This window comes from Macrococcus psychrotolerans (assembly GCF_038095555.1).
Taxonomy (GTDB): domain Bacteria; phylum Bacillota; class Bacilli; order Staphylococcales; family Staphylococcaceae; genus Macrococcoides; species Macrococcoides psychrotolerans.
On the sequence record NZ_CP124591.1, the window covers coordinates 1,384,118 to 1,614,803 of the forward strand.

Consider the following 230,686-nt stretch of genomic DNA (forward strand, 5'->3'; position numbering starts at 1 on the left):
GGTTTATTCTTGTATACCATCATATGGTGTGGACAGTTCATCGGGCGTAGTACAAGCGCTTCGTTGTCCATTTCCATCGGAGGGAACATATCTTCTTGATAATGATCCCAGTGACCACTCGTCTTATACAGATCAACCGATCCCATAATCGGTGTGTATACATGATCATAACCAAGTGCAACTTCTTTATCCACGATATAACGCTCTAATTCACGTCGAATTGTTGCACCATTTGGTAACCATAACGGTAAACCTGCACCTACAAGCTGATTTGTTGTAAAGAGCTCCAGCTCCTTACCGATTTTACGATGATCACGTTCTTTGCGTTCTTCAAGAATCTTCAGATGTGCTTTCAGCGCTTTTTTATCGAAGAATGCAGTACCATAAATACGCTGCAGCATCTTGTTATCTGCATCACCTCTCCAATACGCACCAGCAGTTGATAATAGCTTGAATTCTTTTATCTTAGCAGTTGAAGGCACATGCACACCTCGACAAAGATCTGTAAACTCTCCTTGCGAATAGATAGTGACATTCTCATCTTCAGGGATTGCATCGATTAGTTCCTGTTTGTATGGATCATCAGCGAAAATCTTCTTCGCTTCTTCACGACTGACAACACGTCTCTCAATCTTGATATTCTCTCCGACAATTTGTCGCATCGTCTTTTCAATTTCAGGTAGGTCTTCACTAGAGATCTTATGCTCTGTATCGATATCATAGTAGAAACCTTCTTCAATAACAGGACCTACACCGAAATGCACATTACCATACATACGCTTTAGCGCTTGAGCCATTAAATGGGCAGTTGAATGACGTAATACTTCAATACCTTCAGGAGACTCAGGCGTGATGATTTCGATGTCTCCATCTGTTTCAAGTGCTGTTGATAAATCAACCATTTGTCCATTAAATTTTCCTGCTAAAGCTTTCTTCTTTAAACCAGGACTGATTGAACCTGCAATATCTTCAGTTGTAACGCCAGCCTCAAAACTTTTTACATTACCATCTGGAAATTTAATATTAATTTCACTCATTCAAAACGCCTCACTTTTTTATTTTATTTTAAACAACAAAAAGACCCCATCCCAAAAGGGACGAAGTCTATTCGCGGTACCACCCTAATTACTGATTGCTCAGCAACTCTACATAAGATAACGGTCTTGAGCCGGATAGCGATTAACTATCATGAACATAAGGGAGTAACAAATGATCTTAAATGCTGATTCTCACCACCATCAGCTCTCTATAAATTAAGGAATCATCGTCTTATCCTTATGATGTTATTCATATAGACGAACATTTCTGTTGTTTGTTACCTAATATTATACACATATTGTCGGGATTTTCAAATTTTATTTTTCACGTCTATAGTTTTTACCTGATAACATATAAGCATCACTTAATGTCTCGATGCGCTCCATAATACGCATTGCTTTCGTCTGTTCAGCACCATGCTTTGTCATTGATAAATGATGAGATAATTCTTTGAAATCGAAATTTGAACTAAAGAATGTCGGCATATTGTTCATCATACGGTGGTTGAGAATAGGTCCAAGCACTTCATCACGTACCCATGGCGTCAAATCTTCTGCACCGATATCATCCAGCATAAGTACAGGCGTATTTTTCACACGGTTAAGCCGTTCGTTATATGTACCATCACTGAAGCCATTTTTAAGTTCTCGAATAAACTCAGGAAAATACAGGAGCGTCGTATAAATATAGCGTTCCTTCAGTTCGTTGGCAATCGCACCCAGTATAAACGACTTACCTGTGCCGAAAGGACCGTGAATATACATCCCTTTCGTATCATTACCTCTTGCGATATCACGACAAATGATGTTTGCTTGACGCACGATATCGATACGCGTTTTATCATCTAAATGTATCTGTGCAAGCTTTGCATTTAGTACGTCCTTCGGCATGTGGATTGCAGTAATAAACTGTTTCATCTTCTGAGCTTCATCATGAGCGAGTTTAGATGGACAAGGGAGGTGCTTAATCTTAATTTTATTGTTTTCAACATACAGTTCAGGCGTATGTCCTGGTACAAAGTTCTTACACTTACTGTAAGATTCGCATGCATCGCACATCTTTGAAGAATCTTTATATTCTTGTAGTACAGATAAATCATTATCGATCATCTTATCTGTTATGTGATTCTCTTTAATAAACTGCTTAATATCAGGTTCTTTAATCGTTTCTTCTTTTATTGCCTCAATACGTTTAAATATATCGCTGTTCGTATGCAGTATCGAACCCATATGTTTCATCATTTATCCTCCTCCCATGATTGATTTAATTCTTCTAATAACTTCTGTCTTTCCTTTTCCAGGTCAATATTATCTGTATCCTCTTTAACTGCTGGCTGTTGTTCTTCAAGCAGCCATTTCGGTGTCAGTTCTCTTTGCACCGTATTATTCTTTTTATAGTGATTTGCTTTATTATACAATTTCTCCTGCTTCTTCTGTTCAAATGACTTCACATACTTGTAGGCTGCTTCACTGTTCGATAGCTTCTGTTTCTTCCAGTTTGAAGCAATCTCTTCGATATAACTCTGCGGCAGTTTCATATCATTTGTAAACATGACATACTGCAATAATATATTCATTACACCAAATGGCAGTTGCTCGCGTTCTAATATTGATTCAATCATACGCTTTTGTTTAATTGTCGGTTCAGACTTACTAAATGAAGTAAGCATATCTATCGGACTTGTCGTGTCCATCAATTCAAACCAGGTCAGTTTCGTTTCTGGCGCGTCATCTTTTACCTGCTGAGGTGTTAACTGCGGTAATTGGCCGTCATGTTCAATCTGATAGAAGTCCCGGGCATTCTTACGTAAATCTTCATGTGAAATTTGCTGGTCACTCGTCAGTGATTTCAAAATGATGCCGCGCATATCATGTGCTGCGATATCGTACAGTGTCGCTAGCTGAACAATTAAGTTACGCGTCGCTTTCGGCAGTTGACTTTTCGTGATTAAATTCTGTGCGAGCAGCATCTCCAGTAAATCAAAATCAAACGTATACTTTGGTGAACGGGTATTCCGAGCGATTCATGCTGCTTTACCAGATATTCATTTCCTTCAAAAATAGCCTTTTCCGGAGATTTCGGTGTACCAAATACATCCATGTACTTACTTGACACATCTTGATAACCGTCCAGATTTAACGTTTCATTACAGAACCTTGACTTTAGCTGCTGATATCTCGGCTTACCTACTTGCTGGAACAAGAATACAGAGAGCATTGGATCATTAAAGAACTGAGATGGCATGACGGGTGCAATGAGTTTATAGACAAACTTCTGATTATCTTCAATACGCATATATGTTTTCAGTAGTCCAATTGCTTCTAAACGTTTACGTATTACTTCAAAGTGCGCTAAGTTCATCTTTAATTCACTTAAAATAACATAATGATTGATGACGTCGCTTGTCTGATCATAACCTGTGAGAAACTGACGCATAAACTGATAGACGCCAATACATTCAACTCCGATTAGGGGTGTATATAATGTAGTTAGTACATCTTCAGTAACTTGTGTTGCAACATAGTTGCTGATAACGATAAACTCATCGGTTCCATTCAATTCAGTAAAATAACGCTCCATCTTTGCACCTACTTTTTATTCTTTTCATTGAGTATATCACTCATCGTACGGAGCAACTGATCGACGTCTTTAAATTCTTTGTAGACAGAGGCAAAGCGTACGTAAGACACTTGATCCAGTTGCATCAGGTGCTCCATTACAATTTCACCGATATCGACAGATGAAATTTCAGACTGCCCTTTTTCTCTTAATGCATTCTCCACTGCATCCGTAATCTGTTCGAGAGATTCGTACGGAACAGGACGCTTTTCACATGCACGCACAAGACCATGTACAATTTTATCACGATTAAAGGCTTGTCTTGTTCCATCTTTTTTCACGACAATCAAAGGCTGTAGTTCTATGCGTTCAAACGTTGTGAAACGTGTACCACACTGTTCACATTCACGACGTCTTCTGATCGCATTCATATCGTCTGCATGTCTTGAATCAACGACCTTCGATTGATTAAAGCTGCATTTTGGACATTTCAAGACACTCACCTCATTTATATTTATTTCTCAATTATACATTATCATGTTTATTTACTAAACATTTAAGTTTACACTTGCTACAATTGGATAATCTACCAATAAACCAAAGAAAGGAATGAACAAATGAGACCTCATTATATTCATCTGTCAAAACGAGAAGAAGGAAACCCTGTAAATAAGCTGAGAGAAAGTTTCAACCACAGAAATGAAACGATTCTTTACCTTAAAGATCCGGTCGGCATTGTATTCATCGGAGATTCCATTACAGATTACTGGGACCTTGATAGCTATTTCGCGTTACATAATGGTAAACGTATTATTAACCGCGGTATCGGTAATGATCGTTCTCAGTGGGTACGCGAACGTTTTGTTGCGGATGCCATTCAGCTGAAACCTGACTGGATTGTATTAGCCATCGGTATCAATAACACGAAAGAACTTGATGATGATCAAACTGAAGCCAACCAGATACACATCAAGACACGTATTTTAGAAGATATTGAAGCAATGGTTATTATGGCTAAAGCCAAGAATATTAATATTGCTGTAGCAACACTCACTTCAACGAATCGTCCACAGCTCGACGGATTTATTACGCGTTCTAAACTTGTTAAGGCAATCAACCTGGAAATAGTTCGGCTGTGCATAAAACATGATGCACAATTTATTGATTACTACACAATGATGACTGAAACTAAAGAAGGTATCGACTACTTACGCAATGAACTTACTGATGACGGTCTCCACCCTCACGTACTCGGTTATGATAGGATGGCGGACACGCTCGTAAAGACATTGCCATATCCAATACAATTGAAAACTAATAAAAAGGAGAAATAGGTATCATACCTGTTTCTCCTTAATTTAATAATTTAAGTCCAATGGTACACCCTAGTATAATCGCGATACATAATATTCTAAGCGGATGTCTTGATTCATTGTAAAAGATAATGCCGAGCAATGTCCCGCCAACAGCACCGATACCAGTCCATATCGCGTATGCTGTACTCATCGTAATCCCTGCTAAAGATAAGGACAGGAAGTAAAGACTAATTCCAAACGTAATAACCAGCAATAAAATATAGAGACGCTTACCAGACTTACTGTACATATTCATCCATAATACGCCGAGCATCTCACACAATCCTGCAATGATAAGAAATATCCAGTACATCATACGCTCTCCTCCTCAGTAGCAACCTTTAAGCCGATAACACCTATGATAAGCATTGTAATCAGCACTACTTTCGGCCAGCCAAATGGCACTTCATACACCGCTACATCAACAATCGTGACAAGCGTCGCACCAAGTCCGACGAATATCGCATAAGCTGTGCCCACAGGTAAATATTTAGTTGCATTTAGCAATAAATAAAAACTGCATGTCACACTCACTAGAGTGAGTATCCATTCGACCGCACTGTCTGCGTGTGCAAGTCCTATAACCCATCCTGTCTCAAACAGTGCTGCAATTATTAATTTTATCCAGTTCATAAATACCTCCTTGATTCAACACCTACCTAACATAACATAAAACGCCGCCCAATTAAATTGGACGGCGTTATTCAAGGAAACTATTTATTTAACTGTTCACCCATTAATCCTGCAAGTTCTACAACGCGAGTAGAGTAACCCCATTCGTTGTCATACCATGATAATACTTTAACCTTTGAACCTTCCATAACGATCGTTGAGAGCCCATCTACGATAGAGCTATGTGGATTCGTATTGAAATCCACTGATACTAACGGCTCGTATGTTACATCTAAGATGCCTTTAAGTTCATTATCAGCTGCATCTTTAAATGCTTTATTTAATTCTTCGACTGTGACTTCTTTTTCTAAATCTACAACTAAGTCGACTAACGAAACATTCGTTGTTGGTACACGTAACGCCATTCCATGAAGTTTACCTTGTAGTTCCGGTAATACTAGAGACAATGCTTTTGCAGCCCCTGTAGAAGTTGGAATAATACTTTGGGCACATGCACGGGCACGACGTAAATCTTTATGTGGGTTATCTAAATTCTTCTGGTCATTCGTATATGCATGAACTGTCGTCATTAAACCATTCTTAATACCGAATTTATCATTCAATACTTTAGCAACTGGTGCTAGACAGTTTGTTGTACATGAAGCGTTCGAAATAACATCATATTTCTCAACATCTAACTGTGCACAGTTCACTCCACGCACGATGGTCTGAACATTACCTTTACCCGGAGCAGTAAGTAGTACTTTCTTAGCGCCAGCTTTAATATGTGCAGCAGCTTTCTCTGCATCGTTAAACTTACCAGTCGCTTCGATAACGATATCAATATTCATATCTTTCCATGGTAATAATTCCGGATTACGTTCAGATACGAGTTCAATCTTCTTACCATCCACAAGTAAACCATTTTCAGTTGGTTCAATATCAAGTTCAAACTTACCATGAGTAGTATCATATTTCGTTAAATGAGCTAATGTTTCAGGCGGGTAGCTCGCATTGATTGCTACTACCTCTAAATTATCATCTAATAATGCTGCACGAAATACCATTCTGCCAATTCTTCCTAGCCCATTAATCGCTACTCTTGTTTTCATTAAATAATCTCCCCTTCAAAGTGTTATACTAATACTTAGAAATAGTATAACACAATGAAAGCGCTTGTGAAGAGCATTTTCTGCAAATTAAAAAATTTGAATTTTTCGAAAATTTATATCTATTTATAGTGTTTGATTAACGTATCTAACTGTTGATATAGTGCCTCTAAATCACGACAATTATCAATGACGATATCCGCTTTATTTCGCTTTTCATCCATCGACATCTGACTACTGATACGTGCATCTGCTTCTGACTCTGAAAGTTCATTTCGTTTCATCAGACGCATTTTTTGTATATCGTATGACACATATACAACCCATACTTCATCGATAGTATGTTCCAGCTTATTTTCATATAAAAGTGGTATATCCATAACTACCACCTTGCCTTCGGAAAGTGCGGCAGCTTTCTCTTCATCCATCAGACGTCGTACGATTGGGTGAACAATTTGATTTAAATTATCACGCTGTGCCTTATCGTTAAAGATGATCGTACCTAGTGCTTTACGATTTAATGTCCCATCTTCATTCAGCACTCCTGGAAATGTTTCAGCAACTCTTCTTAATCCTTCGGTTCCTTTTTCTACAGCCTGCCTTGCCGCAATATCTGCATCAATTACAGCGAATCCATTCTCTTTCAGATAATTTGCTACTGTTGACTTACCACTGGCAATACCACCTGTTAAACCTATAACTGTCATAGCTCCTCCTATTTCTGGCAATGTGTACAATAATGTGTATTACGTGTAGCTATCACTTTCGTCTTAATTTCATTACCGCATGTTCCACAAATTTTTTTACCATAAACTTTAAACCTATTTTGCATCATTCCACTTTCACCTTGTGCATTTCGGTAATCTGAGATGGTCGAGCCCCCATATAGAATGCCTTCATTCAGCACATCGACAATATGTTCATACAGTAATGTACGTCTTTTTTCGCTTAATGATTTCACTTTTATATTCGGATTAATCCGTGCATTATGCAGTGCTTCACATGCATAGATATTTCCACATCCACTGACAACCGAATGCAGCATGATGACTTGCTTAATCGGTTTATCCTGATATTTCTGCAAGTGCAGTGCACTGATATAATGTGCTCGACCTTCTTCATTAAATGGTTCTGGTGCAATCGCTGCATCGAAGTGTGCAAACTGTGATTCATCTAACATTCTCAGTTCACCAAACCTTCTAATATCTGAATATACCAGCTTCATCGAACTGCTCAATGTAAAAGTGACATGCCAATGTTTTTTGTAGTTCGGTACCGTAATGTCATCGATAGACGGTACGACAAAGTATGCGCCGGTCATTCCAAGATGACCGACCATATAACGGTTCCCATCCTTTCCTTTTAACTTGAAGATAATATATTTACTGCGACGCATCACACTTTCGATATGAGTGTCAATACATCGTTCCTTAAATGCATCTAGGGAAAGCCCTTTAATAATCGTCTCTTTACCCTGTGTCTTTCCATTTAATACAGCATCTGAAAAGTGGACATCAATAATTTGTTCTCCTGTGATATGTGGTTCAATACCACGCTTCACATGTTCAACTTCTGGTAATTCCGGCATAACTCCTCCTACTTTGCTTCGTACCAGCTTTCACCTGAATCATATTCAACTTCAAGCGGTACTTTTAATTCCAATGCATTTTCCATTACATGTTTTACAAATAAGCTGAAAGCATCAAGCTCATCTTTTGGCACTTCAAAAATAAGCTCATCGTGTACTTGTAGTAACAATTTAGCTTTAAAGTCAGTTTCTTTCACTTGTTCGTTATAATGTACCATTGCGAGTTTAATGATATCTGCTGCACTTCCTTGAATCGGTGTATTCATCGCAGTACGTTCAGCAAATCCTCTTAAATTAAAGTTTCTGCTCGTAATATCTGGGATATAGCGACGTCGATTAAGCAATGTCGTAACGTAACCCTGCTGCTTAGCTTCCTGAATAATATCATGCATATACGCTTTAACTTCCGGAAAACTTTCAAGATAGTTATCAATAAATGCTTGTGCGTCTTTTCGAGTAATACCTAAACTTTGACTTAGTCCATAATCACTGATTCCATACACAATCCCGAAGTTTACAGCTTTTGCCTGACGCCTCATATCGCTTGTTACTTCTTCTTTTTCAACATTAAAGACTTTCATCGCAGTCTTCGTATGAATATCAATGCCTTGATTGAAAGCTTCAAGCATACCTTTATCTCCAGTAATATGTGCGAGTACTCGAAGTTCAATCTGAGAATAGTCTGCAGCAAATATTACAGAGTTCGGTTCACTTGGTACGAATGCTTTTCTTATTTTTCTACCTTCATCTAGTCTTACAGGAATGTTCTGCAAGTTAGGGTCAATAGATGACAGACGTCCAGTTTGAGCAATAACCTGGTTGAAGCGTGTATGGATCTTATCGTCGTCTCCAATCAACTTCTGCAATCCTTCTACATAAGTTGACTGCAGTTTAGATAGCGTTCTATAGAGTAATATATCTTCAATGATCGGATGTTTTCCTGCTAATGACTCAAGAACATCCACAGCTGTAGAATATCCTGTCTTCGTCTTTTTCTTCTTCGGTGAATCTAGCTTTAAATCTTCAAATAATACGACACCAAGCTGCTTTGGAGAATTGATATTAAATGTGCTGCCTGCATGTTCATGAATACGCGTGATCAGTTCATCTAAGCGGCTTTGAATTTCCTGCTGCATCTCCTGAAGTGTCTGCTTATTTACTTTAATTCCCTGCATCTCCATATCTGCGAGAACAAGTGAAAGTGGCAGTTCGAGCGTTGTTAACAGTTCAAGCTGCTTAAGTTCATTTAATTTTCTAATCTGAAGCGCTGATACCTCATGGATTGCATTTACTTCAGATGCAATATGTTTAAATAAATCCATGCGTTCAGGTATGTGCATCTTAGCACCTTTTCCGAAGATCATTTCATCTGATTCCACATAATTAATACCTTGCATTTGCGCACTTTGAGCAACATCTATTATTTTCAAAGCTGGATCGAGTAAATAAGATGCGAGCATCACACAGTGCTCAATCCCTTTAATCTCTATATCCAGTCTATTGAATAAAACTTTTGTTTCCTTTGCATCATAGACATATTTTTTTGTAGCTTCATTTTGCAGTGCATTGATGAATGTTTCATTTTGGGTGATTTCATCAGGGTGAATAACAAATGTATGTCCTTCTACCAATATCCCTACCCCAATAATTTCATTCTTTAAATAATTATCCTGAAAACATCGAATACGAATATCCATAGATTCAACATTCGAGAAATCAAATGTACTAAACTGATTGCTTATTTCAATTGTTTTCTCTTCAGTAATTTGAGTTTCAGCGTCAATATTATCTAACTTTTGCTTAAAGTCTAGCTCCTGAAATAGTGCGATCTTCTTACTGTCATCTTTTTCAGGGAGCAGTGTATCATTTAAATTTACTGCAATCGGTGCATCAGTATTAATCGTCGCCAGCTGCTTACTCATTAATGCGTCATCTTTATGATTTGTTAAGTTCTCATTTAATTTCTTACCTTTAATATGTTCCAGATTATCAAGCACCGCTTCAACCGTACCATATTCATGTAGTAATTTAAGTGCAGTCTTTTCTCCTACGCCAGGGACACCGGGAATGTTATCTGACTTATCCCCCATCAACCCTTTTAAATCGATTATTTTCTCTGGTTCAAATCCATATAGCTCCTGAATAAACTGCGGTGTATATTTATCAATATCTGTAACTCCTTTTTTTGTATAGTAGACTGTCACATAATCACTTGCAAGCTGCGTTAGATCTCGGTCCCCAGTAACGATGACTGTCTCTAACTTATTTTCTGTTGCTTGTTTTGCAAGCGTTCCGATAATATCGTCTGCTTCATACATATCCTGCTCATAATGCTTGATTTGATAAGCCTCTGCGAGTTTACGAATATAAGGAAACTGTTCACTTAATTCTGAAGGTGTCTTTTGACGTCCTCCTTTATAGTCTTTATACATCTCATGGCGAAACGTTGTCTTACCCGCATCAAATGCGATTAAAAAATGTGTAGGTTGTTCTTCCTTAATCAACTTATCTAAAATAAGCGTGAAACCATATATTGCATTCGTATGTAAATTGGATTGATTTTTTAATAGAGGTAAGGCATAGAATGCACGAAAAGCAATGCTGTTACCATCAATCAATATTAGTTTATCAGCCATAATATCCTCCTGAACTGTAGTAATCATAGTTTAACATAAATCACGCACAAAAACGCCCGACACATATGTACCAAGCGTTCAAGCTTCAAAATGAAAGCGTCTTTTTATATTATATGTGATAATAGTTAAACTAGAGTAAACAAAAATAAATCTTATATTAATAAATAAACTGCTTTAATTTTATTCTGAAAGTCGAACCTTTTCCAAGCTCGCTTTCTACATCGATTTCACCATTAAACACTTCAATGATATGTTTAACAATTGCAAGACCTAACCCTGTTCCGCCAGAGTCCCTGCTTCTTGCTTTATCTACGCGATAGAACCTCTCAAATATTCTTGTTATTTCCTCAGGTGCAATACCAATCCCCTGATCAATAATTTCAACGATACATTCATCCGCCTTGAGATATACCTTTACTGTAATTTCTGCATCCTCTGGCGAGTAATTGATTGCATTTGAAAGTAGATTGATCATAACCTGCTTAAGCTTGCTCGGTTCTGCCAGGACAAAAAGATTTTTTTCAAGCTCGAGATTAAATTTAATATTCTTCTTCTCAGCAAGCGGATATACAACTTCCACACTATTAAATACTTTCTGAGGTAAATTTACTTTCACCATATTAAAGTGATTTGCCTGCTCAATTTTAGACAGTTCGAGCAGCTCACTTACAAGCACCTGGATTCGATTAGATTCTTTCAGAATAATATCTAAAAACATCTCGAGCGTATTCTTATCTTCTTTTGCACCGTCTAGTAATGTCTCTGTAAATCCTTTTATACTCGTAATCGGTGTTTTTAGTTCATGCGAAACATTTGCAACGAAATCCTTCCTCATCTGTTCTAGTGTCTTTAACTGTGTAATATCATGCAGCACAATGACAATCCCTTCAATCCTTTTACGTTTCTTGGATAATACAGGCACAACTGCCGCGTCAAAATATTTTTTATGGACGTTCACATTATGTTCAATTGTTTCATTGATGGGTTTCTCTGTTGCAATCGCTTCTTTAATCATACGTTTTACATCTTTATGCTCTATTACAGTGTCATAATGAGCTTTCTTTATTTTATTACCACGATTAAAGAAATTTAAAAATGTTTCATTGGCTATAACAACTTCACCGTAGCTATTGACAAGCAAAGTAGCGGAAGGAATATTCTGTAATGTCGTCTCCAGACGATTACGCTGAAGCTTCTGTTCATTCATAAAGTCTTGCAATGTTCTAGCCAATATATTCATACTGATAAACAGGTCCTTAGTCTCAGTGACATTACTCTCTGGAACACGTACTTTGTAGTTTCCGCTTGCCAGTAATTTAGAAGCGTAAGTCACTTCTTTTATTGGTTGAATATAGCTTTTATTGATGTACCTCACGATAAAATAGAGAATAGGAAGCAACATCAATAACATTAACCCGATATATTTCCATATACTTCTGTTTAAAATGGTCAGAATTCGGTTTTCCTGTATTAAATAGATGACAGTATCTTTTGTTGTCGTTTTAAGGATGCTCTGTTTATCTTCAGAATCGTATCGAAACTCATTCGCTTCACTTTCACCTGTCGTATATCTCGATAGTGCAGCTTCAAAGTGGTCGGGAGAAAAACCTTGTGTAACATACAGCGGTTTATTACCTTGCATGACTAATATTTGATAACTTCGCTCGTCATCAAAAGTGGCTGCGATCATGTTGAAATCTTGATGTTCAGCCAAAGACTGTATTATTTTTGCATCTTGTGCCATCGTACGTTTCATCGATACTTTCATATCATTTGAGATAGAGGTCGTAATAAACATGCCGACTAAAAGAAAGCTTACAACAATCATTGTTGTAAGCATGATGAGTAACTTTCTTTGAAAACTAATCATTTCGTTTCGGGTAATCCAGTTTATAGCCTAGACCACGTACAGTTTTAATGTATTGTGGCTGCTTTGGATTTTCTTCTATTTTCTCTCTCAAATGACTGATATGAACATCAACGATACGTGAATCACCAGCAAATTCATAGTTCCATACTGAATTCAGCATATGTTCACGTGTAATCACACGCCCTTGTCGTTCTATCAAATAGATTAATAATTCGAATTCCTTTGGCGTCAGATCAATCAGTTCGCCATTACGATACGCTTCAAAATGTTCTGGCAATATTTTAAGCTTACCAATGATTATTTCTTTGTTTTCTTTTTCAGACTCGTGTTGTCTTAATGCCTGAGATCGTCTCAAAATTGCCTTTAACCTTGCTGTGACTTCCCTAGGAGAAAATGGTTTCGTCATATAATCATCCGCGCCAAGCTCTAAACCAAGTACCTTATCAAATTCATCATCCTTTGCTGTAAGCATCAGAATAGGCACTTGATTCTTTTCACTACGGACTGCTTTACAGACTTCTACACCGTCCATCTTAGGTAACATAAGATCAAGAACAACAATATCCGGATCTTCAGAAAATATTTTACTTAAACCTTCTTCCCCATCGAAAGCTGTTATCACTTCAAAACCTGATTGCTCAAGATTATATTGTAATAACATCACAATCGACTGTTCATCATCTACTACTAATACTTTCTGACTCATCCTATCCCTCCAAGACCATATATACAACTATATTATATATTACAGTAAATATATATGGCTACACCTGATCAACAAACTTCACAAACTCGTATAAAAGTTTACAATAAATTAATAAATCACTTCAAGACGCGCATGACATCTCTCACTGCCTCAGCAGACTGATGAAATGCGGACTGTTCTTCAGCAGTTAATTCAAACGTTACGATGCGTTCAACACCATTCTCCCCAAGTAATACAGGCACTCCGATATACACATCACTTTCATTGTACTCGCCGTTTAAATATGCAATCGCAGGCAGAATGCGTTTCTTATCAAGAATTATTGCCTCAGCCATTTCAACCATAGCAGCTGCAGGAGCATAATATGCTGAACCATCGCCTAAAAGCTGAACAATTTCAGCTCCTCCTTTGCGTGTTCTATCGACAATAGAATCAATTGTAACCTTATCCATAATTTCAGTAAGCGGAACTCCACCTGCATCAGCATGCTGTATTAAAGGAACCATCGTATCTCCGTGACCTCCGAGTACGACGCCATGCACGTCTTCTATTGAAATGTTAAGTTCAGAAGCAACAAATGTTCTGAATCTTGCAGTATCAAGGACACCAGACTGGCCTATGACACGTTCATGCGGAAAGCCAGTCACTTGTTGTACTGTGTAAGTCATCGCATCTACTGGATTTGTGAGCACGATAACAATTGCATTAGGGGCATATACTTTTATCTGCTCTCCAACCTCTGTCATCACCTGCTGATTAGTCTGTACAAGGTCATCACGTGTCATACCTGGCTTACGTGCGACCCCTGCAGTAACCATAATGATATCCGAGTCTTTAATATCTTCGTAATGACTTGTTGCAGAGACTGAAATACTACTGTTGAAAATGGCAGCTGACTGAAGTATATCTAGCGCTTTCCCTTTTCCTTTATCCAGATTACGTGCAAGATCTACAAGCATAACATCTGCAAATCCTTTTTGTGCTACGATAAATGCTGCTGTAGCTCCGGTGAATCCACTTCCAATTATGCTGATTTTCTTTCTCATATGATGTCCTCCTAAAAAAAGCAGTTAAATGAATAAATTCAAATAACTGCTTCTGTTGATTACATATTTTTAATCAGTTCGTCTGCAAAGGCACCACATTTAACTTCTGTTGCACCTTCCATTAATCGCGCAAAGTCATAAGTAACTACTTTAGAAGCAATCGTTTTCTCCATAGATTTCGTAATGAGGTCTCCTGCTTCTTTCCATCCTAAATGCTCAAGCATCAATACTCCGCTTAAAATCACAGACGATGGATTAACTTTATCTAATCCAGCATACTTAGGTGCTGTTCCGTGCGTAGCTTCAAATATTGCATGTCCTGATTCATAGTTAATATTCGCACCAGGTGCAATTCCGATACCACCTACTTGAGCAGCAAGCGCATCAGAAATATAATCACCGTTTAAGTTCATCGTTGCAACAACATCAAATTCCGCTGGGCGCGTTAAAATTTGTTGTAAGAAGATATCAGCGATAGAATCTTTAATTAATATTTTACCTGCATCTAAAGCCGCTTCCTGTGCTTTATCAGCCGCTTCTGTACCATCTGCTTCTTTAATCTTGTCATATTCAGACCAAGTAAATACTTTATCACCGAATTCACGCTCTGCTAAATCATAACCCCACTGTTTAAACGCACCTTCAGTAAATTTCATGATATTCCCTTTATGGACTAATGTTACAGACTTACGTCCTTCAGTAATTGCATAATTGATTGCAGCACGTACTAGACGTTCTGTACCTTCTTTAGAAACAGGTTTAATACCAATACCTGATGTTTCTGGGAAACGAATATTTTTCGCACCCATTTCATTTTGTAAGAAATCAATAACTTTCTTAACTTCTTCTGAACCTTCCTTGAATTCAATACCTGCATAGATATCTTCAGTGTTTTCACGGAAGATAACCATATCTGTATCTTCTGGACGCTTAACTGGTGAAGGTACACCTTCAAAGTAACGCACCGGACGAAGACAAGTGAAAAGATCAAGCTCTTGACGTAAAGCAACATTTAAAGAACGAATACCTCCGCCGATTGGCGTTGTTAAAGGCCCTTTAATTGCAATTAAGTACTCATCAATCACATCTAACGTTTCTTGTGGTAACCATTCACCCGTTGCATCAAATGCTTTTTGACCAGCAAGTACTTCTTTCCATTCAATCTTCTTTTCTCCGTTGTATGCTTTTTCAACTGCTGCATCTAACACGCGGCTCGCTGCATTCCATATATCTGGACCTGTTCCATCACCAATGATAAATGGAACTACAGGATGATTTGGTACGTTTAATACTCCATTAGAATTTGTAATTTTATCTGCCATTATATATTCCTCCATATTTGTATTTTATCGTTCCTCAACTGGTACATACTTACGGCCAACTTCACCGATATAGTTTGCACGCGGACGAATGATACGGTTATCATTATATTGCTCAAGAATATGAGCAATCCAGCCAGATGTACGACTTACTGCAAAGATTGGTGTAAATAGATCATGTTCGATACCCATTGAGTGATAAACCGTTGCTGAGTAGAAATCAACGTTTGGTAATAACCCTTTTTTCTCCTTTAATAAATCAGCAATTTTAACTGACATTTCGAAAAGTTCTTTATGCCCAGTTTCGTCTGTAATCTTACAAGACATCTCTTTTAAATATTTAGCACGTGGATCTCCGTTTTTATACACACGGTGACCAAATCCCATAATCTTTTCTTTATTCTCAATTTTTTTATTGATATAGTCTTCAACATTATCGATTGAACCGATTTCACTCAACATCTTCATAACTTGTTCGTTTGCACCACCGTGAAGCGGCCCCTTTAGTGCACCAGCTGCAGCAACGACACCTGAATACATATCAGATAATGTAGATACAGCGACACGTGCCGTAAACGTAGACGCATTCAGTTCATGATCGGCATGAAGAATCAATGCTTTGTTGAAGCCTTCCTCCTGAATTGCTGTTGGTTCCTCACCAAATAACATATAAAGGAAGTTCGCTGCATAGCTTAATTCTTTCTTTGGTTTAACCACTTCTTTTCCTTGACGAACTCGTGCAAATGCAGCAACAAGCGATGCTACTTTTGCCTGAATACGAATCGCTTTATCCATATGTGCATCTTCATTGAACTCATCAGCACGTGGATCGAAATGAGCAAGGTATGACAATGAAGTACGAAGTCCTGTCATTGGATGCACAGCATCCGCAGTATAATCTTCGAAATGACTATACATTCTTGGGTGTAGATTCATATATTCGATAAGCTGAGATTTTAAATTTTCTAGTTCTTCTTTATTCGGTAATCTGAAATTCCAAAGTAAGAAGATTACTTCTTCAAACGATGCATTTTCAGTTAAGTCATCAATTTCATAACCTGCATATGTCAGTTGATCCCCAACAATCGAACTCACTTTTGTGTTCGAAGCTATAATACCTTCAAGCCCTTTAACTAATTCTGCCATTTCTATTTCCCCTTTACAACAAAATTTTGCTATGCCCAATGTAACGGCTTTCACACTTCATATTATAGCTAATTGTCTTTATTTTGTGAATGATTATGAATTATAGTAGTTTATTATTGAGGGTCATAAGTTTTAGTTATAGATATATTTCAAAAAAAGTTTGAAGTTTTTGATAATTCATAACATAATAGAAAAATACTAAGGAAAGAAGGAAAAAATGTGAATACTCAATCAAATAGTAACAGTCAAAATGGTTTACAGCGTGCGCTTTCAAACAGACATATTCAGCTTATTGCAATTGGTGGAGCTATAGGTACCGGACTATTTTTAGGAGCTGGTAAATCTATCAATTTCGCAGGACCTTCGATATTATTGACATACCTCGTTATAGGATTGTTCTTATTCTTATTTATGCGAGGGCTTGGAGAATTATTATTATCCAATACGAATTATCATTCATTTACTGATATTGCAAGAGATTATCTTGGAGATTTCATGGGGTATATTACAGGCTGGACATATTGGTTCTGCTGGGTTGTAACTGGAATGGCAGAAGTGACTGCCGTTGCGAAGTACGTTCAATTTTGGTGGCCGGACTTCCCGACATGGGCATCTTCTTTAATCTGTATCGTTGTATTGATGGGACTGAATTTACTTACAGCCAAACTCTTCGGAGAACTTGAATTCTGGTTTGCTATCATTAAAGTAATTACAATCATCGCACTTATACTTGTTGGTATTATCCTAATTGTAATCGGGTTTGAAACGAAGTTTGGACATGCATCACTTACTAATCTATGGTCACATAACGGTTTTTTCCCGAATGGAATGAATGGTTTTCTGCTGAGCTTCCAGATGGCAATATTTAGTTTCGTAGGAATCGAGCTTATCGGTGTTACAGCGGGCGAAGCTCAAGATCCAGAGAAAACATTACCTCGTGCAATAAACAGTGTACCTATTCGTATCGTTTTATTTTATATTGGTTCTTTAATCATCATCATGAGTGTTACACCATGGGACAAAATCGATCCGAACGAAAGTCCATTCGTTAAGTTCTTTGGACTGATCGGTATCGGATTTGCAGCAAGTTTAATCAATTTTGTAGTTATCACATCCGCATCATCTTCATGTAACAGCGGAATCTTTTCAAACAGCCGTATGCTATTCGGATTAAGTAAAAACTTCTCAAAGGGAGATGACAGCTTCTTTCAAAGAACGAATAAAGCTGGCGTACCAGCGAATGCAGTTGTGTTCTCAAGTGTACTTCTATTAATATCCGTATTATTGAACTATATTATTCCGAATGCAAATGCTGTATTTACACTCGTAACTACAGTTGCTACTGTATTCTTTATCGTTGTATGGTCAATTATTATGTTCGCTTATTTGAAATATTTAAAAACACGACCAGAACTTCATGAACATAGTACTTATAAAATGCCTGGCGGAAAAATAGCAGCCTACATTGTACTTGCATTCTTTGCCTTTGTGTTCATGCTCTTATTTATAGCAGAAGACACACGTTTGGGATTATTCGTTTCACCATTATGGTTTATCCTATTAGCAGTTATGTATTATGTGCAGGGTGGATTTAAGAAAGACAACTTCGAAAAACATAATTATAGATAAAGAAAGTATCAAGGGCATTTAGCTTCAATTATAATCAAAAAAGTTTACAGAAATCAAAAATAAGGATGAGCAAATGCTCATCCTTATTTTAGTTTACTTTTGCGTGCCCGATATATACTTTATTATGCTGTGCATCTACTGTTACAAGTGTACCGTTTTCTAATGTATTCATCACATCCTGGACACCTACGATTGTCGGTTTACCGAGATTAAGCCCAACGACTGCCGCATGTGATGTTAATCCACCTTCTTCAGTTACAATCGCAACTGCCTGTTCAAGATAAGGTACCATATCTGCATCTGTCTGCGGTGATACGACAACTTTGTCCGTCATATCAATACCTTGTAGTTCTTCTGCACTATTTGCTTTAATGACCTTGCCGTGTGCTGCAGTTCTACCTATACCTGTTCCTGCTGCAATCACATCACCAATCAGATGAATCTTCATTAAGTTCGTAGTTCCTGCTTCACCTGTTGGGATACCTGCTGTAATAATGATTAAATCTCCATTTTCGACAGTTCCTATTTCAATTGCTGCCTGTACAGATTTATCTAATAATTCATCTGTTGTAGATTTACCAGTCTTCACTATAGGTATTACGCCCCATACTAAAGAAAGATGTCTCGCTGTTTCTTCATAAGGTGTTACTGCGATAATATGTGCATGTGGGCGATATTTAGAGATTATCTGTGCTGTTGTACCACTTTCAGTTGCAGCGACAATCGTCTGTACGTCTAAATTTAAAGCAGTATGAGCTACAGACACACCAATCGCATTTACCATAGATGGCTGATTTAATTTCGTACGGTCTGAAAGCATGCGCTTATAATCTTGTGCTTCTTCTGCAGCAAATGCAATATTGTGCATCGTCTTAACCGATTCTTCCGGATATAATCCTGCAGCCGTTTCACCTGATAACATCACTGCGTCACTTCCATCATAGATGGCGTTGGCAACGTCACTTGCTTCTGCACGTGTACAACGTGGGTTACGCTGCATAGAATCGAGCATCTGTGTGGCAGTGATTACAGGTTTTCCGAGAATATTACACTTCTGAATCAATTCTTTCTGTACTAGCGGTACTTGCTCAGCGGGTATTTCAACCCCCATATCTCCACGTGCAATCATCAGTCCATCAGAAACTTCCAGAATCTGATCGATATTCTCTATCCCTTCTTCATTTTCAATTTTAGGGATAATATGAATAAAGTCGCATTGATTTTTCTCTAATATTTCACGAATTTCTAATACATCACTCGCACGACGTACAAATGATGCCGCAATGAAGTCTACTTTCTGTTCGATACCGAATAGAATATCTGAAGCATCTTTATCTGTAATTCCAGGCAAGTTTACTTTGACACCAGGTAAATTTACACCTTTCTTATTCTTTAGTTCACCTGCATTGATGACGTCACATACAATCTTACCTTCGTCATGCAGGATATCTTTGACCTTAAGTTCGATCAATCCATCGTCTAACAAAATTGTAGAACCTATATGAATATCATTGATTAGTTCAGGATACGTGACCGAGAACTCTGCAGGCGTGCCCAATACTTGTTCCATATTGACTGTAACAGTTGAACCTTTGACAAGTTCAATCTTATCGTTTCCCATATTATGTGTTCTAATTTCAGGACCTTTCGTATCAAGCAAGATTGCTACCGTCTTATTTAAACGTTGCGCTACAGAGCGAATTGTCTCGATACGTGCCTGATGTTCCTCGTGTGAACCATGCGAGAAATTAAGTCGAGCAACGTTCATACCCGCATTCATCAATTTCTCTAACATTTCAGGAGATTCTGAAGCCGGTCCGATTGTACATACTATTTTAGTTTTTCTCATTTTATGAGCCTCCATTATATTTGTTGCGACACTTATTGCATTATATCGATAATTCATTAGATAAATCATACATCTTCTCATCTAAATGATGGACAGATGTGAAGATATCTTCAAACTTAGTCTTAGATAAACTATTATTCTGAATGCCAACTGCAAGACCAGTTTCATTATTCATCAGCAGTTCTACAGCATAGCCACCTAGACGACTTGCAAGTACTCTATCCATTCCAGAAGGTGAGCCTCCACGCTGCATATGACCAAGTACCGAGATACGAGTATCAACATTAATATATTTCTTTAGTTCCTGACCACATTCTTCACCGGTCATAACGCCTTCAGCAACAACGATGATAGAATGTTTCTTGCCACGTTCGATCCCTTGTTGAATTTTATCTGCAATGACCTTGACATCTTTACGGTGCTCTGGACACAATACTGTCTCAGCACCTCCTGCAAGACCAGACCATAGCGCTAAGTCTCCGGCATCTCTCCCCATGACTTCTACGATGAATGTACGTTCATGACTCGACGCTGTATCTCTAATCTTATCAATTGCTTCTACAATCGTATTTAAAGCCGTATCAAATCCTATCGTAAAGTCTGTGCCGTTGATATCATTATCGATTGTTCCTGGAATACCGATTGTCTTTATGCCTTCTTCATTCAGTCTTTGAGCACCACGATAACTTCCATCGCCACCAATAACCACTAGACCTTCGATACCAAGATTATTTAAATTGGCAATCGCCTGCTTACGTACTTCTGGATCTTTAAATTCTGGACAACGTGCCGACTGCAGAAACGTCCCCCCACGCTGTATCTTATCCCCTACAGTACCACGTTCCATCTTCTTAATATTATTATTGATTAATCCTTGATACCCTTGATATACGCCATAAACTTCTATGCCATAATACATTGCTTTACGCACAACAGCACGAACAGCAGCATTCATTCCAGGTGCATCGCCACCACTCGTTAATACAGCTATCTTTTTCATATCAATTCCTCACTTTGTGTATTCTTTATCTTTAAATTAACACATTACTTTCACATTATCCATCAATATCACATGTTCGTAACAATGAAAACGTTTTAAAAAAACATTCAAAAAAAAACGTCGCCAACTCATTATTTAGACAACGTTTTCAACTATCTTTTCATATTATGTTAATATCTTTTTATTTGATTTCACCGATTGCTCTAAACTTATCATAACGTTGCTGCACAATGTCCTCTGCAGAGCGTTGTGAAAGTTCACGAATATACGGAGTTAATGCTTTATTGATCAACTGACTTTGTTGTGCGATATCTCGATGTGCACCACCAGGTATTTCATGAATCACTTCATCTACGACGCCAAGTTCAAGTAAGTCAGGTGCAGTAATCTTCATCGTTTCTGCCGACAACTGGGCCAGTGTACTATCTTTCCACAGTAACGCTGCCGCACCTTCTGGAGAAATGACGGAATACGTTGCGTTTTCTAACATTAACAATGTATTACATACACCTAAACCAAGTGCTCCACCACTCCCACCTTCCCCGATGACAATCGAGATAACCGGTACTTTAAGTGCAGCCATCTCTACTAGATTGCGTGCAATCGATTCACTCTGCCCGCGTTCTTCAGCTGCTTTACCAGGATATGCTCCTTTCGTATCGATAAAGCATATAATCGGACGGTTGAACTTTTCAGCTTGCTTCATCAATCGCATCGCTTTACGATAACCTTCTGGATGCGCCATACCGAAATTTCTGTATATATTATCTTTCGTCTCTTTTCCTCTTTGGTGACCAATGACAGTAACAGGACGGCCTTGGAAAGAAGCAATACCTCCGACGATTGCAGGATCATCTCTAAAGTTTCTATCTCCATGAAATTCCATAAACTCATCAAATAGATGCGCAATATAATCTAAAGTTGTCGGTCTTTCACCTAGACGTGCAATCTGCACTCTTTGCCAAGGGGACAGATCGGCATAGATTGATTTAAATAGGTTTTCTTTCTTTGCCTTCAGTAATTCTACCTCATGTGTTAAATCAACATCAGATGCTTTCATATACTGCTCTATATCTTGAATTTTCTTTTCGATATCTCTAATAGGTTGTTCAAAATCCAGCACCATTAATTTTCACCCCTTTGATGTAATTTCAAGATTGTAGTAAGGACCTCTTTCATCTCATTACGATGGACAACTTTATCAAGCTGTCCATGATCCAGTAGAAATTCAGCGGTCTGGAAATCATCAGGTAATTTCTCATTAATCGTCTGTTCGATGATACGTCGTCCTGCAAATCCAATCAAACTTTCTGGTTCCGCAAGATTAATATCTCCGACAGATGCAAAACTTGCAGATACACCACCTGTCGTAGGATGTGTCATGAATGCAATGTATAATAACCCTGCTTCACGATGTCGGTTCAAAGCCACACTCACTTTGGCCATTTGCATCAGCGATAGTATTCCTTCCTGCATTCTCGCACCACCACTTGCTGTAAAGATAATAAAAGGCATCTGCTGTTTCGTCGCATATTCAATTACACGTGTAATCTTCTCTCCAACAACCGTTCCCATAGAGCCCATACGAAACCTTGAATCCATTACAGCGATACCCGTTTCATAGCCGTTGATAGTACCCCATCCGGTTACGACTGCTTCATCAATCTCCGTCTTCATTCTATCTTTCTCTATTTTCTCTTCATAATTCGGAAAGTTAAGCGGATTGACTGGTTCAACATGTTTATCCAGTTCCTTAAATGTATCTTTATCCATCAAAGCATCAATGCGGTCATAGGCGTTCATCGCCATGTGATGATCACAGTTAAAACAGACATTTAGATTTTCTTGCAGCTCTTTTGTATACATGATTTTTTGACATTTTGGACATTTCGCCATTATACCTTCAGGTACTTCTGTATCTGTCATATTTTTAACGGTTACATATTTTTTCTTCTTATTCTTTTTAAAGATATCCTTAAACATATGCTCACGCCTTCTCATCATAAGTCGCTTCATAGCGCTTTAATAATTTCCAAACTCTAAACATGATTGTGTTGCTTGTATTGATACATTCTTCAATCGTCTTGTTCTCTTCAATTGTTATACTGCTTTCAATCATATGTATAAAATCCTTTATTTCACCTGTTTGTGCCCTTGACGTGATCAAATATCCACCTATCAGCTCGAAGAACTGGTTATTATCCATATCAGATAAATAAGTTCCTTCGCCCCGTCTTGTCTCGATAACGCCAAGAATCTCAAGTGCGCGTAATGCTTCTCTTATGCTTGAGCGACTAATATTGAGTAATTCGCTCAAATGTCTTTCAGATGGAAGTTTATCACCAGACTTCAGTCCATCATTCTTTATCATACGGTCGATTTCATCTAAAACATGATTAAAACCTTTATGCGGGGTATTCACAGTTGCACCTCCAAAAGAATCCTTAGTGGTCTGACCACTAAGGATTAATATATCACATGTTTAATTTTTAATAAAGTTTATATTATGCGAATGTCTTCAGGATTGAAATATTCAACCAGTTCTTTAATTTTATCTTTGGACACTGTGCCAATTACATGTTGTGCACGATCAAAATAGATGACCTGTATCTCCCCTTCATCTAGAATAAAAGTCTCTGGCAACGGTTCGCGTATATAAATAAATCGAGCTTGCTCGTATATTCTTTTTATAAATGATTCGACAGTTTCAATCGTTTCAGCGATATAGTTATCTTTCCCTCTGTTATTATCAAATTTCCCATTGATCACAACCATTTGATGAGATTGAATCGCTGTCTCAAACTTACGATAAGTATCTGGAAAACATACGATATCGATATTATCTGTACCATCAAAGCCTTTGATAAATGCCATCGGTTGACCTTTCTTTGTTCTAATCCTTCTCACTTCATCAATGAATATCAGCATGTAATGCTGATTCAGTCGTTGCGCAATTTTATATAACGGCAAATATTGAAGTGCTTTAAAACGTGATTCGACCGGATGATTCGTTAAATAAAAGCCAAGATATGCTTTTTCATATTCTGCTTTTTTCATATCTGACATTTCTTCGTGAATGATATAATCTTTCTTCTTATTTAAACCAAGCGACTCTAGAAAGCTTCCTTCTCCTTCGTTTGTCCTTTCAACATCGATTATCATATCAAGTGATGCAAGTAATGTTGCGCGCGTGTGTCCAAAGGAATCAAAACTGCCGGCATGGATTAGAGCTTCTAATAAAGGTTTACTAACAATTCGTGAGGGGATACGTGCACAGAAATCATAGATATCTTTAAATGAACCTTGTTTTCTTGCATCAATAATATCCTGAACACTTTTGTAGCCGAGTCCTTTAATGACACCTAGAGCGTTTAATATACCGTCCTTATATGTGCGATAATACCAATGTGCCTTATTGATATCGGCAGCATATATCGGTATACCACGTTTCTTGACTTCATCGATAATCTCTTTAGTCTTGTGCTCACTGCCGATTTGATTACTCAGGATAGCTGTATAGAAGATATTTGGATAATGTACTTTCAGGTATAACATACAGTAAGCGATTTTCGCATATGCAACTGCATGCGCTTTCGGAAATCCATAGTTCGCGAACTTCAGTATTAATTCATATATCGCTTCTGCGGTTTGTTTATCATAACCTTTATTGACGCTTCCTAAAATAAAATGTTCTTTTTCCGTCAGTAGCACCGACATGTCCTTCTTGCTCATGGCTCGCCTTAATATATCCGCTTCTCCGTAACTGAATCCTGCAAATTGATTTGCAATCTGCATAATTTGTTCTTGATAAATGATGACACCAAATGTATCTTTCAATATCGCTTTTAGATCGTCATGAATATAATCTACAGATTGAGCACCGTGCCTTCTTTCAATATAGACTGGAATCTGTTCCATAGGGCCTGGTCGATAAAGTGCCAGCACGGCAACAATGTCGTTGAAATGACTGGGTTTCAGATTACGCAGTACATTTCGAATACCATCCGATTCGAGCTGGAATATACCAGTGGTGTCACCTTGCGCCAGTAATGCATAGACTTTAGGGTCATCAAGCGGCAATGTATTCAGGTCAAGCTGCTGATTAAACTGTATCTTAACCTGATCCATCACATTATGTATGATTGACAGATTCCTTAGTCCTAAAAAGTCGATTTTCAGTAAACCGATAGATTCAACTTCTGTCATCGTCCACTGCGTAAGTGACACTGAATCTCCTTCTATAATCGGCACGTAATCTGTCAGTAGCTGATCATGAATAATTACGCCAGCAGCATGTGTCGATGTGTTACGCGGGAGTCCTTCGAGCGCATAAGCAATGTCAAACCATTGCTTTCGACGATCACTCTTATTGATGAACCGCACAAAATCCTCATCCGTCTTCATATCATCAAGTGTGATACCGACACGTTTTGGAATCAAAGTACTGATTTCTTTTAATTCGGCATCTGAAAACTGTAATATACGCCCTGTATCACGCATTACAGCACGGGCATTTAAATGTCCGAATGTCACGATGCCACTGACATTGTATTTACCGTATTTGTCAACCGCATACTGAATCACCTGATCACGCTTCGTATCTTCAAAATCAATATCAATATCTGGCATCGTCACACGTTCTGGATTTAAGAACCGTTCGAAGAGCAGATTGTATTGAACAGGATCTACTTCAGTGATTCCAAGCACATAGCTGATTAGTGAGCCACCTGAAGAACCACGCCCCGGGCCAACAAGAATATCATTTTCCTTTGCATACTGAATTAAATCACCGACAATCAGAAAGTAATCGGCATACCCCATCTGCGTTATGACATCATATTCATAACGCAGACGTTGCTCATAGCGTTCATCAAAATGTGGAATCTCTTTCTTTTTATCTTGAAGCAGCTTCATTAGATATGCATCACTCGAATAACCATCGATAGGAAATTTCGGCATAGATGCATGATGCTTTGTAATATCTACATTACATTGTTCTGCAATTTCATGCGTGCGGTCTATATAGTCCTGCGGAATCTTCAAATCAACGAGTTGCGCTTCACCCTTCATATACGCTGTGCCCGCTTTGATTTGTACCATTTCTAATGGCAGCTTCTTATTCTCCTCTATCGCATTGAGTACTTCCAGATGCTGTACACCACTGGATTCTAGATAAAGTACATCTTCTATATATACTTTTTTTGCAGCAAGAGAACTGTTATGGCAAATATAATAAGATTCGATACCCTGTGTAAAATGTGATTCTGACTCCGTAATCGACTTGAAGATTACGATTAGTCCAGATTGATATTGTGTCAGCCATTTTAAAGGTGTGAGCGTTACACCTTTAAGCTGTATTCTCGATGAAAGTTTGATCAGGTTCACATATCCTGTATTGTTGCGTGCAAGACATACGGCATGAATTTGTTTCAGGCCATCCGTCACACGTATCTCCATTCCAATTATCGGTTTAATATCAGCAGCAATACATGCCTTATAAAATGATTGCACACCAAATAATACATTAAAGTCCGTCAGGGCAACTGCATGTTCTTTTAATTCTGTGACACGTGTCACTAACTTATCGATTTCAACTGTAGAATGTAAAAGATCATATGCCGAATGCACATTTAAATGAACAACCATTCGTTTCACCTACCCATTTACAAGTTTCTTTAGTTCACTTAACAACTGCTCGTATTCCGATATGCTATATACAGAAGCACCACTTGCCAATGGATGACCTCCGCCATTATATTTAGCAGCGAGCGTGTTAATCACAACTTCTTTACTTCTAAGTCTCACGCGAATAGCATCGCCTTCATCTACAGCATAAGCCCATGCTTTGATTCCTTTCATATCGGAAAAGGCATTGACAAATAACGAAGCCTCTGAAGCGGTAATATTAAATCTTTCTAGTATTTCCTTAGAAATGAAAATATTGCCGACTCCATTATCAAAGTTAAAGTTTTGCAGCACAAAGCCTTGAAACTTCATACTTGAAGCCTCTCGTTGCTGCATTTGATTAATCATCTTCGTATGATCTATATCAAACTTAAGTAGTTCAGCAGCAACTTCCATCGTTCGCGATGTTGTATTATTGAAGAGAAATCTTCCAGTATCTCCAACAATCCCGATATAAAGACACTTTGCTGCTGCGGTATCGATATAATCACTTCCATATCCTAGAGAAGTCAATATTTCATAGATGATTTCACTTGTTGACGATGCAGTCGTATCCACAATGTTAAGTTCTCCATATTGATTTTCAGGGGGATGATGATCGATTTTTATTACCTTATCACAAAGCGTGTATCTGCTATCATCAATACGCGGTGCATTTGCAGTATCCAAAACGAGCGCTAACGCCCTTTCAAACTGTTTATCAGTTAAAGTATCCATGTCACCGATAAACTTTAAATTTTCAACTTCAGTACCCACCGCATATACACGTTTATTGGGATATAAACGCTTAATTGCATGTTTTAATCCTATTTGTGAACCTAATGCATCTGGATCCGGTCGGACATGTCTAAAAATAATAATTGTCTCGTAAGCATTGATTTCATTAATCAGTGCATTTATTTCTTGTTTATTCATATATTCTCCTTTATTTACTAAAATTCATTTCGTTGATATAATCGATAAGACTGGAGGTTAATTCAAATGGAAGTTATTTTTCCTTATATTATATCAGCACTTGTTGCTGTTATGTTGTTTTCATTTATATTTACTATATTTAATATCGCTAAGTACTTCAGAACAGTGAAAGACGTTCGTCGCGCCTGGTATCGCGCTCGAGCACGTCAATGTTTCGCTATCTTTATGTTTGCCTTCGCTTTGAACCAGATGCTGTTATTTCCACAGTGGTTTACTTTTGTAGTATGCGCGATACTGATCGTCTTTGCAGTAGTTAACTATCAATATGCGATTAGAGCAAAGCATCATTTTGAGTCTCACTTTGCAGATGAAGACGCTGCATGGGCTGAACTTGAAAAGAAACAGCGCCAACGATAGCTTCATTAATAACAAAACCCGTACGCATATACACGTATGGGTTTTGTTATTTAATAGAAATGTTCAATCACCTGTACCGCACAAAGTGATTTGGCAACGGTTTGATTGCGGACAGATAACGCCACCTCTACTTTCGCTGCTTTTCTACCAAGATCGAGCAACGTAAATGTCACATTCACTTCACTGTCCATCTGTACGATCTTAATAAATATAATATCGATATTATCTATTAGTATATCGCCTTTAATATGCTTTTTCATTTCATGATTTATTGTCTCTTCTATAATCGCTAAATAAACAGATTTACTCAGCATGCCAAACTGATTGGACATTTGAGGTGAGATTTTCACTGAAATTTCACCTTCTTTAAATGTCATCTTCTTAAGCACCTGATCATTAATCGTATCACCAATATGAGGCTGACGATCGACAACCTGCATCGCCTTCAACACATCTTCTCGCGATACGATACCAAGTAGATTATTGTATCTAGAAACAACTGGCAGCAGTTCAATGCTTTCCCAGATCATAATATGCGCACAACTTGCGACAGTAGAATTTAAGTTCACTGATACGGGATTTTTCGTCATCACCTTTTTAATCTTCTCATTAGGATTCTTCCCTAGTACATCTTTACTTGTTACGATTCCACTCAGTTTATTATTATCATCCAGCACTGGAAATCTCGTGTGCTTCGATGATTCTGAAAGATGATTCCATTCACTGACAGTATCGTTTTCTCTTAAACAGATTGTATTCTCTATCTTTATCAATATATCTTGTGCTGTGAGCACTTCTTTTTTTATCAGCTGATCATAGATAGCGCGATTGATCATGTTTGCGACAGCAAAGGTATCAAAATTAGAAGAGATAATCGGCAATTCTAAGCTGTCTGCCATTTTTTTAACTTCCTCAGTAGTATCAAAACCACCTGTAACGAGTACGGCAGAGCCTTTTGACAAGGCAAGCTTCTGTACTTCTGAACGGTTACCGACAATAAGCAAGGTATTCTCACCGATATACTTCTCCACTTCGTTTAGTTCCATGGCACCAATTGCAAACTTGGTCAATGATTTATGCAGGCCCTCACGCCCACCAATAACATGACCGTCAATAATATTAACAATCTCTGCAAACGTCAGATTATCTATTGCATTGCGCTTCTTCTTTTCGATACGAATCGTTCCAACACGTTCAATCGTTGAAACGATACCATTATTCTCAGCCTCTTTAATTGCACGATATGCAGTACCTTCAGATACACGGAGTATCTTTGCGATTTGTCTTACAGATATCTTTGACCCCACGGGTAAATTGGTGATATGTTCTATGATTTGTTCATGTTTTGTCAATGTTCCACCCATTCTCTTACTTATTATTAAATTGAAACAGATTGACCGCTCTGCAATATTTTAACCTTCGTATGTACCTTATCAGCAAACGCATTCACATCAACTTCAATATACGGAAATGTATTGTAATGAATTGGAACAGCAATAGTCGGTTTGATCAATTCATTAATAGCATAAGCTGCATCGTCAATACCCATCGTAAAATTATCGCCGATCGGAACAAAGCAGACATCAGCAGGATGACGCTCTGCGATTAATTTCATATCAGAGAATAATCCAGTGTCACCACAATGGTAAATAACCTTTTCTCCTAGTGTAAAGACCAGACCGCAAGGCATACCTAAATAAATGATGTCACCCGCTTCAGTAATAGAATTACTATGGAATGCCTGCACATATTTTACCTTACCAAAATCAAATGCTACGTTCCCACCGATATTCATCGGATGTGTATTTTCAACACCTTTACCTGCTAAATAATCACAAAGTTCTGGTGTTCCAATTACCTTTGCTCCTGTGCGCTTTGCAATTGCTTCAGTATCTCCTAGATGGTCGCCATGTCCATGTGTAAGTACAATATAATCCACTTCAAGTGTTTCACTATCTAAGTCTGACAGATTATTCCCATTAATAAAAGGATCTACAATGACTTTCTTTCCATTATGTTCGAATGTAATACAAGATTGACCGTGAAAAAAGATTTCCATTATAACACCTCTCTCCTATTGTTAGGTTCTATTATACATGAATTAAAGTGTATTTAAAAAGCCGACACATGAAAATTGAATAATCAATTAATCTAATTTACACTAGTAGTACTATGAAAAAGGAGCAATGATATGAAAAATCTAGAAAAATTGACAGCTTATATGACTGAACAGAATATTACACATGCTTTTATTACAACACCAGAAAATATTAATTACTTCAGTGGCTTCCTTTCTGACCCACACGAACGACTTACGGCTTTATACGTAACGCAGCACGAAGCATCATTAATCGTGCCTGCAATGGAAGTGAACGATGCGATAAATGCGTCAAACTTAAATACAATTGGCTATTCAGATACAGAAGATGCCTTTCAAGTAGCGAAACATCAGCTTGAGATTCCAGATGGAGCTGTGATGTTTATCGAAGAGGAACATGTAACAGTAAAGCGTGAGAAAGCAATTCAGCTGCACTTCAAACCAAGTGCATTACAGTCAATCGATCAGATCATTAAAGACATGCGAAACATTAAATCAGAAGATGAGATCGCTTTATTAAAACAAGCTGCACGCTACGCAGACCAAGCAGTTGAAACCGGAGTAGCAGCATTAAAAATCGGTATTACTGAAGCGGAAGTTGTGCAGATTATTGAAAATGAAATGAAACGTATTGAAGGTATTTCTGATATGAGTTTCAGTACGATGGTACTCTTTGGTGATCACGCAGCAAGTCCACACGGCACACCTGGAGGAAGAACGTTGAATGAGGACGAATATGTACTCTTTGATCTTGGTGTTATATACAAAGGTTATTGTTCTGATATTACACGTACAGTAGCATTCGGTACGCCTCCTCAACTCCATCAAGATATTCACAGTATCGTTACAGAAGCAAATAAACGTGCGATAGCACTTGTAAAGCCCGGTGTACCTATTAAAGACATCGACGCAGCTGCACGTGATTATATCACCTCTAAAGGTTATGGAGACTATTTCCCACACCGTCTAGGTCACGGTCTCGGCATCAGTGTACATGAATTCCCAGATATCTCTTCATCAAATGAAAACACATTACAAGCTGGTATGGTATTTACAATCGAACCCGGTATTTACTATCCTGAAACAGTCGGCGTTCGCGTTGAAGACGATATTCTAGTAACAGAAGATGGATACGAAGTACTCACGAGCTATGTAAAATGACCACATATAATGTCGTCGAAACTTTCCATGATCTATACGAAGCAGTAAATCATGGAGGAACACATATTGTTATCAATCAGACCGGGATGACAGCAAGTTACGGATTCGCAAAAATAGCGATAGAATACTGCCATCCCCTAAACGTCAGAGTATACGCACTCATCAATCCATCATTCCAAAGTTATCGTTACACTTTATTTGATGTCGAAATCATGCGGGAAGATATTAGACAGTTGAATCGGTTGAAGATAGATGGCTTTATATTCGGTGCACTGGACTCTGATAATAACCTTGATATTCCAGTGATGCGGACATTAATTCAAGCTGCTGAATCAACACCAGTGATCATGCATTCTCAATTTGATAAGATTCCGCTCCGCACACAACTAAAAGCGATGGATGCATTAATTGAGATAAATGTATCAGCAATCATCACACATGGGGATGTTTCTTACTTGAAACCTATCGTTGATAATACGCAGCAGCTTGGTCGTCTGTTACGACATTCCAAAGGTAAAATTGAGATTATTCCGGAAGTAGCAGACAGCAATGAATTCACTGAGCTGAAAAAATGGATTCCATTTCAGCATGCATATGGCAGAGAAATCTATCATTAATATACAAAAATCGAGGCCCCCATCAATATGCGGGCCTCGATTTTATTCTTTCATTAATTATTCAACAATGATTTTGCATCAAAGTATTCTAAGCCTTGGTCCTGTGCTACAGCCTCAAAAGTAACATGTCCATCAAGCGTATTGAAACCTTTTAGGATTGCTTCGTTATCTAAAGCTGCTTGCTTATACCCTTTATTTGCAATCTGGATTGCATAAGGAATCGTTGCATTTGATAATGCCATCGTTGATGTGCGTGGTACAGCACCTGGCATATTCGCAACTGAATAATGCACAACATCATGTTTCACGAATGTTGGTTCATCATGCGTTGTGATACGGTCTGAAGTTTCGAAAATACCACCTTGGTCAATTGCAATATCAATGACTACTGAACCTGGGCTCATTGACTTGATCATTTCTTCAGTTACAAGTTTTGGAGCTTTCGCACCTGGAATTAATACTGCGCCAATCACAAGATCACTTTCACGTACACTGTCAGCAATGTTTAATGGTGTAGACATTAAAGTCTGAACTTGATTTCCGAATAAATCATCTAACTGCTGTAAACGTACTGGGCTTAAGTCTAAGATTGTAACTTCAGCACCTAGACCGACTGCCATTTTCGCAGCGTTTGTTCCAGCTTGTCCTCCACCGATAATTGTTACACGACCTTTTTGAACGCCGGGTACACCTGCTAATAAGATTCCTTTACCACCATGAATCTTCTGTAAGAACTGTGCACCGATTTGTGTTGCCATACGACCTGCAACCTCACTCATCGGAGATAATAATGGTAGCCCACCTGTCGGTAACTGAACTGTTTCATACGCTATCCCTACCACTTTATTATCTAATAAAGCTTTCGTTAATGCTGGTTCTGGAGCTAAATGTAAATATGTGAATAAAATTAAGCCTTCTTTAAAATATTTAAATTCAGGCGCTAAAGGTTCTTTAACCTTCATTACCATATCTACATTCCATGCTTCTTCAACTGAACCAATGCGTCCGCCTACTTCGATGTAATCCTCATCTGTGAAGTAAGAACCAAGTCCTGCACCTTTTTCGACGATAACCTCATGTCCGTTATCAACTAATGCATGAACCCCACCAGGTGTCAATGCGACACGATTCTCGTTGTTTTTAATTTCTTTTGGAATACCTATTAACATGTCATACACTCCCCTTAATTTATCCTTACAAGAATATAGTAACATTTACAAATGAAAACGCAATCATTTAATTTAGTAAGAGTATTCAGAATATATAAAATGTTTACAATTCTATTATTACATTCTAAACATTAGTGATATAATAAAAGTGTAATAAAGATCGTAAATGGAGGGATTTTTATGTTAGTGTATAAAAATATCTTAATCGCAGTCGATGGATCAAGTGAAGCGGAATGGGCCTTCAATAAGGCAGTCGAAGTTGCTAAGCGTAATAATGCAACACTCTCAATCATCAATGTTATCGATACAAGAAGCTATGCAAGCGTCGAAGCGTATGACCGCTCTATTTCAGAACGCGCAACACAGTTTGCAGAGTCATTGCTTGATGGCTACAAAAGAGTAGCACAAAGTCGTGGTGTATCAAACGTGGATACTTTAATTGAATACGGTTCACCTAAGACGATTATTCCTAAGAAAATCGCACAAAAATTAGGTGCAGACTTAATCATGTGTGGTTCAACTGGGCTTAATGCGGTTGAACGTTTCATCATCGGATCAGTATCAGAGGCCATCGTACGTCATGCAGAATGTGACGTATTAGTTGTCAGAACTGAAACAATGCCACATAACTTCCAGCCAGAAGTTGCTACGAAAGAACTGCTAGAAGAACATAAACAGTAGAGAAACCCGGGAGTTCATATCATACTCGATAAGGTAATTTATTATTGAAAAGGAAAAAGGTCAGAACAATAGTTCCGACCTTTTTTTCATATTATTTTAAGTTACCGAAAGTCATCGTATCACGTGCGATCATAACTTCTTCATCAGTTGGTATTACCATAACTTTAACTGGTGAATGTGGATAGTTGATAAATGCTTCTTTTCCACGAAGACCCGCATTTAATTTTGGATCCCAGTAAACGCCCATGAATTCTAATCCTTCTAATACACGTGCACGCACGACGTCAGAGTTTTCACCAACACCTGCAGTGAACACGATTGCATCCAGACCTTTCATACGTGTTGCATATGACCCGATGTATTTATGGATACGACTTGCAAATACATCTAGTGCTAAGATGGCACGTTCGTCACCTTCTTCAGCTTTTTGTTCAATGTCACGTAAGTCACTAGAAATCCCTGAAATTCCTAATAATCCAGATTCTTTATTTAATACATTAATAACTTCCTGAGCTGTCTTACCTGTCTTCTCCATCAGGAACGGAATGATTGCAGGATCAAGGTTACCTGAACGTGTTCCCATCGTAACACCAGCAAGTGGTGTGAACCCCATAGATGTATCTACAGATTTACCACCTTCTACTGCAGCGATTGAAGCCCCATTACCGATATGGCAAGTAATAATACGTAATTGTTCAATAGGACGATCTAATAATTCTGCAGCACGTTCTGCTACGAATTTATGGCTCGTACCGTGTGCACCATATTTACGAATACCATAATCTTGATAATATTTGTAAGGTAAGCTGTAAAGAAATGCTTCTTCAGGCATTGTTGTATGGAATGAAGTATCAAAGATTGCTACGTGCGGAATATTTGGTAGCATCTTACGGAATGCACGGATACCCATTAAGTTTGCAGGGTTATGTAATGGTGCTAACTCACATAATTCTTCAATTTGCTTTTCTACTTCATCTGTTACAAGCGCGCTTGTTTCAAAGATGTCTCCACCTTGTACGACACGGTGACCTGTACCATCTAAATCATTAATATCTTGGATGATACCGTGTTTTTTCATTTCATCAAGCATCATATCAACCGCTTGCTCATGATTTTTAATATCTAAAGTTTGAGTAATCTTCTCACCATTGACTGAAATTGTAAAGATTGAATTCGGTAATCCAATTCTTTCTACTAATCCTTTAGTCAATACTTTCTCTTCAGGCATTTCAAATAACTGAAATTTTAAAGATGAACTACCTGCATTAATTGCCATAATTTTTTTCATGGTCTTCCTCCTAAGTAATTGAATACTTATATTTAATCATTATTACAGATTATTATCAAGAATAATACAGAATTATTTGTTACGATTTTCTGAATGCCACACTTCTAATTCATCGATAAATGTCTTCATATTTCTCTCATCTTTGAAATCGGGAATATTTGCAAGTAAAACTTCAACTGCTTTGGATTTTGAACCATTTTTTCGCTCTAATACGAGTAAGCTTTTTCGACGTGCTTCAGTCTTGAACAAACTTGAAGGGAAATTCAAAAAGGCTTGCATTATTGTTTCTGTAGCAACAAATTTTTGTAACTGTTCCACATTGTCACCTTCAAAGAGTTGGGTCGGAACAATTAAAAATGCGAGACCTCCTGGCTTTAGGCTATTTATCGCTTGTTCAATTAATAAATGATGACTAAAACTATGTCCTTCTTTAAATCCGAGTTTCATTTCGTGACTTCTTACATCATTTGGATAGTAGCCTACCGGAAAATCACCAGTAACAACATCGAAATCGCCTTCTGGTAATGGCATAATTGCATCTTGAGGAAAGACATCAAAGGGTATCTCTAAAAAGTTTGCTAAATGGATGCTGAGTCTTGATAATACAGGATCGACTTCTACAAGTACATGGTCAAAAGTCTTGCCTGGATTCTGTTCATGTATTGTAGCCGAGAGATGTCCTGTACCACTCGTAAGATCTAATATCTTAAGCTGTTCATCTTGAACAAACAAATTCATTACATACGCAGTCATATATCCAATACTATCTGGTGTCATCTGGTGATTCGGCTGTATCATCTCTTCTTTCAATAAGCTTAAATAACTGAACTGGAATGCCTTTCTGCGATCAATACTCGTACTTCTTTCAAGTAGATCTCTTTGGTTGATATAAATATCTTCAAGACTTAATCCTAAATTCTCAATAAAACTATGTCCATTTTCTTTTTGGAGTGCTTTCGCCTTACTATCAATAACTTTAAATAATTCTTCTATCATATATGATCCTTTCAAATAAAAACTGCCCCAAATTAAGGGCAGTAGTTAATACGTGTAATTAAATTGATTTTAATGCTTCAATCGCTTTATCATAATCGGGATGATCTGTACCTTCTGGAACAACTTCAGTATAGACTACTTCGTTTGTATCGCTGAGAACAAATACCGAACGTGCAAGTAAACGTAGGTCTTCCATTACGACACCATAGTTCGTACCAAATGATAGGTCTTTATGATCACTTAAAGTAATCACGTTCTCTAATCCTTCTGCTGCACACCATTTTGCCTGAGCAAATGGTAAATCAGCAGAGATAGTTAGAACAACAGCATTATCAATACCTGCTGCTTCTTCATTAAATTTACGTGTTTGTGTACTACATACACCTGTATCAATAGATGGAACAACGCTGATTAATTTCTTCTTACCTTCGTAATCGGCTAATGTTCTTACCGTTAAATCATTTGCTAATACGGAAAAATCCGGAGCTGCCGTCCCAACTGTGACAGGCTCGCCTGATAATTTCATTGGATTGTTCTTAAATGTAACTTGTGCCATTATGATACCTCCTAAATTGTTTTACACTATTAATTTAACATGTTTATAAGAGAAAACGAATTAATTTGACTGATTAAATTCTGATTTCTTGCTTCACAAGCTTTTCTCTTAATAACGCACTCTCTTCCTTAACAACGAGTGTATCACTTAACAGATCATGTATACCACGCTTATTTGGATTAAATAGTATAACGAGATAAAGTAAATAAGCGAAGAAGTTAGAAATATATCGTCCAAAGAATTCTCGGGTAATAACCGTTCCTATAGAAAGTTTGCGGCCATCTTCATGAACTACTTTTAATTTTAAGATCATCTTACCAAGTGTTGCATTAAAGAAATACGTAAGTAAAATAAAATAGCCAAAGTAGATTAATGCACTAAGTACATTATAGACCGAAAAGAGCGGTGTCATAATATACATATCACTTAAACCGTATGATGCATCAAATGGATTTAATGCAATGTTTTTAATCGAACCAATAACGATTAAATCAATGATAAATGCTACAAACCGAATACCAAATCCAGCTTCTGTCGCATGAATTAACTGCTGTGTAAGTTTATCATTCACATTGTGCGAATTCATTGGAACAGCTAAGTCACTTTCAATATGTTGATCATATTTTTCTTCATACATTACATCCACCTACTCCCCATACAAGTACATTGGTTGAATGCCTTGACGTTTACTCAATAATTCTTTTATTGCAGCTACATCGTTCTTGCCCATTAAGTGACCTACAAAAGAATCTGCTGCAAAGAATTTAGAATTAAAGAAGTCATCTGTCACTGAAAATTCAATGACTTCAGCGTTTTTTGCTTTAATTTCTTTCTTCAGTGCATTCATCGCATCTGCCTCAGTGCCTATCTCATCTACAAGATCCAATTTTTGCGCTTGTTGACCCGAATAGATTCTACCGTCAGCAATCTTTTTCACTTGAGCTTTATCCATATGTCTTCCATTACTAATCACATTTACAAAACCTTCATAGCTTTCATCGACAAACTTTTGCAAGATTGCACGTTCTGTTTCATCCATCTCTTTTGTAGGGCTCATAATGTCTTTATGGGGTCCACTCTTAATTGTGTTGAATTTAACCCCGTACTTATCCGCAAGCTCTTTATAATTCATAGATTGCATGATTACGCCTAATGATCCCGTCAACGTTTCTTTAGAAGCATAAATTTTATCAGCTGGTGCTGAAATATAATAACCTCCAGAAGCCGCCGTATTTTTCATCGTTACAAAAACTTTTTTACCTGCTTTTTTGACCGCTTCAATCTTATCGTGAATTTCTGCACTCTCATAAACACCACCACCCGGCGAATTCACAACTAACATCAATGCTTTAATATTACCGTTGTCTTTCACCTCATCTAATGAATCCAGTATCAGCTGGTGATTGTAACTTTCACCCGAGAAGGGCGAAGGCGTCCCCGTGTCCATAATTGTTCCGTCTATTTCAATACGTGCAATTTGATTTGTCGTGTCGCTGCCATCAACAGTAGATGAAGTAAGTCCTTCTTCGTCTAGTGCCTTCATGCTTGAAGCGAAATCTGTAGATAACACGTTTGTGAAGAAGCTTAATGTAGACCCAACAATAAATAATCCTAAAGCCAATAATATTGCTATCACTCTTTTACTCATCGTATCTTCCTTTCAAATATAATAGTTAGACCTTATAATATATAGTATCAAAAATATCTATCAGTGAACAATAAGGAGGGGTAAGAAAATGGAAAAAAGAAATAAAATTTACTTTTTCACAAACAGAGAACCTGCTGGATTAAACTCTAAGGCACAAATTGAAACGTTAATTCAACATTATGACTTTGAAGTAACTGATAATCACCAAACTGCAAATATCATCGCTTCTATCGGTGGTGACGGGGAGTTTCTCCAAGCAGTACGTAAAACAAAATTTCGTCAAGATGCAATATATGTTGGCATTGCGACAGATAATAAGAAACACTTCTATACTGATTTCCATATTGATAATCCAGAACTGCTAAATAAAGCTTTAAATAGCGAGGATGATTCCATCGAAGTACGCAAATATCCTTTGTTAGATGTAAATATTAATAACGAGATGCGCTACTTATGTTTAAATGATTTCTATATTAAATCTTCAATTATTAAATCGATGTCTCTGGACGTATTAATCGATGATCAGAAATTCGAGACATTCCGCGGCGATGGTATGCTGATTTCTACACCAACCGGATCAACTGGATATAGCAAATCACTGGATGGCGCCATTATCGATCCGCTTACACGTTGCTTCCAGATGACTGAAATCGCATCTTTCAACAACAACAACTACAGAACTATTGGTAATGCGATTATTTTAAATGAAGGTCGTAAGCTTTCTTTAATACTAGATAAATTAGAAGACTATTATCCGATAATGGGACTAGATAACGAGGCATTATCCATACAGAATACAGATACAATCGATATTACATTAAGTAAACAGATCATTAAAACTGTCAAAGTGAAAGAAAACTCATTCTGGAATAAAGTTGAGCGCACATTTCTATAAGATATAAAGAACTGCACCGTATAACTACGGTGCAGTTCTTTTTCAGGTCATTTCACATATTTAAAATCATTTGATCGTTCAGACTATTTCATAAAATAATTCTGAACGTAGTCCACAATATTTTTTCCAATCAACAGCACCGTCACTACGATAAAGAGTATACGCACATATGATACACCATGCTTAATCGCAAATTGGCTACCAGTGTAACTTCCCGCTATCATTGCCGCTCCCATACTCAGCCCATACATATAATTTACTTGTCCGAGTGCCATGAATAAGAGCAGAGCTCCTAAGTTGCTTGCAAAGTTAAGAAATTTTGCATTACCTGCTGCTCTTAAGAAATCAAAACCGATGATAAGTAAGGTGAATAGCAGGAAACTTCCTGTCCCTCCCCCTAAGAACCCATCGTAAAAGCCGATAAATGTAATCGCAAAAATAAATAATGCCGACTTTTTCTTATCTAACTTCTTATAGGTCGAAATGCTTCCCCAGTCTTTCTTAAATAGCGTATACACAAGTACCAGACTCAGACAGATGATCGCAATAGGCTTCAGATATTCAGGCGGCATCTTCGTGGCAATAAATGCACCGAGAATCGAACCGAAAAATGATAACGGAAATAATTTACCAACAATATTTAAATCGACTTTCTTCGAACGTAAAAATGATAACGTTGATGTAAATGATCCGAAAGAAGAAGCAAGCTTATTCGTTCCAAGCGCGATGGATGGCGGCATACCAGTTGCAAGTAGAGCGGGAATACTGATGAGTCCGCCACCACCAACAACTGAATCTATAAATGCCGCTAAGAATCCGAAAAATATTAAAATGAGTAATATATTTAAATCCATGTTGCCCTCCTTATAAGTTGCTATGATACACTTTGTGGTGTCCTATAATTAGTTATTCAAATATTTCTCCGTTATCTATTCTAAACTGCTTACGAAGCAGATCAGGGAAATTTGTAAATGCTCCGTCAATACCTGCATTGATTAAGCGTTCCATATCCGCTTCTTTATTGAGCGTATATGGAAAGACTAAATATCCAAGGTCATGCATTCTGCTGATTAATGTTTCATCCAGATCGGCGATACTCGGTCCGACAGCATATACGAATGCATGAATCTGCTTTAAATCTTCATCCGGCATTTCACGCAGCACACCTTTTTTAGCGAGCAGTAAGAGCGGCATATCGGGAACGAGCTGATTCACTTTGATTAAACTTTCTAAACTAAATGACTGTATAACCGTCTGACGATTCTTTAGGCGCGTGTCACTGATCAGGCCGTATGCATCTAGCGTATCGATTAATATTGATTCCATCCCCGGATAGATGTCCGGGGATTTCGTTTCTATATAATAATTTGCATCTTTATAACGTTCAAATATGTCTTTCAGTGTCGGTACAATCTGTTCAGCATAATAGTCTGCCTTTAATTCAGGGAACTTTTCATTGAACCATTTCCCAATTGTCAGCTGTTTAATTTCTTGAAGGGTCATCTCTTTAATAATCCCTGGCGTCAGTGCAGTGCGTTCGATTGATTCATCATGCATGACAATGATTTCTCCATCTAATGTCATATGAACATCGAGCTCAATATAGTCTGCATGCATATCGTAATGACTTTTATCGTACGATGCAAAAGTATGTTCAGGCGCATAACCACTCGCTCCACGATGCGCTATAACGACATTTTTATCAAGCATAAGAACGCCTCCTATAACAGCTCGTCGAATTCTTGTTTCGTATCTGTATGCTTAGAAATTGTTAATGTCTCAATATTCGCGATTGCCTCTTCAATCATCGCATCAAAATCAGTGCCCGCTTCGAAGCTCTCAACCTTATCAAGTCTAGGATTGGTCTTTGGATTTTTCGGTGTGAAGATTGTGCAGCAGTCCTCAAACGGTTGAATCGACGTTTCAAATGTTCCGATTTCCTTTGCTTTAATAATAATCTCATCTTTGTCCAATGTTAGTAACGGACGTAATATTGGTAAATTTGTAACTGCATTTATCGCATACATGCTTCCAAGTGTCTGACTCGCAACTTGTCCTAAATTTTCTCCGTTGACAAGTGCTTTAGCATCAATTTGACGAGCAAATTTATCTGCAATCTTAAGCATCATTCGACGTGTCGACGTCATCGTTAAGTTTTCAGGCATTTTCTTATGAATCATCTTCTGGATGTCTGTAAACGGAACAAGATGCAGTTTAATCTCTCCAGTAGTTTCTGCCATAATCCTTGTGAGATCAATGACCTTCTGTTTCGCTTCTTCACTTGTAAAGGGTGGTGAATGGAAATGAATCGCTTCAATCGTAACCCCGCGCTTCATCACTTCAATTCCAGCGACAGGTGAATCAATACCACCTGATAGCATCAAGAGCGTCTTTCCTCCCGTTCCAACCGGTAGGCCTCCAGCGCCTTTAATCACGCGAGAATATAGATATGCTGCATCACTTCTAATTTCCACGAGCAATTTATAACCTGGTTTTTTAACGTCTACCGTTAAATGTTCGATATTCGATAAGATTTCTCCCCCGAGCTCTTGCTGTAAGGCGAATGTATCATAAGGGAATCCTTTATCCGAACGTTTCGCATCTACCTTAAATGTAACACCCGGTGCGTCAATATCACGCGCAAGCTTCACTGCACTCGATTTTATCTGGTCGATATCTTTCTCTACTTTCACTACCGGACTCACTGAATGTACACCGAATACTTTGCTAATTCGTTTCATAATCTCTTCTACATCAGCATCTTCAGTGACTTCTACGTACATTCTGTCTCTATTGGCATTTACTTTATAACCTGTTAGCGGAATTAGCGCGTATTTAATATTGGATTTAAGCTGATTTACAAATGTATTACGATTACCCGATTTTAATGTTAATTCTCCATATCTGACTAATATATGATCATACTGCATCTTTGATTAACTCCTTCATTTCACGATAGATTTGTTGTAGTACTGTGATGAATCGATTGATATCACTTTGTGTTGTATATTTATCAAATGATACTCTGACACTACCCGCTATGACAGTTTCAGGTACATGGAGCGCATTCAGTGCTTCATTGAACTTTGCTCGCTTTGACGAACAGGCACTCGTCGTCGAAACGCAGATATCTTCTTTCGAAAAGGCATTCACGATGACCTCCCCTTTTACGCCAGGGAAACCGATATTTACTATATGCGGCACACCCTCTTCAAGTGAATTCACATATAATCCCGGAAGTTGCTGCACTGCATGTTCTAGCTGTTCTTTAAAATGCTGCGTGCGTGAGTATAATTCTGTCCTCTCACTTTCGGCAATACGTACTGCGCGACTTAAAGCAACATCATTCGCAACATTCACCGTTCCGCTTCTAAATCCATACTCCTGACCCCCGCCAAATACAGTATGTGTGATGGTCTTCAGTTGATTGAAGACCAGTAAACCCTGACCTTTCAGACCATTGAACTTATGACCACTAAGTACAAAGCTATCCATCGCATCAACTGGAAGTTCGAGCTTCCCAAAAGATTGTACACAATCAACATGAAAATGCACTTTCGGATAATTCTTTAATACTTCTTTGATAGATGTGATCGGTAATATTGCACCCATGACATTATTCACATGCATTAAACAGACTAAAGTCACATCACTGTTTAATAGAGATTTAAAGTGTTCTAAATCTAATCGCCCGTCCTTAAACTCTACATACTTAACTGTGAATCCCTCACTTTCTAGCGCACGTACTGTTTCTAGTGCTGAAGGATGCTCTAGATGCGAAGTAATAATCGTCTGTCCGAACGGTTTCTTACTTCTTGCCATACCTGTAATAAGTAGGTTGTTCGATTCAGTGGCACCACTCGTAAAAATAATAGATTGATTCTTAAGCTTCAATATATCTCTTATCTGACTTCTCGCCTGTTCTAATAATTTATTTGTTTCAAGCCCTTTATGATGTGGACTTGATGGATTAAAATAATACTTTTCATTTACCGTATGAAATGTCTTTAACACTTCTGGATCCGGCTTTGTTGTTGCACAATTATCTAAATAGATCATTCTTTCACCTCAATAAGCAAAACCCGGCAAACTTCACATTGAAGTTGGCTCGGGTTTATCATTCGTTTCATTATACTCTATCTGCGCTTTGTATGAAGAATATTTTGCTCGATACGCTCAGTCACTCCTGGTTCTACACGTTCAATCGCCGCCTCAGCAACTTCTACTGCGCGTTTATATCTATTGTTACTAAACAGGCGTTCTGCTTCAATTAACTCTTTATTAACCTCTGAAGAATCTTTGCGATAACGGTTTCCATATTGTATCAGTTTTTCTGCATAAAGCGCATGCTCCAGTACTTCCATCGCTTCTGACTCAAATGTATTCATGGTTGTCAGTACTTTATTCACTTTATCTCTTACTTGCGTTACATTCATTGGACGCTTATTAAAAAGTTGATGCACTTCACGCATCTCAACATCAATTTCATTTTTCATAATAATAAAGCGTTCAGGTACACTTGACAGATTTGAAGCAAGCAGTTTTCTGTACACTTCTTCTTTCTTACATTGAATATGCAATACATTATGCTGCGCTTCCTGCTCATCTTCACGTAAATTCATCAAGTAGTTCTGTATCTTCTCTTGTTTTTCATTGATCACCTTAACATGGGATTCAATATATTTTAGATTGTCCTCAACCTCTGTATAACGAATGCTTGATTTCGCAGTTTCCATCAATATTTCATCATACACTGTTATCAAACTTTGAATCTCATTGTCGTAGCTACGCACATTCTGCACCGCTTCTTCATCAATATAATAGGTATCTTTAACATATTCTATCTCTGTACGAATTATATAGTTCGTATCTTTTGCGTGAAACAGATGATCTGTTATCTCTTCTTTTGTTAATTCTACATTGTTCTTCGCTTTCACTTCAAGTTCAACGAGTTCAACCATTTCATCGATAGCATCATTAATTTCATCGATAATCTCTTCTGCTTTGTCAAGTTCCAGTCTTGCAATCAAGGGCTCAACTAGGTTCAGCTTCCCTTTTAACGTCTGAAGCGTACTGTCTACTTTAACATGTTCAATGTTATAACCTTCAATCTTAAGGTCTCTGCATCCGAACTTAATATCCTGAAATTGTGCAGGTAATTCTTTTTGTACATCACGAATAAGTTCTGGAATTTCTTCCATATCTTCTTTCAGTAGCGACATTTCTTCATGTAAACTATTAATATGCGTATGTGCATCGTCATAATTCCCCTCATCAATGAGCGTCTGATATACATTAATTTGAGGTTCGTACGTTTCGATCTGTGCTTCAAGCGGCTCAGCCGATTCACCATACTGATGACGGTTAGCAAGAACGTCGCGCTTTGACTCTCTATAGATAACCTTACATGCATCATACTTGCGCTTATCATCTTCAGTCTTATTCATAAACGCTTTAATCTCTTCTACAGACTGTCCATACTTTTTCTCTATATGATCAAGCAAGTGGTCCGCTTCTTGAACCTTAGTTTCACTTTCTTTAAATTTAAATTTATCAAGCGCTTCATCCGCATCATTTATAATAAGCTCACAAGTCTTAATATCTTCATTTAATACAGTCTGCCACTCTTTCTTCCACTTCTCGAAGTGCAGCGCAGCCTGACCTTTTAAGTTTAATGATTTTACTTTTACAAGTTCATCTTGAAACGGTAAATGTTTCACTTCATTCTTTCTTGCTTCAATGCTTTCGATATGTGTGCGTCTTTGATTTCTCATATAAAACAGCACACCGACAGCAATCAATATCACTACAATGATTCCAACTATGATATATATCATTATGTAAATTCATTCCCTCCAAAGTACTACTCATCATTATAACGTAAAATGTACTTTTCAAAAACAATTTCTTGTTAATTCTTTATCAAATCAGTTAAACTATTTTTATTCATAAAAATTGATAACTACGGAGGGAATACTATGTTCGATCAAACACCGATTAAAGATTATACGATGCTCGCACAAATGCTGGACGGATTACTCACTGATGAACAGGATAATATCAGCAATCTTGCCAATGCAAGTGCACTTCTTAATACATTTCTACAGGAAGTAAACTGGGTTGGGTTCTATTTGATGAAAGATGGCCAATTACAGTTAGGACCTTTCCAGGGATTACCGGCATGTGTTCAAATTCCGGTTGGAAAAGGTGTATGCGGGAGTGCAGTCAGCGAGCGCAAAACGATGGTTGTCTCTGACGTACATCAGTTCCCTGGTCATATTGCATGTGATGCAAATTCTCAATCAGAAATTGTCGTACCTATTATTAAAGATGGAGAAATATTCGGTGTGCTCGATATCGATGCGCCGATTAAATCTAGATTTACAGAAGAAGATCAAGCAGGTATCGAACAATTCGTAAAGATTCTCGAAAAACATTTATATTAATATTGACTTCTTACACTAAAGTCACTATAATGAAATCTATGTGAATAAACGAAGATAGCAGATAAATATTAATACGCGCTATAGTATCCCCTATGTTGGCGTGTTGTGTAACTGAAGCTATAAGGCGAAGGCACGGAATGATACTATATCGTATTAGGCATTTATCATATTTTTGTTTTTTACATAAAAAACAAAAACAGAGGAGGAGTCACATTATGGCTCGTTTTACAGGTTCAACTTGGAAAAAATCTCGTCGTTTAGGAATTTCTTTAAGCGGCACTGGTAAAGAATTAGAAAGACGCCCTTACGCACCAGGACAACACGGTCCTAACCAACGTAAAAAATTATCTGAGTATGGTTTACAATTACAAGAGAAACAAAAATTACGTTATATGTACGGAATCAACGAACGTCAATTCCGCACAATCTTTGATCGTGCTGGTAAAATGAAAGGTATCCACGGTGCTAACTTCATGGCACTTTTAGCATCTCGTTTAGATGCAGTAGTATACCAATTAGGTTTAGCACGTACACGTCGTCAAGCACGTCAATTAGTTAACCACGGTCACATCATGGTAGATGGCGCTCGCGTAGACATCCCATCATACCAATTAAAACCTGGTCAAGTAATTTCAGTTCGTGAAAAATCACAAAAATTAAACATCATCGCTGAATCAGTTGAGTTATCAAACCACGTTCCTGAATACTTAACATTCGACGCTGAAAAATTAGAAGGTACATTTGTACGCGTTCCAGAACGTAGCGAATTATCTGCTGAAATTAACGAACAATTAATCGTTGAGTACTACTCACGTTAATAAGTGCTTTGAAAGACTTTCGTCTTTCTATTATTCCGAACACTTCAGAATCATTGTTTCTGAAGTGTTCGTTTTTTGTTTTATATGGATAGATAAGGAGAATATAAAATGAAACATACATTTAACTGTACTGCTAAATTTAACGGCGGCTATCACGGTGTGGGTACGATAGAAAACAGAAATCTTAAGACTGAAATATCAATACCGAAAGAAATGAATGGACCTGATATCGGTACCAATCCAGATGAGATGCTTTTATCATCTGCAGTTACATGCTTTACAATAACATTAAGTTCTATGTTTGAACGTAATAATATTCCGGTTGAAATAGATTATGTGCATGCTAGCGCGACGATCAATAGTGAAAAACAAGTATTAACATATGAAAGCATTACTTACAATGTCTATTTGATCAGCACAGCACAAATGGATGAGCAAAGAATAGTAAGATATGTTAATAAATCCGAAGAAACTTGTATGATTACACGTGCTCTAAAAGGTAATGTTGAAGTTTCAATTGAAAATATTTATTTAAATAATAATATAGTAATATAATAATTTACGTATAAAACTATTTCGGTAGCCGGAATAGTTTTTTATAGCATTTAATCTAAGATAAATTATATTAAACAAATAATATAATTTATGATATCGTTTACAGGTTTTTTCAAAAACATTGTCAAATGTATATGTACTCTACTTTCAGCGAATATCCTTAAAATTCACAGAGCACGCAATTACATCATTATTAAAACATAATGACTACTTAATTTTTCTGACAATTTGTAAATAATTAAATTGACAGACTTATCAATAACAAATAAAATACATGAGTACGAAAGAAAAGAGGTATGATATGAGTTCAGTTACAGAAATTAAAAAAACAAAAAAGAAAAAGTTTATAAGTTTACCGATGCAAATATTACTTGCATTAATATTAGGCGTTGTCGTCGGCGCCCTACTTAATGGTCAGAAAGAATACGTTAACTACTTTCAGCCACTAGGTGATGTCTTCTTACATCTTATTAAAATGATTGTTGTACCGATTGTATTCTGTTCACTCGTAATTTCTATTGCTGGTACAGGCGATATGAAAACTGTTGGCCGTTACGGCTGGAAGACGTTACTGTACTTTGAAATTATTACGACATTAGCCATTGGTCTCGGAATTATATTTGCAAATGTCTTTAAACCAGGTGCCGGTATCAACAAAGATCTATTACCTAAAGGTGATGTAACAAAGTATACGACAAATGCAGAAGCTGCTGCAGAGTCCACATATGGTAATCATATGATTGATACAATCGTTAATATTATTCCGACGAATATTATTGATTCTATGGCACAAGGTCAATTATTACCGGTTATCTTCTTCTCGGTATTCTTCGGTCTTGGGTTAGCTGCAATTGGTAAAAAAGGTGATCCAGTACGCGCTTTCTTTGACGGCTTCTTAGATGTTATCTTCTGGATGACGAATCAAATCATGAAATATGCACCAATTGGTGTATTTGCATTTATGGCAGTAACAATCATCAATTTAGGGTTAGGTGCATTGATTCCACTTGGGAAGTTAGCACTTGTTGTTGCAGGATCAATGGTATTCTTCATTATTGTCGTGCTCGGTGCTGTTGCAGCAATGTGTAAGATCAATATCTTCCACCTATTGCGCATATTAAAGGACGAGTTACTGCTTGCATTCTCAACGTCAAGTTCAGAGACTGTATTACCTACCATCATGGACAAGATGGAGAAATTTGGTGCACCGAAAGAAATCGTATCTTTTGTTATACCGACAGGTTATACATTCAACCTTGATGGTTCAGCATTGTATCAATCTATTGCAGCACTTACAATCGCTCAAATGTACGGTGTTCATTTATCGGTGACTGAGCAACTTGTATTATTATTAACATTGATGCTGACATCTAAAGGTATGGCTGCTGTACCAGGTACATCAATCGTCGTTTTGATTACGACTTTAACAGCAATGAATATTCACCCTGAGGGCCTAGCACTTATCATTGGTATTGACCGTATCTTAGATATGATGCGTACAGTTGTTAACGTAGTCGGCAACTCTTTATCAACACTTGTCATTGCAAGATGGGAAAATCGTCTTGATTATGAAAAAGGCCGTAAATATTACGAAACATATTTAAATAAATAAAGTCTAATTATATAAAAAATAGTTCAAGGTACTCTTGAACTATTTTTTATATGCTGATTGTTTCAAGTAATCGGACACGACTTTGATATCTTTATGGAACTGTCTATCTTCTGTTATCGATGGTACAAACTCTCGATATTCTTCGTATTTCTTCTTCGTTTTCGGTGATAGCTTGTCTACACCTTTTAATTCTACTGCCTGCAGTGCAATCACACATTCTATGGCAAGTACATTCCTGACATTCTCTACAATCTGATACCCATGGCGTGAAGCAATCGTACCCATTGACACATGATCCTCCTGATTGGCAGATGAAGGAATAGAATCTACACTTGCAGGATGCGCCAATGTCTTATTTTCAGAAACTAAACTTGCAGCAGCATATTGCATAATCATCGCACCACTCTGCAGACCTGGCTGTGGACTTAAAAATGCAGGAAGATCGCCATTTAACTGTGGATTAACAAGCCTTTCTATACGACGTTCTGATACATTTGAGAGCTCACTTACACCTATTTTCAAGAAATCTAGTGCAAATGCAACGGGCTGACCGTGGAAGTTCCCTCCTGAAATAACAAGCGTTTCATCACCTTTATCAAAGATGAGCGGATTATCATTCGCAGCATTCATTTCACATTCCAGCTTTTCTTTAGCATAGTTCAGTACTTGAAAACTCGCACCATGGATTTGAGGGATACACCTTAACGAATAGGCATCCTGGACTCTTAATTCGCCTTGACGCGTTGTTAATGATGAGCCTTCCAGCCAGTCTAGCATTCTATTTGCAACACCTAACTGTTCTTCTGAATTTCTAACGATATGCACGTGTTCATTATATGCATCGACAATGCCATTCAATGCTTGGTGCGTGAGAGCAGCAATCCATTCAGCATCATACGCTAATTGTTCCGCTTCAATATAACTAATCACGCCTTGGCTCGTCATCGCCTGTGTCCCATTAATCAGTGCAAGACCTTCTTTCGCTCGTAATGTATGCGGTGCACGATTCAATGATTGTAAGACTTTACTACTTTCTTGTCTTACCCCTTTATAGATTACTTCTCCTTCACCGACTAATGCTAATGCTAAATGTGATAAGGGGGCTAAGTCTCCCGAAGCTCCTAAAGAACCTTGTGCTGGTATAACTGGGATAATACGTTGATTGATGAAAAAGACAAGCTGTTCGACAAGTTCAGTGCTTACTCCGGAATGCCCTTTTAACATCGTATTTAATCTTAAGATCATCATCACGAGCGCTACGTCGTCATTAAACGGTTCCCCTACCCCACATGCATGTGACCGTATTAAATTTAGCTGTAAATCCTCGTATTTATCCTGATCAATAAGAACATCGCTAAACAATCCAAACCCCGTAGTAATACCATAGATCGTCTCTTCATTGGCAATAATATCATCAACAATTTTCCTGCTTTGTTTAACGCGTGATAACGCTTCTTCACAAATTTCAACATTCTGATTTCCAGCAATTAAAGCCTTAATTGATTCAATCGTTAGATTTCGGCCATTTAAAACTAAATTCATTACACCATCCCCTTTGTTATAATTTTCTAATAATTCTAACAAATGAATTATATCCAATAAACATTAGGAGCACAATAGATTTTCTGAAAGTTATGCTTAGGTATCAAGCTACCAATTTAATATGTTATCTCTTTAAATAAATAAAGTAACGACGCCAATTATATTTGAATACTCTAAAACATCTTTATTTATATGCAAAAGTATTATATAATGAATTAATATAAACAATGAGGGTGATTTTATGCAAATATTGCCACAACTTTTTAAAGGTAAATTAACTGCGTATCAGATTTCTACGGCAACAGATATTGATATTGCAACGATTGAATCCCTTTTTGAAGATGAAGCAGCTGTTTCATCATTGGATGAAGCCACATATCTTACATTAAAACAATTAGAAGATGAACTTTTCAATAACGACCATAGAACAGGAGAAACAACTGCATAGCTTGTTTCTTTTTTTGTTTGATTATTTTGTTTAACGGGTATGTTCTTATTATAGATACAAAAAGGAAGAAGGTGTGAATCATGGGAGTTATATTGCTTAAAACTTCTTATCCTGACACATCTCAAGAACATGCAGAATATAAAATAATCCAGAACGAGTGTGAGAAGGTTCGTTATATCAATCAAGCGAGAAATGAATTCTATAAACGAATGCATAGATCAGATGACGAACAGGTGATTAAGCTAGAATTTATTTATCCAGATGATGTTGAAACTTATTATTATAAAGCTTAGGTCGTAACACAAAAGCGGAATGATCTATAGATCATTCCGCTTTTGTGTTATTTCATTGTTGCTATAATCGATTTTGTGCTGTTTTCAAGTTGCTGAGTAATCTTTTCTATTGCTTCAGTTTTATTGTACTGGGATAAATATGTAGTGCTATCAATGGGTGCTCCAAACTTAATCCAGCACTTTCTTCTCTTAAATATAACATCACGAAATTTAAGTGGTCCTGTATAAGCCGCAGGAACAATCTTACTTTTTGATAGTACAGCAATCGTCGCCGCTCCTTTTTTCATCGGTGCTGCATTATTGCGTTGTCCACTCGGGAAGATACCAACAACCTTACCTTCTTTTATCAGCTTAACAGGTATCTTTAACGTAGATGGTCCTGGGTTTTCTCTATTCACAGGAAATGCATTAACTGATCTAAAAAATCGATTTAATAGCGGTGTCTTAAATAGTTCCTGCTTCGCCATATAATGAACTTCTAACGGATATAGACTCATCGCGAGCATTATAATCTCCACCATACTCTCATGGTTACATGTCACGATAAATGCTTCATCTTCAGGAAGATGATGTTTGTCTGAAACCTTTAACTTGTTTAATATTTTAACAAAGAAGAAGATGATACGAGAAATGAATTGATACATATGGCACTCCTTTTACATAGAATATTTATATTTTATCATAACCTAATATATTTTGAAGAGTGCATTTGCTTGAACTCTGATTTTAATGGGATTATACTTTTTGTATCGCAGCAAATGGAGGTAGCTATGGAACAAAATCATGAATATTACAATGAAAACTCTCATCTACAAACACAACACCCAAAGAAACAAAAAGCCGGCTTCTTAAAGATGGTGCTTGCTGGTGTCGTTGGATCTGTACTCACGCTTGGTGTGACTGAATTACCAGAGTATTTCTCACACGATGAAACAGAAACAATTTCTCCAGTCACAGTTGATAATACAACAACTTCCAAATCAACTTCAAATCTCTCTCAAATGCTGGAACAAGTTTCTCCTGCAATTGTCGGCGTTATCAATATGCAGCAGGCACCTAGCAGTATCTATGATATCCTATCAGGCAATCGATCTACCGATATTACACCTGCAGGAACAGGTTCAGGTGTAATATATCAAGTTGATGGGAACAATACATATATTGTTACAAACAACCACGTTGTTGAAGGCGCTAAAGAATTGAAGGTTAAATTATCAAACGGGAAAACGATAGATGCTGAACTAATGGGTACAGACGCTTTGACCGATATCGCTGTACTCAAAGTAACAGGTCAGCTAAATATTAAACCCGTGGCCTTTGCCGACTCTTCTAAGATTCGAATTGGCGAACCTGTCTATGCGATTGGTAATCCATTAGGTCTTGAACTTGCTGGTACAGTAACAGAAGGTATCGTGAGCTCAAAGGAACGTACAATGAAAGTAGAAACTTCTGCCGGTAACGCTAGCGTCAAAGTTATTCAGACGGATGCAGCAATTAATCCCGGGAATTCTGGTGGTGCTTTAATTAATACAAGTGGTCAGCTGATCGGTATCAACAGCATGAAGATATCTGCCAATCAAGTGGAAGGGATTGGATTTGCTATTCCATCAAATGACACTAAGACGATTATTGAACAGCTTGTTAAGAACGGTAAAGTTGAACGTCCATATATGGGGCTTGGACTGGTAGGAATCAATGATGTTCCAGCTGAGTATCTGAAAGAACTTAAAATAACACAAACTGAAGGTGTTGTTGTAGCACAAACTGACAGCGTTTCTCGTACAAAGTTCAATAAAGGCGATGTCATCACTGCTATCGATGGACATAAGGTTGAAAGTGATAGCGACGTTAGAAATTATATTTATACACATCATAAAGCAGGCGACAAAGTGAAATTTACTGTTTATAGAGAAGATAAGAAAACAGAAGTTACGATGACTTTAAGAAGTACAAATAGCAAATAAAAAAATCCGGAAATGTAGTGTATCCCTAAAGTTGAATTTTTTAGGGTTCATAACATTTCCGAATTTTTTATTTAGAAGTTTCGACCAGCGCCACCGCCGTCAAAACCGCCACCGCCAAATCCTCCGCCTGAGAAACCTCCACCAGAGAAGCCTCCAGATGAGAAACCTCCACCAGTCGGAAAGAAGATGACAGGGCCAGTGGATCGACGTCCACCGCCACCACCGCCACGTCCTCCACCACCGAAGAACATAGAGAGAATCAAGTATAAGAAGAATATTGCGATGATAATTTCAAACACACTGATATCACCAACACTATCGTCTTGTGTAGCAATGGGTGTATCACGTGTATACTTTTCACCATCAAAGCCGTAGCTCTTACTGATTTCATCAAATATTGCATTATAAAGTTTAGTCATCGCCTGCGCATAATAGCGTCGAGACGTTTCATTGCTAGCATCTGGGTCTGCCTGCATCGCTTTTTGAATATCAGGCATCGCATATGTATCAATCATACGTCCTACTTTAGCGTCGTTCAGCACACCTTGTAGGCCGGGGCCTACCATCACTTCTATACCACGATTGTTATTTTCATTATTATTGTCGAGATTCAGCAAAATAACGATACCATTATCTTTATCCTTATCTCCTACCCCATATTCACGACCTGCGCGTAGTGCATAATCTTCTTTAACTTCCTGTCCGATACTTGGCATTGTCATCAGCAAGATTTCAGCAGTCGTACCACTGTGAAGCGTCTCACCTTTTTGGTTTAATGCATCTTTTTCCTGCTGCTTAAAAATACCGATATGATCCTGCACGAACCTCGGCTGCTCAAGTTTCGGTAATGGTTCAGCTGCACTAACCGGAAGTGCTGTAAGAAAGATTATAAGACTCGCGAAAAATATCGTGAATCTCTTCATTACTCAGAATCCTTATCAGAATTAAAATCTACATTTGGTGCATCTTTTGCAGCACTATCAGCTTTAAAGAACTCTTTCTTTTCAAATCCAAATAATCCGGCAACGACACTACCTGGGAAACGTTTAACGACTTTGTTATATTCCGTAACAATATCATTATAGTCATTACGTGCTACTGCGATACGATTTTCTGTACCTGCAAGTTCATCACGAAGCCCTGTGAACTGTGTATCTGCTTTAAGTTCTGGATAGTTCTCCTGAATTGCGATTAGTCGACTTAAAGCTGAGCTTACTTGTGCGTTCGCTTCTGCTTTTTCTTCCATTGTATTTGCACCTGCTAATTTCGCACGTGCATCAGAGACATCTTTGAATACTTTTTCCTCATGTTTTGCGTAACCTTTAACTGTTTCAACTAAATTAGGAATTAAATCAAGACGACGTTGTAACTGCGTATCAATCTTCGCTTGAGATTTTTCAACTTCTGTATCTAAATCAACAAGTTTATTATAGGGACCGATCAACATACTACCGATTACTAATAATAATACGATGAGACCGATCACCGGTACTAATAACTTTTTCATTGCATTTCTCCTTTACCTTAAATTACTTAATTTTACCCTAAATACATGGACTGTAAACATAGTCAGTGTATTAGTGAATAATCATAAAGTATTTCTTTTTGCCACGTCTAATAATCGTAAACTCACCCTCAATCTTGTCAGTCGCTACGATTTCATACGCAACATCCTGAACCTTCTCTCCGTTAATCGATATCGCACCGTTTGTAATATCTTCTCTTGCCTGACGTTTACTTGGAGAGATGCCCGCTTCTATTAATAATTCAACGAGATTTGTTGTTGTAACTTTTGCCTGTGGCACATCTTTAAAGCTTGTGCGTAACTGATCCGCTGTTAAAGCCTTTAAATCCCCTTTGAATAAAGCGTTTGTAATATTAACTGCTTCTTCTAATGCAGATTCATCATGGACATATTTCGTTACCTCTTCGGCTAATCGTTTTTGTGCAAGACGCAAGTGCGGTTCGTTTTCAACGGATGCTTCTAAAGCATCTATCTCTTCTTTACTTAAGAAGGTAAAGTATTTTAAAAACTTGATAACATCGCTATCTGGTGTATTGATCCAGAACTGGTAGAACTCATAAGGTGTCGTCTTCGTGCGATCTAACCAAATGGCCCCTCCTTCCGATTTACCAAACTTCTTGCCGTCAGATTTTACAACTAAAGGAACTGTCATACCATAAGCTTCAACTTCGCCATACATACGTCGCATGAGTTCCATCCCACTTGTGATATTACCCCACTGGTCACTGCCACCGATCTGGAGCTTAACGTTCAATGTTTTATTTAAATGTCCAAAGTCAATGGCCTGCAGAATTGTATAAGTAAACTCTGTGAAAGAAATCCCTGTTTCAAGACGAGATGCGATACTGTCTTTATTTAATAAATAGTTTACACCGACATGCTTTCCGTAATCTCTTAAGAACGTCAACAGATCAATTTCACCAAGCCAGTCTTTATTGTCTACACGAATTGCACCATTTTCAGTACCGAAATCAAATAACTGCTCCATCTGTTTGCTGATACCGTCGACATTATGCTGAACTTGCGCTAATGTCTGCAGTGTACGCTCATCTGTTCTCCCAGATGGATCGCCAATCATTCCTGTAGCGCCCCCAATGAGAACGACAGGGCGATGTCCATGTGCCTGGAATCGTTTTAAAGTCATGAAAGGAAGGAGATGGCCGATATGCAGGCTATCTGCAGTCGGGTCCGTTCCACAGTATACGCTTACCGATTCCTTATTCAGCAAAGCTTCCATTTCTTCAGGATTCGTCTCCTGATAGATTAAACCTCTCCATCTTAAATCTTCTAATAATGCACTTGTCATATTAATTTCCTCCTCTTAATTAAAATAAAAAAGCCCCCCTACAAATGTAAGGGTGCTTGAATGCACGGTACCACCAAACTTATGATTACTCATCACTTTATTAATGAAAACGCTCATTATGACGTAGACTCCACATATCAGGTGTATTCATCAAAGAACATGCTTAGTTTTCACCACCCACTAAGTCTCTAAATTCAAGTTCAATCATTACTTGTCCCGAAAAGTCTTTATATTTAGTTTCAAATCAATTATGATACTAGTGTATAAAATTGGATGAGTGAAGTCAAGAACCTGAAATTATGATATACTAAAAAAATATTCAGGAGGAAAAAATATGGCAAACAAAACTTCATACAAAGATAAATTTAAGCGTCAGCTTATAGGCTATAAGGAAGGATTCAAAAACATTAAATTTACCCCCTACGTTATCTTTAATGGCCTTTATGAAACTGTTTCAAAAACACTGCTCTTTCTAATCACAGCAGGCATTTTATTCGCTACGCTCATGCTTGGGATCGGTAGCGGCTATTTCCTGGCACTAGTAAAAGATGAGCCGGTAAAGTCTAACAGTGAACTGAAGAAATCACTTTATGAGATGACACAAAGTACAACTGTATATTTCGGTTCGGGAGAATCACTTGGTAATTTAAACGCTGATACACAGCGACAAGTTATTAAGCTTAAAGATATGAGCCCTCATGTGAAAGATGCATTGATCGCTACTGAAGATGAAAGTTTCTATCGCCATAGAGGTATCGTACCGAAAGCTTTTATACGAGCAACTGCTCAAGAATTTCTTAACACTGGCGCGACGAGTGGCGGCAGTACTTTAACACAGCAGCTTATCAAGAATCAGCTGTTAACAAATGAAACTTCCTTCCAAAGAAAAGCCAAAGAAATGATGCTTTCTTTTAAAGTAGAAAAAGCACTGACGAAAGATGAAATTATTGAAGCTTATTTAAATGTCGTCAGTTTTGGTCGCAACACGAATGGTCAGAACATCGCTGGAATCGAAGCGGCTGCTCAAGGGATTTTCGGTGTTAAAGCAAACGAGCTTAACATCGCTCAAGCTGCATATATCGCAGGCCTTCCACAAAATCCTTATACATATACACCCTTTTTGCAGGACGGTTCAGTCAAGTCTAAAGATGATCTTGCATATGGGCTGACAAGACAGCAATATGTTCTGTCACGTATGTATCAGGAAAATAAGATCAGTAAAACAGAATATGATAAAGCAAAATCATTTAACATCGTTAAGTCATTTACGAAAGATGTAGAGACGCCAAACGAAAAATATCCTTTCCTGACCCAAGAAGTTGAAGATGAAGCTATAGATATTCTGAAATACCACTTTGCTTCAAAGGATAATGTTTCAAAGACAGAACTTGATGAAACACCCGTTCTTCAAGAAAAGTATAAGGGTATCGCAGAACGTGCTGTACGTAACGATGGGTATATCGTAGAAACTACAATTAATAAACCCATTTTCGATGCAATGAATGCAGTTAAAGATAATCCTAACTATTATTCTTATGACCGACAAGTAGAGGCAGGCGGAAAAACAAAGACATTGAGCCAAGAAGTCGGTGTCCTTTTAAAAGAAAATAAGACAGGTAAAATTATCGCGTTTATTGGTGGCCGAGATCACGATAAGTCACAAAATAACCACGCAATGAAAACGAAACGTTCTCCAGGATCTACAATCAAACCATTATTAACCTATGCTCCTGCAATGGAGTATGGCATTACGGCGCCAGAGACGATGCTGCTCGATAAAAAGTTTAATTACAATGGTTATGAACCAGAAAACTATGCTCGTATGGAATACGGGAATGTGACAACACGTTATGCGTTAGAGAATTCTTTAAACTTAAGTACTTTAAGACTATATTCTAGTATTCAGGATAAGAAGCCATGGGAATTATTAAACAAGATGGACTTTAATATTCCAGGATCTGAACAGGAAAACTTATCATTAGCACTCGGTGCGACAGATATCACGCTTAAAAATAATGTGGATGGTTTCTCGACTTTAGCCAATGGAGGAAACTATCAAGAAAGCTATATGATCGAACGTATTAAAGCTAAAGATGGCAAAGTCATCTATCAGCATGAAGCAAAACCAGAGCGTATTTATAGTGCATCTACCGCTTATATGACGACTGATATGTTACGTGGCGTACTCGATACTGGTAGTGCTTATTCATTGAAAGGTACCTTCCTATATAATCAGGACTGGGCCGGCAAGACAGGTACGACTCAAGATGCAAAAGACAGTCTGTTTGTTGCTTATAACCCTAAAGTAACAATGGGTATCTGGATGGGCTATGATGTTCCAACTACATTTGATGAAGAAAATCATTACCAGCTCAAGTTATGGCGTGATATCGCCAATCAGATTTCATCAATCGATCAATCCCAGATGGGTGTCGGTGAACGATTTAACCAGCCAAAGAGCGTAACAAAACAAAGCATCTGTCAATTTACGAATAGCACATCCGGCTGTGTATCTGGTGAATCTACAAAAGAAAGTCTCGTATCTGACAAAACTGATTTAACTCAGAAAACACTAGATACTCCTGATGTATTGAATAGACTTGGTATTAAGCTAGACCCTGCAACAAAAAGTAAGATCTTTACGAAATCGAAACAAAATACGCAAAAGAAAAAGAGAAACTAAAAAAGAACCGGTCGGTATAGAAACGTATTGCTTTCTATACTGATCGGTTCTTCTTATTATTTATCATCACTTGAGTAATATTCTATTAGAATAAACCTACTGCATTACCCTCTTTATCTACATCCATACGCAGTGCTGCCGGTTCTTTTGGAAGACCAGGCATGGTCATAATGTCCCCTGTTAATGCAACGATGAATCCTGCACCTGTCTTAGGAATTAATTCACGGATTGTAATTTCAAATCCAGATGGACGACCTAGTTTCTTAGGATCATCAGAGAATGAGTATTGCGTCTTCGCCATACATACTGGATATTCATTCCAGCCATTGTCAGCGATTGTTTTTAATTGTTTCTTCGCTTTATCAGTGAATACTACATCATCTGCACCGTAGATCTTTTGAACGATTGTACGGATTTTCTCTTCAACTGGTAACGATAGGTCATATAATGGTTTAAAGTTTTGTGGTTGTTCCAGCACTTCTAATACTAAGTTCGCCAAATCTTTACCACCTTCACCACCATGTTCCCATACTTCAGTTAATGCTAATTTCACACCATGTTCTTTTGCCCAGTTAATAACAAATTCACGTTCAGCATCTGTATCCGTAACGAAATTATTTAAAGCGATAACTGGTTCAACACCAAATTGATTTAAGTTTTCGATATGTTTCTCTAGGTTCTGAATACCGGATTTTAATGCTTCTACATTTTCAGCTCCAAGCTCATTCTTTGCAACTTCACCATGCATCTTAAGCGCACGGATAGTAGCAACTACAACGATTGCATCTGGTTGTATACCTGCTTTACGCGCTTTAATATCCATGAACTTCTCAGCACCTAAATCTGAACCAAATCCTGATTCAGTAACAACGATATCTGCTAATTTACGTGCAGTCTTCGTTGCGATGATTGAGTTACATCCGTGAGCAATATTAGCGAACGGTCCACCGTGAATAAGCGCAGGTGTACCTTCGATTGTTTGTACTAAGTTTGGTTTTAATGCATCTTTAAGGATTAATGCTAAGGCACCTTCTACTCCTAATTCTTTAACAGTAACTGGTTTGCGGTCATAAGTATAACCGATTGTCATTTTTCCTAGGTTTTCTTTTAGATCTTCAATATTGTTTGAAAGACAGAATACAGCCATGATTTCACTTGCTACCGTGATATCGAAACCATCTTCACGGGGTACTCCTTTGAAAGGACCACCAAGACCAACAACCACTTGACGTAATGCACGGTCATTCATATCGATGACACGCTTCCACTCAACGCGACGTGGATCAATATTTAATCTATTCCCTTGATAAATATGATTATCGATAAATGCTGCTAATGCATTATTTGCTGTTGTGATGGCGTGTAAATCTCCATTGAAGTGCAGATTAATTTCTTCCATCGGTAAGACTTGTGCACGACCCCCACCAGTCGCTCCACCTTTCATACCAAATACCGGACCTAAACTCGGCTCACGCAAAGCTACCATAACGTTCTTACCTAACGCTTTAAATGCATCTGAAATACCTACAGTGACTGTTGATTTACCTTCACCAGCCGGTGTTGGACTCATCGCAGTCACAAGTACTACTTTACCTTGCTTATCTGTAGTCACTTTAGAAGTGTCAATCTTTGCTTTATAATGCCCGTATTGCTCAACCGCATCATCAGGAATACCTGCAGCTTCAGCGATTTCAGCAATCGGTTTAATCGTTGCCTGATTAGCAATTTCTAAATCTGATAAATATTTCGTCATTTTAACATTCTCCTAATCATTTAAAGTGTCTTTACATCCTAATAATAAGATAACGCTTTCACATTGTCGAATGTTTTCTATTATTAATTCTTAAAATTATAATAAAATACCGCACGCGTTCTGTGTCTGTGTTACCACACTAAAAAAGGTCAGAACATCATCGTTCTGACCTTCAAATATTAATCTTCCATCGTACTTAAATCACCCGTCGGCAAATCTAGTTCCCATGCCTTAAGTACACGTCTCATAATCTTACCTGAACGTGTCTTCGGCAGCTTATCTTTAAACTCGATTTCTCTAGGTGCGGCATGTGCTGCAAGTCCTTCTTTTACAAACACGCGAATTTCTTCTTTCAGTTCATCTGTTGCTTCATACCCTTCACGAAGTGCAATAAATGCCTTAATGATTTCTCCGCGAACCGGATCCGGCTTTCCGATAACACCCGCCTCTTGTACCGCTGGATGTTCTACAAGCTTAGATTCTACTTCAAATGGGCCTACACGTTCTCCCGCCGTCATAATAACATCATCTACACGTCCCTGGAACCAGAAGTAGCCATCTTCATCCATATATGCAGAATCACCTGAAATATACCAGTCTCCTGGTAAGAAATATGATTTATACTTCGCTTCATTATTCCAAATTTCTTTCATCATCGATGGCCATCCTGATTTCATCGCTAAGTTTCCCATACGGTTTGGCGGAAGCTCGTTTCCTTCATTATCAACGATTGCTGCAATAACGCCAGGTAATGGTTTACCCATCGAACCAGATTTAATATCCATCGCAGGATAGTTCACAATCATATGACCTCCTGTTTCTGTCATCCACCACGTATCATGAATACGCAGTTTAAATACATTGTGCCCCCATTTAATTACTTCAGGATTCAAAGGTTCACCGACAGACAGTATATGACGTAAGCTCGAAAGGTCAAATTTGTTAATCACTTCATCCCCTGCACCCATTAACATACGGAATGCTGTCGGTGCAGAATACCACACTGTCACTTTAAATTGCTGTATCGTCTTATACCATCCTTCTGGAGAGAACCTTCCACCTGCGATTACATTTGTCACACCGTTCAACCATGGTGCAAATATACCGTAGCTCGTCCCTGTAACCCATCCTGGATCTGCTGTACACCAGTAGATGTCATCTTCTTTTAAGTCTAATACGTAGTATCCAGAAATATAGTGCTGGATCATTGCATTCTGTACATGAAGCACTCCTTTTGGCTGTCCAGTTGAACCAGAAGTATAATGAAGAATTAAACCATCATCCAGTGTCAGCCATTCAATTTCAAATTCATCTGATGCAGACTCAAACTTAGCATTGAAATCGATATATCCTTCCTCTACATCTTTATCTACTACAACAATATGTTTTAAGTGTGGTAATTCGTCTTTTGGTATACGCCCGAGTAGACTTTTCGTTGTAATGATGACACTCGCTTCACTATTCTCTAAGCGGTCACGTACTGCTTTCTCCATGAATGCTTCAAATAATGGCCCTACGATAGCACCAATCTTAAGAACGCCTAAAAAGGCAAAGTAAAGTTCGGGAGAGCGTGGCATAAAGATAAATACACGGTCTCCTTTTTTAACACCCGCTTCCTGAACGAGCACATTCGCAGCCTTATTTGAATTGCGCTGCATCTCTTCAAAAGTATATGATTCCTCGCGATTTGCATCTTTGTAGTGTAACGCTACTTTATCCCCTTTACCATTATCGACATGTTTATCAATGCATTCATAAGCCATATTAACTTTTCCTGTATTATGCCATGAGAAGTTCTTCTCAACTTCCTTCCAGTCAAAGTTGTTATACACTTCCTCGTAGTTAGATAGATTGTGATCACCTTGAACTGCTTCAAAAATTTCTGTCTTCATTTTAAAATCCCCCTATGTAATCGTTTTCATTATTACTCTTATATTATATAATAAAGTTGACTGATTTTTCAAAATATAAAATTATTTCTCAAGGAGTGACTATGGAGCATACTAAAACTTACTATAAACGCACAGTTGAAGCTAACGGAAAATCAATTATCGTCGAAGGCCCAATAGACAGTGATACCTTAAAGAAATATACATTTGATGAGGGTCTCGTTGCATTCAGAATTCCGAAAGAACAATTTGTAGCAATTCAGGAAATTGCAGACCTCGAGGAAGGACGTATCATTATATGCCGAGATGGTGACAATATTATCGGATATACAACTTATCTATATCCAGATCCATTAGAACGATGGAGTGATGGAAACTTACCTTATCTATTAGAGCTTGGCGCGATAGAAATTAGTGAACAGTATCGTGCAATGGGCCTTGGTAAGGCCATGCTTGAACTGTCAATGCAAGATGATGCGATGGAAGATTATATCATTATTACGACCGAATATTATTGGCATTGGGATTTAAAGAACAGTGGCCTGGATGTATTCGAATATAAAAAAATTATGCAGAAGATGATGGCTGCTGGTGGCATGGAAGTATTCTCTACAGATGATCCTGAAATTACAAGTCATCCGGCCAACTGCTTGATGGCAAGAATAGGCAAACGCATTACAAATGATCAGATACAGACATTCGATAATATTAGATTCCAGAATCGCTTTTTCTTATAGGAGGGTAATTATGTTAGTAGAACGCATTATGACATCACCATGTATTACATTCAATACAGAAGGTTCTATCGCTCAGGCCATCGCATTGATGAATGATAAGAACATTCGCCATTTACCGGTTGTAGACGATGAACAGCATTTGCAAGGTATTATTTCAGATCGTGAAATAAAAGAAGTATTGCCGTCACTATTAAAACATGATGAAGCAATTGATTATAATGTCCCGATTTCACAGATTATGAAAAAAAATGTGATTACATGCCACCCTCTTGATTTTGTGGCAGATATTGCAGTTGATTTTTATGATGCATCTATCGCCAGCATTCCAGTTGTACAAAACGAGAAAGTTGTGGGCATTGTAACCAGTAAAGATATGCTCAATACATTTATTGAGCTTACCGGTGTAACACGTCCAGGTACAACAATACAGATTAGCATTCCTGATGAACCGGGTATTATGCACGAAGTCACGGAAGTATTTCATAGACATAAGATCAGTATCGAGAGTATTCTCGTATTCCGGGATACAGCACAGGTCGGTAAGAAAATTGTGACGTTACGCATGCTTGCAATGAATCCAAATATTGCGATATTTGATCTGGAGAAGAAAGGATTCACAGTACTTGATCCTTTCGAAAGCGGCCTATGACAAAATTCGTCTACTCAAAGAACTTGCTGAAATACCGCTTTCGTGATGATCACCCGTTTAATCAGATGCGCCTGTTACTTACGAAATCACTGCTTGAAAGCTTATCACTGCTGCGCGCAGAAGATATCGTTGAGCCCCGTACTGCAACAGATGAAGAACTGATGCTCATTCATCAGCCAGAATACATTGAAGCTGTAAAAAAGGCAGGACGCGGAGAACTGAGTGCCGGTGATTGTGATAAATTTGGACTTAACTCAAATGATACACCGAACTTTAAAGATATGCATGAAATGAGCGCGTTGTTAGTAGGCGCAACGCTTACTGCATGCGATATTGTTATGACTGGTATCGATCATACCGCATGTAACTTTGGTGGTGGGCTCCATCACGGCTTCACTGGACGTGCTTCAGGATTTTGTATCTATAATGATTCTGCAGTCGCTATAGAATATATGAAACGTAAATATAAACAACGTGTGCTCTATATCGATACCGACGCACATCATGGTGATGGCGTACAGTTTGCTTTCTACAGCGATAATCAGGTGATGACCTACTCTATTCATGAGACAGGTCGGTACTTGTTCCCAGGAACTGGTGCCATTACTGAAAAAGGTGAAGGTGATGGTTATTTATACAGTATGAATATACCTGTTGATGCCTATACTGAAGATGATTCATTTCTAGAATGTTTTGAAGAAAGTTTACGCGCAGCATGTGAATTCTTTAAACCGGATATTATATTAAGTCAAAATGGTGCGGATGCACATTATCTTGATCCATTGACACACCTCTCTTGTACACACAGGACATATCAGCACATCCCACAAATCGTCCTTCGATTAGCAAATGAATATACAAATGGAAAGTGGATTGCTGTCGGAGGTGGCGGTTATAATATCTTTCAAGTCGCACCACTCGCCTGGGCACAAGTATATAATGCGATGCTCGGACGCAGTTATTTAGAAGGTGCAATACCAGATGACTGGATTACGATGTGGCAAAGTAAAACACAAGTAAAGATGCCAAAAACATGGAATGAAGATCTACAAGGGTATCGAGTCATACCTAGAAGACGCGATATCGAAGAAAAAAATAAAATGATGATGGCACGTATCGTACAGCATTACTAGGTGCTCGTGTTTTTATTTTACGAGCCACTTTACCAACCCATAAATTAAGGACCTCGCATACGCAAGGTCCTTAATTTCTATTTCGTCGTTCCACGATATTCTATTCTATAAGGTAGAACGACTTTCTGATCTTCAATCGGCTCATCGTTCATATATTTAGTCAAAAGACGCATCCCCACAGCACCAATATCATATAATGGCTGCATTACACTTGAAAGCTTCGGGCGTACCATTTTCACTAATCGAGTATTGTTAAAACTGATGACCTGTAAATCATCAGGTATAACTCTTCCGTCATCCTGTGCTGCATGTACGATACCAATCGCCTGCTCATCACTAATGCATAGTATAACTTCAGGATTCGTCTCTTTAATCACTCTATATGCCTTCTCACCATCTAAATATTGTTCAGCCCCTATATATTGAGCTGATTCCGGTAATTCAATCGCATGTTCGCCGAGCAATGATTTCATTCCACTTAATACATCGATCTGTGCTTTTTCAGAATATCCTCCACCAACAAATGCAAATCGTTTCACACCTGCTTCTATGAATTTATGGGTAATTTTTCTACTCGCATCCACATAATCGATATTCACTGAAGGTAAGCTTTCATCTTGATCGAGTGTCCCTGATAATACCACAGGTACACTCGATTTACGTATCATCTCTGCTGTCTTCTCAGAGAGTGTCCCCCCTAAGAATATGATGCCATCAACTTGCTTTGACAGTAAGTTATTAAAGATTTCTTGTTCTTTTAATGCATCATTATCAGAATTTGAAATGATTGTCTGATATTTATACATCTTAGCGATATCTTCTAATCCACGTGCAAGTTCTGAATAATACATATTAGAAATATCCGGGATGATTACCCCAACTGTTGTAGTCTTCTTGCTTGCTAGCCCACGTGCGACTGCATTTGGACGATAGTTCAGACGTTCAATCACTTCATTTACGCGATCTCTTGTCGCAGGCTTCACATTTGGATTGCCATTTACGACACGAGATACAGTGGCCATAGATACTTTCGCTTCGCGTGCTACGTCATATATTGTTACGGTCATTTTTTCCTCCTGAAAACGTTTTATTTATTATTCTAACACGTTTTCAAAGACTTTTCATTCTAAATGATTATTTTAAGCAAATTTTTTATTGTTAAAATTTACTTTTAAATTCATTTAACGCTTTATAGAAATTTTCGAACTCTTCAAAATCCATCTGCTGACCGGCATCACTTAATGCAACGGCTGGATTTGGATGTACTTCAGCCATCACCCCATCTGCACCAACTGCGAGTGCAGCACGAGCTACCGGCAGCATAATATCCTTACGTCCCGTTGAATGTGTAACATCTACCAATACAGGAAGGTGTGTACCTTGCTTTAATATTGGTACGGCAGAAATATCTAATGTATTTCTTGTTGCTTTTTCATACGTGCGAATACCACGCTCACATAAAATAATCTTTGAATTGCCTTGTGCATAGATGTATTCGGCTGCATAGACAAACTCTTCTATCGTTGCGCTCAGTCCACGCTTAAGAAGTACGGGTTTATTTGTACGTCCTGCTTCTTTAAGGAGTTCAAAGTTCTGCATATTTCGCGCACCGATCTGGAATACATCAACATACTGGTCTGCAAGTTCAAAATGCGCTGGATTGACAATTTCACTGACAACGTTGAGGTTATATTTCTTACCCGCATCGTGAAGAATTTGTAATCCTTCTTCTCCTAGTCCTTGGAAATCATACGGAGAAGTTCTTGGCTTAAATGCGCCACCACGAATAAATTTTTCACCTTTGTCATGGAGATTTTTAGCGACTGCTTCAACTTGTTCTGCAGATTCTACCGAACATGGTCCAAATACATATGACTTTGTACCTGCACCGATGATGCCCCCGTTATCGAATGTAACAATAGTATCTTCTTGTTTTAACTTACGTGAGACTAAAAGATGCTTCTCACTTTCAGACTTCTGTAATTCTGTTGAAGCTTTAAATATTTCCTTAAATAACTGCTTGATAACATTGTCATCAAATGGACCATCATTTAAATCCAGCAATTTATTAATCATTTGTTTTTCGCGTTCGGGATCATAGATTGCAGTGCCTTGCTTACGTTTTTCTTGTCCGATCTGCTTTGCAATTTCACCACGTTCGCTTAACAGCTTTAATATTTCAATGTTTAATGTTTCAATGTTTTCGCGTAATGCATTTAAATCGTTCATCGTTTGACCTCTTTTATTTTAAAATTAAAAAAATAGTAGACTTTAGGCCTACTATTTTATCATATTACAAAGATATTTTGTGATTATTTGTTTTTAGGGGATAGATTGTCAGCAATATGCTTAGTTTTTTTGTTTTCTAACAATGCTTCGTCCTTGTTTGGCGTTAATGCTTTATCCACAACTGCATCTGGCTGCTTCAAAGTATCATCGTTCACCTCAGCTTTAATCGCTCTCTTCTGAAGCTCTAGATCGCTTTGATTCTCCTTAGAAAGATCTGCGTTAAATGTAACAGCTTTCTCTTTAAAGCTTTCAGCATTTTTAATTTGATCAGTATATGATTGTATAGATTTTGATTTTAATACTTCTACCTTTTCTCCAAGTTCTTCTTGCAGTACTTTACCTGATTTTGGAGCAACGAGTAAACCGATAAATGACCCCACTGCAAGTCCTGCGACAAGTCCTAATGAAAAGTCACGTGCTGTTGTATCCTTTTTCACTTCGTATTCTTTAACTGTATGTGTATGTAAATCTCTATTATAAGTTTCCATCTTATTCCCTCCTAAAAAAAGAATGTACATAATGTACATTCCCTTAGCGGTTTACTTTAAACCTGCATTAATTTTATCCTGATCTAAATGATCACCTGTTGTATGTGTTTCATTAAAGTTATTTTGTGGTGTACGATAAATATCATCATTAAAATTTACAGTACCACGACGTTGCTTTCTCATCTGCCATTTATCAGCAACTTCCATTGCAACGTTTGACCACTGAACAACTTGAGAAATCTTATCTTCGTTCTGCGAGATGTTATGCGTAATTGATGATGTAACATTATTAACTGAACTGTTTAAGTTCTGTACTGAATCACCAATACCTTTCACTGCATCTACAACTGAATTTAAACGTTGAGATTTATCCTGAACATCTTCTGCTAAACGATTAGTTTTGTGAAGTAAATCTGTTGATTCACGAGTGATTCCTTGAATTTGTCCTTCAACACCATCTAAAGTTTTAGCTACATGATCTAAATTCTTCTTCACTGATAATAAAGTGATTCCGATGAATACACATAGAATTAAAAATGCAATCGCAGCGATTAGACCTGCAATCGGTAAAATCCATTCCATAAAAACGCCTCCTAAAATTATTAACTTGTTATACTCTAAATTACCCTTATACCTTATTAATAAACATCATATCATACTATTTTAAATTTTCATATGCGACTTGAATTTTCTGTATATCTCCTGCACCCATAAAGATAACCACTGCATCTTTATATTGTTTCAGCAGATTGACGTTGGATTCGTTTATCAGTTCAGCACCTGGAATCAATATTTGCAAGTCACCGATTGTCAGCTCCCCACTATCTTCACGTGCTGAACCGAAGATATCACAGAGATATACTTTATCTGCAAGCTTTAAACTATTTGCGAAATCTTCAAGAAATGCACTTGTACGTGAAAATGTATGCGGCTGAAATACTGCGATGACTTTACGCTCAGGATATTTCAGATGTGCAGATTGTAGCGTCGCTTTAATCTCAGTTGGATGATGTGCATAATCATCGATAAGAATCTGTTCGTCCTGTACCTTTTCACTAAAACGACGTTTAACGCCACCAAATGTGCTTAAAGCATGTTTTACAGCTGCGTTATCCAGTCCTTCTAGGTGACAGATTGTTATGACAGCAAGTGCATTCAGTACTTGATGATCTCCATACATTGGAGTAACAAACGTATCAAACAATTCTCCGTCAATATACACTTCAAACTGTGTCCCTTGTGGGGTCGTCTTCATATTCTTTGCAACGACTTTATTATCTTCTTTAAAGCCATAGTAATAAATCGGGATATCTGCTACGATATCTCTTAAATTCTCATCGTCACCACAAGCTACAATTGCTTTCTTAACCTTCTTCGTCATCTCCTGGAATGCATTGAACACATCGCTCATCGATGCAAAGTAGTCGGGATGATCAAAGTCGATATTTGTAATAATCGCATAATCCGGTGAATAGCTTAAGAAATGTCTGCGATATTCGCAGGCTTCAAATGCAAAATACTCACTACCAGGCATCCCCATCCCTGTACCATCACCAATAAGGTAAGAAGTCTTCTTGTCACCATTCATCACATGAGATAACAGTCCAGTTGTCGACGTCTTACCGTGAGAACCAGTAACTGCCACAGATGTATATTGACCCATGAAGTTGCCTAGAAAGTCATGATAACGAGTTACAGTAAGTCCAAGTTCATGTGCACGCACAATTTCTTCATGGTCATCATTAAATGCGTTACCGGCAATGATTGTCATACCTTCTTTAATATTCTCCTGATTAAATGGCAGTATTGTTATTCCTTTTTCTCTTAAAGATTTCTCTGTAAAAAATTCTTTCTCGATATCTGATCCTTGTACCGTTTCACCCATATCAAATAGTATTTGAGCTAACGCACTCATTCCTGAACCTTTAATACCAACAAAATGATATAAAGTCATAAATTCATCTCCTAATATTCTTCTTGTTTTTCTGTTATCAGCACATCTCTTGGTTTAGAGCCATTCTGACCACTGACATAACCCATTTCTTCCAGTTGATCGATAATTCGCGCTGCTCTATTATAGCCTATCTGGAAGCGTCTTTGTATTTGAGAAGTCGAAATATGCCCTTCTTCGACCATAAAGTTGCAAATATCATTGAACAGTTCATCTTTCGGCTGCTCTGATAACTTCTTCAGCAAAGTCTTCTCATGGAAGAGATAGTTTGGTTTCCCTTGAGACTTAATATAGCCTACAACTTCATCAATCTCACTATCGGAAATATAGCTTCCCTGTATTCGAATCGGCTTATTCATCCCATTCCCAAGATACAGCATATCACCGTTTCCTAACAATTTCTCAGCGCCACCAGAATCAAGTATTGTTCTGGAGTCAACAGAAGAAGATACCATAAATGCGATGCGTGTCGGCACATTCGCTTTGATTAATCCTGTGATTACGTTGACTGAAGGACGTTGTGTAGCAAGTATCAGATGAATACCTGCTGCACGTGCTTTTTGAGCAATTCGTGCAATGGAATGCTCCACATCTTGTGGCGCCATCATCATTAAGTCTGCTAATTCATCAATCACGACAACGATCTTCGGAATTCTCTCCTGATAGACTACTTTCTGGTTATAAGCAGTAATGTTACGTACATGGACATCTGCAAACATCTGATATCTGCGTTCCATCTCACCGACAACCCATTTTAAGCTCTCTGTAGCTGCTTTAACATCAGTAATAACAGGTGCAATTAAGTGCGGCAAATCATTATATGGCGCAAGCTCGACCATTTTAGGATCAATCAGTAATAATTTCAATTCATTAGGATTATTACGATATAGCAGTGAAATAAGAATTGAGTTGATACACACAGATTTACCAGAGCCTGTAGCACCGGCAATTAAACCATGCGGCATCTTCGCAAGATCCATAATCATCGGTTCGTTATTAATTCTAGCTCCGAGCGCGACAGACAGATTACTATCAGAGAATTTCATCTTCTTGCTGAAGACAATTTCACTTAAGTTGACGCTACGCGTTTCAACATTCGGCACTTCAACACCGACAAGCGAAGTACCAGGAATCGGTGCCTCTATTCGGATATCTTTGGCTGCTAACGCCATTTTAATATCGTCCTGAAGATTCGTGATGCGCGAAACCTTTACACCTTTCTCTACCGAAAGTTCAAATCGTGTAACCGAAGGACCGACGACGACATTCTCTACTTTTGCCGGCACATTAAAATGATAGAACGCATCATCAAGCTGCGCTTTATGTTCTTCAACCCATGATTCATCTCGTTCCATATTATCTGCAGGATTCAGTAAGCTGACAGGTGGAAGAAGATACTTTGGTCCTTTGCGCTTGAACTGTCTTAGCTTCCTTTCATCCTCAGCTTCCTGTAGCTCAGCAGGTGTCTCAGGATGCTCCTCTAGTACTTCTTCTAGCGGTTCATTGCTTTTGATTTTTACTTCTGCTGGCGATAATTTCGATTCTTCTCGTTGCTGCATTAAACGCTTCTTATCACTTGGTGTCATGACTACATTAAATGGAGTGACTTTCTCTTTCTTAGTGTCAGGTGATAGCACAGGTTCTAACGAAACAGGACCTTCATCCTCTTCTGATATTTCAACAGTTTCATCTGTTTCGCTATCGGTTTCATCTTCAACTTCAATCGTTTCAGTCATCTCATCTTCCGTCTCAAAAGATACATCGTCAAATACTTCCTCATCTACCTGTATAGTCTCTGCTGCCTCTTCAGTACTTTCAAAAGTAATATTTTCTTCCATGAAAGTCTCATCTTCACGTGAACTGAAAGTATACGATTCACCGGAGTTCAGTTTAACCTCTGTGTCCTCATCGCTGATATTCACTTTAATTGGCGTCTCACTAAGCGCTTGAACCTCAATATCAGTGACTAATGCTTCTTCAGATAACGTTATAACATCCTCTGATAATTGCACGACATCATCAACTGCAAGCACATTATCCTCTAAAACATTCTTCTCTTCAGCTTCTTGTTCAACCGTTTCGTGGTTAATCATAGATTTTAACGCTTCTTGCTGGTCAGCAAGTTTTCTACGCTCTTCCTGAAAATCTTTTTGACGCTGAATTTTCTTGTCACGCTCTTTTCTGATTTCAGCAACTATTTGAGAGGCATATACATTCTCAATATTGACCGTATTATCTTCTTTGCGATGTGTCGGTGTCGCAGGACGTGTAGCTGTACTTTTCTTAGGGACAATAGATGCTCGACCCTTTAACATTGAAGGATCTTTACGACTTTTTGTTCCATATATTGCCGAAGGTACTTCTGAAGCTTTAAACTTGGGCTGATGCACACGAGATGCTTTTTCTATTTGAGCATCATCTCCTTGTTTCTTTCCTAATGGAGAGGTTTCAACCTTATAGCCTGGGTGTTGGTTACGAGCTGCTTTTCTCTGTCTTCTAGAAACGTATGTTTCATCAAACGAAGTCTTTTGATGATCATACTGCGCTTGTACAGGGATAAAGGGGTCATCATTTTTTTCAAGTTTTGTCTTGCTCGTCTTATGATCACTATCTTTCGTCTTAACAGTGTCCACATCAACCGGAAAACGAAACTTTCCACGAGGGCGCCTATATACGTCATTTTCTGAGGTATCCAGTCTTTCTGTTCTGATATCTTCAGTATTTTCTTTTGATTCTCCGAATAATTTATCAAACCAGCTCATCTTATCACCCTACTTCTCTTTGAAGAAATCTTCGCCGATTGTATAGTGATCATCTAGCACTAGAATACCTTTTTTCTCTTCAGAGTCAGTCAGACCAAGTTCACGTTCAGAACATATCATTCCTTTTGATGGCACACCGCGTAACTCTGCATCTTTGATCATCATTCCACTCGGCATCACCGCACCTACTTTAGCTACTACTACCTTTTGCCCTTGTGCAATATTTTTTGCACCACAAACAATCTGTAATTTTTCTGTTCCAACATCCACTTTTGTAATGTTTAATTTATCTGCATCTGGATGCTTCTCACATGATTCTACATAGCCAACAACAAACTTCGGTGATAAATCAACTTCGAGTGGCGTTTCAAGCCCCTTCTCTCTAAGTAATGCGTTGATTTCATCTACAAGACTTTCTGTTAATTTAACCTCACCTTGAGATTTAAGGTTTAATGATTGTACACCCTTAACATTATATCCAACGACACGGTCGTCTTTTTTTATCGTGATAATATCCCCGTTTGTTTCATACGTAAACGGACCATCGATAGGTTCCAATGTGATAAATAAATAATCTCCAACAATTTCGTTATAAAATAGATTCATATGATTACTCCTTATTGTTTTTTTCTTGTTCAAATTTTTTGCGGTTTGCTTCAATACGCTGAATTGCTTCTTGATTACGCTTTGCATTATTCTTACCTAGTATAAACACAGGTGTTAAGTTACCTTCTTCATATTGGAACGATAAAGAAGTAATCGGTACAAGACCATTTGCGAAAAATTGCATCGTCAGCTGAGCGAGCACATCATACCCTGTCTCGTTCTGAATATCAGCAATAATCAAAACATCGCCATGTGGTACAGCGACAAGCATCTCCCCTGTAATCTTCTCACGAAACGACTTCAACAGTTGTTTATTTAACAGACGACTTGCATCATATCCATCATTTGAGTTAAAGAAATAATATGTATTGTCATTCACTACATCAGTTTTATAAGGGTTATTCAGACCATTTAAATTAAATAAAGCCTGCTCCTTAATATGCGCTTCAGATAGATTCAACGCTTCCTGTACTTCAGTATCAATTAGACGATAAGTGTTGCCGAGATCCACTGCGTAATAAATATTCGTCTCAGCAGTATGTTCTGTAATTAAAAAAGGAACTCCATTTTGTTCTTTCTGGAAACTCGTCGCACGAACAACAGGCATTATTATCGGTTGGCCATCAAAAGGTTGTGCATCCCCAAACGCTTGAATCGTCTCTTTGATATAATACAGTACTTCGTCAAGAATTTTCTCTTTCTTCTCTTTATATTTTGCTGCAACGGGTGCTAGCTTTATCGTTAACCCTTTATGATTATCATTTCGCTCAATCCTTAAAGTCTCTTCTTTACGATCGAAATGAAAGGTTACTGCTTCCTCTTTCATTGCATCTTTTAAGTAATCTCTAATTTCAAAAACATTCACTTGTAACACTCCTCACATAACTTTCATTGTACAATAAAACCACCGCATATAAAAGCAGTGGTTACTAAGGTTATATTAAAAGGTAATCAGTTTAGAGCTACGGACTAATAGATATTAAACTACAATCCTTTTATAAATGCGTTGATTTCATCTTTTGTCTTTCTGTCTTTTGATACGAATCTTCCAATTTCAGTACCTTTATCAAATGCGATAAAGCTTGGTATCCCCATCACATCATATTCTACAGCAAGGTCAATAAATTCATCTCTGTCGATGGAAACAAAATGATACGCTTCATTTTCACTTTCTATTTCCGGCAATAATGGTGCAATAAAATGACAGTCTGGGCACCATCCTGCAGTAAACATAGCTATCGTCGGCTGTTCGATACTTTCTCTAAACATTTCTACTGATGTGATTTCCTTCATCGTTCTCCTCCTGTCGAGATCTTCTGATCTCCTGGTTTAATGATATTCGCTCGTAACAACATCATATATATAATATAACTGATAATACCTGGTAATATGAAATGAAACACTCCAACTTGCAACCATGTTTCAAGCGAGGAACCCATCGTCTTAATTGTCATTATCTGCCCGACAAATCCACTTGTTCCCATACCTGCACCTGCTGCTACATTTTGCATTGGCCATAGTGTGGTCATTATCGGTGCGATAATGATACTCGCAATCACAGGCGGAATTAAGATCATTGGTCTTAACATATAGTTAGGAATCTGTATTTTACTAGTTCCAATACCATGGGCTACGAGACTTTGAATCCCATTATCACGATAAGCAGTGACAGCAAATCCAATCATATGACAGCAGCAGCCAATTGTTGCAGCAGCTGCCGCTGTTCCATCGATGTTAAGCATTAAAGCGAGCGCAGCACTAGAAACAGGGCTAGAAAGTGTCAAACCGAACACGAGTGACACGAGAACGCCCATCAATAACGGCTGCTGTCCTGTCGAAAATGAAATAAATTCTCCGAGCGATAGCATCAGCTGCTGTATCAACGGTCCTATAAGCTTTGCGATACTGCCGCCGATAAGTAGCGTTAGAAGCGGCGTCAGAATGATATCAATCTTCGTCTTCCCACTATAGAAACGTCCCGCTTCACTTGTTGCCAGACTCACAATATATGTACCTGCTGCGCCTCCAAGTTCATAACCATACATCCCAGTCACTGCACTAGCGAAGATGACCATCGGTTTAGCTCCAAGTCCATATGCTACCGCAACACCAACTGCTGCACCCGTACAATTCTTTGCAAGCTGGCCGATTTCAATGAGTAATGATGTATCGAAGAACGGTTTCAATTCTGTCCCCAGTGTTTCTAATATCAATCCGATAATCAATGAACAAAATAGTCCGAGTGCCATGTAACTCATGCCATCTATGAACCACCTCTTAAGTAGATTCTTCAATATACTATCCCCTTACCCTCTATTTATAATCCCACATATTACAATTATAATAGCATATTACTTATTACATAGACGTATTTTCATATAAAAATTTTCCGGATATATTTATCCGGAAAATTTATTACCTATTGATGCTATCGAATGATATAGTGCTTATAATTTATTCTGCAATCACATTCAAGAAGCGTCTTAAATGTTCTGATTGAGGTGCATTGAATAGTTGTTCTGGCGTTTCGATTTCCTCGATACGTCCATCATGAACAAAAGCGACTTTATCTGCAACATTGCGCGCAAAGTTCATCTCGTGTGTCACTATGACCATCGTCATGCCTTCATCACGCAGATCTTTAATAACACGTAGCACATCCTGTACAAGTTCTGGGTCAAGTGCAGATGTTGGTTCATCAAAGAGCATCACCTTTGGATTCATTGCAAGCGCACGTGCGATACCGACACGTTGCTGCTGTCCCCCACTTAATGATATCGGATACTGCTCCTTGACATGCGTTAAATCCACTTTTTCAAGCAGGTTCAATGCGGTTTCTCGCGCATCTGACTGTTTCATCTTCTTGACTTGTACAAGACCTTCCATCACATTTTCTAGCGCTGTCATATGCGGGAACAATTGAAAGTTCTGGAACACCATACCTGACTTTTTACGGACTTCAATCTGTGATTTGCGGTTGTTACTATCATATGTTAAACCGTCTACTGTTACCGTGCCTGATGTCGGCAGTTCCAATGCATTCATCATACGTAGCAGCGTCGTCTTACCTGAACCGCTTCGACCAATCAGTACGACCACTTCACCATCTTGCACTTCTAGATCTACATCTTTAAGCACTGTCTTATCGCCGAACTTCTTTACCACATTCTTCACTGAGATCATCGCTGATACTTCCTTTCTATACGAGACTCATACTGCCCTTGTACAACAGAGATAATGAAACATACAACCCAGTACATTAAGCCGACAAGCACGTAGATTGAAAGGAACTCATACGTTGTCGCAGCAACTTCCTGTGCCTTACGAAACATCTCTGCGACAAGAATGAACCCTAGCAGCGATGTATCTTTAATCAGACTTAAAAATGTATTACCAAGTGCAGGAATAGATACACGTATCGCCTGTGGTAAAACGATGCGTTTCATCGTCATCCATTCACTCATACCGATAGAATATGCAGCTTCTTTTTGACCCTCTGGAATCGATAGAATACCACCCCGAATAATTTCAGAGGCATAAGCTCCAACGTTTAAACTGAGTCCAATTATTGCAGCAACAACAGGTGCAATATTCAGCTTAATATCAGGATTTCCCGTAATAAGTCGTCCAACTTCTGGAATACCATAGAAGATAATGAACAACTGTACAAGCATAGGTGTACCACGAATAATCGAGACATAGATTCTGGAAATACTTCGCGCGAACTTGTTACGTGACACACGCATCAATGCAGTGATGATCGCTATGATTAGCCCGATTATAAACGTTGCAATAGTAATAGGGATTGAGTATTTTATCAATCCCCATAACATCGGTTCGAAAGCTTGTTTCGCTGCATCTAATGCGTGGAGCTGTTCTTCATTAAGCTTTAGAAACATCTTCACCAAACCATTTCTTACTTATTTTTGTTAATGTACCATCTTTATGCAATTCATCTAATGCTTTATTAACATCCTCTATTACTGTCTTATCTGTCTTCTTAGTGAATACAAATCCTGACTGGCTCTTCTCAGCATCACCCGTAATCAGCTTAATATCAGCTGTTTTCTTTTGTTGCTGATAATCAAGGACTGATAATTTATCATTGAAAGTTCCTTCCACACGATTTGATAATACCATTTCTATCGCCTGGTTAAATCCTTCTACTGAAGTAATTTCAGCGCCTTTATCTTTCGCTAGCTTACCGTAGTTTGAAGTCAACGTCTGAGCAAGTTTCTTTCCTTTAACGTCATCAAATGACTGGATTGAATCGTTATTTTTACGAACGACTAATACGCCCTCAGAATACGTATATGGTTTAGAGAAGTTGTATTTATCTTTACGTTCTGCATTGATTCCGACTTGGTTTGCTATCGTATCAAAACGCCCTGAATTTAATCCCGAGAACATTGAATCCCACTGTGTTTCAACGAACTTAACCTTATAACCCGCTTTTTTCGCTACTGCTTCAGTAACTTCTACATCATATCCCGTTAACTTTCCATCTTTGTCATGGTATGTAAATGGTGCATATGTTCCTTCAGTGCCCACTGTCAGTGTCTTACCATCTTTCTTTGAACCCTCTTCACTGCTGCCACATGCGGCAAGCACAAATAACAACGCCGTCAATACTATAAATAATTTTTTCATTTCCATCCTCCTATTCATATCAATTTACTCAGAATAAATTTTATTTTATACTATTTATAATTTAAGTCAACAAATAGCTACCGAACTACTCGGATTAATTCTGTTTTAAACACTGAATCGTTTCATCATCAAGTCTACTCAGTAGCGCAAGCATACCATCGCGCGCCGCTTCATAATCACGAATATCAAATATCGTATGATTGGAATGAATATAACGTGCAGGGACTCCTACTACCGCTGTCGGCACACCTTCATTCGAAATATGAATCTGACCCCCGTCTGTTCCACCCGGAGACTGATAATATTGGTAATTGATATTATGTGCTTCATATGTTTCTTGCATCAATGTCTTGAATGATGGCTTTAATATCATTGTGCGGTCGATGATTCTCAGTAACGTGCCAGCTCCAAGTCGTCCATTATCGCTGCTACTTCCAGCCATATCATTTGCGGGCGAACAGTCTACAACAAATGCAACATCCGGCTGAATCATATTTGCTGCAGGTCCTGCGCCACGTAAACCTACTTCTTCCTGCACATTCGCCCCGATATATAGATCAAAAGGAAGCGCAACGTCCTTCAACCGTTCCATCACATCTATAATTATGGTACATCCATAACGATTATCCCACGCTTTACATAAGAAACGGTGATCCGTTAACTGCTTAAATTCAACTTCAGGTACAATCGTATCCCCGGGCGCTATCCCCATTTCATTGACCATCTCTTTATTCTCAGCACCGATATCCAGCATCATATCTGAAATTTGTGGTGTCCCTTCATTTCCTGTTCTGAAGTGTTTCGGCAGGCTTCCAATGATTCCAGTATATTCTTTCCCATCTCGAGCTAATACTTTCATACGCTGTGCCTGCAGTACATCTTCAGGCCATCCGCCAAGCGGTGTGAACTTAAGCATGCCATTATCGGTAATATGTGTCACCATAAATCCAACTTCATCCATATGTGCAGCAATCATTACTTTCTTAGCATCTGGATTTGCACTCTTCTTTAAGAAATACACACCACCGAGCCCGTCCTGCAGTACTTCATCTGCATATGCTGTCAGTCTTTCCTTTAAATAGTCGCGCACTTGATATTCATGTCCAGGTGCCCCATGTAATTCTGTTAATGTTTTGATCGTTTCCATTATCTTTGTCATGATTGTTCTCCTTTATGTTAAAATATTTTATAAATGGAGGGATATTATGAAAAAACGTTATCTGCTTATCATTCCTGTAATCATCGCTTTACTTTATATGTCGAAAGATCGTATGACAATGAAGCATCCTAAAAAGGTACTCGACCAGACGAAACATGCATATAAGGATGTGACAGGTTCAGCAATCAACTATACCCCTGAAAAGATTCATAAGTTTGGATCTATCACACACGTCTATCGGGGGATGATCAATACGAAGACCACGACTTATGAATTTATCGCTGATTGTTATAGTGGTGAACTCATAGATGTGTTTGAAATTCAGTCGCTTTAATCTACAGCATTCTCCTTTAAATATGAGAATGCTTTTTCTATTGCTGCTAACCCCTGTTCAAGCTTCTCTTCGCTACACGCAACATTTAGTCTGAAGTGCGTGCTCTCGGTCAGTTCATAGGTGTTCCCGATACCTACAGCGATACGCCCGATATTCTGCAGCGCATCCTGAACGTCCATTTCACTGAACCCACTCGCTTCAAAGTTAATCCATGCAAGAAACGTACTATGTGGTCTACGGAATACAAGGACGTCACTCAATCGCTCGTTAATGAATGTCTCTACTTTAATCATATTTGATTCAATATGTTCATTAAGTGCATCTACCCACGGGCCACATTCCATATAAGCTGTACGAATTGCAGTGAGCCCTAGTATATTCGGAGAACTTATACCATAGACACTTCCTATCTTCGTCTGCAGCAATTCACGCATATAGCTGTCCTTCGTTATATAATAGGCATGAGGAATGCCTGAAATATTAAATGTCTTCCCGAGACACGTTGTAACAACCATCTTGTCATACTGAGACATATACTTAACCAGTGACTGATGTTTACCATGACGAACGAAGTCCATATGAATTTCGTCAGATATAATATAGACATTATGCTTCTCACAAATCTCGATGATCTTTAAAATCTCTTCTTCGGTAAACACCTTACCTGTCGGATTATGTGGATTACAGAACAGGAACACTTTGTTCTGAGGCATCTGACATAAATATTCAAACTGAACAAAATCCATCGAATATTGATCTTCATCATCATACAGATCACAGCCAACGATCATACGTTTATTTCCATTGATTAAATTTAAGAAGTTATTATATGAGGGGATGTTAACGATAACACCATCCCCTTCATTTGTTACACTGCGAATCACTTCAGTAACTGTGAATAACACGCTTGGGGCATATGCGAGATCCTGCTTTAATACATTGAGATCAAAACGTGTCTTGTACCAATGACGAACCGGCTGATAGAACTGATCGTTATTCCAGTTTGTATAGCCGTATATCGGATGACTTAATCGCTCCTGTAACGCATGTATTATTGTTTCTGGAACAGCAATATCCATATCCGCTATCCAAAACGGCATTAAATCTTTACGCTGATAAACTTTAGACAGCATTTCATGAGCAACTGCATTCGTTGTACTACGGTCAATCACTCTATTAAAATCCATAACATCTCCTCCTGTTAATTCGAATTCCTTAATAATAGTCTACATGAAATGTAACAATAAAAAAAGAAACATTAGTAAGATGCGCTATAAAGTCATCTTACTAATGCTTCTTAAAATCGAGCTTCTAATCGATTAATTCTAAATCCTTTATTCGAGAACTTATCTTCATATTCCGTACGAATATTATCAACAGGTTCATTATCATGCAGATTCAAATTAATATTTTTCAGCTTCATGCCGTAATGGCTCATACTCTCGATCGAATATTCAAATAACGCCTGATTATCAGTCTTGAAATGAATTTCACCATCTTTATTTAAAATAGTTTCATAAACTTTAAGAAAATTCTCATGCGTCAGTCTGCGCTTTGCGTGACGTACTTTAGGCCATGGATCTGAGAAGTTAAGATAGATTCTATCAATCTCACCCGCATTAAAGATTTCTGTCAGCTTTTCGGCATCTACTGTTAACAGGCGTAAGTTTCTAATATTTTGTTCCACTGCTTTTTCTACGATACGAATCATGACATTCTTATCACGTTCGATACCAATATAATTAATCTCCGGGTGCGCTTTAGCCATCTCCGTAATAAAACGGCCCATACCGCTTCCGACTTCGATATGTATCGGCTGCACTTGTTCAAACCAGTCAACGATGTGATCTTTTCGAGCAAGGTCGATACTTACAATATCCTCGTGCTGCAGAAGAAAATCTTCAGCCCACGGTTTATTTCTCATTCTCATAGTGCTACTCCTTTAAATAAAACGATTCAAATTTAATACATCATCTAAAAATTTCAGCCAGTCATTCAAATCATGATAGCGACTCTTCTCTTCGTACCATTCAATCATTGCAATCGCCTGAATGATGGTATACCACTTCATGCGCTTTTCCAGATCCAGTGTGTATTCAATACCATAAGTTGCAAGCCAAGATTGCCAGTCGATGGTATCACCATAAGTATAAAGAATCATACCGATATCTATCGCCGGATCTGCAATCATCGCACCTTCCCAGTCAACAAGAAAGAGTTCATCCTGATCTGATAAGAGCCAGTTATTATGATTGACATCCCCATGACATACTGTATAGAACTTGCGCTCTAGCTGCGGCATATGCTCTTCCAGATAGATCAGCGCTTTACGGACAGTATGATGTGTTAATACGTTGCGAGATAATGAGGAATTGATCTTATTAAGCAATAGCTCTGGATCCATCGGTTTCATCTCAAGTCGCTTGAGCATATTAAGTAATGGTTTCGAACGATGAATCTTCTTCAGCAGTAGTGCAACACGTTCGGATTTCATTTCCATGTGCGTCAGACTTCGCCCATTCTTCCAGTGCTGTGCTGTTACGACTTCACCTGTCTCTATTCTCTTCGTCCATACAAGTTTCGGTACGATACCTTCAGCAGAAAGTGCAGCAAGAAACGGAGAGGAGTTACGCTTTAAGAAAAGCTTTCTGCCGTCTTGTTCTGCCATGTATGCTTCTCCAGATGCGCCGCCAGCGGAATCTAATGTCCAACCTAGCTGATAGAAATGTTCCAACGTGTTTCACCTCCTGTTTCAAGAAAAAAGAAAAGGCACGAGAAAAAATCTCTTGCCTTATTCATTCCGATCAAATTAATGTCTTACTTAAATTTTATATCCTTTTCTCTATTAATTCAAGTATTACTTTAAGTCATATGATGAACTTTTACTTAAGCTGACTATGCCTCTTCTACACAAACTGAATGTATTGCTTCCAGATAAATTGCTGTAGCATCGAATAATTGCTTTTTAGTGATGTATTCATTTTTCTGGTGCATCAGATCTTCTGAATCTTTAAACATAGCACCAAACGCAACACCTTTTTCCATTGTACGGGCATACGTTCCGCCACCAATCGTATAAGGTTCTGTCATATCCCCTGTCTGATTGCGATAAGCTTGTAGTAGCTTCATTACAAATGGATCGTTTTTATCGACATAATGCGGTACTTGATGTTTTGTCACTTCAATTTCAAAGTATGGTGCCAATGTCTGTGAAAGTTTATCAATCTCTTGGTCGAATTCAAAACCATTAGGATAGCGTAAGTTGACACCATATACACCACCATCCACATCAGTATAGCTGATGATACCGATATTCGTTGTTAACTTCCCTAATTCTTCTGTCTCGATTGCAACATCCAGCTTTTCTCCAAAGTGAGAATCAAATAATTTATCATCACCTAATGCCACGAATGCTTTCGCTTTCTTATCCAGATCCAGCGTATTTAAGAAGTGGATTAAATACAATCCTGCATTGATACCTTTGAACGGCTCCATACCATGCACAGATTTCCCTTCTATTTCTAATTTCAGCTGACCATTATCTACATAATGCTTTCCTTCAAGGCTGTAGTCCTTTAGGAATCCTTCGAAGCTCTGTATAACATATGCCATCTGTTCATTGACACTTAACTGCGCCTCAGCATGATCAGGTACCATATTGTAACGTTCACCTGATTTTAAAGCTTTCAATACGACTTCTGGTGTCTTTTCACTTTCCTCATCACTTGTCTGAATGATATCAAATGATGAGAACCCTTTTTCACCATGGATTAACGGAAAGTCCGCGTCAGGTGCGATACCTAAATCAGGCATCGGCTCAGTTTCAAAATAGCGATCTGTACATTTCCACTCTGATTCTTCATCCGTACCGATAATGATATGTATACGTTTCTTCCAGTCTACTTGCATATCTTCTAAGATCTTCACTGCATAGTAAGCAGCAATTGTCGGTCCTTTATCATCTAAAGTTCCACGTGCAATGATTCGGTCTTCAGTAACCGTTGCATTAAATGGATCTGTATCCCAGCCACTGCCTTCAGGTACAACATCGACATGCCCTAAGATACCGAAGATTCTTTCTCCTTTACCCGCTTCAATACGTCCAGCGATATGATCAACATCATGCGTATTGAATCCATCGCGCTGTGCTAATTTGTACATGTAATCCAGCGCCTCACGTGGTCCCGGACCAACAGGATGCTCTTCATCTGCCAGACTATCATCGCGAACACTGCGAATATTGAGAAGTCCTGTTAAGTCTTCAATTATCTTGTCTTCATATTGTGCTACTTTTTCTCTCCACATAATAATTCCTCCTATCATATTAACAGTTCTATTATACAGAATATTGAAAAAAAGAACACATCACAAGTGATGTGTTCTCACAACAAAATTATTTTAGATCATTTTTGCTTACTGCATTAGGGTTTTGATCAGCGACATCTTTATCCGTTACGATATGGATATTGTTTGCGCCACCTTCGTCATCGAAGTTCTGCTTTTCTTCTTCGACGCTATCTTTTTTTGAAAGCTTATCAGCTAAAGGTGCTGCTTTTTCCTGAACTTTTTGTGTTAAGTTTGCTTTGTAGCTTTCTGGATCTTCTTTTACTTTGTTAATTTCTTCTTTCGCTACTTGCTGTAAGTTCGTTGCTTTTTCTTTGGCAGTATCTGCGTAACTTTTCGGGTCTTGCTTCGCTTTATTATACTCATCTAATAATTTGTCTCTATTTTCTTTCTTTGATAGGACTGCTGCTACTGCAGTTCCCCCGATAACTAATGCTGCTCTTAATAAACCTGCTTTATTGTTGTTAGCCATAATCATAACACCTCTTCGTTTAATTTGTACTTTATCTATACCCTAGCAGAAACATGTTAAACATATGACTTACATTTTCACGAAATTTATTTCTTCAAGTGTCAGTTTACGATATGCACCTGGCGCTAAACTTTCATCTAAAGGTAATCCGCCCATCTTAATACGCTTCAAATAGATTACGGTCATATCTACAGCTTTAAACATTCGTTTTACTTGATGAAACTTTCCCTCCTGAATGACAAGCTCGATTTCTGAAATCTCTCCTGCTCTTACAATCTGAAGTTCAGCAGGCATCGCTTTATAGCCATCGTCCAAGGTAACACCTGCTTTAAATAACTCTACGGTCTCATCTGTTACATAGCCGTCAACACGTGCAAAATACGTCTTATTCACATGCTTTCTAGGGCTCAGTACATCATGAGAAAATTGACCGTCATTCGTTAGTATCAATAAGCCTTCTGTATCTTTATCCAGCCTGCCGACCGGATGCAGATCGTAATGTTCCAATCCGTCAATGAGTTCAAGTACGGTTTCATCTTTGTAATCTTTCGTACTTGAAATATACCCTGCCGGCTTGTTCAGCATAATATAGACAAAAGGTTCATACACAACTGCTTCATCATAAACTGTAACAGTGTCATTCTCCGGTACAATTTTGATATCCGCCTTCTTGACTAAAACGTCATTTATCTTCACTGCACCACGTTTGACAAGTAGCTTCACTTCCTTACGTGTACCAAATCCATGGTTCCCGAGAAATTTATCTAATCTCATCGCCCGAACTTCTCTCTCAAAATTTGTATGCGTGAACCAAAGAACGCATCTGCTAAACGAGATTTCATCGATAGATATGCATAGACCATGCCACCGATCAGAGCACCGATAACCAAAATGATTAATGCATCAAATTTCTGGCTCACATCAAGAAATTGGATCATAATCAATACAGCAATCTCTACGATAACGACCATGATCAAGCTGTAAAGCAAGATCTGCAGCATCTGCTTATAAGTCGTTCTGAACTTAAATCCAGCATGTTTCTTAATGACATAGAAATTACATAATATATTGACCGTCAGTGCAATTGCAGTCGCAAGGACAGCACCCTCTGTATGGAACAGATAGATGAGCGGAAAATTGATGGCAAGCTTTACTAAGAGTGATGCAACAACGATATATACAGTCAACGCTTGTTTATCGATACCTTGAAGCATCGCAGATGACACACTGACCAATGCAAGCAGGATAGCAACAGGTGCATAATAGAACAGCAGATGACTCGCCACTACATTGTAGCTATAGAATACCGTGTATAACGGTGTTGCAAGAATCATGATACCTAGCGAAGCAGGCACTGTTAAAAACATCAGCACACCGAGAGAAGTCTTAATCTGATGATGCATCTCACGTATCTGTCCAGACGCATGCGTTCTCGTAATCGAAGGAACAAGACTAATTGCAAACCCTGCTGCAAGTGACGTCGGTATCATAACGAGCTTATTTGTCGTCGTATTAAGCATCGTTAACAGCATATCATGCGTTTCACCTGGCACACCAGCAGCTGTTAATGCACGGTTATGCGTAAACTGATCAATAATCTGGTAGAGCGGAATACAGAGACTGACGATAACAAACGGAATACTATATAGAAGAATCTCCTTATACATTGCTTTATATGATACATCTGTTTCTGTCGTATCGTTATTCACCATCTCAGAAATGAAAGGACGACGCTTTCTCCAATAATACCATAACGTTAAAATTGCACTGAATGCACCTACTGCTGCAGCAAATACAGCAATCTCATTTGCAAGCAGCACAGATTTATGCATAACATTTAATACAAGATAAGAGCCGATCAATAAGAATGCGATACGTGCAATCTGTTCTATTACTGTAGAAACAGCGGTCGGTCCCATGGAATCATATCCTTGAAAGATGCCGCGCCACGTCGCTAGAAATGGAATAAAGATGACCGCGAATGATACAACGCGGATAATCTCCGTAATCTGTTCCACACTCCACGTACCATCAGCCTTTGATACAGAAGCCTCAGCAATCAGCGGACTGATCATATACAATATTAAAAAACCAAGTAATCCGGTGATTCCCATCACGACAAGTGATGACTTATATAATTTATAGCTGACCTTATACGCCCCTACTGCATTATATTTTGATACATACTTCGCAACGGCTAGTGGCACCCCACCTGCTGAAATGACAAGCATTACCGTATATGGGGGGTATGCCATATTATATGGTGATAAGTTCGCTTCACCACCGATAATTGCATAGAACGGAATAATGTAAAGAATCCCTAAAATCTTCGTAATAAAAATGCTTGCTGTCAATATGAAAGTACTTCTGACAAGCGAATTCCCTTGTGACATATGTTCATCCCTATCTTTATATATTTTCTATTATTTGAATGTTTATTATCATAACACCATTCAAAAATATTAACTACTGAATTCATATATTTTACCATAAAATAAATGTATAATATTTAGAAATAGGAGGTCAAATATGTTTAATACCATAGTTATCGGAGGCGGACCAAGTGGCCTGATGGCTGCAATCAGCGCATCAGAAAATGGGAAATCCGTTCTTTTAATTGATAAGAAAGATAAATTAGGACGTAAACTCCAGATTTCTGGTGGCGGACGCTGTAACGTTACAAACCGCGTTTCTCACGAAGAGCTGATACAGCACTTACCAGGAAACGGAAAGTTTCTCTATAGTGCATTCAATACATTTGATAACTTCGCCATTATCGATTACTTTGAGAACCTCGGCGTCCACTTAAAGGAAGAAGATCACGGCCGCATGTTCCCAGTGTCTGATAATGCGAAGGACGTAGTTAACGCACTGAAACAACAGCTCGCCAAAAATAACGTCGATATCCGCACGAACCAGAAGGTCGCGTCTCTTCTCGTGCAGGACACGGTTAAAGGGGTCAGGCTTGAAGACGACACTGAAATCTATGCTGATAATGTTATTATCGCAACAGGAGGAAAAAGCGTACCGCATACGGGATCAACAGGAGACGGCTATGAATTTGCGAAACAGGCAGGACATACCATTACAGAACTCTTCCCTACTGAAGTACCCATAATTTCGAACGCGCCATTCATTAAAGCAAAGACGCTGCAAGGATTAAGCTTGCGTGATGTTGCACTCAGCGTCCTGCGTAAGAACGGCAAACCACGCATCACACATCAGATGGATATGATATTTACACATTTCGGTATCTCCGGTCCTGCGGCATTACGCTGCTCACAGTTTGTATATAAAGAACAAAAGAGCCAGAAGAAACAGGACATTACAATGATGATCGACTGTTTTCCACAAGAAAGTATCGGCACGCTGAAAAACAGAATTACAAAAATGATCGATACGAATAAAGATAAAGCTATTAAAAACAGCTTAAAAGGACTCGTATCTGAACGCTATTTATTATTCTTACTGGAACAAGCTGGACTGAACCTGGAAGATAACGGCCATCACTTAAAGAAAGAAGCGGTAGAACAGTTTTGCGAACTACTGAAAGGATTTAAGTTCCCAGTAAACGGTACACAATCAATAGAAAAAGCATTCGTCACAGGCGGCGGCGTATCCGTAAAAGAGGTCGGTCCTGCAACGATGCAGTCGAAGCTGCACGACAACCTGTATTTCTGCGGTGAAGTATTAGATATTCATGGATATACAGGCGGCTATAACATTACGAGCGCTCTCGTAACTGGGTATATCGCAGGATTGAGTTGCAGATAAGGTTGTCACATGTGTGTTTAGTCACGAGTAAAATCACGAAAAGATGCCTAAGAAACGTTCTTTGTTTCTGGCATCTTTTTGATTTTATCGAAGTGACTGTGCATGTGACACCGTCTATCAAGTTGTCACATGTGTGTTTAGTCTATTAATCGAAAGAAGCTAGAGACTTATGTCTCTAGCTTCTTTCGATTAATTGTTCTATTTCCGCCATGCCACCTTGAACATTCACCACTTTATAATTTTGTTCTGATAAATACTGTGTGACATGTTCACTTCTAACACCATGTGCACAGACGATATAATACGTTTTATCACTATCAAGTTCGTTCAGATGTTCAGGTATTGTATTCATCGGGATATGCAATGCACCTTCCAGCATTCCCATCTGTACTTCGAAGTCTTCTCGTATATCGATGATGTTCAGCGGCTCATGCTGCAGTTTGTCGATAAATGCTTTACTACTGATTTCTAGCATAGGTCCTCCTAGTTCGCCACGATATTGACAAGTTTATTTGGAACGGCGATTACTTTTCTTACTGTTTTGCCTTCAATCGCTGTCTGTACCGCTTCAAGTGATAACGCGAATGTCTCCATTTCTGCTTTATCCATATCTTTCGCGATTGTTGCTTTTTGTTTAAGCTTACCGTTCACTTGAATTACGATCTCAACTTCGCTGTCCACAAGCTTACTTTCGTCATATACCGGCCATGCTTCATACGTTATTGATTCCGTACCGCCAAGTTTTTCCCAAAGTTCTTCTGTGATGTGTGGTGCAATCGGATTCAATAACTTCACGAATCCACGGATATGGTCGATGTTTAATTGCTCTGCTTTGTATCCTTCATTGATAAATACCATCATCTGTGAGATTGCTGTATTGAAGCCTAATGTTTCATAGTCATCTGTCACTTTCTTCACAGTTTGATGATACACTTTATCCATAGCTTCTACTGGTTGTTCTGTAATCTTCTCAGTGAGTGTGCCATCTTCATTTACAAGCAGGCGATACACACGGTCTAAGAATCGTCTTGCACCGTCTAACCCATTTGTACTCCAGGCAATTGATGCATCTAGTGGTCCCATGAACATTTCGTATAGACGCAGTGTGTCTGCTCCGTGACTTGCAACGACGTCATCCGGATTCACGACATTTCCTTTTGATTTACTCATCTTCTCGTTTCCTTCACCGAGAATCATCCCTTGGTTGAATAGTTTCTGGAATGGTTCTTTCGTGTGTACAACGCCTAGATCGTACAACACCTTATGCCAGAAACGTGCATAGAGTAAATGAAGCACGGCGTGTTCTGCACCACCGATATATAAATCTACTGGCAACCATTTCTTAAGAAGCTCAGGATCTGCAATCATGTCAGAATTTTTCGGATCGATATAACGCAAGTAATACCAGCAGCTACCCGCCCATTGTGGCATCGTGTTCGTCTCACGGCGTCCTTTCATCCCTGTTACAGGATCTGTGACATTGACAAATTCATCAATATTGGCAAGTGGTGATTCCCCTGTCCCTGATGGCTTGATGTGTTCTGTCTTCGGCAGCATGAGTGGCAATTCTTCTTCAGGTACAGTCGTCATTGAACCATCTTCCCATGTAATTACAGGAATTGGTTCACCCCAGTAACGTTGACGAGAGAATAACCAGTCACGTAGTTTGTAAGATACTTTCTTTTCACCGATACCTTTAGCTTCTAATAGCTCGATTGCACGTCTGATTCCTTCCTCTTTGTTCAGGCCATCAAGTTCACCTGAGTTGATATGAACACCATCACCTGTGTAAGCTGACGTGTTATCGCCACCTTCAATCACTGGTTTAATGTCTAATCCGAACTGATTTGCAAACTCAAAGTCACGCTCATCGTGTGCGGGTACTGCCATAATAGCACCTGTTCCATATGATGCTAATACGTAATCAGAAATCCAGATTGGCATACGTTCACCGTTGAATGGATTGACTGCATAACGTCCTGTAAAGACCCCAGTCTTGTCTTTCGCAAGATCCGTACGTTCCAGGTCAGATTTTCTTGCTGCCTGTTCCTGATATGCTTTTACCGCTTCTGCTTGTTCTTCTGATGTAATTGCCGCAACTAATTCATGCTCAGGTGATAATACGGCATATGTCGCACCGTAAATTGTGTCTGGACGTGTTGTAAATACTTTAAATGTATGTTCTGAATCTTCAACTTCGAAAGCAACTTCGGCACCTTCTGAACGACCAATCCAATTACGCTGCATATCTTTTAGAGATTCCGGCCAGTCCAGCTCTTCTAGATCTTCTAGTAAGCGATCTGCATATTCAGTGATTTTAAGGACCCACTGACGCATCGGTTTACGAATAACAGGATGTCCACCACGCTCTGATACACCATCGATTACCTCTTCATTTGATAATACGGTACCGAGTGCAGGGCACCAGTTTACTGCTACTTCATCCACATATGCTAAACCTTTTTTATACAGCTGTATGAAGATCCACTGTGTCCATTTATAATATTCTGGGTCTGTCGTATTAATTTCACGCTCCCAGTCATAGCTGAAGCCAAGTTCTTGAATTTGACGTTTGAATGTCGCAATATTCTTCTCGGTGAATTCTGCCGGATCATTCCCTGTATCGATTGCATATTGCTCTGCTGGCAGTCCGAACGCGTCCCATCCCATTGGATGTAATACGTTATAACCTTGCATACGCTTAAAACGAGAAATGATATCCGTTGCTGTATAACCTTCAGGATGTCCAACGTGAAGACCAGCACCTGATGGATATGGGAACATATCCAATGCATAGAAATTCTTATCCTTGTCTTCAGTCGTTTTAAATGTATGGTTATCTAACCAGTACTTCTGCCATTTCTTCTCAATTGTTTGATGATTAAAGCTCATTATGATTCCTCCTTTAAAATAAAAAGACAGTCATCCCAAAAATAGGGACGACTGTCATATAGACAACCGCGGTACCACCCGCAATTCACTTTAATAGTGCAGCTTTAGTTGATTCAGTTTAAACCCCAGCAAGTTCACATTTCACGTTTACCAGTTCACAGCACCCACTGGCTTCCTTGAAAACGATTCACGTTACTACTCTAGTTAAATCTATAATAAGGGTTATTTTATATTTGCGCAACCCTTTCAGAAAAAGTTACATTTTTTAATTTCACACCATTATTTTGAATTATGCAAATATTTTAAAAAATCAGTGTATCTTTACTCTTATTCATAGAGATTGATCTTGCGGTCAAATACGAAGAGAAAGAAAAAGCCGATTGCGATAAAGAAGATCATCGCTGTAAACATAATATCCATATTATATGCATCGACTAAGAACCCACCAAGCAACGGCCCAATTGCACGACCTAATGTTGCAGTTGAATTGACGATGCCTTGATAGACGCCTGTTCGTCCTTTCGGTGCAAGCATATTCGCAATAGTCGGAACTGCCGGCCACACAAACATCTCACCGATTGTTAATATCACCATTCCAAGCATAAACATAAGAAATGTATCGGCAAAGCTTGTCACAATATACGATACGATAAAGATGACAAATCCAATAGCAATCTGCGTTTTTATACGTGTTGACAGTCGATTGATAATAGGAGCAATCAGTGGCTGGCCAGCAATAATCAGCACACCATTCATTGCCCATAATGAGCTATATGCTTTAAGCGGTATGCCTAAGTCCTGCGTATAACTTGAAATCGTCGACTGCCATTGCACGTATCCAATCCAGCACAAACAGTAGGCTGTACAGACCATTAACAGTGCGTTGAATTTAGTTTTGTCTTTAATGTTTCCGACGTCACGCATCACATTGCTACCCGCGGCAATCGGTTCAGCTGAACGATAACCGAAGAATGCGATAAAGAAGAAGACCGCATACATCAAGAAGTTCAGAATGAAGATATACGTGAAACTAAGGTCAGCGATAAATCCACCTAATGCCGCTCCAAGCGCCACACCAAGGTTTTGAGAGATATAGATTGCATTAAATGTTTTGCGCCCCCCTTCAGGCCATGCGCTACCTGCCATCGCATAGATGGAAGGAAAGACGATACCTGAGCCAAAGCCAAGTATAACGAGCCATACCGCGTACCAAGGCCAGCCATGTAAGAATATAATGCCGAGAAGGCTGATTGCTGAAATAACGATACCAATCAAGATTGAGCGGTATCCTCCTATCTTATCGAACAATGTGCCCCCTAATAAATTACCAAGAACGGATGCACCAGAATTAAGCATCAAGACAAATCCTGCAAGACTTAAGCTTTTACCGAGTTCATTATGTAGATAAATTGTATTCAGTGGCCAGATTAAGCTTGCTCCTGTAACGTTCACGGCCATACCGATAACAAGCAGCCACACAATTTTTGGCATTTTCATTAATTTACCTCACCTTCTATATTAATTTATCCCAAACAACTCTATTATATGTTAAAATCCATATATTAAGAAAGAGGGAAGATTATGAAACCATTTAAATATGCATTTGATGAAAAAAGATACCATACATGGAACTACCATCTCCGCAATAAATTTGGCAAGAAAATATTTAAAGTTGCGCTGGAAGGTGGCTTTGACTGTCCGAATAGAGACGGCACTGTCGCATTTGGCGGTTGTACGTTCTGCTCTGCTGCTGGAAGCGGTGATTTTGCTGGAGATCGCGTAGATCCAATTCCAGTTCAGTTTGAAAAGATTAAGAATAAGATGCACGAGAAATGGCAGGATGGTGAATATATCGCTTACTTCCAGGCATTTACCAATACACACGCACCACTTGAAGTGTTAAAGGAAAAATACGAAGCAGCGCTTGCAATTCCCGGTGTTGTCGGCTTGTCAATCGCTACACGACCAGACTGCCTGCCGGATGATGTTGTTGAATATTTAGCAGAACTGAATGAGCGTACTTACCTTTGGGTCGAACTTGGACTGCAGACCGTTCATGAGAAGACTTCTAATATTATCAATCGCGCCCACGATATGCAATGTTACTATGACGGCGTCGCTAAACTACGTAAACATAATATTAACATTTGTACGCACATTATTAACGGTCTGCCGCTTGAAGATTATGATATGATGATGGAAACGGCACGCGTTGTTTCACAGATGGATGTTCAAGGTATTAAGATTCACCTGCTTCATCTATTAAAAGGGACGCCGATGGTCAAGCAGTATGAAAAAGGAATGCTTGAATTTATGGATCAGGAAACATACGTAAAACTCGTTGCGGATCAGCTTGAAATACTCCCAGAGGAAATGATTATCCATCGCATAACAGGGGATGGGCCAATCGATTTAATGATTGGACCAATGTGGAGCGTAAACAAGTGGGAAGTGTTAAACGGCATTGATGACGAACTGAAAAAACGTGACAGTTATCAAGGTAAATATTTTGGGATTGAACAATGAAAGCACTCGGCATCCTTCCATTTGCAAGAAAACTTATCGACACATATATCGAACAAGGCGCAACAGTAATCGATGCGACGTGCGGTAATGGCAACGATACGCTCTATCTAGCACAGCAGCTCCAGGGCACTGGCGTTATCCATGCATTTGATATACAGCAGTCAGCGATTAATAATACAAAGGATAAAACAGCAGCATTCAATAATATTGAATACCACTTGGATGGTCATCAAAACGTTCTGGATTACGTCGATTCTCCTGTGCGTCTTTCAATCTTCAACTTAGGCTACCTACCTAAAGGAGATAAATCGATCGTAACATTGCCACAGACAACAATTCAGGCCATTGAGCGCATATTTTCTATACTGGAAAAAGAAGGCATCATCATATTAGTCATATATCCAGGGCATGCTGAAGGTCAGATTGAAAAAGAGGTTGTATTAAACTATCTGCAACAATTCAATCAAGAAGATGCTCATATCTTTAAGTATGAATTTATTAATCAGAAAAACAATCCGCCATTTATATGCGCAATAGAAAAACGCTGATCTTCTGATCAGCGTTTTTTTATCCGCATATTTCCATAATTGCATCAAAGTGTGCCTTCATCTGTTCTTTTTTTCCTTTAAGAGACTCACACGCACAGTTGACAATCTCTTCCTTTATCGGAAGTTTTTCTTCGTTATAATAAATCATGACCGTACGTTCATCGTCTGCTGGACGCACCTTTTTTATCCAGCCATTTTCAACTAACGTATTATAAAAGCGCGTGCGTTTATAGGGTTTAATATTTAAGTATTCATCCAGAGCCTTCATCGGCATTGGACCTTTCTCCCATAATGTAACCATAACAATATATTCTTCTTTCGATAAATTAAAATTATCACTGATGAGATCAAATATTTCATCAATCTCCTGCTGAAGTTCGTTCAGTAATACCATATCACTCACTTCATGTTTATATTTAGACATATTCCCACCTCACATCAAACATATCTTACTGTATACCCGAATCTTCTGTAATCAATCCTACATAATTCATCCTGTTATTCATAAATGATTCGACATAGTATAAGACGTTATCACGTTCTGGTTCGTTATGCAGTTCATGGTATAGCGTACGCCAGTTTTTAATGTAGATTTCTGATGTCTTAACCTCTTTAGTAAACAATTTAATTTGATCAACATCTGCAACCCTATCTGCATCACTGAACATAATCATCAACGGTACATCCCCGATCTTATGAATATGTTCCATTGTTGCTTTCATAGATTCGATAATCGATTTATATAGATTAAAGCTTACTTTCTGTACCATTAATGTATCTTTTTTCAGTTCATCAATATTCGCCTGTACACGCGTCAAGTCCTCAAGCGGGATATTCATATCGAACTTTGCTTCCTTCGAAATTGAACTCAGACCAGATACCAGGAAATTCTTACGTGTCGTCACTGTATTTTGAAAGCCAAATAATGGAGATAATAATACTACGCCTTCTAATTTTAAATCAACGTTCTCCAGAAGATTTGTTACGATGAGTCCGCCTAAACCCACACCTATCAAGAACACCGGCATATGATATTCTTCTGCGACCTCTATCCATTCCAATACTTTTTCACCATAAACATCGAACGATTCGATATGCCCACGGTTCACACGCGATGTCTGTCCCTGGCCAGGAAGGTCTCCCATAATCACATGATACCCATCTCTACGCAACCTCGTTATAAACCATGCGTAACGTCCATGATGTTCAAGTAAATTATGTACGATGACGACAACCCCTTTTGGTGTTCCCTCTGTTTCCCACTTCCACATAATGATGCTCCTTTATATTTCATACTACTTGTTATTAATGATAAAATTATTATACCAAATAATTTTATTTCATGGAGGGAAATGTATGTTATATGAATATGATGGTAAGCTTCCTCAACTCGATGACTCAGCGTTTGTAGCTCCAAATGCTGTAGTTACAGGAGATGTTACAGTCGGGCGTGACGCTACAATATGGTATGGCACAGTAATTCGAGGAGATGTAGCACCTGTATCTATCGGTAACGGAACAAATGTACAGGATTTATGTTGTTTACACCAGTCAGGTGGAAAACCACTTATTATCGAAGACAACGTAACAATCGGTCACCGCGTCACTCTTCATTCACCAATTATTCGTAAAAATGCATTGATCGGGATGGACTCTACCATTCTTGATGGGGCTGAAATTGGCGAAAACGCATTTATTGGTGCTGGTTCTCTTGTTCCGCCCGGGAAGAAGATTCCACCGAATACATTAGCATTCGGACGCCCGGCTAAAGTCATTCGAGAGCTGACAGAAGAAGATAAAGCGGAAATGGCCGCGAATATTGAACGTTATATCTCCAAAGGAAAACAGTACAAAAAGATGCATGAACAATAAAAATGGGCGAGAGAAATATCTCTCACCCATTTTTATTATGCGATTCCGAACCTTTTATGCATAAACGGTAAGCCCGCAATAATAAAGCTTAATAGAAATTCATAGAACATCGAGAAGAAGTTCATAAAGAAGAATGTTACATTATGATATAAAATCGAACCGATACCTTCAGCACCATACAAGTAATTCACATCGATTGCATTGTCGATAATGTTCAGCACAATAATAACAAGCGCCATCGTCCATGCTTTCTTTGTAATTATTGCAGCAATTAAAGCGATAATCGTGATGACAATCGGCTCAAACACGAACAATTGAAAAAATGGGTCAAGTGTACCACCGAAAATATAAAACGCCATATCTCTAAACATATAGACACCTCTTCATTAATAAATCTAAGACATCTATATCTTAACATCAATATACGCAGTGCGATGTTAAGATTTCTTAAAGATTGACGTATTTATTTACATTAAATTAACAATTAAAAACGACTAACTACATCATCGTATGGACGACGTGCTTTCGGACGTTTTGGACCTTGTGCACGATAACCGAAAGCCACCATAACTGAGATCCCCTCTTCTTCAGGGTTCATCACGCCATGTTTAGCTAATATATCGTTAACCGCTTCATAGTTAAATCCTTCAATCGGACATGAATCGATACCGATTTCTGCTGCTGCTGTCATCATATTACCTAATGCGATATATGTCTGTTTACCTGCCCAGTCAAATAATGTACGTTCATCATTTGCAACATCAATATCTGTCGTCTGGAAACTTTCGTAAATGCGGATCATCTTCTGTAGGATCTCATCATTGTTTACACGTGGCCCGAAATGATTTTTAAACAGTTCTGAATCATATCGTGCATTACGTTTCGCCAAAATTAAAACAAAGTGACTTGCAGTATCTAACTGACCTTTCGCTGCGCCCCAGCCCACCTGTTTAATCTCTTCTTTCACCGCTTCATTTTCTAGAATTACGAAGCGCCACGGCTCTAATCCGATAGAAGATGGACTTAATCGACCCACTTCTAAGATAAATTTCATATCACTTTCGTCAACAGGTTTATCCTTATCGAATACTTTCGTAGCGAAGCGAAAGTTATGCGCTTCTAAAATCTGTGCTTTTAATTGTTCTTTATTCATATTATCCCTTCTTTCAATTAGATAATAGGGAATATAGTGCTTGATGTAAAGCAGAATGAACTCGAGGATGAAGTTTAAGTTTGTATGAGTGACCGCTATGTGGACATTCACAAACTACAGTAATTTAAAGATATAGATTCATCAATACAGCATCTTTATATTCATCATTCACTTTAGAATAATTCTTAAAATAACCGATTTCTTTAAAACCGAACTTCTGATACAAGTTTATCGCTGATTCATTGGCATGATAAACTTCAAGTGTAATAACTTCGATTGACCTTTCTTTTGCAAAATCAATCAATGACTGCATTATTCGACTTCCAACGCCTTGTCCCCAGTAATCTTTACGCACCGATATTGCAAGTCGTGCTTGATGTTCTATTCTCATACGACCATTTCCCATTATATTTCCAATACCTACAACGTTATCCTCATCCATTGCAACAAGCATAATATCCTTCTCTTTCGCTGCAATATTCGCTATAATCGTACGTTCTGTTTCAACCGAGAAACCTAGTCCTTCACTGCCGAACAATAGATTATCTGTTTCCCCGCCAACAATCTTGCAATACTCAAGAATCCCTTCAGCATCATTAATATTGACACTTCTAATCTCAAACATCGCTATCTCCCCTTATAAGATACTCTTAATTTCTTCTAATTCTTCAATGCGATACGTGGCATCTACTTGTTTTACGCCATAGTAGCAGCTATCTATCCCGAATTGATGTGCCCCGATGATATCTGACGTATATGTATCTCCAATCATCAGAACTTCCGATAAATCTCTGACTTCAAGTGTTTCGATACAATGTTTAAAGAAATTGTGATGAGGCTTTTCATAGCCAATCTCCTCAGATATAAAGTGATGCGTGAAATATTCCAGAATACCAGCATCTTTCATGCGCTTCATCTGGGTATAGAACACCCCATTAGTTGCAGTACAAAGGATGTAGCCCTTACGCTTCAAATAATCCAGAAACTGCAATGCGCCATCCACAAGATCATGGCTGTTATTAATATGCTCTCTAAAAATCTGTTCCTTCACTGCACCGTCCACATCAATACCAAGCGTCTTAAAGAAAACTTTAAAGCGATGTGTCAGTACATGACGCTTATCAACTCTACCCGCTTCAAGCTCACGCCAAAGCCCGACATTAATATCATGATAACGTGCGTATAATTCATCAGAAAAAGTCACACCTTCCGACTCAAACACACGCCTAATCGCAGTTTCTTCACCTTTTTTGAAATCGAGGATCGTATTATCTAAATCACATAAAATATATTTGTACATTGTAAACTCCTGATTGACTTTATTGTGAGATAACGTTCATAATCTCTTGAAATTTTACTTTTAATGATTTACCTTTTGAAAATAAAATATTAAGAATTTCCAACTGTTTTGGATTATTAATGATCTGCATTCTTTTTCTCCTTGTCGAATATTATCTTGAAATATAAAATTGCGATCGTTCCAATAAAGATGTTCAAAATAGTAAACGTAATTGTTGATATTGTAACATATTCGTATACCTTATTTCTCTTCACGGTCCGGCGAACTTTCTTAAGGTTCGTAATAACTTATATGATATTCCTGTCATCTTGGCTCATGTTTATTTTTTATGAGCCAACTTGAAGTGCTTCCTGCTCCTCCCACTGCCATCTTGGCCCATGTTTATTTTTTATGAGCCAACTTGAAGTGCTTCCTGCTCCTCCCACTGCCATCTTGGCTCATGTTTATTTTTTATGAGCCAACTTGAAGTGCTTCCTGCTCCTCCCACTGCCATCTTGGCTCATGTTTATTTTTTATGAGCCAACTTGAAGTGCTTCCTGCTCCTCCCACTGCCATCTTGGCTCATGTTTATTTTTTATGAGCCAACTTGAAGTGCTTCCTGCTCCTCATACTGCCATCTTGGCTCATGTTTATTTTTTACGAGCCATCTTGAAGTGCATCCTACTCCTCATACTGCCATCTTGGCTCATGTTTATTTTTTATGAGCCAACTTGAAGTGCTTCCTGCTCCTCCCACTGCCATCTTGGCTCATGTTTATTTTTTATGAGCCAACTCACTCAAATTCCCAGCAAAATAAAAAAACCGGCATCTGTGTAGTGAACCCAAAAAGTTGAACTTTTTATTAAGCTACTTTCATTAAAGCAAGATTTCTGTATTCTACAGGAGTCTTGCTTTTTAATTTTCTCTTCTTTCTGACTAAATTATAATACTCCATATAGTCAATAATCTCCTCTTCTAGTTCATCATAAGAATCAAATGTTTCTCCATAAAACATTTCTTGTTTTAAAATACCAAAGAAATTCTCCATCGGAGAATTATCAAGACAATTACCTTTTCTAGACATGCTTTGAATAATTCTATTCTTTTTCAAAGATTGTACCCAAGATTTATGCTGATATTGCCACCCTTGATCGGAATGGATTGTAGTTCTATAGGGAAGGTCTCGAATTACATTAATTGCTTTTAACAATGATTCCATAACGAATTCCAATGTTGGACGCTTACTAATTGAATAAGAAATAATCTCTTTCGAACATACATCAAAAATTGTTGACAGATATAGCTTAGTTCCATTTTTAATGTTGAATTGTGTTACATCAGTAAGTAATTTTTGATATGGGCGATTAGTTACGAATCTGCGATTCAATTTATTCTTAGCTGTTTTGCCAACTTTCCCTTTGTACGACTTATATGTTCTATTTCTATGCTTAAACTTTGTACAAAGTAAATTATTTTCTCTCATTATTCTAAGAACTTTTTTATGGTTAACTACAAAACCTAACTCTCTTAGTTCGTCGGTTACTGTACGATAACCTATCCTATTTTTATGTTTGTTAATGATTTCTTTAATCAAAGTAATTAAATAATTGTCTTTATGTTTAGTGACACTAAGTCGTAATTTCCAATAATGGTATACACTTTTCGCTATCATAGCTACTGATAATATTTCTTTTAACTTATAGTTAGATTCATTCCTTAACTCAATAATAGCAGCTACTATTTCTTTGTTTGATTTTTTCGAGCTAAGGATTGTAACTTTTTTTCGAGAGCAATTGCGATTTCTAATCTCCTGTTTTCCTCACGTAAGCGTATTAATTCTTGTCGTTCACTTTCGTTTAAACTAGTGTTATCAACCTTTTTATTTTTCATAGTTTTAGACGCACGACCCTTCGGTTTTGATTCTAAACCTAGGATACCATATTGATTGTATTTCATCTGCCACTGAGCTATTAAAGTAGGATTAGTAATATCAAAGATTCTAGCAGTTTCTTTATATGAAAGTTGATTAGTAATTCTATACTGAATGATTCTTAATTTTTCATCTGTTGAATATTTCTTTCTGGTCATACTGGATATAAGACCGTCAATACCGAAGGTATCAAATTGGTAAGTCCATGTTTTTAGTTGTGAAAGATCGATATCATATTTGTTACTTAATGAATCATAACCAATATTTCCTTCTTTATATTCTTTGATTAGTTTTAATTTAAAATCAAGATCATGCTTTTTATTTAAAATAAACACCCCTAAAGTTGAATTTTAAGGTTCAACTTTAGGGGTGCACTTCAAAAGAAGGCACTCTCTTCGGGTTTTCGGTCTGTACTGAAATCAAGGTATTATTGGGAATCCCAGCTTAAATCATAGATACCGTAAGGGATTTTATTCTTTATTTAAAACTTTGCAACAGAACCTTTTTGTTTATATTATTTTATTTTTAAATTTGCTATTATTAAATGGAATTTAAAAACTCCAGGTAGAGAAGTAGAGGATGTTGTTATTTCTGGTACTGTTGAAAATACTACAGATTCTAAAGAGCTTTTAGAAGCGATCATTGTTGCTGTCGGTGGTAAAGATAATATTGAAAAAGTAGATGCTTGTTTTACACGTTTGAGAATAACTTTAAAAGAGCCAAGTAAAATTGAATCAAGTACTCATTTCACGGAAAAACTAGGGGCAAATGGTGTTGTTAATGTTCCATCTGGTATTCAAATTATTTATGGTAATAAAGCAGCAGTCTATAAGACAGAAATGAGAGAATTACTAGAAATGGAGTAATTGTTTCTTTGAAGGGAAGATAAAGTGTGAATTTATTTTAAAAATTTAAAAAGAAGACGAACCAATTAACCCTACATAGCATAAATACAGGGGTATTTGTTCCAATTACAGAGGTGAAAGATGATGTGTTTTCTCAGAAAATGTTAGGGGATGGTTTTGCTATTAGACCTAATATAAAAGAGGTATATTCACCGATTAGTGGTAGAAGCATTTAGAGGGTCAGGATACCCTGATATGCCAGAGTTAGAACTGGCTCCTCATTTAGATTGGTATAAAGATGTAGATATACGTAAAGAATACAATTGAGTTATATAATATCTGTAGAATCGAATAAACTAAAACGCATTTTAAGACTGTTTCGTGGAGAGTCATCCACTCGGAGATTCGAAACTGCCTTAAAATGCTTTTTTTTTTTACTATTTTAAATATCGATAGAGTGTAGCTTTACTAATACCAGTCATTTCCGTAATTTCTTTTACACTATATTCCTGACTGTCATATAGTTTCACTGCTCTTTCAATATCTCGTTGATTAACGCGTGGGCGACCACCTTTTCTACCTCTAGCCCGCGCGCTTTTTAAACCTTCTTTCGTACGCTCTACAATCAAATCACGCTCAAACTGACTGAATGCTTGGAAAACGGTCATCATTAAGCGTCCTTGGGGTGTACTAGTATCGAAGTTTTCTTTCAGACTTACAAGCTTCACTTTATGCTCTTCAAAGTAAGTAACGAGATCAATTAAATCTTTAGTACTACGACCTAGACGCGAGAAACTTTCCACTATAACTGTGTCTCCAGGGCGTATCTTATCTTTTAGTCGGTTCAGCTGAGGCCGATCGGATTTTGTTCCAGTCATTTTTTCAGTAAGGATCTCATTGCAATTTTGTTCATTGAGTAAATCTAGTTGTCGGTTTAACTCTTGTGATCGTGTACTCACTCTAGCATAGCCATATATATATCCATTCATAAAACTCATCCTTTTTTTGATTTTATTGTATCATAAATGGTGGTTAAAGATTCATACATAAAGAAAAAAGTTTTGATACTGAAAAGGACTACTTTTTTAGTAAAAAAACAGTCCTTAAAAATCGTATCATAATCGATTATTTTTGAGACAAAGTAATTTATAAAAAATATGCCTCTAACGTTTTTAGAACGTTAAAGGCATATTAACTTCAGACAGTTATTACTATACCCTAGCTTTATGGGTTTTGATAGAATTAATTAGATTTTAATAAACGAAGTCCATTCAGAATAACGACCAACGTACTTCCTTCATGAAGGAAGACACTAATTGCAATATCCGTCAAACCTAAGAAACTAGCAATAATTAAAAAGACAACAACGGCCATTGAGAAAAAAATATTTTGCCAAATGACACGATTCATTTTGGTTGCAATATTATGAGATTGTACCAATTTGGATAAATTATTCTGCATTAAAACCAAATCAGACACTTCTACTGCTACATCTGTTCCTTCCCCCATGGCAATACCTACATCTGCATTAACAAGGGCAGGGGCATCATTTACACCATCACCCACCATTGCTGTTACGCCGTATTTCTCTTTTTGCTCGTCAATAATTCGAGATTTATCTTCTGGCATGACATTCGCGATTACTTCATCTATTCCTAATTGTTCTGCAACTGCTTTTCCTGTCATTTCTGAGTCACCAGTAATTAAAGTGGTGTGTATGCCGTGTTCTTTAAAGTAATTAATAGTTTCTTTTGCATGTTCACTTGGAATGTCCATGAGAGCTATAAGTCCAATGACATTCTCATCTTCTGCTACGTATACGACTGTCTTACCTTCTGATGCCCATTCCTTATTTAAACGAATATATTCATTTTCAACATTGTCAAACGAAGTTGGTTTTCCAATCCGATAATTTCTTCCGTTATAATCTCCCGTCAACCCTTTACCAATCTGATTTTCTACTTCAATGGTAAGCTTATTTTTTTGTTCAAACTTTCTTAGAATGGCATCTGCTAAAGGGTGATTGGATTCTTTTTCAAGAGCTACTACGATATCAATAATATTTTCTTCATTCACAGAATCGGCAAAATAATAATTGGTTACTTCTGGTTTTCCTTTGGTCAAAGTTCCCGTCTTATCAAACGCAATTGCTTGAGTATCAGCTAATTGAGACAGATAAGAACTACCTTTTGAAAGGACACCTTTTTTGGCCAGGTTAGAGGTTGTTGATAAGGTTACCGATACGGTAGCTGCTGCTAAAGCACAGGGTGAAGCTGCAACTAAAAGAACCAATCCCCTATAAATACTTTGTGACCATGTCCAATCAAGTAGAACAGGAGCCAATAACACGAACAGGGGAATGGCAATTAAAACAACTGTGACGTATTTCGGTTCGAATTTTTGGATAATACTCGCAGCTTTTGTTTGATTATCTTGGTTCTGGTTCACTAATTGTAAAATTTTTGAAAATACTGTATCTTCGTTTTCTTTGGTGACTTCCATTGTAAACGTGCCTGTCCCATTAATCGTACTCCCAAAAACGGTATCTCCTTTTGTTTTTTCATTGGGTATACTTTCACCATTAATAGACGATTCATCAATGGAAGTAGAGCCAGATAAAATGACTCCATCAATGGGTACTTGGTCACCGTTTAGTACTTGAAGTTGGTCCCCAACTGTTAATTCACTGACGTCAACAATCTTTGTATTCCCATCAGGCAAAATTAACCGAGCAGTTGTTGGGTTCATTTCGAGTAATTTCGTTATTTCTCGTCTACTTCTTCCTTCAGCGTAATCTTCCAGGAAATGTGCGCCTGAAAAAATGAGAATCAACAACGTTCCTTCCCAAAAATTCCCTATCGCTGAAGCTCCTATAGCCGCTAATCCCATTAAAATATGAGAATTAGGCGTAAACTTATTATTTGCTTTTGTATTCTCAATTGTCTCTCCAAGACCTTCCAGAACAATGACATGATAGCCCGCACTAATTGTGGCGAGTGAGAACATGATGTTTTTAATTAATTGATATTCTCCACTTAAGAACAATGCAACAATTGCCAATGCCAAACCAATAAAGTATAGAATAATAGGCATCTTCCCGTGATTGTGATCATGGTCGTGGTTATGTTTCTCTTTTTCCTGTGAATGTTGCTCTTTGGTAGTTTCCATTTCTATCACCTTTCTATTAAATTTCTTTGATTTTTGTTGACTTTTTTGTGCCTTGCAAATTCTGAGCTCGTTTGTTTGCTTAAGTAAGGCAAGGATTCATATGGTTTGGGCTTATCCAGTCTCCATCTCCTTTCATTTGTAAATCGGAATGATTATGATAAAGATATGAAGTTACATTCATATGTTTACAAAATCATATTAACTCACTGTATGAGTTTTGTCAAGACAAGATGCTTCTTATTCAAATGGACTACTATTGCTGATACAAAAGTCTTAATTTTGTCTATAAACAAAAAACTAGCATCGTTTTACTCATGTGGTATTATATATATATGAATGGAAAATCATGTGAGAGGAATAAGATCATATGGATACATCAACAACTTCGCCAATCAATAAAGAGAAGATCCAATCAATAAGCAAAGTATTCAAAGTGATTAGTGACCCTACACGCTTGTCAATTCTCTTTCTTTTACAGAAAGAAGAGCTCAGTGTTGGAAACATTGTGCTTGCATTGGATATGGAACAGTCCGCGATTTCACACCAACTAAAAATATTGAAAGATTCACGTTTAGTGAAGGCAAGAAGAGAAGGGAAAAGCATGGTTTACAGTCTTGATGATCTTCATGTTTTCAGTATTCTCGAACAAGTCTTAACTCATATCAATGAACAAGAACAATAAAAGCTAATAAGGTATAAAAGGTTCTGTTGCAAAGTTTTAAATAAAGAATAAAATCCCTTACGGTATCTATGATTTAAGCTGGGATTCCCAATAATACCTTGATTTCAGTACAGACCGAAAACCCGAAGAGAGTGCCTTCTTTTGTAGTGAACCCAAAAAGTTGAACTTTTTATTAAGCTACTTTCATTAAAGCAAGATTTCTGTATTCTACAGGAGTCTTGCTTTTTAATTTTCTCTTCTTTCTGACTAAATTATAATACTCCATATAGTCAATAATCTCCTCTTCTAGTTCATCATAAGAATCAAATGTTTCTCCATAAAACATTTCTTGTTTTAAAATACCAAAGAAATTCTCCATCGGAGAATTATCAAGACAATTACCTTTTCTAGACATGCTTTGAATAATTCTATTCTTTTTCAAAGATTGTACCCAAGATTTATGCTGATATTGCCACCCTTGATCGGAATGGATTGTAGTTCTATAGGGAAGGTCTGGAATTACATTAATTGCTTTTAACAATGATTCCATAACGAATTCCAATGTTGGACGCTTACTAATTGAATAAGAAATAATCTCTTTCGAACATACATCAAAAATTGTTGACAGATATAGCTTAGTTCCATTTTTAATGTTGAATTGTGTTACATCAGTAAGTAATTTTTGATATGGGCGATTAGTTACGAATCTGCGATTCAATTTATTCTTAGCTGTTTTGCCAACTTTCCCTTTGTACGACTTATATGTTCTATTTCTATGCTTAAACTTTGTACAAAGTAAATTATTTTCTCTCATTATTCTAAGAACTTTTTTATGGTTAACTACAAAACCTAACTCTCTTAGTTCGTCGGTTACTGTACGATAACCTATCCTATTTTTATGTTTGTTAATGATTTCTTTAATCAAAGTAATTAAATAATTGTCTTTATGTTTAGTGACACTAAGTCGTAATTTCCAATAATGGTATACACTTTTCGCTATCATAGCTACTGATAATATTTCTTTTAACTTATAGTTAGATTCATTCCTTAACTCAATAATAGCAGCTACTATTTCTTTGTTTGATTTTTTCGAGCTAAGGATTGTAACTTTTTTTCGAGAGCAATTGCGATTTCTAATCTCCTGTTTTCCTCACGTAAGCGTATTAATTCTTGTCGTTCACTTTCGTTTAAACTAGTGTTATCAACCTTTTTATTTTTCATAGTTTTAGACGCACGACCCTTCGGTTTTGATTCTAAACCTAGGATACCATATTGATTGTATTTCATCTGCCACTGAGCTATTAAAGTAGGATTAGTAATATCAAAGATTCTAGCAGTTTCTTTATATGAAAGTTGATTAGTAATTCTATACTGAATGATTCTTAATTTTTCATCTGTTGAATATTTCTTTCTGGTCATACTGGATATAAGACCGTCAATACCGAAGGTATCAAATTGGTAAGTCCATGTTTTTAGTTGTGAAGGATCGATATCATATTTGTTACTTAATGAATCATAACCAATATTTCCTTCTTTATATTCTTTGATTAGTTTTAATTTAAAATCAAGATCATGCTTTTTATTCAAAATAAACACCCCTAAAGTTGAATTTTAAGGTTCAACTTTAGGGGTGCACTTCACTGCCGGTTTCATTTTTAAGATACAACATGAATGTTCTGTAATTTTTTCCAGTTGTAATATCCATACACACTGTTAATTAATGAAGCAAGCCACATAACTGCCATAGTTACACTCGTTGCATCTACTTCACCATTTAACATCATTGCTCTAACCCATAATGAAATAGATACTACATTAACTGCCATCCAGAAGAACCATTGCTCTTTAAATCTTAATGTCATCAATGTTTGTCCAATAATGTTTAAACTTACATTCAGACTATCTAAATATGGCTGTTTTGCATGTATCATCGTTAACACTGTTGATATTGCTGCATACAATATTACTGTAAAAATTGCTGTTGATATCCATCCTTTAGAATCAAGTCCTTTAGTATCGACATCCATTACTTCCGGATCGTCGGTAATGTGATCTGAGTGTCTATTTTTAACCCAAGTTGCGAAACCTAAGAATTGAAACACAATAAAGACAACTTGTAATCCAACTTCTCCATATAGACCATGTTGGTAACTAATCCATCCATACAAAGAGACACTGATTAAACCATATACGAATGTTGATAATCTTCCTTTTGCGCTCATGATAAGACATAGTACCAATGTCACACTCGCTACTACATTCAGCCAGTCTGTCGTACCATCTACGATTCTGAAGTAAACCAGTATCGCTACTTGTACGAGCATGAATAAACCGAAGAACACTTTCTCATAAGTTGTGAAACCTCTAAAGTCCTTAACTAAAAACATATCCCATCTCCTTAGTTATCTTTGCCATCTGCAAGTATTGCGTCAACAAGACAGTGTGCTTCTTCGTACTTCTCCTGGAAACTGTCCCCTTTTAATACGACCATCTTATCTTCCAGACCATGATATTTAATTTCATCCAGAAACATTTGATGCATATCAAGGCGTGCCTTTTCGTCTGCCATCGACATATCTCTGAAACCGTCATCTACATAATTCGTTGTTGGTGGTAATACGATAATGAGCGCCCATGTCTGAAGTGAGATATAGTAATCAAATACGGGTGCAATCTTCTCATAATCTTCTTTAGGTGCATAGAGTTTCGTATAAAGCTTCGTCGTCATCACATCTGTATCTGCGAAGAATACTTTACGCGTTCCTGGAGAATGAATGTGTTTACGATTCAACTCAAACTGACCAATTCCAATTGTGTGTAAGTCCTTTATATCCAGTTCATCATCGCGGACTTGTCTTGTTGTCTGATACTCTCTTGAATATTCCAAAGAATATGAGGTTGAATAGCGTCTTGCTAAGTCTCTCACGAGCGTTGTCTTTCCTGTACTTGCCGTTCCGATTATCAATATATTTTTAACGAAGAATCTTCGGAAAGGGCGTGTTACAAAATCCCAGTTTAAAATCGGATTCTCACGTATCGACGTTCCGCTGATACCGGTAATTCTGCGATCTACCTTTGTAATTTGTATCTCACTTTCTAGAAACGCTTCCGTGAAATATGTATCCAGTGGTTCAATATACTCCTCTTCTCCCACATAAAACGTTACAGATTCCATCGGTAAATCCAGGCTTACTGCTTGTGACTGAATCTTATCTCGTAATAAATCAAGCCATGGTGCCCATCCAGCCGGATACCTTGGAATATTCGTTTCATCGAGTGTGACCACGGTTACATTTTCATCGTCCTTTAGCAGTTCACGCATTGCCTTCACACGATTCATCAAGCTCATTCCTACTTTATCTCCTCTGTCATCATCATAACCAGAAACGATGACAAGTGCATTTTTATTCTCACGTTTTGCGCGAATAATCTGTTCAAGATGTCCTACATGACATGGTGCAAATGTTCCGAAATATACCCCTAGATCTCTCATCCCAATACTCCTTTAATTTATTTCTACTTATTATAACAATTTCACTTTAGATTGTACTCAATAAAGAAGATTTACAATCCTATACAATAAATTAATCTTTCTTTTAACGGATATTTACAATATTTCGCTACAATTAAATTAATTTAAGAGGGGGCTCATGATGAAACTACTGAAAAAGGTTGTTATCGCATTTTTAACAATTATCTCATTACCATTCTTTATAGAAATAAGCTCTGAACCTGTCCAATCTGATTTTATCACGGAACATAAAAAAGCTCCGTCCGAAGACTAGAGCTTAATATTTGTTATAATTTGCCACACTAAATAATCTCGGGGCTACAGTGAACAGGATTACCAGAATAATAATACATGTGATACCGTTAATAAGTGCAATTTGTCCGTTATAGAGCAATGAATACAACCATGCCGGCTGCCCTTTTGGCGCATAAGCTCCAAAATATACCCATCCCGACAAGAAATGAATGAAGTAGCGCGCGAAAACTGCAAGTGCCGTAAAGATTACAATCTTCATTTTATTGACTGGCTGTCCAGCAAGTCCTGCGAGTCCAATCAATGTAAATGCGAACGCATAATCAAGAAAGCCCTGTAGGGGATGTACGATACTACCTGCTGCATCTCCAACTGCAATCTGCAGTAATCCCCATAAGAATCCTGCCGTCATCCCTGCTTTAACACCTCTTCTGAATGACAGTAATAACACGGGTACCATCGAGAAGCTCAAGCTTAACCCGAAGAATATCCCTTTAATCTGTGAATCAATAAAGTCCAGCACCATTGCAAATGCTGCCATCATGGCAATTTCTAGCAATATGACCGTTCTCTCTCTGTTCATAACCAATCTCCTTTCATTGCTTATGAACCAGAAGCCACATTCCTGCGCAAGCATTACCTTACAGGTTCAAGCGTATCATCTCAGCACAATAGGCACCGCTTGTGGTTCATAGCAATACTCATTTTACACGAGTTAATAATATTTTCAATAATTCACAATATTTATTAAAGGAATTTTTACACAAATTAATAAATAATCCACAAAATTCTTTTGACCTTTTAAAGCGTTTTCATTATTATTAAAATAATGAAAGACTACAAGGAGGATGTAAAATGGGTTTAACAAGAGATTTTTTCATCAAACTAAGTGAGAACGAAACATTGAATACAGCAGCTAAGAAATATGGTTTAGCATTAGGGGCACATAAAGTTGTTGCCGGAACAGATATTGAGACGACAATCGAATCTATCCGCGCATTAAACGCAAAAAATATCTCTGCTACGGTGGATAACTTAGGAGAATTCGTCTTCTCAAAAGAAGAAGCGACAGCTGCTAAGAATAATATTCTAGAAATGATCCAGGCGATTTATGACACAGGTGTTGATGCACATATGTCGATTAAGTTAACACAGATTGGATTGGATGTTGACCCTGAGTTCTGCTATGAAAACGTTCGTGAGATCTTAATGAAAGCTTATGAATGCGGCAATATGCATGTGAATATGGACACTGAAGATTACAGTCACACTGTACAGACATTCGAAATGTTAGATCGTTTAAAAGGTGAATTTAAAAATGTCGGTACTGTCATTCAGGCTTACCTTTTCCGTGCTTCTGAAGAAATTGATAAATATCAGGACGTACGTCTACGCCTTGTAAAAGGTGCATATAAAGAAGATGCATCAATAGCATACCAATCAAAAGAAGAGATCGATGCGAACTATATCAAGATCATCGAGCAACGTCTATTAAATGCGAAAGCAATGACTTCAATCGCAACACATGATCATAACATTATCGATCACGTGAAGAAATTTATTGCACAGCATAACTTAAACAAAGACTTAATCGAATTCCAGATGCTGTATGGTTTCCGCTCTGAGCTTCAAGTAGAGATAGCAAATTCAGGATATAATTTCTGTACATACGTACCTTACGGACAAGACTGGTACGGTTACTTCATGCGTCGCTTAGCTGAGCGTCCGCAAAACTTACAGCTTGTGTACAAATCCGTCGCAACACCTGAAGTGAAGAAGAATGCTGGTATTGCAGCAGGTGCTGCAGTTGGTATCATCGCATTATCGAAATTATTAAAAAGAAAATAAAATAGACCCCATGTGAAATATCACATGGGGTTCGTTTTATAATTCATCCATCATCTTATTCAAGTTTGCCATTTCAATCGCACTGATTGCAGCATCTCCACCTTTATTCCCTGCTTTTGTTCCTGCTCTTTCAATCGCCTGTTCAATACTTTCAGTTGTTACTACTCCGAAGATGACCGGTGTACCGTATTCTCCGGCTTTTGCAATACCTTTTGCCGCTTCATTACATACATAATCATAATGTGTCGTTGCCCCGCGTATAACACAACCTAACGTTATAACTGCATCGTACTTTTTCTTTTGTGCAAGCTTAGACGCTACAAAAGGAAGTTCAAAGGCACCTGGCACTAAAAATGTATCGATATCCTCTTTAACTACACCGTGTCGTTCTAAAGTATCGATTGCACCTTCAGTCAGGCGGTCTGTAATAAAATGATTAAAACGTGATGTAATGACTGCAATCTTTAAACCTTCACCTGTTAACTTTGCACTATAGTTCATATTAAATTCTCCTTTAGTAAATGTCCTAGTTTTTGTTTTTTTGTTTCTAGATAATCTTTATTTTCATCAACACTTTGAAATTGATGGGGAATACGTTCAATCACTTCAATGCCATAGCGTTTTAATCCATCAATTTTGCGTGGATTATTCGTCAGTAACTCCACTTTATGAACACCGAGATCACGTAACATTGATGCTGCAACTGCATAGTCGCGCAAGTCGCTCCCAAATCCTAGCGCGTGATTTGCTTCTACCGTATCCATGCCCGCTTCTATTTTTTCATATGCTTTCAATTTATTAATAAGTCCGATACCGCGGCCTTCCTGTCTTAAATAAAGTAGTATACCGCCGTGCTTATCAATATGCTGCATCGCTTCTTCAAGCTGCTTGCCGCAATCACAACGTTTACTATGGAAGACATCACCTGTTAAGCATTCTGAATGGATGCGTATATGAGGGATGCCTTTGTAAGGTTTCACATAAGCGACATGTTCTTTATCCGAGTAAATTTCTTTATAGCCATACATCTGAAATGTACCGAAATCTGTCGGCATACGTACTTTCGCTTCTCGTGTGACAAGTGGCTTCGTTGACTTAATATAGTCAATGATGGCATCGATTGTAATCATCTTCAGGTCATGATTTTCTTTGTAAATGACTAAGTCATCACGTCTTGCCATCGTCCCATCATCTTTAATAATTTCACAGATGACGCCCGTCTCGCTTGCACCAGAGAGCTTTGCCAGATCCACACAAGCTTCTGTATGACCTTTTCGTTTAAGTACGCCACCTTGCTGTGCAATGAGCGGGAAGATATGACCCGGCTGGTTAAATTGAGCTAACGTGACATTATTATCTGCCAGTGCTTTCACTGTCATAAAACGTTCCTTCGCACTGATACCTGTCGTCGTATCTTTATGATCGATACTGATTGTGAATGCCGTCTTATTCGGATCCTGGTTGTTCATGGTCATCGGTAGCAGTCCTAGTGTGTCGTTAAGTGCGTGAGAAATCGGCGCACAGACAAGACCTCTCGCATGTGTGATCATAAAGTTAATCGTCTCTTCAGACATAAAGTCTGTGATTGCAATCAAATCCCCTTCGTTTTCACGGTCTTCATCGTCAACTACGATTATAGGTTTACCAAGTTTCAAATCTTGCAGTGCTTCTTCAATGGAATCAAACATTACATCATCATCTCCAGTTTAGATAAAGTGAGTGTATCACTCGACTTCGTCTGATTTAGAATATATTTGCCAAGCATATCAAATTCGATATGCACTTTATCGCCAGTCTTAAGTGTATTAAGCATCGTGCTGCGTACCGTTTCAGGAATAATATTTAATGTGATTGAATTCGTCAGTTCAAAGATCGTGAGTGAAACGCCGTTCACTGCAATAGAACCTTTCGGAATGACGTTGTTCTTAAACTGTGGTGGTAGTTCCAGTTCGATAATATATGTCTTTTCATTATGCTGGATACGTTTTACTGAGACACTAGTGTCGATATGTCCACTGACGAAGTGGCCACCAAGACGCGTCGTCGGCAGTAATGCACGTTCAAGATTTACTTGAGTGCCGGCTTTCATCGTATGAAAAAGCGTAATCGCACTAGTTCCACGCACGATGTCTACGGTAAACGATTGCGCATTAAATGACGTTACCGTTAAACATACACCGTTCACGCTGATTGAATCACCGATATGTATATCGGATAATATTTCCTGACAGTTAATCATCATCACTGTCGTATCACTTTGCTGCTTTATCTGAGAAATTGTACCGACTTCTTCTACGATACCTGTAAACAAGAGATCACGCCTTTCTGTAAATAAGGAGTACGTCGTCGTCGAACTGATTTACAGAGACAAGATTAAAATGCGTCATATCACGCATTGAGGAAAGAGTATCAGTCGTTAAAAACTGATGTTTTGAAGTTCCACCTAACAGTTTCGGGGCAATGTAGTGGTGTATTTCGTTATAACACTTTGCTTCTATAAATGTGCGGATGGTCTGCATTCCGCCTTCAATTAATAAATTACGGATGCGCTCATTATAAAGCGCTTTTAATATATCTTCTGGACTTAAGCGCGGGACATGGATGACCGTAATACCATCGATATGCTGATCGATGGCTGAAACGATGATTAAACGCGACCTATCATAATCGTTATCGTCTTGTGTATTTAATACAAACGGACCATTTGTAACGATGACTTTTTTAATGCGTTTATCTTTGTAAAGTCTCGCATCAAGGGTCGGCGTATCCTTTTTATATGTATTGTACCCAACCATAATCGCATCCATCCCGTAGCGCACTTGATGCGCATGTGCACGAGATTTATCGTTCGTAATCCATTTGCTTATACTTTCATCATCGGCAGTTTTACCATCAATCGTTGTTGCCATCTTAATTGTGACATATGGTAGTGAAGATGTTTTACTCGTGAAAAATGGCGCGTAAAACGCAGCGATTGCGTCATCTTCTACCTTTTCAACTTCAATGCCTTTAGACTGCATATAGCTTACACCTGATGATAGAGTTACATCTGACGCTGCATAGACAACCTTGCTTATGCCAGCAGCGACGATCTTTTCAGTACAAGGTGGCGTCTTCCCATGATGACTGCACGGCTCAAGCGTGCAATAAAGTGTCGCACCTTGCGCATGAGTCCCTGCCATATGAATCGCATTCACTTCAGCATGTGCCTCACCTTCAGTCAGATGCGCACCGATGCCAACAATGCGATCATCTTTCACGATGACACAGCCGACTGTCGGATTCATACCTGTCTGTCCTTCTGTCCATTTCACTAATTCAAATGCTTTGTTAATATACATCTGTTCCTCCTATAAAAAAATCTCCCGAACAAAATATGCTCGGGAGATTGGAAATTTAGGTTCAACAAATAAGACCATAAAATGGATATCGTCGAGTTTTAAGTTATCAACAAATAAACCATCGATTAATGGTATCCTTATTCTTTCTCCCATCCAGACTTTAACTGTCGGCCTCTGATTTTCAAAGAGTCAGCCTTATGCAGTGCATAAGGGTCGCGGGCTATCACCGCCGGTTGGGAATTTCACCCTGCCCCGAAAGAATGTTATTAACTTGTCTGTCAATTACGACAAGTTAATCGTATCGAAGTTTGACCGAAAAATCAATGGAAAGATTTCGGATGTTTTAGGTGGCGATGCTGAGGTGTGATAGCTGAGAAGTGTCCTTGATACGCAGTGAACGTCATCTTGGCTCATGTTTATTTTTTATGAGCCAACTTGGCGGTTCTCTATACGCGGTGAACGTCATCTTGGCTCATGTTTATTTTTTATGAGCCAACTTGGTGGTTCTCTATACGCAGTGAACGTCATCTTGGCTCATGTTTATTTTTTATGAGCCAACTTGGTGGTTCTCTATACGCAGTGAACGTCATCTTGGCTCATGTTTATTTTTTATGAGCCAACTTGGCGGTTCTCTATACGCGGTGAACGTCATCTTGGCTCATGTTTATTTTTTATGAGCCAACTTGGTGGTTCTCTATACGCAGTGAACGTCATCTTGGCTCATGTTTATTTTTTATGAGCCAACTTGGTGGTTCTCTATACGCAGTGAGCAGCATCTTGGCTCATGTTTATTTTTTGTGAGCCAACTTGGTGGTTCTCTATACGCAGTGAGCAGCATCTTGGCTCATGTTTATTTTTTATGAGCCAACTTGGCGGTTCTCTATACGCGGTGAACGTCATCTTGGCTCATGTTTATTTTTTGTGAGCCAACTTGGTGGTTCTCTATACGCAGTGAGCAGCATCTTGGCTCATGTTTATTTTTTGTGAGCCAACTCAATTCGCTCCCCTATCCGATACTCCCTATAAAAAAATCACCCTCAACTTAAAATTGAGGGTGATACATCGTACTATTTCAACTTAAATTCATTCTCAACAATGACTTTCCCTTTATGAATCACTTTCTCGGCATGGTTAACACCATATTGATATGGTATATACTCATGGTTCTTCGCATGCCACACCACTATATTCGCTTCATCACCTACATCGATTGTTCCAGCGTCTAACCCAATAGCTTTCGCAGCATTGACTGTAACGGCATTCCAGATTTCTTTCGGTGATAACTTGAGTTTCAGTGCAGCAATGCTCATCACCATCTGTAAGTTACTCGTTACGCAGCTTCCTGGATTGTAGTCCGTCGCAATTGCAATGGCACCGTTATTGTCTAACATACCACGTGCGTCTGCGTATTCATTTTTATCGAGGTAGAACGTTGTTCCCGGTAATAATACTGCGACTGTATCGCTATCTTTTAGCATCTCTTTTCCTTTTTCACTTGCTGCTACTAAGTGGTCCGCACTGATGGCATTCTCTTCGATAGCAAGTTCTAATCCACCAAGCGGGTCGATTTCATCGGCATGGATTTTCACTGGTAAGCCATGCTCTTTCGCTGCCTGCATGTATTCACGAGACTGATCGATTGTGAACACGCCTGTTTCACAGAAGATATCCGCAAAGTCTGCTAAATCGTTCACTTGCTCTAAATCATTGATACATTCTTTAATAAACACGTCGCTGTCTTTATCTTTCGGTACAGCGTGTGGTCCAAGGTACGTATGTTTCATGTTGATGCCGTACTTTTCCTGTAATCTTTTTGAAACGCGTAACTGTTTTAACTCATGCTCTAAACTTAAACCATATCCACTTTTACTTTCAACACTGAGTACACCGTGATGAATCATGCGCAGTAATTCATGCTCTGCTTTTTCGAACAACTCATCTTCACTCGCTTCACGTGTTGCTTTCACTGTAGAGTGAATGCCCCCACCTTGCTCAAGAATTTCAAGATATGACACACCTTGGCGTTTCAAGCTCATTTCGTGTTCACGTGAGCCGCCGTGCACTAAATGTGTATGCGCATCGACGAGTGCTGGTGATACTGTCTTTCCTTTCGCATCAATCGTTTCACTTGCTACATACTCATCATTAAATTCTCCGGCATAAACAATCTTGCCATCTTTAATAACGACCGTTCCGTTCTCTATAATTTTAAGGTCTGCAAGTTCCGCACCCTTCAAAGGTTTGTCTGTCTTCTTCGGTAAGATTAGTTCACTAATGTTCTGAATTATTAAATCATTCATCATAACCATCCCCATCTATTATTTGTCAAGCATTGGTACATTGATGCCTTTTTCTTTCGCAACATTAACCGCAATATCATATCCCGCGTCAACATGACGCACTACACCCATACCTGGGTCCGTTGTGAGCACACGTTGTAATCGTTCTTCAGCGTTTTTCGTGCCATCTGCTACAACAACCATGCCAGCATGTAATGAATATCCCATACCTACGCCGCCACCGTGGTGAAATGAAATCCATGATCCACCAGCTGCAGTGTTGATCAGTGCGTTCAATACTGCCCAGTCTCCCACTGCATCACTGCCATCTTGCATGCTTTCTGTTTCACGGTTCGGACTTGCAACACTTCCTGCATCTAAGTGATCACGACCGATAACGATAGGCGCAGAAATCTCTCCAGTTTCAACAAGTTTATTTAGTGCTAACCCCATCTTAGCGCGTTCACCGTATCCGAGCCAAGCGATACGAGATGGTAATCCCTGGAATGCAATCTTCTCACTTGCTAAGTCTAACCAGCGCATTAATTTCTTATTATCAGGGAATAATTTACGCATCTCTTCATCTGCGCGTTCAATATCTTTTGGATCCCCGCTTAATGCTGCAAAGCGGAACGGTCCTTTTCCTTCGCAGAATAGCGGACGAATGTATGCTGGTACGAATCCTGGGAAGCTGAATGCATCTGTAACACCTTCGTCAAATGCAACTTGACGGATATTATTTCCGTAATCGAATGCAACTGCGCCACGTTTTTTGTACTCAAGCATGTATTCAACGTGTTTCGCCATCGATTTCTTCGCTAGACGAACAACTTCTTCAGGATTTTCCTTACGCATCCTCACTGTTTCTTCGAACGTGTATTCAACTGGTACATAACCGTTTAATGGGTCATGGGCACTTGTCTGATCTGTTACGATATCAACTTTAAAGTCTTTATCTAATAGTTCTTTATAGACATCGACAGCATTACCAACAAGTCCGATTGATAATGCCTCCTTCTTGTCTTTCGCTTCAGTCGCCAGGCGAATCGCTTCGTCTACACTATGCGTCTTCACATCACAGTAACACGTTTCAATACGTTTATCGATACGGCTTTCATCGACATCTATACCGATAACTACCCCACCATTCATCGTGACAGCAAGCGGTTGAGCTCCGCCCATACCACCAAGTCCTGCAGTTAATGTAATCGTACCTGCTAAGTCTCCATTGAAATGCTGATTTGCAAGTTCTCCGAATGTTTCGTACGTTCCTTGCACAATCCCTTGGGAACCGATATAGATCCAGCTTCCTGCAGTCATCTGCCCGTACATCATCAAGCCTTTTTTATCTAATTCATTGAAATGCTCCCAGTTTGCCCATTTCGGAACTAATACAGAGTTAGATAATAATACACGTGGTGCCTGGTCGTGCGTCTTAAACACTGCGACGGGTTTACCAGACTGAACAAGTAACGTTTCATCCTTTTCTAAATTACGCAAGCTTTCAACAATCGCATCGAAGCTTTCCCAGTTACGTGCTGCTTTACCGATACCCCCATAGACAACTAAGTCTTCAGGGTGCTCTGCAACTTCTGGATCTAGGTTGTTATAGAGCATACGTAATACCGCTTCTTGCTCCCAGCCTTTACATTCGATTTCTAAACCTTTCTTTGCTCTAATATTTCTCATTATAATCGCCTCCATTTATTTAAATTTTCAGTTTATTGTACTCGTTACTTATTATAATCTGCTATTATATAGTTATCTAATATAAATAAACTAATTATTAATAGAATTTAACTATAAAAGGAGCGTGAACTGTGAAAATTCTACATTTCGAATATTATATTGCGGTTGTTGAACATCAAAGTTTCACGAAAGCGAGTGCGTATCTGCATATTAGTCAGCCATCGTTAACGGCTGCAATCAAGAAGCTGGAAGCGGAAATAGGATACAAGCTATTGACGAGAAGTACGAAGGAAATCAAGATTACGGAGCGTGGTATTCTGTTCTATCAGTATGCAAAAGATATTGTACATAAATATCAGCAGACGGTCGAACAGATGTATGACTTAAATTACAGCAATAACCCTAAAATTAAAATCGGTATATTAGAGTCTGCAAGTAAATGGGTAAGCACTGTTATCGCGCAGCATAAAGAGCATGATACAGATCAGCATTATATGATCAGAGAAATATTGACGACAGATGCGATCACACAGGCCATCACCAATTATGATGTCCATATCGCATTATCAAATGAACAGCTTATCCATGATGACATTATTTCACTGCCGTTATATTCAGAGGACTATATCCTCACTGCACCAAACGATACATTTAATAATAAAAGAAGCGTCAATCTAGGCGATCTGCCGCTGATTCTGCCGAATGACTCCTTTCAAGTCCGTAAACATCTAAATGATTATTTCTTAAGGCATAATATCAGGCCCCATATCGTGCTTGAAGTGGATCGTTTTGAAACGGCGCTTAACTATGTGCATGAGCGTATCGGTTATGCAGTCATCCCTAAAATATACTATCAGTCTCATAATGCATCTCATCTTAATGCGATTACGATTCGTCCGAACATCAGTCGCACAATCTATATCAATTACCACAAAAAAAGAAAGCACTCCACGAGAGTACTTTCTTTAATAGATGGCTTTATAAAATATTGGGATTTCGGTGCACTGCAAAAAACATGATGTTGCCGACAAGCTTTGCAGTGCGGCCATCTATATCATATTCTGGATTCATCTCAGCAATGCTTAGGTGACGCGTCTTGCCATATGAGAGTATTTCTCTTATAAGACGCTCTACTTGCTGAGGTGTAAGTCCGAAGCTGCACGGTGCACTGACACCTGGTGCATATGCACTGTCAATCACATCGAGACATAGCGTCAGCATAATAATGTCATACTGCTCGATAAATGACTGGATGATTTCATCTGTCGTATCATAGTCGATATCTTCAGCGAGCACATATTTCACGTCATACTGTTCCGCCACTTCAAATAAATGCTGTGTGTTCCCCGCTTCCTGCAGCCCAAGCACGAGGTAGCCGGCATCTGCATCTTCATCAAGTATCTGTTTAAATCCTGTACCGCTCGTTGCACTTTCACTATCGCGCAGATCGAAATGCGCATCAATATTGATGACACCGATTGACTGCTCCGGATATAAAGCTTTCAATCCTTTAAAATGCGCATAAGAAATATCGTGTCCTCCACCGATTAACAGGTGGAACTTAGCATAGTCATTCGTCTTATCAATGAGTTCAGCATATTCATGCTGCACATTCTCAACAAACTTCTCTTCAGTCGTCACATTCCCGAAGTCAGCAATTGATAAATCATGTATCAGTGGCAGGTTACCAAACTTTGTACGTATCGCATCAGGCCCTTGCTTCGTACCCACCCTGCCTTGATTCAGATAGACACCACGATCAACCGCATACCCGAGTATACCAACATCAAATCGTTCTGTAAGCTCACCTTCTGCATCTACTACTTGTGCTACTTGAAAATTTCTAAAATGTGCACGATTATCATTATCATCTATTCTGCCACTCCATAATGCAGCATCTGCTTTACTATACATCCAATCCCTCCTCTTCAGCTAGAGCTTTAACTGTTCGTTTTGCTTCATCAATCAGTTCCATTATACCGTTATCTAAGTAGTTGACACCAGATGTCTTCTGTCCAAGCATAAAGAAGCGTGACATGACACCATCTCTCATAATAACCTGATTGCGGATCGGCGTTACATAGAAACCTCCATCTGGATGCTCAATCAGCAAGTCCTGATTCACAAGGTTTTCAATCAAAGGATTAGGTTCAGTTGCATCCTTGTAAGCTTTTGCTGGGCCTGTCGCATTAAACACATAATGTACACGTAGCTCTTTATCCTTTGTGTGAATGCGGAACTTATTATATTTATACTCAATGTCTGTTATTCCGCTATAGATCTCTACGCGTCCACTAGAAAGGGCATCGAGCAGTTCCTCTGCCGTTCCTTCAGGCATTGGATTCGCATAATCATCTAGTATCGGTGCATAGTGTTTGCGATATGCTGCTTTATCTTCTCGTGTCATAAATGGCCATATATACGATGCGATATGGACTATTTCAAGGACGAATGACTGCATCAGCCCGACCTCTTCTGGATGACTCAAGTCAAATTTTAATGCTCGTACTGGATTTGAACGATTAATACGTAGCTTCTCTACATCTAAGCCGAGTCCATCAAGCTCTTTTTTGAACCTTTCTACTAATTCCTCCAATGGAATATAACCATGATGCGCCATTTTAATTTTCTCAAGTTTCTTATGCGTTATATATTTAAACTTGACCTTCTGCATCTTACCACGGACCGACTGTACCTTACCATCACGGCTGATAAGTGCTAACTTGTTCGTGCTATGTGCGATAAAGTAACGCACAATATCGAGACTCGAAAGGCCTGTCCCAATAACCGCATAATCTTTGTTCGCTTCAATGCTCTTCTCATGCAGTGGATACGGCCATTTATAATAGCCCGTTGTTCCTTCAAGCTGATAAGGATCCATCGGTCCAAACTGGCCTGGAGATAAAAATATAGCATCAAAATAATATTTCTCATGCTGAGTGGAAACGACATATTCCTGACTAATAAACTCAACATTTCGTGCATGGTCTGTTATAATAGATACGTTCTTCTTGTTCGCAAATTTCTCAAAGTGTTCTTGCATGTATTTACCGAATAATTGTCGAGAATAATAACGATTGGCTGAAGTGTTCTCCGCTTCATCGAGATGAATCTCTTTGTTAACATCGCTTTTTTGAATCCAGTCGATGAAGTCTTGTTGCTTATTAGGTTTCATACTGATGAGATTTCCAGGATAATTCATCAGCAGTTCGGGGTCGTCGTACTGAAATGCACGTCCACTCCCCATATACTTCTTATCATCAAAAACTGTAATCTCAGCTTTCAGTTTTTTTTCTTTATGCAGATACTTCAACACAGATATGCCACCAACGCCTGCACCTATAATTGCAATTCTCATTATATCCACTCCCTTACCTATATATTATCAAAAAATTGGGTAAACAAACTTATAGTATATAATTTTTATATTTATATAAGACTTATTCACAAAAAATATTTTATGAGGTGAAGACATGTTAGAAATGAATAACGTCTCGAAAGTTTATAAAGGCGGTAAAAAAGCAGTATCAGATTTAAATATTTCAATCAAGCAAGGAGAGTTTATCGCGTTCATCGGTACGAGCGGCTCTGGTAAGACAACTGCGATGCGTATGATCAACCGTATGATTGAGCCAACTAGCGGGACGATCACTCTGGACGGGAAGAATATCAAAGAACTGAACCCCGTACAGCTTCGCCGTAAAATCGGCTACGTCATCCAGCAGATTGGATTACTGCCTCATATGACGATTCGTGACAACATCACGCTTGTACCGAAATTGCTGAAATGGTCAGAAGTGGACAAGAACAAGAAAGCTGAAGAACTGATTCAGCTCGTCGATCTTCCATTATCCTATCTTGACCTCTATCCCTCTCAGCTCTCAGGTGGACAACAGCAACGTATCGGTGTCGTACGTGCACTTGCTGCAGATCAGGATATCATTCTGATGGACGAACCTTTTGGTGCACTGGATCCACTTACACGTGATACTTTGCAGGATCTAGTGAAAGAGCTACAGGTCAAATTCAATAAGACTTTCATCATGGTCACGCATGATATGGACGAGGCTATCAAATTAGCAGATCGCATCGTCATTATGAGTAATGGTGAAGTCGTACAGCTTGATACACCGAACAATATATTAAGACGTCCAGCAAATGATTTTGTGCGCGACTTCATCGGCGAAAACCGTCTGATCCAGACGACGCCTAACGTTAAAACAGTTGATGAAGCAATGGTCAAACCCATCTCTGTTACAGCTGAGAAGTCAATAGGTGAAGCGATACAGATTATGCGTGAGCGTCGTGTAGATACATTGCTCATCACAGACAATGATAATGTCTTAGTCGGCTACGTCGACATTGAAGACTTATCTGAAGCAGCAAAGAAATCATTAAGCCTGTCTCGCATCATGAACCATAATGTCTATTTCGTGCGTTCTGGTGTGTATCTTCAAGATACAGTGCGTACCATCCTTAAGCGTAATATTCGTCTTATCCCAGTGCTTGATAAGCACGATAGACTGCTCGGCGTCATTACTCGTGCCAACTTAGTAGATATCGTCTATGACACTATCTGGGGCGAAGAGTTAGAGGAGGTATAATATGTTAGCATTCTTACAGGAAAACCAGGCCGAACTACTCGAGAAGACGTGGGAGCATATCTCCATTTCACTGCTCAGCCTACTTGCAGCAATCATCGTTGCAGTACCGCTCGGCATTGTGCTGACAAAATCTGATAAGCTAGCAAAGGTTGTACTCTCTATAACGAGCGTGCTACAAACCGTACCTTCGCTAGCGATACTTGCGATGATGATCCCCTTCTTTGGGATAGGTACACTACCCGCTGTTATCGCACTGTTTCTCTATGTGCTGCTTCCGATACTCAATAACACTTATCTCGGCATACAGTCTGTTAACAAAAATGCACGAGAAGCAGGTCGTGCAATGGGCATGACTCAGAACCAGCTATTACGTATGGTTGAGCTACCGCTTGCAGTCCCGGTCATTATGAGCGGTATCAGACTTTCTGCTGTCTATGCCATTAGCTGGGCGACGCTTGCTTCATATATTGGCGCCGGGGGACTTGGAGACTTTATCTTTAATGGGCTCAATCTCTACCAGCCGAAACTGATTATCGCGGGTGCTGTCGTTGTAACACTTCTCGCGCTCGTTACAGACTTCGCATTAGCATATATAGAAAAGATTACGACCCCACGTGGATTAGTTGTGTCGAAGGGGGAAAAATAAATGAAGAAATTACTCATACTATTATCCTGTCTACTCGTGCTTAGCGGCTGTGGACAGAACACCCAAAAAGAAACTGTCAAGATCGCCTCAGTATATACGACCGAAAGTCAGATCCTTGCGAACATGATCAAGCTTCTTATAGAAAAAGAGACTGATCATCCTGTAGAACTGATCAATAACCTCGGTTCAGGAACAGTAGTACACCAGGCGATGATGCGTGGCGATGCAAACGTCTCTTCTGCCCGTTATACCGGCACAGATTTAACAGGTCCACTCGGTAAAGAGCCGATCACAGATCCAGACAAAGCAAGAAGTGTTGTCGTCAAAGGGTTTGAAGAAATGTTTGACCAGCACTACTTTGATTCTTACGGCTTCGAGAATACATACGCTTTCATGGTGACAAAAGAGACAGCGAAGAAGTATAACCTGAAGACGGTCAGTGATATGAAAAAAGTTGCACAAAACTTACGTGCTGGCGTAGATTCATCGTGGATGAAACGTAAAGGTGATGGGTTTGATGCATTCAAAAAAACTTATGGCTTTGACTTTAAAGACACTAAGCCGATGCAGATTGGACTTGTCTATGAGGCAGTGAATGCAGGCAAGATGGACGTCGTCCTTGGATATACAACGGATGGACGTATCCAGAGTTATAACCTTGTCGTACTAAAAGATGACCTGCAGTTCTTCCCGCCTTATGATGCGAATCCAGTGGCGACTAATGAACTGCTTAAGAAAGATCCAAAGATTAAAAAGCTGCTAGAATCGATGAAAGATCAGATTTCAACAGAACAAATGCAAAAGCTCAACTATGAAGTTGATAATAACCTGAAAGAACCTGCAGTAGTAGCAGAAGCCTACTTAAAATCACATAATTACTTCAAAGGAGGTGCGAAATAATGGAGAATCTTAATACATTCGAACAGTTCATCCATTACTTCCAGGATAATGCAGGATACGTCTTCCAGCTTTTTCTTGGGCACTTTCTAATCAGTATATACGGTGTACTGTTAGCAGCCATAGTAGGTATACCAATCGGTATATGGATCGCCAGACATAGACGTCTTGTAACACCTGTAATCTCGATTGCGAATATCATACAAACAATTCCTGCCATCGCTTTACTTGCACTACTCATGCTGGCGATGGGGCTTGGTAAGAAGACTGTGATTATGGCCGTATTCCTCTATGCCTTATTGCCTATTATTAAGAACACATATACAGGTCTCAAAGCGGTTGACGAACATATCGTCGATGCTGGCCGTGGCATGGGGATGACAAAACGCCAACTGCTGACCATGGTAGAGTTACCCCTCAGCCTCTCAGTCATCATCGCAGGTATCCGTATCGCGCTCGTTATCGCAATCGGAGTCACTGCTATCGGCTCATTTATCGGGGCACAAAGCTTAGGTGACATCATCATCCGCGGAACAAACGCCACAGATGGTACATCAATCATCCTAGCCGGTGCGTTACCGACTGCGCTGATGGCTGTGCTTGCAGACATTATACTGGGTCTTATCGAACGTAGACTGGACCCGACAAAACGCAAGAAATTAAGTCAGACTGCACCGAGTGCAGAGAACGAGTAGTTATTATGAACCCCAATATAATTATGGTACTCTAAGGTTAATTAAATCAATCGGAGGAATTTTATGAAATCTAAACAGTTATTATCACTATTACTCGGTTCTACCTTGATCTTTACTGCTTGCGGACAAGATACAAAGAAAACAGAAGATACTAAATCTGAAGAAAAGAAAGCTGAAACCTCTACTGAATCTAAATCTTCTGAAACAGCATCTGAAAATAAAGCACCCGAAGTTAAAGATGCAGAAGCATTAGTTGTAAAGGCTCAGGAAAAAGGGAAAACTATAAAAAGTTATCATGCAAACCTTGATACACAGTTAAAATCAGGTAGTGATACAAGCAATGTAAAGATGGAAATGTCTGTAGATGATGCAAACAAGACTAAGATCAGTACAGATATGCAGAATCGATCGATGGATATGTATATATTCGACAAGAAAGTCATTATTACGCAAGATGGTCAGAACTATATCGATGCTACGAGTGTAATGGAAGATCAAGTAAAGAATCAGCTTGATCAGCTAGATTATAACTCAGCGCTTAAAACACTAGACGCCTATAAAGATGGTGAGTTCAAATCAGTAGACAGTGGCTACGAAATCACTAAGTCATTTAAAGGTCTAGATGAATATAAAAAACTCAGTGAAGCAACGGATTCAGAGGATGCCGTTAAAGCACTTGAAGGTCAGTTAAAGGATATTGATGGGAAAGCAACTATCACATTTGATAGAGACTTGATGATGACTAAGACAATTACTGATATTAATATGACAGTGAAAGATAAGAAGATGAACACGAAGACAACAGCAACATATGATAAGTACAATCAAGTAAAAGCAATTGAAATTCCAGAAGGTGCGAAGAATGCACAATCTATCGAAGAACTACAGAAATCTGAAGAAACTTCAACTGAAAAAGCATCATAAAGATAATCCAGACGATTAATCGTCTGGATTATTCTTTATATTCATAAGTTGTAAAGTATTTTCCTTTAAGCTTCAGCTTCTTATAATCGTCTGCAATGCTGCGTGCATTATGATGTGCCCATCTGACGTCTGTTGCATACTGGTGATGTCCTGGATTTACAGGGTTAAAGCGCATACCATATAATGTGGCCTGTGCTTCATCATTTAAGAACTCTGTCTTGATAAACTTTGCCCCACCGACTATTGCTTTTTCTGGTGTGTCCCAACCATGTCTAAATGCATATTTAGCTGCTTCATTCACAGGATCATGGTCGTAGGCTCCGATACCAAAGAAATTATAATATCTCTTATTCCCTTTACCAACCCTTCCTTTGGCGTCAACAGCGACACCTTTGGCAAGCTTACTCTTACCCTTACCTGTTTCCAGTAGTGCATGGTTGATCAGATAGATTTCGTTAACATCATGCAGCCTGGAAGCTCTTGCGAAACTTGTTCCTTCGTTATTAAGAATCTCCTTGCCTTTTAACAGCTTATCCAATGTGGCGGGATGAATCTTCTGCGTCTTACTCAGATTTAAGAACTGATATTGCTGGGCGCTGTCGTCTGTTAATTTATCGATATTCATATACGTGTCAATCTGTTTACGTGTAGCAGCTTTCCATACGACTCCATTTGAATACATCGCCTGTGCTTTCATCTGTTTATCAAGTGCTTCTTTATAAGTATGCGACACATCAATGTGACAATTTTTAAGTGCATTGTCTTCTGTCTTCTCACTGATCATAAGCGCGATAAACCCTAAAATAATCGTAGCGCATAACCCCAGTCCAACTAATGATTTATTCTTATCATTCATCTATTTATAACCATCAGCAAGTAGCGGCTTCCCGTCTTTGTCGACCAATACTGTCATACCACCACTGTATCCCATCGCCGAAAATAGATATTGTACACCTGTTTGTTCATCGACGACAATATAATTAGACATCATCTTAGATGGTTTACCAGATGCAGCGTTATAGTTAGTAAATCGTTTTTCCTCTTTATTCCCAAACATATAAATCACCCTTTAATATTTAATTACTTTAGATTACCCTCTTAAAGGATAGAATAACATTTAACAGCGACACTGTAGCTATAAAATCTCTTATGTGATTACAAAATTACAAATTTACTTCTTCCTTTCTGTTAATGTATAATCATAAAAAAGAAGGAGGGATGTCAATTGCCAGAACTTCAGCTCGTAAAACCGTCAATTGAATACAAGACAGATATCATGCGATATCGTGCAGATTTCGTAGTAAATAATGAGAGCATTCATGGTTCATCGTCACTTCATAATTTTGATACCTTTGATCACTGGTTTGAACGTATTCAAGATGAGGAGATTCTAGATCGACTCCCAGAAGGATTTGTACCTTCTACACAATTTCTATGTATCAATGAAGATCAGAAGATTGTGGGTATGATTCATATCAGACATTATTTAAATGACTATTTAAATAATGTCGGCGGGCATATCGGTTATTCAGTAAGACCTGATGAAAGACGACAAGGTATTGCAAAATGGATGTTGCATCAAGCACTCCTATTCCTTGAAATTAAAGGTGCGAAGAAGGCCCTTGTAACTTGTGATTATAATAATATCGCCAGTAAGAACACCATTCTAGCTTGTGGTGGCATCTACATCAATAGCATACATGATACGCATGATGATATTGATGTAGACCGTTACTGGATCAATATACAAAAACTTTAGCATTCATTAATATAACCCACAAAAAAGAATCCATGCACTCCTGTAATCACTTCGTCAGCTTCAAGTTCACTTTCTTATTACAGTCCTCCTACAATGAAAAAGGTAGATAACTCAAAGTTATCTACCTTATATACTTATCTGTTCCTTAATCGAAAGTATATTAAATCTTTTTTATTTTGTTTTACGTTTGATCAAGAATAAACCAAGAATCATCATTAATAGTGATAAAAACTCTTTTTTATAATCTTGATTTTCACCTGTTAAAGGTAGCGCTTTAGTCTCATTATCCTTAGCAACAGAATCTGTATTGATAATAAGGTCTTTCTTTTGTCCAGTAATGCTCACACCCAGAGCAGGTTCAGGATTAAATACAAGAAACTTCTGATCAACAGACGGTTTTACTTGCTCTGCCGTCTCCTCTTTCGGTGTTACAATTTCTTCTGGTACAAGAGGTTCATCAGGTTCGATTACTGATGCTATGTCCTCCTCAGGAACAGGAATTTGTGGAATCTGATTATCAGTATCTATATCCTCTTTCGGTGTTAAAACTTTTTCTGGTACAAGAGGTTCATCAGGTTCAATTACTGATGCTGTGTCCTCTTCAGGAACAGGAATTTGTGGAATCTGATTATCATTTGTCGGTGCTTCCGTTGTCGGTGCTTCCGTTGTTGGTGCTTCGGTTGTCGGCGCTTCGGTTGTCGGCGCTTCCGTTGTCGGTGCTTCCGTTGTTGGTGCTTCTGTTGTCGGTGCTTCCGTTGTTGGTGCTTCCGTTGTCGGTGCTTCGGTTGTCGGCGCTTCTGTCGTTGGTACTTCGGTTGTCGGTGCTTCGGTTGTCGGCGCTTCTGTCGTTGGTGCTTCTGTCGTTGGTGCTTCTGTTGTCGGCGCTTCGGTTGTCGGCGCTTCTGTCGTTGGTGCTTCTGTCGTTGGTGCTTCCGTTGTCGGCGCTTCCGTTGTCGGCGCTTCCGTTGTTGGTACTTCTGTTGTCGGCGCTTCTGTCGTTGGTGCTTCCGTTGTTGGTTCTTCTGTTGTTGGCGCTTCTGTCGTTGGTGCTTCCGTTGTTGGTTCTTCTGTTGTTGGTGATTCTGTTGTCGGCGCTTCTGTTGTCGGCGCTTCCGTTATCGGCGCTTCGGTTGTCGGCGCTTCTGTTGTCGGTGCTTCTGTCGTTGGTGCTTCCGTTGTTGGTTCTTCTGTTGTTGGTTCTTCTGTTGTTGGTTCTAGTTCTTCTTTAATATTTGTAATCTCATGTATAACTTCTTTTTGATTCTTGAAGTCGAGCACAATTTCCTGCGTATCCCCACTTACGTCTGCTTTATATCCATCTGGAAATACAATCTCTTTAACTGAATATGTGCCACCTTTAATTTCGTTAAACGAGAGTTGTCCGTTGTCATCCGTCGTACCTTCGGCAACAACCTCCTCTGCTTTGTTCGTAAGCGAGAACTTTGCACCTGCTAAGGGAGTCTTATTGCCTTCTTTATCTACTCCAACTTTGTTGATCGTCAGCTTACCATTATATTTCGCTAGCTCTCCTTCAATATTTCCTCCGGCGCTAATATTTTTAACAGTGGCATGACTTGCTTCATTTTGTGATACGTCATTCTTATCGATGTAATCAGTTGTAGCCTCATTTTTGAATTCTGCCAGTGCGCTATCAACAATCTTTGTATTGTAATATACCATCAGCTGCGTGTAATTCGGCTGATTGAAGCGAATATTGAAGCTATCTTTATTGATATACACTTCTCCGTATTGAGCCTCAAATTCTGCTTTTGTCAAAGAGATAGTTGACTGACCCTTCGTGGTTACTGTGAACTGAAACGAATCTACATCATATGCCTGACCTTCGCCTAACTTATCTGATATCATGGCGGGATCCCCTTGACGGAAATAATCCTGCTTATTGTTGAAGCGAATCGCCCAGCTCACTTGATTAGGAGCATCGGGTAGGATCTGGCCGCCTTTATAGAAAGTTTCGTTGGATACGCCTGCTTCTCCATATACTGGATTGTCAACTGTGATTGACTTTGTAATTGCAGTGTTACCAAAGTTTAAGTTCTTTTGTTTCGTGCCTTGCTCATCATCATTAAATTCAGCCGTGAAATAGACCTGACCTTTAATGTTTGTGAGATCCTTTACGTTTTCATTGAATTTGCATGTAATATTGTTTGTAGTGACATTACAATTTCCTAGAACTTTACCATCAGCGTTTGAAAGGTTCATACTCGTTTCAAATCCTTTCAGTTCATCCGGCAACTGAACAAGCATCACATCTCCTTGTTCAATCGTTCTACCTGACGCATCAAAATCCACTGTAATTTTAACATGATCTCGATTTGTGTATGTAGTTTTGTCGTTTTCTATCTTGATATCTTTTATTATATTTTGAGTTAAATCTTGAGCTAATGTTACATTTGGAGTTGCCAAAGATATAATCATGGACAATACAACAAAAATAAACAATATTTTTTCATTTTAAATCTTCCCCTACTCATTTTTTTGAACACTATTTGAATTATACAAAAAAATAAATAAAAACAAGAAAAAATTCACAAAATATAGAAATATACTTTACCTATTTTTAATCATTACAAAAAGGAAGTTATTATATAATAAAACTTCAAACTCTTTAAAATCTAATAAAACTCTTTAATAAGGGTTTATAATAGGTTTTTTACATATATTTTTGTTATATTCACATAATAAAAATATATGTAATTATACCCTAAATTTCTTTCTATTTTGTGACATAAATCACTGTATTTTGTAAATTTTTATAATGAAATGAGAGCATATTTCCTTTTTTATTCTCCAATATACATTGTAAAAATAGAATAATTACACTTATAACACATTTCTTCTATATAGCAGCCGAAGTCATGAATAATTGACCAAACTCAAAACGTCTTACAGATTCCTGTAAGACGTAGTTTATTAGTATTGTTATAAAACAAAGATATGGCGCGCAGCGTCTACGACCTACTAAAAAAAGCGGAATAATTTCCTGTAGTAGCCCACACTCTCCAACATGCTTCAATTCCTATTGCACAAAAAAAGCAATCCACTCAGGATTGCTTTTAGTTATTCTTCATCCATGGCTGGTATGCTACGTTTGATGCTTCACAAGCGAGCTTGTCATTATCACGATCATGTTTCTTGTTATAAGAGATATGATGAATTGTCACGCCATATGGATAGTATTTTTTCATTGCCGTACAATTTTTAAATGTCTTCGGTGCACCTTTACGGTATTTTGAAGTTGGATAGCCAGCTTTTGTTGCAGGCTGTTTCGCAACTGGTTTTGCAGCTGGCTTAGCTGCTGGTTTTGGTGCTTGTTTAACGACGGGCTTCTTCGGATTATAGATAAATCCTTCACCACGTGTATTCACATACCCAGGAATCGACCAGATACGAAGTTTCTTAGCCTTCGCAACCGACTCGGTTTTCTTAAGTGCATTTAGATAATACTTCTGAGAATAGACGTAGCCTATACGTGCATATCCTGAACGTACCATTTCATCATTGACTAAACGATTGTTGGCATATAGATATACAAGATGACGGCCATAACGGTCTGTCTTTTGATTGTTATCATACTGCATCGAAAGATTCGCATAACGTAAGTAGCTATCCAAATATTTCCCCGCTTCTACCGCATATGGCTGAACAGGTTTCTTTGGATCCTTCGATTCAGGTGTATCAATAAGCAACAAACGAAGTGTGATTGCTTTGTTACCTTGCTTAACGCGTACAGTATCACCATCAACTACTGATACAAACTTCACCGGAATTTTCTTTGAAATGGCGTGTGATTGAGTAGCTGGGTAAAAAGAAAACAATAATAATAAAATAGTAAAGATTTTAATACGCTTCATTTTTTCCTCCAGAATAATTTATTTTACTATTATTATAATCAACTTGTACGAAAAAGATAGACTATAATTTAATATTTTTTATTTTTTTGTTAAAATATAGAAAATAGTGTTAGGAGTCTTCATAATGGTGATTAAAGTCTTATTCTTATTCAACTTTATAATCATACCTATCGTTTGGGTCGCTGGCAGCTTGATATTTGCAGCGATAGGAAATAGAAGTTTATCAGAAGCATATGTCGATGGCCTCGGTGTATGTGCATTTTACTACTTCTTCTTAAGCGTGTTTGTATATATATTCTATATTAGAAAGAAGGTTCCGGAATGATTGAAGAGCAAAAGAAAAATAAAATTGAAATGGTACAAAATATATTCCTAGGGTTATTAGGACTTGGTTTAATAATTAAAATATTTATCCCTGTGTTTGAATATGTTATGGACATTGCAGCAGTTGGTTTAGTGACTACACTGCTTTATAAAGCAACGCTGGAAAAACATACAGGTAAAGCCTTTTTATATTCATTGCTGTTACTTTTAATATTTATATTAATATTTACACAACGTATGAATTAAAATAACCATCCCATAAATTATTTATGGGATGGTTATTTTTCACATATATCCACGCAATAATGCCAGACACGATATAGAGTACAATTATACTCTATGCGATTATAATTTTAATTGTCTTATTCGTTACTTACCATACCACTCTGCTTCCGATATCACTTCATTTATATCGAAGTCGTGTGCATATTCTCGTTCAAACTCACGCTTGATCCATTCAATGACTGATGTATCTTCAGAGATGATATCAATATAGAATGGACTGAGTCTAATGAAAGTCTGCTCGTTATACAAATAACTGATAAATGGATGGTTTTCTTTAACTTTCGTATATTTGATATAGTTTACCGCATCTGATTGACTCAGATGATTAATATTCGCCATCATCACTACTAGATCATAGTGATTCTGTTCTATCTTATATTCCTGATAATTTGAAATATTCAATACCGTCCATAATCTGAAATTACATTTATTGTAGGCACTTGATAAATATAATAAATTAACATCTCCACCAAAGATATGACCCACTAATCTTCGATATTTAAAATACGTTAAACGCGATTCGTAAAACCTCACGCGATGTTGATTCTTAAACTGCATGAATGGCGACAACTGTTTATTTAAAATATCATATCCAGCACTAATAATAGATGACATGGTGTCACTCCTTCCACTATAATCCATATTTTAATAATATATATAATTTTCAACTTTAGCAAAGTATGTTATAATAAATATACAAAAAAATAGCTCGTATCTTATTTAGAGTAGGTGGAGGGACTTGGCCCTATGAAACCTCAGCAGCAGGCTTATGCACTGTGCTAATTCCAACAAGATGTAATCTTGAAAGATAAGAAGTTCTTAACAAAGCTCTTCTTACTTTAAGATGAGCTTATTTTTATTGTAATCATTTTATAAGGAGTGTTTTGTATGAGAACAAGAGCAGATGTATTAGCAGAATTGTATGAGGTAAGAAAGAGAAAGCCGAATTCCTATGCTTCTAATATGCATAAGGTCGGCAAGATCAATGAGCTGGAACGTGAACTTAGAGAAATCGAAACAGAGCACCAGCTTCCTTCCGTCAGTAAAGAACGAGAGAAGAAAATAGAGTTTGTCGTAGAGGGCCTGAAGATTACGATAGAGCATATATAGAAAAAGGAAATCTCAGTGATTGATCATCACTGAGATTTCCTTCTATATTTAAACGCTTGCTATCATCTATTCAGGCTTAAGTATAACTTTGATATTGTTGTCTTTCTTCTTATCGAATACTTTATAAGCTTCATCAGCTTTTTCTAGTGGGAAAGTATGGGTGATGATCTCTGTAGGATCAAATACTTCGTCTTTAATCATCTGATAGAGTTTAGGCATTAAGTGAATTACAGGTGCTTGTCCACTTGTCACCCTAACGTTACGGTTAAAGATCAGATCAAGCGGGAAATTATCTGCAGGAGTACCGTAGATTCCCGTAAGCTGGATTGTACCAAATTTTCTTACAGATTCAGCAGCTGTAATGATCGGGCTAATTGTGCCACGTTGCTGAGAACGTCTTGATAACTTCGGTTCTGGACTTGATTGTTGCCCGTCCATACCTACACAGTCAATGACAACATCTGCGCCACCTTGTGTCTTTTCTTTAAGCAACTTTCCAATTTCTTTCTCTTCATCAAAGTTATACACTTCAGCACCGTTATACTTTTTCGCATGATCAAGACGGTGTTGTACATTATCGATTGCAATAACTCTTTCAGCACCTTTTAATTTTGCGAACTTCTGTGCCATTAATCCAATAGGACCACAACCTAACACAATTACAGTGTCTCCTGGTTTAACGCCTGCATGTTCTACACTCCAGTATGCAGTAGGTGCAACGTCTGATAAGAATAATACCTGCTCATCCTTTAAGTTATTATCTGGCACCTTAAATGAAGAGAAGTCAGCATGTGGTACTCTTAAATACTCTGCCTGTCCACCCCAATGATTGCCATGAAGGTTACCGAAACCAAATAATCCGCCGTTATCTAACTTCCAGTTAGCAGGCGTCTCATTAGAATTATCACATTGAGATTCCATGTCATGCTGACAGTAGAAACATTCACCACAGCCAATATTAAAAGGAATAACGACACGATCACCCTTCTTCAGGTTCTTTACATCCTTACCTACTTCTTCGACAATCCCCATAGGTTCATGTCCGATAACAAAACCAGGTTCCATGAATAAGTCACCTTGGTGATATAAATGTAAATCTGATCCACAAATACCTGAAGCTGTTATCTTAATAATCGCATCAGTGGATTCGATAATCTTAGCATCTTCGACTTCTTTCGTTACCATCTTCTTGTGTCCTTGATAAGTTACTGCTTTCATATATAGAAACCCCCATCTAGTACAAATTTTGAATCTGTTACTATATACCTCTTTTACATATTTCAAAACATGTATTTTATGAAAGTGTATGCCTAAGCAAGCATACAATAGAAGAGAGACGGTGGCGGAGTAAGTAAGAAAATTTAAAAGTAAGGATTACTGTTACTATCATAATATCTTTATTTCTTTAAATTCCTAGCATCATTAAAATCCGCTCCACCAAAGGCCGCTTTTTCATAAGTTTCGTCTTCTCTCCCCTTTAGACCCGGTGCATCAAAATCAGTATTACCCGTGCGGCCAGCAGGATTATGTTCACCATGGTGCTTTGGTGGCCAGTTATTATTTCTCTCGGTCATAATATTTTCTCCTTTGCATTTAAAATTTAAATTTCATATATTGTATTGAAAGTAAAAATTAAAACACAAATTGTAACTATCCTATATTTATTACATTAAAATAAATTTCATATTATACGATAATTTTCAATCTACAACAATGATTTATCAGCCATTTGTACAGTCCACCTAAATAGATAGTCCCATAAAAATATTCCCGCTTTCGATATCACATATATAATTTTTTATCGAAAAACAATAAATTTATTGTTTTTCGATAAATATAATGTTATATTTTTATTGATAAACGATAAAGGAGAGATTTTAATGAATAAAAGTATCACATCTTTAAAGTTCACAAAGTACTTTGTAATTTTAGCATTTATTGTCACACTACTTACTTCTATAGTGACGATTTCAGAATTCTTCTCAAATTCAATTAGTAATGATCTATGGCATTTTTCAAATCGAGGTTTATATTACTTTGGAATCTATATTATTCAATGCATAATTTTATTAATGATTTTAATATTCACTTTTCAACTTATGCAAAAAGTGGATATTGCAGATTATTTTAATACAATCAATCATGATAAATTAATGCTCATTGCGATATTAACGATTGGCTATGGAGGTCTTAACTTAGCTAAGAAATATCTTAATGCATCTGTAGAATATTCAACATTATTAAATACTACAGTAGAAACAAATCTGTTATTATTTATTTTAGGTATAGTAATTCTTTCTTCACTATTTATATACGAAGAATCAAAAAAAATTAAAGAAGAAAACGACTTAACAATATAGGTGTATACTATGATCAAAATAAAGTTAGATGAAGTATTAAAAGAGCGAGGTGTTTCTTTAACTGAATTATCAAAGGCGGTTGATGTTACAATCGCAAATCTATCCATATTAAAGACTGGAAAAGCAAAGGCAGTTCGTTTTAGCACTTTAGAAGCAATATGCGACTATCTTGATTGTCAGCCTGGTGATATTATTGTCAATGAAAAGAAGGTATCTGAGTAATTTTCAGATACCTTCTTTTCATTTCTTATATATGACAACGCCCCGATCATCATAGGGGTAGTAAAATATATCTTCATCTAAATTTGTAATTATTGTTAAAACAGATGCTTTTCTAAAGGTTTGAGATTCATACGCAAAATCTTGATAACAAATATCTTTAACTAATTTTTGTAAATTCAAATCACGTTTGTTAATAATATATGCATATTGATGACAATTATCACTTAGTTCATTATGATAGAGACTAAAATTAAATCGTTCAAATTGCTTAAAATACTTTATTAAATTTAAACGATAATACCTATCTTTATATGCAACACAAAATATTATCTTTATCTGTTCAACATCTTTGAATAAAACATGAAAATAATCCGCCATTTCAAATCTTACCTGTTCAAATACAGCGTGATTGAGTTTATCATTATCTATAAAACGACTTTGATTTTTTACGAGTTCAATATGTTCGAAATCTAAATTTTGTTCGATAATATCTCTGGACATAAGTTGATAGTAATCCATAAAGCCTCCAATGCCTGTTATGTTATTACATATATATTAATTTGAATCAATTTTAAGTTGGAGATTTCCTATGCGCAAACTAGAGGTTGTCCCGTATAATTCTGACGAGACATAATATCCTAGAATAAAAGTAAAACTATTATATATACTATATGCATTAGCTAATGAATTAAACTTTTCTATCGATTTATTTTCCTAACATTATATTCTTTAATAATAATTAAAACTATTATGAAAAACACTAAAAAGGGAATAACATTATTAGATATTTCATACCATTCCCACACATTTCCTGTAGTTAAATAGCTCATTAAAAATTGAATGAGTATAATACTGAAAAATCCTCCTAAACCAGTGTAAACAACATCTTTATTTGTTTTCATACTTAATAAACATTCCTTTATATTTTTATATATAATTATAAACACATTTGTTAAAATATCACAATTTTATTTTTTGAATATTAACTCCTCTTACATTACTTCTCTATGTTCTATAAAAGCTTCTGCCAATGCCTATATATGTTCCTTATACTTTAAACTTCTATCCTCCCTATACAATGTAAAAATTTGAATAGAAGCTAAATTACAATTATCATCTAATTTATCATTTTTATTAAAATACACTGGAATTAGAAAGTGCAGGCGATTCACGGGGATGAGTTATTAGTTGAATTTAAAAAACTTATATGTTTAAATGTAACTATTAAAGTTACATTTAAACAATGGATTATCATCAAAATATTTATTTTTGATTTACATGAACTTACTTATTGACGGAGGGATAAAATGAAAAATTATGATTTATTAATTTTAGGTTTTGGTAAAGGTGGTAAAACACTCGCAAAAGCAGCTTCATCTCTAGGAAAAAAAGTGGCAGTTGTTGAGCAGTCAAAAAAAATGTATGGTGGCACATGTATCAATATCGGATGTATACCATCTAAAACATTGGTACACGAAGGTTTACATCATAAATCATTCAATCAGGCATTTGAGCGCAAGGACGAAGTTGTATCTGCTCTTAATGAAAAAAATTATCATAATTTAGCAGATGATGAAAATATAACAATATTAGATTATACGGCTAAATTTAAATCTAATACTGAAGTATATTTATTAGATAATCAAGGTAACGTTGTAGATACATTAACAGCAGACAAGATTGTCATAAATACTGGTGCAACTCCTGTTATTCCTGATATTCAGGGGATTAAAGAATCGAAATACTTATATGATTCCACAGGAATTATGAATCTAAGCAAACAACCGAAACGACTAATCATTATCGGTGGCGGCTATATTTCATTGGAATTTGCTTCTATGTTTTCTAATTTCGGCACAGAAGTTACCGTGTTAGAAGCTAGTGACAAACTAATGGTAAAAGAAGATGAGGAAATCGTATCACATGTAATTAAAGATTTAGAGGATAAGGGTATAAAATTCGAGCTTAGTGTTCAAACCACAAAATTTGAAGATAAAGATAATTATACAGTCGTCAAAACAAACAAAGGAGACTTTGAAGCTGATGCGGTACTGATTGCAGTTGGCAGAACACCAAACACAGATTTAAATTTAGAAAATACAGATATTACATTAGGAGAACGCGGAGAAATAAAAGTTAACAGTCAGTTACAAACATCTGTTGAAGATATCTATGCTATTGGAGATGTTAAAGGTGGAATGCAATTCACTTATATTTCACTAGATGATTTTAGAATTGTTAAAGATAAATTATACGGTACAGGTACCCGTACTACTGAAAATAGAGGTGCTGTACCTTATACTGTATTTATAGATCCACCTCTATCTCGTGTGGGATTAACTGCTAAAGAAGCAAAGGATAAAGGCTATAATATTAAAGTAGGCAGACTTCCAGTAAATAGTATACCGCGCCATAAAGTTAACGATGATGCTAGAGGTTTATTCAAAGTTGTGATAGATGAAACAACTAATAAAATACTTGGCGCTACATTATATGGTTCTCAATCCGAGGAGATCATTAATATAATAAAGTTAGCAATTGATCAAAACATTGATTATTCAGTTTTAAGAGATAATATATATACTCACCCAACCATTATTGAGTCGTTTAATGATCTATTTAATGTTTAATTTATAATTGATTATCAAATCAATAGCATCAAAAATTTCCATTTCCTGAACAAGTGTTATGATGAATCCTCTACGCTTAATCACAGGATTTTCCCGTGGAAATATATTATTTAAATGTAGATAGCGTTAAATGAAAAAAAGAGGTGGCTTTTATCAATCAACAGTTTAATATAGCTATTCATGTATTAGTATTTCTAGGTAAACATAGTAATGAACAGTTCTCGAGCCTGGAGCTATGTGAATCAGTCTGTGTACACCCTGTTCAGTTACGTAAAGTTATGCGTTTATTAAGTTCTAACAAATTAGTAGAAACAAGATACGGTAAAAAAGGTGGGTATAGAGCTATAGATGATTGTTTAAATATATCCTTAGCTAAATTATTCATGATATTTAGAGATGTAGATAATGACACTCGTATTTTTACTGGAAAAGAAGATAGTGACTGTAAGATATCAAGAAGTATGAGAAAAACAATGTATAATTTTTCTGTAAAAGAATACGATCTATTAAAAGAATATTACAAAGATATTTATATAGGAGATATATTAGCAGATATCAATGAGGGCAATACTAATGAAAAAAAGAATTTAATCCATAGTTAATTGACTAAATTCTATAGAGTTAACCCCATTGATTTTGGAGTTTGTCATATAATATAATTTTAGTGTGATATAAACACACTAAAATTATGAATAAAAATTACACAAAAACTCTTGACCTTTTTTGACCAATTTGATATAAATATAAGTGTAAGATATATAGTTTGTTTAGGAGGCGATTATATGACATTAAATCTTAATCAAATTAATCATCAAGGCGGTGCACAAACGCACAAACGGTGTTAGTTTTAAACATGCATTGAATGATCCTATGAATTTTATTGAGTTTGAAACACATAATAGCTGGAATGAGTACCTCAAATCTTTGGAACTGATTAAATCAATTAATTTAAAAGCAAAATAAAAAATTACAAGGAGTGGTTTTCTATGGCTTATGAATTAAATCGTTTTAATAACAGTTTATTAGATATGACACCAAGCTCATTATTCAGAGATTTTAGCAAGCAATTCTTTAATACTCTACCAGATATGCAAAGTATGAAGACTGACATCGAAGAAAGAGATGATCAATATGAAATGACAGTTGAATTACCTGGTTACACAAAGGACTCACTTGATATTTCGTATAATAATGGTTATCTAACAATCAAAGCAGAAAATAACATCATAAATGAATCAACAGATGAAGAAGGTAAGATGATCCAACAAGAAAGATCGTACAGCAACATGCAACGTGCGTATGCACTAAGTAACGTCGATAGCGACAATATCCAAGCTTCCTTTAAAGACGGTGTTTTAAAAATAACATTACCTAAGATAGAAAAGACTATTAAAAAGTCAATTGAAATTAAAGAAGGATAGTTTTTAAAGGTAGTTTAGTTAAAATAACATGTAAACATCACTGAGAACATAATTCTCGGTGATGTTTTTTTTGTATACAATTTCTAGATAACTGCATTCCTCTTGTGGCTATAGTTAAGGATAAATAATAACTTCTGCTTATCGAATGCACTTAGTCTCCTACCCTGCTTAAAACTAAACCGCACCATCCAGGAAAGCAGTGACAAACAGCTCCCCTTTGCGCGTAACAGAGATGCGCATAGACGGAGATAGTTCTGTACCGATGAAATAATCGATGTGCAGTTCGATCATACACAGTTCAACAAGGAGACTAATAAGCTCAATATCCATCTGTGCGTTGAAGTAATTACGGTGTACGTTGGATTTCATTTCAATTAATAGCATATGTATGTGATGCAGCGTATCGTCCATGGATGTCCTCCCTATGCTGTGGTGTAATTTTATAATATTTCGGTTGTTGAAATATAAGTAAGAAGTTGCGAATTTGGAAAGTTTTCACTAAATCATCTGTATGCACGATATAATGATTTATTGTGATTAAAAACATACACATAATAAACCTTATATTATATAACAAATGAAATGTATTGCGTCATTTATTGCCAACATCGCAACTATCCCCAAACACATAACAAATATTGATACTTTCACGTAAAGTGAAGGTGATCAGATGGACAATATTACAGTTGCTGAGGCACTGAGATGGCATAGAGAGAATCTGGATTATAGTGCGAAGGAAGTTGCCGCGCATATCAATGTGACCCCGTCGATCTATTCGAAGATTGAAAGTGGCAATCGCCTCGTGACGGTCCCAGAGTTTAAGCGTATAGCAGAATTGTTTGACATGACGATGGATGAACTATGTGTAATACCAAGCCGAAAGAGCAGATAAAGCTTCAGGTGTATTTGCAGATTACAGAAAAGTAAACCCTGCTTATATTTCAGGAAAACATGTACAAGCAAATGGTGCCCTCGCCATCCCCCCTTCTCCACAAGGACAACCGGTGATCTTCCACTCTGGAGGATCACCAGACAGCATTGCTTTTGCTGGTAGATATGCAAGGGCAATGATTGGTGAAGTGTGGACAATCGAGCAAGTTGTGGCAACGCGCAATGCGCTAAGACAAGCGGCGATAGATGCCGGAAGAAAGCCAGATGAAATTAAATTCATCGCAGGTCTCATGCCCGTCATCGCAGACTCTAGACGTGAGGCACTGGATAGACACGCTAGCTTCATGGATGAAAATATCGTGCAGCAACGTGCTTACCATATCGGAATGGTGTTAGGAATCAGATTAACACCAGCTGACCTAGAAAGACCAATCCCTAAAGAACTATTAGACACAGTTGTGATCGATAGCTACTCTGACCCACGTATCGAGAACGTACTGAAAGTCGCACGAGAAGGATGGACATTACGCGATATCATCTATCATTCCGTTATCGACTATCATCCAGCAACGCTAGGCGATGCTAAAGAGACAGCTGACTTCTTAACTGAATGGTTTGAATCAGGCGCAGCAGATGGCTTCTGGATACTACCTGATGCCTATGAGACAGACTTCAAACGATTCGTAGACGAAGTCGTACCAATCCTCCAAGCACGTGGCGTCTTCCATAAAGACTATGAAGGCACGACATTACGCGAGAACATGGGCATCCCGTATCAATATGGATTAGATGAAAGATTGAGATAGAAATTAAGAAGAGACAGTCTTAGGATTAGGACTGTCTCTTCTTTACTTTCTCGATGATTAAAATTGTGAAGTCAATGAGGTGGAAGAAAAATGTGGCGAGTAGATTGAACAATTCTAGCCCTCCTATTTTTTCATATACTTGTTATTCATTAACAATCATCTCATATAATGCTTCCAACGTTTCTTCTCTTTCTAACGGTTTAAGACCACATTCCCACACTACTATAACGCGTATACCAAGTTCTGTTAATTCTTCGATATTACGCTCATCTCTTGAAACGTTTCTATTAAATTTCTTCTCCCAGAACTCCTGGTTGCTCTTAGGCATAACAAACAAGTCACAGTTATGTACATGCCAAAAACAACCATTTACAAAAACTGCTGTTTTATATTTAGGAATATAGATATCTGGAGTTCCTGGAAATCTTTTATCATTTTTTCTGTATCTGATACCTTTGGAGTATAAGTATTTACGAACGATATCTTCAGGTTTACTTTTCTTCTTAGAATTAGCTACCATCGTTTTATTAAGAGTATGTTCTTCCATAACAAACACCACCCCTTCATAATTATATATACCCACATCTTTCGAATAAAATGTAAAGCTACATACTTTACAATACGAACGATCGTTCGTATAATTAAGATGGTAATAAATTCGATATATCAATCAATCCGGATCTTTGATAAAATATAAAAGTTAATCATAATTTATAAGGAGGCCCACTATGGAAAAGATAAAAGTAGCGGAAATGTTTGCAGGTGTCGGTGGTTTTCGTATCGGTTTAGAAAACACTAACAATAATATGTTTGAAGTTACTTGGGCAAACCAATGGGAACCTTCTAGAAAAGTTCAGCATGCTTTTGATTGTTATTCACGAAACTTCAAAACAGGCATTCATAGTAATGAGGATATTACAGAAGTTCCAAATGCTGAACTTGCTGCGACGAATGTCGACATGATTGTTGGTGGTTTTCCTTGCCAAGATTATTCTGTAGCACGCTCATTAAATGGCGAACTCGGCATGCAAGGAAAGAAAGGTGTACTATTCTGGGAGATTACGCGGTTCATACAAAACGTTGCACCAAAGTACATCTTACTTGAAAATGTCGATCGTTTACTAAAATCTCCTTCTAAACAAAGAGGAAGAGATTTCGGAGTAATGCTTTCTACATTAAACGAACTTGGTTATGATGTTGAATGGCGTGTGATTAATGCAGCAGACTATGGTAATGCACAACGTAGAAGACGTGTATTCATCTTTGGATATAGACGCGAAACGAACTACGCTAAGTCAATACTCAAGAAAACACAGGAACAAATTGTATTTAAAGATGGATTCTTTGCGAAAGCATTCCCTATCACTGATGAAATAGTTAAGAATCGTGTTTCTACTACTTCACTTTCGAGTGATATTGTTAGTGTTTCTGATAATTTTTCTTATACATTCCATCCATCGGGTTATATGAAGAATGGAGAAGTTTATACAGCTCATACTGTACCGAAATATGAATCTCCAGCTACACTTGGATCTGTCCTCGTTGAAGAAGTCCCAGAACAATATTACCTTCCAGAAGATAAGGTTGAGAAGTTCAAATATTTAAGAGGCTCAAAGAAAATCGAAAGAATTACAGCAGATGGTCATAAGTATATTTATAGTGAAGGTGGTATGTCAGAGAGCGATGACATTAATTTACCTGCAAGAACGATGCTAACGAGTGAATCCTCAGTAAATAGAAGCACACATTTTATCAAAGAGTCAGAAGATAAATTCAGAACACTTACCCCTGTTGAAGCTGAGCGATTGAACGGTTTTCCTGATAACTGGACTGAAGGTATGCCAGAGAAGATGAGATTCTTCTGTATGGGGAACGCATTAGTTGTACCATTAATTACGCGAATGGGAAATCAAATTGAGGAAATCGAAAAACTCTATCCAGATGATATTACGCAATTAAATCTTTTTTAGTCTACCAATTGATGGTAGACTTTTTTATTTTAGAAAAATATACTTGTAATAAGTAACCTAGATAGGAGATGATTAATATGAGTAATTTTAATTTGGATATCTATATCGAGCATGAAATTAATAAGTATTTAGATACACATATATATCCTCTTCTAGAGAAAGAATTTGGACTAGTATTTAATAGAGTTACAGATATGAACTTACAACACGCCGGAGTAGATACTGTTGGCAAACATAAACTATTTAATAAAAAATTAAATATAGATGAAAAAACAGCATCACATCATTTTGCTAATTCAATTTATGATACAGGTCTCCCTACTTTCGCTTTGGAACTTTCATACTTCAAAGAAGATGATGAGAAAGTTGGATGGTTATTTAATCCTAAATATAGTAAAACAGATACTTACTTATTTAGCTGGGGTTGGCGCAACTCTGAAGAAAAAGATTGGAAGACCATAAAATATAATGATATCGTGCAAATGGAATCTGTATTGGTTTTAAAGAAAGACTTGATTAAATATTTAGATAAGCATTATGACTTTAATTTAACGAACTATGAGTCATTCATTGATAATAATTCGAACAGTAATAGTCATAAGTATTACATTAAAGAAAGTAAAGGACCATACATATATAATTCAGGCGAAAAATATAATGAACGTCCTATCAACTTAGTATTTCCAAAACACGAGCTTATTAAAATCTCTAAATTTCACACAATACATAAAATAGAAGGTGATCAAAATAGCTAAATTTGAATATGAGACAGTTAAAGATTTAATAATGTATGCCAAAGAAGCAGAAGGAAAATATTTGTATGAAATTGATAAGAAAGATATGTTGGAGAATACAAATGTAAAAGGCTCTGTGGGACATATTCTCGAAGCTAGTTATTTTGGTTACGAAATAAATTCAAATGCAGAGCCTGACTTTGCAGATGTAGGAATAGAACTAAAAGCTACTGGTATCCAAAAGATGAAAAAAGGAGACCTGAAAGCCAAAGAGCGACTCGTATTAAATATAATCAATTACTGTGACGAAGCTACAGTTGAATTTAAGACATCAAGCTTTTGGAAGAAAAATAAACATTTACTTCTCTTCTTCTATCAATATAAAAAAGATAAAAACAACAAAATGGATCGTAGAAACGCTCAAATAATTAAAGTTGAAGACTTCCAATTTCCAGAAGAAGACTTAAAAACAATAAAACAAGATTGGAATATAATACATAACAAAATCATCAATGGCGAAGCCCACCTACTTTCTGAAGGTGACACATTAATACTTGGTGCATGTACCAAAGGTTCCACTGCAGCAAAATCTTTAAGAAAACAGCCTAATAGTGATGTTTTGGCTAAGCAGCGAGCATATTCTATTAAGCAAGGGTACATGTCAAATCTTGTTCGAAAGTTAATTACAAAAGAGCACTTTGAAGCAATTACGACTGCAAAAGAGGTAAATGAAAAGTCTATCGATCAGATATTACATAATAAATTTAAGAATTACTATGGTAAATCTGATGTTGAAATAGCTGAACAATTAAATATCACTCTTAGTGATGGGAAAAATCGTATCGCACATCTGGTAAGTAATATGTTAGGTGTTAAGAAGAATGATTTAAGTAAAATCGAGGAATTTGAAAAGTATAGCATTAAATTTAAAACGATTACTTTAAATAATGAAGGTAAGTTGAAAGAACACATGTCTTTTGAGAACATTGATTTTGATGAGTATGCTACTTCTGAGTGGGATGATAGCCATTTAAAAACGATGTTCGAATCAACAAAATGGTTATTTGTTGTATTTAAAGAAGATGATAAACGTAATAAAATATTTCTTGGGTACAAGTTATGGAACATGCCAATGACTGATATTGAAGGACCGTTACAAGAGTTTTTCATAAAAACACAACGCATTCTTAACGAAGGTGTTATACTTACACAGACTTCAAGAGGTGTACGCAATAACCTACCTGGCGCAAAAGACAATCCAATTTGTCATATCAGACCAAAAGCTAGAAATGCTGAAGATAAAGTTAAACTTCCAGATGGACAATGTATTACTAAACAGTGTTTTTGGTTGAATAAGGGGTATATGTATAATATTATTACTTAAAACGCGAAAAGCTCAATGTCAAATTTTGACTTCGAGCTTTTCGCTTTCGATTATTTTATTAATCTCCATCATATTAGTAAATATCGCTTCTAATACCTCTACAACAATGCTGTTTCCAGCTAACTTTATTATTTTTGAAGGAGCTAGCATCCTTCTCTCCACTGTTGATGAAATAATAATATTATTCTCTACTAATAAATCATATTGCTCTTCTTTAAACCCCATTAATAACATGCATTCTCTTGGTGTTAAGTTCCTATATGCCTTGTTTTTTTCTTTAAGCACTTCATCGTCATATAAAATAATACCTGAATTAGGATGACGATCCTGTTTTGTTGTGACAGTTCTGGCATAACGATTTTGGATACTTCTACCTTTTGCTAAAATAGGATTAGAGTTTAATATTTTTACACGAGATTCAGTTAAATCTGGTGTACTCTCTATAGCTTCTTTTCTATATTTATCAATGGAATAATCTAATTTAATATAATTTTTAAGAGGATTTATTTCCCTGATAACATGCTCAAGATTGTTAAAAAATAAATATTCATTTATATCCTTATATATTTCTTCATCATCACATAGGATACTTAACATGTAAGTTCTTACTCTAGACTGCGGGACTCCAAAATTTCGCGCGTCTAATGTGTATACTTCATTTATATACCCTAGACTCTTTAAAAACTCTTTCCATTCTTCAAAATTTTTAATATGTTTATCAGAAAGTATATTGCTAACATTTTCCATTAACAAAAATCTAGGTAATTGTTTTCCACTCTGACTCATTTCAATAAGAATTCTTTCAATCTGCCAAAGTAATGTAGAACGGTTGTTGGCATTTCTATCAATTCCACCGCTATTTTTATGCCAATATCCGCTTACTGATAGATCTTGGCAAGGGAAAGAATATGTCAACAGGTCAGTCTCCGGTAATTCATTACCAGAGACTTTAGTAATATCAACGAAATTATTATTTCTTTCAATAGCACACAATATGGCTTTTAGCTGACCAACACTCATCGCACTTAAGGATCTATTTGACAATGGTTCTTTTCCATCATTTGATAAATTATATTTTGATAAGATATTTACTAATGATTCTTTTGTATGATGACGATAGTCTTCCCAATCTTGTGGCCCATTATGTAAAATATCATATGCGAACATCGCACCTATTTCCCATTCAATAATCCCTTGTACTTCAAAATCTGCATTTATATTTTTTAAGGCTTGCGCTTGGCTTCCAATGCCACTAAATGCTTCTATTACTCTTAACATTGTAACCAACACTTTCTATTCATTAATTTAATTCACCGTAAAACATTGAATAATTATCTTCATCAATTTTTACAATAGTGATCTTAGTACTCCCTGCATCCAATAAATCATTATAACTTATTGGACGTACTTCTGCTAACTTTAATTCTCTTCTTATAAAATCATAAAGACTACCATCTAATAGCTCTAATCCACGTCTAGAGTCTTTGGTTAAATGAGCTGTATATCTTTCATTATACTTTGTGTGAACAAAGAAAGTATCTTCTCTGTTGTTAAAAAAATCTTTAATTCTGTTCTTATTATTTGAAATAAAGACACCTGAATTAGATTGATTAAAACCTGAATTTATTCCTCTTGTATTCCAAAGTGAATCATTTTCCAGCAGTATGTCAAAACAAATTTTATCTTCATACATATATCTTTTTGAATTTTTTATTTTTAATAGAATTTTTTGATGTTCTTTTCTATTCGCCTTTTGAATAAAATTTTGTTCTTCTTTTCTATTATTATTTAAACTTTTTACATGTTTGCTATATAATAAATCTTCATATTCCATATTTACTAATGGAACGTATCGTTCTATTTTTTCATCTAAACAATGCATATAATTTAAGTCATCAATACATTCATCCAATTTATATTCCACTTCAAACAAATTTTCAATATTTTTAAAGAATCCATTTTCCGAGAAATTTGCAGATCCTGAATAAACCACTTTTTCGTTTTCTTTTAAAAACTCATAAATTTTCATATGATTAAAAGGATGATTTACAAGATAGTAAACGTTAATATTCTTATTACTATCAGACAAAGCTCGATATTTATCATGATTGTAGTGAGAGATTCCATCTAACGCCATTCCAATATAGAGATTAATTTTTAGATGTGAATTCATACTCAATACTTTTTCAAGAAAGTTTGCTGATGCATAACCACTAATAATATTCAGTTCTTGAGTATCGAAGATGTTTTTTTCAATAATTTCTTCAAACAAGTTATTCTGTATCATTAATTTCAGCATGGACACTTTCAAAAAGATTTTCAACGTATACTTCAATTCCACCCTCAATTAGTTCTGGTGAAATAGTCAGTAGTCTTGCAGTATTCAACTTTAATACTTGCCTGAATATATTTCGGGTTGGATCAGAAACATCTCCATACTGTCTCATTAATTCTCTATAGAGTTCTATATGATAACCGATACCTGGTCTCTCTACTAACTGCAAAATAGTATCTGTAGAATTTCCACTTAAGATTTTAAGTGTTGATTCTTCATCACCTTGCCAAGATAATGCAATATACCACCAAATTGTTTTCAACCAGATACGTCTTGAAATCTTGTAAAAGTGATCTTCGTTCATACCCCATCTTGAATGTACAACATCAGGTATCACATGTAATGAAAGATATCTCCACACATCATCGTTAGTAGCAACTCTATTAGTAAATCCAATGTCTTCATTAAGGATTTGATATAGCTTAAGTCCAAATGTAAAATCAAATTTATAGTCCAATTTATTCGCAACGTCGAAGAAATGTCTATCAAAAACTTCATCTCTAGCTTCAATCAACTTTCTTCTCAGCTCTTCGTAATCATTAGATAATTTAATTGGAATTATTTCATTTGATTTAACTTCTAATAAATCAAAATCCTTCTTCGCCTGATTTAAACTGTAATTAACAGTTTCCCATATTATCATCGCTCATCACCACCAGCTCTAGAGTTTAACTTTCTCAATATGGATTCAGTAATCGAGAATGTATCAGCAGTATTTACTTCGAAAGTCTTTACCCAATAACTTACAACACTATATATACTGTCGTGACTGTTATCAACTTCACCATTTATTTCATATTTTTCGACATTAACAACTTCATTTATAATCATAGCCATTGATTGTCCAATAATATCAGTCATATAGTAACGACTAAGATTTGTCTTTTCTTCTTTTAGAAATCTAAACATTGGATGCACCGTATTAAGTGAAAGATTCACAAAATTAATATTAAACGGTTCGTAAGCCGCATCTGTCCAGTTTTTATTAACTTTCCATAACGGACCATTCTTTTCCTCAAACTCAGTAATCGGGAATACAGAACCCTCTCCATCAAAAATAAATAAATATGAAAACAGATTATCTACTGTAACTGACATGCCTTGATGTTGTGCATGTAAAGGGAATTTTTCTTTTAATTCTTTAACATAAATATAAAAATCCAAATTTAAGCTTCCTCTTAATTCTTCTTTTTTAAATTGATGTTTAAAATGAAGTCGCACACTGTTCTCAGAATACTCAATCTTGTCAAAGCTTATAGTCTTTTGAAAAAAAGAAGTCTTGGAATGTAAATGTGCAGCCATTGCGAGCGTATTGTTTTTTTGCGTAACACCATCTTCTCCAAATAGAACTGCAGGATTTTTAATATCAAAGCTAATTTCAATACTCAAACCGTGTTCAGATGGTGTCCACTTTTCATCGAATTCATTAATCGTGATAATGTTAGATTCACATTTTTCTAAATCAATTATCTCTCTTTTGTCACTGACAAAATAATATAATTCCGGCATAGATACCGTGATACCAGCTTTTTCTTTTAAATTATCATTAATCTTTCTATAAAGTGAAATCTGATTACTCATAGCCATTAATTCATTTCCTCACTTTGCTTTGTATTTCTTATTGCAATAGAAGGAATGTAAATATTATCAAATGATTTAATAATTGCTCTTCCTTGTACGTTCATATCATGTTCAATTTCATTCTTAATATTAAAGCTATATTTAAATTGTTCTATATCCAATTGATTAGCTTCTTCTATCTCTATGATTTCAAACTGAAAAGGGAACTTAATATCGTCTCCCATCGCTTTGCTCCAACTTAGTGAATCCATTCTCTGATCCTGTGTTAATACTTGTAAAAAAACTGTAGATTTAACATTTTTCTTCAAATGTAATTCAAAGTCTATTTCAACTTCATTTGTAGATATAGGATTTGAATTTATAACACTTATATCAACTTTTCTATTTTTTGGTTTTTCACCTTTTTCTACTGCTGGTTGTGGTGGTGTACCTATTTTCCCATAATTCTTAGGTGGCAACAGACTTCCAAACTTTCTTGCTAATCCTGATGTCATTGTTCTTCCTAAATTTGAATCTACTTCTTGATACGCATTTTCAATAATACCTTTAGAGATTTTTTTCATTCGGTTTATAATGCCAACTTTATCAGCGTCAGTCCAATTCGCATGGTCTGCATTCTCGGTTGCTCTCAAATATGACTCAATATCTTTGTATCCCATTTTTTTATATTTCTCATTCAATTCAGCTTGAGAATTCGGAACAAAAAAGGCTAATAGCATATGATTTTCCTTCTGAATAGGGGCCGCTGGAAGCCACTCAGAACCTGTTGAATACTCAACAATCATACCAGGCTTTCTGCAATAAGCCATTACCTTTGCATTATGATTTTCATTATTTACATGCTTTAAATTTAAATAATTTAACCCTTTATCTCTATTATAAGGTGGTAATGATTCTAACATGTGCTCATCAACTTCTATAAACGATACATATCCTACACTTTGCCCACTATCCAATAATGGCGAACGTGGAAATACGACTTTTTCCGTAATTATACCTTCTCTAATACTCTCTCCTTTTAAGCTAGAAGAATATAAATCCTGAAAATATTTGAAAATTGGCTCAAAGCCTAATTGGTTTACTTCAATATTATTTACGAAACATGAAAGGTAAGATGCATTGAACTCTTTTGCATATGTTTTGTTATTTAATCTTGGTGAATACCATCTTTTTACTGCGAGCTTCAAATCATCTTCTATACTTTCAATAAAGTTTGATGTATTATCGTAACTATTTTTTAAAAAAGGAATAATAATTGTTGTACCAGTTTCATCTTCTTTATAACGGTCTAGGTTCAATGTTGAAAGAAGCTTCTCAATTTGATCACTATCAGTTATCGGAAGTAATCTTTCTTCATCTTCCCCATATGTTCCCCACCAGGCAATCCCTCGGTCACTTTCCTTTAGAAGTTGATTACCTTTTTTAGGACTTTCAATTAATGATGCTACCAACCTTTCTTCATAGTTACCGTTAATCTTAATTCTTGTATAGTATATAACGAGTCCAGTACCCATTCTGAAATAGGAAGTTTTACCTAACCCCCAACTGCCTCCTGCTCCTTCTTTTTGCTGATTTTTCCCAATTCCAAATACCAGCTTATGAAAGTTGCTAGAATCTAATTCTTTTGCATCATTTGATAAATAGTCACCTGTTAACCCATATGTATACTTATCTTTAATTGCCAGTACATACTCTTCATTATCAAATCTATTATTAAGTTCATCAGTGATTTTCTCAAAGTACGGTGATAGTTCTTTTGTTTTAAAGCTTTTTACAATATAGTCAACTTCAGTTTTTTCTTCGTTATCTTTTGTAGCATCCAGGCTGTTCTGTAATGATTCTCTTACAAGTAAATCAATCATCGGCATACTGTTATTTTGCAATGATCTTAATATTGCATCGCCGTCTTGTGACATACTTTGAGGATCATTTGGTGCAATTTTAATCTTCATCATCAAAAAACTCCTCATCATCAAATTCTTCTACTTTTAAATTAGCTTGTATAGTCTTTGCAGTATTTTTATTCCTAGTTCTACCAGGGATAGATATATTAATACCAATGATATCCTCAGGGAAGTTTAAATTAACCCTATTGCCATTCGAACCTTTGTATTCCGTTTGACCTTTATCAATTTTGTATATAATTAATTGTGGTGTTTCACCCAAGCCATTTGCTTCTCTAATGATATTTATCTTCTTACTTTCTATACTCTTCAATTCTTCAGCAGATAAATCTTCCACATCTATTAATAAATCTTTTGGTGCACGTAAAACACCTATATTCGCAATTTTTTCGGTGCTTCTCTTTTCGTATTTCGTACGAACTACACTTTTCGGTGACATTCCATGAATATTCCAATTTTCATCTAATGGTTCATTCTTGATATCGCCAATCGATGACAGGATTACATTCCATCCTTCAAATACAGTTTCATTTTTTTCAAGCCATTCAATCAGAGATGGAATACTAGACATTTTTATATCATCTTTATAAACATTAAATCTATTTAAATAGTCAACCACTGCCTGATTATTCACATTTCTCCAAATCAATCTGTTTTTATCTTTAATCTCAGGCATTTCTAAACTATTCAGGAAGTTGCTTGTTAATGACAAGTTACTTAATAATTTTTCCAAATCATTCTCAAAGTATATAGTTTGAGCACTGTAACCCTTAAAATCAAATTCTACAGTCGTAGCAGACTGCATTTTATTGTTAGAAGTTATCTTTATTAAATTATAATCTGGAGAATTTTTTATTTTTGGAGCTATCGCACTCGGACTAAAACCCTTCGTTGCATATTCAGAAATTACATCTTTCAGTTCTTCATTCATTTGAGACAAAAACTGAAATCTTTCTATAGCAACATCTTCTAACCATACTCTTGGAAAGACTTCATATTTCTTTCTATAACCAAACCAACGTCCCATCTGCATTAAAGTATCAGCTTGTTTTGTTGTTCTTAAGAAGAATGTTGAAACTAAACCTTCAATTGTTAGACCTCGAGACAAAGTATTTCCACCAATTACGATAAATGCCGGAGCAACACTTTCTTCTTTAGTCGGATAAATTAAACGAACATTTTTTCCATCTGAGGTACTACTGCTATTATCAATTGCTAAATGTATACCTTTAGTAAATTTAGGAAGACCCGATTCATCTATCTGAACATGATTAATAAAATCGTTATCTGTCTGTTCTAAAATCAAAAATTCAAGGTGACTCAATACAGTTGACCACTTTGGATATTCTGGAACAGATACTTGACTTGAATATAAAGGCATACCTTGAAGAAAGGTATCACGATTGAATTCATTTTTTTCAGTTTCATATTGATGCTTCAATATTTTTTCATAACTTTTAAAATTATTTCTTATGTCTATTAAATAATTTTCAATAAATTTTGATAATATTTCGTGGTGTACTACTCTAAAGCTTGTATGAATAAGCATTGAAATCGGCTTTTTATATTTTCTAGAACGCATTGCCGCTACACATAACAGAAACCAATTGAGCGCGTCCTTTAGACTATCCGGTAACTCAAATGATTCTCCATCATGAATTTGCTTAATGATTCCTATGTCAGCAGGTGATATTCTCCTCACAATCTCAACTGGTGGATTCATTTCTGGTTCCTCTGCTCCAAATATTTGTTTCGGTCCAATATAATCCTCAGATTCTTCCAGTAATATAATGAAATCCTTCGGATATAAAGACTTATTATCTACTTCATTCAGAACATTTGCATAAGGAGTTGCAGTGTAAGATATATAATTCATCCCACCAAATGCGTCATCATTAACTAAATCTTTTATTAGTTTATTGATAGTTGTTGGATTCTCATCTTCAATTTTATTAGTATTCACACTAGCCTGATCTGCTTCATCATCAATGATAAGTATTTTAAGTTGCTTCGCCTTATTCTTATCCTGCTTAATCCATTTTATAAGTTTTTCAAGTCTCGTTTTATTTTTTAAAGTAACGGTCATATAACGATCATATTTATCAGGTCCCAGGTCAAACTTTGAAATATCATGGTTAACGATACCGTCTCTCACATTTGGATTATTGATTACATTCCATTTAAACTTACTGTTACCCGCAGTTTGTAAATCGTTAAAAAGACGATCCGTAGTCTGCTTTCTTAAATTTTCAATAACACCAGATAAAACAATAAAAAAGTTAAAACCATTATCCGCTGCCATAGCAATCAATCCTGCCATATTTGCAGTCTTACCTGATTGAACATTACCGACAACCAATCCTTTGACAGGACCAGTTTCTTCAGTTGTCATCGATAAATTTTTCAGAATTTCAAAACTTGAATTCTGGATATTGTATATAGATTTTTCAGAAAGATTTTTCTTTTTCAATTTTTCTTTATATTGTTGCCAACAAGAAAAAGTCTCAGTTGAGATAATAGCATTGTTCTTAACATTACTCCCTAGTTTTACAACTTCATGCTCTGCATATCTTTCACTAATCTCATCAATAATTTCATACCAATTATCTATCGTAAATTTTTCATTTCTTAATCCACAAAATCTTTTTATTTGCTTCAGTGATTCTTCTGGCGACTCATCTTCTTCTTCATAAATATAATCTTTTATTTGCGCCCAGGAATAATCTTCATTTAAATATAAGTCTTCGATAAACGTTTTTAATCTTGCATATTTAATGTCATCAAATTTCACGTCTAAACATCCTATTCTAACAATATTTTTATACTATTTATTAATATTTTACCTTATATTATGATCATAGTTAATATCAAATCCGAGTTTATTATCTGTATTTAACACTTAATGATATAATTTTGAAAATATTCTTTATTTTATATACAATTATTATAAACTATTCACAAAGGGGTGCTACTATGAATTTACAATCTGCTCTACCATCTGAAATTCGCGCTTTGATTCGCGACAACAAACTCATCCAGCATACGTCTGGCATGGCTAAGGGGTACATCCAGGCGAATGTTGTGATATTGCCTGAACGTTATGCTTATGATTTCCTTAAGTTCTGTTACCGTAATCCAAAGTCTTGTCCTTTACTAGATATTACTGAGGTTGGGGAATTTTCTTTTCCGAAGTATGGTCCTGATGCGGATATTCGCACTGATGTGGGTGAATACTATGTCTATCGTGATGGCGTGCATGTTGAGACGCGTCATGATATTAAGGATCTATATCGTGAGGATATGGTAGCTTTCATTATTGGCTGTAGCTTTACATTTGAGCATGCGTTGCTGGATGCTGATATTCCTGTGCGTCATATAGAGGAAGGTCATAATGTGCCGATGTATATTACGAATATTCCTACTGAACAAAGTGGTGTCTTCCACGGACCTACAACAGTGAGCATGCGTCCGATGACAATGGCTCAGGCGATTCGAGCGACTGAGATTACAACGCATTTCAAAGGTGCACATGGTGCTCCGCTTCATATCGGCGATCCTGCTGCAATCGGCATCAAAGATATTAGTAACCCTGACTTCGGGGAAGCTGTAGAGATACGCGACGGCGAGGTTCCTGTATTCTGGGGATGCGGCGTAACACCTCAGTCAGTGTGTCTGAATGTTAAGCCTGAACTGATGATTACTCATGCGCCAGGATACATGTTTATCACCGATATTAAAGAAAGTGAATTGCTGTATTAAAATAAGCAAAACCCATCACTTATTGTGGTGGGTTTTGCTTTGCTTCAAGATATGCAATTCTTTCTTCTAATTCTTTAATTTTTATATTTTGCTGTAGTATCATGTTTTTATTTGGTAGATTTCTAATATATTTTTTTATGAGATACACAACTGTTATATAAATCCACAACATTAATAATACAAATGCAATGAACATTATCCAATCCATATATTCAACTCCTAATATTTTGCTTATTATCAGTTAATGATATAAGAGTGTTTGCGTAATATCTATCTCGAAATTGGTGCCGTGACAAATTCACGCTCATTTTCCGCCTCGAAATTGGCACCATGCCAATTTCGCTCCCCTATCATATGCCACGATAGAGCTTAATCAGCGATTCGACATCCTCAAAGTGATTCTCAGATTGATGGACGATCAGCCCATCTCTCAGAACATACAGTTCATCTGCGATTGCCTGCGCAAAATCGAGTTGATGTGTCGTTATGAATAGCGTCTTCCCTTGTGCCTTTTGCTCACGAATTATATCCTGCAGCTTGAATATCCATAATGGATCTAAACCATTTGTCGGTTCATCCATAATGATAAATGATGCGTCTCCAATTAAGATTTGTGCGAGGTTGAGGCGTTGTCGCATGCCTTTAGATAATGATTTAACAAATTGTTCTCGATTATCATCTAGTCCAACTTGTGCTAATACATCATTTGATGTGCTGCCTTTAATTCTTTGAAGCATCTTAATGATTTCGCTGATTTTCAAGTATGGGGGAAACTGCAGGTCATCAGGCATATAGTTGATTTGTTCTGGTACTTGAAATGTGCCTGTCTTCGCTTTTAGTTCACCAAGCATGAGTTTGATGAGTGTACTCTTTCCGGCACCATTCTCTCCTATCATCACATGCACTTTACCTGTGCCGAGGTGCATTGTGACTGGCCCGAATGTCTTCTGTTTATTATATTTGAATTGTAATTGCTGTACGTCTATCATTTACTTCTCCTCACCCTTAACATCGTAATATAGCTCAATACGAGCGGTACACCGATAAATAACATAATGTTGATATATAGGATGTAGTGACCAATGCCTTTCAGCCAGTTACTGTAATTGTAGAATCCTGGTCCAAGTAATGCGAGTTGCTCTGTCCAGTAATAGTACAGCATGCGGATAAGGTCGACTGGATTGAGATGAATATTTGCTACTAATGCTTGAAAGAGCATCTGTCGGTTCAATTGATCATTCAATGCAATGATTGTAAATGGGATGATGAGTAGCCACAGCGTCCAGAAACAGAGTGCAATACCAATTGCACTGAGTCGATTTCTTGAGATGATGCCAATCCATACTGCGATACTTGAGAATATGAGAATCATTATGAATGATAATAATATGAAGACAAATTCCATATGTACACCGATAATGATACCCATCACGATACTGATGGCGAGCATCATTGTATAGAGCAGTACGATAGTAATATAGTGGCCGAATATATAGGTTCTATAACGCATCGGATAAGTCTTCAGCAGCTTCAGCCATCCTGTTTCATTATGATGTGCTACGGTCATACTGCCGATAGATAGAATGAATAATGGGACGATCAGCAGTTCAATACTGAGCGCATAGTTCATCTGAAATAGATTGGAGTGTTCTGTCCCTGTTTGAAATAAGCTTGCGAGTATAAATGTAATGATATAGATGATTGCTGTGATATAGAACACCGGATTACGCAGACTTTGTTTCAGTTCCATCCAGATCATGCGTGAATGCCCCACTTAAATGATTTCAGATCATTGAATTGCAGCTGTTTGCTATTTTTATACTTTTTCATAAAGGTATCTCTATTCGCTTCTGTTTCAAATGCTGCTACACCATAGTTCATCGGAGTCCAGATGTCTTTGTTGTAAATGTAGAATGCTTTCGTTGCGTCTATCCATTTATCTTTCTTGTAGTCTTTCACATACATCATACCGATATCGTCTTTATTCTCTTTATTATAATGTTCCATCATACAGCCGATATCATCAAAGATCAGATGATCTTCGTTGTTGTAGATCATCTGCGCTGCCTGCTCCGGATGATCGATCATCATATTGCATACGACACATTTATCTGTCTTCTGATTGATGTCACGTGGACTTAAGTCAGGTTTGCCACAACCTGCGAGCAGAATTGCTGTAATCAATAATGTAATGATATATTTCATCGTATCCTCCTTAATGTTAATAGAATGATTGCTAAGCTGCATAATAGAATGGGGAGCCAAATGTTAAGTTGTATATTGCGAGATAGCATTTGTGGACTTGTATCCTGATAGCCGGATTCTAACGTAATACTCTTATCTTCTATCCATTGCAGCAGAATGTGAAGCGGGCCATTCTGAAAGAAATTTAATGTTGTATCCTTCACCATCGCCTCCCCTAATAAGTTGCTGAAACGCTTTGGTGTATCTCCTATGCCATCACCATCCAGATCCATTATAGATGGGTCGTCATACATATTATTGCGGAACTGATGCTGCTGTTCATCGATATTCGCAATCGATATATTATTGCCGAAACGATTGTCCTGTATCGGGATATCCGACTGATAAATTTCGATACTATTGAGATTACGTTCGAAATCATTTTTAGTAATATGACCCTTTGTCATCTCTTGTACGCTCAGAGCCGTACTGTTTTGAATGAACTGATTGTTCTTTACGTGTATATCCGTACTCTTATAGAGCGTCATCCCTGTTGCGTTCAATACTTGCTGATCCGCAATCTTATTATGTGTAATCTTAATGTTGTCAGATACCATCAGCATAATACCTGTAACGTTATTGCGTACGACACTGCGCTCTAGTTCACCATTTTCTACATACATGAAATGGATGCCATATCGATTATTTCTAGAAGATATATTGCGCATATTAACGCGTTCAACATGTTCAAGGTAGACGCCGTCCTTTGTATGAGAGATATCTATATTATCCAGTTTTATTTGTGATGAATTCTCAATATGAATCCCATTTGCTTTTCCATTGCCGATTATCTTAATATTTTTTAGTATAACGTCGCGGCTATTCGAAATGGTGATCGGTGGTGCTGAACCAGAATAGCGTATCGTTATATTTTCAATCGTCGTATGATCTTTAGTAATATGAATCGGTTCCGTCACAGCTTTCTCGCTATGTGCGTTCGCATGTGCATCGACATGACACAGAATAATCGCAAGAAAGAGACAAATAAAGATTATCTGTCCCTTCGTTGTTCTATTCACTGTGATGTTCATGACTTTCGTGACTTTCATTCATATCTTTCATCTTTTTGTGCTTCTCCATAAAGCGCATCATTGCTTTCTGATCAACAGCAGCAAGCTGCTCTACTTCAGTATGATGCTCATGTGCAAATGCCTGTGCATCCTTATCTTCTTTAAAGCTCGCGATACCCACATTCATCGGTGTCTTAATCTCACCTTTAACAAACTTCGCATCGCTGACATTGATCCATTCTGATGTCTTGTGGTCACGTACAAACTTCGCTTTCATCTTCTTGTCCGACTTACGCTCATAGTTTAAGAGACAGAACAGGTCATCGAAGAAATAGTTCTTACCATCTTCTCCTATCGCTTGTGCTGAATATTTACCCATAGCATCAGACTTTTGATAGACTTTCATATCACACGCAGCACATTTTGTATCTTCTTTCGGCTCTTTTAAAGAATAGCCGTCTACTTTAGTCGTCTGCTGGTCCGCTTTAATCTGCTCAGTCTTAGCCGCCGTCTTCTCTTTCGTCTGTTCCGATTGTTTCGTTTCTGCATTACCACACGCCGCAAGTAGTAATGATGTTGCAAGTAGCACTGTTGTCTTTTTCATCTGTATTCCCCCTAATCAATAATTACAATGATAATTTTATAGGAAGGGAGATGCCTTATTTGTATATAAATGTGAATAAATCATGATGAAAGTAAGTCAAAATTTTAAAAATTAAAATCATCGCGTGTAAATTCATGATTTGTCTATGGACATTTGTAAAACTTAGAACAACACTAGGAATTAATGGAAGATCGGTTGAAATTGTTTTCTATCTTGAAATTAGCGTCGTGCCAAATTCACACCTTAATTCCTTACCAAAAAAACACCCCACATGTGTGAGGTGTCACAATTATACTGTCCAAGACATTGGATTCTTATTCTTATTCAAACTTTTAATATTACTCGTCGGTAAGTTTTCTCTTTTAACGACTTTCGGTGTCATGCCTGCGTTAATTCGATTATATAACTTCGGGTCCATATGGTTTGTTCTGAAACTCTTGAATACTCTCGATGTCACTCGTGAGCATTCCGGACATTCATCCTCTTTTAAGTTACTGTTCATTGATTTCCACGTATCATATTGTCCGCATCTTTGGACACTCAAATGTATACTTCGGCATTATTCATCAATCTTTGGAATAATATTATTTGTAAAGATTTCCTTAGGTAGAGATAACGTACAGCATGCATTTGGAATATCTACTATGCCACCAATATTCCCTTGTACAGGTGCTGACCCGAGTAACATATATGCTTGTTCTCCTGTATAGCCGCATGTCTTCAAGAATTCAATCGCATTTAAGCAGGCATTACGGTATGCAGTGTTGGCATCAAGGTAAAGCTGGTCTCCAGAGAATTCATTAACAGAGATCCCTTCGAATACGAGATATTCATTATAATGCGGCATTACTGGCCCTGGTTGGAATGCCGGGTTCTTCTTAATCTTATATTTCTCCATGCCACCTTTAATCACATGGACTTTAAGTTCAATCCATCCAGGAATTTCAATTCCTCCACAGAATGTAATCTCTCCATCACCTTGTGAGAAATGTAGATCTCCTACTGATAGCTTAGCCCCATCAACGAATACTGGGAAATAGACGCGTGAACCTTTTGATAAGTTCTTAATATCACAGTTCCCACCGTTTTCACGAGGCGGCACTGTTCTCGCACCTTCTTTTGCTACGCGATCGAAGTCCGCTCCTTTAAGTGTTCCGAGCACACATGAATCTGGATCTGGCAGCTCTGCAAGCGCTGGTACACGATTCGGGTTAGTGTCTACTAATGCTTTTTCACGGCGATTCCATTCATCTAGCATCTCCTGACTTGGTGCAACACCCATTAATCCTGGATGTATAATTCCTGCGAACTTAACGTTCGGTACGTGACGACTCGTTGCATAGATACCTTCAAAATCCCAGATAGACTTTGCAGCTTTCGGATAGTGTTCGACTAAGAAGCTTCCCCCATTTTCTTTCGCGAATATTCCATTGAATCCCCACTCATGTGCACTGAATGTTCCAATGTCCAGGATATCTACGACAAGTAAGTCGCCAGGCTCCACCCCATTGACATGAACAGGTCCACTCAATACATGGACACGCTTTAAGTTTACCTTTTCGATATCAGATGGATCATCGTTATTGCTTATCTGTCCATCTGTCCAGTCCAGACATTCCATCTTGAAGACCTCACCAGGCTCTACCGAGAATGCTGCCGGAATATCAGGATGCCATCTGTTATGCCCCGGATGTTTTTGCTCATGCATCTTCTTCTTCAAGTCAATTTCAAAAACCTTTTTCGCCATACAAAATCCCCCTTAATTTTTAAAATTACACTTTTAGTTTACTTTAGTTTTCAGAATATTTCAAATTTAATAAAGAGTTTTTGAAATTAGCGCCGTTCACAGCTAATCCCTAGTCATACGAACAATTTTCTAGATTTGTATAGACATTCATCTATATAGATGTTAATCTATGTTTGTATTAAATCAAGGAGGTTTATTATGACTTATAAAGCTTTAGCAGCAACACTGAAAGTATTGTCTGACGCGAGTCGTCTTGAAATATTGGATATACTTTCTTGTGGTGAACGTTGTGCTTGTGATCTACTCGAACACTTCCAGTTTTCACAACCCACACTCAGCCATCATATGAAAACACTCGTGGATCAAGGTTTCGTAACGACATTTAAAGATGGTAACAAACGCATGTATCAGCTGAACCACGATAAGCTGAAGGATATTAACGATCACTTATCTTCACTGAGTGTATCGCAAGAAGCATGTATTTGTAACACGATGAAAAGAGGTGCGTGCCAGTGATGACAGCAGTCGCAATTGCTATATTTCTTATTACGTTAGTCTTTATTATCTGGCAGCCGAAAGGTCTAGACATCGGTATTACAGCAGTTGTCGGTGCGATTATTGCAATTATTACAGGTGTCGTCAGTTTCTCTGACGTACTTGAGGTCACAGGAATCGTGTGGAATGCTACGCTTACGTTTATCGCAGTGATCATCATCTCGCTTATATTAGATGAGATTGGTTTCTTTGAATGGGCAGCCATCCATATGGTCCGCGCCTCACACGGTAATGGTTTCAAGATGTTCGTCTATATTATGCTGCTTGGTGCTATTGTTGCTGCATTCTTTGCTAATGATGGTGCGGCACTGATATTAACACCGATTGTTCTGGCCATGGTGAGACGTCTCGGGTTCAATCAGAAGGTTATCTTCCCGTTTATTATTGCGAGTGGTTTTATCGCAGATACGACATCACTGCCTTTAATCGTCAGCAATCTCGTGAATATCGTCTCTGCGGATTACTTTAACATCGGATTTGTTGAATATGTCAGCCGTATGATTATTCCGAATCTCTTCTCGCTTGTTGCAAGCATCGTTGTTCTGTGGTTATATTTCAGGCAATCGATACCACGTACATTTAATACGGATAATATTGGGACACCTGAAAGTGCGATCAAAGATATGAAACTCTTCAAGATGTCATGGATCGTGCTATTTATTCTCTTCATCGGTTACTTAAGCAGTGAATTTATCAATATCCCTGTTTCACTGATTGCAGGAGTCATTACAATTATCTTTATTGTATTAGCAAGCAAATCCCCTGCTGTTGACACGAGACAAGTTATTAAAGGGGCACCGTGGAACATCGTCTTCTTCTCTATCGGGATGTATCTCGTCGTCTTCGGTCTTAAGAACGTCGGTATCACGACCGTGCTAGCAGATGTGCTTTCTACGATTTCTACATATGGCTTGTTCAGCAGCATCATGGGTATGGGCTTTATCGCTGCATTCCTATCATCTGTGATGAACAATATGCCCACTGTGTTAATTGATGCCATTGCAATTGGTCAGTCCGATGCAACTGGATTATTAAAGGAAGGTATGATCTATGCGAACATTATCGGTTCAGATCTAGGTCCTAAGATTACACCGATTGGCTCACTTGCCACACTGTTATGGCTACATGTACTCTCACAAAAAGGTGTGAAGATTTCATGGGGAACATATTTTAAAACAGGGATTGTCATCACGATTCCAGTTTTATTCGTTACATTGTTCGGACTTTATTTAACATTAATATTATTTTAAAGATTTGAGGGATTTTTATGGAGAAGAAGACACTTTATTTTATTTGTACAGGAAACTCCTGTCGCAGTCAGATGGCTGAAGGATGGGGAAAGCACATTCTAGGAGATACATGGAACGTTTATTCAGCAGGAATTGAAACACATGGTGTGAATCCTAAAGCCATTGAAGCAATGAAAGAGGTGGGAATTGATATCTCTCATCATACATCAGACTTGATCGATCAGGATATTCTAAACAACTCAGACCTCGTCGTTACTTTATGTAGTGATGCGGATAATAATTGTCCAGTTCTGCCACCGAATGTAAAGAAAGAACACTGGGGATTTGATGACCCTGCTGGTAAAGCATGGTCAGAATTCCAACGTGTCAGAGATGAGATTGGTCACGCAATCGAACAATTTAAATTAAGATAGCAAAATGACTGTGCTTGTTACAAGCACAGTCATTTTATATCTAAACTTCCCTTGCAAAATGTTTATAGAAAATTATATTTAATATATAGAATTCAATAGATAAAAATGAATCTATTGAATTCTTTTTTCTATCAACTTTAGTGATTTAATCATTATAAAAACACAAGTAGCAAAATCAACTACTTGTGTTCATATCTATATTATCCAAAATATTCAGCCATGCTTTGGATTGAGAAAAGTCCTGCGAATATCGTTACGATGACTGCAAATACACCGAGCCAGAATATCCATTTCGGATGTTCATAGTCCCCAACAATCGATTTCTTTCTTGATGCAATGAGTATCGCTGTCAGTGACACCGGTAAGATGAGTCCATTGAACGCACCTGCAAGTACCAGTAGCTCAACAGGTTTCCCTACAAATGAAAATATTGTTGTAGATATCACGATAAATAATATGACGACGATATTGTTATGCTTTAGAAACCATGGGTGGAATCCTTTTAAGAATGATGCACTTGTATACGCTGCTCCGATTACAGAAGACATTGCAGCCGCTAGTAACACTAATCCAAATATGCGTGGGCCAATATCACCAAGCGCATGATAGAATACCGATGCTGGTGGATTATCCGGATTCAATTTAACCCCTGTGGATACTACGCCTAACACAGCTAGAAATAGTAACATACGCATCACACCTGTTGTCACAATACCCGTGTTTGCTGCTTTTGTGATAAACGGTAGGTTCTCTTTTCCTGTCATTCCAGCATGAATCAATCTATGCGCTCCTGCAAATGTTATATATCCACCGACTGTACCACCTACGATTGTAATGATCGGCATCACAAGTGCAAATGGATTATCAGGCAAGACCATTTTTGTTGCTGCTTCAGCATATGGTGGATTCACTTTAAACATAACGAAGGCAACAATCAATATCATAGAAATCCCTAATACTTGTGTCACAATATCCATTGCTTTTTGTGCATGTCGACTAGAGAATACAAGAATTGCTACAATCCCTGTAATGATCGCGCCAACCTTCACATCCATGCCAAGTAAGGCATTAAACCCGAGTCCTGCACCTGCGACATTTCCGATATTAAATGCAAGACCACCAAGAACAATGAGTATTGAAATTACAGTTCCGAGTCCTGGCATTACTTCATTGGCAATCACCTGTCCTCGTTTTCCGGTTACCGTCAGTACACGCCATACATTTAACTGTGCACCAATATCAATGATGATACTTACTAAAATCGCAAACGCAAAGCTTGCTAAATATTTTTCTGTAAATATTGTGGTTTGTGTTAAGAAAGCAGGCCCAATCGCTGAAGTTGCCATCAGGAAAATTGCGCCTAATAGTAATCTTCTTTGAGCTGCTGTCATTTTTTGCTTTTTTCTTTTTTCCATGGTCATCTCCTTTAATTTCGAAATAATAAGTCTTAGATTTGAGATTATACATGTATATTTTTTTCGCCACAACAGTCTGAGTCAACAAAATTATATTCTTGTAAGTTTATAGTTGTTATGTTATTTTCTTAGGTTAGTCTATTTTTTGAATTTGTACCCTACAAGATTGGTATAGCGTCCATTTCGTACGACAAAAAAACACCTCACTGATGTGAGGTGTAAGTATTAGCTATTCCATAGATCAATCAATGCCTGGATTGAGAAGAACCCAGCGCCGATTGTTGCAAGTACTGCAATTACACCGAGGACAAGTAGCCACGTTGGATGTTTGTAATCACCAACGATACGTTTATTTTTAGATGCAATCAAGATTGCTGATAATGTAATCGGTAAGATTAGTCCATTGAATGCGCCTGCTAAGATTAATAATTTAACAGGTTTACCGATTGTTACAAATACGATTGTCGAGAATACGATAAAGATAATGATTACAATATTGTTATATTTCGAGAATACCGGATGAAATCCTTTCAAGAATGATGCACTCGTATAAGCAGCACCAATTACCGATGTTAATGCGGCTGCTAATAATACTAATCCGAATATACGTGGTCCAATTGGTCCTAATGCATGCTGGAATGCTGATGCCAGTGGGTTATCAGGGTTTAATGATACACCTGTTGCCACTACACCTAATACTGCTAAGAATAAGAAGAAACGCATCACACCTGTTGTAATAATCCCTAAGTTTGCTGCACGTGATACGAATGGTAAGTTCTTCTGTCCCACCATGCCATCATCAATCAGGCGATGGGCACCGGCGAATGTAATATATCCTCCTACTGTTCCACCAACGATTGTAATGATCGGCATAATAAGTGCTGCTGGATTATCCGGCATCACCATCTTTGTCACTGCTTCTCCATATGGCGGTTGTGTCTTAATCATTACGAATGCTACTGTCAGTAACATGAGTACACCCAGAATTTGAGTGATGACGTCCATGATTTTAGCGCCACTCTTACTTGAGAAGATGATAATTGCAAGGATTGCCGTAATCACTGCACCGAGACGTACATCAATGCCAAATAAAGCATTGAACCCAAGACCTGCTCCAGCGACATTCCCGATGTTGAACGCAAGTCCACCCATCACAATCAAGATTGCAATGAAACTTCCGAGTCCTTTAAATACTTCGTTTGCAATATCCTGGCCACGTTTCCCTGTCACAGTTAAGACGCGCCAAATGTTAAGCTGCGCACCGATGTCAATGACAATACTGATCAAGATGGCAAAGGCAAAGCTTGCAAGATGCTTTTCAGTAAATACAGTTGTCTGCGTTAAGAATGCCGGCCCGATTGCTGATGTTGCCATCAGGAAGATTGCACCGAAGAGCAGACGCTTCTGTGCTGCTGTCATTTTTTGTTTTTCCATAGTATTTCCCCTTTGATTATGTTATATGGTTTGAATCTTGATTCCTTCGGTCTGTAATGCTTCGATAATTGCCTTTACAAAGGCTAATGCTTCTGGTCCGTCACCATGCACACAAATAGAATCTGCTTTAAGGTCAATAAGTTTACCTGATACTGTTTTGACTTGTTTATCACGTACCATACGTAATACATGTGCCACCGCTTCAGATTGCTCATGAATCATCGCATTATCTTGTTTGCGTGAAACTAATGTCCCTTTATCTGTATAATTACGATCTGCGAATACTTCATTGATTGCAGTCATGTCTTTCTTTTCTGCTGCTTTAACGAGCGTACCACCTGAGATGCCCATGACCTTAAGTTCCGGGTTAAAGTTGTAGATGGCATTGACGATAGCATTTGCCAGTCCTTCATCACCACTTGTCGCATTATAGAGTGCACCATGGGGTTTAACATGGTTAATAGTAACACCATGTTTCTTACAGAATGCGTCGATGGCACCGAGTTGATAGGTGATTAAGTTTTCTACTTCATCATACGTCATATCTAGGTTACGTCGACCGAACCCTTGCAGGTCTGGATATCCTGGATGTGCACCGATACCTGTACCATGTGCTTTACAACGTTCTATCGTCTGATTTAATACATTAAAGTCACCTGCATGCATCCCACAAGCAATATTTGCTGAAGTAATCAACGGAATAATCGCTTCATCATTGCCTATCTTATAGTTACCGAAACTTTCGCCTAAATCCGCATTTAAGTCAATGAACATATTATCCCTCCAGGAAGTGATTTTTCTCTAAGAATTTAATATCAACTAAGTTTTCATGATATCTTGGATGCTGTACGATACGATACTGGTAATCTAAATTTGTCTCGAATCCCGCAATAACTGTTTCATCAAGTGCGGCAAGCATCTTCTTGATTGCGCGGTCACGTGTCTTATCGAATGTAATGAATTTACCGATCATCGAATCATAAAATGGAGATACCATACAGTCAGGATATAAGAATGTATCGATACGTACCCCTGGTCCTGCAGGAAGATGTAATGCAGTTACTTTCCCTGGACTCGGTCTAAAGCCATGATTCGGATCTTCGGCATTGATACGGCATTCCATACTAAAGCCCATGATTTGAATGTCTTCTTGTTTCAGATCAAATTCATCATATAATGCAATCTTGAGCTGTGCCTCAATGATATCAACGCCAGTGACCATTTCCGTTACGGTATGTTCTACTTGAACACGCGTATTCATCTCAAGGAAGTAGTATTCTTGTATTTCTTCTACATATAAGAATTCAAGCGTACCTGCGCCGCGATAGCTAATATTTTTCGCAGCGTTAACAGCATCTGTCGTCATGCGTACGCGTACTTCGTCCGGCACGATAACAGCAGGTGCTTCTTCAATTAGCTTCTGGTTGTTACGCTGAATCGAACAGTCACGATCATAGAGATGTACAGCATCTCCATGGCCGTCACCAATGACCTGAACTTCGATATGACGTGCTGTACGAATGAATTTCTCGATATATACACGGTCATCACCGAATGCTTTCTTTGCTTCGTTCTTTGCAGCATGGAATAAGTTATCGAAATCTTCTTCACGACTCACGATACGCATCCCTTTACCACCACCACCGGCAACCGCTTTAATCACAAGTGGCACTCCGATTTCACGCGCTTTTTCACGGGCTTCTTCGATCGTTGGAATGACATCTTTAGAACCTGGAATAACTGGGACACCTGCAACAATCATTGTCTTACGTGCCTCTGCTTTATCACCCATCTTGTCGATAGTCTCAGGCGTCGGTCCGATAAAGACGATGTCATGCTCAGCACAAAGGCGTGCAAACCTAGAGTTTTCCGCTAAGAATCCATATCCTGGATGGATGGCATCTGCATGTGTAATTTCTGCAGCGGCAATAATATTATTCATATTAAGATAACTTTCTGTTGAACTCGCAGGGCCTATACAAACTGCTTCATCTGCAAGTGCAACATGTAAGCTGTCAGCGTCGGTATTAGAATAAACTGCAACCGTCTTGATGCCGAGTTTCTTACATGATCTGATAATACGAATCGCGATTTCCCCGCGATTCGCGATAAGAACTTTCTTCAACGTATTTCCCCCTTACTTCTCTTTAATACGTACAAGTGGCTCGTCATATGCAACAGCAGTACCATTTTGTACGAAGATTTCTTCGATTGTACCGTCAACATCTGCAAAGACATCATTCATCACTTTCATTGCTTCAATAATACCGATGCGATCACCTTTTTCCACTTTATCTCCTACACGAATAAAAGGTTCCTTCGATGTTTCATCCTGCATATTATAGTATGTTCCGACAAGCTGAGATTTTTGTACATGATCGCCTGGCGTTTCTCGTTCAGCTTGAACTTGTGATTGTGGTACTCCTGCAACAGGTGCTTGTGGTACGTATTGTACTTCTTGCACCGCTTTTTCTACGTAATACTCATCTTTCCCTGACTTTACTTTAATGATCTTTAAATCATTGTCGTTCATCATATCGATTAACTGCTGTAACTTTTCTGAATTCATTTTACTCCGCCCTTTGTATTAATTTTTGGATTCTGCCACTCGTATGTCTTACATCATACGCATGTAGGCCAACTTCATTAATAATGCTCATCATTTTCTTCTTCTCTTCAATCGCTTCTTCAAGCGTTCCTTCTACAAGGCGTACTTCACTGCCAGGTGCTTTTTGTACAAGTGTCGGGATATCTGCAAAGTATACCGTCCCAATCTTCGCATAACCACCGACAGTCTGACGATCATTCAATAAAATAATCGGCTGCCCGTCAGATGCAACTTGTATGCTACCCAATTGGACAGGTTCTGAAATAATGTCATAGTTCGTCTTCACTTGAAGCGGTTCACCTTCTAGACGCATACCCATACGGTCAGATGTATTTGAAATTTCATAAGTGTTCAGCAATGTTTCATGAACATCTTTAAAACGTTTATACTGACGACCAGGTATAAAACGGATCGTACTCACCTTATCGATAAAATGTGTCGCTAAGCGCTGCGTCTTGCTATGCTCAGGCTTATTGAACTCGAGAATATCATCTTTACGTAATGTACGCCCTTCAACACCACCGATACCAATCTTAGTGTGTGTTGCATAACTATTATTCACCTTGTCCAGCTTAAAGCCATTCTTTACTGTTAAATACGTTCTATAGCCGTTCTTCACTGCTTTGAATGTTAAGATATCTCCGGCTTCAGCGTTATGTACAGCACGATTTTCTACAGGTGTATCATTAAGTTCCGCAAGCATATTACCTCCTGTAATCACAAATGCACATGCTTCTTCAAACTTAAATATCCCCCCTTGCATCGTCATCTCGATACTCATAAATTCATCATTGCCTAGGAGTAAATTACCAAGCATGACTGCACGATAATCCATTCCGCCAGAAGGACTAAGACCGATATTCTGATAGCCGAATCGACCGAGATCTTGAATGGTCGTGAACAACCCTGGATTAATAACCTGTAATCCCATCATTTCTCCTCCTTCACTTGTATCTCATACGTACCCGCTTCAACTTGACGCTTAATCTCGTCAAACTGTTCAAGCGTAATCGGTTCGTACTTAATATAATCACCCGCTTCATAATAAACGACAGGATTTCTATTTGGGTCATAGAGCTTCAGTGGTGTCTGCCCGATAATATTCCAGCCTCCTGGTGACTGAAGTGGATACATTCCTGTCTGATTCGCAGCGATACCGACAGAACCTGCTGGAATCGCTTTTCTAGGAGATGACCTACGCGGCGTCGCGATACGCTCATCCAGACCACCAAGATACGGGAACCCCGGCATAAATCCTAGCATATAGACTAAGTATTCATTTTCAGAATGAATCTGAATCACTTCTTCTGTCGTTAATTCATGTGCTGCTGCAAGTTCTTCTAGATCAAGCGCATACTTTTTGTCATAACATACAGGTATTACAAACGTACGCTTCTTTTCAGTATTACTGTCAGCTATCTTTAATTCTGAAATGTGCTTCTTTAGTTCATCATGTGTTGTTATATCATCATTAAAATATATTACTAAAGTATTATATGAATTGACCAGTTCAGTTATCCCTTCAATCTGTGCCTGTTCGATCGCTCGACTTAGAGCAATCACAGATGTGTTAATATCAGGTGCGATTTTTTCGTTAAATACGCAGCTAATACAATTTTCACTAACATCGAAAAATTTCATCATGTAACCCCTTTCTTTACAACATTAATATGTTACCATAATTTTCTGATTATTAGAAACTATTTTCTATCATTTAACGCGTTAAGGCGACTATATAGAGGCACAAGGGGAATGCGAATTTGGCACCATGCCAATTTCATACATCAATTCTCTCCCCTTTAAAACAAAAAACCCTCCCGACATAAATTCGGGAGAGCTCATATTACTTCAATCCAAATGTATTAAATTGTGTAACCTGGATACCATATTGTCCAAGCTTCTTATCGTACTTACTTGCGACGCGTTGGTTAGCGTCTGCATTATATACATTCAGTCCTCTGTTTCCTTTAATATATAATGCATAAGGTCGTACTAATGATTTCACTTCTGAATCTCCAGCTTTAACCAGTACTTGAACTGCATTCTGATATGTGCTGTCTACTTTTTTAATCTGTATCGTTACATCTCCATATTTGCTCAGTTCATTCATGTTTGCTGAATTTAAACTGACAGCGTGCAGCGATGTATTTAATACGATACTTTTATTCTTCTTCATCTGTGAAAGTTTAGCAAGCTGTGATTTAGTAAAGGTTACAGCTTTGTCACCTTCCACTGTTAATACTTTTTGCTTTCCGTTAACAAATTGATTGACTTCGCTGTCTGTTAACGTCTTAGCTTCATCAACTGGTGTCCCAGTGTTATCTTTGATGTCTTTGTGTCCTTCTGAGACCTCATTCGTATTCGTGTTCACCGTATACTTAAAGCTGGCTTTATTTCCTGCAACATCCTCAACGTTTAATGTGAGATGATATTCACCTTTATCGTTGATATCGATCGTTCCTTCACCACCATCAGATATTACGACTTCACCTGTTTTATTATTGCTTAGTTCATAGCTAGCTTTTAGAAATTCAGAAACATTATAGTTAATATCATAACTTGCAAGTGTTTCTTTAGCATTGATGTACAGGTCATCAAGTTTAAATGATAGCTTTCCATTATTTAAAGCTAATGATTTTATTTCTGCTGGTTTCGTCTTAACAAATAATGGATAGTCATCTGCTGTGGCATTTCCATTATCACTCGTCGTAATAGCATCTACTGCATATACACCGTCTGCAAGCTTCCCTTCAACGCGATTTGAGCCTTCAATATTGTACAGCTTACCATCCAGCACAACTTCTTTCTCTCCATCTAAACCAGGGAATAGATCAATACTTCCTACGTAACCGTCACCTGCTGGTCCACTCTTCTCATTCAGTAAATCATAATATTTTAACAGCGTTAAGTTTTGTTTATTATATACTTTCATGTGTACTGAAGAAGCGTCATTATTACCATCACCGTTTGGTGACATATGGTAGTTTGTCAGGGCAAATTTTTCAAAGCCTTTCTTCTTCACTTCAGATAAGTTCGCTGCAAATGGCAGAGCATAGGAACGATTGCCTTTAAAGTGAATATATCCTTGAATTTCGTCACCTTGAACAGGTGTGCCTGCTGGAATATTTAAGTTTACAGTAACCTTACCTGACTGGATTGATTGCACATCTGTAGTTACTGTTGCACCAGATTTTGAAGGTCGTGTTGTTTCAACTTCAATTGCATAGTTATCATCAGATGATAATTTCTGTACATCAATAGTCTTCGTAATTACTTGTGCTTTACTTGTCGGAACTTGGTTGCCAAATGCAATCGTTCCACGTGTATGTGTTTGTTTCACGCCATTTACTTCTGTTTCATGCGCCACTTTGAAAAGTGATGTTGCAGTTGCAGCTTCAAGTGGCTGAACTAGACCCGCACCTTGACTGAAGACGTCAAATTTAGATTTATCAAGATGTTTCGCTGTATTGCTCAGTGCACTCTTAATATCAAATGGTGTCCATTCTGGATGTAATTCTTTCAATAGGGCACTCACCCCAGAGATATGTGGTGTAGCCATCGATGTTCCTGTGTATTGTGCGTATGCCTTACTATAGTTATCGCCTACTGCAAACGAAGGAATTGTCGACAAAATATTTGTTCCAGGTGCACTCACGTCAGGCTTAATATCAAAGTTTGGCAATGATGGTCCACGAGAAGATGAGTCATTCACGTCATCTCCTGGTGTCGTCGTAACGTTGAATTTAGTGAAATCAATCATCACCTTCTCTTTTTCAAGCTTCGCTTTCAGTGCTAAACCTTGTGTGCGGTCCATATCAACAGTCGGGATATAATCGAATGAAGCACCCACGAAAATATCTGCCGGTCCTGGGCTATTTGACCCTGTCTCTGAATTGTAAACAATAACCGCCTTTGCACCTGCATCTTTTGCATTTTTAATCTTCTCTACAAATGCAATTTCACCACGTTCTACAAGTGCAACTTTATCTTTCACATTCACTTGCGCAAAATCTTCTTTCTTTCCAAGTCCTGGTATATTTACAAGTTCATATTGATCCTTTAACGTTGTTTCTGGATTATTTCCAAACTCATACGCCATCAACTTGTAATTCTTTGTTTCTTCACCTAGCTTTAAATCAACATCTATACGTTCTTCAGGTAGTGTTGTATTACCTACGCCGATTCCTAACGGACTCGTTGCCGGTCCACCAATTGTTGAACGCTCTGGTCCGGAGTTTCCTGTTGCAACGTTCGCCGTTACACCAAGGAGCATCGCATTGTTCACTGCCATCGAGTTCGCTTGATTTTCTTCTGGACTTGAATTACCTAGCGATAAGTTGATGACATCCATATCATCCTTCACCGCATCTTCAATGCCACCAACAATCCATGACGTACTTCCACGACCGTACGCTCCAAGCACACGATATGCATATAAATCGACATTCGGTGCGATACCATACATTCCGAATTCATTCTTACCTTGTGCAGCAATCGTCCCTGCAACGTGTGTTCCATGAGTTGTATAATATTCGCTGCCACTTTCATTGACTTCCGGCAGGTGGCCTGGACGTTCTTCCGGTTTCGTTTCATAAGGGTCATCTGCATTACGCTTCGTATTGTAGTCACCACCACCAACATAGTTGCGGCCACCCTTATAGACATCCTTTAAATCTGGATGGTTATAGTCGATTCCTGTATCAATTACTCCGACTTTAACACCCTTACCTTTATTACCTAGCTCCCATACTTTATCTACCTTCAAATGTGTGATACTCGGAATCAGCTTTAAGTTCAGCTCATCTCCCATCGTATCTTTGGCCACATCTTGTTGTTTTGAAGCCTGCATTTCAGAAGGATCGATTTGGATGACATCATCTTTTTCGACGAGTGCGACATCTTCAATTTGAGCAATCTTTTCAATATCTTTAGCATCAACCGTCATTGCCTCAGCGTTAATTACCGTTTGATATGAATGATTCTTCTTATATTTGATGCCTTTATTCTGCATCTTGCTGTTTGCCTTCTGCTGCTGTTTTGCAATCTTTTCTTTAACCTTTTCATCTGAGAGCTTTGACCATTTCTTGCTCTTGGTCTGTTTTAACCCTCGTTCCAGTCCGACAGAGGGTTCATCATAGTGTACGATAACATTGACTTGTCCGGAAATCCCCTTTAAGTCATTATCAATTGCCCCTTGTTGGCTCAATACTTTCAGCTGACTGTCAATCGCTTTATTTTGGGCAATGCTTGTACTATTTAACTTTGGTGCTCGAGGTTTCTTGGTGTCAAATTCTGCACCTTGAACAGGTGACACCAGTGTTGTTACAAGTCCGATCGATAATAATGCCGCTTTTAGCTTAAACTTCTTGGTCAATGAAATTCCTCCGAATCATATAATAGTCTGAAAATTTTGTATGTTTATTATATTATATCGATTTTCGAAAGAAAGCAATACCTTTTTTTTATTTTATAAAATTGTGTTGTCATCATGATCACGTTCAATATGCAGAACATAAGGATTTTGAATAAGGAGGCTATGGTCTTCCTCATTCAACTCTACTAAATATTGCTGCATCATTTCGTAATGACGAATGACGTCTATATGTGCTTCTTCAAAAAAAGAGTCTTGTGCGTCAGGATGGAGCTGCACTAAATATTTCATAAAATCACCTCACTTGTAAAAAAAGTCTGAGACGGAGAATGTCTCAGACTACTGTTATTTTGTGCGAGTGGCCGTTTTTTGGACACTCAGATGTATTTGGGTGTGCGAGTGGCCGTTTTTTGGACACTCACCACATCACCTACTCATCACAAATCAATTATAAAATACTCAAGCCGCTCGCTTTAATATCTTTTTCGAATCCTTTTACAGTATCTACTGAAAGTTCATTAATGTCACGCCCGATGTTCGGGATCTTGTTTACAACATCTGCCGGACACGTAATAATATCACAGCCGATTTCATCTGCCTGAATAACATTGTATAACTCACGACAGCTTGCCCATAATAACTTCACGCCGTCTTTACTGTGACAAACTTCAACCGACTGTTTCATTAAAGGCATCGGATCTACACCTGTATCCGCGATACGTCCAGCAAATACTGATACGTATGACTCAACGCCCGGTTTAATCGCATCCACAATCGCTTCTACTTGTTCAATCGTATATACTGCAGTGATATTCAGTTTAATATCTTGTTCAGATAAGCGTTTGATAAGCGGAATCATTGACTCTCCCTTTGTGTTCACTACAGGAATCTTAACAAATACATTTTCGCCGAATGACTGGATGATGGCTGCTTCTTTCTCCATCATCTCCATATCATCACCGAACACTTCAAATGAAATCGATGCATCAGGAATTGCTTCTACTGCAGCCTTTGCAAATGAATTATAATCTTCTACACCTGCTTTAGCCATTAATGATGGGTTTGTCGTAAACCCATCTACCGTCTTGTTCTGATACGCCTCTTTCATCTGATTGATATCGGCACCATCTGCGAATACTTGAACATTTAACTTAGTCATAATTGACCTCCTCTTAATTGATATCTTTATTATAACAATTTCTTTCGTGTACGCTACATTGACAACTTATAAAAAAACAATACGGAACAATATAAATATGATAAAATATAAGAATTAAAATATGGAGGTTTATTATGAAAGGGAACAAATACGTCTATCTGTCCATATTCTTCGTCCTTTTAAGCATTATCTGCAATGGCTACAATCCTTTGATGTCTATGCTATTTGGTTCTTTAAAGTCTATCGTCTTGTTCACAGGTATCTCCAACTGCATTATGCTGATCATCAGTATCATAATGATTGATAAAGGGTTAAAAAGTGAACTCTCTTCAGGCATTCGTAAAGTTGCAAAAGTATGGCCATTTGTCATACTGATCGTTATTTTATTACAATTATTAAGTATTTTGATATTATTCGGCATTCTAGGATAGGACTGAGGTCCTGTCCTTTTATTATAGGAGGTTGAAATATGCTATTTATCGTGATGAGCATGCTCGGTGCCGCGAGCAGATATGGGCTCAGCTTAATATTCGAAAATATATGGGCTACACTGATTGTCAATGTTATCGGTGCTTTCTTAATGGGTTATAGTTCCACTGCGTTAAAAACACGCTTAGATCCCCATCATTATAAAGCAATTACGACTGGGTTCCTTGGCAGCTTCACAACATTTTCCACGATGAGTAAAGAGACGTATGTATTATTGTCAACAGGCGCGTATAGGATGCTAATGCTTTATCTAGTGCTTACCATCATTGGTGGATTTCTGCTCTGCCTTCTCGGTGTAAAGGCAGGTGCGCGATGATCCTTGTAATGCTTGGTGCTCCAATCGGGGCTTATTTAAGATTATTACTCAGCAAATATAACGATGCATATCCCACAGGGACGCTCATTGCGAACCTGCTCGGGTCATTGCTGCTCGGACTATGTGCGGCATTAAGCGATAGCTGGAGTTTATGGATATGTGTCGGTATTTTCGGCAGTTTCACGACATTTTCTACACTTAATCTTGAACTTGTTGCACTGTGGCAGTCGCATAAACGAAAGTGTCTTACTTATGCGCTTTCAAGCTATATATTCGGACCCTTACTGTTTACAGTCGGCTATGTTTTAATACATATTACAAAATTGTAATTTTTTGTGAAGACAGTAGTAAACATGATAGAAGCATTGACGAAAGAAAGTACCAGATTAATCGATAATCTGGTACTTTCTTTTATTTTTTATAAGTTTCTTTACGTAAGCACCAGAAAACGCAATAATCTGGTACTTGCGCATCTGAATTCACTCTACGGATTCAAATGTTCAATTGCTGCACGTACTTCTTCTAATTCTTCAACTTTATACTGGAATCTGCCGTGGAAGACAAACTTCTCGAAGAAATGTTCCAATTCTTTCTCACCGACAATTACCTTCACACTATTATCGCGAGAGTAGTTCGTAATATGCTCGCTTCCTACTCCTTCTGCATTGTAGTAAGCAATCGGTGTAACCGGATACGGTAATTCGAATACTTTCTCTAATCGTTCTGCCTTTAGCTTCAGTTCTTCTATCGAATGTTTGTATGACCTGAACTGTGCTGAACCGTCTTCTCCCTTATCGAGACAGATTGTCTGTTCAGATTTCGAATCTAGTTCTAATATGTTGAATACTGTTTCAAATATCGGTTCCCCATCAAACTGCATCTCACTAATACCGTGGTATAGATGTCCTGTCCAGTAGTTAGAATCGATTACGTAAATTCCTGTACGTGTTAAAATAACGTGATCTAGCTTATCTGTACTTTTCACACGTTTTCCTGGAATATAGATATTCGCTAATACGTGCATATCTTCTGGACGGATGCGTTCTTGTGCGACAAGATTATCTTTAAGGTTAATCAATGTTAAATCCGTTAAATATTCTCCCTTATCTCTAGAAAATAATTTCAGTGAATCAATCTGTGCATTTTGTGTCGATAACTGTGCTTCGTATGTATCTTTCTGTTCAGCAAGTTCCTTCTTAAACGTTAATCTTGATTTTTCACTAGATTCCTCGTAGTTACTTTTCATTTCTGAACGTTCTTTGTTCAGTGCTTCTTCCTTTGCACGTATTGCTTTCTTCTTGCTCGATAGTGCATATATAAAGAGCACGATGAATAACAACAGTGCTACTGCTAATCCAAGTGCGATATAATGCATGGGTTGTAAATTTGATAAAGACATAGCTCTCACCTTTCTAATGTTTAATAGTTTCATTATAAAGAAAAAGAGACACAACTTCATTGTTTTAGATAAATTAATTTAAAAATAAAACTGCTTTTCACATCTTAATAGAAATTTCACACTATTTTATAATAGATTAACAATACCTTAATATCTAAATGGAATACTTGCAGTGTCCATACCTATACTCGGACAAACTACATTGGAGGTTTTGATAATGGCAAAGTACAAACAAATGTTACTGGCAGGATCATTCGCGTCAACTCTACTACTAGGAGCTTGTGGTAATGAAGAGAAATCAGATGATGCTAAAACTGAAGATGCAGCAAAAGAGGAAAGCACTGAAGAATCTACTGAAGAAGAGACAACCGAAGAATAATAATAAAAGCTGTAAACCTCATTGGTTTACAGCTTTTATTATTATGATAAATTGGCTTTTAATGTATCGACGCGATCTGTCGCTTCCCACGGTAAGTCAACATCAGTACGACCGAAGTGACCATACGCTGCTGTCTGTTTGTAGATTGGACGACGTAAGTCTAACATCTGGATAATTCCTGCTGGACGTAAATCAAATGTTTTACGTACCGCTTCAACAAGCTGCTGCTCCGTGTAGTCTGAAGTACCATAAGTTTCAACAGAGATAGATACAGGCTGTGCTACACCGATAGCGTAAGCTAACTGTACTTCACACTTATCCGCAAGACCTGCTGCTACGATATTCTTCGCAACGTAACGTGCTGCATATGCACCACTACGGTCTACTTTAGTAGCATCCTTACCACTGAATGCACCGCCACCGTGACGTGCATAACCACCGTACGTATCTACAATAATCTTACGACCTGTAAGACCCGCATCCCCTTGAGGACCACCGATTACGAAACGACCCGTTGGATTAATGAAGTATTTTGTTTCATCGTCAATTAAATCCGCTGGAACAACCGGCTTGATCACGTGTTCTTTAATATCTTCCTGAATTTGTTCAAGTTCAATCTTCTCATGGTGTTGAGATGAGATAACGATCGTATCGATACGTTTCGGTTTCCCTGCTTCATCATACTCAACAGTAACTTGTGTCTTACCGTCTGGACGTAGATAATCTAACGTACCGTCTTTGCGTACTTCTGTTAAACGACGTGCAAGTTCATGTGATAAAGAAATTGGTAATGGCATTAAGCTTTCTGTTTCGTTACAAGCAAATCCGAACATTAAACCTTGGTCACCTGCACCGATTGATTCAATATCAGAATCCGTTAATGAATCACGATCTTCTAACGCTTTATCCACACCTTGAGCGATATCTGGTGACTGCTCATCGATTGCCGTCAGCACTGCCATCGTCTGGAAGTCATAACCAAACTTTGCACGTGTATAACCGATTTCTTTAACTGTTTCACGCACGACTTTAGGAATATCAACATACGTTGACGTTGTGATTTCACCTGCGATTAACGCCATACCTGTTGTTACAGATGTTTCACAAGCAACACGTGCTTTAGGATCTCCTTTTAGGATTTCGTCTAAGATAGCATCACTAATCTGGTCAGCAATCTTATCCGGATGTCCTTCTGTTACTGATTCTGATGTAAATAATTTACGGTCTGTCATATATATTACACTCCTTGAATTTAATTACGGGACTATAAAAAAAATAGCCTTCTCTCCTAGTAAGAGAGAAGGCACAATAAACGACCATTCTACTCTTATCGTTCAGAAATTAATCTGCAAACGGTTTGGCACCTTACTTAACACATTGTTAAGGGTTGCTGGGCTTCAAAGGGTCCATGTCCCTCCACCACTCTGGATAAGAGAATCCGCAAGTTAGATATTACTAAACTTTATGTTCACTGTCAACAATACCGCATATATCAGAAATTTTCTGAATAATTTCGAATATAAAGATTATACATAATTTATATGAAACCTTCAAATTGATATGTTATACTATTTCATGAAACTGCTTACAAAAGCAGAACAATAACTTTTTGGAGGCTGACCATGGGGGAAAATACTCAAGTAATTGAGCAACTGAGCAAATTAAACACTGGAAATCTAGAACGTCAATTATCAAGAACACAATTGATTACGGAAATTCTATTCAACGGTGAAGGTGTGTTAACAGAATCCGGTGCGGTACGCAGCGAAACCGGTAAATATACTGGACGCTCACCGAAAGATAAGTTCATCGTGCGTGAAGCTGAAACTGAAGATAACATCGACTGGGGTACAATCAACCAGCCTATCGAAGAAGAAGTATTCTTAAACTTACTGGATAAAGTGACAGACTACTTAAGCAAAAAAGAAAAGATCTATGAATTCCAAGGCTATGCAGGTGCTGATAAATCATCCCAACTACAACTACGCGTTGTGAACGAACTTGCTTGGCATAACCTATTTGCACGTACAATGTTTATCCGTCCTGAAACAACGGAAGAAGGACTAAACATTACACCTGACTTCACAATTATCTCTGCACCACACTTTAAGGCTGATCCATCAGTTGATGGAACGAAATCTGAAACATTCATCATTACAAGTTTCCGTCATAAGATCATCTTAATTGGTGGTACAGAATACGCCGGCGAAATGAAAAAAGGTATCTTCGGTGTGATGAACTACTTATTACCGACACAAGGCATTATGAGCATGCACTGTTCAGCAAACGTCGGTGAGAATAAGGACGTTGCGTTATTCTTTGGATTATCTGGTACTGGTAAGACGACACTATCTGCAGATCCACAGCGTAAACTTATCGGTGATGATGAGCACGGATGGAATGACAACGGTGTGTTTAATATCGAAGGCGGTTGCTATGCGAAGACGATCGACTTATCTCGTGAGAAAGAACCTCAGATCTACGACGCAATTCGTTACGGTGCCATCCTCGAGAACGTTAAGGTCGATGAAAAAGGTGTGCCGGACTACACGGATAAATCTTTAACTGAAAATACTCGCGCAGCTTATCCAATCGATAATATCGATAATATCGTTCTACCATCAATTGCAGGACACGCGAATACAATCATCTTCTTAACTGCTGATGCGTTCGGTGTGTTACCTCCAATCTCTAAATTAACGAAAGAACAAGCGATGTATCACTTCTTAAGTGGATTTACATCTAAATTAGCAGGAACTGAACGTGGCGTAACAAGCCCACAACCGGTATTCTCTACATGCTTCGGCTCACCGTTCTTACCGTTACATGCGACAGTATATGCGAACATGTTAGGGGATCTAATCGATAAACATGATGCAGCAGTTTATCTTGTGAATACAGGATGGACTGGCGGAGAGTATGGTGTCGGTAGCCGCATGAACTTAACGCATACACGTTCTATGATTCGACGTGCGATTAGCGGCGAACTGAAGACAGTTGAGTATCATCAGGATGAAATCTTCGGACTTAATATTCCGAAGCATGTACCAGGTGTACCGGCAGAGATTCTGTATCCCCGTCATGCATGGGTATCCAAAGATGCTTATGATGAGAAAGCAAAAGACTTGGCATTACGCTTCCAGGAGAACTTTAAGAAGTTTGGTGAGAAGTCCGCTGAAATCGAAACTAAAGGTGGATTTAATTTTAGAGGATAGCACAAAAAAACGTCGCTTTTTTTAAAGTGGCGTTTTTTTCATCTACTATATTATGATTTTATTTCCCTTTCCACTTCTTCCATCCACTTTTCAATTTCCTGTAATACATAGCGTTCATTGTCTGGACGCATCACATGCTGCTCCCCTTCAATAAATAACACTTTATGCTTAATTCCGAGCTGTTTTAATTTATCGATCAGCATATATGCATGCTCTATACTGACAAGTTTGTCTTCTGTACCATGTACAATCATGATTGGCGGGCTATCTTTCGTTACGAGATTAATCCCTTCTCGTCGGTCATACGCCGCTTTGTTACTGATTGGTCCGACGAGGCGTTTCAGCATACTGCGAAGATCTTGTCGTTCATCATACATATAGTAGATACTCGACACTCCTCCCCATGTGATAAAGGATGTCACGTCAGCTTCCTGATACGTTACTAACCCTTGTATTCCGCCTCTCGAAAATCCAACGAAGTGTATCGGTACGTCGTACTGTGCTCTTAACAGTCTTACAAGTGCATAGACGTCTTCTCTATCTGCACCTGCGAATTCATCTTGACCATTCTGGTGTGTACCGCGATAATAAGGTGCTGCAACCAGTGTGTCCTTATACGCAAACTGCATCAGTCTCGCTGGTCTAACCGTTCCGACTGCACCTTTCCCGCCTCTTAAGTAGATGACGATGCGTTTCACGTGTTTCGGTTCATAGATCATTGCTTTAACGATATAGTCATCTGATTGATAGTCAAACGTCTCAAAAGGAATGCCACCGAGTTGTGCGTTAATCTTCGTTCTATTGAACATCATATTCCCCATCTTTCTGTAATACCCCTACGATATAGTTGACGCAGTCGTCTTTTAATATAAAGCTTTTATCGCTCTCTGCCACTTCATCAAGTTTTGCCACGATCACTGGCCCGTTCGTTTCCATATAATCGTCTTGTTCTTCTATATGTTTAATTTGTGCATAGTACACGTCTTTCTTAAATGGCTTCCCTGCATAAACAGTGTATGTCCCAATATAGCGTATCGTATCGATTATTCCGCCTGTCTCTTCATACAGTTCGCGCTTTGCCGCTTCTAGTGACGTCTCCTCTTGTTCAACTTTGCCACCTGGAAACTCCACACCACGAAATTTATTATGCGTAAGTAAGTATTTCCCGTTATAATTTGTTATGATAAGTACATGTTTATTATCGCTATCCGGCTGATCATTTAAAGTCAGTAAGACTTTATTTCCGGCATGGTCATGAAATTCCATAGCAGTCTCCAATCTATTATTATTAAGAGGTTATTTGATGAAGAAATTTTCTGTAGTTATATTTATTTTAGCATTAATTCTCGCAAGTTGTTCAACGAAAGAACAAGAAAAGAAGCTGACGAACGATGAACTATTAACAAAGCTTCAGCAGCGTGTTAAGAATACAGAAAGCTTAACACTTCATTCTGAGAATGAAACGATTGCGATGTATGATAAGTTCACGACAAAGTTTACACAGACGACTGACTCTGAATATGATTCCATCAATGAAAGTGCGCTCAAGATAGACGCTAAGTCTAATCATGCGAAATATGATGTGAAATCTGTTATCTTTAATTTAGATAATGGAGATGTTACAACATATCCGAAAGCGAAGTATTTGAATTATCGTGCACGTCAGGCAGATAATGATTACTTCTCAGGTGTGCAGTCACAAATTGTAAATATTACGCACCTACTACAGGATGTCATAAAACCAACGATTGATAATGTAAAGCAAGAGGACAATAGATTAACCTATAAGGGTAAGTCTAAAGCACTGTTAGCCCTTTATCAATATGGGTTTCATCAATCAAGTATGAACCAGATTAAAGTATTTAATGATATTACTGACTTGACTGTTGAGAGCGGCAGCTATGACATAACGTATAATGCACAATATGATCCAGAGACCCTCAACTTCAAATTGAAAGTGAGTGGCAAGCATGGGAATAAACCTATTGAGATCATAATGGAGCAGACGACAGAATATTCGAAACTTAATGAAACGAATGTGCAGATGTACAGTGAAGAATAGAGGAATGTTATGAAACAACTATTATTAACCTTGATTAAGTTTTATCGTAAGTTTATATCGCCGATGACACCCCCTGCGTGTCGCTTCCATCCAACATGTTCTCAATATGGATTAGAAGCAATAGAAACACATGGTGCAATGAAAGGCGGCTACTTAACCGTGAAGCGCATTCTCAAATGTCATCCCTTCCATCCAGGAGGATTTGATCCGGTACCGCCGAAGAAAGAACGTTAGAGTAAAACGCTCACTACATCATTGTAGTGAGCGTTTCTTATAGTTGTGTTAATTGTTCTTTCTGTACTACGGGCGGTGTCATTGTTAAACAGCCGTCTGATACTGCTTCATCGTACGTTGTAAAATCATGCTCAAAATAAGTGCCTCTCTTTGTAACGTCAGGCACTGTGCCAAACTGTTCTCCAAGCATCGCTGTAACATATTTGCTGAGACCAAATTCATACATCCCTCCTGATACGTAAGTCATTTGCTTCGGTAATGACTGTACTTTCGTAATACCGCCAATACGACTATATTTAACGACTGCTGTCGTCACACCGATATCTCTAAATGCTTGAATCGTTTGACGATCTGTTGCACTTTCGTCGATGGCCAGTGGAATATGCGGGTGACGTTTCAGTAATGCATCGTACAGTTTAATGTGCTTAAACGGCTGTTCGATATATGATATGTCGTATTGTGATAGTGTATTAAGTAATTCGAAGTGATCTTCCTGTAACAGTCCGTTCGCATCGATTACAATCGGTATATTGCTGGACTCACGTATCGTTTGCACCTGTTCGGCAATATTATGATGCATCTTTAGTTTTATGCGCTTTGAATCATGATTAAATGAAGAAACCCCTTGATGCAGTGTCTCACCGATTGGTACAGTAACACTCTTTAACGGATTGAAATATTGATAGGCAATGACATCAAATGCACTGCTTGCGTTCGGGGCATCCACTTTTAAGTAAGGCTGCAATGCTTCGATCGAGGGTATATCAATATGCTTTATGCTATTAAAGATATCTCTACAGTTATCAATCGATGTTGCAATCGTCTCGTAATGATACCATGGTGTCTCAAAGCTGTTTACTTCAGCAAAATATTCCACACCGTCGATAACAATGCCTACTACAAGCACTTTACGTTCATTCATCTGAACGAGATTTGTCTTAATCGGTACTTTGAATGGTGCTTCATATGTATATAAATTAAGCTCAGTACATTCCATCAAACCATTCCTTCACTTTATGACGTGATACTTTACCGTTTGATGTGCGTATGAGTGAATCTGTTCTGATAAATTGTTTCGGATGTTTATATTTCGCAAGACGGTCACATAGGACATTTATAATCTTCTCATCCAGATCGTCATCCGCTTCATATACACAGACCGGTACTTGTCCCCACTGTGCATCACTTTTTGGGATAACAGCTATTGCATGAATTTCTGTATTGTTTAATATGACTTGCTCTATCTCACTCGGGTATATATTCTCCCCACCTGATATAATCAGATCTTTCCTGCGGTCTAATATATATAAGTAGTCGTCCTGAATATAGCCAATATCACCTGTCATAAAGAATCCGTCACGAAAGGCGTGAACGTTTGCTTGTTCAGGATATAAATAACCGTGCATCACATGCTCACCACGCACGCCAATTTCACCGATGCCATCTACACAGTCAAACAGTTTAAAGTTATCATTGATGCGTCCGACACTATTACGGGCTTGTGCGATATCATCAGGCGTTGCTGTGATCATTTGAGAGCATGTTTCAGTCATTCCAAACGACGTATAGATTGGAAGATTGCGTTTAAGCGATTGTGTTAATATACGTTCATCCAGTTTCGCGCCCCCTACCAGAATTCCTTGTAAATAGGATGGCTCAAGGCCATGATGTAATAATCGTTCAAGTGTCTGAGGGACGAGCGATAGATGAGTCACCTTATATGTATTCAGATCGTCTATGATCTGAGCCTCATGAAATCCATCATGCAGTACGACCGTACAATGATCCATTACCGCGCGCAGCAATATGCTGAGCCCACTAATATGGAAGAGTGGCAGTGTATCAAGCCATACGGACTGACTAGAATACGTAAACGTCTGCTTGCATAGTGCAGCACTTGCCTCGTGGTTACCGTAAGTTTGAGGCACTGCTTTTTGTACCCCTGTCGTACCGGACGTGAACATAATCGATAATATATCATCTTTATTATTCTGAACTGGTGTATAAGTCGTATGTGCACGCAGCGCATCGTTTACAAAAGTATTCGTATTTATAGCGTCTATATTCATTTCTTTAGTCGTAAACAACGTATCGACTTGCACCGACTTCATTTGTCGCACAACTTCAGCTGCAGTCAGATGTTTGTTGATCATCACAATTTCAGTCCCGGCAAGCATCGCACCGTGAATCATATAGACATTAACCAGTGTATTCTCTGCAATTAACGCGATACGGTTATAATGATGTAGCGCATGTGCAACTTTCAGTGCATGTCTATATAACATTGCATATGTAATTGTATCGTCGTTATAGATTATCGCTGTCTTATGCGGCACTTTAGTCGCACTATCCTTTAGCCACTCCATGACCATCATCCTTTTGTATAAAGATTAAAATATAAACTTGCAATCCAATAAACGGTGGAACAAATGTTGCCCCATGCGGCAAAACCCGGATAACGCAGAAAACAAAAAGCATTTTCTTAGCATTATCCGGGTTTTGCTTCGGGTCAGAACACATTAGTTCCAACCTCTCTTTATGGGAATTTCGGGAACTGATCGAAGTTTGGCTCGCGTTTTTCTTTGAATGCGTCACGGCCTTCTTTCGCTTCATCACTTGTGTAGTAAAGTAATGTCGCATCTCCTGCGAACTGCTGAAGTCCAGCTAATCCGTCAGTATCCGCGTTCATCGCTGCTTTTAAGAAGCGTAATGCTGTTGGTGAGTGCTGTAAGATTTCTTTACACCATTTCACTGTTTCATCTTCTACTTCAGCTAATGGTACAACTGTATTCACAAGTCCCATATCTAGTGCTTCTTGCGCATCATATTGACGGCATAAGTACCAGATTTCACGTGCTTTCTTATGTCCGACAATACGTGCTAAGTAACCTGAACCGTATCCTGCATCAAATGATCCTACTTTCGGTCCAGTTTGTCCGAAGCGTGCATTATCTGCTGCAATTGTTAAGTCACAAACGATGTGTAATACGTGTCCGCCACCAATTGCATAGCCACGTACCATCGCAATAACTGGTTTAGGAATAACTCGGATTAAACGTTGAAGATCTAAAACGTTTAGACGTGGAATGTTGTCGTCTCCTACGTATCCGCCGTGTCCGCGTACTTTCTGGTCTCCACCTGAACAGAATGCCATATCGCCTTCACCTGTTAAGATGATAACACCAATTCTTTGGTCGTCACGTGCACGTGAGAATGCATCGATCATTTCCATTACTGTGTTCGGTGTAAATGCATTACGTACATGAGGACGGTTAATTGTAATCTTACCGATTCCTTCGAAATATTCGTATTTAATTTCGTTATATTCTTTAATTGTTTCCCAAACTCTAGTCATGATTTTCCTCCTTGATAAACGATACTATTATTGTATCAAATATTTGTGAATTCTCCACATGAATTGTATGACCTGCGTCAATTATTGTATGTGTGCTGTTTGGCAGCATTGTATGCATGCGCTTTGCGATAGTGCAGAACTTCGTGTCAAGACTACCGGTCAGTAATAGTACGGGTTGTTTAAGCTCAGGTAAATGTGGCCAGAGATTTGGCTGCTTCCCTGTTCCGTAATCTATCAGTGCTTTCGCGACAGCTAATGGTTCATGATTGAGTCGTGTATTGCGCTGTCTTACTTCAGCAACGTGTGATAATGGATGGTATGTCTTGAACAGCGGTAACTGTTCCCAGCGTTTAACGAAAGCTGCGTAATCCGTTATCATTGATGCTGACTGCTGTAAGTCTTGTTTAATGCGCGCTATTTGTGCGTCTGTTGTTTCCAGTCCTGGTGTCGATGATTCTAATATGAGCTTATGAATATAGTCTCTATAATGGATGGCTGTATACAGTGCAATGCGTCCACCCATCGAGTAACCATATAAGTAGACGTTGCTATAGTGAAACTGCGCGATAGTTTCAATGAGCGCCTGACTGATATATGGAAAGTCCCACGTTGCTTTAAAGTCACTTCCTTCTCCATGCCCTGGACATTCAACCAGTATGATATCAACATGTTCTTCAAGCTTGGCAATGTAAGGTTCAAAGGTATGTACATTACCGAGAAACCCATGAATCATGACAAGGACATCGGAGTGGTTATGCGTAATGCGTTTATAGTTCAGCATTGAGCTTTTCCTTTAAGGTATGCTGCAGCTGTCTATGTGCATTTAAGTTCTCTTCTCGGTCGGTAATGACTTCGATAATATTTGCCCCGCTTTTTGGCAGTGTAATGTTATCGAACACATTATATTTATAGTAGTTAAATTCATAGAGTGCCGCTGCATGTTTAAAGTCGATGTCGAGCGGTGTACCAAACAATCGCTCGAAATACGTGCCGTCCTCTTTTTGTGGCAAGTAGCTGAAGATGCCACCACCATTATTATTGAACACGACGATATTAATATTGATGCCTTCAAGCTTCTTCATAATGAGGCCGTTTAGATCATGGTAGAACGATATATCACCGATAATGAGCGTGACCTTTTTGTGAACTGCCATCCCCATCGCCGTACTGACAACGCCATCAATACCGTTCGCACCGCGATTACAGAAGGGTTTGCCGTTAAACTGGGTAAAGAATGTATCACAGTCACGTATCGGCATACTGTTGCCGAGAAAGATCACTTCATTGTCTTCTATCTGACTGAAGATATGATAGATGGCACGACCTTCGTCCGTCACAACTTGGGTATGCTGATGAATCTGATTGGTAATGAAGTCATTCAGCGTCTGCCAGTATTTAAGCCATTCTCGGTTATCAACAGGCTGCTCCTCTGCCAGCTGTCTGAAGAAATCATTAGCAGTCATCTCAATAAAGAGATCCGGCACTTTCGGGAAAGTATCCGGTGTCGTGCGTGACTGCACCAGTACTTGCGGGACATCAAGCGCTGCCAGCCACTGATTGATCGGCTTTGATACGACAGCGTGGCCCACACGAATGACGTAGCCTGGCTGAACATTGGTCAATGCTTTAAACGCGCTATCACCGGTCGTTATCACGTTCGGATGTCGTGTATCACGCAGTTGACTAAGCGGATCTGCAATTATCGGAATATGATGTATCGTCGAGAAGATAAGCAGCTGCGTCAAATCTTCCTGCTGTGCATCTCCTGCGATAATTAATCCATTACCTAACGAAAGTACTGGACGCATGAGGTGTACATTAAAGGACTTTTGGTAGAGCACTTCTGGGACAGGCATATAGCTGAGCAGATGCTTCTGTTTTATGTCTGGCATCAGTGGCTCTCTAAAAGGTATATTAAAATGCACAGGCCCACGCATCGGCCCTTTGAAATGTGCACTTGCCTGCTGCATCACGTGTTCGATGAAGTTTACAGTGCCTGTCGTATCATCTGCGATTGGAAAGTCACGTTCATACATGATGAAGTTCTGGAACATTCCGACTTGATTGATTGCTTGTGGTGCACCGACATTGCGCAGTTCATGCGGACGATCGCTCGTCAGCACAACAAGCGGCAGATGACTGATAAACGCTTCTGTAACTGCCGGTACGTAGTTGCTTGCAGCAGTACCAGAAGTGCATAATATCGCAACAGGCTTATTTGTTGCCTTAATCATCCCAAGGGCAAAGAAAGCGGCGCTACGTTCATCCGGATGAATATAGGTCGTCATTTGCTCATGCAGTTCACAGGCGATGGCTAATGGTGTCGAACGCGATCCCGGTGAAATCACAACCTCTTCAATCCCGTAATCACGCATACGTTTAACTAAATGAAATACTTGTTGCGTCAATGCATCATTCATGATGTGGCACTCCTAACATTTGTAACATCGGTTTAAATTTAATCTCTGTCTCATACACTTCACTCTCAACTTCACTATCTTCAACAATCCCACATCCAGCAAACAGTATCGCACGATTGTCCTCAATAACCATCGAACGAATCGCAACGATAAACTCACCGTCACCTTGAGCATCCACATAGCCGACTGGTGCACCATATAGACCGCGGTGCTCTCCTGCTTTTTCTAGAAATGCCATCGCCTCAATTTTCGGATAACCGCCTAGCGCAGGTGTCGGATGCAGTGCACGTGTGACACGTAGCGTACTGCCGTTATTCAGCTTTGCTTTGATCGGAGTATAAAGATGATAGAGAAATTGATTCTCGAGAATTTCAGGATAATCTTTCATGATAATATTCTGACTAAAAGGCGCTAAGTCCTGCTCAATACTTTGTACGACGATACGATGTTCATGAAGATTCTTCTCATCGCTCTGAAGTAAATCTTTAGCATCACTTACTGTCTTCGGCATCGTTCCAGCGATTGCATTCGTATAGATGACACCGTCCTTAACTGCGACGAGCTGCTCTGGCGTCTTAGAGATAAATGTCTTACTCCCTGACTCCATCACCATCGTATAGCTCAGCTCGTGATTACGTGACGCTGCATCAATTAACGTCTCAACTTCAATCGGTGACGTCATCGTCAGTTGTCGCTTACGAGACAGCACTACTTTATCGAATGCACTTTGCTGCATCTTTTGAATCGCCTCTATCGCATTCAATCGGAATTTGTCTAATTCCACATCTTCACTGTGAACAAGCGCATTGTGCTGAATATCCACTGAAGGGAGCGACATGAGATCACTGCATATGCGCTCACGGTCAAGTGCAGGGTCCGTAAAGATGATCCATGACGCCGCTTCTTCTATGATAATCTGTATCTTCGGGATTACGAAATGGCTTTTAGAGAACGTATCGAAGTGCGGACTCTCTGCTTCATCGAAATAAAATCCTCCGAACAGCTTCAAATGCAGTTTGGAATCCCCATGAAGCTGCGCATCCGCGGTTTGTTTATGAAACGCCGCTTCTACACCTACTGGATCAATCGTACTGCGAGCAATCAATGACTGAACACCGATACCGATAATCTTTAATGATTTCTCTTTATTAATATATAGATATCTTTCCCCTTTATATTCGGCAAAGTGACGGAAGATTGCAGCTTCGTGAGTCACACCTTCATAAGGGTATTGATATATCGCCTTCAAAGTTAGATCTACTGGCACAAAAAAACACTTCTTTCTAAACGAAATAATATAATTCCTATTTTACCATTATTCTATAGACTTATGACAATTTATATACTTATTGACTGAAACGTATTTTATGCATAAAATTTAATCATCACATAATAAATGAGGTATATAAAATGTCGGAACATCTTCAAACCCATAGCGGGCTAAAAAAGTACTATCACCTTATGCGTCCACACACGTTAACTGCAAGCTTCGTTCCTGTATTAGTGGGGACGGCCTGTGCCAGATATTTTACAGAAATACGCATGGATATGCTGATATTGATGCTCATCGCATGTCTCTTAATTCAGGCAGCAACAAATATGTTCAATGAATACTTTGATTATAAACGTGGTTTAGATGACCATACATCGGTCGGTATCGGAGGCGCGATTGTACGTAACGGAATGTCTCCGAAATCGGTCTACAATCTCGCAGTAGCATTCTATATTATTGCGGCAATCATCGGTATCTACATCTGTGCAAACTCATCATGGCTCATTCTGTTTGTCGGAATATTATGTATGGCTGTCGGTTACTTCTATACAGGAGGACCAGTACCAATTTCATGGACACCGTTCGGAGAAATCTTCGCAGGTTTCTTTATGGGATATGTCATCATTATGATTACGTTCTATATTCAGACAGGTCACTTACATGCCTATCCTGCAATCGCCAGCATCCCTGTATCTATTAATATCGGTATGATCAATATGGCAAACAACATTCGTGACCGCGTGAAAGATAAAGTAAGTGGCAGAAAGACATTCGTTATTCTTGTCGGTAAGACGCTTGCAATCTATACGATGGCTGCACTTTACCTTGTCAGTTTTCTCGCAGTCTTCTACTTAGTATTTACGAAGCCATACGGTTCGCTATTTATGTTACTTGTACTTCTGAGCTTTAACTTACCGATTAAGGCAGTACGTCGATTCTTACACGGCAATACACCGATTGAACTGATGCCAGCGATGAAAGTAACTGGACAGTTCAATACAGTATTTGGTCTGCTGTTTGCACTTGGTCTTTACCTGGCCGGCCTGACAGCAATTTAATATTATCAATAAAAAGAGCGATGTTAGAAAATTTCTTTTCTAACATCGCTCTTTCTTATAATAACATTTTACGCATGGTCAAAGAATTCGTTTAAACGATCCACAACTTCTTGTGTATCGCTTTCTGTTACCGCATCTTTTAAACCTGCTTGATTCAAATCGATTGTATATTGATCTGAGTGATAATGCACAATAATGTTTGTTCCACTCACTTCGTATGAAGAAGGCTCAATCTCATGTGCTTCTTCTTCACCATGATGTTCTCTATAATCCATGCCAATTTGACCTAATTTTAATTCTGCATATGATACAAGTTTATCGATATTCGTCATATTATCCTCCAAAATTAGTTTCTGATATTTTTATTCTAATAAACTGTGTCATTTCAGGCAAGTCATCGTTCTTAATCATACGAATCGTATAAGACTTATCACTTAAATGTTCACGATTGACCTTTAAGAATAAATTCCCAAAACTATCTTCTTGTTTCTCGAAATCTACATCTTCGACATTATGATATGGAATAATATCATAATACTTACGCTTTGATTTTGGTTTACTATGAATGAGCACGATTCTGTCATTAAGCAATAGAATTAATCCTGACTGATTTAAGTTGATCTGACTATAAGAAGCGAAATAGATCATCTCTTTATTCTTTATATCCTTACAAATTACTTTCAGCAACTTTATAAAGAATCTACGTTCAGATTTTTTAATTCGTTTAAAGATCTTAGAGAATCTTTTATATCGTACTGGATATGTAAGATTCGCGAGAACCTTTCGTGTTGAGAATTTATCTTGCATGACGCCCACCTTTTATCGTTAGTTTATTCATAATTTATACATCCATTAAATGTATTGCACATTAAATAATTATAGTAAAAAAGAGACTCTTTTCGCAAAAAGAATCTCAGTTAGCGGAAGGTAAGGGATTCGAACCCTTGAAACGCGGTTAGCGTTTACACACTTTCCAGGCGTGCTCCTTCGGCCAGCTCGGACAACCTTCCTAATAAAAAAATCAGAAGCGATATTTCACTTCTGATTATATGACCCCTACGGGATTCGAACCCGTGTTACCGCCGTGAAAGGGCGGTGTCTTAACCGCTTGACCAAGGGGCCTTATGGCTCCACAGGTAGGACTCGAACCTACGACCGATCGGTTAACAGCCGATAGCTCTACCACTGAGCTACTGTGGATCAATGGAGCGGGTGATCGGAATCGAACCGACAACATCAGCTTGGAAGGCTGAGGTTATACCATTTAACTACACCCGCTTAACAATGGGGCGACTGATGGGAATCGAACCCACGAATGTCGGAACCACAATCCGATGCGTTAACCACTTCGCCACAATCGCCTTGTATAATAAAATTAAAATATGGCTCAGGACGGAATCGAACCGCCGACACAAGGATTTTCAATCCTTTGCTCTACCGACTGAGCTACTGAGCCAAACATGGCGGTCCCGACGGGAATCGAACCCGCGATCTCCTGCGTGACAGGCAGGCATGTTAACCGCTACACCACGGGACCACTAATAATTGCGGGAGGCGGATTTGAACCACCGACCTTCGGGTTATGAGCCCGACGAGCTACCAGACTGCTCCATCCCGCGATAATAATAAATAATGTCTCAAAAACGAGTACTTATATAATATAGCACTTTCGTTTTGTGAATGCAATATTAAAAAAGTGTAAATAACCTCTTATTTTGCATTAATATAATAAAATCTTTATAAACAATAATATATTCTTCTGCATCTTTAAATGTGAGATGCATCGAAACATAAAAATAAGAACAAGGCGAACGCCTTGTTCTTCATAACGGAGATGGAGAGATTTGAACTCTCGCGCCGGTTACCCGACCTACACCCTTAGCAGGGGCGCCTCTTCAGCCACTTGAGTACATCTCCATGGCTCCACAGGTAGGACTCGAACCTACGACCGATCGGTTAACAGCCGATAGCTCTACCACTGAGCTACTGTGGATTAATTAATCAACAAATACTATTATATCAATTCAAAGCAATTGGTCAATAGTTTTAGCAAATTTTTTTATGCTACTTTTACACTATTAACTCAGTAATGAATACATCGATAGTATTTCGATGAGTTTTGGGTTCATTTGTTCATCTATATTGAGTTTATGTAGTCGATCTTGTTTCTTAAGCTTTGTCCTAAGTGAGTATTCCAGCTTAATGGTATTGATGAACTGTGAATTAAACACATACTTACTGATTGGTACAGAGATATTCGACTTATCATCAAAGTAGACGATTGTATCTAGAAACTCCCCTTCTTTATAATAATCGACATATTGCAAGTTAATCCAGCTTTGTTCTTTAGAACGATCGCTATGGGTCGGGAAGAAATAGGCATTACATACGGGGTCAACAACTACAGGGGGTTTCGTCGTAATATTGGCAATGAGCTTTGTCGCAAGCTTACGGTTATTATAAGATGAATGGTAGAAAACACATGAGGACTCTATAATTGAGAGCGGTCGTTCTTCTACGATAAATGGAGTTTCATTAAATTCTCCGACGAGCGACAGATGCTTCTTCTTTTCAAAATGACTTTTAATATACATTGTACGTTCTGTAATAATATATTTCGCCATCATTAATCTCCTTATCTCACGAATGTTAGCTTTATTATACGTGAATTTTTTTAACATTTGTTAAATTGTCAAAAAATTTAAAGAACTTTACATTTTTTTATTTTTCTTATATTTTTTTAAATATATCATTGTTAACGTTTAAATTTATTGCGAGCAGGCTATAGTGTTATATATAATAATTTAAATTTTCAGAATTATATTGCAATTTTGTTTTTACTACTTTATACTCATTTATAATCACTTAAGGAGGTCATTAACATGAACCAATATCAAGCACAGCTAAGCGGTCTGGAAACATTCGTATCAAATCTAAATTCACTTTACATTGAATTAATTATCGATGATGCAGTGAAATCACATCATATTAAAGAACTGAAAGTAAAGATTGATGAGGCGCTGATACATGATGACAAGGAAGCTTTCTTTAATTATACAAATGAACTAAAGGCGCTGGAGGAACTATAATTGAACACCGTAATAATAAATTGAGCGTATATTCACTGTTATTATGTGAACATACGCTCTTATATTATATTGCGATTAAACTTAAAAACTCTTCCGCTGTCACTCTGCCAAAATAATGAGTAAAATCTATCTGCTCGATTTGTGCTTCGACAGCCTGCTTTTGGTGCGGCAATCCTTTTAACATCGCTTCTACGTCTGCAATCTCTCCGACACCGAAGAAATCTCCGTAAATTTTAACATCTTGCATAATACCATTTCTTACATCTATTTTAAGCTCCAGCATTCCGCCTGGAAACTTCTGTTTAACTTCATAATTATATTTCGGATTCTTACCATAATTCCAGTCGAAGTTACGATACTTTTCGTTACTGAGTGTTTCAATCTGCTTCCAGTCTTCATCTGTCAGAAAATATTGCTCTACTGATTCACCTTTGAATATTGAATGGAGTAACGTCTTCTTAAACGTTTCCATATCCATTGGTTCATCAAGAAACTCCTGAATATTAGCCACACGTGAACGAATAGATTTAATACCTTTTGTAATCAGCTTCTTCTCGTTAACTGACAAGCTCTTGACAACTTCTTCAATATCACTATCCAGCATTAACGTTCCGTGGCTGAACATGCGATCTCCTGACTGAAACATTGCATTTCCGGATATTTTACGTTCACCGACTTGCAGGTCATTACGACCACTCATTTCAGCGTCAATTCCTAGACCGTTTAACGCTTCTACGATTGGTATCGTAAACTTCTTAAAGTTATGGAAACTATCTTCATCTGCTTTAGTGACGAAACTAAAGTTAAGATTACCAAGGTCATGATACACTGCACCACCGCCAGATATACGGCGTACTACATGAATGTTGTGTTCATCGACATAGGATTGATTAATCTCTGCAAATGTATTCTGATTCTTACCAATAATAATAGAAGGTTCATTCACATAGAATAAGAAATATGAGTCATCTTTTGGCAGATGCTTTAATACATACTCTTCCATTGCAAGATTGATTGTTGGGTCTGTTATATTGTTGTTATGAATGAATTTCATATTGCCCTCCTCTTAACGATGTGCAATCTTTAATGCCGCTTTTTGTGCCTGTGAGATACAGTCAGGTAATCCAACTGCTTCAAATGATGCACCCGTAATCACTAAATCAGGATAATGTGTCGATACGTAGTGCTGAATCGCATGGATCTTATCGATATGTCCTACTTCGTATTGCGGCATACTGTTATAGAGTCTCGTAACGATAGAGAACTCTGGTTCTCCAGTAATTTCCATCATCTTGTCTAGATCTTGACGGGCAAGCTTAACAATAGCTGCGTCATCATGATCTTGAACGACAGTGTCTCCCGGTCTCCCTACATAGGCGCGCAGTAACGTCTTACCTTTAGGTGCTGCATGAGACCATTTCTTATCTGTCCAAGTACATGCAGTAATAACTGTATCTGAATTACGTGCGATAACAAATCCAGTGCCGTTCTCCTTATTATTTACCTGTGATTCATCGAAGGCCATTACGACTGTTGCTACGCTTGTCGTTTTCATCGTCTGGAAATAATCTAGCGGTCCATCCTTAAACCAGTCTTTAAACACTGTATGTGGTACAGTTACAATAACACTGTCATAAAAATGAGTTTCACCATTCATTGTGATCTCATAGCCTTGTGAAGTCTTATTAATCGCTTCAACTTTGTGGTTATATTTAATTGTAACCCCTTTGTCGACAAGCACTTCAGCAAGACGCTCTATAAAACTTTGCAAGCCGTTTTTGAACTGACGAAACTGCCCTTGTTTTGGTGCTGATTTCGTCTCTCTACGATTACGGCGCATCCCTTTTATTAAACTGCCATGACGTTCTTCTGTCTTCTTGAAGTCCGGAAATGTTGACTTCAAGCTCAGTTTATCAATATCCGCTCCGTATATACCGGACATCAGGGGTTCAATAAGATTCTCAAGTGTTTCATTGCCGAGACGACGTCTAAAGAATGCTCCGACTGAAACATCCGGATTCATCGGTTTCGGTTTGATGATATAATCCATTCCTGCTCGAACTTTCCCAATTGGTGAAATCAATCTTGTTGTAATAAAAGGGCGCAGTTCAGTAGGGATGCCGAGAATAGCACCTCCTGGTATCGGATGGAGCTTATTCTTTGCATATATATAAGACTGGCCTGTATTGTTGACAACAAGATCATCTTTCATTCCAATATCTGCGGCAAGTTCTGTCATGATTTTCTTTCGACCTAAATAAGATTCTGGTCCTAATTCAATCGTATAACCATCTTTGCGATATGTTTTAATCTTACCGCCTGGAACATCACTTGCTTCAATAATATCAATCTCAAAATCGGGTGATTCCTGTCCAAGATAATATGCAGCTGACAGTCCAGTGATACCCGCTCCGATAATTGCACACTTCTTCATAATATAACAGCTCTTTTCTATGAATTAATTACTGATACTATTTCGTCTACCATCGCACCGATAAATAATGGATGCGTGTCTGGCATATGTGGCCTATGATACTTGACACCGAGTTCATTGCATACGACTTTACATTCATAGTCATTATCATAGAGCACTTCCAGATGCTCACATACGAATCCCACTGGTGTATAGATAAAATGCTGATAATGCTTCTCTTCATAGATTGCTCTGGTTAAATCCTGAACATCCGGACCGAGCCAAGGATCAGGCGTATTCCCTTCAGACTGCCAGCCTGTTTCTACATGTTTAATGTCTGATTGTTGTTCAATCAGCTGTGCCGTTTCTTCTAGCTGAGCTGGGTAAGGATCTCCCATCTCTTTAATCTTCTCTGGAAGACTGTGCGCACTTACGATAAGTACTGTATCATCCTGCTCAGATTCAGGGATATGTGAAAGCGTCTGATTTACTTGTTCTGTCCAGTACTGAATAAACTTCTCCTGTTTGTAGAATGCGTCTACATGATACAGTTTAATATCTTTCGTTTCTGCAATCTCACGTGCACGTTTATTGTAGCTGCCGACTGAAAAGTTCGAATAATGTGGTGCAAGTACTATCGTTACCGCTTCTGTAATTCCGTCTTTCGCCATTTGGTCCACTGCATCCTCGATAAATGGTGCGATATGCTTTAAACCGATATACAGTTGATAATTTTCACCTGTTCTTTCATTTAAAGCCTGCACAAGTGCTTCAGCCTGACGTTCAGTCGTTCCTGCAAGCGGAGAGATTCCACCGATTGCTTTGTAACGATCTTTTAAATCCTGCAGCGCTTCTTCACTAGGCTTTCTACCGCGTCGTATATGTGTATAGTATGGTTCAATATCTTCTTCTGTATATGGCGTGCCATATGCCATTACAAGTAACCCTTTTTTTGTCATAAGTCAATTCCCCTTTATGATTTTGATTTATAAGCGCGTGAATAATCATGTACAAACGCACTTACACGTCTTAACGTATCTGGTTGTACTTCTGGAAATACGCCGTGACCTAAGTTAAAGATGTAGCTATCTGATTGTAGTCCTTGATCTAGAATACGCTTAAGATGAGACTCAATTACTTCCCATGGCGCCATAAGAATCGCGGGATCTAAGTTACCTTGAAGTGTCTTTGTAATACCTAACTGACGTGCCTCTTCAATCTGTAATCTCCAGTCGAGCCCTAATACATCTACAGGTAATGCGTTCCACTCTTGGATTAAGTGACTTGCACCAACTCCGAACGTTGTGACCGGTACACCTTTCGCTTTAATTTCTTTAAATATGCGTTCCATGTGTGGTGCAATAAATGTATGATAATCCGCACGATTTAATGCACCTACCCATGAATCAAATACTTGGATCATCTTACATCCTGCATCAATTTGTGCATGTGTATATGTAATACACATATCTGCGAGTTTCTCCATCAGTAAATGCCATGCTTCAGGTGCTTCATACATCATTGCCTTCGTCTTATTATAGTTTTTAGAAGGGCCACCTTCAATCATATAGCTCGCTAATGTAAACGGTGCGCCTGTAAAACCGATCAAAGGAACATTTAGCTGTTCAGTCGTTAATAATTTAATCGTATCAAGAATGTAAGGCACATCCTGTTCTGGATGTATTTCACCTAACTTTTCTACATCCTTCTTTGAACGGATTGGGTTATCGATAACAGGACCGATACCCGATTTGATTTCAACATCCACACCAATAGCACCAAGCGGACTCATTATATCCTTATATAAAATTGCAGCATCTGTATTATATTGATCAACCGGAAGTTTTGTTACATAAGCACACAGCTCCGGATCGTGCGTAATTTCAAATAAGCTATGCGTCTCTTTAATCTTTCGGTATTCCGGCTGACTACGCCCGGCCTGACGCATAAACCATACCGGTGTATGCTCCGTCTTCTCTCCACGTGCAGTTCTTAAGATAGTGTCATTAAATTGATTCAAGCGTATTTCCCCCTACTATTAATATATACTCGATTTTATCATACAAACAGATTAGAATAACTATTATTAAACAATGTCATAAAACTGACATATATCCTTTAAAATCGGGTAGTGTATATAAAGGAGGAATTGTGATGAAAACGTATATTACGTATGGAACAGAATATTTTCTTAAACAAATTGTTAATAACAATAAAACACGTGATATCTTTACTTTTGTTGAAGAAGATAACACGTATTTATATGAAGAAACAGATCAAGAAACGTTATTCAGTGCACCACAGACATTCGATGTTATTCGTCAAGATGCAGTGTTGCTTGAGCTGCCGATGTTAATGATATACTTTGTTGTCAGTAACGCAAGACAAGACGTATTCGATACTCATGAACTACCTCTTGAAGACTTATACCGATATGAAGGCTATCATGCTTTGCGATTACTTAAACCCGTACGTGGTGAAACTTACGCTTACGTGCTGCAATTTGATTCAAAAGCACATATGACAGACTTTAAGAAAAGTAGTTTCTTCCGTAAATATTTAAGCGAAGAAGCATTAAAACAATATCAGTCTGCGGACTTTATCAATAATATTTATTATACGAAGCATCTGTTTCCGCTTGAAGACTAGAATATCAATAAAACCATCCTTTCCAGAACGTTGGAGAGGATGGTTTTTATATGGATATATCAGTCCCTTAAGAGATTCATACGCTTCTCAATCTTCGCTGAAACACTATTCAATGCAAAGAACATCATCACATAAAGGATGATAGCGAAATAAAAGTGTGCTGGATAGATAAGGATATAACAAACAGCAATCACTGTCGTCGTTACAATCGAAAGTTTACGCATAAACTTTCTAAATCCTTGAAGAACGAGCGCTTCAGGTGTCGGCCATACTTTCGGCCACAGACTGAACGCCTGCATCTTATAGAACTGTGAAGCTTGCATAATAATCGCATAGCTAAAGAATAAACCGATGATAAGCCCTACTATATATTGGTGCACGAGCCACATAAGAACGCAGCCGACAACAATCAGACGCACTACAATCCACATACTATCATTACTTCTCACAAAATTTCTGACGAATAAATATTCAAACATATGCTCTTCTGTATAGTGAGACTTTCTCGGAAGCAGTGCATCAAAGTATCGTCTGCGTACTGCTTTATCCTTCATCCCTTTTACATCTGTAAACATATTGATCAGCTTATTCTGTGCTTGATACAGCTGATGCTCATAATCTATATACTGTCCAAAGTTGAGAAGACGGTGTGCTGCATTCTTATTAAATAGATAGATTAACCCTAACGTAAACATAATAATAGAAATAATCGTAACCGGTAATCCTTCCAGTGCAGTATAGATGCCAGACAGCGCCATTAAAAAGATGAGGAAGCTGATATAGCCATTCATAATGCCTAGCTTCATCATCAAATGGCGCATAATAAGTCCGCTATAGATCATCCACACCCCCAGAACAATCGCGCATACATACCCTGTCACCGATGCTGTTCTTTCCATATATAATGGTGCTAATAGGCCACCCATTACGATAAATAATAGTGTGCGCAATATACCGCTCCTAATGATGGCCTGTTTAAAATAAGGGTCCATATCGCGTTCGAAATTGAGCAGAAATATGCTATCTGCAGATTTCATAAAAGTTCTGAGCGGGGTAACTGTAAACGCTGCAAGTATTACAGCGATGATCAGATTATAGTTGACATTCTCTGGCAGATTCTTGAGCAGCTGAGAATATTGCAGCATCAATGCACCAAATGCAATCGTCAAGAAAACAATAAAATGGCCATTAAAGATAAATTTACTATAATAAGCGACCTCTTTGTCGTTTCTTGCCTTCCTGTCATAAAATAATTGGCGTGCCTTATTCATGTGCGTCACCTGTCACATGAATATAGATGTCATCCAGTGATGCATGCGGCATATCAAACTGACCTTGCAGATTATTAAGGGTCCCATAAGCAATAAGTCTGCCGTGATGCATCAGTAAGAAGCGGTCACAATATTTCTCAGCTGTTGCAAGAATATGTGTACTCATCAATACAGTCCGATTGTTCTGACGTGCTTCAACCATAAGTTCCAGCATCGTTTGAATACCGAGTGGATCGAGGCCGAGAAATGGCTCATCGATAATATATAGTTCAGGCTGAACGATAAATGCACATATGATCATCACTTTCTGCTTCATTCCTTTAGAGAAATGTGCTGGAAAAGCTTTCAATTTATCTTCTAATCTAAAGACTTTCAATAATGGTCGTGCGCGTTCCATCGCTTCATCCAGTGGGATATGATAAGCCATTGCAGTCATATCTATATGCTCTGCTAATGTCAGTTCCTCGTATAAGACAGGAGATTCTGGAATATAAGAAAGCTTATTTCTATATTCATAAGGATGTTCTGCTAACGATACACCATCAATTTGTAGTGTTCCTGAGATGGGTCTCAGTAACCCAAGCATATGTTTGATTGTCGTACTCTTACCCGCTCCGTTAAGTCCGATAAGTCCGATGATTTCACCATTTTGAAGTTCAAAATCGATATCATGTATGACAGGCTGATTGCCATAGCCGCCTGTCAAGTTCGTCACTTTCACTGTCACGTTCATTCTCCATTCTACAAACTATTTTCATCATTGTATCAAATGTATGATTGTTGCTACAATTATAACGTATGTTGTGAATATTTTAATAAAATCTTATATAATAGAGAAAATTGCATAGGAGGCCATACAATGTCAGAAACAGTATTCAGTAAAATATTAAAAGGTGAGATTCCATCATACAAAGTCTACGAGGATGAATATACGTATGCATTCCTCGATATTTCGCAAGTATCTAAAGGACACACGCTTGTTATACCTAAAAATGCTGCACCAGATATGCTGTCAATTGCACCTTCAGACTTACAGCATGTCATCACATCAGTACAGAAGGTTGCCAAGGCCGTCGATAAAGCATTCCAGCCAGACGGAATCAATGTCATCCAGAATAATAGAGCTTATGCAGATCAATCTGTATTTCATCTGCACTTCCATGTCATCCCACGTTATAAAGATGATATAGATGGCTTCGGTTACGTTTGGGAGACGCATCCAGATGCACTTGATATGGAATCATTAAAAACCGATATTCAAGATGCAATCGAATAACTTTCCCTACATAATATTTATTAATATGGGTATACTAAAAAAAAGACAGGAGGCTATAATTATGAAATTATCTAGAATTGTACTTGGTTTCGGTGTCGGCATCGTTGCTGGAGGTGCCACTGCGATACTGAACGCACCAAAGTCAGGGAAAGAACTTCAGCAAGGATTCAAATCCACTGCTTATAATACGAAAGCGCAAGTCAACCAACTGAAGGCTGAAACGAATGAAGTGAAGGATTCAATCTTAAACACGAAAAATACTTCTCAAGAGGCAATGTCTACCATGGTTGATGAGATTAAAACGATGATCAGCAACTACAAAGCAGATATCTCGCCGAATATCGATAACATTAAGAATAATGTAGAAAACCTGAACAATCGAAAGAACGAAATTACGCAGGAACTCTCTGAAAAATAATATATTAAAAATTCAGAATAAATATTCATAAAGTTTTTGTACTATGCTAAAATAATATTATTAATCACTAGAGTATGATGTTACCATCATACTTTTTTTATATTACTATTAGTATATTGTTAAATGATAATTATTATGTAAAATGCATGAATATTCTGGAAGGTGGAACCGACATGAAACGTGAACGCGAAAAAGAAATTATCGATAAAATGTTATTTACGCACAAAGTGTCTCAATTAAGTAAAGCACTTTGGAAAACAGTAGAAAAAGACTGGCAGAACTGGATTAAACCATACGATTTAAATATCAATGAACATCACATTCTAGTCATTATAAGGAACTTGGAGAAGGCAACCATCTCAGAAGTAAGCCAGTACGGTGTGATGCACGTATCTACAGTGTTCAACTTTGCAAAGAATCTAGAGAAGCGCGGCTATTTGACGATGCCAAAGAGTAAATTTGATAAACGTAATACATATCTTGAACTTACTGAAAAAGGAAAAGAAGTGCTCTATGAAACATACAAAGGATACAAAGAGTCTGATGACCGTATTTATGATGCTGCGAGCAACTACCAGGAATTAATGTTTGATCTTCCGCCATTTACTGAACTGAAATTTATCGTTGCACAAATCTATGGAGCAGACTTCATTACGCACCTTGAAAAGAGTCACGACGACCTATTAAAAATATTACTTGACGAAAACAATAAAGATAATGCATAATTGCTAGGTAAATTAACCGAGTAAGGAGATTGCCATGTATTTATGTAACAAAAATTTTAATATCAGATCGACATACGGAATCCAGAGAATCATGCTCATTTCAGCATTACTTGGAATTATCGTTTACATTGTCAGCTTTGAAATTTTCTCCTCTTTATTCGGAAAAAAATTCTCAGATGACAATTTTTTATTATTCTTGATCAGTCTGATTTGTCTCTACCCTATTCATAAATTATTGCATATGTTGCCATTTATACATGATACGAAATCATTAATCATACAGAAAACAACGAAATCCAGATTCTTTCCACTTATTAATACACGAGTGAATCATCCGGTTCATAAACTACATTTTGCAATTGCATTAGTCTGCCCAGTTGTCATCATTACAGTGGCAACACTTATATGCGCAGTTACACACCCTATGTTCGCCCATTACTTCTTATTTATATTCGCGGTGAATATCGGGTTATCATTTATAGATTTTGTATATTTACGTTATATGTTCAACACTCCGCAGTGTTCCTATGTTGAAGAACGTAAATACGGCTTTGAAGTCCTGAGCAAACACGATCTACCAGCAGACTTTTATCATTCAGATGTAAGATAAATGTATTCTAAATCATTTTATGTTAGAATTTATCATTAGTTAGAACATTTACTAAACAGTGCACTTAAAAGGAGTAGTATTATGACAAACTTAAAGAAAATTATGATGCCAGCAGCACTTTCTGTATCAATCTTAGGATTAACGGCATGTGGAAATAGTGGCGGAGAAACACTTGTTTCATCTAAAGCTGGTGACATAAAACAATCAGACATCATGAAAGAGATCGGTAATGAACAAATCGCTAAAACGTCATTCCAATTAATTTTCAATGACGTTCTTAAAGAGAAATATGGTAAGAAAATCGATGAAGATAAAATCAATAAAGAAACAGACAAAGAAATTAAGAAATATGGCGATGAGAAAACATTCGAACAAATTCTGCAGCAGCAAAGTTCTGGAATGACAGTTGAACAGTATAAGAAAAAGCGCGTTACTGATGAATATCAGAAGCAGTTTCTAAATGACACAATCAAAATTTCAGATAAAGATATTAAAGATAACGCTAAGAAAGCTTCACATATATTAGTTGCAGTGAAATCTGAGTCTAATAAAGATGGATTAAGCGACAAAGAAGCGAAAGCGAAAGCTGAAGATATCTTAAAACAAGTTAAAGCTAATAAAGATGATTTCAAGAAAATTGCTAAAAAAGAGTCAGATGATACACAATCGGCGAAAAATAATGGTGAGCTCGGCTACGTAGTTAAAGGTCAAACTGTTGAAGCATTCGAAAAGGCATTATTCAAACTAAAGCCGGGTGAAATTTCAGATATCGTAAAAACTGAATTTGGTTACCACATCATTATGGCTGAAGACGATAAAGACATCGCTAAAGAAAAAGACAAACTCGCTCAGACGATTCGTCAGAACAAGTTACAAGATAATCCGAAACTATACGTACAAGCAGTACAAAAATTATTCAAGGAATATGATGTAGACTTTAAAGATAAAGACATCAAAAAGTATGTTGATGATCAAATCTTAAAAGTAAAATAAAAAAGAAATGAAGCCTTTGCTTCATTTCTTTTTTTAGTCCAGAGAAATCGGCTTATAAAACTGACGATTTTCTAACGCAAAAATACGCTCTGTATATTGTCCTTTCTCCACTTTCTTCATATGCTTATCAAACATCTGCATACGTGCATCAATATTATCAATAAAGTGAAGCATCTCTGCTTCTTTTAACATCGGTAATTTCGGTGATCCATACTCATACTTTCCATGATGACTTAATATCATATGGCGCAGTAACATTACTTCTTCCCCTTCAATATTATGTTCACGTGCAATACTCGCAACTTCATCGCTCATAATCGAAATATGGCCGAGTAAGTTTCCTTCTACTGTATACGTTGTTGCAACAGGCCCGGATAATTCTTTAACCTTCCCCATATCATGTGCAATGATACCTGCGTAGAGCAGACTTCGATTTAATGTCGGATAAATATCACATAATGCTTTCGCTTGTTTCAACATCGTTAATACATGGAATAATAATCCCGAGACGAAGTTATGATGGTTGCTGCTGGCAGCAGGGTATACCATAAATTGATGTGCATATTTCTTAAGTAACAGACGAATAATACGCTGTAAATTTGCATTTTCGATTTCGATGACATAATCCATCAGCTGCTCCATCATATCATCTTCATTCACCGGTGCACTTTCTAAGAAATTTTCTAGTTTCACACCGTCTTCTGGTGTAACAAGTCTGAATTGATTTACTTTCATCTGTTTACGACCGCGGTAATCAATCACATCACCTTTAACACGAATTAATTGTTCAGGTTGTAACAATTTTATATCTTCTTCAGAGACCGTCCATACTTTTGCTTCGATTTCTCCACTTTTATCTTTAAGATAAAGTGTTAAATATGGCTTACCTTGTCCTGTTACCCCTTGAATTGATTTATGAATTAAAAAGTAATGATCCACTTGAGATCCGGGTTTTAATGTTTCTATCGTTCTCACTTATTTAACCTCCTTCTTATTGCGTTCCAGTACAATTGTCTGCTTACTGTTAATTGTAGAAGAACGGTTGCAAGTGTAATAGATAATTTGATTATGCTGTTGTTTAAGCATATATTCAAGTATACGCTCACGCCTGTTTTTGTCAAAGTGAACAAACGCATCATCGACAATGATCGGGAATGGGTAATATCTTCTTAATGAATGAATTAAACTCAGTCTTAATGCAATATATAATAATTCTTTCGTTGATTGTGACAATTCTGTCGGATGATATACTTGTCCATCCGCAGCTACAGTTGTCAGATGTTCATCATAAACAATCTTCGTGTAACGTCCTTCAGTTAGATAGTTAAAGATTTCTGTCGCATCATCAATAACGAATGGCATTCGTTCTTCACGTACCTCTTTAATATGTGCCTGAATTAAAGTATCGATATAATTTACAGATAAATATGTTTCCGCAAGTTTGTTAAATTGATTTTTCTTTATTTCATATTCAAACTTCAGTCTTGATAACGTATCATCGTCACATATTTGATGCATAGCATGTTCTAGTTCTCTTAACTGTTGCTGCACATTACTGCGTTCATCAACCAACGATTTAATATGTACATTAATATCTATCAACTGCTCATTCAGTATGGCTTCTGGCACTTCAGCAAGATGCGTATTATCCTCGTACGTGAATGCTTGATTTCTAAGCAGTTCACTTAACACATTAAAACGCTCTAAGTTTGTGTTATAACTCGCATATTCAGCCTCTTTAGCATAATAACTTGAAGTATCCTCCACCCCTGCTTCTTCAAACAAAGCATGCTGCTCATCAATATTCTGCTGCAACGATGCATTAATAATTTTGATTTCTTTCTTTAATAAATCTCGTTGATTTGCATTTTTACTGTACTGGAATTTCTCTTTCTCATCGGTCGTTAACATATTCTTTAAATCATGGAATATCGATGATGCCTCTGTTTTCACAGGTAATTTCGGAATAAGCGTTAATATGCTCTGATCGAATGTAGCAAGACGCTCTTTCATTTCCTCGATTTTAGCATTACACTTTAAGATTTCATCATGGATGCGCACTAATTTATGTATCGTACGATATGCAGAAGCTAATCGGTTATTCGGATAATTACTCTCTATTTTAAGCGCTGTTTTGTATTGCTTGAGCAATTGGTGTGTCGCTTCAATTTCTTTATGTGAAATGTCTAAATGTTGCTTTAAAGCTTCTTTTTGAGATTGCTCACGATTTAACTGAGTGATAACATTTGATAATTTATGGCGTAATAACTTTTGTTCATTCAAATCAAACGACAAATCAAAGTCATGTTCAAGTTTATAAATATTACCCTCTAATTGTTTTACTCCATCCGCTAATTCATCATTAAATCGTACATCCGGCTTCTTATTTAAAATAAGCATCAGTAGTACAATGATGCTTACGAATGAGAATATACTACCTGAAATCCATAGCGCATTCATAAAACTATAGACAAGTGCTACAAGACTAATGACTACCGTTATCGCATAGATTGTCTGCTGCAGCTTATGTTTCTTGAGCTCACGCGCTTCATAAGCAGTTGCTTCTTCACTCAATTTATGAAAGAGCTTTGATTTACTTTCAAGTTCCTTGCGCTGTTCTTGAAGTTCCTGTGCTTTATTAAAACGTTCGTCATGCACTTTTTCTTTATTCAATACTTTAGATTCATCAGATAATCTATCTACGTTTAGTGTTACAAATTGCAGCTCTCTGTTAATTTGTGTACGTTCGAGTTCTTGTTTCTCAAGCTCGTTGAGTGCTTCAGTGATATCAGATTGAACTTTCTGATTCAGTTCAACGGTTTCAAACTTCTGCCATCCGATATCCTGCATTAAAGTATTCATTTCAGTCGTCAGTGCATCGCGTTGCTGTGTTACACTTCGAACATCACCATGCAGCTGTTTAATCGGATGTTCTCTTTTGATAATGTCTCTTGAGGCTTCAATTAAGTGGTCAGGCAATAGTTGAATATTATCCATCTCTGATGTTATCTGGCTTAACTTCTCTTCACGTAGTTCAAGATCTTTACTTAATTTCTGGACCTGATGCTTCAACGCCTCAAATCGATTAATCCCTTGCTCAGGAAATTGCGGCGGCTCTATGTTTAATTGTAGTTCTAATGCTTTCCATTCCTGTGCTTGACTCTGATATTTAATTTCTCTTTCTTTATGTCCTTTAACTTCTTCAAGTTCTTTAATCTGTAATTTAATATGTTCAACTCTTCTTGAATCCTTCTGATACGTATCATATATTTGTGCATAATGTGCTTTTACATCATCCTGCGCTCTTATATCCGCTTCTAGCTGCTGCAATTCTCTTGCTTTCTCAAAAATGATACCAGTATCTTCATCTGTATTAAATAAACGTACCTGCTCCTCATTTATCGTCCTTTGTAAATCTGTAAATTCCGTCGAACCGAATGAGCCTGCCTGAAGTAAGTAAGCTTCAAGCTTTTCTTGTGTCAGTTTACGATGTACTTCCTGCAAACCGAGTACATCAAATGAAAATATTGATTTATATGTATCTTTTTTCATATAATTCATCAACTGGTTGAGCCATTCAATCGATTTCTCTACACCCTCGTGAATGACTTTTACTTTTTCTTTACCATGAACAAATACACGTTCAATCATAATCGTTGTACCATCTATATGTTCGAGTTCTATATTACCGCCATATTGTGGTGCGAATCTCGGTTCTAGACGCGGTTCGTACTCACCATCTTTCGGAAAACCGAAGAGTAACGCATGAATAAACGCCTGCATTGTAGATTTACCTGCTTCATTTTCTCCAAATATCTGAACGAAATCGTGATTAAACTGAAACTTGCGATGTTCCAATCTTCCATATCCGTATATTTCTAAAGATTTAATCTTCATGGCGGTCACCTTTCATCAACATTTTGAGATGCGCTTCTCCATAATCTATCAACCGCTCTGTATTAACCTCATCAAAAGAGATAAACTTCTGGATATAGGATTGTTGTACAGGTTCTTTCGATGTTGTTAAATAAGACAAATCATGAAGGACATCACTGAACTCATCTTTTAATGTATGCGGTGCGTACTTTTCATTTGTGTAAATATCATCGATCCATACAAACTGTTCTTCTGCCATTTCGCCAATTTGGATCTGGTCCTTTATTTGCGATAACATTTGCTGATCTATTAAAGTCTCACCATCATTTTGTAGTGTTAATCGATAAAGTTGTCTACCGTTTGGGCGCACGGATTGTTTAAATGCTTCGATATCCTGATAGATTGCGTGACGCTCAATACTCTTTAAGTTTAATACTGTCTCGTGGAATGTAATCATATTTACTGGCACAAAGGTCGCATTCAGCTGACTGCTGTCCCCTTCAACATACATATATCCACTATCTCCGCCTTCCATAAAGTTTGTAGCCTGAAGCGTACCGGGGTAATGCATATGTGGCAGTTCGTTTAAGGTCATATGCCTATTAAAACCGCCAAGTGCCCAGTAATGATATAATTTACGGTTTAATTCCTCGATATGGAATTCTGTATGTGTGTCTTCCCCTTTTAACTTATGATGTAAACCATTCAGTATGCCAATATGAATGGTCTGATTAACTTCATTTACGGGATACTGATCAAGCTTGTACTCATAGTGAGAATGTTCTTTATAACTGAACCCATGAAAGAACACACTTGATTTGTTTTTCGTAACAAGTTCATAAGTCTGAACTTCATCAGAGAAAACAATTACATTATCAGGAAACTTATAAAATGATTGTACGGACATATTGTCCTCTATACCGTGTATATAATAAACGTAAATATTCTCTTCCTTTAATCGTGCGAATTGCTTTACTACGTAGTCATCTGCCTTAATGTTGCGATTTTTACTTGAAAATAAATTTCCACTTATAATAATAAAGTCCACTTGTTTTTCAATCGCATCATCGACAACGCGTTTTAAACTTTGAAAGCTTGAATTACGAATCGACTTCATTATATATTCAGGAACATCTCCAACTAACTGAAACGGTTCATCTAATCGTATGTCTGAGCAATGTATAAATTTGATCATCATAACCCTCACTTTAATTGATACTCTAATTTTACAACAAAATCGTATATATATGTAATGAAACTACAAAATCATCTATATTTATAATCTTTATTCATAAAAAAACTCATCCGTAAGATTATGCATTATCGCCATATCTTACGGATGAGTTTCAAATATTGTTTATTTGTCTTTTTGATCATAAAGAAGGTTCAGTTTATCAATTTTCTGATGTGTATAATCTTTATATGTCTTATTATAGCTCTTTGGATCTTTAGGGTTTAAATAGTTTTCAATCTTACCAGTCTCAGGATGAATCAGCTTGCTAGATGCCCCGCACCCTAATCCTATGATTGTCTGTACTTCTTCCATAATCAAGATGTTATACAGTGACGCTTCTCCCGCTTTAGAATATCCGATGTTCTCAAGATTACCGAGAATATTCTTCTGACGGTATAAATAATAAGGAATATAGTCATGCTGTTCGGCGAAAGTTTTTGTCAAGTTCATCATATAGATAATTTCATCTCGTGCTGCAACCGGATACTTTGATTTATTACGTGTCATCTCGCTCGCTGTCTTAAAACTTAACGTATGCACTGTAAGCGATTCAGGGTTCAGCTTCTTCGTTTCATTCAGCGAATGGATTACTTCTTCACGCGTTTCATTCGGTAAGCCGATAATCAGATCCATATTGATGTTATTCATATGGTATTCGCGAGATAACTTGAATTTATCGATTGTTTCCTGCACGCTATGATGGCGGCCGATTGCCTTTAAAGTTTCATCGGTAAAGCTTTGTGGATTTATACTGATGCGATCGATACCGAATGTATTAAGTACTTCTAATGTCGCTGCATCAATTGTATCCGGACGCCCTGCTTCAACAGTAAGCTCACGCACATGTGTCATGTCAAAGTTTATATACACTGCTTCAAGCAACAACTTTAAATCCTGTGCACTGATAGAAGTGGGGGTACCTCCACCGAAATAGATAGACGTCACTTTAATATTACGTGCTTTAAGCCACTCGCCGATATGTTCAATTTCATATAATAATCCAACGAGGAACTCTGGCACGTCATTTTTATGGACTTGAATTGCATACGCCGGAAACGTACAATATGCACACTTCGTCGGACAGAATGGAATGCCGATATAGATGCTGACTTCCTGCTCTAGCTGATGTAAGTCTGGAATCGCATTGAGCTGCGTCTTCGTAATACGTTCCATCAGTTCAAGCTTATCATCTGCAATCAAATAGTCACGCTTTAATCTTTGTTTAATAGCATTGTCTGAGTGCCCTTGTTTTAAATATTTATGATATAGCTTAAGTGGTCTGATTCCTGTCAATGTACCCCAGCTCTGTGTTATACCGGTATGTGCCGTTAATATCTCAATCAACGTCTCACCGAGTGCCTGCTTCATTGCACGTTTGTCTGTCTGTTTGCGTTCGGCACGCTGTGTATAAGTATTGCCATCTATCGTCAACGTTGTTGTCACGATGGTGCAGCGCTCCTGATTGATATTTATCGTAATGCAGTTATCCCCTTGACCTTCGAATAAATACGCATCCTCGAAATAGAGATTTAGTATATTGCGAATATAGAGCTGCAGCTGTTCAAACTGATCGTGTTCTAAATAAAATTTCATAATCTACCTCTCTTACATTATGCAAAAACCGAACAGTGCGAAATATCTGCACTGTTCGGATATATTAAATATTGTTATCCCTATAAAGAATTAATCTTCAGCTTTAACACCATATAATTCTTCTAAAGGTTTCATGATGATACGGTTTAATTCTTGAATAATAAAGCTCATACGTTGTTCAGCTTCCATTAATTTTGAGATATTTTCATCTTTTTCGATTAATTCAGCTGAAGCTTGTGCTTTATTTAAATCTTCTTCAGTAATTTCTTGACCTGACATTTGTTTTTCTTGAAGTGTTAATTGAATTTCTCTGAATTCATCGAAGATTTTCTTTGATTCAGGGTTATTGTTAACTGCTTCATAATGATTCTTAATCGCATTATATTCATCACTCTGACGTAATGAACTTTCTAATTTATTCGCTTCATCATAAATATTAACAGACATATTCATTCTCCTTTATGTTTAATGTTCCTAATCAATATACCACGAATACAGGCATTATACAAAAATCGCGATTATCCCTTGCAAGATACCGATGATACCGCCTAAGATAAAGCCAAGCATTGTGATTAACTTCAATTCTTTATTCGAGATTTCAATAACGAGCTGTTCAAGGAATGAAAGTTCAAAATTATCAATCTGGTCCTTAATAATTTCAGCAATACGAATCTTCTCTAAGATGACTGCAACATTGTCAGCTGTCTTCGTCATTATATAATGGATTAAACGATCTCCACCTTCAGTTTCAATGTAATGAAACAACTTCGGTACAAGCGTATAAAGTGGTGTCTTCATATAATAATCTATATGCATTGCACGCACAATATTTGTATTTAACTCCCCTTTGAAATGAGCGATATCATGTGCAGCAACTAAAGTTTCTGGTGTCATCGCCATTATACGTGCGTACTCTTTTTTAAGCTCAGTTTCAATGATTGATTTGATTTTAGGCTCTTCACTTAAAGCATTCGCTTCTTTTATAACACGGTCTGCAATCATCTCCTGTGTCATAAACATTTGAATCATGCTGACAAATCTTCCTTTCTCCATAAAAAAGCGGTCGATCATCTGCATAATATCGTTGTAACCTGATTCGCTATTAACGTAAGCTCTAAGCTTTTCAATGATCATTGTAGGTGCTGCTTCAACCTTACTGTCTATCTTATCCTTTAAATCTTGTGGCAGTAATGCATCGATTGATTGGGACTGATATGTCTGAATCTTCTCTTCAAGCAGTTCATTCACCTTATCGTGAACTTTTTTCTCAGCAACATTTGTAATATCAATATTAAAGCGCTGCGCAAAGTCATCGATGCTGTACTGTCCTTCTTTTAAAGCCTGAACTTGTTTATTCAGCATACTTTTTAACAGCGCTTCAGTCTGCCTTGTCATTAATTTCTCTTTAAACACTTCAGGTGTGAGTAGATGATGTGTGACCATCTCTCCAATCTTCAGCGAGAGTTCATTACGTCGTTTCGGTATCAATCCTGGTGTAAACGGGAGCTGTTTCCCAAACAGAAATTTCGGTTCAAACGGTCTGAACAACATCTTAATCGCAATAAAATTCGTAAATCCACCAATCAACGAGCCAATAAAGCCCATAAATAATATTATTCCTAATGCGTACAATTCATCACCTTTTTCTATAATGTTTCATTACAATAGTTTATACCACTCTGTTCCAAAAACAAACCGAGAGACATCGTTCTAATAAAATAGCGAGACAAGGGTCATTAAGCCACCTTGTCTCGCCTATAAATTAATTATACAGTGATCAGCTGTTCATTTCTCTTCTTATTATAGAACATCTCTGCTTCACGCGCTTTATTAGAACCATATAACGGTTGCATAGAACCATCTAATACACGATAAAGGTTCGAAATTTTATTCTGCTGAAGAATGATATCACGATCTGCTTCAATCGTTGACCACCATAATTCATTTTTATTATCTTGGTCAGGGTATGCACACGCACCTCTTGAGATTACTTGAATGACTTCTAAAGGATCTCCACCTAAAGTATTCTGCAGCACTTCAGAATCTCTGAATAATGCACATAGTGACACGCAAGTTGTCCAGTTTGGAAGTACACGCTCTTTTTCAATCTGAACTAATGTTTTCTTAGATAGTCCGATAGTTTGTGCCATTGTATCTTGAGTATATCCTGCTTCTATACGAACCATTTTAAACTTTGTTTGTAATAAATCTGTGAATTGTTGCTTATCCATGCTTCTACGACCTTTCTTGTATATATTATTATTTTTAGATTGTTCATTTAATAAAATAGAAATAATACACTATTCATTTAAGGGACTTTACCATCTTAATATAATTTACAAAAAATTAAAAGAGGAAAACCTCATGATTTTCCTCTTTTCTTATAAATTTTATTTCTTAGACAAATTTATGCAACATTTTTAGCAAGTTTTTGCTTTTCTCTCTCATTAATCACGACCGCACAAGCAGCATCTCCAGAGATATTTATAGCGGTACGTGTCATATCAAGTAATCGGTCGATACCTAGAATAATACCGATTGCTGCTGGATTAAGCCCGACTGAAGTCAGGACCATCGCAAGCATTACAAGTCCCACACCCGGTACACCGGCTGTACCGATAGAGGCAATTACAGCGATTGCGACAACCATGACCATCTGCATAATAGTTAAATCTACACCAGATATTTGAGCGATAAAGATGGTTGCAACCCCTTGCATAATGGCTGTACCGTCCATATTAATCGTGGCGCCAAGTGGTTGAACGAAAGATGAGATTTCTTTACGTACACCTAAATTATCTTGAGCGCATTCTAACGAGATTGGCAATGTTGCATTGGAACTCGAAGAGCTAAATCCTACAGTCATTGCAGGTGCGAAACCTTTAAAGAACCATATCGGACTACGTTTCGCTAAAAACTTAATAGCCCCACCATATACTAAAATCATATGTAGGAAAAGCGCTAGTAATACGACAAAGAAATACATTCCAAGCTGTTTAATCGCACCAAACCCGGCACTAGTAAATGCTGTTGCAACTAAACCAAATGTACCAATTGGCGCAAAGTATTGCATGATTGCTGTAACGATAAACATCAATATATCGTTCGTCTGTTCAAAGAGCAGCTTTACTCCGCTTACTTTCTCCCTCAGTGCAATCATGCCGATACCGATAAAAATGGCGAAAGTAATTACTTGCAGCATGTTTGTTTCACTCATCGCAAGTACTGGATTTTTTGGAATCAAGTTAATCAAAGTCTGATCGAAAGTCTGATTCACAGAGGTTCCTTCCGCTTTTGCTGCTTCTTCTTTTTGTTTTTGTTCTAAAGCATATTTCTTCACGTCGTCACTATTCATTAAATCTGCCTTGCCTGCACCAGGTTTAAACACAAGGGCTAAACACATCGCAAGTGTAATTGCGAGTGCCGTCGTTACTATAAAGAATCCAAGTGTCTTTAGACCAATCGACCCAAGATGCTTCGGATCCCCCACGCCTACGACACCAAGTACAATTGATACAAATACAACTGGTACTACAAGCATAAAGATTAGATTCAGGAAGATTTGTCCGATAACATTAAATACGTATTGATTAAACCATTTCACCCATGATGCATCCTGATATAAATTAAAGATAGAACCTACAATAATACCGACCACCAATGCAATGATGATTTTAAGCGTCATATTTCCTTTAATTTTCATAACCCACCTCTTTAACTGAATTTTCTAATAAATATATCTATAATTATAAATAAAGATTCACTATAAGTAAATAAGGTTCCCCTAATTTTCTAAAAAGTAGAAATACGTTTCTACTGCTATACATTCATCGACATTTGATTAATAATGGAGATAATAATTATTTAAAGGATGAACAAGATGCAGGTTAAAGACCAGTTACAGCAAGCTCAAAAAGGAGCTAAGGTGAGTATCATCATGTATGTACTGCTCACAACTTTCAAATTATTATTCGGTTACATTCACGGATCTCAGGCACTTGTCGCAGACGGTCTTAATAACGCCACCGATATTGTAAGCTCAGTAGCACTGCTTATTGGGCTTGCGATCAGCATGAAACCTGCCGACAAAAACCACAACTACGGCCATTACCGTTCAGAATATATCGGTTCATTGATTGCATCATTTATTATGTTTGCTGTGAGTGTTCAAGTTATATTGCAAGGAATTAAAAATTATATCCGTCAGGAATATTCAAGTCCTTCTATTGAGACTGCAGTTGTAGCAATACTATCAGCATTTGCGATGCTCGCCGTATACATTTATAATCGCAATCTTGCGAAGAAACTGGATTCCAGTGCACTCAAAGCAGCAGCAGCAGATAATTTATCAGATGCGCTCGTATCGCTTGGCGCATTTATAGGGATCATCGGTGTATTCTTCGGATTGACATTTCTAGATACCGTTGCTGCGATTGTCGTCGGCTTACTCATAATGAAGACCGCTATTGAGATATTCTTTGAAACAGCAATTACATTAACGGATGGATTCGATGCAGATACACTGGATCATATGAAACGTATCGTGTCGTCGGTAGAAAATGTAGAAAGCTGTGTTGATATCAAAGGAAGAAATCACGGAGTTATGACATTTGTAGATGTGACCGTTACTGTGAACCCTAGTTTCACTGTTGCTGAGAGCCACGATATAACAGAACACATTGAATATGCGATTAAAGAAGAATATGGCGCTGTTGAAACAATCGTTCACCTTGAACCCGGAATAGTTAAATAAAAAGTGGCACACCCTCATGTTAGGGTGTGCCACTTTCTCTTCATTCTTCATCTTTTACAATCATTTTAGCGATATCGGATTGTTCATTAAATCGATTATCAAATTTAATCAGGATCCAGACAATCAGCACTGTTACCCCAATTCCTATAAATTTATACGGAAAAATTACATACATCAGACAATAATAAAATAATAAAAATATAAGCAGCATAAAAAAAGGTCTGGAGACTACGTAATATTTATCAAAATAATAGCCACGATAAAATTGACTCTGCCTTAAATCCATTCTTTCAATATCGTGCTTAAGATTGTACATCGATATACATACTCTAATAACTGTAAATACAATCAGGAGTGTCATAAAATAAACGATACCTTTATGCTCTCCAAAAATATATTTAAACAGTTCAGTAATCGCAATTGTCGCAAATGCGATTATCCAACTATTATTCCACCATTTTTCAATCATCGTCTCACCTCATTTACCATATTATAACAAAAACATGAGGTGTATGCTGCATTAAATCAGCTTATATTTCACGCCGTACATCGATGCTTGTGTACGGTCCCCGACTTCTAGCTTCGCAAATATATGGCTAACATGAGTTTTCACCGTTTTTTCTGAGACAAAGAGTTGTTCAGCGATTTCTTTGTTGGTTAAGCCTTCGCTCATCGCCTTTAACACTTCAAGTTCTCTCTTTGATAATGGGTTTCTTAAATGTGCGAGATTCATGCCACTTTTTCTGACTTCCATAACATCCGGATGAAATATCTGCTCACCTGCTGCTATCTGTTTTATCGTATTGATCAGCGCTTTCGGTTCACTATCTTTCATTTCATAACCGTCTGCACCTGCATCCATCACGCCAAGGACATGTTCTTCATCGATAAAGCTGGATAGTACGAGCACCTTCACATCAGGGAATTTCGCTTTCACTTGGCGCGTCGCTTCAATGCCGTTAAGCTCAGGCATCACAAGGTCCATAATTATGAGATTGGGTAATTGCATTTCATCTAGATGTTCAAGCAGCTCTCTGCCGTTATTGAAATCAGCAATTACATTAAAGCTTTCTTCAGTTGATAGTAGAAATTTCATCCCTTGTCTTACGATATGGTGGTCATCCACGAGTATAATATCCATGACTTTCATCCTTTCGGGTAGGTGAATTGTACCGTCGTTCCATGCATTAATGTACTGTTTATTTCAAGTATACCACCAATCTCCTGTGCACGTTGCTGCATATTCCTCACCCCATGTGTCGGAAGCGTTGTCGTCAGTGCATTGTTATAACCTTTACCGTTATCTTTAATCCTCAGAACAAAATGCTTATCATCCTGCTTCATTGATATCATTACTTCTTCTGTTTCTGCGTGCTTCTTCACGTTATTCAGCGCTTCTTGAACGATTCGAAATGCACTGTTTTCAATTTTATTCTCTAAATTGATGAACCCTTCCACTTCAATCGTTACATCGAGGCCGAGTATGTTGCCATAGTTCTGCACTGCTTCAACAAATCCATGCTCAAGCCCTAAAGGTTTCAACTGCCAGATTAATGCGCGCATCTCACTTACTGCATCCTGGCTTGTCTTCTCGATAATCTGAAATGCTGTCTTTGCACGTTCATCATCAGTCATACTTTCAGCTGCATGTGCTGTAAGTTTCAGTGAAAAGAGCATTTGATTCACTGAGTCATGCAAGTCTCGTGCAAGTCGAGTTCTTTCTTCCTGTAGTGCATTCTCTCGTTCTCTTGCTGTAAGATAGATACGCTTAATCGCGCTACCGATTTGAAAAGCCACGGATTCAAGCAATGCTAAGTCTTCATCTGAATATACTTTTGTAAAAGGCGTGGCAACGTTAAGCAATCCGAAACGTTCTTCTCCAGATTGTAAAGGAACGGTCGCGTGGTGTGTAATATCATCTGTCATATCACTATATTTTTTATTTGCTTTTACAATTCGAGAACAAGTGATGATGTTCGAAGCTTTCGTTAATTTCTTCTGATGATAACGTGATACGCACCAGCATGGGCCTTCTGTCATATAGCGACATGACTCCATCTTCAGTGCTTGTGGGAGCTTATAATCAGATACGAGTGTATGTTTGCCATCATCATCGATGAAAAATATCCATCCAGTAGAAAAATTGGTCCCTTGAACAAGTCTGTTCAAGGCACCATTCATCATTGAATATATATCTGTCTCTTCATTTAAAAATTCTGCGATTTCTTTCAGTAAAGCTGTACTGTTCTGCATCATATCACCTATTTTTTATATTCAACGTTGTATAAATCATGTCGTCTATCGCGTAATTGTCTTACTGTTCCATTCTCTCGTCCACGGCGTAATACTTCAAGGTCAATATCACCAATAACAACCATTTCTACGTTCTCACCTGTTTCACCTACAATACCATCTCTTGCAAAGCCAAAGTCACTTGGTGAATAAATACCCGAACCTGAATACTGGATATCCATGTTTTCAGTTTGTGGTAAATTCCCGCACGTTCCACTTGTTACTGTGTAGATCTGATTTTCAATCGCGCGTGCCATCGAACAATACTTCACGCGTAAATAACTTTGTCTGTCTTCAGTTGAGAATGGAGTGAAGATAATCTTAGCACCTTTCTCTGTAGCAATACGCGCCATCTCAGGAAACTCAGAATCATAACAAATCTGAATCGCAATCTTACCACAATCTGTATCAAATACTTCTACGTCATTGCCTGGAGAAATCCCCCACCATCTACGTTCATTTGGTGTAACGTGAATCTTGTACTGTTTCTCGATTGAACCGTCACGACGGAATAAGTATGAAATGTTGTAGATTTCATCCTCTTCTTCAACGAAGTGACTACCACCAATAATATTAATATTGTAACGTACGGCAAATTCATTAAACATCTCAATATACTGTTCAGTATATTTCGTAAGTTGACGAATGGATTCTGCTGGATTACGTTTCTCATCAAAACTCATCAGTTGTGTCGTAAGTAATTCAGGGAATACAACGAAGTCACTTTCAGCATCATATGCCACATCAACAAAGTATTCAATCTGGTTTGCAAACTCTTCAAACGAATCAATTTTACGCATCATATAGTTAACCGTACAAATACGGACAGGGTCACTTGTCTTAAAGTGAATGTTTGATTTAGCAACGTAATCCGGGTTGTTCCATTCCATTAATGTTGCATACTTACTTGAATTCACATCATCCTTTAGATAATTTGGGTTGATACGCATTAAAGTAAATCCATTCATATACTGGAATGTCAATACTGGGTCTTTAATCTTATGCTTCATCACATCGTTAACATATTCTCTTGGTGTGAGTTCATCCTGATATTTATGATAATTTGGAATGCGTCCACCAATAATGATTGATTTTAAATTCAATTCATAAGCGATTTCTCGACGTGCCTCATAAAGACGTTGACCTACTCTCATCCCACGATAATCAGGATGAACCATCACTTCTATACCATATAAGTTATGCCCGTGGTCATTGTGGTTCGTAATATAACCATTATCTGTAATACTATCCCACGTATGACGGTCATCATACTCATCGAAATTAATGATTAAACTTGAACAACTTCCGATAATTTTACCATCATACTCAATAACCATCTGTCCGCGTGGAAATAAATTAATATGGGACTCAAGATGTTCTTTCTTCCACGGTTCCATCCCCGGGAAGCATATGTTTTGTAAGGCGATAATCTCGTCGATATCATCTTTGGTCATCTGTCGCGCCTCGATTGATTTATTAAACTTATCTAAATTTATTTCTTCTGTCATGTATATTCTCCTCTATTTGCTCTATAATAATAAATAGACAAATCATTTTATTAGTCTATAATTTATACCCTATTATTATAGACGATAAAAGTGAATAGGAGAAAATATATGAAATTACGTGTAATAGAAGAATGGAATAATATGACGATTGAGGCATTGCTTAAACATTTACAAATACCAAAGAAGCCGACACATGAGCTACGTATGTCTAAAGCAATTACGATAAATGGTGCAGCTGCTACATTTCGCGATACGTTAAGTACTGGAGATGAACTCTACTTACCTGTTGCAGAAGAAAAGAGCAATTATAAATCAAGCTATCGCATGTGCGAAGTGAAATATGAAGATGATTATTTAGCGATACTCGTTAAACCAAAGGGTGTTAAGACACATCCAAATGATATGAGTGAGTCAAATACGTTGTTAAACCATGCAATTTATACACTCGATTCAGAATATGTGGAACCGATACATCGTCTCGACCAGGAAACTGTCGGCTTATTACTTGTCGCTAAAAATCCATTTATCAAAAAGATACTAGACCGTATGCTAGAAGAACGATTAATCAAGCGTACATATCGTGCGAAAGTTAAGAGTCACCTACCATTGAAGAATCAGACGATCGATATGCCAATCGGTAAAGACAAGTTCCATCCAAATAAACGCCGTGTTTCGCAAACAGGCGACCGAGCAGTTACACATATCGTAAGCTCTAAAGCGAATGGCGACGGTACTGCAGATGTCGAACTGCAGCTTGAAACAGGACGTACACACCAGATTAGAGTACATCTTGCTGAAATCGGACATCCCGTTATCGGAGACCCACTATACAGTGATTCACACCTACGTCAACTCGCGCTAGAAAGCTATAAACTAGAGTTTGTACATCCATTTACCGGAGAGACTGTTGCAGCAACATTAGAGCAATAGTTTTGCATAATGTATAGTGATTCACTATGATATAGATATCAATATTTAGGAGGATCAAAATGATAGCCACAGATATACAAGAGAAATTACTGACACGCCGCGCAGTGAAACAATACGATCCAGCGTTCAAACTTTCTCAGGATGAAATACTAAACTTACTCGACGCTGCAAATAAAGCACCGTCAGCATGGAATCTACAACATTGGAAGTTTATGGTTGTTCACTCAGATGAAGGTAAACAGAAGTTACTTCCTATCGCCTTTAACCAGCAACAAATTGTTGATGCAAGTGCGGTTATCGTAATTTTAGGTGATAAAGAGGCAAATAAGAATATCGATGAAATTTGCGCACCAGATATCCAAAAAGGACGCATGACTAGTGAGATTAAAGAACGTCTCGCAAGTCAGGTGAACAATGTGTATCAAAATGAACATTATGCTTATGAGGCAGCAGTAATGAACTCTACATTCCCTGCAATGCAGATTATGAACTTTGCAACGTTACGCGATCTAGGCTCATGTGCCATCGGTGGATTCAACCGTACACAATTAATTGAATCGTTCAATATCGACGAGCGCTATGTTCCAACAATGCTAATCACTGTTGGAAAGTCTATTAAGACCCCGCGTGAAACAGACAGAAGAGACGTACAGACTATTACAGAATTTCATTAAAAAGAAAAGACACGAAAAAATAGGCAGGAAACTTATAAGTTTCCTGCCTATTTTTCATGCTTAAACGCTCGTGTCACGACCTTTTGACGGCGTTCCAAAAGTTGTCACTACGACAAAACCCGAACAATGCAGAAAACAAAGAACATTTTCTTTGCACCGTTCTGGTTTTGCTTGTGGCAGAACACTTCTGTCACGACCTTTAGTTACGTTTTAGTTTATTCTTCACAAACCCTAATAATTTTGCACGTTTACTCATCATCGGTTTATGCATGACTTCTTTCGGTCTGATAAACGAACGTTTAAATTCCTCTGCTCGATATATCAATTCATCTTGTGAATTAATCGCACGTGCATCATTCCTTACATAATGATATATACCATTTGAATCTTGCTCACGTGCTTTTTGATTATCTTCTAGCTGCAGATTTAATATATCTTTTAATTCCTCTACAATCTTGCTATCAATAATTGGGAATAAGATTTCTACACGTTTAATCATATTGCGTGTCATCATATCTGCTGAGGATAAGTACATCTTCTCTTCCCCATTATGATAGAAGTAATAAATTCTTGAATGCTCAAGGAATCGTCCTACAATGCTGATGACACGAATGTTCTCACTTACACCAGGAATTCCTGGTTTCAAGCAGCATATTCCTCGAATAATCAGTTTTACTTGAACACCGGCGTTACTCGCTTCATATAACTTCTTAATTACCGTCTTATCCGTTAACGAGTTCATCTTCGCAATGATCAGTCCATTTCCGTGCTGTTTCTGACACTCAATCTCCCGATCGATATGTTCAATAAATTCATCACGAATCTCAAATGGTGCAACATGTAATCGCTTATAAGTCGGTTTCTCAGAGTAACCACTTAAGTAATTGAAGAAGTTCATCGCATCTTCTCCAATTTCTTTATTCGTCGTAATGATACCCATATCTGTATAGATTTTAGCTGTTTTATCGTTATAGTTCCCTGTTCCTAAATGAACATATGATACCATTTCATCATTTACTTTCTTAACGACTAACGTAATTTTACTGTGTGTTTTAAGGTGTGTCATACCGTAAATAACGTGACATCCCGCTTCTTCAAGCATACGTGCCCAGTGTACGTTATTCTCTTCGTCAAAACGTGCCTTCAGCTCAACAAGCACCGTCACTTGTTTACCCGCCTCAGCTGCATTTTTCAGTGCATCAATAATCGGTGAGTCGCTTGATACACGGTATAGCGTCTGTTTAATCGCCAATGTATTCGGGTCTTCAGACGCTTCTTTAATAAAATCCACAATCGGCTGGAAAGATTCATATGGATGATGAAAGAATATATCACGCTTTAAAGCTTCAGCATAAAGCTCACCATTTCCAAGATACTTCGGCGGACATGGTTCAAATGGCTTAAAGGCAAGTTGAGGGTAGCGTTTCTCTATCATTCCTGATAATTGGAATAACATCGTTAAATCTAGTGGCCCTTCAAGTTTATATACATCACGATCCTCAATTTCAAGTTCATCCTTTAAAAATGACGCATTGATTGACATATCCTGTCGCGTATCAATCTCAAGACGCACAGCCGCACCACTTTTACGCTTCTTAAGAAATTTCTCTATTTCAATCAGAAGATCCTCTGCTCCATCTTCATGAATTGTTAGATCTGCGTTACGCGTAATACGGAAAGCAAATGTACGCGTTACTTGATAGCCGTGAAACAGCTTATGAATAAAATGTGTGATAACATCTTCCAATAGAACATATACTGTTTTTTCACCATTTGTCAATTCAATAATTCGGTTAAGTAAAGCTGGAATCTGGACGATCGCTGATTTCTTCTCACCACTATCCGTCACTACATCGACAAATATGTTTAACGATTTATTAGATAACTTTGGAAATGGTCGGTATGCATCAATTCCAAGCGGCGTTAATGTCGGAAGAATCTCGAAGTTGAACTTCTTTTCAATGATGCTATAACTTTCTGGTGATAATTCATCCACCGATTTGAAGTACACATTGTACCCTTCAAGATCACGAATTAACGCATGATATTGATCATACTGCATCTTCACATTATCTCTATTTGCCTTATCAATCGCAATCAGCTGTTCTGTCGGTGTCATCTGCGTCTTATTCTCTGGTTCACTGAATCCCATCGTTACCTGATCTTTCAGGCCACCCACACGAACCATAAAAAATTCATCTAAGTTTGAACTGGCGATTGCTAAAAATTTAATACGTTCAAGTAATGGGTTCTTCTGATCAAATGCCTCTTCTATGACTCTACGGTTAAAATCAACCCAGCTCACTTCGCGATTATTATAATATGCTTTATTCCCTAAATCTAAATTCTGTTTCATCATCATCACGTCCACTTTCATGTTTTCATAATTCTGCCTATTCTACTGTACCGAATTAATGTAAAGCTTTTGTAAATATGAGGTTAATTTTAGATTTAATTATTTTTTCGATATGTTTCTTCTGTCTCTCTGTCTGATATTCTTCAGCTATTGGATCTCCGTTGTATTCGATGATTAGATTATATTTATCGTCATTCTTCTCAAAATAAAGTGATTCGACGATATTGGTATTGCTGATATTTAATGCATGTGAAAACTTCAGAATGCTGCCAAGCATCTGGATGACATCTTTCTCATCACTGTTAAACCATTTCGTTTCATCTTCATAGAACTTCAGTAAAGATTTATTCTTATAACTGGAGAGTAAAGCGAGTTTCACGCGATTTTTGTGACTGATACCATTTAAACTTGAGTTTGAAAGAATATAATATGTGTGCTGGCTCGCTGCATCAGAATCGATATAGCTTCCTAAATAGTAAAGGTACGCAGCATGCTTTAAGAAAGTCTTGTCCTTTTTATTTCCTTTGATCAAGTCATGCTTTTCCATTTCGTAATATAGCGTCTCTGCAATCATGGTACGCTGCATTGCTTCATCGTGCTTGATATTGTAATCACTCGCTAAGTTACGTAATGAATCTTTAAATACATTATCTTTATCAAACGGTAGTACGTATTCTTTTTCAAGAACTTTCATAATGACACCTTCACGTAATCCTTTACGGGAAAAGATGAATTCCGTCGCATCTACTTCGTCGAACAGCGTATTAAATAACACACAAGATGGTACGATAATATCTTGACGATCGCGACTCAAGCCATCCAGGTCTTCAAGTTCGTCTTTAGGGGTATGAATTAACGTCTTAAATACGAGTTCAAGATCTTTCTCTTTCATACCATAACCATGTACACCCGCAATCGGATATTCAGTTAATGATTGGTGAATACGTGCGATATTTCGCGCAGAACCACCAATTGCAATAATTGGACATTTACGTTTTTCGAGCCACTTTAAGCTTTCTATTTCATTCTTAATATATTCACCCGCTGCTTTAATCGCTTCTTTATCATTATGTTCCTTGCCGTCAAAGAACAGTTTCTGTAACGTTACGACACCGAATGGAAAACTATGTGAAAACTTAAGTTCCTTATCTTCAAAATAAGTTACTTCTGTACTTCCCCCACCGATATCTACAGTTACACCATCTGCATAGTCCAGTGTATTAATCACTGCATAGTAGCCATAGAATGCTTCTTCCTGTTCAGTAATAATGCGCACATCTATTGCAGTTTCTTCCTTCACGCGTGCGCTAATTGCCTCAATATTAGACGATTGACGTACAGCTGCTGTCGCTACTGGGTAAAGTGCATCTACTTTAAACTTATCAGCAACTTTCTGAAAGCTTTGTAACGTATCACAAAGTACAGCGATTCCTTTATCCGACATTACCTTATCTGCATCAAGATATTGATACAGTCGTGCAGGCGTCTTGATATTCTGTAATTCCTGTAATCCTGCTTCAACTGAATAATCAAAGATTACAAGTCTGATTGTATTTGATCCTATATCTACTAATCCAATTCTCTTCATGATTACCTGCCCTTCACTTCTTATTTCGGATGAATCATTTCCTCTGGTTTAATCCATTCGTTAAACTGTTCTTCTGTTAGATAACCACTCTTAAGTGCAGATGCTTTTAATGTTAGGCCTTCTTTATGTGCAGTCTTCGCAATATATGCTGCTTTCTCATATCCGATATGCGGGTTCAATGCTGTTACTAACATTAAAGATTCGTTTAAATATTTCGTAATATTCTCTTCAATCGGCTCGATGCCTACAGCACAATTATCATTAAATGATTGCATACCATCCGTTAATAAGTAGATCGATTGTAACGTGTTATACATAATCACAGGTTTAAATACATTAAGTTCGAAGTTCCCTTGACTTGCCGCAATACCAACCGCTGCATCGTTCCCCATAACTTGCACCGCAACCATCGTTAACATCTCAGACTGCGTCGGGTTTACTTTACCTGGCATAATTGAAGAACCTGGCTCGTTTTCAGGAATAGAAATTTCAGCTAAACCAGCACGAGGTCCTGATGACAGCCAGCGTACGTCATTTGCAATCTTCATTAAATCAGCTGCTAACGCCTTTAATGCGCCGTGAACAAACGTTACTTCATCATGTGCAGTTAGTGCGTGGAACTTATTTGGAGATGAAATAAAGTCATATCCTGTTTGTTCACCAATTTGTTTTGCAACACGGTCACCAAATTCAGGGTGAGCATTAATTCCTGTACCAACTGCAGTGCCACCAATCGCAAGGTTTAATAATTCTTTCTTAGAAGTATTGAGTAGCTCCTCACATTTATCTAACATAAAGCGCCAACCTGAAACTTCTTGTCCTAATGTTAAAGGTGTTGCATCTTGTAAATGCGTACGACCAATCTTGATAATTGACGCGAACTTTTCTTCTTTTTCTTTTAAAGTGTTACGCAATGTATTTAAAGAAGGTAATAATTTAGCTTCAATTTCGTGGAATAATGCAACATGCATCGCTGTCGGATACGTGTCATTAGAGCTTTGTGATTTATTAACATCATCGTTCGGATGAACTGTTTCATCGCTTCTAGCTTCCTTTAAATAATTGTTCGCAACAAATGCTACAACCTCGTTAACGTTCATATTGCTTTGTGTACCACTACCTGTCTGCCAGACAACTAATGGGAAGTGTGCATCTAATTTCCCGCTCAATACATCATCACATGCTTTAACGATAGCGTCACTCTTAGCATCTGATAATTTCCCTAATCCTTTGTTTACAATTGCTGCCGCTTTCTTTAAATGTGCAAAGCCATATACCACTTCAATTGGCATCTGTTCTTTACCTACTGGAAAGTTCTGTTTACTACGCTGTGTCTGGGCACCCCAGAACTTATCTGCAGGTACTTCAATTTCTCCAAATGTATCGTGTTCAATTCTAAATGACATGTTATTCTCCCCTTATCTCTTTTATACTTATATTTTACATTAAATAACGCTTTCATTCATTAATAATTAACAAAAAAATCAGAATACATATCATGTATTCTGATTCTTAATTACGCTTCGTCATCTTGCTTTTCTTCATGATCTTCGGCGTTCTGTTCTGATATTTGTTCCATCTCTTTACCGAGCTCTACGACATCTTCAAAGTTAGTAACCATTTCATTTTCCTGATCTTCATAGCGATGAGTTGACATAATTTAACACTCCTTTAACTAAAAGTTAATATTTGTTAACTATAATATAATCTGATACCAAACTATAAGGAGAATCCTCATGCAATACATCGTAAGAATCCCCTCACAACAAGTCTACAGCTTTATGCACCTTAAACACAGATATCATTTCAGTGACACCAATGTACGCGACCTTGAAAAGAAGGAACTCGGCTATATCGGTGAAGTAATAGCTGATGAATTGATACATGAACACTTCAGTAATGACTCATGTATTTATTTAACTGATTTAAACTATACTATTAATTATACCCAATTTCAGATTGATTCTATCTTAATTATCGAAAATACTTTATATATTTTTGAAGTGAAATACTTTAACTTTGATTTGACCTATGATGGTGCGCTTTATTATCTCGCTAATGGCGAAGTGTTTCATTCCTTGAATAATCAGATTGAGAAGATAAAGAAGCTTATGTGCTCTGTATTTGAATTTAAAGTCGACAACATTATTGTCATGCCGTTTTTTACGAATAAAAATCAGATGATTTATTCTAAACATCACGATCACTATTTAACGATGCATAATTATAAAGCATTCTTTAATTCTATAGAGAGACCAAAGTTTTATAATCAGGTCGTTGCGGCTGAGCTTATTCAAATGAGAAAACCAAATGACTTTGATAGACCATTAGAAATACGATATCACGAAGTTGACAAAGGAGCATACTGTCCGAGTTGTTATCACGAATTAATCAAACAATCTTCTCGGAAGTTTCAATGTACGTATTGTAAGACGACATTTTCAAGTCGTGAGATTATCGGGGCAAGCTTCGAAGATCTGCCAATACTGTTTCCGAATATAGTAATAACGACAGCACTACTCTATGACTGGTTCGGTGGACTGATGAGCGAACGAAATTTAAGGAGGTATTGGGATAAACAAGAGATTAAGCAGCCATTTCAGTTAAGCATTAAAAGAGAAAAATAATGAGCGTCACTTTTTTGGTCACTCGGACTAAATTTCACCCGAGAGTGTCACTTTTTCGGTCACTCGTACCAAATTTCACCCGCGAGTGTCACTTTTTTGGACACCCGGACTAAATTTCACCTGCGAATGGCTACTATTCGGACATTCACATCTACTCCTTCAACATCACTCAACAAAAAAAGACCCTCATCCGGGCCTTTACTTCAATTAGCTATACATTTGATAGAAATATTCACGCACGTCTTCTGGCAAACCTTGTGCTGCTTCTTTATCCATAATAACGTTAACCATTCGATGCGTCTTAAGATTAGCCGCTTCGAAGCGTCCACCCGCTTCAGTTTTATAAAGATTACGAACTATATCCGCTTTATCACGACCTGTTAAGATAAGAACAACTTCACGTGCGGCACGTAAACCTTTGTCATCGTCTTGATCCAGCTCCTTATAGCCTACTGCTCCACTGCTTGTTACAGATGCAAATAAGGTTGTCAGTTTTCCTTTATTCTCTTTAGTCTTTGCTTCTTCATCGATCAAAGACATAATACTTCCTTTACCACCTTTATGATACTGACTTTCCACAATACCGATATTTAAATATTCTGCTTGTTTCTTGTCATAATCAAAGATGTGAATCTGGCTCATATCTACTGGTGTCTTTGCCACATCCGCAGAAAGTTCTGCAAGTACAGCATCAGCCTCATTGCCTAATGCTGTTGCAATAATAGAAGTTGGGTTATTGTTCATCTGTTTACGGAATAAGTCTGCCACATAATTTGCTGCTGTTGATTTATCTTCAAATACTTTAAAGTTCATTGCCATGATGTTTTCCTCCTAATTAATCTCTTTTTCATTATACATGATTACTTTTACTCTTACCCTAAAATTAGCATACATAACCTTATAATTTATAAAGGGCGGTTAGAAATAATGTTTAATTTATTCGAACTTTAGGTTATAATGTGTATATTAATGTTATTTAGGGGGAGTACCAATGAATACTTTATTAATCGGTATGGTATGTATCGCGTTCTTAACTGCTATCTTAACAGCTGGCCGTGAATCTAGTTACGGTTTAAAAGAAGAAGATCTAGACAAGTAAAAAGCAGCCTCGGCTGCTTTTTTTATTGTTTTAAAAACCCTTTTGACTTTAATACCTCATCGACATCAAGTCTCGGTTTACCCTTTAACATACCAATGACTTGCGCACTCCAGGCATCATCTCTCTCACCGTTCGTTCTTTCTTTATAATACGCACTCACACGCGCATCATAATCTTTATAATCATTGAAATCAAATGGCTGATATTTGTTTTCGTGATAAACGACGTCAAATGGCAGACGTTCTTTCTGGCTACCTGCCTGATCCGGCACCCCTGCTACCATACCAAATAACGGATACGTATACTCCGGTAAATTCAGCAATTCACTCACACGCGCTATATCGTTTCTTAATGAACCGATATAACATATCCCTAAACCCATACTTTCTGCTGCTACTGCCATATTCTGAGCTGCAAGTGCGGCATCTACCGTCCCTACAATTAATGATTCCGTTGTTCCAAAGTAATCATCGACGCTCGTATTAAAATGCTGTCCAAGATGATGATGACGATTAAAGTCTACGACAAACACAAACAGGTGACCGTTATGTTCGACATAGCTCTGAGTGCTAACTGCCCTTAGCTGTGCCTTTAGCTCAGGGTCTGTTACTCCTATAATTGAGTAGCTTTGAACGTAGCTTGAAGTCGATGCATGCTGTGCTGCAGTTACTAATGTCTTAATTTGTTCTTGGGATAAAGGTTCATCCTTAAATTTGCGTATTGAACGATGATTGAGTAGTAAATCGATTGTATCCATAGTGCACCTCCGAATTATTTTAATCCTGGATAGTTCTGCTGACGCAATGCCTCATATATTAAAATCGCTGCTGTATTCGACAGATTAAGTGAACGTACATTATCGTTCATCGGTATACGAAGCGCTGTATCCATATATTTTTCCTTTACCCAGTCAGGGAGTCCTGTCGTTTCTTTACCAAATATAAAGTAATGTTTCTCATCTGTGTTGCTGTAATCAAATGTTGTATGTGGTTTCTTACCGAACTTCGTCAGTAAATAGTAATGTCCTTTATTCTTCTCAAAGAATTCTTCGATACTGTCATAGTACGTAATATTGACAAATTTCCAGTAATCTAAACCTGCGCGACGCAACATCTTGTCGTCGGTCGAGAACCCTAACGGTCGAATTAAATGCAGATCTGTATCTGTAGCTGCGCAACTACGCGCGATATTTCCTGTATTTGCTGGTATTTCTGGTTGATATAATACGATATTGATTGATGACATCTATTCTACACTTCCTAAACTTTTTAATATTTCTATTTTAACATCATTATCTGTTTCCTGCGTATATCTTTCTCTTAAATAATCATGGGTAGACATACTAATTTTTCCAAGTGCCCAGTATGCGGTCCCTTTAATTTCTGGTCGCACATCATTTTCCGCGACCTCTTTCAGGTCATCAATGGCATCTATTTCCTTGAAGTGCGCAAGCGCTAAGATAGCATTACGCTGAATCGGCTTCTTACCACGCCATGCACCAGCAAGATGACCATATTCATTCTTAAACTGTTTGTTATTCATCTTTAAAAGCGGCACAAGTAATGGCTTTAAAGTTTGTGGTTCCAGTTCAATATCATCGTGCGTCGTATTGATGCCACGATTTTTAGGACATACTTGCTGACATGTATCACAACCGTATAACCTGTTACCAATCTTCCCCCGGTATTCATCCGGCATAAATCCTTTCGTCTGCGTTAAGAAACTGATACATTTATTGGAATCGAGTTGTCCATCACCAAGCAGCGCACCTGTAGGGCATCGATCGATACATATCGTACAGTCGAGACATGAATCGATAACTGGATGGTCAGGTGTAAACGGAATAGAGATCAGCATCTCTCCTAAATAGGTCCAAGTCCCAAGTGTCTTATTTAATATAAAGCCATTCTTCGCTGCGTACCCAAGTCCTGCACGCTCTGCTACCGCACGATCACTTAGCACACCTGTATCCACCATATTCATTACTTTTGCATCGGGCACACGTTCTAATATAAATGATTCAAG

234 protein-coding genes, 10 tRNA genes, 2 pseudogenes and 3 riboswitches (2 of these 249 cut by a window edge) are annotated in these 230,686 nt (G+C 37.8%); of the genes and pseudogenes, 72 read left to right on the forward strand and 174 right to left on the reverse strand.

Going from position 1 to position 230,686, the window contains the following annotated elements:
- From thrS to nrdR, 5 genes are all read right to left on the reverse strand, one after another.
- Positions 1-1,037, reverse strand: the 5' portion of a protein-coding gene (gene thrS / locus QA539_RS07070; protein WP_283721987.1) for a threonine--tRNA ligase. Its footprint begins 892 nt before the window's first position; the window shows 1,037 of its 1,929 coding nt (coding positions 1-1,037); it begins with the start codon at positions 1,035-1,037; the stop codon falls past the left edge of the window.
- Between the two features lie 318 nt (positions 1,038-1,355).
- Positions 1,356-2,276 (reverse strand): primosomal protein DnaI, encoded by a 921-nt coding sequence (gene dnaI, locus QA539_RS07075; RefSeq protein ID WP_219494840.1) that lies wholly within the window; start codon positions 2,274-2,276, stop codon positions 1,356-1,358.
- Positions 2,276-3,007, reverse strand: a complete 732-nt coding sequence (locus tag QA539_RS07080; protein ID WP_419895025.1) for a DnaD domain protein — start codon at positions 3,005-3,007, stop codon at positions 2,276-2,278. The genes dnaI and QA539_RS07080 overlap by 1 nt, the downstream gene beginning before the upstream one ends.
- On the reverse strand, positions 2,986-3,618 hold the full coding sequence (locus QA539_RS07085) for a hypothetical protein (RefSeq protein WP_419895026.1): 633 nt from the start codon (positions 3,616-3,618) through the stop codon (positions 2,986-2,988). The genes QA539_RS07080 and QA539_RS07085 overlap by 22 nt, the downstream gene beginning before the upstream one ends.
- Positions 3,619-3,626: 8 nt before the next feature.
- Positions 3,627-4,091: a transcriptional regulator NrdR gene (gene nrdR, locus QA539_RS07090; RefSeq protein WP_101140221.1), complete on the reverse strand. Its 465-nt coding sequence runs from the start codon at positions 4,089-4,091 to the stop codon at positions 3,627-3,629.
- A 123-nt stretch (positions 4,092-4,214) separates the two neighbouring features.
- On the opposite strand from nrdR, the gene QA539_RS07095 reads away from it, so the two are divergent.
- Positions 4,215-4,931, forward strand: coding sequence for an SGNH/GDSL hydrolase family protein (locus tag QA539_RS07095; protein WP_283721988.1), 717 nt, complete (start codon positions 4,215-4,217; stop codon positions 4,929-4,931).
- Positions 4,932-4,950: 19 nt separating this feature from the next.
- Here the strand turns inward: QA539_RS07095 and QA539_RS07100 are convergent, their stop codons facing one another.
- The 11 genes from QA539_RS07100 to QA539_RS07150 all read right to left on the reverse strand — a co-directional run bounded on the left by QA539_RS07100 (position 4,951) and on the right by QA539_RS07150 (position 16,984).
- Positions 4,951-5,265 (reverse strand): DMT family transporter, encoded by a 315-nt coding sequence (locus tag QA539_RS07100; RefSeq protein WP_219494841.1) that lies wholly within the window; start codon positions 5,263-5,265, stop codon positions 4,951-4,953.
- On the reverse strand, positions 5,265-5,585 hold the full coding sequence (locus tag QA539_RS07105) for a DMT family transporter (RefSeq protein ID WP_219492483.1): 321 nt from the start codon (positions 5,583-5,585) through the stop codon (positions 5,265-5,267). Before QA539_RS07105 ends, QA539_RS07100 begins: the two co-directional genes overlap by 1 nt.
- Positions 5,586-5,665: 80 nt before the next feature.
- On the reverse strand, positions 5,666-6,676 hold the full coding sequence (locus tag QA539_RS07110) for a glyceraldehyde-3-phosphate dehydrogenase (protein WP_219492486.1): 1,011 nt from the start codon (positions 6,674-6,676) through the stop codon (positions 5,666-5,668).
- A 119-nt stretch (positions 6,677-6,795) separates the two neighbouring features.
- On the reverse strand, positions 6,796-7,380 hold the full coding sequence (coaE, locus tag QA539_RS07115; RefSeq protein WP_241427443.1) for a dephospho-CoA kinase: 585 nt from the start codon (positions 7,378-7,380) through the stop codon (positions 6,796-6,798).
- A gap of 8 nt (positions 7,381-7,388) precedes the next feature.
- Positions 7,389-8,261, reverse strand: coding sequence for a bifunctional DNA-formamidopyrimidine glycosylase/DNA-(apurinic or apyrimidinic site) lyase (gene mutM / locus QA539_RS07120; protein WP_283721989.1), 873 nt, complete (start codon positions 8,259-8,261; stop codon positions 7,389-7,391).
- An 8-nt stretch (positions 8,262-8,269) separates the two neighbouring features.
- Positions 8,270-10,897, reverse strand: coding sequence for a DNA polymerase I (gene polA / locus QA539_RS07125; RefSeq protein WP_219492494.1), 2,628 nt, complete (start codon positions 10,895-10,897; stop codon positions 8,270-8,272).
- A gap of 157 nt (positions 10,898-11,054) precedes the next feature.
- Entirely contained in the window at positions 11,055-12,767 is a 1,713-nt protein-coding gene (gene pnpS, locus QA539_RS07130) for a two-component system histidine kinase PnpS (protein ID WP_219492497.1), read from the reverse strand.
- On the reverse strand, positions 12,760-13,473 hold the full coding sequence (locus QA539_RS07135) for a response regulator transcription factor (protein ID WP_219492500.1): 714 nt from the start codon (positions 13,471-13,473) through the stop codon (positions 12,760-12,762). Before QA539_RS07135 ends, pnpS begins: the two co-directional genes overlap by 8 nt.
- 116 nt (positions 13,474-13,589) lie before the next feature.
- Positions 13,590-14,519: a malate dehydrogenase gene (gene mdh, locus QA539_RS07140; RefSeq protein WP_283721990.1), complete on the reverse strand. Its 930-nt coding sequence runs from the start codon at positions 14,517-14,519 to the stop codon at positions 13,590-13,592.
- 59 nt (positions 14,520-14,578) lie between these two features.
- The gene (gene icd / locus QA539_RS07145; protein WP_219492502.1) at positions 14,579-15,841 is read right to left on the reverse strand and encodes an NADP-dependent isocitrate dehydrogenase; all 1,263 of its coding nucleotides are present in this window, start codon (positions 15,839-15,841) and stop codon (positions 14,579-14,581) included.
- A 24-nt stretch (positions 15,842-15,865) separates the two neighbouring features.
- Entirely contained in the window at positions 15,866-16,984 is a 1,119-nt protein-coding gene (locus tag QA539_RS07150; protein WP_219492505.1) for a citrate synthase, read from the reverse strand.
- 219 nt (positions 16,985-17,203) lie between these two features.
- Here QA539_RS07150 and QA539_RS07155 point away from each other — a divergent pair, with 219 nt between their 5' ends.
- The gene (locus tag QA539_RS07155; RefSeq protein ID WP_219492508.1) at positions 17,204-18,613 is read left to right on the forward strand and encodes an amino acid permease; all 1,410 of its coding nucleotides are present in this window, start codon (positions 17,204-17,206) and stop codon (positions 18,611-18,613) included.
- Positions 18,614-18,701: 88 nt separating this feature from the next.
- Here the strand turns inward: QA539_RS07155 and pyk are convergent, their stop codons facing one another.
- From pyk to QA539_RS07190, 7 genes are all read right to left on the reverse strand, one after another.
- A complete protein-coding gene (gene pyk, locus QA539_RS07160) occupies positions 18,702-20,462 on the reverse strand; it encodes a pyruvate kinase (protein ID WP_219492510.1) in 1,761 nt (586 codons plus the stop codon).
- Positions 20,463-20,502: 40 nt separating this feature from the next.
- On the reverse strand, positions 20,503-21,462 hold the full coding sequence (gene pfkA, locus QA539_RS07165) for a 6-phosphofructokinase (protein WP_219492513.1): 960 nt from the start codon (positions 21,460-21,462) through the stop codon (positions 20,503-20,505).
- Between the two features lie 181 nt (positions 21,463-21,643).
- Positions 21,644-22,585 (reverse strand): acetyl-CoA carboxylase carboxyl transferase subunit alpha, encoded by a 942-nt coding sequence (gene accA / locus QA539_RS07170; RefSeq protein WP_219494842.1) that lies wholly within the window; start codon positions 22,583-22,585, stop codon positions 21,644-21,646.
- Positions 22,586-22,587: 2 nt separating this feature from the next.
- Complete coding sequence (accD, locus tag QA539_RS07175; RefSeq protein ID WP_219492515.1) at positions 22,588-23,445, reverse strand: acetyl-CoA carboxylase, carboxyltransferase subunit beta; 858 nt, start codon at positions 23,443-23,445, stop codon at positions 22,588-22,590.
- Positions 23,446-23,449: 4 nt separating this feature from the next.
- Entirely contained in the window at positions 23,450-23,884 is a 435-nt protein-coding gene (locus QA539_RS07180) for a FadR/GntR family transcriptional regulator (RefSeq protein ID WP_241427444.1), read from the reverse strand.
- A 77-nt stretch (positions 23,885-23,961) separates the two neighbouring features.
- Entirely contained in the window at positions 23,962-27,108 is a 3,147-nt protein-coding gene (locus QA539_RS07185; protein ID WP_219492517.1) for a DNA polymerase III subunit alpha, read from the reverse strand.
- A gap of 9 nt (positions 27,109-27,117) precedes the next feature.
- Entirely contained in the window at positions 27,118-28,062 is a 945-nt protein-coding gene (locus tag QA539_RS07190) for a DHH family phosphoesterase (protein WP_419895027.1), read from the reverse strand.
- 66 nt (positions 28,063-28,128) lie between these two features.
- Here QA539_RS07190 and QA539_RS07195 point away from each other — a divergent pair, with 66 nt between their 5' ends.
- The gene (locus QA539_RS07195; protein WP_219492522.1) at positions 28,129-28,479 is read left to right on the forward strand and encodes a YtpI family protein; all 351 of its coding nucleotides are present in this window, start codon (positions 28,129-28,131) and stop codon (positions 28,477-28,479) included.
- 50 nt (positions 28,480-28,529) lie between these two features.
- Here QA539_RS07195 and QA539_RS07200 read toward each other — a convergent pair whose 3' ends face one another.
- On the reverse strand, positions 28,530-29,831 hold the full coding sequence (locus tag QA539_RS07200; protein ID WP_241427445.1) for a DRTGG domain-containing protein: 1,302 nt from the start codon (positions 29,829-29,831) through the stop codon (positions 28,530-28,532).
- A gap of 26 nt (positions 29,832-29,857) precedes the next feature.
- Positions 29,858-30,538 (reverse strand): metal-dependent hydrolase, encoded by a 681-nt coding sequence (locus QA539_RS07205; protein ID WP_283721992.1) that lies wholly within the window; start codon positions 30,536-30,538, stop codon positions 29,858-29,860.
- 132 nt (positions 30,539-30,670) lie between these two features.
- Here QA539_RS07205 and QA539_RS07210 point away from each other — a divergent pair, with 132 nt between their 5' ends.
- Entirely contained in the window at positions 30,671-31,738 is a 1,068-nt protein-coding gene (locus QA539_RS07210; protein WP_219492530.1) for a M24 family metallopeptidase, read from the forward strand.
- Positions 31,735-32,355, forward strand: a complete 621-nt coding sequence (locus QA539_RS07215) for a copper homeostasis protein CutC (protein ID WP_219492533.1) — start codon at positions 31,735-31,737, stop codon at positions 32,353-32,355. The genes QA539_RS07210 and QA539_RS07215 overlap by 4 nt, the downstream gene beginning before the upstream one ends.
- A 53-nt stretch (positions 32,356-32,408) precedes the next feature.
- On the opposite strand, the gene ald is transcribed toward QA539_RS07215, so the two are convergent.
- Positions 32,409-33,524, reverse strand: coding sequence for an alanine dehydrogenase (ald, locus tag QA539_RS07220; protein ID WP_219492536.1), 1,116 nt, complete (start codon positions 33,522-33,524; stop codon positions 32,409-32,411).
- Between the two features lie 180 nt (positions 33,525-33,704).
- On the opposite strand from ald, the gene QA539_RS07225 reads away from it, so the two are divergent.
- Complete coding sequence (locus QA539_RS07225) at positions 33,705-34,205, forward strand: universal stress protein (RefSeq protein WP_012657282.1); 501 nt, start codon at positions 33,705-33,707, stop codon at positions 34,203-34,205.
- A 91-nt stretch (positions 34,206-34,296) separates the two neighbouring features.
- Here QA539_RS07225 and QA539_RS07230 read toward each other — a convergent pair whose 3' ends face one another.
- From QA539_RS07230 to sppA, 5 genes are all read right to left on the reverse strand, one after another.
- Positions 34,297-35,493 (reverse strand): acetate kinase, encoded by a 1,197-nt coding sequence (locus QA539_RS07230; protein ID WP_219492539.1) that lies wholly within the window; start codon positions 35,491-35,493, stop codon positions 34,297-34,299.
- 72 nt (positions 35,494-35,565) lie between these two features.
- Positions 35,566-36,489 (reverse strand): class I SAM-dependent methyltransferase, encoded by a 924-nt coding sequence (locus tag QA539_RS07235; RefSeq protein WP_219492542.1) that lies wholly within the window; start codon positions 36,487-36,489, stop codon positions 35,566-35,568.
- A gap of 58 nt (positions 36,490-36,547) precedes the next feature.
- Positions 36,548-37,045, reverse strand: coding sequence for a thiol peroxidase (tpx, locus tag QA539_RS07240; protein WP_099482814.1), 498 nt, complete (start codon positions 37,043-37,045; stop codon positions 36,548-36,550).
- A 73-nt stretch (positions 37,046-37,118) separates the two neighbouring features.
- The gene (locus QA539_RS07245; protein WP_219492544.1) at positions 37,119-37,682 is read right to left on the reverse strand and encodes an RDD family protein; all 564 of its coding nucleotides are present in this window, start codon (positions 37,680-37,682) and stop codon (positions 37,119-37,121) included.
- A 9-nt stretch (positions 37,683-37,691) separates the two neighbouring features.
- On the reverse strand, positions 37,692-38,693 hold the full coding sequence (gene sppA / locus QA539_RS07250) for a signal peptide peptidase SppA (protein ID WP_219492547.1): 1,002 nt from the start codon (positions 38,691-38,693) through the stop codon (positions 37,692-37,694).
- A gap of 88 nt (positions 38,694-38,781) precedes the next feature.
- Between sppA and QA539_RS07255 the strand changes: the two genes are divergently transcribed.
- Complete coding sequence (locus QA539_RS07255; protein WP_219492549.1) at positions 38,782-39,588, forward strand: NAD kinase; 807 nt, start codon at positions 38,782-38,784, stop codon at positions 39,586-39,588.
- A gap of 83 nt (positions 39,589-39,671) precedes the next feature.
- On the opposite strand, the gene QA539_RS07260 is transcribed toward QA539_RS07255, so the two are convergent.
- From QA539_RS07260 to ezrA, 5 genes are all read right to left on the reverse strand, one after another.
- Positions 39,672-40,442 (reverse strand): sulfite exporter TauE/SafE family protein, encoded by a 771-nt coding sequence (locus QA539_RS07260; protein ID WP_219492551.1) that lies wholly within the window; start codon positions 40,440-40,442, stop codon positions 39,672-39,674.
- A gap of 52 nt (positions 40,443-40,494) precedes the next feature.
- Positions 40,495-41,298 carry a glycerophosphodiester phosphodiesterase gene (locus tag QA539_RS07265; protein ID WP_219492554.1) on the reverse strand — a complete coding sequence of 268 codons (804 nt, stop codon included), beginning with the start codon at positions 41,296-41,298 and terminating at the stop codon, positions 40,495-40,497.
- Positions 41,299-41,309: 11 nt separating this feature from the next.
- Positions 41,310-42,518, reverse strand: coding sequence for a tRNA uracil 4-sulfurtransferase ThiI (thiI, locus tag QA539_RS07270; protein WP_283721993.1), 1,209 nt, complete (start codon positions 42,516-42,518; stop codon positions 41,310-41,312).
- Complete coding sequence (locus QA539_RS07275; RefSeq protein ID WP_419895028.1) at positions 42,508-43,647, reverse strand: cysteine desulfurase family protein; 1,140 nt, start codon at positions 43,645-43,647, stop codon at positions 42,508-42,510. Before QA539_RS07275 ends, thiI begins: the two co-directional genes overlap by 11 nt.
- A 77-nt stretch (positions 43,648-43,724) precedes the next feature.
- Positions 43,725-45,428 (reverse strand): septation ring formation regulator EzrA, encoded by a 1,704-nt coding sequence (gene ezrA, locus QA539_RS07280; protein ID WP_219494844.1) that lies wholly within the window; start codon positions 45,426-45,428, stop codon positions 43,725-43,727.
- A gap of 138 nt (positions 45,429-45,566) precedes the next feature.
- On the opposite strand from ezrA, the gene QA539_RS07285 reads away from it, so the two are divergent.
- From QA539_RS07285 to QA539_RS07300, 4 genes are all read left to right on the forward strand, one after another.
- Positions 45,567-46,034 (forward strand): GAF domain-containing protein, encoded by a 468-nt coding sequence (locus QA539_RS07285; RefSeq protein ID WP_219492563.1) that lies wholly within the window; start codon positions 45,567-45,569, stop codon positions 46,032-46,034.
- A gap of 215 nt (positions 46,035-46,249) precedes the next feature.
- Positions 46,250-46,852, forward strand: a complete 603-nt coding sequence (rpsD, locus tag QA539_RS07290; RefSeq protein WP_219492567.1) for a 30S ribosomal protein S4 — start codon at positions 46,250-46,252, stop codon at positions 46,850-46,852.
- A gap of 108 nt (positions 46,853-46,960) precedes the next feature.
- Positions 46,961-47,407: an OsmC family protein gene (locus QA539_RS07295; protein WP_219492673.1), complete on the forward strand. Its 447-nt coding sequence runs from the start codon at positions 46,961-46,963 to the stop codon at positions 47,405-47,407.
- Positions 47,408-47,708: 301 nt separating this feature from the next.
- Positions 47,709-49,019 carry a cation:dicarboxylate symporter family transporter gene (locus tag QA539_RS07300; protein ID WP_219492676.1) on the forward strand — a complete coding sequence of 437 codons (1,311 nt, stop codon included), beginning with the start codon at positions 47,709-47,711 and terminating at the stop codon, positions 49,017-49,019.
- 39 nt (positions 49,020-49,058) lie between these two features.
- On the opposite strand, the gene hutH is transcribed toward QA539_RS07300, so the two are convergent.
- The gene (gene hutH, locus QA539_RS07305; protein ID WP_219492679.1) at positions 49,059-50,561 is read right to left on the reverse strand and encodes a histidine ammonia-lyase; all 1,503 of its coding nucleotides are present in this window, start codon (positions 50,559-50,561) and stop codon (positions 49,059-49,061) included.
- Positions 50,562-50,802: 241 nt separating this feature from the next.
- Between hutH and QA539_RS07310 the strand changes: the two genes are divergently transcribed.
- Positions 50,803-51,009 carry a hypothetical protein gene (locus tag QA539_RS07310; protein WP_041636081.1) on the forward strand — a complete coding sequence of 69 codons (207 nt, stop codon included), beginning with the start codon at positions 50,803-50,805 and terminating at the stop codon, positions 51,007-51,009.
- Positions 51,010-51,089: 80 nt separating this feature from the next.
- Positions 51,090-51,302 (forward strand): hypothetical protein, encoded by a 213-nt coding sequence (locus QA539_RS07315; protein ID WP_219492682.1) that lies wholly within the window; start codon positions 51,090-51,092, stop codon positions 51,300-51,302.
- 47 nt (positions 51,303-51,349) lie between these two features.
- On the opposite strand, the gene QA539_RS07320 is transcribed toward QA539_RS07315, so the two are convergent.
- On the reverse strand, positions 51,350-51,946 hold the full coding sequence (locus QA539_RS07320; protein WP_219492684.1) for a lysophospholipid acyltransferase family protein: 597 nt from the start codon (positions 51,944-51,946) through the stop codon (positions 51,350-51,352).
- Positions 51,947-52,072: 126 nt separating this feature from the next.
- Between QA539_RS07320 and QA539_RS07325 the strand changes: the two genes are divergently transcribed.
- Positions 52,073-53,266, forward strand: coding sequence for a S1C family serine protease (locus tag QA539_RS07325; RefSeq protein WP_241427448.1), 1,194 nt, complete (start codon positions 52,073-52,075; stop codon positions 53,264-53,266).
- Positions 53,267-53,337: 71 nt separating this feature from the next.
- Here QA539_RS07325 and QA539_RS07330 read toward each other — a convergent pair whose 3' ends face one another.
- The 3 genes from QA539_RS07330 to tyrS form a co-directional block, all read right to left on the reverse strand.
- Positions 53,338-54,189, reverse strand: coding sequence for a TPM domain-containing protein (locus QA539_RS07330; protein ID WP_219492690.1), 852 nt, complete (start codon positions 54,187-54,189; stop codon positions 53,338-53,340).
- Positions 54,189-54,773: a LemA family protein gene (locus tag QA539_RS07335; protein ID WP_219492692.1), complete on the reverse strand. Its 585-nt coding sequence runs from the start codon at positions 54,771-54,773 to the stop codon at positions 54,189-54,191. Before QA539_RS07335 ends, QA539_RS07330 begins: the two co-directional genes overlap by 1 nt.
- A gap of 70 nt (positions 54,774-54,843) precedes the next feature.
- Positions 54,844-56,097, reverse strand: a complete 1,254-nt coding sequence (gene tyrS / locus QA539_RS07340; protein ID WP_219492693.1) for a tyrosine--tRNA ligase — start codon at positions 56,095-56,097, stop codon at positions 54,844-54,846.
- A gap of 334 nt (positions 56,098-56,431) precedes the next feature.
- Between tyrS and QA539_RS07345 the strand changes: the two genes are divergently transcribed.
- The gene (locus QA539_RS07345; protein ID WP_219492696.1) at positions 56,432-58,780 is read left to right on the forward strand and encodes a transglycosylase domain-containing protein; all 2,349 of its coding nucleotides are present in this window, start codon (positions 56,432-56,434) and stop codon (positions 58,778-58,780) included.
- Between the two features lie 85 nt (positions 58,781-58,865).
- On the opposite strand, the gene QA539_RS07350 is transcribed toward QA539_RS07345, so the two are convergent.
- Both QA539_RS07350 and acsA read right to left on the reverse strand, forming a co-directional pair.
- A complete protein-coding gene (locus QA539_RS07350) occupies positions 58,866-60,533 on the reverse strand; it encodes a formate--tetrahydrofolate ligase (RefSeq protein ID WP_219492698.1) in 1,668 nt (555 codons plus the stop codon).
- A gap of 179 nt (positions 60,534-60,712) precedes the next feature.
- Positions 60,713-62,425: an acetate--CoA ligase gene (acsA, locus tag QA539_RS07355; protein WP_219492700.1), complete on the reverse strand. Its 1,713-nt coding sequence runs from the start codon at positions 62,423-62,425 to the stop codon at positions 60,713-60,715.
- Between the two features lie 101 nt (positions 62,426-62,526).
- Here acsA and QA539_RS07360 point away from each other — a divergent pair, with 101 nt between their 5' ends.
- Genes QA539_RS07360 through QA539_RS07370 form a run of 3 tightly spaced genes read left to right on the forward strand, consistent with a single transcriptional unit; the run spans position 62,527 to position 64,941 of the window.
- Positions 62,527-63,159 (forward strand): GNAT family N-acetyltransferase, encoded by a 633-nt coding sequence (locus QA539_RS07360; protein WP_219492702.1) that lies wholly within the window; start codon positions 62,527-62,529, stop codon positions 63,157-63,159.
- Positions 63,160-63,169: 10 nt separating this feature from the next.
- Positions 63,170-63,808, forward strand: a complete 639-nt coding sequence (locus QA539_RS07365) for a CBS and ACT domain-containing protein (RefSeq protein WP_219492705.1) — start codon at positions 63,170-63,172, stop codon at positions 63,806-63,808.
- Positions 63,805-64,941, forward strand: coding sequence for an acetoin utilization protein AcuC (locus QA539_RS07370; RefSeq protein WP_219492707.1), 1,137 nt, complete (start codon positions 63,805-63,807; stop codon positions 64,939-64,941). Before QA539_RS07365 ends, QA539_RS07370 begins: the two co-directional genes overlap by 4 nt.
- Before the next feature lie 77 nt (positions 64,942-65,018).
- Here the strand turns inward: QA539_RS07370 and ccpA are convergent, their stop codons facing one another.
- From ccpA to QA539_RS07440, 14 genes are all read right to left on the reverse strand, one after another.
- The gene (gene ccpA / locus QA539_RS07375; RefSeq protein WP_219492709.1) at positions 65,019-66,008 is read right to left on the reverse strand and encodes a catabolite control protein A; all 990 of its coding nucleotides are present in this window, start codon (positions 66,006-66,008) and stop codon (positions 65,019-65,021) included.
- A 91-nt stretch (positions 66,009-66,099) separates the two neighbouring features.
- Positions 66,100-67,170 (reverse strand): bifunctional 3-deoxy-7-phosphoheptulonate synthase/chorismate mutase, encoded by a 1,071-nt coding sequence (locus QA539_RS07380; RefSeq protein WP_219492711.1) that lies wholly within the window; start codon positions 67,168-67,170, stop codon positions 66,100-66,102.
- 83 nt (positions 67,171-67,253) lie between these two features.
- Complete coding sequence (locus tag QA539_RS07385; protein ID WP_219492714.1) at positions 67,254-67,718, reverse strand: YtxH domain-containing protein; 465 nt, start codon at positions 67,716-67,718, stop codon at positions 67,254-67,256.
- A gap of 51 nt (positions 67,719-67,769) precedes the next feature.
- Entirely contained in the window at positions 67,770-68,300 is a 531-nt protein-coding gene (locus QA539_RS07390; protein ID WP_099483672.1) for a DUF948 domain-containing protein, read from the reverse strand.
- A 76-nt stretch (positions 68,301-68,376) separates the two neighbouring features.
- Entirely contained in the window at positions 68,377-69,672 is a 1,296-nt protein-coding gene (gene murC, locus QA539_RS07395) for a UDP-N-acetylmuramate--L-alanine ligase (RefSeq protein ID WP_219492715.1), read from the reverse strand.
- Between the two features lie 11 nt (positions 69,673-69,683).
- Complete coding sequence (locus QA539_RS07400) at positions 69,684-72,431, reverse strand: DNA translocase FtsK (protein ID WP_283721994.1); 2,748 nt, start codon at positions 72,429-72,431, stop codon at positions 69,684-69,686.
- Positions 72,432-72,440: 9 nt separating this feature from the next.
- Complete coding sequence (ytpR, locus tag QA539_RS07405; RefSeq protein ID WP_219492719.1) at positions 72,441-73,037, reverse strand: YtpR family tRNA-binding protein; 597 nt, start codon at positions 73,035-73,037, stop codon at positions 72,441-72,443.
- A 4-nt stretch (positions 73,038-73,041) separates the two neighbouring features.
- Positions 73,042-73,902 (reverse strand): DUF1444 domain-containing protein, encoded by an 861-nt coding sequence (locus tag QA539_RS07410; RefSeq protein WP_219492722.1) that lies wholly within the window; start codon positions 73,900-73,902, stop codon positions 73,042-73,044.
- Between the two features lie 119 nt (positions 73,903-74,021).
- Positions 74,022-74,330 (reverse strand): thioredoxin family protein, encoded by a 309-nt coding sequence (locus tag QA539_RS07415; protein ID WP_219492724.1) that lies wholly within the window; start codon positions 74,328-74,330, stop codon positions 74,022-74,024.
- Positions 74,327-75,331, reverse strand: coding sequence for a PTS transporter subunit IIC (locus tag QA539_RS07420; RefSeq protein ID WP_219492727.1), 1,005 nt, complete (start codon positions 75,329-75,331; stop codon positions 74,327-74,329). The genes QA539_RS07415 and QA539_RS07420 overlap by 4 nt, the downstream gene beginning before the upstream one ends.
- Positions 75,332-75,491: 160 nt before the next feature.
- Positions 75,492-76,220: an amino acid ABC transporter ATP-binding protein gene (locus QA539_RS07425; protein ID WP_219492730.1), complete on the reverse strand. Its 729-nt coding sequence runs from the start codon at positions 76,218-76,220 to the stop codon at positions 75,492-75,494.
- Positions 76,217-76,936 (reverse strand): amino acid ABC transporter permease, encoded by a 720-nt coding sequence (locus QA539_RS07430; RefSeq protein WP_219492733.1) that lies wholly within the window; start codon positions 76,934-76,936, stop codon positions 76,217-76,219. Before QA539_RS07430 ends, QA539_RS07425 begins: the two co-directional genes overlap by 4 nt.
- Positions 76,920-77,687: an amino acid ABC transporter substrate-binding protein gene (locus QA539_RS07435; protein ID WP_219492736.1), complete on the reverse strand. Its 768-nt coding sequence runs from the start codon at positions 77,685-77,687 to the stop codon at positions 76,920-76,922. Before QA539_RS07435 ends, QA539_RS07430 begins: the two co-directional genes overlap by 17 nt.
- A 94-nt stretch (positions 77,688-77,781) precedes the next feature.
- Positions 77,782-78,846 (reverse strand): M42 family metallopeptidase, encoded by a 1,065-nt coding sequence (locus QA539_RS07440; RefSeq protein WP_308316789.1) that lies wholly within the window; start codon positions 78,844-78,846, stop codon positions 77,782-77,784.
- A 46-nt stretch (positions 78,847-78,892) separates the two neighbouring features.
- Between QA539_RS07440 and QA539_RS07445 the strand changes: the two genes are divergently transcribed.
- Positions 78,893-79,180, forward strand: coding sequence for a hypothetical protein (locus QA539_RS07445; protein WP_219492739.1), 288 nt, complete (start codon positions 78,893-78,895; stop codon positions 79,178-79,180).
- Here the strand turns inward: QA539_RS07445 and QA539_RS07450 are convergent.
- The 7 genes from QA539_RS07450 to QA539_RS07480 form a co-directional block, all read right to left on the reverse strand.
- Positions 79,177-80,367: a MalY/PatB family protein gene (locus QA539_RS07450; protein ID WP_219492741.1), complete on the reverse strand. Its 1,191-nt coding sequence runs from the start codon at positions 80,365-80,367 to the stop codon at positions 79,177-79,179. The genes QA539_RS07445 and QA539_RS07450 overlap by 4 nt on opposite strands.
- Before the next feature lie 110 nt (positions 80,368-80,477).
- On the reverse strand, positions 80,478-81,110 hold the full coding sequence (gene trmB / locus QA539_RS07455) for a tRNA (guanosine(46)-N7)-methyltransferase TrmB (RefSeq protein ID WP_219492744.1): 633 nt from the start codon (positions 81,108-81,110) through the stop codon (positions 80,478-80,480).
- Between the two features lie 12 nt (positions 81,111-81,122).
- The gene (locus QA539_RS07460) at positions 81,123-81,914 is read right to left on the reverse strand and encodes a phosphotransferase family protein (RefSeq protein WP_219492745.1); all 792 of its coding nucleotides are present in this window, start codon (positions 81,912-81,914) and stop codon (positions 81,123-81,125) included.
- Between the two features lie 161 nt (positions 81,915-82,075).
- Positions 82,076-83,485: a dipeptidase PepV gene (pepV, locus tag QA539_RS07465; RefSeq protein ID WP_219492749.1), complete on the reverse strand. Its 1,410-nt coding sequence runs from the start codon at positions 83,483-83,485 to the stop codon at positions 82,076-82,078.
- An 88-nt stretch (positions 83,486-83,573) separates the two neighbouring features.
- Positions 83,574-83,996, reverse strand: coding sequence for a YtxH domain-containing protein (locus QA539_RS07470; protein ID WP_219492752.1), 423 nt, complete (start codon positions 83,994-83,996; stop codon positions 83,574-83,576).
- A gap of 69 nt (positions 83,997-84,065) precedes the next feature.
- Positions 84,066-84,770, reverse strand: coding sequence for a pseudouridine synthase (locus tag QA539_RS07475; protein ID WP_219492754.1), 705 nt, complete (start codon positions 84,768-84,770; stop codon positions 84,066-84,068).
- Positions 84,767-86,389 carry a putative polysaccharide biosynthesis protein gene (locus QA539_RS07480; RefSeq protein ID WP_219492757.1) on the reverse strand — a complete coding sequence of 541 codons (1,623 nt, stop codon included), beginning with the start codon at positions 86,387-86,389 and terminating at the stop codon, positions 84,767-84,769. The genes QA539_RS07475 and QA539_RS07480 overlap by 4 nt, the downstream gene beginning before the upstream one ends.
- A 136-nt stretch (positions 86,390-86,525) precedes the next feature.
- On the opposite strand from QA539_RS07480, the gene QA539_RS07485 reads away from it, so the two are divergent.
- Positions 86,526-87,770 carry an NAD(P)/FAD-dependent oxidoreductase gene (locus QA539_RS07485; protein WP_219492760.1) on the forward strand — a complete coding sequence of 415 codons (1,245 nt, stop codon included), beginning with the start codon at positions 86,526-86,528 and terminating at the stop codon, positions 87,768-87,770.
- A gap of 175 nt (positions 87,771-87,945) precedes the next feature.
- Here QA539_RS07485 and QA539_RS07490 read toward each other — a convergent pair whose 3' ends face one another.
- The 3 genes from QA539_RS07490 to QA539_RS07500 all read right to left on the reverse strand — a co-directional run bounded on the left by QA539_RS07490 (position 87,946) and on the right by QA539_RS07500 (position 92,159).
- Complete coding sequence (locus tag QA539_RS07490) at positions 87,946-88,245, reverse strand: rhodanese-like domain-containing protein (protein WP_219492763.1); 300 nt, start codon at positions 88,243-88,245, stop codon at positions 87,946-87,948.
- A gap of 8 nt (positions 88,246-88,253) precedes the next feature.
- Entirely contained in the window at positions 88,254-90,662 is a 2,409-nt protein-coding gene (leuS, locus tag QA539_RS07495) for a leucine--tRNA ligase (RefSeq protein ID WP_219492765.1), read from the reverse strand.
- Positions 90,663-90,989: 327 nt separating this feature from the next.
- Complete coding sequence (locus tag QA539_RS07500; protein ID WP_219492767.1) at positions 90,990-92,159, reverse strand: MDR family MFS transporter; 1,170 nt, start codon at positions 92,157-92,159, stop codon at positions 90,990-90,992.
- An 84-nt stretch (positions 92,160-92,243) separates the two neighbouring features.
- Here QA539_RS07500 and QA539_RS07505 point away from each other — a divergent pair, with 84 nt between their 5' ends.
- Positions 92,244-93,188 (forward strand): TIGR01212 family radical SAM protein, encoded by a 945-nt coding sequence (locus QA539_RS07505; RefSeq protein ID WP_414738620.1) that lies wholly within the window; start codon positions 92,244-92,246, stop codon positions 93,186-93,188.
- On the forward strand, positions 93,185-93,736 hold the full coding sequence (locus tag QA539_RS07510) for a class I SAM-dependent methyltransferase (RefSeq protein ID WP_219492769.1): 552 nt from the start codon (positions 93,185-93,187) through the stop codon (positions 93,734-93,736). The genes QA539_RS07505 and QA539_RS07510 overlap by 4 nt, the downstream gene beginning before the upstream one ends.
- A 19-nt stretch (positions 93,737-93,755) precedes the next feature.
- Here QA539_RS07510 and QA539_RS07515 read toward each other — a convergent pair whose 3' ends face one another.
- Together QA539_RS07515 and QA539_RS07520 are read right to left on the reverse strand one after the other, a co-directional pair.
- Positions 93,756-94,160 carry a transcriptional regulator, SarA/Rot family gene (locus tag QA539_RS07515; protein ID WP_219492771.1) on the reverse strand — a complete coding sequence of 135 codons (405 nt, stop codon included), beginning with the start codon at positions 94,158-94,160 and terminating at the stop codon, positions 93,756-93,758.
- A gap of 25 nt (positions 94,161-94,185) precedes the next feature.
- Entirely contained in the window at positions 94,186-95,007 is an 822-nt protein-coding gene (locus QA539_RS07520) for an alpha/beta fold hydrolase (protein ID WP_219492773.1), read from the reverse strand.
- An 85-nt stretch (positions 95,008-95,092) separates the two neighbouring features.
- On the opposite strand from QA539_RS07520, the gene QA539_RS07525 reads away from it, so the two are divergent.
- A complete protein-coding gene (locus QA539_RS07525) occupies positions 95,093-95,608 on the forward strand; it encodes a gamma carbonic anhydrase family protein (protein WP_219492775.1) in 516 nt (171 codons plus the stop codon).
- A gap of 35 nt (positions 95,609-95,643) precedes the next feature.
- Here the strand turns inward: QA539_RS07525 and QA539_RS07530 are convergent, their stop codons facing one another.
- From QA539_RS07530 to QA539_RS07555, 6 genes are all read right to left on the reverse strand, one after another.
- Entirely contained in the window at positions 95,644-95,979 is a 336-nt protein-coding gene (locus QA539_RS07530; RefSeq protein ID WP_219492778.1) for a hypothetical protein, read from the reverse strand.
- Between the two features lie 113 nt (positions 95,980-96,092).
- On the reverse strand, positions 96,093-96,761 hold the full coding sequence (locus tag QA539_RS07535) for an NAD(P)H-dependent oxidoreductase (protein ID WP_219492781.1): 669 nt from the start codon (positions 96,759-96,761) through the stop codon (positions 96,093-96,095).
- Between the two features lie 124 nt (positions 96,762-96,885).
- Positions 96,886-97,386, reverse strand: coding sequence for a GNAT family N-acetyltransferase (locus tag QA539_RS07540; RefSeq protein ID WP_219492784.1), 501 nt, complete (start codon positions 97,384-97,386; stop codon positions 96,886-96,888).
- 12 nt (positions 97,387-97,398) lie between these two features.
- Positions 97,399-98,061 (reverse strand): YjjG family noncanonical pyrimidine nucleotidase, encoded by a 663-nt coding sequence (locus QA539_RS07545; protein ID WP_219492786.1) that lies wholly within the window; start codon positions 98,059-98,061, stop codon positions 97,399-97,401.
- A gap of 841 nt (positions 98,062-98,902) precedes the next feature.
- Positions 98,903-99,847, reverse strand: coding sequence for an IS3 family transposase (locus QA539_RS07550; RefSeq protein WP_419895600.1), 945 nt, complete (start codon positions 99,845-99,847; stop codon positions 98,903-98,905).
- Positions 99,778-100,305: a helix-turn-helix domain-containing protein gene (locus QA539_RS07555; RefSeq protein WP_219493044.1), complete on the reverse strand. Its 528-nt coding sequence runs from the start codon at positions 100,303-100,305 to the stop codon at positions 99,778-99,780. Before QA539_RS07555 ends, QA539_RS07550 begins: the two co-directional genes overlap by 70 nt.
- Before the next feature lie 38 nt (positions 100,306-100,343).
- On the opposite strand from QA539_RS07555, the pseudogene QA539_RS07560 reads away from it, so the two are divergent.
- From QA539_RS07560 to QA539_RS07565, 3 genes and pseudogenes are all read left to right on the forward strand, one after another.
- Positions 100,344-100,418, forward strand: a pseudogene (locus tag QA539_RS07560) (IS6 family transposase); the annotation flags it as partial.
- A gap of 139 nt (positions 100,419-100,557) precedes the next feature.
- Complete coding sequence (locus QA539_RS10955; protein ID WP_232751434.1) at positions 100,558-100,836, forward strand: PTS glucose/sucrose transporter subunit IIB; 279 nt, start codon at positions 100,558-100,560, stop codon at positions 100,834-100,836.
- An 80-nt stretch (positions 100,837-100,916) separates the two neighbouring features.
- Positions 100,917-101,051 (forward strand): PTS glucose transporter subunit IIA, encoded by a 135-nt coding sequence (locus tag QA539_RS07565; RefSeq protein ID WP_086039229.1) that lies wholly within the window; start codon positions 100,917-100,919, stop codon positions 101,049-101,051.
- Positions 101,052-101,252: 201 nt separating this feature from the next.
- Here the strand turns inward: QA539_RS07565 and QA539_RS07570 are convergent, their stop codons facing one another.
- Positions 101,253-101,813 carry a recombinase family protein gene (locus QA539_RS07570; protein ID WP_242446702.1) on the reverse strand — a complete coding sequence of 187 codons (561 nt, stop codon included), beginning with the start codon at positions 101,811-101,813 and terminating at the stop codon, positions 101,253-101,255.
- 244 nt (positions 101,814-102,057) lie between these two features.
- Positions 102,058-103,983 carry a heavy metal translocating P-type ATPase gene (locus QA539_RS07575; RefSeq protein WP_162485230.1) on the reverse strand — a complete coding sequence of 642 codons (1,926 nt, stop codon included), beginning with the start codon at positions 103,981-103,983 and terminating at the stop codon, positions 102,058-102,060.
- 367 nt (positions 103,984-104,350) lie between these two features.
- Between QA539_RS07575 and QA539_RS07580 the strand changes: the two genes are divergently transcribed.
- The gene (locus tag QA539_RS07580; RefSeq protein WP_048728532.1) at positions 104,351-104,665 is read left to right on the forward strand and encodes an ArsR/SmtB family transcription factor; all 315 of its coding nucleotides are present in this window, start codon (positions 104,351-104,353) and stop codon (positions 104,663-104,665) included.
- A gap of 73 nt (positions 104,666-104,738) precedes the next feature.
- Here QA539_RS07580 and QA539_RS07585 read toward each other — a convergent pair.
- The 5 genes and pseudogenes from QA539_RS07585 to QA539_RS07605 all read right to left on the reverse strand — a co-directional run.
- A pseudogene (locus tag QA539_RS07585) lies at positions 104,739-104,825 on the reverse strand (IS6 family transposase); the annotation flags it as partial.
- Positions 104,826-104,837: 12 nt separating this feature from the next.
- On the reverse strand, positions 104,838-105,782 hold the full coding sequence (locus QA539_RS07590) for an IS3 family transposase (protein ID WP_118003443.1): 945 nt from the start codon (positions 105,780-105,782) through the stop codon (positions 104,838-104,840).
- On the reverse strand, positions 105,713-106,240 hold the full coding sequence (locus tag QA539_RS07595) for a helix-turn-helix domain-containing protein (RefSeq protein ID WP_086039228.1): 528 nt from the start codon (positions 106,238-106,240) through the stop codon (positions 105,713-105,715). The genes QA539_RS07590 and QA539_RS07595 overlap by 70 nt, the downstream gene beginning before the upstream one ends.
- A 59-nt stretch (positions 106,241-106,299) precedes the next feature.
- A complete protein-coding gene (pnuC, locus tag QA539_RS07600) occupies positions 106,300-107,031 on the reverse strand; it encodes a nicotinamide riboside transporter PnuC (protein WP_120785820.1) in 732 nt (243 codons plus the stop codon).
- Positions 107,032-107,042: 11 nt separating this feature from the next.
- Complete coding sequence (locus QA539_RS07605; RefSeq protein WP_283721998.1) at positions 107,043-108,137, reverse strand: AAA family ATPase; 1,095 nt, start codon at positions 108,135-108,137, stop codon at positions 107,043-107,045.
- Positions 108,138-108,297: 160 nt separating this feature from the next.
- Between QA539_RS07605 and QA539_RS07610 the strand changes: the two genes are divergently transcribed.
- Positions 108,298-108,429 carry a hypothetical protein gene (locus tag QA539_RS07610; RefSeq protein WP_256447888.1) on the forward strand — a complete coding sequence of 44 codons (132 nt, stop codon included), beginning with the start codon at positions 108,298-108,300 and terminating at the stop codon, positions 108,427-108,429.
- 3 nt (positions 108,430-108,432) lie between these two features.
- On the opposite strand, the gene thiT is transcribed toward QA539_RS07610, so the two are convergent.
- Positions 108,433-108,990 carry an energy-coupled thiamine transporter ThiT gene (thiT, locus tag QA539_RS07615; protein ID WP_219492792.1) on the reverse strand — a complete coding sequence of 186 codons (558 nt, stop codon included), beginning with the start codon at positions 108,988-108,990 and terminating at the stop codon, positions 108,433-108,435.
- A gap of 272 nt (positions 108,991-109,262) precedes the next feature.
- On the opposite strand from thiT, the gene QA539_RS07620 reads away from it, so the two are divergent.
- Positions 109,263-110,255, forward strand: coding sequence for a proline dehydrogenase family protein (locus QA539_RS07620; RefSeq protein ID WP_219492795.1), 993 nt, complete (start codon positions 109,263-109,265; stop codon positions 110,253-110,255).
- Positions 110,256-110,291: 36 nt separating this feature from the next.
- Here the strand turns inward: QA539_RS07620 and ribE are convergent, their stop codons facing one another.
- The 6 genes from ribE to hutU all read right to left on the reverse strand — a co-directional run bounded on the left by ribE (position 110,292) and on the right by hutU (position 117,564).
- Positions 110,292-110,756 carry a 6,7-dimethyl-8-ribityllumazine synthase gene (ribE, locus tag QA539_RS07625; protein ID WP_099483721.1) on the reverse strand — a complete coding sequence of 155 codons (465 nt, stop codon included), beginning with the start codon at positions 110,754-110,756 and terminating at the stop codon, positions 110,292-110,294.
- The gene (gene ribB, locus QA539_RS07630; RefSeq protein WP_219492798.1) at positions 110,753-111,943 is read right to left on the reverse strand and encodes a 3,4-dihydroxy-2-butanone-4-phosphate synthase; all 1,191 of its coding nucleotides are present in this window, start codon (positions 111,941-111,943) and stop codon (positions 110,753-110,755) included. The genes ribE and ribB overlap by 4 nt, the downstream gene beginning before the upstream one ends.
- Positions 111,943-112,566: a riboflavin synthase gene (locus tag QA539_RS07635; RefSeq protein WP_219492801.1), complete on the reverse strand. Its 624-nt coding sequence runs from the start codon at positions 112,564-112,566 to the stop codon at positions 111,943-111,945. The genes ribB and QA539_RS07635 overlap by 1 nt, the downstream gene beginning before the upstream one ends.
- 4 nt (positions 112,567-112,570) lie before the next feature.
- Positions 112,571-113,596, reverse strand: coding sequence for a bifunctional diaminohydroxyphosphoribosylaminopyrimidine deaminase/5-amino-6-(5-phosphoribosylamino)uracil reductase RibD (ribD, locus tag QA539_RS07640; RefSeq protein WP_219492804.1), 1,026 nt, complete (start codon positions 113,594-113,596; stop codon positions 112,571-112,573).
- A 137-nt stretch (positions 113,597-113,733) separates the two neighbouring features.
- A riboswitch (FMN riboswitch) is annotated at positions 113,734-113,860 on the reverse strand.
- Positions 113,861-114,663: 803 nt separating this feature from the next.
- Positions 114,664-115,896, reverse strand: coding sequence for an imidazolonepropionase (gene hutI / locus QA539_RS07645; protein ID WP_219492806.1), 1,233 nt, complete (start codon positions 115,894-115,896; stop codon positions 114,664-114,666).
- An 18-nt stretch (positions 115,897-115,914) separates the two neighbouring features.
- Positions 115,915-117,564 carry a urocanate hydratase gene (hutU, locus tag QA539_RS07650; RefSeq protein ID WP_219492808.1) on the reverse strand — a complete coding sequence of 550 codons (1,650 nt, stop codon included), beginning with the start codon at positions 117,562-117,564 and terminating at the stop codon, positions 115,915-115,917.
- A gap of 131 nt (positions 117,565-117,695) precedes the next feature.
- Between hutU and QA539_RS07655 the strand changes: the two genes are divergently transcribed.
- Positions 117,696-118,583, forward strand: coding sequence for a LysR family transcriptional regulator (locus tag QA539_RS07655; RefSeq protein ID WP_219492809.1), 888 nt, complete (start codon positions 117,696-117,698; stop codon positions 118,581-118,583).
- Here QA539_RS07655 and hutG read toward each other — a convergent pair.
- A complete protein-coding gene (gene hutG / locus QA539_RS07660) occupies positions 118,543-119,478 on the reverse strand; it encodes a formimidoylglutamase (protein ID WP_219492811.1) in 936 nt (311 codons plus the stop codon). The genes QA539_RS07655 and hutG overlap by 41 nt on opposite strands.
- Complete coding sequence (locus QA539_RS07665) at positions 119,471-120,922, reverse strand: FAD/NAD(P)-binding protein (RefSeq protein WP_419895029.1); 1,452 nt, start codon at positions 120,920-120,922, stop codon at positions 119,471-119,473. The genes hutG and QA539_RS07665 overlap by 8 nt, the downstream gene beginning before the upstream one ends.
- Before the next feature lie 115 nt (positions 120,923-121,037).
- On the opposite strand from QA539_RS07665, the gene QA539_RS07670 reads away from it, so the two are divergent.
- The 5 genes from QA539_RS07670 to QA539_RS07690 all read left to right on the forward strand — a co-directional run bounded on the left by QA539_RS07670 (position 121,038) and on the right by QA539_RS07690 (position 125,330).
- Entirely contained in the window at positions 121,038-122,168 is a 1,131-nt protein-coding gene (locus QA539_RS07670; RefSeq protein WP_219492814.1) for a betaine/proline/choline family ABC transporter ATP-binding protein, read from the forward strand.
- Between the two features lies 1 nt (position 122,169).
- Positions 122,170-122,814: an ABC transporter permease gene (locus QA539_RS07675; protein ID WP_101141559.1), complete on the forward strand. Its 645-nt coding sequence runs from the start codon at positions 122,170-122,172 to the stop codon at positions 122,812-122,814.
- Entirely contained in the window at positions 122,815-123,714 is a 900-nt protein-coding gene (locus QA539_RS07680; RefSeq protein WP_219492816.1) for an osmoprotectant ABC transporter substrate-binding protein, read from the forward strand.
- Complete coding sequence (locus QA539_RS07685; RefSeq protein ID WP_219492818.1) at positions 123,714-124,406, forward strand: ABC transporter permease; 693 nt, start codon at positions 123,714-123,716, stop codon at positions 124,404-124,406. Before QA539_RS07680 ends, QA539_RS07685 begins: the two co-directional genes overlap by 1 nt.
- Before the next feature lie 63 nt (positions 124,407-124,469).
- A complete protein-coding gene (locus tag QA539_RS07690) occupies positions 124,470-125,330 on the forward strand; it encodes a DUF6612 family protein (protein WP_419895030.1) in 861 nt (286 codons plus the stop codon).
- A gap of 28 nt (positions 125,331-125,358) precedes the next feature.
- On the opposite strand, the gene QA539_RS07695 is transcribed toward QA539_RS07690, so the two are convergent.
- Both QA539_RS07695 and QA539_RS07700 read right to left on the reverse strand, forming a co-directional pair.
- Positions 125,359-126,186 (reverse strand): N-acetylglucosaminidase, encoded by an 828-nt coding sequence (locus tag QA539_RS07695; protein WP_419895031.1) that lies wholly within the window; start codon positions 126,184-126,186, stop codon positions 125,359-125,361.
- A complete protein-coding gene (locus QA539_RS07700) occupies positions 126,187-126,387 on the reverse strand; it encodes a DUF6440 family protein (RefSeq protein WP_219521079.1) in 201 nt (66 codons plus the stop codon).
- A 168-nt stretch (positions 126,388-126,555) separates the two neighbouring features.
- Between QA539_RS07700 and QA539_RS07705 the strand changes: the two genes are divergently transcribed.
- Positions 126,556-127,089: a GNAT family N-acetyltransferase gene (locus QA539_RS07705; protein WP_419895032.1), complete on the forward strand. Its 534-nt coding sequence runs from the start codon at positions 126,556-126,558 to the stop codon at positions 127,087-127,089.
- 171 nt (positions 127,090-127,260) lie between these two features.
- On the opposite strand, the gene QA539_RS07710 is transcribed toward QA539_RS07705, so the two are convergent.
- Together QA539_RS07710 and QA539_RS07715 are read right to left on the reverse strand one after the other, a co-directional pair.
- Complete coding sequence (locus QA539_RS07710) at positions 127,261-129,513, reverse strand: Ig-like domain-containing protein (protein ID WP_419895033.1); 2,253 nt, start codon at positions 129,511-129,513, stop codon at positions 127,261-127,263.
- 650 nt (positions 129,514-130,163) lie between these two features.
- Positions 130,164-130,961 carry a thermonuclease family protein gene (locus QA539_RS07715; protein WP_419895034.1) on the reverse strand — a complete coding sequence of 266 codons (798 nt, stop codon included), beginning with the start codon at positions 130,959-130,961 and terminating at the stop codon, positions 130,164-130,166.
- Between the two features lie 124 nt (positions 130,962-131,085).
- Here QA539_RS07715 and QA539_RS07720 point away from each other — a divergent pair, with 124 nt between their 5' ends.
- Positions 131,086-131,286: a hypothetical protein gene (locus QA539_RS07720; protein ID WP_419895035.1), complete on the forward strand. Its 201-nt coding sequence runs from the start codon at positions 131,086-131,088 to the stop codon at positions 131,284-131,286.
- A complete protein-coding gene (locus QA539_RS07725) occupies positions 131,283-131,531 on the forward strand; it encodes a hypothetical protein (protein ID WP_101042218.1) in 249 nt (82 codons plus the stop codon). Before QA539_RS07720 ends, QA539_RS07725 begins: the two co-directional genes overlap by 4 nt.
- A gap of 123 nt (positions 131,532-131,654) precedes the next feature.
- Here QA539_RS07725 and QA539_RS07730 read toward each other — a convergent pair whose 3' ends face one another.
- Entirely contained in the window at positions 131,655-132,185 is a 531-nt protein-coding gene (locus QA539_RS07730; protein WP_419895036.1) for a hypothetical protein, read from the reverse strand.
- Positions 132,186-132,283: 98 nt separating this feature from the next.
- Positions 132,284-132,385: riboswitch (SAM riboswitch) on the forward strand.
- Positions 132,386-132,458: 73 nt separating this feature from the next.
- Here QA539_RS07730 and QA539_RS07735 point away from each other — a divergent pair.
- A complete protein-coding gene (locus QA539_RS07735) occupies positions 132,459-132,680 on the forward strand; it encodes a hypothetical protein (RefSeq protein ID WP_101037149.1) in 222 nt (73 codons plus the stop codon).
- Positions 132,681-132,746: 66 nt separating this feature from the next.
- Here the strand turns inward: QA539_RS07735 and QA539_RS07740 are convergent, their stop codons facing one another.
- On the reverse strand, positions 132,747-133,898 hold the full coding sequence (locus QA539_RS07740; RefSeq protein ID WP_219492834.1) for a zinc-dependent alcohol dehydrogenase: 1,152 nt from the start codon (positions 133,896-133,898) through the stop codon (positions 132,747-132,749).
- A gap of 179 nt (positions 133,899-134,077) precedes the next feature.
- Positions 134,078-134,254, reverse strand: a complete 177-nt coding sequence (locus QA539_RS07745; RefSeq protein WP_219492835.1) for a hypothetical protein — start codon at positions 134,252-134,254, stop codon at positions 134,078-134,080.
- A 306-nt stretch (positions 134,255-134,560) separates the two neighbouring features.
- Here QA539_RS07745 and QA539_RS07750 point away from each other — a divergent pair, with 306 nt between their 5' ends.
- Together QA539_RS07750 and QA539_RS07755 are read left to right on the forward strand one after the other, a co-directional pair.
- Positions 134,561-135,040, forward strand: coding sequence for a hypothetical protein (locus tag QA539_RS07750; RefSeq protein ID WP_101037153.1), 480 nt, complete (start codon positions 134,561-134,563; stop codon positions 135,038-135,040).
- Positions 135,041-135,049: 9 nt separating this feature from the next.
- Positions 135,050-135,262, forward strand: coding sequence for a helix-turn-helix domain-containing protein (locus tag QA539_RS07755; protein WP_101037155.1), 213 nt, complete (start codon positions 135,050-135,052; stop codon positions 135,260-135,262).
- 18 nt (positions 135,263-135,280) lie between these two features.
- Here the strand turns inward: QA539_RS07755 and QA539_RS07760 are convergent, their stop codons facing one another.
- Positions 135,281-135,781 (reverse strand): DUF3885 domain-containing protein, encoded by a 501-nt coding sequence (locus tag QA539_RS07760; RefSeq protein WP_219492836.1) that lies wholly within the window; start codon positions 135,779-135,781, stop codon positions 135,281-135,283.
- Positions 135,782-136,569: 788 nt separating this feature from the next.
- Between QA539_RS07760 and merA the strand changes: the two genes are divergently transcribed.
- From merA to QA539_RS07775, 3 genes are all read left to right on the forward strand, one after another.
- Entirely contained in the window at positions 136,570-137,892 is a 1,323-nt protein-coding gene (gene merA, locus QA539_RS07765) for a hypothiocyanous acid reductase MerA (RefSeq protein WP_419895037.1), read from the forward strand.
- Positions 137,893-138,035: 143 nt separating this feature from the next.
- Positions 138,036-138,494 (forward strand): RrF2 family transcriptional regulator, encoded by a 459-nt coding sequence (locus QA539_RS07770; RefSeq protein ID WP_419895038.1) that lies wholly within the window; start codon positions 138,036-138,038, stop codon positions 138,492-138,494.
- 384 nt (positions 138,495-138,878) lie between these two features.
- Complete coding sequence (locus tag QA539_RS07775) at positions 138,879-139,313, forward strand: Hsp20/alpha crystallin family protein (RefSeq protein WP_419895039.1); 435 nt, start codon at positions 138,879-138,881, stop codon at positions 139,311-139,313.
- Positions 139,314-139,487: 174 nt separating this feature from the next.
- Here QA539_RS07775 and QA539_RS07780 read toward each other — a convergent pair whose 3' ends face one another.
- Positions 139,488-139,724 (reverse strand): hypothetical protein, encoded by a 237-nt coding sequence (locus QA539_RS07780; RefSeq protein WP_419895040.1) that lies wholly within the window; start codon positions 139,722-139,724, stop codon positions 139,488-139,490.
- Positions 139,725-139,983: 259 nt separating this feature from the next.
- Here QA539_RS07780 and QA539_RS07785 point away from each other — a divergent pair, with 259 nt between their 5' ends.
- Both QA539_RS07785 and QA539_RS07790 read left to right on the forward strand, forming a co-directional pair.
- Positions 139,984-140,205 carry a helix-turn-helix domain-containing protein gene (locus QA539_RS07785; RefSeq protein WP_419895041.1) on the forward strand — a complete coding sequence of 74 codons (222 nt, stop codon included), beginning with the start codon at positions 139,984-139,986 and terminating at the stop codon, positions 140,203-140,205.
- 85 nt (positions 140,206-140,290) lie between these two features.
- Positions 140,291-141,010 carry an LLM class flavin-dependent oxidoreductase gene (locus tag QA539_RS07790; RefSeq protein ID WP_423245847.1) on the forward strand — a complete coding sequence of 240 codons (720 nt, stop codon included), beginning with the start codon at positions 140,291-140,293 and terminating at the stop codon, positions 141,008-141,010.
- A gap of 142 nt (positions 141,011-141,152) precedes the next feature.
- On the opposite strand, the gene QA539_RS07795 is transcribed toward QA539_RS07790, so the two are convergent.
- Complete coding sequence (locus tag QA539_RS07795; protein WP_419895042.1) at positions 141,153-141,557, reverse strand: very short patch repair endonuclease; 405 nt, start codon at positions 141,555-141,557, stop codon at positions 141,153-141,155.
- A gap of 181 nt (positions 141,558-141,738) precedes the next feature.
- On the opposite strand from QA539_RS07795, the gene dcm (QA539_RS07800) reads away from it, so the two are divergent.
- The 3 genes from dcm (QA539_RS07800) (at position 141,739) to QA539_RS07810 (ending at position 145,098) form a co-directional block, all read left to right on the forward strand.
- Entirely contained in the window at positions 141,739-142,980 is a 1,242-nt protein-coding gene (gene dcm, locus QA539_RS07800; protein WP_419895043.1) for a DNA (cytosine-5-)-methyltransferase, read from the forward strand.
- Between the two features lie 77 nt (positions 142,981-143,057).
- A complete protein-coding gene (locus tag QA539_RS07805; RefSeq protein ID WP_419895044.1) occupies positions 143,058-143,735 on the forward strand; it encodes a hypothetical protein in 678 nt (225 codons plus the stop codon).
- 31 nt (positions 143,736-143,766) lie between these two features.
- Complete coding sequence (locus QA539_RS07810) at positions 143,767-145,098, forward strand: Sau3AI family type II restriction endonuclease (RefSeq protein WP_419895045.1); 1,332 nt, start codon at positions 143,767-143,769, stop codon at positions 145,096-145,098.
- Positions 145,099-145,116: 18 nt separating this feature from the next.
- On the opposite strand, the gene dcm (QA539_RS07815) is transcribed toward QA539_RS07810, so the two are convergent.
- From dcm (QA539_RS07815) to QA539_RS07840, 6 genes are read right to left on the reverse strand one after another with little or no spacing between them, the layout of a single operon-like run.
- Complete coding sequence (gene dcm / locus QA539_RS07815; protein WP_419895046.1) at positions 145,117-146,376, reverse strand: DNA (cytosine-5-)-methyltransferase; 1,260 nt, start codon at positions 146,374-146,376, stop codon at positions 145,117-145,119.
- Between the two features lie 22 nt (positions 146,377-146,398).
- Entirely contained in the window at positions 146,399-147,433 is a 1,035-nt protein-coding gene (locus QA539_RS07820) for a phospholipase D family protein (protein WP_419895047.1), read from the reverse strand.
- Positions 147,372-148,076, reverse strand: a complete 705-nt coding sequence (locus QA539_RS07825) for a hypothetical protein (RefSeq protein ID WP_419895048.1) — start codon at positions 148,074-148,076, stop codon at positions 147,372-147,374. Before QA539_RS07825 ends, QA539_RS07820 begins: the two co-directional genes overlap by 62 nt.
- On the reverse strand, positions 148,073-149,020 hold the full coding sequence (locus QA539_RS07830; RefSeq protein ID WP_419895049.1) for a hypothetical protein: 948 nt from the start codon (positions 149,018-149,020) through the stop codon (positions 148,073-148,075). The genes QA539_RS07825 and QA539_RS07830 overlap by 4 nt, the downstream gene beginning before the upstream one ends.
- A complete protein-coding gene (locus QA539_RS07835) occupies positions 149,020-150,969 on the reverse strand; it encodes a hypothetical protein (RefSeq protein WP_419895050.1) in 1,950 nt (649 codons plus the stop codon). Before QA539_RS07835 ends, QA539_RS07830 begins: the two co-directional genes overlap by 1 nt.
- Positions 150,956-153,709 (reverse strand): Z1 domain-containing protein, encoded by a 2,754-nt coding sequence (locus QA539_RS07840; protein ID WP_419895051.1) that lies wholly within the window; start codon positions 153,707-153,709, stop codon positions 150,956-150,958. Before QA539_RS07840 ends, QA539_RS07835 begins: the two co-directional genes overlap by 14 nt.
- Positions 153,710-153,891: 182 nt before the next feature.
- Between QA539_RS07840 and QA539_RS07845 the strand changes: the two genes are divergently transcribed.
- Complete coding sequence (locus QA539_RS07845; RefSeq protein WP_419895052.1) at positions 153,892-154,677, forward strand: putative hydro-lyase; 786 nt, start codon at positions 153,892-153,894, stop codon at positions 154,675-154,677.
- A 19-nt stretch (positions 154,678-154,696) separates the two neighbouring features.
- Here QA539_RS07845 and QA539_RS07850 read toward each other — a convergent pair whose 3' ends face one another.
- The 8 genes from QA539_RS07850 to fmdA all read right to left on the reverse strand — a co-directional run bounded on the left by QA539_RS07850 (position 154,697) and on the right by fmdA (position 160,282).
- Positions 154,697-154,885 (reverse strand): hypothetical protein, encoded by a 189-nt coding sequence (locus tag QA539_RS07850; RefSeq protein ID WP_419895053.1) that lies wholly within the window; start codon positions 154,883-154,885, stop codon positions 154,697-154,699.
- Between the two features lie 142 nt (positions 154,886-155,027).
- Positions 155,028-155,666 carry an ABC transporter ATP-binding protein gene (locus QA539_RS07855; RefSeq protein ID WP_419895054.1) on the reverse strand — a complete coding sequence of 213 codons (639 nt, stop codon included), beginning with the start codon at positions 155,664-155,666 and terminating at the stop codon, positions 155,028-155,030.
- Complete coding sequence (locus QA539_RS07860; protein WP_419895055.1) at positions 155,663-156,436, reverse strand: ABC transporter permease; 774 nt, start codon at positions 156,434-156,436, stop codon at positions 155,663-155,665. Before QA539_RS07860 ends, QA539_RS07855 begins: the two co-directional genes overlap by 4 nt.
- A complete protein-coding gene (locus QA539_RS07865; RefSeq protein ID WP_419895056.1) occupies positions 156,433-156,882 on the reverse strand; it encodes a nitrous oxide reductase accessory protein NosL in 450 nt (149 codons plus the stop codon). The genes QA539_RS07860 and QA539_RS07865 overlap by 4 nt, the downstream gene beginning before the upstream one ends.
- A complete protein-coding gene (locus QA539_RS07870; RefSeq protein WP_419895057.1) occupies positions 156,879-157,970 on the reverse strand; it encodes a right-handed parallel beta-helix repeat-containing protein in 1,092 nt (363 codons plus the stop codon). The genes QA539_RS07865 and QA539_RS07870 overlap by 4 nt, the downstream gene beginning before the upstream one ends.
- The gene (locus QA539_RS07875; protein WP_219492861.1) at positions 157,933-158,535 is read right to left on the reverse strand and encodes a nitrous oxide reductase accessory protein NosL; all 603 of its coding nucleotides are present in this window, start codon (positions 158,533-158,535) and stop codon (positions 157,933-157,935) included. The genes QA539_RS07870 and QA539_RS07875 overlap by 38 nt, the downstream gene beginning before the upstream one ends.
- A gap of 289 nt (positions 158,536-158,824) precedes the next feature.
- Entirely contained in the window at positions 158,825-159,079 is a 255-nt protein-coding gene (locus tag QA539_RS07880) for a hypothetical protein (RefSeq protein WP_419895058.1), read from the reverse strand.
- Between the two features lie 15 nt (positions 159,080-159,094).
- On the reverse strand, positions 159,095-160,282 hold the full coding sequence (gene fmdA / locus QA539_RS07885) for a formamidase (RefSeq protein WP_219492864.1): 1,188 nt from the start codon (positions 160,280-160,282) through the stop codon (positions 159,095-159,097).
- Between the two features lie 198 nt (positions 160,283-160,480).
- Here fmdA and QA539_RS07890 point away from each other — a divergent pair, with 198 nt between their 5' ends.
- From QA539_RS07890 to arsC, 3 genes are read left to right on the forward strand one after another with little or no spacing between them, the layout of a single operon-like run.
- Positions 160,481-160,798, forward strand: a complete 318-nt coding sequence (locus tag QA539_RS07890; protein ID WP_101044771.1) for an ArsR/SmtB family transcription factor — start codon at positions 160,481-160,483, stop codon at positions 160,796-160,798.
- Positions 160,798-162,087 carry an arsenite efflux transporter membrane subunit ArsB gene (gene arsB, locus QA539_RS07895; RefSeq protein WP_219494848.1) on the forward strand — a complete coding sequence of 430 codons (1,290 nt, stop codon included), beginning with the start codon at positions 160,798-160,800 and terminating at the stop codon, positions 162,085-162,087. The genes QA539_RS07890 and arsB overlap by 1 nt, the downstream gene beginning before the upstream one ends.
- 17 nt (positions 162,088-162,104) lie before the next feature.
- Positions 162,105-162,500 carry an arsenate reductase (thioredoxin) gene (arsC, locus tag QA539_RS07900; protein WP_099483766.1) on the forward strand — a complete coding sequence of 132 codons (396 nt, stop codon included), beginning with the start codon at positions 162,105-162,107 and terminating at the stop codon, positions 162,498-162,500.
- Between the two features lie 200 nt (positions 162,501-162,700).
- On the opposite strand, the gene QA539_RS07905 is transcribed toward arsC, so the two are convergent.
- The 10 genes from QA539_RS07905 to QA539_RS07950 form a co-directional block, all read right to left on the reverse strand.
- Positions 162,701-163,915: an NRAMP family divalent metal transporter gene (locus QA539_RS07905; protein ID WP_241427452.1), complete on the reverse strand. Its 1,215-nt coding sequence runs from the start codon at positions 163,913-163,915 to the stop codon at positions 162,701-162,703.
- A gap of 225 nt (positions 163,916-164,140) precedes the next feature.
- Entirely contained in the window at positions 164,141-165,349 is a 1,209-nt protein-coding gene (locus QA539_RS07910) for an NRAMP family divalent metal transporter (RefSeq protein ID WP_219492867.1), read from the reverse strand.
- Between the two features lie 21 nt (positions 165,350-165,370).
- On the reverse strand, positions 165,371-166,123 hold the full coding sequence (locus tag QA539_RS07915) for a LamB/YcsF family protein (protein WP_219492869.1): 753 nt from the start codon (positions 166,121-166,123) through the stop codon (positions 165,371-165,373).
- Between the two features lies 1 nt (position 166,124).
- Positions 166,125-167,474: an acetyl-CoA carboxylase biotin carboxylase subunit gene (accC, locus tag QA539_RS07920; RefSeq protein ID WP_219492870.1), complete on the reverse strand. Its 1,350-nt coding sequence runs from the start codon at positions 167,472-167,474 to the stop codon at positions 166,125-166,127.
- Positions 167,475-167,486: 12 nt separating this feature from the next.
- Positions 167,487-167,918, reverse strand: coding sequence for an acetyl-CoA carboxylase biotin carboxyl carrier protein (locus tag QA539_RS07925; protein ID WP_120786861.1), 432 nt, complete (start codon positions 167,916-167,918; stop codon positions 167,487-167,489).
- A gap of 1 nt (position 167,919) precedes the next feature.
- Complete coding sequence (locus QA539_RS07930) at positions 167,920-168,888, reverse strand: biotin-dependent carboxyltransferase family protein (protein ID WP_353743114.1); 969 nt, start codon at positions 168,886-168,888, stop codon at positions 167,920-167,922.
- Positions 168,888-169,598, reverse strand: coding sequence for a 5-oxoprolinase subunit PxpB (gene pxpB, locus QA539_RS07935; protein ID WP_219492872.1), 711 nt, complete (start codon positions 169,596-169,598; stop codon positions 168,888-168,890). Before pxpB ends, QA539_RS07930 begins: the two co-directional genes overlap by 1 nt.
- Positions 169,599-169,800: 202 nt before the next feature.
- Positions 169,801-173,331: a S8 family serine peptidase gene (locus QA539_RS07940; RefSeq protein ID WP_219492873.1), complete on the reverse strand. Its 3,531-nt coding sequence runs from the start codon at positions 173,329-173,331 to the stop codon at positions 169,801-169,803.
- 93 nt (positions 173,332-173,424) lie between these two features.
- Positions 173,425-173,619, reverse strand: a complete 195-nt coding sequence (locus QA539_RS07945) for a hypothetical protein (protein WP_219492874.1) — start codon at positions 173,617-173,619, stop codon at positions 173,425-173,427.
- Positions 173,620-173,776: 157 nt separating this feature from the next.
- Complete coding sequence (locus QA539_RS07950) at positions 173,777-174,487, reverse strand: transaldolase (protein ID WP_219492876.1); 711 nt, start codon at positions 174,485-174,487, stop codon at positions 173,777-173,779.
- Positions 174,488-174,621: 134 nt separating this feature from the next.
- Between QA539_RS07950 and QA539_RS07955 the strand changes: the two genes are divergently transcribed.
- Genes QA539_RS07955 through QA539_RS07965 form a run of 3 tightly spaced genes read left to right on the forward strand, consistent with a single transcriptional unit; the run spans position 174,622 to position 175,621 of the window.
- Positions 174,622-174,918 carry a hypothetical protein gene (locus tag QA539_RS07955; RefSeq protein ID WP_099483777.1) on the forward strand — a complete coding sequence of 99 codons (297 nt, stop codon included), beginning with the start codon at positions 174,622-174,624 and terminating at the stop codon, positions 174,916-174,918.
- A gap of 38 nt (positions 174,919-174,956) precedes the next feature.
- Positions 174,957-175,292, forward strand: a complete 336-nt coding sequence (locus QA539_RS07960; RefSeq protein ID WP_419895059.1) for a fluoride efflux transporter FluC — start codon at positions 174,957-174,959, stop codon at positions 175,290-175,292.
- Positions 175,289-175,621, forward strand: coding sequence for a fluoride efflux transporter FluC (locus QA539_RS07965; protein WP_219492877.1), 333 nt, complete (start codon positions 175,289-175,291; stop codon positions 175,619-175,621). Before QA539_RS07960 ends, QA539_RS07965 begins: the two co-directional genes overlap by 4 nt.
- Positions 175,622-175,776: 155 nt before the next feature.
- Here the strand turns inward: QA539_RS07965 and QA539_RS07970 are convergent, their stop codons facing one another.
- Complete coding sequence (locus tag QA539_RS07970) at positions 175,777-176,691, reverse strand: nuclease-related domain-containing protein (protein WP_219492879.1); 915 nt, start codon at positions 176,689-176,691, stop codon at positions 175,777-175,779.
- A gap of 217 nt (positions 176,692-176,908) precedes the next feature.
- Here QA539_RS07970 and QA539_RS07975 point away from each other — a divergent pair, with 217 nt between their 5' ends.
- Entirely contained in the window at positions 176,909-177,070 is a 162-nt protein-coding gene (locus QA539_RS07975) for a hypothetical protein (protein WP_219492881.1), read from the forward strand.
- Positions 177,071-177,111: 41 nt separating this feature from the next.
- Here the strand turns inward: QA539_RS07975 and metK are convergent, their stop codons facing one another.
- Positions 177,112-178,302 (reverse strand): methionine adenosyltransferase, encoded by a 1,191-nt coding sequence (gene metK, locus QA539_RS07980; protein ID WP_219492882.1) that lies wholly within the window; start codon positions 178,300-178,302, stop codon positions 177,112-177,114.
- A 92-nt stretch (positions 178,303-178,394) separates the two neighbouring features.
- Positions 178,395-178,505: riboswitch (SAM riboswitch) on the reverse strand.
- Between the two features lie 187 nt (positions 178,506-178,692).
- On the opposite strand from metK, the gene pckA reads away from it, so the two are divergent.
- On the forward strand, positions 178,693-180,285 hold the full coding sequence (gene pckA, locus QA539_RS07985; protein ID WP_219492884.1) for a phosphoenolpyruvate carboxykinase (ATP): 1,593 nt from the start codon (positions 178,693-178,695) through the stop codon (positions 180,283-180,285).
- 50 nt (positions 180,286-180,335) lie between these two features.
- Here pckA and QA539_RS07990 read toward each other — a convergent pair whose 3' ends face one another.
- Positions 180,336-181,094 carry an alpha/beta hydrolase family protein gene (locus tag QA539_RS07990; protein ID WP_219492886.1) on the reverse strand — a complete coding sequence of 253 codons (759 nt, stop codon included), beginning with the start codon at positions 181,092-181,094 and terminating at the stop codon, positions 180,336-180,338.
- Positions 181,084-181,551, reverse strand: a complete 468-nt coding sequence (ytkD, locus tag QA539_RS07995; protein WP_219492888.1) for an RNA deprotection pyrophosphohydrolase — start codon at positions 181,549-181,551, stop codon at positions 181,084-181,086. The genes QA539_RS07990 and ytkD overlap by 11 nt, the downstream gene beginning before the upstream one ends.
- Positions 181,552-181,588: 37 nt before the next feature.
- Here ytkD and QA539_RS08000 point away from each other — a divergent pair, with 37 nt between their 5' ends.
- Together QA539_RS08000 and yidD are read left to right on the forward strand one after the other, a co-directional pair.
- Positions 181,589-182,347 (forward strand): hypothetical protein, encoded by a 759-nt coding sequence (locus QA539_RS08000; RefSeq protein WP_219492889.1) that lies wholly within the window; start codon positions 181,589-181,591, stop codon positions 182,345-182,347.
- Positions 182,348-182,356: 9 nt separating this feature from the next.
- Positions 182,357-182,581 (forward strand): membrane protein insertion efficiency factor YidD, encoded by a 225-nt coding sequence (gene yidD / locus QA539_RS08005; RefSeq protein ID WP_219492891.1) that lies wholly within the window; start codon positions 182,357-182,359, stop codon positions 182,579-182,581.
- Positions 182,582-182,618: 37 nt separating this feature from the next.
- On the opposite strand, the gene QA539_RS08010 is transcribed toward yidD, so the two are convergent.
- The 6 genes from QA539_RS08010 to QA539_RS08035 form a co-directional block, all read right to left on the reverse strand.
- Complete coding sequence (locus QA539_RS08010; protein WP_241427519.1) at positions 182,619-183,578, reverse strand: enolase C-terminal domain-like protein; 960 nt, start codon at positions 183,576-183,578, stop codon at positions 182,619-182,621.
- Positions 183,565-184,947, reverse strand: coding sequence for an o-succinylbenzoate--CoA ligase (gene menE / locus QA539_RS08015; RefSeq protein WP_219492894.1), 1,383 nt, complete (start codon positions 184,945-184,947; stop codon positions 183,565-183,567). Before menE ends, QA539_RS08010 begins: the two co-directional genes overlap by 14 nt.
- Positions 184,948-185,117: 170 nt before the next feature.
- Complete coding sequence (gene menB, locus QA539_RS08020) at positions 185,118-185,939, reverse strand: 1,4-dihydroxy-2-naphthoyl-CoA synthase (protein ID WP_198549578.1); 822 nt, start codon at positions 185,937-185,939, stop codon at positions 185,118-185,120.
- On the reverse strand, positions 185,929-186,717 hold the full coding sequence (gene menH, locus QA539_RS08025; protein WP_283722353.1) for a 2-succinyl-6-hydroxy-2,4-cyclohexadiene-1-carboxylate synthase: 789 nt from the start codon (positions 186,715-186,717) through the stop codon (positions 185,929-185,931). Before menH ends, menB begins: the two co-directional genes overlap by 11 nt.
- Positions 186,704-188,356, reverse strand: coding sequence for a 2-succinyl-5-enolpyruvyl-6-hydroxy-3-cyclohexene-1-carboxylic-acid synthase (gene menD / locus QA539_RS08030; RefSeq protein WP_419895060.1), 1,653 nt, complete (start codon positions 188,354-188,356; stop codon positions 186,704-186,706). Before menD ends, menH begins: the two co-directional genes overlap by 14 nt.
- Positions 188,349-189,623 (reverse strand): isochorismate synthase, encoded by a 1,275-nt coding sequence (locus QA539_RS08035; RefSeq protein ID WP_219492897.1) that lies wholly within the window; start codon positions 189,621-189,623, stop codon positions 188,349-188,351. The genes menD and QA539_RS08035 overlap by 8 nt, the downstream gene beginning before the upstream one ends.
- A gap of 143 nt (positions 189,624-189,766) precedes the next feature.
- On the opposite strand from QA539_RS08035, the gene QA539_RS08040 reads away from it, so the two are divergent.
- Positions 189,767-190,687, forward strand: a complete 921-nt coding sequence (locus QA539_RS08040; RefSeq protein WP_219492899.1) for a 1,4-dihydroxy-2-naphthoate polyprenyltransferase — start codon at positions 189,767-189,769, stop codon at positions 190,685-190,687.
- Positions 190,688-190,755: 68 nt separating this feature from the next.
- On the opposite strand, the gene QA539_RS08045 is transcribed toward QA539_RS08040, so the two are convergent.
- From QA539_RS08045 to QA539_RS08105, 13 genes are all read right to left on the reverse strand, one after another.
- The gene (locus QA539_RS08045; protein ID WP_120786840.1) at positions 190,756-191,019 is read right to left on the reverse strand and encodes a hypothetical protein; all 264 of its coding nucleotides are present in this window, start codon (positions 191,017-191,019) and stop codon (positions 190,756-190,758) included.
- A gap of 1 nt (position 191,020) precedes the next feature.
- Entirely contained in the window at positions 191,021-191,494 is a 474-nt protein-coding gene (locus QA539_RS08050) for a PH domain-containing protein (RefSeq protein ID WP_219492901.1), read from the reverse strand.
- Positions 191,495-191,608: 114 nt separating this feature from the next.
- Positions 191,609-191,697: transfer RNA gene (locus QA539_RS08055), tRNA-Ser, on the reverse strand.
- Between the two features lie 40 nt (positions 191,698-191,737).
- Positions 191,738-191,809 (reverse strand) — tRNA-Glu (locus QA539_RS08060).
- Positions 191,810-191,812: 3 nt separating this feature from the next.
- A tRNA-Asn gene (locus QA539_RS08065) sits at positions 191,813-191,887 on the reverse strand.
- A gap of 4 nt (positions 191,888-191,891) precedes the next feature.
- A tRNA-Gly gene (locus QA539_RS08070) sits at positions 191,892-191,965 on the reverse strand.
- Between the two features lie 7 nt (positions 191,966-191,972).
- Positions 191,973-192,048: transfer RNA gene (locus QA539_RS08075), tRNA-His, on the reverse strand.
- Positions 192,049-192,070: 22 nt separating this feature from the next.
- Positions 192,071-192,143: transfer RNA gene (locus QA539_RS08080), tRNA-Phe, on the reverse strand.
- A gap of 5 nt (positions 192,144-192,148) precedes the next feature.
- A tRNA-Asp gene (locus QA539_RS08085) sits at positions 192,149-192,224 on the reverse strand.
- 8 nt (positions 192,225-192,232) lie between these two features.
- Positions 192,233-192,306, reverse strand: a tRNA-Met gene (locus tag QA539_RS08090).
- A 210-nt stretch (positions 192,307-192,516) separates the two neighbouring features.
- Positions 192,517-192,604, reverse strand: a tRNA-Ser gene (locus QA539_RS08095).
- Between the two features lies 1 nt (position 192,605).
- A tRNA-Asn gene (locus tag QA539_RS08100) sits at positions 192,606-192,680 on the reverse strand.
- An 85-nt stretch (positions 192,681-192,765) separates the two neighbouring features.
- On the reverse strand, positions 192,766-193,311 hold the full coding sequence (locus QA539_RS08105) for a competence protein ComK (RefSeq protein ID WP_219492903.1): 546 nt from the start codon (positions 193,309-193,311) through the stop codon (positions 192,766-192,768).
- A 258-nt stretch (positions 193,312-193,569) separates the two neighbouring features.
- Here QA539_RS08105 and QA539_RS08110 point away from each other — a divergent pair, with 258 nt between their 5' ends.
- Entirely contained in the window at positions 193,570-193,776 is a 207-nt protein-coding gene (locus QA539_RS08110) for an IDEAL domain-containing protein (RefSeq protein WP_219492904.1), read from the forward strand.
- Positions 193,777-193,840: 64 nt separating this feature from the next.
- On the opposite strand, the gene QA539_RS08115 is transcribed toward QA539_RS08110, so the two are convergent.
- Genes QA539_RS08115 through hemE form a run of 4 tightly spaced genes read right to left on the reverse strand, consistent with a single transcriptional unit; the run spans position 193,841 to position 198,209 of the window.
- A complete protein-coding gene (locus QA539_RS08115; RefSeq protein WP_219492906.1) occupies positions 193,841-194,830 on the reverse strand; it encodes a lipoate--protein ligase in 990 nt (329 codons plus the stop codon).
- 12 nt (positions 194,831-194,842) lie between these two features.
- Positions 194,843-196,213 carry a protoporphyrinogen oxidase gene (hemY, locus tag QA539_RS08120; protein ID WP_419895602.1) on the reverse strand — a complete coding sequence of 457 codons (1,371 nt, stop codon included), beginning with the start codon at positions 196,211-196,213 and terminating at the stop codon, positions 194,843-194,845.
- A 14-nt stretch (positions 196,214-196,227) separates the two neighbouring features.
- The gene (hemH, locus tag QA539_RS08125) at positions 196,228-197,148 is read right to left on the reverse strand and encodes a ferrochelatase (RefSeq protein WP_419895061.1); all 921 of its coding nucleotides are present in this window, start codon (positions 197,146-197,148) and stop codon (positions 196,228-196,230) included.
- Between the two features lie 14 nt (positions 197,149-197,162).
- Complete coding sequence (hemE, locus tag QA539_RS08130; protein WP_283722346.1) at positions 197,163-198,209, reverse strand: uroporphyrinogen decarboxylase; 1,047 nt, start codon at positions 198,207-198,209, stop codon at positions 197,163-197,165.
- Positions 198,210-198,343: 134 nt separating this feature from the next.
- Between hemE and QA539_RS08135 the strand changes: the two genes are divergently transcribed.
- A complete protein-coding gene (locus tag QA539_RS08135; protein ID WP_219492911.1) occupies positions 198,344-198,838 on the forward strand; it encodes a hypothetical protein in 495 nt (164 codons plus the stop codon).
- Positions 198,839-198,897: 59 nt separating this feature from the next.
- Here QA539_RS08135 and QA539_RS08140 read toward each other — a convergent pair whose 3' ends face one another.
- Together QA539_RS08140 and QA539_RS08145 are read right to left on the reverse strand one after the other, a co-directional pair.
- A complete protein-coding gene (locus tag QA539_RS08140) occupies positions 198,898-200,109 on the reverse strand; it encodes an ABC transporter permease (protein ID WP_283722342.1) in 1,212 nt (403 codons plus the stop codon).
- Entirely contained in the window at positions 200,102-200,836 is a 735-nt protein-coding gene (locus QA539_RS08145; protein WP_283722341.1) for an ABC transporter ATP-binding protein, read from the reverse strand. The genes QA539_RS08140 and QA539_RS08145 overlap by 8 nt, the downstream gene beginning before the upstream one ends.
- A gap of 132 nt (positions 200,837-200,968) precedes the next feature.
- On the opposite strand from QA539_RS08145, the gene QA539_RS08150 reads away from it, so the two are divergent.
- The 5 genes from QA539_RS08150 to QA539_RS08170 all read left to right on the forward strand — a co-directional run bounded on the left by QA539_RS08150 (position 200,969) and on the right by QA539_RS08170 (position 204,131).
- Entirely contained in the window at positions 200,969-201,385 is a 417-nt protein-coding gene (locus QA539_RS08150; RefSeq protein WP_219492917.1) for an HIT family protein, read from the forward strand.
- 61 nt (positions 201,386-201,446) lie between these two features.
- On the forward strand, positions 201,447-201,803 hold the full coding sequence (locus tag QA539_RS08155; RefSeq protein ID WP_219492918.1) for a YtxH domain-containing protein: 357 nt from the start codon (positions 201,447-201,449) through the stop codon (positions 201,801-201,803).
- A gap of 173 nt (positions 201,804-201,976) precedes the next feature.
- A complete protein-coding gene (locus QA539_RS08160; RefSeq protein ID WP_241427454.1) occupies positions 201,977-202,528 on the forward strand; it encodes an HTH-type transcriptional regulator Hpr in 552 nt (183 codons plus the stop codon).
- Between the two features lie 34 nt (positions 202,529-202,562).
- The gene (locus QA539_RS08165) at positions 202,563-203,138 is read left to right on the forward strand and encodes a DUF3267 domain-containing protein (protein ID WP_219492921.1); all 576 of its coding nucleotides are present in this window, start codon (positions 202,563-202,565) and stop codon (positions 203,136-203,138) included.
- A gap of 81 nt (positions 203,139-203,219) precedes the next feature.
- Positions 203,220-204,131, forward strand: coding sequence for a peptidylprolyl isomerase (locus QA539_RS08170; protein ID WP_219492923.1), 912 nt, complete (start codon positions 203,220-203,222; stop codon positions 204,129-204,131).
- A 33-nt stretch (positions 204,132-204,164) separates the two neighbouring features.
- On the opposite strand, the gene yhaM is transcribed toward QA539_RS08170, so the two are convergent.
- The 8 genes from yhaM to QA539_RS08210 form a co-directional block, all read right to left on the reverse strand.
- Positions 204,165-205,106, reverse strand: a complete 942-nt coding sequence (gene yhaM / locus QA539_RS08175) for a 3'-5' exoribonuclease YhaM (protein WP_219492925.1) — start codon at positions 205,104-205,106, stop codon at positions 204,165-204,167.
- On the reverse strand, positions 205,107-208,028 hold the full coding sequence (locus QA539_RS08180) for an ATP-binding protein (protein ID WP_219492926.1): 2,922 nt from the start codon (positions 208,026-208,028) through the stop codon (positions 205,107-205,109).
- A complete protein-coding gene (locus QA539_RS08185; protein WP_219492928.1) occupies positions 208,018-209,202 on the reverse strand; it encodes a metallophosphoesterase family protein in 1,185 nt (394 codons plus the stop codon). The genes QA539_RS08180 and QA539_RS08185 overlap by 11 nt, the downstream gene beginning before the upstream one ends.
- A gap of 162 nt (positions 209,203-209,364) precedes the next feature.
- Entirely contained in the window at positions 209,365-210,834 is a 1,470-nt protein-coding gene (locus QA539_RS08190; RefSeq protein WP_219492930.1) for a coproporphyrinogen III oxidase, read from the reverse strand.
- 90 nt (positions 210,835-210,924) lie between these two features.
- A complete protein-coding gene (locus tag QA539_RS08195; protein WP_099482157.1) occupies positions 210,925-211,281 on the reverse strand; it encodes a YlbF family regulator in 357 nt (118 codons plus the stop codon).
- 54 nt (positions 211,282-211,335) lie between these two features.
- The gene (locus tag QA539_RS08200; RefSeq protein ID WP_219492932.1) at positions 211,336-212,466 is read right to left on the reverse strand and encodes a DUF445 family protein; all 1,131 of its coding nucleotides are present in this window, start codon (positions 212,464-212,466) and stop codon (positions 211,336-211,338) included.
- Positions 212,467-212,600: 134 nt separating this feature from the next.
- Complete coding sequence (gene xdrA / locus QA539_RS08205; RefSeq protein WP_101040077.1) at positions 212,601-213,065, reverse strand: XRE family transcriptional regulator XdrA; 465 nt, start codon at positions 213,063-213,065, stop codon at positions 212,601-212,603.
- A 176-nt stretch (positions 213,066-213,241) separates the two neighbouring features.
- The gene (locus tag QA539_RS08210; RefSeq protein ID WP_419895062.1) at positions 213,242-214,537 is read right to left on the reverse strand and encodes a dicarboxylate/amino acid:cation symporter; all 1,296 of its coding nucleotides are present in this window, start codon (positions 214,535-214,537) and stop codon (positions 213,242-213,244) included.
- Positions 214,538-214,714: 177 nt separating this feature from the next.
- On the opposite strand from QA539_RS08210, the gene QA539_RS08215 reads away from it, so the two are divergent.
- Positions 214,715-215,587: a cation diffusion facilitator family transporter gene (locus QA539_RS08215; RefSeq protein ID WP_419956620.1), complete on the forward strand. Its 873-nt coding sequence runs from the start codon at positions 214,715-214,717 to the stop codon at positions 215,585-215,587.
- 40 nt (positions 215,588-215,627) lie between these two features.
- Here QA539_RS08215 and QA539_RS08220 read toward each other — a convergent pair whose 3' ends face one another.
- Genes QA539_RS08220 through QA539_RS08235 form a run of 4 tightly spaced genes read right to left on the reverse strand, consistent with a single transcriptional unit; the run spans position 215,628 to position 219,387 of the window.
- Positions 215,628-216,056, reverse strand: a complete 429-nt coding sequence (locus QA539_RS08220; RefSeq protein WP_219492937.1) for a hypothetical protein — start codon at positions 216,054-216,056, stop codon at positions 215,628-215,630.
- Positions 216,057-216,107: 51 nt separating this feature from the next.
- Positions 216,108-216,737: a response regulator transcription factor gene (locus tag QA539_RS08225; RefSeq protein ID WP_099482152.1), complete on the reverse strand. Its 630-nt coding sequence runs from the start codon at positions 216,735-216,737 to the stop codon at positions 216,108-216,110.
- Entirely contained in the window at positions 216,734-217,843 is a 1,110-nt protein-coding gene (locus tag QA539_RS08230) for a GAF domain-containing sensor histidine kinase (protein ID WP_419956621.1), read from the reverse strand. The genes QA539_RS08225 and QA539_RS08230 overlap by 4 nt, the downstream gene beginning before the upstream one ends.
- Positions 217,844-217,848: 5 nt before the next feature.
- Entirely contained in the window at positions 217,849-219,387 is a 1,539-nt protein-coding gene (locus tag QA539_RS08235; RefSeq protein ID WP_219492938.1) for a bifunctional GNAT family N-acetyltransferase/carbon-nitrogen hydrolase family protein, read from the reverse strand.
- Between the two features lie 108 nt (positions 219,388-219,495).
- Between QA539_RS08235 and QA539_RS08240 the strand changes: the two genes are divergently transcribed.
- Positions 219,496-220,317: an RluA family pseudouridine synthase gene (locus QA539_RS08240; protein WP_219492939.1), complete on the forward strand. Its 822-nt coding sequence runs from the start codon at positions 219,496-219,498 to the stop codon at positions 220,315-220,317.
- A gap of 59 nt (positions 220,318-220,376) precedes the next feature.
- Positions 220,377-220,991 carry a nitroreductase family protein gene (locus QA539_RS08245; protein ID WP_219492940.1) on the forward strand — a complete coding sequence of 205 codons (615 nt, stop codon included), beginning with the start codon at positions 220,377-220,379 and terminating at the stop codon, positions 220,989-220,991.
- A gap of 199 nt (positions 220,992-221,190) precedes the next feature.
- On the opposite strand, the gene QA539_RS08250 is transcribed toward QA539_RS08245, so the two are convergent.
- From QA539_RS08250 to QA539_RS08265, 4 genes are all read right to left on the reverse strand, one after another.
- The gene (locus QA539_RS08250) at positions 221,191-223,353 is read right to left on the reverse strand and encodes an RNA degradosome polyphosphate kinase (protein ID WP_241427520.1); all 2,163 of its coding nucleotides are present in this window, start codon (positions 223,351-223,353) and stop codon (positions 221,191-221,193) included.
- Between the two features lie 49 nt (positions 223,354-223,402).
- Entirely contained in the window at positions 223,403-224,938 is a 1,536-nt protein-coding gene (ppx, locus tag QA539_RS08255; RefSeq protein ID WP_219494853.1) for an exopolyphosphatase, read from the reverse strand.
- A 17-nt stretch (positions 224,939-224,955) separates the two neighbouring features.
- Positions 224,956-226,341 carry a class II fumarate hydratase gene (gene fumC / locus QA539_RS08260; protein ID WP_219492942.1) on the reverse strand — a complete coding sequence of 462 codons (1,386 nt, stop codon included), beginning with the start codon at positions 226,339-226,341 and terminating at the stop codon, positions 224,956-224,958.
- Positions 226,342-226,451: 110 nt separating this feature from the next.
- The gene (locus QA539_RS08265; protein ID WP_219492943.1) at positions 226,452-226,592 is read right to left on the reverse strand and encodes an SAS053 family DNA gyrase inhibitor; all 141 of its coding nucleotides are present in this window, start codon (positions 226,590-226,592) and stop codon (positions 226,452-226,454) included.
- A 79-nt stretch (positions 226,593-226,671) separates the two neighbouring features.
- Here QA539_RS08265 and QA539_RS08270 point away from each other — a divergent pair, with 79 nt between their 5' ends.
- Entirely contained in the window at positions 226,672-227,562 is an 891-nt protein-coding gene (locus tag QA539_RS08270) for a nuclease-related domain-containing protein (RefSeq protein ID WP_219492944.1), read from the forward strand.
- A 207-nt stretch (positions 227,563-227,769) separates the two neighbouring features.
- Here QA539_RS08270 and QA539_RS08275 read toward each other — a convergent pair whose 3' ends face one another.
- The 4 genes from QA539_RS08275 to queG form a co-directional block, all read right to left on the reverse strand.
- Positions 227,770-228,381 carry a 6-phosphogluconolactonase gene (locus QA539_RS08275; protein ID WP_219492945.1) on the reverse strand — a complete coding sequence of 204 codons (612 nt, stop codon included), beginning with the start codon at positions 228,379-228,381 and terminating at the stop codon, positions 227,770-227,772.
- A gap of 302 nt (positions 228,382-228,683) precedes the next feature.
- Positions 228,684-229,418 (reverse strand): oxygen-insensitive NADPH nitroreductase, encoded by a 735-nt coding sequence (nfsA, locus tag QA539_RS08280; protein ID WP_219492946.1) that lies wholly within the window; start codon positions 229,416-229,418, stop codon positions 228,684-228,686.
- Positions 229,419-229,432: 14 nt separating this feature from the next.
- Positions 229,433-229,906, reverse strand: a complete 474-nt coding sequence (gene trmL / locus QA539_RS08285) for a tRNA (uridine(34)/cytosine(34)/5-carboxymethylaminomethyluridine(34)-2'-O)-methyltransferase TrmL (protein WP_012657482.1) — start codon at positions 229,904-229,906, stop codon at positions 229,433-229,435.
- A protein-coding gene (queG, locus tag QA539_RS08290) for a tRNA epoxyqueuosine(34) reductase QueG (protein WP_219492948.1) crosses the window boundary here: on the reverse strand, positions 229,907-230,686 show its 3' portion. It continues 342 nt past the right edge of the window; the window shows 780 of its 1,122 coding nt (coding positions 343-1,122); its start codon lies off the right edge, out of view; the stop codon is at positions 229,907-229,909. It lies immediately after the preceding gene.

Bases quoted from the DNA above. Each gene is read 5' to 3' on its own strand.
- QA539_RS08220 (WP_219492937.1), bottom strand. From the start codon at position 216,056: ATGATTGAAAAATGGTGGAATAATAGTTGGATAATCGCATTTGCGACA.
- QA539_RS08230 (WP_419956621.1), bottom strand. From the start codon at position 217,843: ATGATGCAGAACAGTACAGCTTTACTGAAAGAAATCGCAGAATTTTTA.
- QA539_RS07750 (WP_101037153.1), top strand. From the start codon at position 134,561: ATGAATAAAAGTATCACATCTTTAAAGTTCACAAAGTACTTTGTAATT.
- trmB (WP_219492744.1), bottom strand. From the start codon at position 81,110: ATGAGAATGAGAAATAAACCGTGGGCTGAAGATTTTCTTCTGCAGCAC.
- QA539_RS07095 (WP_283721988.1), top strand. From the start codon at position 4,215: ATGAGACCTCATTATATTCATCTGTCAAAACGAGAAGAAGGAAACCCT.
- QA539_RS07400 (WP_283721994.1), bottom strand. From the start codon at position 72,431: ATGAGCTGGTTTGATAAATTATTCGGAGAATCAAAAGAAAATACTGAA.
- mdh (WP_283721990.1), bottom strand. From the start codon at position 14,519: ATGAGAAAGAAAATCAGCATAATTGGAAGTGGATTCACCGGAGCTACA.
- QA539_RS07860 (WP_419895055.1), bottom strand. From the start codon at position 156,436: ATGATCTGGATGGAACTGAAACAAAGTCTGCGTAATCCGGTGTTCTAT.
- QA539_RS07505 (WP_414738620.1), top strand. From the start codon at position 92,244: ATGAAACCATTTAAATATGCATTTGATGAAAAAAGATACCATACATGG.
- QA539_RS07235 (WP_219492542.1), bottom strand. From the start codon at position 36,489: ATGATAGAAGAATTATTTAAAGTTATTGATAGTAAGGCGAAAGCACTC.
- QA539_RS07430 (WP_219492733.1), bottom strand. From the start codon at position 76,936: ATGTTTCTAAAGCTTAATGAAGAACAGCTCCACGCATTAGATGCAGCG.
- QA539_RS07955 (WP_099483777.1), top strand. From the start codon at position 174,622: ATGAAAGGGAACAAATACGTCTATCTGTCCATATTCTTCGTCCTTTTA.
- QA539_RS07910 (WP_219492867.1), bottom strand. From the start codon at position 165,349: ATGGAAAAACAAAAAATGACAGCAGCACAGAAGCGTCTGCTCTTCGGT.
- QA539_RS08215 (WP_419956620.1), top strand. From the start codon at position 214,715: ATGCAGGTTAAAGACCAGTTACAGCAAGCTCAAAAAGGAGCTAAGGTG.
- fmdA (WP_219492864.1), bottom strand. From the start codon at position 160,282: ATGGCGAAAAAGGTTTTTGAAATTGACTTGAAGAAGAAGATGCATGAG.
- QA539_RS07695 (WP_419895031.1), bottom strand. From the start codon at position 126,186: ATGAATGATAAGAATAAATCATTAGTTGGACTGGGGTTATGCGCTACG.
- QA539_RS07110 (WP_219492486.1), bottom strand. From the start codon at position 6,676: ATGAAAACAAGAGTAGCGATTAATGGGCTAGGAAGAATTGGCAGAATG.
- QA539_RS07805 (WP_419895044.1), top strand. From the start codon at position 143,058: ATGAGTAATTTTAATTTGGATATCTATATCGAGCATGAAATTAATAAG.
- menD (WP_419895060.1), bottom strand. From the start codon at position 188,356: ATGAATGATGCATTGACGCAACAAGTATTTCATTTAGTTAAACGTATG.
- ald (WP_219492536.1), bottom strand. From the start codon at position 33,524: ATGTTAATAGGTATTCCAAAAGAAATTAAAAACAACGAGAATCGTGTC.
- QA539_RS07080 (WP_419895025.1), bottom strand. From the start codon at position 3,007: ATGCTGCTCGCACAGAATTTAATCACGAAAAGTCAACTGCCGAAAGCG.
- QA539_RS07345 (WP_219492696.1), top strand. From the start codon at position 56,432: ATGGCAAACAAAACTTCATACAAAGATAAATTTAAGCGTCAGCTTATA.
- acsA (WP_219492700.1), bottom strand. From the start codon at position 62,425: ATGAAGACAGAAATTTTTGAAGCAGTTCAAGGTGATCACAATCTATCT.
- QA539_RS07450 (WP_219492741.1), bottom strand. From the start codon at position 80,367: ATGGATTTTAATAGAGTGATTGACCGTAGTACAACGAATGCAGTTGCT.
- QA539_RS07300 (WP_219492676.1), top strand. From the start codon at position 47,709: ATGAGTTCAGTTACAGAAATTAAAAAAACAAAAAAGAAAAAGTTTATA.
- nfsA (WP_219492946.1), bottom strand. From the start codon at position 229,418: ATGGATACAATCGATTTACTACTCAATCATCGTTCAATACGCAAATTT.
- QA539_RS07535 (WP_219492781.1), bottom strand. From the start codon at position 96,761: ATGAATAAAGAACAATTAAAAGCACAGATTTTAGAAGCGCATAACTTT.
- QA539_RS07545 (WP_219492786.1), bottom strand. From the start codon at position 98,061: ATGTACAAATATATTTTATGTGATTTAGATAATACGATCCTCGATTTC.
- QA539_RS07760 (WP_219492836.1), bottom strand. From the start codon at position 135,781: ATGGATTACTATCAACTTATGTCCAGAGATATTATCGAACAAAATTTA.
- hutH (WP_219492679.1), bottom strand. From the start codon at position 50,561: ATGAATTTAGTTTTAAATGGCCGAAATCTAACGATTGAATCAATTAAG.
- QA539_RS07725 (WP_101042218.1), top strand. From the start codon at position 131,283: ATGATTGAAGAGCAAAAGAAAAATAAAATTGAAATGGTACAAAATATA.
- QA539_RS08105 (WP_219492903.1), bottom strand. From the start codon at position 193,311: ATGGCGAAATATATTATTACAGAACGTACAATGTATATTAAAAGTCAT.
- QA539_RS07685 (WP_219492818.1), top strand. From the start codon at position 123,714: ATGGAGAATCTTAATACATTCGAACAGTTCATCCATTACTTCCAGGAT.
- QA539_RS07365 (WP_219492705.1), top strand. From the start codon at position 63,170: ATGTTAGTAGAACGCATTATGACATCACCATGTATTACATTCAATACA.
- QA539_RS08190 (WP_219492930.1), bottom strand. From the start codon at position 210,834: ATGAAATTTTATTTAGAACACGATCAGTTTGAACAGCTGCAGCTCTAT.
- QA539_RS07845 (WP_419895052.1), top strand. From the start codon at position 153,892: ATGAATTTACAATCTGCTCTACCATCTGAAATTCGCGCTTTGATTCGC.
- QA539_RS07195 (WP_219492522.1), top strand. From the start codon at position 28,129: ATGGAAGTTATTTTTCCTTATATTATATCAGCACTTGTTGCTGTTATG.
- QA539_RS07945 (WP_219492874.1), bottom strand. From the start codon at position 173,619: ATGAAATATTTAGTGCAGCTCCATCCTGACGCACAAGACTCTTTTTTT.
- QA539_RS07775 (WP_419895039.1), top strand. From the start codon at position 138,879: ATGGCTTATGAATTAAATCGTTTTAATAACAGTTTATTAGATATGACA.
- QA539_RS08135 (WP_219492911.1), top strand. From the start codon at position 198,344: ATGAAAACGTATATTACGTATGGAACAGAATATTTTCTTAAACAAATT.
- merA (WP_419895037.1), top strand. From the start codon at position 136,570: ATGAAAAATTATGATTTATTAATTTTAGGTTTTGGTAAAGGTGGTAAA.
- QA539_RS08165 (WP_219492921.1), top strand. From the start codon at position 202,563: ATGTATTTATGTAACAAAAATTTTAATATCAGATCGACATACGGAATC.
- QA539_RS07320 (WP_219492684.1), bottom strand. From the start codon at position 51,946: ATGTATCAATTCATTTCTCGTATCATCTTCTTCTTTGTTAAAATATTA.
- hutI (WP_219492806.1), bottom strand. From the start codon at position 115,896: ATGAATGATTTAATAATTCAGAACATTAGTGAACTAATCTTACCGAAG.
- QA539_RS07150 (WP_219492505.1), bottom strand. From the start codon at position 16,984: ATGGCAGAATTAGTTAAAGGGCTTGAAGGTATTATAGCTTCGAACACA.
- hutG (WP_219492811.1), bottom strand. From the start codon at position 119,478: ATGTATAGTAAAGCAGATGCTGCATTATGGAGTGGCAGAATAGATGAT.
- QA539_RS07580 (WP_048728532.1), top strand. From the start codon at position 104,351: ATGGATACATCAACAACTTCGCCAATCAATAAAGAGAAGATCCAATCA.
- QA539_RS07835 (WP_419895050.1), bottom strand. From the start codon at position 150,969: ATGATGAAGATTAAAATTGCACCAAATGATCCTCAAAGTATGTCACAA.
- QA539_RS07930 (WP_353743114.1), bottom strand. From the start codon at position 168,888: ATGGGATTACAGGTTATTAATCCAGGGTTGTTCACGACCATTCAAGAT.
- QA539_RS08150 (WP_219492917.1), top strand. From the start codon at position 200,969: ATGTCAGAAACAGTATTCAGTAAAATATTAAAAGGTGAGATTCCATCA.
- QA539_RS07500 (WP_219492767.1), bottom strand. From the start codon at position 92,159: ATGAAAATGCCAAAAATTGTGTGGCTGCTTGTTATCGGTATGGCCGTG.
- QA539_RS08185 (WP_219492928.1), bottom strand. From the start codon at position 209,202: ATGATCAAATTTATACATTGCTCAGACATACGATTAGATGAACCGTTT.
- QA539_RS08265 (WP_219492943.1), bottom strand. From the start codon at position 226,592: ATGTCAACTCATCGCTATGAAGATCAGGAAAATGAAATGGTTACTAAC.
- pyk (WP_219492510.1), bottom strand. From the start codon at position 20,462: ATGAGAAAAACTAAAATAGTATGTACAATCGGACCGGCTTCAGAATCT.
- ccpA (WP_219492709.1), bottom strand. From the start codon at position 66,008: ATGACCGTAACAATATATGACGTAGCACGCGAAGCGAAAGTATCTATG.
- pfkA (WP_219492513.1), bottom strand. From the start codon at position 21,462: ATGAAAAAGATAGCTGTATTAACGAGTGGTGGCGATGCACCTGGAATG.
- pnuC (WP_120785820.1), bottom strand. From the start codon at position 107,031: ATGTTTTTAGTTAAGGACTTTAGAGGTTTCACAACTTATGAGAAAGTG.
- ribE (WP_099483721.1), bottom strand. From the start codon at position 110,756: ATGAACTATAGTGCAAAGTTAACAGGTGAAGGTTTAAAGATTGCAGTC.
- leuS (WP_219492765.1), bottom strand. From the start codon at position 90,662: ATGAGCTTTAATCATCAAACAATTGAGAAGAAATGGCAGAAGTACTGG.
- QA539_RS07485 (WP_219492760.1), top strand. From the start codon at position 86,526: ATGTTTAATACCATAGTTATCGGAGGCGGACCAAGTGGCCTGATGGCT.
- QA539_RS07700 (WP_219521079.1), bottom strand. From the start codon at position 126,387: ATGTTTGGGAATAAAGAGGAAAAACGATTTACTAACTATAACGCTGCA.
- QA539_RS07575 (WP_162485230.1), bottom strand. From the start codon at position 103,983: ATGGAAACTACCAAAGAGCAACATTCACAGGAAAAAGAGAAACATAAC.
- QA539_RS08225 (WP_099482152.1), bottom strand. From the start codon at position 216,737: ATGAAAGTCATGGATATTATACTCGTGGATGACCACCATATCGTAAGA.
- QA539_RS07310 (WP_041636081.1), top strand. From the start codon at position 50,803: ATGCAAATATTGCCACAACTTTTTAAAGGTAAATTAACTGCGTATCAG.
- icd (WP_219492502.1), bottom strand. From the start codon at position 15,841: ATGGCAGATAAAATTACAAATTCTAATGGAGTATTAAACGTACCAAAT.
- QA539_RS07105 (WP_219492483.1), bottom strand. From the start codon at position 5,585: ATGAACTGGATAAAATTAATAATTGCAGCACTGTTTGAGACAGGATGG.
- QA539_RS07905 (WP_241427452.1), bottom strand. From the start codon at position 163,915: ATGGAAAAAAGAAAAAAGCAAAAAATGACAGCAGCTCAAAGAAGATTA.
- QA539_RS07330 (WP_219492690.1), bottom strand. From the start codon at position 54,189: ATGAAGAGATTCACGATATTTTTCGCGAGTCTTATAATCTTTCTTACA.
- QA539_RS07730 (WP_419895036.1), bottom strand. From the start codon at position 132,185: ATGTCATCTATTATTAGTGCTGGATATGATATTTTAAATAAACAGTTG.
- QA539_RS08250 (WP_241427520.1), bottom strand. From the start codon at position 223,353: ATGATGATGAAACAGAATTTAGATTTAGGGAATAAAGCATATTATAAT.
- QA539_RS07370 (WP_219492707.1), top strand. From the start codon at position 63,805: ATGACAAAATTCGTCTACTCAAAGAACTTGCTGAAATACCGCTTTCGT.
- QA539_RS08275 (WP_219492945.1), bottom strand. From the start codon at position 228,381: ATGGCAATGAACTTTAAAGTATTTGAAGATAAATCAACAGCAGCAAAT.
- QA539_RS08115 (WP_219492906.1), bottom strand. From the start codon at position 194,830: ATGAAATTCATTCATAACAACAATATAACAGACCCAACAATCAATCTT.
- QA539_RS07515 (WP_219492771.1), bottom strand. From the start codon at position 94,160: ATGTCTAAATATAAACATGAAGTGAGTGATATGGTATTACTGAACGAA.
- QA539_RS07490 (WP_219492763.1), bottom strand. From the start codon at position 88,245: ATGCTAGAAATCAGTAGTAAAGCATTTATCGACAAACTGCAGCATGAG.
- QA539_RS07780 (WP_419895040.1), bottom strand. From the start codon at position 139,724: ATGGACGATACGCTGCATCACATACATATGCTATTAATTGAAATGAAA.
- pepV (WP_219492749.1), bottom strand. From the start codon at position 83,485: ATGTGGAGAGAAAAAGTAGCACAATATGAAGACAAGATAATTGAAGAC.
- QA539_RS07890 (WP_101044771.1), top strand. From the start codon at position 160,481: ATGACTTATAAAGCTTTAGCAGCAACACTGAAAGTATTGTCTGACGCG.
- QA539_RS08180 (WP_219492926.1), bottom strand. From the start codon at position 208,028: ATGAAGATTAAATCTTTAGAAATATACGGATATGGAAGATTGGAACAT.
- rpsD (WP_219492567.1), top strand. From the start codon at position 46,250: ATGGCTCGTTTTACAGGTTCAACTTGGAAAAAATCTCGTCGTTTAGGA.
- pxpB (WP_219492872.1), bottom strand. From the start codon at position 169,598: ATGAAATTTTTCGATGTTAGTGAAAATTGTATTAGCTGCGTATTTAAC.
- QA539_RS07415 (WP_219492724.1), bottom strand. From the start codon at position 74,330: ATGAAGGAAATCACATCAGTAGAAATGTTTAGAGAAAGTATCGAACAG.
- QA539_RS07960 (WP_419895059.1), top strand. From the start codon at position 174,957: ATGCTATTTATCGTGATGAGCATGCTCGGTGCCGCGAGCAGATATGGG.
- QA539_RS08000 (WP_219492889.1), top strand. From the start codon at position 181,589: ATGAAGAAATTTTCTGTAGTTATATTTATTTTAGCATTAATTCTCGCA.
- QA539_RS07915 (WP_219492869.1), bottom strand. From the start codon at position 166,123: ATGTTCATTGACTTAAATGCGGATTTAGGCGAAAGTTTCGGTAACTAT.
- accD (WP_219492515.1), bottom strand. From the start codon at position 23,445: ATGTTTAAGGATATCTTTAAAAAGAATAAGAAGAAAAAATATGTAACC.
- QA539_RS07230 (WP_219492539.1), bottom strand. From the start codon at position 35,493: ATGAAAAAAATTATGGCAATTAATGCAGGTAGTTCATCTTTAAAATTT.
- QA539_RS07965 (WP_219492877.1), top strand. From the start codon at position 175,289: ATGATCCTTGTAATGCTTGGTGCTCCAATCGGGGCTTATTTAAGATTA.
- QA539_RS08170 (WP_219492923.1), top strand. From the start codon at position 203,220: ATGACAAACTTAAAGAAAATTATGATGCCAGCAGCACTTTCTGTATCA.
- QA539_RS07970 (WP_219492879.1), bottom strand. From the start codon at position 176,691: ATGTCTTTATCAAATTTACAACCCATGCATTATATCGCACTTGGATTA.
- QA539_RS07480 (WP_219492757.1), bottom strand. From the start codon at position 86,389: ATGTCACAAGGGAATTCGCTTGTCAGAAGTACTTTCATATTGACAGCA.
- QA539_RS08270 (WP_219492944.1), top strand. From the start codon at position 226,672: ATGCAATACATCGTAAGAATCCCCTCACAACAAGTCTACAGCTTTATG.
- QA539_RS08195 (WP_099482157.1), bottom strand. From the start codon at position 211,281: ATGTCTGTTAATATTTATGATGAAGCGAATAAATTAGAAAGTTCATTA.
- pnpS (WP_219492497.1), bottom strand. From the start codon at position 12,767: ATGATTAGTTTTCAAAGAAAGTTACTCATCATGCTTACAACAATGATT.
- QA539_RS07620 (WP_219492795.1), top strand. From the start codon at position 109,263: ATGGGTTTAACAAGAGATTTTTTCATCAAACTAAGTGAGAACGAAACA.
- QA539_RS07255 (WP_219492549.1), top strand. From the start codon at position 38,782: ATGGAAAAAAGAAATAAAATTTACTTTTTCACAAACAGAGAACCTGCT.
- QA539_RS07435 (WP_219492736.1), bottom strand. From the start codon at position 77,687: ATGAAAAAATTATTTATAGTATTGACGGCGTTGTTATTTGTGCTTGCC.
- mutM (WP_283721989.1), bottom strand. From the start codon at position 8,261: ATGCCGGAATTACCAGAAGTTGAACATGTGAAGCGTGGTATTGAACCA.
- sppA (WP_219492547.1), bottom strand. From the start codon at position 38,693: ATGAGTAAAAGAGTGATAGCAATATTATTGGCTTTAGGATTATTTATT.
- fumC (WP_219492942.1), bottom strand. From the start codon at position 226,341: ATGTCATTTAGAATTGAACACGATACATTTGGAGAAATTGAAGTACCT.
- QA539_RS08045 (WP_120786840.1), bottom strand. From the start codon at position 191,019: ATGACGAATATCGATAAACTTGTATCATATGCAGAATTAAAATTAGGT.
- QA539_RS07975 (WP_219492881.1), top strand. From the start codon at position 176,909: ATGGCAAAGTACAAACAAATGTTACTGGCAGGATCATTCGCGTCAACT.
- QA539_RS07385 (WP_219492714.1), bottom strand. From the start codon at position 67,718: ATGGAAACTTATAATAGAGATTTACATACACATACAGTTAAAGAATAC.
- QA539_RS07190 (WP_419895027.1), bottom strand. From the start codon at position 28,062: ATGAATAAACAAGAAATAAATGCACTGATTAATGAAATCAATGCTTAC.
- QA539_RS07445 (WP_219492739.1), top strand. From the start codon at position 78,893: ATGAAAAAACGTTATCTGCTTATCATTCCTGTAATCATCGCTTTACTT.
- QA539_RS07605 (WP_283721998.1), bottom strand. From the start codon at position 108,137: ATGAGAGATCTAGGGGTATATTTCGGAACATTTGCACCATGTCATGTA.
- QA539_RS07810 (WP_419895045.1), top strand. From the start codon at position 143,767: ATGTATGCCAAAGAAGCAGAAGGAAAATATTTGTATGAAATTGATAAG.
- QA539_RS07475 (WP_219492754.1), bottom strand. From the start codon at position 84,770: ATGAGATTAGATAAATTTCTCGGGAACCATGGATTTGGTACACGTAAG.
- QA539_RS07315 (WP_219492682.1), top strand. From the start codon at position 51,090: ATGGGAGTTATATTGCTTAAAACTTCTTATCCTGACACATCTCAAGAA.
- ytkD (WP_219492888.1), bottom strand. From the start codon at position 181,551: ATGGAATTTCATGACCATGCCGGAAATAAAGTCTTACTGACTTTAAAT.
- hutU (WP_219492808.1), bottom strand. From the start codon at position 117,564: ATGAGAAATATTAGAGCAAAGAAAGGTTTAGAAATCGAATGTAAAGGC.
- QA539_RS07245 (WP_219492544.1), bottom strand. From the start codon at position 37,682: ATGTATGAAGAAAAATATGATCAACATATTGAAAGTGACTTAGCTGTT.
- QA539_RS07520 (WP_219492773.1), bottom strand. From the start codon at position 95,007: ATGTGGAAGTGGGAAACAGAGGGAACACCAAAAGGGGTTGTCGTCATC.
- QA539_RS07210 (WP_219492530.1), top strand. From the start codon at position 30,671: ATGAAAAATCTAGAAAAATTGACAGCTTATATGACTGAACAGAATATT.
- dnaI (WP_219494840.1), bottom strand. From the start codon at position 2,276: ATGAAACATATGGGTTCGATACTGCATACGAACAGCGATATATTTAAA.
- tyrS (WP_219492693.1), bottom strand. From the start codon at position 56,097: ATGACAAGTGCATTATTAGAAGATTTAAGATGGAGAGGTTTAATCTAT.
- QA539_RS07720 (WP_419895035.1), top strand. From the start codon at position 131,086: ATGGTGATTAAAGTCTTATTCTTATTCAACTTTATAATCATACCTATC.
- QA539_RS07670 (WP_219492814.1), top strand. From the start codon at position 121,038: ATGTTAGAAATGAATAACGTCTCGAAAGTTTATAAAGGCGGTAAAAAA.
- QA539_RS07530 (WP_219492778.1), bottom strand. From the start codon at position 95,979: ATGTTTAGAGATATGGCGTTTTATATTTTCGGTGGTACACTTGACCCA.
- tpx (WP_099482814.1), bottom strand. From the start codon at position 37,045: ATGGCACAAGTTACATTTAAGAACAATCCAATGAAATTATCAGGCGAG.
- QA539_RS07185 (WP_219492517.1), bottom strand. From the start codon at position 27,108: ATGGTTGTTCATTTAAATGTGCATTCGGCATATGATCTTTTACATTCT.
- QA539_RS07295 (WP_219492673.1), top strand. From the start codon at position 46,961: ATGAAACATACATTTAACTGTACTGCTAAATTTAACGGCGGCTATCAC.
- QA539_RS07350 (WP_219492698.1), bottom strand. From the start codon at position 60,533: ATGACGAAATATTTATCAGATTTAGAAATTGCTAATCAGGCAACGATT.
- QA539_RS07360 (WP_219492702.1), top strand. From the start codon at position 62,527: ATGGAGCATACTAAAACTTACTATAAACGCACAGTTGAAGCTAACGGA.
- QA539_RS07335 (WP_219492692.1), bottom strand. From the start codon at position 54,773: ATGAAAAAGTTATTAGTACCGGTGATCGGTCTCATCGTATTATTATTA.
- QA539_RS07850 (WP_419895053.1), bottom strand. From the start codon at position 154,885: ATGGATTGGATAATGTTCATTGCATTTGTATTATTAATGTTGTGGATT.
- QA539_RS07510 (WP_219492769.1), top strand. From the start codon at position 93,185: ATGAAAGCACTCGGCATCCTTCCATTTGCAAGAAAACTTATCGACACA.
- QA539_RS07875 (WP_219492861.1), bottom strand. From the start codon at position 158,535: ATGAAAAAGACAACAGTGCTACTTGCAACATCATTACTACTTGCGGCG.
- QA539_RS07740 (WP_219492834.1), bottom strand. From the start codon at position 133,898: ATGAAAGCAGTAACTTATCAAGGACACAAGAAGATGGTAACGAAAGAA.
- QA539_RS07215 (WP_219492533.1), top strand. From the start codon at position 31,735: ATGACCACATATAATGTCGTCGAAACTTTCCATGATCTATACGAAGCA.
- arsB (WP_219494848.1), top strand. From the start codon at position 160,798: ATGACAGCAGTCGCAATTGCTATATTTCTTATTACGTTAGTCTTTATT.
- QA539_RS07425 (WP_219492730.1), bottom strand. From the start codon at position 76,220: ATGATCTCAGTGAAGAATGTGGTAAAGAAGTTCGGCGATAAGACAGTG.
- coaE (WP_241427443.1), bottom strand. From the start codon at position 7,380: ATGACAGTTATAGGTTTAACAGGTGGTATTGCCAGTGGTAAGTCAACA.
- QA539_RS07825 (WP_419895048.1), bottom strand. From the start codon at position 148,076: ATGATAATATGGGAAACTGTTAATTACAGTTTAAATCAGGCGAAGAAG.
- QA539_RS07755 (WP_101037155.1), top strand. From the start codon at position 135,050: ATGATCAAAATAAAGTTAGATGAAGTATTAAAAGAGCGAGGTGTTTCT.
- QA539_RS07665 (WP_419895029.1), bottom strand. From the start codon at position 120,922: ATGAGAATTGCAATTATAGGTGCAGGCGTTGGTGGCATATCTGTGTTG.
- QA539_RS07745 (WP_219492835.1), bottom strand. From the start codon at position 134,254: ATGACCGAGAGAAATAATAACTGGCCACCAAAGCACCATGGTGAACAT.
- xdrA (WP_101040077.1), bottom strand. From the start codon at position 213,065: ATGGATAAGCAACAATTCACAGATTTATTACAAACAAAGTTTAAAATG.
- QA539_RS08110 (WP_219492904.1), top strand. From the start codon at position 193,570: ATGAACCAATATCAAGCACAGCTAAGCGGTCTGGAAACATTCGTATCA.
- QA539_RS08235 (WP_219492938.1), bottom strand. From the start codon at position 219,387: ATGACAGAAGAAATAAATTTAGATAAGTTTAATAAATCAATCGAGGCG.
- QA539_RS07380 (WP_219492711.1), bottom strand. From the start codon at position 67,170: ATGAACGATTTAAATGCATTACGCGAAAACATTGAAACATTAAACATT.
- QA539_RS08140 (WP_283722342.1), bottom strand. From the start codon at position 200,109: ATGAATAAGGCACGCCAATTATTTTATGACAGGAAGGCAAGAAACGAC.
- polA (WP_219492494.1), bottom strand. From the start codon at position 10,897: ATGGCTGATAAACTAATATTGATTGATGGTAACAGCATTGCTTTTCGT.
- arsC (WP_099483766.1), top strand. From the start codon at position 162,105: ATGGAGAAGAAGACACTTTATTTTATTTGTACAGGAAACTCCTGTCGC.
- QA539_RS07325 (WP_241427448.1), top strand. From the start codon at position 52,073: ATGGAACAAAATCATGAATATTACAATGAAAACTCTCATCTACAAACA.
- QA539_RS07865 (WP_419895056.1), bottom strand. From the start codon at position 156,882: ATGAAATATATCATTACATTATTGATTACAGCAATTCTGCTCGCAGGT.
- QA539_RS07135 (WP_219492500.1), bottom strand. From the start codon at position 13,473: ATGAGTCAGAAAGTATTAGTAGTAGATGATGAACAGTCGATTGTGATG.
- QA539_RS07950 (WP_219492876.1), bottom strand. From the start codon at position 174,487: ATGACTAAGTTAAATGTTCAAGTATTCGCAGATGGTGCCGATATCAAT.
- QA539_RS07525 (WP_219492775.1), top strand. From the start codon at position 95,093: ATGTTATATGAATATGATGGTAAGCTTCCTCAACTCGATGACTCAGCG.
- QA539_RS07100 (WP_219494841.1), bottom strand. From the start codon at position 5,265: ATGTACTGGATATTTCTTATCATTGCAGGATTGTGTGAGATGCTCGGC.
- ribD (WP_219492804.1), bottom strand. From the start codon at position 113,596: ATGTATATTAACAAAGCATTTGAATTAGTGAAATGGACAGAAGGACAG.
- thiT (WP_219492792.1), bottom strand. From the start codon at position 108,990: ATGAACAGAGAGAGAACGGTCATATTGCTAGAAATTGCCATGATGGCA.
- trmL (WP_012657482.1), bottom strand. From the start codon at position 229,906: ATGTCATCAATCAATATCGTATTATATCAACCAGAAATACCAGCAAAT.
- QA539_RS08160 (WP_241427454.1), top strand. From the start codon at position 201,977: ATGAAACGTGAACGCGAAAAAGAAATTATCGATAAAATGTTATTTACG.
- QA539_RS08245 (WP_219492940.1), top strand. From the start codon at position 220,377: ATGATAGCCACAGATATACAAGAGAAATTACTGACACGCCGCGCAGTG.
- murC (WP_219492715.1), bottom strand. From the start codon at position 69,672: ATGACTTTATATCATTTTGTTGGTATTAAAGGTTCAGGAATGAGTGCG.
- menE (WP_219492894.1), bottom strand. From the start codon at position 184,947: ATGGAGTGGCTAAAGGATAGTGCGACTAAAGTGCCGCATAAGACAGCG.
- QA539_RS07680 (WP_219492816.1), top strand. From the start codon at position 122,815: ATGAAGAAATTACTCATACTATTATCCTGTCTACTCGTGCTTAGCGGC.
- QA539_RS07570 (WP_242446702.1), bottom strand. From the start codon at position 101,813: ATGAGTTTTATGAATGGATATATATATGGCTATGCTAGAGTGAGTACA.
- QA539_RS07470 (WP_219492752.1), bottom strand. From the start codon at position 83,996: ATGGCTAACAACAATAAAGCAGGTTTATTAAGAGCAGCATTAGTTATC.
- pckA (WP_219492884.1), top strand. From the start codon at position 178,693: ATGGGGGAAAATACTCAAGTAATTGAGCAACTGAGCAAATTAAACACT.
- QA539_RS07225 (WP_012657282.1), top strand. From the start codon at position 33,705: ATGTTAGTGTATAAAAATATCTTAATCGCAGTCGATGGATCAAGTGAA.
- QA539_RS08210 (WP_419895062.1), bottom strand. From the start codon at position 214,537: ATGAAAATTAAAGGAAATATGACGCTTAAAATCATCATTGCATTGGTG.
- QA539_RS07735 (WP_101037149.1), top strand. From the start codon at position 132,459: ATGAGAACAAGAGCAGATGTATTAGCAGAATTGTATGAGGTAAGAAAG.
- yidD (WP_219492891.1), top strand. From the start codon at position 182,357: ATGAAACAACTATTATTAACCTTGATTAAGTTTTATCGTAAGTTTATA.
- QA539_RS07285 (WP_219492563.1), top strand. From the start codon at position 45,567: ATGTTCGATCAAACACCGATTAAAGATTATACGATGCTCGCACAAATG.
- QA539_RS07265 (WP_219492554.1), bottom strand. From the start codon at position 41,298: ATGCTTGATAAAAATGTCGTTATAGCGCATCGTGGAGCGAGTGGTTAT.
- QA539_RS07275 (WP_419895028.1), bottom strand. From the start codon at position 43,647: ATGATCTATTTAGATAATTGTGCAACAACAAAGCCGGATCCAGAAGTG.
- QA539_RS07830 (WP_419895049.1), bottom strand. From the start codon at position 149,020: ATGGCTATGAGTAATCAGATTTCACTTTATAGAAAGATTAATGATAAT.
- QA539_RS07785 (WP_419895041.1), top strand. From the start codon at position 139,984: ATGGACAATATTACAGTTGCTGAGGCACTGAGATGGCATAGAGAGAAT.
- QA539_RS07085 (WP_419895026.1), bottom strand. From the start codon at position 3,618: ATGGAGCGTTATTTTACTGAATTGAATGGAACCGATGAGTTTATCGTT.
- ytpR (WP_219492719.1), bottom strand. From the start codon at position 73,037: ATGAATCTATTTTATAACGAAATTGTTGGAGATTATTTATTTATCACA.
- QA539_RS07390 (WP_099483672.1), bottom strand. From the start codon at position 68,300: ATGGAATGGATTTTACCGATTGCAGGTCTAATCGCTGCGATTGCATTT.
- QA539_RS07675 (WP_101141559.1), top strand. From the start codon at position 122,170: ATGTTAGCATTCTTACAGGAAAACCAGGCCGAACTACTCGAGAAGACG.
- QA539_RS07715 (WP_419895034.1), bottom strand. From the start codon at position 130,961: ATGAAGCGTATTAAAATCTTTACTATTTTATTATTATTGTTTTCTTTT.
- QA539_RS07795 (WP_419895042.1), bottom strand. From the start codon at position 141,557: ATGGAAGAACATACTCTTAATAAAACGATGGTAGCTAATTCTAAGAAG.
- QA539_RS07205 (WP_283721992.1), bottom strand. From the start codon at position 30,538: ATGGAAATCTTTTTTCACGGTCAATCTTGTATTACATTCGAACATAAT.
- QA539_RS07855 (WP_419895054.1), bottom strand. From the start codon at position 155,666: ATGATAGACGTACAGCAATTACAATTCAAATATAATAAACAGAAGACA.
- QA539_RS07870 (WP_419895057.1), bottom strand. From the start codon at position 157,970: ATGAAAGTCACGAAAGTCATGAACATCACAGTGAATAGAACAACGAAG.
- QA539_RS07440 (WP_308316789.1), bottom strand. From the start codon at position 78,846: ATGACAAAGATAATGGAAACGATCAAAACATTAACAGAATTACATGGG.
- QA539_RS08010 (WP_241427519.1), bottom strand. From the start codon at position 183,578: ATGGAATGTACTGAGCTTAATTTATATACATATGAAGCACCATTCAAA.
- metK (WP_219492882.1), bottom strand. From the start codon at position 178,302: ATGACAGACCGTAAATTATTTACATCAGAATCAGTAACAGAAGGACAT.
- QA539_RS07610 (WP_256447888.1), top strand. From the start codon at position 108,298: ATGAAACTACTGAAAAAGGTTGTTATCGCATTTTTAACAATTATCTCA.
- ribB (WP_219492798.1), bottom strand. From the start codon at position 111,943: ATGTTTGATTCCATTGAAGAAGCACTGCAAGATTTGAAACTTGGTAAA.
- QA539_RS08040 (WP_219492899.1), top strand. From the start codon at position 189,767: ATGTCGGAACATCTTCAAACCCATAGCGGGCTAAAAAAGTACTATCAC.
- dcm (WP_419895046.1), bottom strand. From the start codon at position 146,376: ATGTTAAGAGTAATAGAAGCATTTAGTGGCATTGGAAGCCAAGCGCAA.
- hemH (WP_419895061.1), bottom strand. From the start codon at position 197,148: ATGACAAAAAAAGGGTTACTTGTAATGGCATATGGCACGCCATATACA.
- QA539_RS07925 (WP_120786861.1), bottom strand. From the start codon at position 167,918: ATGAATTCAGAAAAGTTACAGCAGTTAATCGATATGATGAACGACAAT.
- QA539_RS07990 (WP_219492886.1), bottom strand. From the start codon at position 181,094: ATGTTCAATAGAACGAAGATTAACGCACAACTCGGTGGCATTCCTTTT.
- QA539_RS07540 (WP_219492784.1), bottom strand. From the start codon at position 97,386: ATGTTTGAGATTAGAAGTGTCAATATTAATGATGCTGAAGGGATTCTT.
- QA539_RS08050 (WP_219492901.1), bottom strand. From the start codon at position 191,494: ATGCAAGATAAATTCTCAACACGAAAGGTTCTCGCGAATCTTACATAT.
- dcm (WP_419895043.1), top strand. From the start codon at position 141,739: ATGGAAAAGATAAAAGTAGCGGAAATGTTTGCAGGTGTCGGTGGTTTT.
- QA539_RS07690 (WP_419895030.1), top strand. From the start codon at position 124,470: ATGAAATCTAAACAGTTATTATCACTATTACTCGGTTCTACCTTGATC.
- QA539_RS07260 (WP_219492551.1), bottom strand. From the start codon at position 40,442: ATGGATTTAAATATATTACTCATTTTAATATTTTTCGGATTCTTAGCG.
- thiI (WP_283721993.1), bottom strand. From the start codon at position 42,518: ATGCAGTATGATCATATATTAGTCAGATATGGAGAATTAACATTAAAA.
- menH (WP_283722353.1), bottom strand. From the start codon at position 186,717: ATGCTGAACTATAAACGCATTACGCATAACCACTCCGATGTCCTTGTC.
- QA539_RS08155 (WP_219492918.1), top strand. From the start codon at position 201,447: ATGAAATTATCTAGAATTGTACTTGGTTTCGGTGTCGGCATCGTTGCT.
- QA539_RS08240 (WP_219492939.1), top strand. From the start codon at position 219,496: ATGAAATTACGTGTAATAGAAGAATGGAATAATATGACGATTGAGGCA.